Source organism: Pseudomonas yamanorum (assembly GCF_900105735.1).
Lineage (GTDB): Bacteria > Pseudomonadota > Gammaproteobacteria > Pseudomonadales > Pseudomonadaceae > Aquipseudomonas > Aquipseudomonas yamanorum.
This window is the reverse complement of sequence record NZ_LT629793.1, coordinates 2,318,280-2,545,221: the sequence shown is the minus strand read 5'-3', so window position 1 is coordinate 2,545,221 and position 226,942 is coordinate 2,318,280. Positions and strand designations below refer to the sequence as shown.

The 226,942-nt window shown below is 60.0% G+C and carries 216 protein-coding genes, 6 tRNA genes, 3 rRNA genes and 1 pseudogene (2 of these 226 only partly in view); 119 read left to right on the top strand and 107 right to left on the bottom strand.

The window, feature by feature from the left end:
- The 3 genes in view from carB to BLU46_RS12255 are tightly spaced (at most 28 nt apart) and all read left to right on the top strand, a layout consistent with a single transcriptional unit that may run on beyond the window.
- A protein-coding gene (gene carB, locus BLU46_RS12265; RefSeq protein WP_003212212.1) for a carbamoyl-phosphate synthase large subunit crosses the window boundary here: on the top strand, window positions 1–2,660 show its 3' portion. The gene continues 562 nt to the left of window position 1, outside the view; 2,660 of the gene's 3,222 nt are visible here — the last part of the coding sequence; its start codon lies off the left edge, out of view; its stop codon occupies window positions 2,658–2,660.
- Complete coding sequence (gene greA, locus BLU46_RS12260; protein ID WP_003212209.1) at window positions 2,657–3,133, top strand: transcription elongation factor GreA; 477 nt, start codon at window positions 2,657–2,659, stop codon at window positions 3,131–3,133. Before carB ends, greA begins: the two co-directional genes overlap by 4 nt.
- A 28-nt stretch (window positions 3,134–3,161) precedes the next feature.
- Window positions 3,162–3,566 (top strand): hypothetical protein, encoded by a 405-nt coding sequence (locus BLU46_RS12255; RefSeq protein ID WP_063033215.1) that lies wholly within the window; start codon window positions 3,162–3,164, stop codon window positions 3,564–3,566.
- Between the two features lie 8 nt (window positions 3,567–3,574).
- On the opposite strand, the gene yhbY is transcribed toward BLU46_RS12255, so the two are convergent.
- Window positions 3,575–3,883, bottom strand: a complete 309-nt coding sequence (gene yhbY / locus BLU46_RS12250) for a ribosome assembly RNA-binding protein YhbY (protein WP_003212205.1) — start codon at window positions 3,881–3,883, stop codon at window positions 3,575–3,577.
- Window positions 3,884–3,988: 105 nt separating this feature from the next.
- On the opposite strand from yhbY, the gene rlmE reads away from it, so the two are divergent.
- The 16 genes from rlmE (at window position 3,989) to BLU46_RS12170 (ending at window position 20,215) form a co-directional block, all read left to right on the top strand.
- Window positions 3,989–4,639 carry a 23S rRNA (uridine(2552)-2'-O)-methyltransferase RlmE gene (rlmE, locus tag BLU46_RS12245; protein WP_003212203.1) on the top strand — a complete coding sequence of 217 codons (651 nt, stop codon included), beginning with the start codon at window positions 3,989–3,991 and terminating at the stop codon, window positions 4,637–4,639.
- A gap of 200 nt (window positions 4,640–4,839) precedes the next feature.
- Window positions 4,840–6,750, top strand: a complete 1,911-nt coding sequence (gene ftsH, locus BLU46_RS12240; protein WP_017478564.1) for an ATP-dependent zinc metalloprotease FtsH — start codon at window positions 4,840–4,842, stop codon at window positions 6,748–6,750.
- 8 nt (window positions 6,751–6,758) lie between these two features.
- Window positions 6,759–7,610 carry a dihydropteroate synthase gene (folP, locus tag BLU46_RS12235; RefSeq protein ID WP_093201994.1) on the top strand — a complete coding sequence of 284 codons (852 nt, stop codon included), beginning with the start codon at window positions 6,759–6,761 and terminating at the stop codon, window positions 7,608–7,610.
- A gap of 16 nt (window positions 7,611–7,626) precedes the next feature.
- Window positions 7,627–8,964 carry a phosphoglucosamine mutase gene (gene glmM, locus BLU46_RS12230; protein WP_093201990.1) on the top strand — a complete coding sequence of 446 codons (1,338 nt, stop codon included), beginning with the start codon at window positions 7,627–7,629 and terminating at the stop codon, window positions 8,962–8,964.
- Window positions 8,965–9,030: 66 nt separating this feature from the next.
- Entirely contained in the window at window positions 9,031–9,786 is a 756-nt protein-coding gene (tpiA, locus tag BLU46_RS12225) for a triose-phosphate isomerase (protein WP_063033212.1), read from the top strand.
- A 4-nt stretch (window positions 9,787–9,790) separates the two neighbouring features.
- Entirely contained in the window at window positions 9,791–10,174 is a 384-nt protein-coding gene (gene secG / locus BLU46_RS12220) for a preprotein translocase subunit SecG (protein WP_026078118.1), read from the top strand.
- A 21-nt stretch (window positions 10,175–10,195) separates the two neighbouring features.
- A tRNA-Leu gene (locus BLU46_RS12215) sits at window positions 10,196–10,281 on the top strand.
- Window positions 10,282–10,377: 96 nt separating this feature from the next.
- Window positions 10,378–10,454, top strand: a tRNA-Met gene (locus BLU46_RS12210).
- Window positions 10,455–10,594: 140 nt separating this feature from the next.
- Window positions 10,595–11,053, top strand: coding sequence for a ribosome maturation factor RimP (rimP, locus tag BLU46_RS12205; protein WP_003235029.1), 459 nt, complete (start codon window positions 10,595–10,597; stop codon window positions 11,051–11,053).
- 47 nt (window positions 11,054–11,100) lie between these two features.
- Entirely contained in the window at window positions 11,101–12,582 is a 1,482-nt protein-coding gene (gene nusA, locus BLU46_RS12200; protein ID WP_003212187.1) for a transcription termination factor NusA, read from the top strand.
- A gap of 27 nt (window positions 12,583–12,609) precedes the next feature.
- Window positions 12,610–15,132 carry a translation initiation factor IF-2 gene (infB, locus tag BLU46_RS12195; RefSeq protein WP_003212186.1) on the top strand — a complete coding sequence of 841 codons (2,523 nt, stop codon included), beginning with the start codon at window positions 12,610–12,612 and terminating at the stop codon, window positions 15,130–15,132.
- Between the two features lie 159 nt (window positions 15,133–15,291).
- A complete protein-coding gene (gene rbfA, locus BLU46_RS12190; protein WP_017478568.1) occupies window positions 15,292–15,693 on the top strand; it encodes a 30S ribosome-binding factor RbfA in 402 nt (133 codons plus the stop codon).
- Window positions 15,694–15,696: 3 nt separating this feature from the next.
- Window positions 15,697–16,614, top strand: a complete 918-nt coding sequence (truB, locus tag BLU46_RS12185) for a tRNA pseudouridine(55) synthase TruB (RefSeq protein WP_003212182.1) — start codon at window positions 15,697–15,699, stop codon at window positions 16,612–16,614.
- A 115-nt stretch (window positions 16,615–16,729) separates the two neighbouring features.
- Window positions 16,730–16,999, top strand: coding sequence for a 30S ribosomal protein S15 (gene rpsO / locus BLU46_RS12180; protein WP_003177875.1), 270 nt, complete (start codon window positions 16,730–16,732; stop codon window positions 16,997–16,999).
- A 194-nt stretch (window positions 17,000–17,193) separates the two neighbouring features.
- Window positions 17,194–19,299 carry a polyribonucleotide nucleotidyltransferase gene (gene pnp / locus BLU46_RS12175; RefSeq protein WP_003212180.1) on the top strand — a complete coding sequence of 702 codons (2,106 nt, stop codon included), beginning with the start codon at window positions 17,194–17,196 and terminating at the stop codon, window positions 19,297–19,299.
- Window positions 19,300–19,594: 295 nt separating this feature from the next.
- Window positions 19,595–20,215, top strand: a complete 621-nt coding sequence (locus tag BLU46_RS12170) for a BON domain-containing protein (RefSeq protein ID WP_093201985.1) — start codon at window positions 19,595–19,597, stop codon at window positions 20,213–20,215.
- 228 nt (window positions 20,216–20,443) lie between these two features.
- Here the strand turns inward: BLU46_RS12170 and BLU46_RS12165 are convergent, their stop codons facing one another.
- The 14 genes from BLU46_RS12165 to dksA form a co-directional block, all read right to left on the bottom strand.
- Window positions 20,444–23,377 carry a DUF748 domain-containing protein gene (locus tag BLU46_RS12165; protein WP_093201980.1) on the bottom strand — a complete coding sequence of 978 codons (2,934 nt, stop codon included), beginning with the start codon at window positions 23,375–23,377 and terminating at the stop codon, window positions 20,444–20,446.
- 108 nt (window positions 23,378–23,485) lie between these two features.
- Entirely contained in the window at window positions 23,486–24,502 is a 1,017-nt protein-coding gene (locus BLU46_RS12160; RefSeq protein WP_017478572.1) for a class I SAM-dependent rRNA methyltransferase, read from the bottom strand.
- Between the two features lie 43 nt (window positions 24,503–24,545).
- Complete coding sequence (locus tag BLU46_RS12155; RefSeq protein WP_063033208.1) at window positions 24,546–25,421, bottom strand: oxygenase MpaB family protein; 876 nt, start codon at window positions 25,419–25,421, stop codon at window positions 24,546–24,548.
- 6 nt (window positions 25,422–25,427) lie between these two features.
- The gene (gene acs, locus BLU46_RS12150; protein WP_093201976.1) at window positions 25,428–27,365 is read right to left on the bottom strand and encodes an acetate--CoA ligase; all 1,938 of its coding nucleotides are present in this window, start codon (window positions 27,363–27,365) and stop codon (window positions 25,428–25,430) included.
- Between the two features lie 105 nt (window positions 27,366–27,470).
- Complete coding sequence (gene pgi / locus BLU46_RS12145) at window positions 27,471–29,135, bottom strand: glucose-6-phosphate isomerase (protein WP_017478575.1); 1,665 nt, start codon at window positions 29,133–29,135, stop codon at window positions 27,471–27,473.
- Window positions 29,136–29,360: 225 nt separating this feature from the next.
- Complete coding sequence (panC, locus tag BLU46_RS12140; RefSeq protein ID WP_063033206.1) at window positions 29,361–30,212, bottom strand: pantoate--beta-alanine ligase; 852 nt, start codon at window positions 30,210–30,212, stop codon at window positions 29,361–29,363.
- Window positions 30,209–31,009 carry a 3-methyl-2-oxobutanoate hydroxymethyltransferase gene (panB, locus tag BLU46_RS12135; RefSeq protein WP_063033205.1) on the bottom strand — a complete coding sequence of 267 codons (801 nt, stop codon included), beginning with the start codon at window positions 31,007–31,009 and terminating at the stop codon, window positions 30,209–30,211. Before panB ends, panC begins: the two co-directional genes overlap by 4 nt.
- A 215-nt stretch (window positions 31,010–31,224) precedes the next feature.
- Window positions 31,225–31,722 (bottom strand): 2-amino-4-hydroxy-6-hydroxymethyldihydropteridine diphosphokinase, encoded by a 498-nt coding sequence (gene folK, locus BLU46_RS12130; protein ID WP_063033204.1) that lies wholly within the window; start codon window positions 31,720–31,722, stop codon window positions 31,225–31,227.
- 4 nt (window positions 31,723–31,726) lie between these two features.
- On the bottom strand, window positions 31,727–33,133 hold the full coding sequence (locus tag BLU46_RS12125; protein WP_010174368.1) for a polynucleotide adenylyltransferase PcnB: 1,407 nt from the start codon (window positions 33,131–33,133) through the stop codon (window positions 31,727–31,729).
- A gap of 710 nt (window positions 33,134–33,843) precedes the next feature.
- Complete coding sequence (locus BLU46_RS12120) at window positions 33,844–35,280, bottom strand: sigma-54-dependent transcriptional regulator (protein WP_063033203.1); 1,437 nt, start codon at window positions 35,278–35,280, stop codon at window positions 33,844–33,846.
- A 22-nt stretch (window positions 35,281–35,302) separates the two neighbouring features.
- A complete protein-coding gene (locus BLU46_RS12115) occupies window positions 35,303–38,257 on the bottom strand; it encodes a sensor histidine kinase (RefSeq protein WP_167410169.1) in 2,955 nt (984 codons plus the stop codon).
- Window positions 38,241–38,417 carry a hypothetical protein gene (locus tag BLU46_RS12110; RefSeq protein ID WP_003176118.1) on the bottom strand — a complete coding sequence of 59 codons (177 nt, stop codon included), beginning with the start codon at window positions 38,415–38,417 and terminating at the stop codon, window positions 38,241–38,243. Before BLU46_RS12110 ends, BLU46_RS12115 begins: the two co-directional genes overlap by 17 nt.
- 62 nt (window positions 38,418–38,479) lie before the next feature.
- Window positions 38,480–39,367 (bottom strand): tRNA glutamyl-Q(34) synthetase GluQRS, encoded by an 888-nt coding sequence (gluQRS, locus tag BLU46_RS12105; protein WP_017478581.1) that lies wholly within the window; start codon window positions 39,365–39,367, stop codon window positions 38,480–38,482.
- 84 nt (window positions 39,368–39,451) lie between these two features.
- Window positions 39,452–39,886, bottom strand: coding sequence for an RNA polymerase-binding protein DksA (gene dksA, locus BLU46_RS12100; protein ID WP_010174401.1), 435 nt, complete (start codon window positions 39,884–39,886; stop codon window positions 39,452–39,454).
- 321 nt (window positions 39,887–40,207) lie between these two features.
- On the opposite strand from dksA, the gene BLU46_RS12095 reads away from it, so the two are divergent.
- Window positions 40,208–41,380, top strand: a complete 1,173-nt coding sequence (locus BLU46_RS12095; RefSeq protein ID WP_063033200.1) for a pyridoxal phosphate-dependent aminotransferase — start codon at window positions 40,208–40,210, stop codon at window positions 41,378–41,380.
- Window positions 41,380–42,093, top strand: a complete 714-nt coding sequence (gene sfsA, locus BLU46_RS12090; protein WP_063033199.1) for a DNA/RNA nuclease SfsA — start codon at window positions 41,380–41,382, stop codon at window positions 42,091–42,093. The genes BLU46_RS12095 and sfsA overlap by 1 nt, the downstream gene beginning before the upstream one ends.
- Here the strand turns inward: sfsA and BLU46_RS12085 are convergent.
- A complete protein-coding gene (locus BLU46_RS12085) occupies window positions 42,090–42,407 on the bottom strand; it encodes a Rieske (2Fe-2S) protein (RefSeq protein WP_063033198.1) in 318 nt (105 codons plus the stop codon). The two genes, sfsA and BLU46_RS12085, sit on opposite strands and share 4 nt — an antisense overlap.
- Window positions 42,408–42,613: 206 nt before the next feature.
- Between BLU46_RS12085 and BLU46_RS12080 the strand changes: the two genes are divergently transcribed.
- The 3 genes from BLU46_RS12080 to BLU46_RS12070 are packed head-to-tail and all read left to right on the top strand — an operon-like array spanning window position 42,614 to window position 45,293.
- Window positions 42,614–43,492, top strand: coding sequence for a heme/hemin ABC transporter substrate-binding protein (locus BLU46_RS12080; RefSeq protein ID WP_063033197.1), 879 nt, complete (start codon window positions 42,614–42,616; stop codon window positions 43,490–43,492).
- Window positions 43,489–44,526: a FecCD family ABC transporter permease gene (locus BLU46_RS12075; protein WP_093201971.1), complete on the top strand. Its 1,038-nt coding sequence runs from the start codon at window positions 43,489–43,491 to the stop codon at window positions 44,524–44,526. Before BLU46_RS12080 ends, BLU46_RS12075 begins: the two co-directional genes overlap by 4 nt.
- The gene (locus BLU46_RS12070) at window positions 44,526–45,293 is read left to right on the top strand and encodes a heme ABC transporter ATP-binding protein (RefSeq protein ID WP_093201967.1); all 768 of its coding nucleotides are present in this window, start codon (window positions 44,526–44,528) and stop codon (window positions 45,291–45,293) included. Before BLU46_RS12075 ends, BLU46_RS12070 begins: the two co-directional genes overlap by 1 nt.
- A gap of 247 nt (window positions 45,294–45,540) precedes the next feature.
- On the opposite strand, the gene BLU46_RS12065 is transcribed toward BLU46_RS12070, so the two are convergent.
- The 3 genes from BLU46_RS12065 to BLU46_RS12055 form a co-directional block, all read right to left on the bottom strand.
- On the bottom strand, window positions 45,541–45,813 hold the full coding sequence (locus BLU46_RS12065; protein WP_010174414.1) for a TfoX/Sxy family protein: 273 nt from the start codon (window positions 45,811–45,813) through the stop codon (window positions 45,541–45,543).
- Window positions 45,814–46,015: 202 nt separating this feature from the next.
- Complete coding sequence (locus tag BLU46_RS12060; protein WP_017478588.1) at window positions 46,016–46,360, bottom strand: pentapeptide repeat-containing protein; 345 nt, start codon at window positions 46,358–46,360, stop codon at window positions 46,016–46,018.
- Window positions 46,361–46,454: 94 nt separating this feature from the next.
- Window positions 46,455–48,011 (bottom strand): bifunctional aminoglycoside phosphotransferase/ATP-binding protein, encoded by a 1,557-nt coding sequence (locus tag BLU46_RS12055; protein ID WP_093201962.1) that lies wholly within the window; start codon window positions 48,009–48,011, stop codon window positions 46,455–46,457.
- Window positions 48,012–48,129: 118 nt separating this feature from the next.
- On the opposite strand from BLU46_RS12055, the gene mrcB reads away from it, so the two are divergent.
- From mrcB to BLU46_RS11965, 17 genes are all read left to right on the top strand, one after another.
- Window positions 48,130–50,454: a penicillin-binding protein 1B gene (gene mrcB / locus BLU46_RS12050; protein WP_093201957.1), complete on the top strand. Its 2,325-nt coding sequence runs from the start codon at window positions 48,130–48,132 to the stop codon at window positions 50,452–50,454.
- Between the two features lie 16 nt (window positions 50,455–50,470).
- A complete protein-coding gene (locus tag BLU46_RS12045) occupies window positions 50,471–51,205 on the top strand; it encodes a tetratricopeptide repeat protein (protein WP_093201953.1) in 735 nt (244 codons plus the stop codon).
- Complete coding sequence (locus BLU46_RS12040) at window positions 51,205–51,534, top strand: YqcC family protein (protein WP_003212129.1); 330 nt, start codon at window positions 51,205–51,207, stop codon at window positions 51,532–51,534. Before BLU46_RS12045 ends, BLU46_RS12040 begins: the two co-directional genes overlap by 1 nt.
- Before the next feature lie 431 nt (window positions 51,535–51,965).
- Window positions 51,966–53,690, top strand: coding sequence for an acetolactate synthase 3 large subunit (locus tag BLU46_RS12035; RefSeq protein ID WP_003212127.1), 1,725 nt, complete (start codon window positions 51,966–51,968; stop codon window positions 53,688–53,690).
- 2 nt (window positions 53,691–53,692) lie between these two features.
- The gene (gene ilvN / locus BLU46_RS12030) at window positions 53,693–54,184 is read left to right on the top strand and encodes an acetolactate synthase small subunit (RefSeq protein WP_003176102.1); all 492 of its coding nucleotides are present in this window, start codon (window positions 53,693–53,695) and stop codon (window positions 54,182–54,184) included.
- 50 nt (window positions 54,185–54,234) lie between these two features.
- On the top strand, window positions 54,235–55,251 hold the full coding sequence (ilvC, locus tag BLU46_RS12025; RefSeq protein WP_003212125.1) for a ketol-acid reductoisomerase: 1,017 nt from the start codon (window positions 54,235–54,237) through the stop codon (window positions 55,249–55,251).
- A 144-nt stretch (window positions 55,252–55,395) separates the two neighbouring features.
- The gene (gene pssA, locus BLU46_RS12020; protein WP_003212123.1) at window positions 55,396–56,253 is read left to right on the top strand and encodes a CDP-diacylglycerol--serine O-phosphatidyltransferase; all 858 of its coding nucleotides are present in this window, start codon (window positions 55,396–55,398) and stop codon (window positions 56,251–56,253) included.
- Window positions 56,254–56,316: 63 nt separating this feature from the next.
- A complete protein-coding gene (msrP, locus tag BLU46_RS12015; protein WP_093201948.1) occupies window positions 56,317–57,330 on the top strand; it encodes a protein-methionine-sulfoxide reductase catalytic subunit MsrP in 1,014 nt (337 codons plus the stop codon).
- The gene (gene msrQ / locus BLU46_RS12010) at window positions 57,330–57,950 is read left to right on the top strand and encodes a protein-methionine-sulfoxide reductase heme-binding subunit MsrQ (RefSeq protein WP_093201944.1); all 621 of its coding nucleotides are present in this window, start codon (window positions 57,330–57,332) and stop codon (window positions 57,948–57,950) included. Before msrP ends, msrQ begins: the two co-directional genes overlap by 1 nt.
- Before the next feature lie 544 nt (window positions 57,951–58,494).
- Window positions 58,495–60,031: ribosomal RNA gene (locus BLU46_RS12000) — 16S ribosomal RNA — on the top strand.
- An 82-nt stretch (window positions 60,032–60,113) separates the two neighbouring features.
- Window positions 60,114–60,190 (top strand) — tRNA-Ile (locus BLU46_RS11995).
- Between the two features lie 30 nt (window positions 60,191–60,220).
- Window positions 60,221–60,296, top strand: a tRNA-Ala gene (locus BLU46_RS11990).
- A gap of 236 nt (window positions 60,297–60,532) precedes the next feature.
- A 23S ribosomal RNA gene (locus tag BLU46_RS11985) occupies window positions 60,533–63,426 on the top strand.
- A gap of 151 nt (window positions 63,427–63,577) precedes the next feature.
- A 5S ribosomal RNA gene (gene rrf / locus BLU46_RS11980) occupies window positions 63,578–63,693 on the top strand.
- The 16S, 23S and 5S rRNA genes sit together here with 2 tRNA genes alongside, the layout of an rRNA operon.
- A 169-nt stretch (window positions 63,694–63,862) precedes the next feature.
- Complete coding sequence (locus BLU46_RS11975) at window positions 63,863–64,522, top strand: paraquat-inducible protein A (protein ID WP_093201939.1); 660 nt, start codon at window positions 63,863–63,865, stop codon at window positions 64,520–64,522.
- Complete coding sequence (locus BLU46_RS11970; protein ID WP_003214366.1) at window positions 64,509–65,132, top strand: paraquat-inducible protein A; 624 nt, start codon at window positions 64,509–64,511, stop codon at window positions 65,130–65,132. Before BLU46_RS11975 ends, BLU46_RS11970 begins: the two co-directional genes overlap by 14 nt.
- On the top strand, window positions 65,125–67,428 hold the full coding sequence (locus BLU46_RS11965; protein WP_063033188.1) for a PqiB family protein: 2,304 nt from the start codon (window positions 65,125–65,127) through the stop codon (window positions 67,426–67,428). Before BLU46_RS11970 ends, BLU46_RS11965 begins: the two co-directional genes overlap by 8 nt.
- A gap of 171 nt (window positions 67,429–67,599) precedes the next feature.
- Here the strand turns inward: BLU46_RS11965 and mksF are convergent, their stop codons facing one another.
- From mksF to mksB, 3 genes are read right to left on the bottom strand one after another with little or no spacing between them, the layout of a single operon-like run.
- A complete protein-coding gene (gene mksF, locus BLU46_RS11960) occupies window positions 67,600–70,440 on the bottom strand; it encodes an Mks condensin complex protein MksF (protein ID WP_093201935.1) in 2,841 nt (946 codons plus the stop codon).
- Complete coding sequence (mksE, locus tag BLU46_RS11955) at window positions 70,437–71,144, bottom strand: Mks condensin complex protein MksE (RefSeq protein ID WP_093201930.1); 708 nt, start codon at window positions 71,142–71,144, stop codon at window positions 70,437–70,439. Before mksE ends, mksF begins: the two co-directional genes overlap by 4 nt.
- A complete protein-coding gene (gene mksB / locus BLU46_RS11950) occupies window positions 71,134–72,411 on the bottom strand; it encodes an Mks condensin complex protein MksB (protein ID WP_003214377.1) in 1,278 nt (425 codons plus the stop codon). Before mksB ends, mksE begins: the two co-directional genes overlap by 11 nt.
- A 206-nt stretch (window positions 72,412–72,617) precedes the next feature.
- On the opposite strand from mksB, the gene BLU46_RS11945 reads away from it, so the two are divergent.
- Both BLU46_RS11945 and rimI read left to right on the top strand, forming a co-directional pair.
- The gene (locus BLU46_RS11945) at window positions 72,618–73,355 is read left to right on the top strand and encodes a hypothetical protein (RefSeq protein ID WP_063033184.1); all 738 of its coding nucleotides are present in this window, start codon (window positions 72,618–72,620) and stop codon (window positions 73,353–73,355) included.
- On the top strand, window positions 73,348–73,800 hold the full coding sequence (rimI, locus tag BLU46_RS11940) for a ribosomal protein S18-alanine N-acetyltransferase (RefSeq protein ID WP_003214382.1): 453 nt from the start codon (window positions 73,348–73,350) through the stop codon (window positions 73,798–73,800). The genes BLU46_RS11945 and rimI overlap by 8 nt, the downstream gene beginning before the upstream one ends.
- Before the next feature lie 120 nt (window positions 73,801–73,920).
- Here the strand turns inward: rimI and BLU46_RS11935 are convergent, their stop codons facing one another.
- Window positions 73,921–74,325, bottom strand: a complete 405-nt coding sequence (locus BLU46_RS11935) for a hypothetical protein (RefSeq protein WP_063033183.1) — start codon at window positions 74,323–74,325, stop codon at window positions 73,921–73,923.
- Window positions 74,326–74,477: 152 nt separating this feature from the next.
- Here BLU46_RS11935 and can point away from each other — a divergent pair, with 152 nt between their 5' ends.
- Window positions 74,478–75,122: a carbonate dehydratase gene (gene can / locus BLU46_RS11930; RefSeq protein ID WP_003214385.1), complete on the top strand. Its 645-nt coding sequence runs from the start codon at window positions 74,478–74,480 to the stop codon at window positions 75,120–75,122.
- Here can and BLU46_RS11925 read toward each other — a convergent pair.
- The 3 genes from BLU46_RS11925 to acpA form a co-directional block, all read right to left on the bottom strand.
- Entirely contained in the window at window positions 75,119–75,643 is a 525-nt protein-coding gene (locus tag BLU46_RS11925; protein ID WP_063033182.1) for a hypothetical protein, read from the bottom strand. The two genes, can and BLU46_RS11925, sit on opposite strands and share 4 nt — an antisense overlap.
- A 176-nt stretch (window positions 75,644–75,819) precedes the next feature.
- Window positions 75,820–76,989 (bottom strand): hypothetical protein, encoded by a 1,170-nt coding sequence (locus BLU46_RS11920; protein ID WP_093201926.1) that lies wholly within the window; start codon window positions 76,987–76,989, stop codon window positions 75,820–75,822.
- A gap of 122 nt (window positions 76,990–77,111) precedes the next feature.
- Window positions 77,112–78,812: an acid phosphatase gene (acpA, locus tag BLU46_RS11915; RefSeq protein WP_093201922.1), complete on the bottom strand. Its 1,701-nt coding sequence runs from the start codon at window positions 78,810–78,812 to the stop codon at window positions 77,112–77,114.
- Between the two features lie 158 nt (window positions 78,813–78,970).
- On the opposite strand from acpA, the gene BLU46_RS11910 reads away from it, so the two are divergent.
- Both BLU46_RS11910 and BLU46_RS11905 read left to right on the top strand, forming a co-directional pair.
- The gene (locus tag BLU46_RS11910; RefSeq protein WP_076014916.1) at window positions 78,971–79,261 is read left to right on the top strand and encodes a nucleotidyltransferase family protein; all 291 of its coding nucleotides are present in this window, start codon (window positions 78,971–78,973) and stop codon (window positions 79,259–79,261) included.
- The gene (locus BLU46_RS11905) at window positions 79,258–79,602 is read left to right on the top strand and encodes a HepT-like ribonuclease domain-containing protein (RefSeq protein ID WP_093201916.1); all 345 of its coding nucleotides are present in this window, start codon (window positions 79,258–79,260) and stop codon (window positions 79,600–79,602) included. The genes BLU46_RS11910 and BLU46_RS11905 overlap by 4 nt, the downstream gene beginning before the upstream one ends.
- A 23-nt stretch (window positions 79,603–79,625) precedes the next feature.
- Here BLU46_RS11905 and BLU46_RS11900 read toward each other — a convergent pair whose 3' ends face one another.
- Entirely contained in the window at window positions 79,626–81,044 is a 1,419-nt protein-coding gene (locus tag BLU46_RS11900) for a short-chain fatty acid transporter (RefSeq protein WP_063033179.1), read from the bottom strand.
- Between the two features lie 189 nt (window positions 81,045–81,233).
- Between BLU46_RS11900 and BLU46_RS11895 the strand changes: the two genes are divergently transcribed.
- Complete coding sequence (locus BLU46_RS11895; protein WP_093201911.1) at window positions 81,234–82,517, top strand: MFS transporter; 1,284 nt, start codon at window positions 81,234–81,236, stop codon at window positions 82,515–82,517.
- A 105-nt stretch (window positions 82,518–82,622) separates the two neighbouring features.
- Here BLU46_RS11895 and BLU46_RS11890 read toward each other — a convergent pair whose 3' ends face one another.
- Window positions 82,623–83,993, bottom strand: coding sequence for a GntT/GntP/DsdX family permease (locus BLU46_RS11890; RefSeq protein WP_023659163.1), 1,371 nt, complete (start codon window positions 83,991–83,993; stop codon window positions 82,623–82,625).
- Between the two features lie 217 nt (window positions 83,994–84,210).
- Here BLU46_RS11890 and BLU46_RS11885 point away from each other — a divergent pair, with 217 nt between their 5' ends.
- A complete protein-coding gene (locus BLU46_RS11885; protein ID WP_063033176.1) occupies window positions 84,211–85,116 on the top strand; it encodes a cation diffusion facilitator family transporter in 906 nt (301 codons plus the stop codon).
- Window positions 85,117–85,119: 3 nt separating this feature from the next.
- Here the strand turns inward: BLU46_RS11885 and BLU46_RS11880 are convergent, their stop codons facing one another.
- Window positions 85,120–85,794, bottom strand: coding sequence for a heavy metal response regulator transcription factor (locus BLU46_RS11880; RefSeq protein ID WP_008437506.1), 675 nt, complete (start codon window positions 85,792–85,794; stop codon window positions 85,120–85,122).
- 160 nt (window positions 85,795–85,954) lie between these two features.
- Here BLU46_RS11880 and BLU46_RS11875 point away from each other — a divergent pair, with 160 nt between their 5' ends.
- The 3 genes from BLU46_RS11875 to BLU46_RS11865 are packed head-to-tail and all read left to right on the top strand — an operon-like array spanning window position 85,955 to window position 91,494.
- Window positions 85,955–87,178, top strand: coding sequence for a TolC family protein (locus tag BLU46_RS11875; RefSeq protein ID WP_093201908.1), 1,224 nt, complete (start codon window positions 85,955–85,957; stop codon window positions 87,176–87,178).
- 17 nt (window positions 87,179–87,195) lie between these two features.
- Entirely contained in the window at window positions 87,196–88,314 is a 1,119-nt protein-coding gene (locus tag BLU46_RS11870; protein ID WP_093201902.1) for an efflux RND transporter periplasmic adaptor subunit, read from the top strand.
- Between the two features lie 18 nt (window positions 88,315–88,332).
- Complete coding sequence (locus tag BLU46_RS11865) at window positions 88,333–91,494, top strand: CusA/CzcA family heavy metal efflux RND transporter (RefSeq protein WP_093201893.1); 3,162 nt, start codon at window positions 88,333–88,335, stop codon at window positions 91,492–91,494.
- A gap of 37 nt (window positions 91,495–91,531) precedes the next feature.
- Here the strand turns inward: BLU46_RS11865 and BLU46_RS11860 are convergent, their stop codons facing one another.
- The 4 genes from BLU46_RS11860 to BLU46_RS11845 form a co-directional block, all read right to left on the bottom strand.
- Entirely contained in the window at window positions 91,532–92,935 is a 1,404-nt protein-coding gene (locus tag BLU46_RS11860; RefSeq protein WP_093201889.1) for a heavy metal sensor histidine kinase, read from the bottom strand.
- The gene (locus BLU46_RS11855) at window positions 92,932–93,606 is read right to left on the bottom strand and encodes a heavy metal response regulator transcription factor (RefSeq protein WP_063033171.1); all 675 of its coding nucleotides are present in this window, start codon (window positions 93,604–93,606) and stop codon (window positions 92,932–92,934) included. Before BLU46_RS11855 ends, BLU46_RS11860 begins: the two co-directional genes overlap by 4 nt.
- Window positions 93,607–93,828: 222 nt before the next feature.
- Entirely contained in the window at window positions 93,829–94,014 is a 186-nt protein-coding gene (locus tag BLU46_RS11850; protein ID WP_076014925.1) for a hypothetical protein, read from the bottom strand.
- A gap of 160 nt (window positions 94,015–94,174) precedes the next feature.
- Window positions 94,175–95,503: an OprD family porin gene (locus BLU46_RS11845; RefSeq protein WP_093201884.1), complete on the bottom strand. Its 1,329-nt coding sequence runs from the start codon at window positions 95,501–95,503 to the stop codon at window positions 94,175–94,177.
- 238 nt (window positions 95,504–95,741) lie between these two features.
- On the opposite strand from BLU46_RS11845, the gene BLU46_RS11840 reads away from it, so the two are divergent.
- From BLU46_RS11840 to BLU46_RS11830, 4 genes and pseudogenes are all read left to right on the top strand, one after another.
- On the top strand, window positions 95,742–96,074 hold the full coding sequence (locus tag BLU46_RS11840) for a DUF2790 domain-containing protein (RefSeq protein WP_063033168.1): 333 nt from the start codon (window positions 95,742–95,744) through the stop codon (window positions 96,072–96,074).
- 107 nt (window positions 96,075–96,181) lie between these two features.
- Window positions 96,182–96,958, top strand: a pseudogene (locus tag BLU46_RS33510) (PAS domain-containing protein); the annotation flags it as partial.
- 108 nt (window positions 96,959–97,066) lie between these two features.
- Entirely contained in the window at window positions 97,067–97,498 is a 432-nt protein-coding gene (locus BLU46_RS33505) for a methyl-accepting chemotaxis protein (RefSeq protein ID WP_373568931.1), read from the top strand.
- A gap of 53 nt (window positions 97,499–97,551) precedes the next feature.
- Complete coding sequence (locus BLU46_RS11830; RefSeq protein ID WP_063033166.1) at window positions 97,552–98,127, top strand: flavin reductase family protein; 576 nt, start codon at window positions 97,552–97,554, stop codon at window positions 98,125–98,127.
- 165 nt (window positions 98,128–98,292) lie between these two features.
- On the opposite strand, the gene BLU46_RS11825 is transcribed toward BLU46_RS11830, so the two are convergent.
- Window positions 98,293–99,177: a LysR family transcriptional regulator gene (locus BLU46_RS11825; protein ID WP_093201875.1), complete on the bottom strand. Its 885-nt coding sequence runs from the start codon at window positions 99,175–99,177 to the stop codon at window positions 98,293–98,295.
- 121 nt (window positions 99,178–99,298) lie between these two features.
- On the opposite strand from BLU46_RS11825, the gene BLU46_RS11820 reads away from it, so the two are divergent.
- Window positions 99,299–100,669: an MFS transporter gene (locus tag BLU46_RS11820; protein WP_093201871.1), complete on the top strand. Its 1,371-nt coding sequence runs from the start codon at window positions 99,299–99,301 to the stop codon at window positions 100,667–100,669.
- A 122-nt stretch (window positions 100,670–100,791) separates the two neighbouring features.
- Here the strand turns inward: BLU46_RS11820 and BLU46_RS11815 are convergent, their stop codons facing one another.
- Window positions 100,792–101,595, bottom strand: a complete 804-nt coding sequence (locus BLU46_RS11815; RefSeq protein ID WP_076014932.1) for an AraC family transcriptional regulator — start codon at window positions 101,593–101,595, stop codon at window positions 100,792–100,794.
- Window positions 101,596–101,798: 203 nt separating this feature from the next.
- Here BLU46_RS11815 and BLU46_RS11810 point away from each other — a divergent pair, with 203 nt between their 5' ends.
- From BLU46_RS11810 to ddlA, 4 genes are read left to right on the top strand one after another with little or no spacing between them, the layout of a single operon-like run.
- Window positions 101,799–102,353, top strand: coding sequence for a DUF2975 domain-containing protein (locus tag BLU46_RS11810; protein WP_093201866.1), 555 nt, complete (start codon window positions 101,799–101,801; stop codon window positions 102,351–102,353).
- A gap of 7 nt (window positions 102,354–102,360) precedes the next feature.
- A complete protein-coding gene (locus BLU46_RS11805) occupies window positions 102,361–102,576 on the top strand; it encodes a helix-turn-helix domain-containing protein (protein WP_010177071.1) in 216 nt (71 codons plus the stop codon).
- A 40-nt stretch (window positions 102,577–102,616) separates the two neighbouring features.
- Window positions 102,617–103,255 (top strand): LysE family transporter, encoded by a 639-nt coding sequence (locus tag BLU46_RS11800; protein ID WP_063033163.1) that lies wholly within the window; start codon window positions 102,617–102,619, stop codon window positions 103,253–103,255.
- 43 nt (window positions 103,256–103,298) lie between these two features.
- Entirely contained in the window at window positions 103,299–104,393 is a 1,095-nt protein-coding gene (gene ddlA / locus BLU46_RS11795) for a D-alanine--D-alanine ligase (protein WP_063033162.1), read from the top strand.
- 13 nt (window positions 104,394–104,406) lie between these two features.
- Here ddlA and BLU46_RS11790 read toward each other — a convergent pair whose 3' ends face one another.
- The 4 genes from BLU46_RS11790 to ggt all read right to left on the bottom strand — a co-directional run bounded on the left by BLU46_RS11790 (window position 104,407) and on the right by ggt (window position 107,763).
- On the bottom strand, window positions 104,407–104,721 hold the full coding sequence (locus BLU46_RS11790; RefSeq protein ID WP_017478621.1) for a helix-turn-helix domain-containing protein: 315 nt from the start codon (window positions 104,719–104,721) through the stop codon (window positions 104,407–104,409).
- Complete coding sequence (locus BLU46_RS11785; RefSeq protein WP_093201861.1) at window positions 104,708–105,031, bottom strand: transcriptional regulator; 324 nt, start codon at window positions 105,029–105,031, stop codon at window positions 104,708–104,710. The genes BLU46_RS11790 and BLU46_RS11785 overlap by 14 nt, the downstream gene beginning before the upstream one ends.
- 159 nt (window positions 105,032–105,190) lie before the next feature.
- Window positions 105,191–105,913 (bottom strand): polyphenol oxidase family protein, encoded by a 723-nt coding sequence (locus BLU46_RS11780; RefSeq protein WP_093201857.1) that lies wholly within the window; start codon window positions 105,911–105,913, stop codon window positions 105,191–105,193.
- Between the two features lie 23 nt (window positions 105,914–105,936).
- A complete protein-coding gene (gene ggt / locus BLU46_RS11775; protein ID WP_093201853.1) occupies window positions 105,937–107,763 on the bottom strand; it encodes a gamma-glutamyltransferase in 1,827 nt (608 codons plus the stop codon).
- A 193-nt stretch (window positions 107,764–107,956) separates the two neighbouring features.
- Here ggt and BLU46_RS11770 point away from each other — a divergent pair, with 193 nt between their 5' ends.
- Window positions 107,957–108,847 carry a bifunctional helix-turn-helix transcriptional regulator/GNAT family N-acetyltransferase gene (locus BLU46_RS11770; protein WP_231988896.1) on the top strand — a complete coding sequence of 297 codons (891 nt, stop codon included), beginning with the start codon at window positions 107,957–107,959 and terminating at the stop codon, window positions 108,845–108,847.
- Between the two features lie 30 nt (window positions 108,848–108,877).
- Here the strand turns inward: BLU46_RS11770 and rimJ are convergent, their stop codons facing one another.
- On the bottom strand, window positions 108,878–109,462 hold the full coding sequence (gene rimJ, locus BLU46_RS11765) for a ribosomal protein S5-alanine N-acetyltransferase (protein ID WP_093201843.1): 585 nt from the start codon (window positions 109,460–109,462) through the stop codon (window positions 108,878–108,880).
- Window positions 109,463–109,607: 145 nt separating this feature from the next.
- On the opposite strand from rimJ, the gene BLU46_RS11760 reads away from it, so the two are divergent.
- Complete coding sequence (locus BLU46_RS11760) at window positions 109,608–110,648, top strand: DMT family transporter (protein WP_093201839.1); 1,041 nt, start codon at window positions 109,608–109,610, stop codon at window positions 110,646–110,648.
- Between the two features lie 81 nt (window positions 110,649–110,729).
- On the opposite strand, the gene BLU46_RS11755 is transcribed toward BLU46_RS11760, so the two are convergent.
- Window positions 110,730–110,806 (bottom strand) — tRNA-Met (locus BLU46_RS11755).
- A 269-nt stretch (window positions 110,807–111,075) separates the two neighbouring features.
- A complete protein-coding gene (locus BLU46_RS11750) occupies window positions 111,076–111,396 on the bottom strand; it encodes a DUF6124 family protein (protein ID WP_063033154.1) in 321 nt (106 codons plus the stop codon).
- Window positions 111,397–111,823: 427 nt separating this feature from the next.
- On the opposite strand from BLU46_RS11750, the gene BLU46_RS11745 reads away from it, so the two are divergent.
- Entirely contained in the window at window positions 111,824–113,041 is a 1,218-nt protein-coding gene (locus BLU46_RS11745) for an MFS transporter (protein WP_093201834.1), read from the top strand.
- Window positions 113,042–113,149: 108 nt separating this feature from the next.
- Here the strand turns inward: BLU46_RS11745 and BLU46_RS11740 are convergent, their stop codons facing one another.
- The gene (locus BLU46_RS11740; RefSeq protein ID WP_063033152.1) at window positions 113,150–113,701 is read right to left on the bottom strand and encodes an RNA polymerase sigma factor; all 552 of its coding nucleotides are present in this window, start codon (window positions 113,699–113,701) and stop codon (window positions 113,150–113,152) included.
- A 264-nt stretch (window positions 113,702–113,965) separates the two neighbouring features.
- Here BLU46_RS11740 and sctW point away from each other — a divergent pair, with 264 nt between their 5' ends.
- The 11 genes from sctW to sctU are packed head-to-tail and all read left to right on the top strand — an operon-like array spanning window position 113,966 to window position 124,099.
- On the top strand, window positions 113,966–115,060 hold the full coding sequence (gene sctW / locus BLU46_RS11735; RefSeq protein WP_093201829.1) for a type III secretion system gatekeeper subunit SctW: 1,095 nt from the start codon (window positions 113,966–113,968) through the stop codon (window positions 115,058–115,060).
- The gene (sctV, locus tag BLU46_RS11730) at window positions 115,057–117,153 is read left to right on the top strand and encodes a type III secretion system export apparatus subunit SctV (protein WP_093201825.1); all 2,097 of its coding nucleotides are present in this window, start codon (window positions 115,057–115,059) and stop codon (window positions 117,151–117,153) included. Before sctW ends, sctV begins: the two co-directional genes overlap by 4 nt.
- A 10-nt stretch (window positions 117,154–117,163) precedes the next feature.
- Window positions 117,164–118,063, top strand: a complete 900-nt coding sequence (locus BLU46_RS11725; protein WP_172834584.1) for an FHA domain-containing protein — start codon at window positions 117,164–117,166, stop codon at window positions 118,061–118,063.
- An 8-nt stretch (window positions 118,064–118,071) separates the two neighbouring features.
- Entirely contained in the window at window positions 118,072–119,418 is a 1,347-nt protein-coding gene (locus BLU46_RS11720; protein ID WP_231988886.1) for a FliI/YscN family ATPase, read from the top strand.
- A complete protein-coding gene (gene sctO, locus BLU46_RS11715; protein WP_093201812.1) occupies window positions 119,405–119,845 on the top strand; it encodes a type III secretion system stalk subunit SctO in 441 nt (146 codons plus the stop codon). The genes BLU46_RS11720 and sctO overlap by 14 nt, the downstream gene beginning before the upstream one ends.
- Complete coding sequence (locus BLU46_RS11710; protein ID WP_063033146.1) at window positions 119,817–120,275, top strand: type III secretion system HrpP C-terminal domain-containing protein; 459 nt, start codon at window positions 119,817–119,819, stop codon at window positions 120,273–120,275. The genes sctO and BLU46_RS11710 overlap by 29 nt, the downstream gene beginning before the upstream one ends.
- On the top strand, window positions 120,272–121,285 hold the full coding sequence (locus tag BLU46_RS11705; protein WP_093201807.1) for a FliM/FliN family flagellar motor switch protein: 1,014 nt from the start codon (window positions 120,272–120,274) through the stop codon (window positions 121,283–121,285). Before BLU46_RS11710 ends, BLU46_RS11705 begins: the two co-directional genes overlap by 4 nt.
- Window positions 121,282–121,935, top strand: coding sequence for a type III secretion system export apparatus subunit SctR (gene sctR, locus BLU46_RS11700; protein WP_063033144.1), 654 nt, complete (start codon window positions 121,282–121,284; stop codon window positions 121,933–121,935). Before BLU46_RS11705 ends, sctR begins: the two co-directional genes overlap by 4 nt.
- A gap of 7 nt (window positions 121,936–121,942) precedes the next feature.
- The gene (gene sctS, locus BLU46_RS11695) at window positions 121,943–122,206 is read left to right on the top strand and encodes a type III secretion system export apparatus subunit SctS (protein WP_010177045.1); all 264 of its coding nucleotides are present in this window, start codon (window positions 121,943–121,945) and stop codon (window positions 122,204–122,206) included.
- Window positions 122,207–122,216: 10 nt separating this feature from the next.
- Complete coding sequence (gene sctT / locus BLU46_RS11690; protein WP_093201802.1) at window positions 122,217–123,005, top strand: type III secretion system export apparatus subunit SctT; 789 nt, start codon at window positions 122,217–122,219, stop codon at window positions 123,003–123,005.
- On the top strand, window positions 123,002–124,099 hold the full coding sequence (gene sctU, locus BLU46_RS11685; RefSeq protein ID WP_063033142.1) for a type III secretion system export apparatus subunit SctU: 1,098 nt from the start codon (window positions 123,002–123,004) through the stop codon (window positions 124,097–124,099). Before sctT ends, sctU begins: the two co-directional genes overlap by 4 nt.
- On the opposite strand, the gene BLU46_RS11680 is transcribed toward sctU, so the two are convergent.
- From BLU46_RS11680 to BLU46_RS11590, 19 genes are all read right to left on the bottom strand, one after another.
- Complete coding sequence (locus BLU46_RS11680) at window positions 124,096–124,458, bottom strand: hypothetical protein (RefSeq protein WP_063033141.1); 363 nt, start codon at window positions 124,456–124,458, stop codon at window positions 124,096–124,098. The genes sctU and BLU46_RS11680 overlap by 4 nt on opposite strands.
- Window positions 124,459–124,463: 5 nt before the next feature.
- Window positions 124,464–124,667: an HrpT family type III secretion system protein gene (gene hrpT, locus BLU46_RS11675; RefSeq protein WP_093201797.1), complete on the bottom strand. Its 204-nt coding sequence runs from the start codon at window positions 124,665–124,667 to the stop codon at window positions 124,464–124,466.
- Window positions 124,664–126,805 carry a type III secretion system outer membrane ring subunit SctC gene (gene sctC / locus BLU46_RS11670; RefSeq protein ID WP_093201793.1) on the bottom strand — a complete coding sequence of 714 codons (2,142 nt, stop codon included), beginning with the start codon at window positions 126,803–126,805 and terminating at the stop codon, window positions 124,664–124,666. Before sctC ends, hrpT begins: the two co-directional genes overlap by 4 nt.
- A gap of 14 nt (window positions 126,806–126,819) precedes the next feature.
- A complete protein-coding gene (locus BLU46_RS11665; RefSeq protein ID WP_063033139.1) occupies window positions 126,820–127,212 on the bottom strand; it encodes a hypothetical protein in 393 nt (130 codons plus the stop codon).
- A 1-nt stretch (window position 127,213) separates the two neighbouring features.
- Complete coding sequence (locus BLU46_RS11660) at window positions 127,214–127,432, bottom strand: hypothetical protein (RefSeq protein WP_063033138.1); 219 nt, start codon at window positions 127,430–127,432, stop codon at window positions 127,214–127,216.
- Between the two features lie 104 nt (window positions 127,433–127,536).
- Entirely contained in the window at window positions 127,537–128,127 is a 591-nt protein-coding gene (gene sctL, locus BLU46_RS11655; RefSeq protein ID WP_093201790.1) for a type III secretion system stator protein SctL, read from the bottom strand.
- A 16-nt stretch (window positions 128,128–128,143) separates the two neighbouring features.
- Complete coding sequence (locus BLU46_RS11650; RefSeq protein WP_093201786.1) at window positions 128,144–128,686, bottom strand: hypothetical protein; 543 nt, start codon at window positions 128,684–128,686, stop codon at window positions 128,144–128,146.
- The gene (sctJ, locus tag BLU46_RS11645) at window positions 128,679–129,458 is read right to left on the bottom strand and encodes a type III secretion system inner membrane ring lipoprotein SctJ (RefSeq protein WP_093201781.1); all 780 of its coding nucleotides are present in this window, start codon (window positions 129,456–129,458) and stop codon (window positions 128,679–128,681) included. The genes BLU46_RS11650 and sctJ overlap by 8 nt, the downstream gene beginning before the upstream one ends.
- A gap of 6 nt (window positions 129,459–129,464) precedes the next feature.
- Window positions 129,465–129,839 (bottom strand): hypothetical protein, encoded by a 375-nt coding sequence (locus BLU46_RS11640; RefSeq protein WP_093201773.1) that lies wholly within the window; start codon window positions 129,837–129,839, stop codon window positions 129,465–129,467.
- A gap of 62 nt (window positions 129,840–129,901) precedes the next feature.
- Window positions 129,902–130,078, bottom strand: coding sequence for a hypothetical protein (locus BLU46_RS11635; RefSeq protein WP_063033133.1), 177 nt, complete (start codon window positions 130,076–130,078; stop codon window positions 129,902–129,904).
- A 183-nt stretch (window positions 130,079–130,261) separates the two neighbouring features.
- A complete protein-coding gene (locus BLU46_RS11630; RefSeq protein WP_093201768.1) occupies window positions 130,262–131,185 on the bottom strand; it encodes a sigma 54-interacting transcriptional regulator in 924 nt (307 codons plus the stop codon).
- 421 nt (window positions 131,186–131,606) lie between these two features.
- Window positions 131,607–132,707 (bottom strand): redox-regulated ATPase YchF, encoded by a 1,101-nt coding sequence (ychF, locus tag BLU46_RS11625; protein ID WP_017475978.1) that lies wholly within the window; start codon window positions 132,705–132,707, stop codon window positions 131,607–131,609.
- A gap of 23 nt (window positions 132,708–132,730) precedes the next feature.
- Window positions 132,731–133,315, bottom strand: coding sequence for an aminoacyl-tRNA hydrolase (pth, locus tag BLU46_RS11620; protein WP_093201764.1), 585 nt, complete (start codon window positions 133,313–133,315; stop codon window positions 132,731–132,733).
- Between the two features lie 165 nt (window positions 133,316–133,480).
- Window positions 133,481–134,080, bottom strand: a complete 600-nt coding sequence (locus tag BLU46_RS11615; RefSeq protein WP_017475980.1) for a 50S ribosomal protein L25/general stress protein Ctc — start codon at window positions 134,078–134,080, stop codon at window positions 133,481–133,483.
- Between the two features lie 138 nt (window positions 134,081–134,218).
- A complete protein-coding gene (locus tag BLU46_RS11610) occupies window positions 134,219–135,160 on the bottom strand; it encodes a ribose-phosphate pyrophosphokinase (RefSeq protein WP_003208392.1) in 942 nt (313 codons plus the stop codon).
- Window positions 135,161–135,205: 45 nt separating this feature from the next.
- Window positions 135,206–135,280, bottom strand: a tRNA-Gln gene (locus BLU46_RS11605).
- 36 nt (window positions 135,281–135,316) lie between these two features.
- The gene (gene ispE / locus BLU46_RS11600; protein WP_063033131.1) at window positions 135,317–136,168 is read right to left on the bottom strand and encodes a 4-(cytidine 5'-diphospho)-2-C-methyl-D-erythritol kinase; all 852 of its coding nucleotides are present in this window, start codon (window positions 136,166–136,168) and stop codon (window positions 135,317–135,319) included.
- A gap of 1 nt (window position 136,169) precedes the next feature.
- Window positions 136,170–136,787 carry a lipoprotein insertase outer membrane protein LolB gene (gene lolB / locus BLU46_RS11595; RefSeq protein ID WP_063033130.1) on the bottom strand — a complete coding sequence of 206 codons (618 nt, stop codon included), beginning with the start codon at window positions 136,785–136,787 and terminating at the stop codon, window positions 136,170–136,172.
- A gap of 4 nt (window positions 136,788–136,791) precedes the next feature.
- Window positions 136,792–138,516: a tetratricopeptide repeat protein gene (locus BLU46_RS11590; protein WP_063033129.1), complete on the bottom strand. Its 1,725-nt coding sequence runs from the start codon at window positions 138,514–138,516 to the stop codon at window positions 136,792–136,794.
- Between the two features lie 182 nt (window positions 138,517–138,698).
- On the opposite strand from BLU46_RS11590, the gene hemA reads away from it, so the two are divergent.
- From hemA to BLU46_RS11560, 6 genes are all read left to right on the top strand, one after another.
- Window positions 138,699–139,988, top strand: a complete 1,290-nt coding sequence (gene hemA / locus BLU46_RS11585) for a glutamyl-tRNA reductase (RefSeq protein WP_008432265.1) — start codon at window positions 138,699–138,701, stop codon at window positions 139,986–139,988.
- Window positions 139,985–141,067 (top strand): peptide chain release factor 1, encoded by a 1,083-nt coding sequence (prfA, locus tag BLU46_RS11580; protein WP_003208405.1) that lies wholly within the window; start codon window positions 139,985–139,987, stop codon window positions 141,065–141,067. Before hemA ends, prfA begins: the two co-directional genes overlap by 4 nt.
- Complete coding sequence (prmC, locus tag BLU46_RS11575; protein WP_093201760.1) at window positions 141,068–141,895, top strand: peptide chain release factor N(5)-glutamine methyltransferase; 828 nt, start codon at window positions 141,068–141,070, stop codon at window positions 141,893–141,895.
- Complete coding sequence (locus BLU46_RS11570) at window positions 141,892–142,647, top strand: molybdopterin-synthase adenylyltransferase MoeB (protein WP_093201756.1); 756 nt, start codon at window positions 141,892–141,894, stop codon at window positions 142,645–142,647. The genes prmC and BLU46_RS11570 overlap by 4 nt, the downstream gene beginning before the upstream one ends.
- Window positions 142,640–143,434, top strand: a complete 795-nt coding sequence (gene murI / locus BLU46_RS11565) for a glutamate racemase (protein WP_093201752.1) — start codon at window positions 142,640–142,642, stop codon at window positions 143,432–143,434. Before BLU46_RS11570 ends, murI begins: the two co-directional genes overlap by 8 nt.
- Before the next feature lie 111 nt (window positions 143,435–143,545).
- A complete protein-coding gene (locus BLU46_RS11560) occupies window positions 143,546–144,064 on the top strand; it encodes an acyloxyacyl hydrolase (RefSeq protein WP_063033125.1) in 519 nt (172 codons plus the stop codon).
- A 138-nt stretch (window positions 144,065–144,202) separates the two neighbouring features.
- Here the strand turns inward: BLU46_RS11560 and BLU46_RS11555 are convergent, their stop codons facing one another.
- The 12 genes from BLU46_RS11555 to BLU46_RS11500 all read right to left on the bottom strand — a co-directional run bounded on the left by BLU46_RS11555 (window position 144,203) and on the right by BLU46_RS11500 (window position 154,207).
- The gene (locus BLU46_RS11555; protein WP_063033124.1) at window positions 144,203–144,508 is read right to left on the bottom strand and encodes a YkgJ family cysteine cluster protein; all 306 of its coding nucleotides are present in this window, start codon (window positions 144,506–144,508) and stop codon (window positions 144,203–144,205) included.
- A 54-nt stretch (window positions 144,509–144,562) separates the two neighbouring features.
- Complete coding sequence (locus BLU46_RS11550) at window positions 144,563–145,054, bottom strand: DUF2878 domain-containing protein (protein ID WP_093201747.1); 492 nt, start codon at window positions 145,052–145,054, stop codon at window positions 144,563–144,565.
- Window positions 145,047–146,318, bottom strand: a complete 1,272-nt coding sequence (locus BLU46_RS11545; protein ID WP_093201743.1) for an SAM-dependent methyltransferase — start codon at window positions 146,316–146,318, stop codon at window positions 145,047–145,049. The genes BLU46_RS11550 and BLU46_RS11545 overlap by 8 nt, the downstream gene beginning before the upstream one ends.
- Complete coding sequence (locus tag BLU46_RS11540; protein WP_093201738.1) at window positions 146,305–147,111, bottom strand: DUF1365 domain-containing protein; 807 nt, start codon at window positions 147,109–147,111, stop codon at window positions 146,305–146,307. The genes BLU46_RS11545 and BLU46_RS11540 overlap by 14 nt, the downstream gene beginning before the upstream one ends.
- The gene (locus BLU46_RS11535) at window positions 147,108–148,355 is read right to left on the bottom strand and encodes an NAD(P)/FAD-dependent oxidoreductase (protein WP_093201733.1); all 1,248 of its coding nucleotides are present in this window, start codon (window positions 148,353–148,355) and stop codon (window positions 147,108–147,110) included. Before BLU46_RS11535 ends, BLU46_RS11540 begins: the two co-directional genes overlap by 4 nt.
- The gene (locus tag BLU46_RS11530; RefSeq protein ID WP_093201729.1) at window positions 148,352–149,134 is read right to left on the bottom strand and encodes an SDR family NAD(P)-dependent oxidoreductase; all 783 of its coding nucleotides are present in this window, start codon (window positions 149,132–149,134) and stop codon (window positions 148,352–148,354) included. Before BLU46_RS11530 ends, BLU46_RS11535 begins: the two co-directional genes overlap by 4 nt.
- Window positions 149,131–149,553 (bottom strand): nuclear transport factor 2 family protein, encoded by a 423-nt coding sequence (locus tag BLU46_RS11525; protein ID WP_063033118.1) that lies wholly within the window; start codon window positions 149,551–149,553, stop codon window positions 149,131–149,133. Before BLU46_RS11525 ends, BLU46_RS11530 begins: the two co-directional genes overlap by 4 nt.
- Window positions 149,546–150,991 (bottom strand): deoxyribodipyrimidine photo-lyase, encoded by a 1,446-nt coding sequence (gene phrB, locus BLU46_RS11520; protein ID WP_093201724.1) that lies wholly within the window; start codon window positions 150,989–150,991, stop codon window positions 149,546–149,548. The genes BLU46_RS11525 and phrB overlap by 8 nt, the downstream gene beginning before the upstream one ends.
- On the bottom strand, window positions 150,992–151,921 hold the full coding sequence (locus BLU46_RS11515) for a MerR family transcriptional regulator (protein ID WP_093201720.1): 930 nt from the start codon (window positions 151,919–151,921) through the stop codon (window positions 150,992–150,994).
- Window positions 151,922–151,924: 3 nt separating this feature from the next.
- On the bottom strand, window positions 151,925–152,884 hold the full coding sequence (locus tag BLU46_RS11510; RefSeq protein WP_093210148.1) for a YbgA family protein: 960 nt from the start codon (window positions 152,882–152,884) through the stop codon (window positions 151,925–151,927).
- Between the two features lie 124 nt (window positions 152,885–153,008).
- Entirely contained in the window at window positions 153,009–153,224 is a 216-nt protein-coding gene (locus BLU46_RS11505) for a TIGR02450 family Trp-rich protein (protein ID WP_063033115.1), read from the bottom strand.
- Complete coding sequence (locus BLU46_RS11500) at window positions 153,221–154,207, bottom strand: NAD(P)/FAD-dependent oxidoreductase (protein WP_093201716.1); 987 nt, start codon at window positions 154,205–154,207, stop codon at window positions 153,221–153,223. Before BLU46_RS11500 ends, BLU46_RS11505 begins: the two co-directional genes overlap by 4 nt.
- A 209-nt stretch (window positions 154,208–154,416) precedes the next feature.
- Between BLU46_RS11500 and BLU46_RS11495 the strand changes: the two genes are divergently transcribed.
- Both BLU46_RS11495 and hemH read left to right on the top strand, forming a co-directional pair.
- Complete coding sequence (locus tag BLU46_RS11495) at window positions 154,417–155,316, top strand: TIGR01777 family oxidoreductase (RefSeq protein WP_093201712.1); 900 nt, start codon at window positions 154,417–154,419, stop codon at window positions 155,314–155,316.
- A gap of 14 nt (window positions 155,317–155,330) precedes the next feature.
- Window positions 155,331–156,356, top strand: coding sequence for a ferrochelatase (hemH, locus tag BLU46_RS11490; protein WP_063033112.1), 1,026 nt, complete (start codon window positions 155,331–155,333; stop codon window positions 156,354–156,356).
- A 140-nt stretch (window positions 156,357–156,496) separates the two neighbouring features.
- On the opposite strand, the gene BLU46_RS11485 is transcribed toward hemH, so the two are convergent.
- The 3 genes from BLU46_RS11485 to algW all read right to left on the bottom strand — a co-directional run bounded on the left by BLU46_RS11485 (window position 156,497) and on the right by algW (window position 160,603).
- Window positions 156,497–157,216, bottom strand: a complete 720-nt coding sequence (locus BLU46_RS11485; protein WP_093201707.1) for a DUF4198 domain-containing protein — start codon at window positions 157,214–157,216, stop codon at window positions 156,497–156,499.
- A gap of 12 nt (window positions 157,217–157,228) precedes the next feature.
- Window positions 157,229–159,340 carry a TonB-dependent siderophore receptor gene (locus tag BLU46_RS11480; protein WP_093201702.1) on the bottom strand — a complete coding sequence of 704 codons (2,112 nt, stop codon included), beginning with the start codon at window positions 159,338–159,340 and terminating at the stop codon, window positions 157,229–157,231.
- 108 nt (window positions 159,341–159,448) lie between these two features.
- Complete coding sequence (gene algW / locus BLU46_RS11475; RefSeq protein ID WP_063033109.1) at window positions 159,449–160,603, bottom strand: Do family serine endopeptidase AlgW; 1,155 nt, start codon at window positions 160,601–160,603, stop codon at window positions 159,449–159,451.
- 103 nt (window positions 160,604–160,706) lie between these two features.
- Between algW and BLU46_RS11470 the strand changes: the two genes are divergently transcribed.
- The 3 genes from BLU46_RS11470 (at window position 160,707) to cysN (ending at window position 164,545) form a co-directional block, all read left to right on the top strand.
- Window positions 160,707–161,465 carry a Nif3-like dinuclear metal center hexameric protein gene (locus BLU46_RS11470; RefSeq protein WP_063033108.1) on the top strand — a complete coding sequence of 253 codons (759 nt, stop codon included), beginning with the start codon at window positions 160,707–160,709 and terminating at the stop codon, window positions 161,463–161,465.
- 254 nt (window positions 161,466–161,719) lie between these two features.
- Window positions 161,720–162,637, top strand: coding sequence for a sulfate adenylyltransferase subunit CysD (gene cysD, locus BLU46_RS11460; RefSeq protein ID WP_063033107.1), 918 nt, complete (start codon window positions 161,720–161,722; stop codon window positions 162,635–162,637).
- Between the two features lie 9 nt (window positions 162,638–162,646).
- Window positions 162,647–164,545 carry a sulfate adenylyltransferase subunit CysN gene (cysN, locus tag BLU46_RS11455; RefSeq protein WP_093201693.1) on the top strand — a complete coding sequence of 633 codons (1,899 nt, stop codon included), beginning with the start codon at window positions 162,647–162,649 and terminating at the stop codon, window positions 164,543–164,545.
- Window positions 164,546–164,712: 167 nt separating this feature from the next.
- On the opposite strand, the gene BLU46_RS11450 is transcribed toward cysN, so the two are convergent.
- The 3 genes from BLU46_RS11450 to BLU46_RS11440 are packed head-to-tail and all read right to left on the bottom strand — an operon-like array spanning window position 164,713 to window position 168,111.
- Window positions 164,713–165,612 (bottom strand): acyltransferase, encoded by a 900-nt coding sequence (locus tag BLU46_RS11450; protein ID WP_017476009.1) that lies wholly within the window; start codon window positions 165,610–165,612, stop codon window positions 164,713–164,715.
- Window positions 165,613–167,712, bottom strand: coding sequence for a phosphate acetyltransferase (pta, locus tag BLU46_RS11445; protein WP_017476010.1), 2,100 nt, complete (start codon window positions 167,710–167,712; stop codon window positions 165,613–165,615). It abuts the gene before it with no gap.
- Between the two features lie 60 nt (window positions 167,713–167,772).
- Window positions 167,773–168,111, bottom strand: a complete 339-nt coding sequence (locus tag BLU46_RS11440) for a DUF3565 domain-containing protein (protein ID WP_003208456.1) — start codon at window positions 168,109–168,111, stop codon at window positions 167,773–167,775.
- Here BLU46_RS11440 and BLU46_RS11435 point away from each other — a divergent pair.
- The 3 genes from BLU46_RS11435 to BLU46_RS11425 all read left to right on the top strand — a co-directional run bounded on the left by BLU46_RS11435 (window position 168,080) and on the right by BLU46_RS11425 (window position 170,483).
- Complete coding sequence (locus BLU46_RS11435; protein ID WP_017476012.1) at window positions 168,080–168,565, top strand: FKBP-type peptidyl-prolyl cis-trans isomerase; 486 nt, start codon at window positions 168,080–168,082, stop codon at window positions 168,563–168,565. The genes BLU46_RS11440 and BLU46_RS11435 overlap by 32 nt on opposite strands.
- A 135-nt stretch (window positions 168,566–168,700) precedes the next feature.
- Window positions 168,701–169,183: a glutathione peroxidase gene (locus BLU46_RS11430; RefSeq protein ID WP_063033103.1), complete on the top strand. Its 483-nt coding sequence runs from the start codon at window positions 168,701–168,703 to the stop codon at window positions 169,181–169,183.
- A gap of 196 nt (window positions 169,184–169,379) precedes the next feature.
- Complete coding sequence (locus BLU46_RS11425) at window positions 169,380–170,483, top strand: NADH:flavin oxidoreductase (RefSeq protein WP_093201690.1); 1,104 nt, start codon at window positions 169,380–169,382, stop codon at window positions 170,481–170,483.
- Here BLU46_RS11425 and BLU46_RS11420 read toward each other — a convergent pair.
- Both BLU46_RS11420 and cysZ read right to left on the bottom strand, forming a co-directional pair.
- Window positions 170,452–171,654, bottom strand: coding sequence for a glycosyltransferase family 4 protein (locus BLU46_RS11420; RefSeq protein WP_093201687.1), 1,203 nt, complete (start codon window positions 171,652–171,654; stop codon window positions 170,452–170,454). The two genes, BLU46_RS11425 and BLU46_RS11420, sit on opposite strands and share 32 nt — an antisense overlap.
- Window positions 171,655–171,718: 64 nt before the next feature.
- On the bottom strand, window positions 171,719–172,474 hold the full coding sequence (cysZ, locus tag BLU46_RS11415; protein WP_017476016.1) for a sulfate transporter CysZ: 756 nt from the start codon (window positions 172,472–172,474) through the stop codon (window positions 171,719–171,721).
- 293 nt (window positions 172,475–172,767) lie between these two features.
- Here cysZ and trxB point away from each other — a divergent pair, with 293 nt between their 5' ends.
- Window positions 172,768–173,730 (top strand): thioredoxin-disulfide reductase, encoded by a 963-nt coding sequence (gene trxB / locus BLU46_RS11410; protein ID WP_063033099.1) that lies wholly within the window; start codon window positions 172,768–172,770, stop codon window positions 173,728–173,730.
- A gap of 186 nt (window positions 173,731–173,916) precedes the next feature.
- Here the strand turns inward: trxB and BLU46_RS11405 are convergent, their stop codons facing one another.
- From BLU46_RS11405 to BLU46_RS11380, 6 genes are read right to left on the bottom strand one after another with little or no spacing between them, the layout of a single operon-like run.
- The gene (locus BLU46_RS11405) at window positions 173,917–174,255 is read right to left on the bottom strand and encodes a HopJ type III effector protein (RefSeq protein ID WP_063033097.1); all 339 of its coding nucleotides are present in this window, start codon (window positions 174,253–174,255) and stop codon (window positions 173,917–173,919) included.
- On the bottom strand, window positions 174,248–174,544 hold the full coding sequence (locus BLU46_RS11400) for a DUF1244 domain-containing protein (RefSeq protein WP_063033096.1): 297 nt from the start codon (window positions 174,542–174,544) through the stop codon (window positions 174,248–174,250). Before BLU46_RS11400 ends, BLU46_RS11405 begins: the two co-directional genes overlap by 8 nt.
- Before the next feature lie 23 nt (window positions 174,545–174,567).
- Complete coding sequence (gene folX, locus BLU46_RS11395; protein ID WP_003208474.1) at window positions 174,568–174,939, bottom strand: dihydroneopterin triphosphate 2'-epimerase; 372 nt, start codon at window positions 174,937–174,939, stop codon at window positions 174,568–174,570.
- Between the two features lie 2 nt (window positions 174,940–174,941).
- Window positions 174,942–175,502 carry a GTP cyclohydrolase I FolE gene (folE, locus tag BLU46_RS11390; protein WP_063033095.1) on the bottom strand — a complete coding sequence of 187 codons (561 nt, stop codon included), beginning with the start codon at window positions 175,500–175,502 and terminating at the stop codon, window positions 174,942–174,944.
- Window positions 175,503–175,522: 20 nt separating this feature from the next.
- A complete protein-coding gene (gene folM / locus BLU46_RS11385; RefSeq protein WP_093201682.1) occupies window positions 175,523–176,233 on the bottom strand; it encodes a dihydromonapterin reductase in 711 nt (236 codons plus the stop codon).
- A gap of 57 nt (window positions 176,234–176,290) precedes the next feature.
- Window positions 176,291–176,851 (bottom strand): antibiotic biosynthesis monooxygenase, encoded by a 561-nt coding sequence (locus BLU46_RS11380; RefSeq protein ID WP_017476022.1) that lies wholly within the window; start codon window positions 176,849–176,851, stop codon window positions 176,291–176,293.
- Window positions 176,852–177,065: 214 nt separating this feature from the next.
- Between BLU46_RS11380 and BLU46_RS11375 the strand changes: the two genes are divergently transcribed.
- Window positions 177,066–178,022 (top strand): MerR family transcriptional regulator, encoded by a 957-nt coding sequence (locus BLU46_RS11375; RefSeq protein WP_063034059.1) that lies wholly within the window; start codon window positions 177,066–177,068, stop codon window positions 178,020–178,022.
- Window positions 178,023–178,024: 2 nt separating this feature from the next.
- On the opposite strand, the gene BLU46_RS11370 is transcribed toward BLU46_RS11375, so the two are convergent.
- Both BLU46_RS11370 and BLU46_RS11365 read right to left on the bottom strand, forming a co-directional pair.
- The gene (locus tag BLU46_RS11370) at window positions 178,025–178,630 is read right to left on the bottom strand and encodes a hypothetical protein (RefSeq protein WP_017476024.1); all 606 of its coding nucleotides are present in this window, start codon (window positions 178,628–178,630) and stop codon (window positions 178,025–178,027) included.
- A 58-nt stretch (window positions 178,631–178,688) separates the two neighbouring features.
- Window positions 178,689–179,156: a PAS domain-containing protein gene (locus tag BLU46_RS11365; protein ID WP_093201672.1), complete on the bottom strand. Its 468-nt coding sequence runs from the start codon at window positions 179,154–179,156 to the stop codon at window positions 178,689–178,691.
- Between the two features lie 113 nt (window positions 179,157–179,269).
- On the opposite strand from BLU46_RS11365, the gene BLU46_RS11360 reads away from it, so the two are divergent.
- Window positions 179,270–179,725: a flavodoxin gene (locus tag BLU46_RS11360; protein WP_003208486.1), complete on the top strand. Its 456-nt coding sequence runs from the start codon at window positions 179,270–179,272 to the stop codon at window positions 179,723–179,725.
- On the opposite strand, the gene BLU46_RS11355 is transcribed toward BLU46_RS11360, so the two are convergent.
- Window positions 179,706–180,602 carry a LysR substrate-binding domain-containing protein gene (locus tag BLU46_RS11355; protein ID WP_063033091.1) on the bottom strand — a complete coding sequence of 299 codons (897 nt, stop codon included), beginning with the start codon at window positions 180,600–180,602 and terminating at the stop codon, window positions 179,706–179,708. The genes BLU46_RS11360 and BLU46_RS11355 overlap by 20 nt on opposite strands.
- A gap of 99 nt (window positions 180,603–180,701) precedes the next feature.
- Between BLU46_RS11355 and BLU46_RS11350 the strand changes: the two genes are divergently transcribed.
- The 8 genes from BLU46_RS11350 to BLU46_RS11310 all read left to right on the top strand — a co-directional run bounded on the left by BLU46_RS11350 (window position 180,702) and on the right by BLU46_RS11310 (window position 191,867).
- Entirely contained in the window at window positions 180,702–181,088 is a 387-nt protein-coding gene (locus BLU46_RS11350) for a CidA/LrgA family protein (protein ID WP_063033090.1), read from the top strand.
- The gene (locus BLU46_RS11345; protein ID WP_093201669.1) at window positions 181,078–181,764 is read left to right on the top strand and encodes an LrgB family protein; all 687 of its coding nucleotides are present in this window, start codon (window positions 181,078–181,080) and stop codon (window positions 181,762–181,764) included. The genes BLU46_RS11350 and BLU46_RS11345 overlap by 11 nt, the downstream gene beginning before the upstream one ends.
- Before the next feature lie 150 nt (window positions 181,765–181,914).
- On the top strand, window positions 181,915–182,697 hold the full coding sequence (locus BLU46_RS11340) for a class II aldolase/adducin family protein (protein WP_093201664.1): 783 nt from the start codon (window positions 181,915–181,917) through the stop codon (window positions 182,695–182,697).
- A complete protein-coding gene (locus BLU46_RS11335; protein WP_017476031.1) occupies window positions 182,697–183,599 on the top strand; it encodes an alpha/beta fold hydrolase in 903 nt (300 codons plus the stop codon). Before BLU46_RS11340 ends, BLU46_RS11335 begins: the two co-directional genes overlap by 1 nt.
- Window positions 183,600–184,531: 932 nt before the next feature.
- Window positions 184,532–185,443, top strand: coding sequence for an SDR family oxidoreductase (locus BLU46_RS11325; protein ID WP_076017726.1), 912 nt, complete (start codon window positions 184,532–184,534; stop codon window positions 185,441–185,443).
- 484 nt (window positions 185,444–185,927) lie between these two features.
- A complete protein-coding gene (locus BLU46_RS11320) occupies window positions 185,928–187,718 on the top strand; it encodes a DUF1302 domain-containing protein (RefSeq protein ID WP_063033087.1) in 1,791 nt (596 codons plus the stop codon).
- Window positions 187,719–187,744: 26 nt separating this feature from the next.
- Complete coding sequence (locus tag BLU46_RS11315) at window positions 187,745–189,112, top strand: DUF1329 domain-containing protein (protein WP_063033086.1); 1,368 nt, start codon at window positions 187,745–187,747, stop codon at window positions 189,110–189,112.
- A 274-nt stretch (window positions 189,113–189,386) separates the two neighbouring features.
- The gene (locus BLU46_RS11310) at window positions 189,387–191,867 is read left to right on the top strand and encodes a LuxR C-terminal-related transcriptional regulator (RefSeq protein ID WP_093201659.1); all 2,481 of its coding nucleotides are present in this window, start codon (window positions 189,387–189,389) and stop codon (window positions 191,865–191,867) included.
- 155 nt (window positions 191,868–192,022) lie between these two features.
- Here BLU46_RS11310 and BLU46_RS11305 read toward each other — a convergent pair whose 3' ends face one another.
- The gene (locus BLU46_RS11305) at window positions 192,023–192,811 is read right to left on the bottom strand and encodes an IclR family transcriptional regulator (protein ID WP_093201655.1); all 789 of its coding nucleotides are present in this window, start codon (window positions 192,809–192,811) and stop codon (window positions 192,023–192,025) included.
- A 119-nt stretch (window positions 192,812–192,930) separates the two neighbouring features.
- On the opposite strand from BLU46_RS11305, the gene hmgA reads away from it, so the two are divergent.
- The 4 genes from hmgA to BLU46_RS11285 all read left to right on the top strand — a co-directional run bounded on the left by hmgA (window position 192,931) and on the right by BLU46_RS11285 (window position 197,685).
- Window positions 192,931–194,214, top strand: coding sequence for a homogentisate 1,2-dioxygenase (gene hmgA / locus BLU46_RS11300; protein WP_093201651.1), 1,284 nt, complete (start codon window positions 192,931–192,933; stop codon window positions 194,212–194,214).
- A gap of 3 nt (window positions 194,215–194,217) precedes the next feature.
- Window positions 194,218–195,504 carry a fumarylacetoacetase gene (gene fahA / locus BLU46_RS11295; RefSeq protein WP_093201647.1) on the top strand — a complete coding sequence of 429 codons (1,287 nt, stop codon included), beginning with the start codon at window positions 194,218–194,220 and terminating at the stop codon, window positions 195,502–195,504.
- Window positions 195,505–195,516: 12 nt separating this feature from the next.
- On the top strand, window positions 195,517–196,152 hold the full coding sequence (gene maiA, locus BLU46_RS11290; protein WP_093201643.1) for a maleylacetoacetate isomerase: 636 nt from the start codon (window positions 195,517–195,519) through the stop codon (window positions 196,150–196,152).
- Window positions 196,153–196,317: 165 nt separating this feature from the next.
- Complete coding sequence (locus BLU46_RS11285) at window positions 196,318–197,685, top strand: MFS transporter (RefSeq protein ID WP_093201640.1); 1,368 nt, start codon at window positions 196,318–196,320, stop codon at window positions 197,683–197,685.
- On the opposite strand, the gene BLU46_RS11280 is transcribed toward BLU46_RS11285, so the two are convergent.
- Together BLU46_RS11280 and BLU46_RS11275 are read right to left on the bottom strand one after the other, a co-directional pair.
- A complete protein-coding gene (locus BLU46_RS11280) occupies window positions 197,656–198,480 on the bottom strand; it encodes a class I SAM-dependent methyltransferase (protein WP_093201635.1) in 825 nt (274 codons plus the stop codon). The two genes, BLU46_RS11285 and BLU46_RS11280, sit on opposite strands and share 30 nt — an antisense overlap.
- Before the next feature lie 42 nt (window positions 198,481–198,522).
- Window positions 198,523–199,326, bottom strand: a complete 804-nt coding sequence (locus tag BLU46_RS11275) for a SirB1 family protein (protein ID WP_093201631.1) — start codon at window positions 199,324–199,326, stop codon at window positions 198,523–198,525.
- A 186-nt stretch (window positions 199,327–199,512) separates the two neighbouring features.
- Between BLU46_RS11275 and BLU46_RS11270 the strand changes: the two genes are divergently transcribed.
- A complete protein-coding gene (locus BLU46_RS11270; protein ID WP_010176963.1) occupies window positions 199,513–200,532 on the top strand; it encodes a Leu/Phe/Val dehydrogenase in 1,020 nt (339 codons plus the stop codon).
- Between the two features lie 6 nt (window positions 200,533–200,538).
- Here BLU46_RS11270 and BLU46_RS11265 read toward each other — a convergent pair whose 3' ends face one another.
- Entirely contained in the window at window positions 200,539–201,846 is a 1,308-nt protein-coding gene (locus BLU46_RS11265) for an acetamidase/formamidase family protein (protein WP_093201626.1), read from the bottom strand.
- 217 nt (window positions 201,847–202,063) lie between these two features.
- On the opposite strand from BLU46_RS11265, the gene BLU46_RS11260 reads away from it, so the two are divergent.
- The gene (locus tag BLU46_RS11260) at window positions 202,064–202,789 is read left to right on the top strand and encodes a dienelactone hydrolase family protein (protein WP_063033076.1); all 726 of its coding nucleotides are present in this window, start codon (window positions 202,064–202,066) and stop codon (window positions 202,787–202,789) included.
- Between the two features lie 110 nt (window positions 202,790–202,899).
- Here the strand turns inward: BLU46_RS11260 and BLU46_RS11255 are convergent, their stop codons facing one another.
- Window positions 202,900–203,160 carry a YebG family protein gene (locus BLU46_RS11255; RefSeq protein WP_003212789.1) on the bottom strand — a complete coding sequence of 87 codons (261 nt, stop codon included), beginning with the start codon at window positions 203,158–203,160 and terminating at the stop codon, window positions 202,900–202,902.
- Window positions 203,161–203,621: 461 nt separating this feature from the next.
- Here BLU46_RS11255 and BLU46_RS11250 point away from each other — a divergent pair, with 461 nt between their 5' ends.
- From BLU46_RS11250 to BLU46_RS11235, 4 genes are all read left to right on the top strand, one after another.
- Window positions 203,622–203,957, top strand: coding sequence for a DUF6124 family protein (locus BLU46_RS11250; protein WP_093210147.1), 336 nt, complete (start codon window positions 203,622–203,624; stop codon window positions 203,955–203,957).
- Window positions 203,958–204,130: 173 nt separating this feature from the next.
- Window positions 204,131–204,322, top strand: coding sequence for a type II toxin-antitoxin system RelB family antitoxin (relB, locus tag BLU46_RS11245; protein WP_093201623.1), 192 nt, complete (start codon window positions 204,131–204,133; stop codon window positions 204,320–204,322).
- Window positions 204,312–204,581, top strand: a complete 270-nt coding sequence (locus BLU46_RS11240) for a type II toxin-antitoxin system RelE/ParE family toxin (RefSeq protein ID WP_010176957.1) — start codon at window positions 204,312–204,314, stop codon at window positions 204,579–204,581. The genes relB and BLU46_RS11240 overlap by 11 nt, the downstream gene beginning before the upstream one ends.
- A gap of 172 nt (window positions 204,582–204,753) precedes the next feature.
- Entirely contained in the window at window positions 204,754–205,242 is a 489-nt protein-coding gene (locus BLU46_RS11235) for a phosphate-starvation-inducible protein PsiE (protein ID WP_063033074.1), read from the top strand.
- Here BLU46_RS11235 and BLU46_RS11230 read toward each other — a convergent pair.
- The 3 genes from BLU46_RS11230 to BLU46_RS11215 all read right to left on the bottom strand — a co-directional run bounded on the left by BLU46_RS11230 (window position 205,239) and on the right by BLU46_RS11215 (window position 208,589).
- A complete protein-coding gene (locus BLU46_RS11230) occupies window positions 205,239–205,556 on the bottom strand; it encodes a DUF3509 domain-containing protein (protein WP_093201619.1) in 318 nt (105 codons plus the stop codon). The two genes, BLU46_RS11235 and BLU46_RS11230, sit on opposite strands and share 4 nt — an antisense overlap.
- 300 nt (window positions 205,557–205,856) lie before the next feature.
- Complete coding sequence (locus BLU46_RS11220; RefSeq protein WP_093201615.1) at window positions 205,857–207,152, bottom strand: serine/threonine transporter; 1,296 nt, start codon at window positions 207,150–207,152, stop codon at window positions 205,857–205,859.
- Window positions 207,153–207,212: 60 nt separating this feature from the next.
- Window positions 207,213–208,589 (bottom strand): L-serine ammonia-lyase, encoded by a 1,377-nt coding sequence (locus tag BLU46_RS11215; protein ID WP_093201612.1) that lies wholly within the window; start codon window positions 208,587–208,589, stop codon window positions 207,213–207,215.
- A 137-nt stretch (window positions 208,590–208,726) separates the two neighbouring features.
- Between BLU46_RS11215 and BLU46_RS11210 the strand changes: the two genes are divergently transcribed.
- A complete protein-coding gene (locus tag BLU46_RS11210; protein WP_003212775.1) occupies window positions 208,727–209,674 on the top strand; it encodes a LysR substrate-binding domain-containing protein in 948 nt (315 codons plus the stop codon).
- Between the two features lie 211 nt (window positions 209,675–209,885).
- Window positions 209,886–210,296 carry an HPF/RaiA family ribosome-associated protein gene (locus BLU46_RS11205; RefSeq protein WP_010176952.1) on the top strand — a complete coding sequence of 137 codons (411 nt, stop codon included), beginning with the start codon at window positions 209,886–209,888 and terminating at the stop codon, window positions 210,294–210,296.
- 68 nt (window positions 210,297–210,364) lie between these two features.
- On the opposite strand, the gene BLU46_RS11200 is transcribed toward BLU46_RS11205, so the two are convergent.
- Window positions 210,365–211,873, bottom strand: a complete 1,509-nt coding sequence (locus BLU46_RS11200) for an MFS transporter (protein WP_093201608.1) — start codon at window positions 211,871–211,873, stop codon at window positions 210,365–210,367.
- Between the two features lie 104 nt (window positions 211,874–211,977).
- On the opposite strand from BLU46_RS11200, the gene BLU46_RS11195 reads away from it, so the two are divergent.
- Complete coding sequence (locus BLU46_RS11195) at window positions 211,978–212,850, top strand: LysR family transcriptional regulator (RefSeq protein ID WP_093201605.1); 873 nt, start codon at window positions 211,978–211,980, stop codon at window positions 212,848–212,850.
- Here the strand turns inward: BLU46_RS11195 and fecA are convergent, their stop codons facing one another.
- From fecA to BLU46_RS11180, 3 genes are all read right to left on the bottom strand, one after another.
- Entirely contained in the window at window positions 212,851–215,196 is a 2,346-nt protein-coding gene (gene fecA, locus BLU46_RS11190; protein ID WP_063033068.1) for a TonB-dependent Fe(3+) dicitrate receptor FecA, read from the bottom strand.
- Window positions 215,197–215,286: 90 nt separating this feature from the next.
- Window positions 215,287–216,228: a FecR domain-containing protein gene (locus BLU46_RS11185; protein WP_093201600.1), complete on the bottom strand. Its 942-nt coding sequence runs from the start codon at window positions 216,226–216,228 to the stop codon at window positions 215,287–215,289.
- Complete coding sequence (locus tag BLU46_RS11180; RefSeq protein ID WP_063033066.1) at window positions 216,225–216,713, bottom strand: sigma-70 family RNA polymerase sigma factor; 489 nt, start codon at window positions 216,711–216,713, stop codon at window positions 216,225–216,227. Before BLU46_RS11180 ends, BLU46_RS11185 begins: the two co-directional genes overlap by 4 nt.
- A gap of 159 nt (window positions 216,714–216,872) precedes the next feature.
- Here BLU46_RS11180 and BLU46_RS11175 point away from each other — a divergent pair, with 159 nt between their 5' ends.
- From BLU46_RS11175 to BLU46_RS11150, 6 genes are all read left to right on the top strand, one after another.
- On the top strand, window positions 216,873–217,175 hold the full coding sequence (locus BLU46_RS11175) for a DUF3649 domain-containing protein (protein ID WP_093201596.1): 303 nt from the start codon (window positions 216,873–216,875) through the stop codon (window positions 217,173–217,175).
- Window positions 217,172–218,746, top strand: a complete 1,575-nt coding sequence (locus BLU46_RS11170; RefSeq protein ID WP_093201592.1) for a PepSY-associated TM helix domain-containing protein — start codon at window positions 217,172–217,174, stop codon at window positions 218,744–218,746. Before BLU46_RS11175 ends, BLU46_RS11170 begins: the two co-directional genes overlap by 4 nt.
- A complete protein-coding gene (locus BLU46_RS11165; RefSeq protein ID WP_093201588.1) occupies window positions 218,747–219,073 on the top strand; it encodes a DUF3325 domain-containing protein in 327 nt (108 codons plus the stop codon).
- 8 nt (window positions 219,074–219,081) lie between these two features.
- A complete protein-coding gene (locus BLU46_RS11160; protein ID WP_063033062.1) occupies window positions 219,082–219,645 on the top strand; it encodes an RNA polymerase sigma factor in 564 nt (187 codons plus the stop codon).
- Entirely contained in the window at window positions 219,642–220,631 is a 990-nt protein-coding gene (locus BLU46_RS11155) for a FecR family protein (protein ID WP_063033061.1), read from the top strand. Before BLU46_RS11160 ends, BLU46_RS11155 begins: the two co-directional genes overlap by 4 nt.
- 273 nt (window positions 220,632–220,904) lie before the next feature.
- Window positions 220,905–223,145 (top strand): TonB-dependent receptor, encoded by a 2,241-nt coding sequence (locus BLU46_RS11150; RefSeq protein WP_093201580.1) that lies wholly within the window; start codon window positions 220,905–220,907, stop codon window positions 223,143–223,145.
- A 122-nt stretch (window positions 223,146–223,267) separates the two neighbouring features.
- On the opposite strand, the gene BLU46_RS11145 is transcribed toward BLU46_RS11150, so the two are convergent.
- Window positions 223,268–223,630, bottom strand: a complete 363-nt coding sequence (locus tag BLU46_RS11145) for a glutaredoxin family protein (RefSeq protein ID WP_093201575.1) — start codon at window positions 223,628–223,630, stop codon at window positions 223,268–223,270.
- A complete protein-coding gene (gene yejK, locus BLU46_RS11140) occupies window positions 223,630–224,634 on the bottom strand; it encodes a nucleoid-associated protein YejK (protein ID WP_003212745.1) in 1,005 nt (334 codons plus the stop codon). The genes BLU46_RS11145 and yejK overlap by 1 nt, the downstream gene beginning before the upstream one ends.
- A gap of 397 nt (window positions 224,635–225,031) precedes the next feature.
- On the opposite strand from yejK, the gene BLU46_RS11135 reads away from it, so the two are divergent.
- The gene (locus BLU46_RS11135) at window positions 225,032–225,313 is read left to right on the top strand and encodes an HU family DNA-binding protein (RefSeq protein ID WP_017476062.1); all 282 of its coding nucleotides are present in this window, start codon (window positions 225,032–225,034) and stop codon (window positions 225,311–225,313) included.
- Window positions 225,314–225,377: 64 nt separating this feature from the next.
- Here the strand turns inward: BLU46_RS11135 and rlmF are convergent, their stop codons facing one another.
- Window positions 225,378–226,400, bottom strand: coding sequence for a 23S rRNA (adenine(1618)-N(6))-methyltransferase RlmF (gene rlmF / locus BLU46_RS11130; protein ID WP_093201571.1), 1,023 nt, complete (start codon window positions 226,398–226,400; stop codon window positions 225,378–225,380).
- Between the two features lie 153 nt (window positions 226,401–226,553).
- Window positions 226,554–226,942, bottom strand: partial view of an RHS repeat-associated core domain-containing protein gene (locus BLU46_RS11125; RefSeq protein ID WP_172834531.1) — the end only. Its footprint extends 4,804 nt past the window's final position; 389 of the gene's 5,193 nt are visible here — the last part of the coding sequence; its start codon lies beyond the right edge, outside the window; the stop codon is at window positions 226,554–226,556.

Below are 226,942 nucleotides of genomic sequence, written 5' to 3'. Positions count from 1 at the left end.
TCGAAGAAATCTGCGCCCGCGGCCTGGACCTGTCGCCGACCAAAGAGCTGCTGATCGACGAATCCCTGATCGGCTGGAAAGAATATGAGATGGAGGTTGTCCGCGATAAGAAGGACAACTGCATCATCGTCTGCTCCATCGAAAACTTTGACCCGATGGGCGTGCACACCGGTGACTCGATCACTGTTGCGCCAGCACAGACCCTGACGGACAAGGAATACCAGATCATGCGTAACGCCTCGTTGGCGGTATTGCGTGAGATCGGCGTGGAAACCGGTGGCTCCAACGTCCAGTTCGGCATCTGCCCGGACACTGGCCGTATGGTTGTGATCGAGATGAACCCGCGTGTATCGCGCTCTTCGGCGCTGGCATCGAAAGCTACCGGCTTCCCGATTGCGCGCATCGCTGCCAAACTGGCGATCGGTTACACATTGGACGAGCTGCAGAACGAAATCACGGGCGGTGCAACACCGGCGTCCTTCGAGCCGTCGATCGACTACGTCGTCACCAAGCTGCCACGCTTCGCTTTCGAGAAATTCCCGAAAGCCGACGCCCGCCTGACCACTCAGATGAAGTCGGTCGGTGAAGTCATGGCCATCGGCCGGACCTTCCAGGAGTCCCTGCAGAAAGCCCTGCGCGGCCTGGAAGTGGGCGTTTGCGGTCTGGATGAGAAACTCGACCTGAGCAACCCGGAAAGCATGAGCGTGCTCAAGCGCGAGCTGACCGTGCCGGGTGCAGAGCGTATCTGGTACGTGGCCGATGCTTTCCGCGCCGGCATGACCGTCGAAGACATCTTCGGCATGAACATGATCGACCCGTGGTTTCTGGTACAGATCGAAGATCTGATCAAGGAAGAAGAGAAGGTCAAGACCCTCGGTCTGTCCTCCATCGACCGCGACCTGATGTTCCGCCTCAAGCGCAAAGGCTTCTCCGACATGCGTTTGGCCAAGCTGCTGGGCGTGACCGAGAAGAACCTGCGCACCCATCGCCACAAGCTGGATATCTTCCCGGTCTACAAGCGCGTTGATACCTGCGCGGCCGAGTTCGCCACCGACACCGCGTATATGTACTCCACCTACGAGGAAGAGTGCGAAGCAGCGCCGTCGGGCCGCGACAAAATCATGATCCTGGGTGGCGGTCCAAACCGTATCGGCCAGGGCATCGAGTTCGATTATTGCTGCGTACACGCCGCTCTCGCCCTGCGCGAAGACGGGTACGAGACCATCATGGTCAACTGCAACCCTGAAACTGTTTCCACCGACTACGACACCTCCGACCGTCTGTACTTCGAGCCGGTAACGCTGGAAGACGTACTGGAAATCTGCCGCGTCGAGAAGCCAAAAGGCGTGATCGTCCAGTACGGCGGCCAAACCCCGTTGAAACTGGCTCGCGCACTCGAAGCTGCTGGCGTACCGATCATCGGCACCAGCCCTGACGCTATCGACCGTGCTGAAGACCGTGAGCGCTTCCAGCAGATGGTTGAGCGCCTGAACCTGCGTCAGCCGCCAAACGCCACTGTGCGCAGCGAAGACGAAGCGATCCGCGCAGCCAGCAAGATCGGTTACCCGCTGGTGGTGCGTCCGTCCTACGTACTGGGCGGACGGGCGATGGAAATCGTCTACGAAGAAGACGAACTCAAGCGTTACCTGCGTGATGCGGTAAAAGTGTCCAACGACAGCCCGGTGCTGCTGGATCACTTCCTCAATTGCGCCATCGAGATGGACGTGGATGCGGTCTGCGACGGCACCGACGTGGTGATCGGCGCGATCATGCAGCACATCGAACAGGCTGGCGTTCACTCCGGTGACTCCGCTTGCTCGCTGCCGCCATACTCGCTGCCTGCGCACATCCAGGACGAGATGCGCGAACAGGTCAAGAAAATGGCCCTGGAACTGGGCGTGGTCGGCCTGATGAACGTACAGTTGGCGCTGCAAGGCGAAGACATCTACGTCATCGAAGTCAACCCGCGCGCCTCGCGTACCGTGCCGTTTGTTTCCAAGTGCATCGGTGTTTCCCTGGCGATGATTGCTGCCCGTGTGATGGCTGGCAAGACCTTGAAGGAAATCGGTTTCACCAAGGAAATCATTCCGAACTTCTACAGTGTGAAAGAGGCGGTGTTCCCATTCGCCAAATTCCCTGGCGTGGACCCGATCCTGGGCCCAGAGATGAAGTCCACCGGTGAAGTGATGGGCGTGGGCGATACCTTCGGTGAAGCATTCGCCAAAGCCCAGATGGGCGCCAGCGAAGTGCTGCCGACCGGCGGTACTGCGTTCATCAGCGTGCGCGATGATGACAAGCCACTGGTTGCAGGCGTGGCCCGTGATCTGATCAACTTGGGCTTCGAAGTCGTGGCTACTGCCGGGACCGCCAAGCTGATCGAGGCTGCCGGCCTGAAAGTACGTCGCGTGAACAAGGTGACGGAAGGCCGTCCACACGTAGTCGACATGATCAAGAATGACGAAGTCACCCTGATCATCAACACCACTGAAGGTCGTCAGTCGATCGCGGACTCCTACTCCATTCGTCGTAACGCCTTGCAGCACAAGATCTACTGCACCACTACCATTGCTGCTGGCGAAGCTATCTGCGAGGCGCTCAAGTTCGGTCCTGAAAAAACCGTGCGTCGCTTGCAGGATCTACACGCAGGATTGAAGGCATGATCAAATACCCAATGACCGTTCAGGGCGCAAAAGCCCTGGAAGAAGAACACGCCCACCTGACCAAGGTCGTCCGTCCGAAGCTGAGCCAGGACATCGGTACGGCCCGGGAATTGGGTGATCTGAAGGAAAACGCTGAATATCATGCTGCCCGCGAGCAGCAAGGTATGGTCGAGGCGCGGATCCGTGACATCGAAGGCCGCCTGCAGAACTCGGTGGTTATCGACGTCACGACCATCCCGCATACCGGCAAGGTGATTTTCGGCACCACCGTGGAAATCGCCAACGTCGAGACTGACGAAAGCGTGGTTTACCACATCGTGGGTGAAGACGAGGCCGACTTCAAACTCGGCAAGATCTCCGTCGGTTCGCCGCTGGCCCGCGCCTTGATTGCCAAGGAAGAGGGCGATGTGGTGGCCGTCAAGACGCCTGGTGGCGTGATCGAGTACGAGATTGTCGAAGTTCGTCACATCTGAAAGACGGCGCCCGCTTCGTGCGGGCGCCATGCTTTGGCAGTTTGCCCAGATGCTTTGGGTTGGCGGCCTATGGCTGTTACATATTGGTGTACTGCCGGCGCTGGGCCTGATTGGCCTGGCACCGTTGCTGATCGATGAGGTCAGCGGATTATTAAGCGCGTTGCTGGTGGGTTTTGCAGCGGCGTGCGTGACGCTTCAGGCGCTGGTGCTGATCAAGGCCGAAGGCTTGGAGAGTATGTGGCGGGATATTCGCGGGCAACTGCTGTTGATGGCGCTGTATGCGTGCGCGATGTTTTGCGTGGTACGCATCTTTCTGCCGGAAGCGTTGCGCTGGCAGCTGTTCAGCTATCTTGTGCTAGGGTTTTCCGGATTGGTGCTGGTTGTACAGCCGGCGCCAGGATGGAGTGGCAGGGCGTGCGAAACACGCCCTTGACCCTTGTTTCACTTGAAGCGGTGTACGTTCGACAGTTGCTTGTTGGCGCTGAAGTTCTTGCGATACAGCAGTGCCATCTTGCCGATGACCTGAACCAGGTCCGCTTTGCCAGCCTTGCACAGTTCTGCAATGGCTGCCAGGCGCGCCTCGCGATCAAGGATGCTGACCTTGATCTTGATCAGCTCGTGATCGCCCAATGCGCGTTCAAGTTCGGCTAACACACCTTCAGTCAAACCGTTGTCAGCCACAATCAAAACTGGTTTCAGATGGTGGCCAATGGATTTGTACTGTTTCTTCTGCTCTTGAGTGAGCGGCATAATCTGACCCCTGCGTCTGATCTTGTAAAAAGCGGCGGCCAGTTTACCCGAGCGAGTCCGGGACCGCCCAGTTAATCACGACCCGTTTTATTTTCGAGGTGGCCCGTGGCCCGTTCCAAAACTAGCCTTAAGTGGCTGCAAGAGCATTTCAACGACCCTTACGTCAAAATGGCGCAAAAGGATGGCTACCGTTCCCGGGCCAGCTACAAGCTGCTGGAGATCCAGGAAAAGGACAAGTTGATCCGTCCTGGCATGAGTGTTATCGACCTGGGTGCCGCCCCGGGTGGCTGGTCCCAGGTGACCAGTCGTCTGATTGGTGGGCAAGGTCGTTTGATCGCTTCCGATATTCTGGAAATGGACAGCATCCCCGACGTGACCTTTGTTCACGGCGATTTTACCCAGGATGAAGTACTGGCACAGATCCTGGAAGCCGTCGGAAATTCGCAGGTAGACCTTGTGATTTCCGATATGGCCCCCAATATGAGTGGATTACCGGCTGTTGATATGCCGCGAGCCATGTTCCTGTGCGAATTGGCACTGGATCTGGCGGGACGGGTACTGCGTCCGGGTGGTGACTTCTTGGTCAAGGTCTTCCAGGGTGAAGGCTTCGACGAGTATCACAAGAACATCCGCAAGCTGTTCGACAAGGTACAGACACGCAAGCCTGACTCTTCCCGGGACAGGTCCCGTGAGCAGTATTTGCTGGGTCGCGGGTTCCGTGGCATTGAAGGCGCTGCCAGTGAAGAGCGTTTTTGAGAAATTTGACGGAGGCGATAGGTTTTTTTATATCGCTTTCGTCACGAAGCTTTACGAATATTGTGTAGTCAAAGTTTCACAAAGGGTTACAGACGGCGCCTGCCAGAGTTGTAGGTAATGTAGTAAGTTAGGCCGGTGAATATCATGCGAAGCACGCGCCAGTAGCGGAGCTTGCTTCAGAGGGTAGTTAATTGAACGATATGGCAAAGAATCTGATCCTGTGGTTGATCATCGCGGCTGTCCTCGTGACGGTGATGAACAACTTCTCCAGCCCTAACGAGCCGCAGACCCTCAACTATTCCGACTTCATCCAGCAAGTTAAGGATGGCAAGGTCGAGCGCGTAGCAGTTGATGGCTACGTGATTACCGGCAAACGCAACGATGGCGACAGCTTCAAGACCATCCGTCCGGCAATCCAGGACAATGGCCTTATCGGCGACCTGGTGGATAACCACGTAGTCGTCGAAGGCAAGCAGCCTGAGCAGCAGAGCATCTGGACCCAGCTTCTGGTGGCCAGCTTCCCGATCCTGGTGATCATCGCCGTGTTCATGTTCTTCATGCGCCAGATGCAAGGTGGTGCGGGAGGCAAGGGCGGGCCGATGAGTTTCGGCAAGAGCAAGGCGCGCCTGCTCTCCGAAGACCAAGTGAAAACTACCCTGGCTGACGTTGCCGGTTGCGACGAAGCCAAGGAAGAAGTGGGCGAACTGGTTGAATTCCTGCGTGATCCGGGCAAGTTCCAGCGCTTGGGTGGTCGTATTCCTCGCGGTGTGCTGATGGTTGGCCCGCCAGGTACCGGTAAAACCCTGTTGGCCAAGGCCATTGCCGGCGAAGCCAAAGTACCTTTCTTCACCATTTCCGGTTCCGACTTCGTCGAAATGTTCGTCGGTGTCGGTGCCAGCCGTGTTCGCGACATGTTCGAACAGGCCAAGAAGCACGCCCCGTGCATCATCTTCATCGATGAAATCGACGCCGTTGGTCGCCATCGTGGCGCCGGCATGGGCGGCGGTCATGATGAGCGTGAGCAGACTCTTAACCAGTTGCTGGTTGAGATGGACGGTTTCGAAATGAATGACGGCATCATCGTAATCGCCGCAACCAACCGTCCAGACGTGCTCGACCCTGCGCTGCTGCGTCCGGGCCGTTTCGACCGTCAGGTTGTGGTCGGTCTGCCGGACATCCGTGGTCGTGAACAAATTCTGAAAGTGCACATGCGCAAAGTGCCAATGGGCGACGACGTGGCTCCGGCCGTGATTGCCCGTGGTACTCCAGGCTTCTCCGGTGCCGACCTTGCCAACCTGGTGAACGAAGCGTCGCTGTTCGCTGCCCGTACCGGCAAGCGCATTGTTGAAATGAAAGAGTTCGAGCTGGCGAAAGACAAGATCATGATGGGCGCCGAGCGCAAATCCATGGTCATGTCCGAGAAAGAGAAGCAGAACACTGCCTATCATGAGGCTGGTCACGCCATTGTTGGTCGCGTCGTGCCTGAGCATGACCCTGTCTACAAAGTATCGATCATTCCGCGTGGCCGGGCGCTGGGCGTCACCATGTTCCTGCCGGAAGAGGATCGCTACAGCCTCTCCAAGCGTGCCTTGATCAGCCAGATCTGCTCGCTGTATGGCGGCCGGATCGCGGAAGAGATGACCTTGGGCTTTGATGGTGTTACCACCGGCGCGTCCAACGACATCATGCGTGCGAGCCAGATTGCACGGAACATGGTGACCAAGTGGGGTCTGTCGGAAAAACTCGGTCCTTTGATGTATGCCGAGGAAGAAGGCGAAGTATTCCTGGGTCGCGGTGGTGGCGGTCAAGCTGCCAGCTTCTCCGGTGAGACAGCCAAGCTGATCGACTCCGAAGTGCGCAGCATCATTGACCAGTGCTACGGTACGGCCAAGCAGATCCTCACCGATAACCGCGACAAGCTCGACGCCATGGCTGACGCCCTGATGAAGTACGAGACCATTGATGCCGATCAGATCGACGACATCATGGCCGGCCGTACGCCTCGCGAGCCTCGCGATTGGGAAGGTGGTTCGGGTACTTCGGGCACGCCTCCAGTGGTACAGAACGAACGCCCTGAAGCCCCAATCGGCGGCCCGGCTGCTGACCATTAAGGTTTGAAATGACTTCTGCGTTGTCCTCGACCCGGTTGCCTTGCGGCAGCCGGGTTCTTGATTTGGCCCGTACGCACGTGATGGGCATTCTTAACGTTACCCCTGACTCCTTTTCCGATGGCGGTCGCTTCAGTCAGCTTGATGCTGCGTTGCGCCATGCGGAAGCCATGGTGGCTGCCGGGGCGACCTTGATTGACGTGGGCGGCGAGTCGACCCGTCCCGGGGCTCGCGCGGTTTCTCCCCTTGAGGAATTGGAGCGTGTAGCGCCGATTGTCGAGCGCATCCATCGAGAGCTTGATGTCATCATTTCTGTCGACACCTCGACACCGGCCGTCATGCGTGAAACCGCGCGGCTGGGTGCAGGGTTGATCAACGATGTGCGCTCCCTGCAGCGTGATGGTGCTCTGGATGCAGCTGCCGCAACGGGGTTGCCGGTTTGCCTGATGCATATGCTCGGTGAGCCGGGCACGATGCAGGACGACCCGCATTACGACAACCTGGTCGGTGAAGTGAAAGATTTCCTTGTCGAGCGCATGGCTCAATGCGCCGCAGTGGGGATTGCCCCCGAGCGGATAATCCTCGATCCGGGATTTGGTTTTGCCAAAACCTTGCAGCACAATTTAAGCCTGTTCAAGCATATGGAATCCCTGCATGCCCTTGGTCGCCCTTTGTTGGTCGGGGTTTCGCGTAAGAGCATGATAGGTCTGGCGTTGAATCGTCCGGTGGGTGAGCGGCTGCATGGCGGCCTGGCACTTGCGGCACTTGCTGTGGTCAAGGGTGCACGTATCTTGCGCGTCCATGACGTGGCCGAGACGATAGATGTAGTGCGGATGATCGCAGCGGTTGAATCAGCCGAATAAGAATGATGGAGCACTTATGACTAAAAAGTATTTTGGTACCGATGGCATTCGCGGTCGGGTTGGCGAATTCCCGATTACTCCCGATTTCATGCTCAAGCTGGGCTGGGCCGCCGGGATGGCGTTCCGCAGCATGGGTGCCTGCCGCATTCTGGTGGGGAAGGACACGCGTATCTCGGGTTACATGTTTGAGTCCGCGCTGGAGGCAGGGCTGTCCGCTGCCGGCGCTGATGTGATGTTGTTGGGGCCGATGCCTACGCCAGCGATCGCTTACCTGACGCGTACCTTTCACGCTGAGGCCGGTATCGTGATCAGCGCTTCGCACAATCCTCACGATGACAACGGCATCAAGTTCTTCTCGGGCCAGGGCACCAAGCTGCCGGACGAGATTGAGCACATGATCGAAGAATTGCTCGATGCGCCGATGACCGTCGTCGAGTCGAGCAAGCTGGGCAAGGTTTCGCGGATTAACGACGCCTCTGGTCGTTACATCGAATTCTGCAAAAGCAGCGTGCCAAGCAGTACCAATTTTGCCGGGCTGAAAGTCGTCATCGACTGTGCTCACGGCGCGACCTACAAAGTAGCGCCGAGTGTGTTCAAGGAGCTTGGCGCAGACGTTACTGTGCTGTCGGCTCAGCCCAATGGTTTGAACATCAACGACAATTGCGGCTCGACCCATATGGGGCAATTGCAGGCGGCTGTCCTGGCTGAGCATGCCGACTTGGGTATCGCGTTCGATGGCGATGGTGATCGGGTATTGATGGTCGACCATACGGGCGCAATCGTTGATGGCGACGACCTGTTGTTCATCATTGCTCGCGACTTGCACGAGCGTAACAAGCTGCAAGGCGGTGTCGTCGGCACCCTGATGAGCAATCTTGGCCTGGAGCTGGCCCTGGCAGATCTGAGTATTCCGTTTGTGCGCGCCAATGTCGGTGATCGCTACGTGATCGCTGATCTGCTGGAGCGTAATTGGCAGGTGGGTGGTGAAAACTCCGGGCATATCGTCTGCTTCCAGCACACGACTACCGGGGATGCGATCATCGCGGCGCTGCAGGTGCTGCTGGCGCTGCGTCGTCGCGAAGAAAGCCTGGCCCAGGCACGGCAGGCGCTGCGCAAGTGCCCTCAAGTACTGCTCAACGTGCGCTTTGCAGGTGGTGACAACCCTATCGAGCATCCTGCGGTGAAAGAGGCCAGCGAGCGCGTCACTGCCGCCATGGCGGGTCGTGGCCGGGTCTTGTTGCGCAAGTCGGGCACAGAGCCTCTGGTGCGTGTCATGGTCGAAGGCGAGGACGAAACACAGGTTCGCGGCTATGCCGAAGAGCTGGCAAAACTGGTAACTGAAGTTTGCGCCTGAATTCGGCTTGCCAGTGATGATGTGGTTGGGTAACATCTGCGCCCACTTTGACCGACGAGGTACAGCATGCGTCGCACTATGGTAGCTGGTAACTGGAAGATGCACGGTACCCGCGCCAGTGTCGCTGAGCTGATCAATGGCCTTCGTCACTTGGCCTTGCCTAGCGGTGTTGATGTCGCGGTATTCCCGCCTTGCTTGTATATCAATCAAGTGATTGATGGCTTGAAAGGCAAGTCGATCCAGGTCGGCGCGCAGAACTCTGCGGTGGAATCCATGCAAGGTGCGTTGACCGGTGAGATTGCACCGAGTCAGCTGGTTGATGCAGGTTGTTCCCTGGTGCTTGTTGGGCACTCCGAGCGCCGCCAGATCATGGGCGAGCGTGATGGGACACTCAATCGCAAATTCGCAGCGGCACAGGCTTGTGGCTTGATTCCGGTGTTGTGCATAGGGGAGACCCTTGAACAGCGTGAGTCCGGTAAAACTCTTGAGGTTGTCGGGCGTCAGCTGGGCAGCATCATCGAGGAGCTGGGAGTCGGTGCCTTTGCAAATGCAGTAATCGCTTACGAGCCGGTCTGGGCCATTGGTACCGGGCTGACTGCTTCACCGCAACAGGCGCAGGATGTGCACGCAGCCATCCGCGCGCAGTTGGCGGCAGAGAATTCTGAGGTCGCACGAGGTGTGCGGCTTCTATACGGCGGCAGCGTGAAGGCGGCCAATGCGGTCGAACTGTTCGGCATGCCGGATATCGATGGGGGGCTCATTGGTGGAGCTTCCCTGAATGCAGATGAGTTCGGTGCGATTTGTCGCGCCGCGGGAAACTGAAAAAATGCTGGAAACAGTCATCGTTGTTTTTCATCTGCTGGGTGCACTGGGCGTAGTTGCTCTGGTTTTGCTGCAGCAGGGTAAAGGTGCGGACGCTGGTGCGTCTTTCGGGGCAGGTGCTTCAAATACTGTGTTCGGAAGCCAAGGTTCCTCTACCTTTCTTAGTAAGTTTACTGCTATACTTGCCGCCGGTTTCTTCATAACCAGCTTGGGGTTAGGTTACTTTGCTAAAGAGAAAGCTCATGTGCTGACTCAAGTAGGTCTCCCAAACCCAGCAGTGTTGGAAGTACCAAAAGCAAAACCGGCTTCTGATGATGTCCCGGTGCTTCAAGAGCAAAAGTCGGCTACTCCAGCGACTGACGTACCTCCAGCTCAAGAGCAGAAGTAAGAAGGTTGTAAACGCTGTATTGCCGAGGTGGTGGAATTGGTAGACACGCAACCTTGAGGTGGTTGTGCCCATAGGGTGTAGGGGTTCGAGTCCCCTTCTCGGTACCAATTATCAGGAGAGCCCGCTGTTGCGGGCTTTCTTGTAGGTGGAAGGTTACATTGACCCTGTAAGGGATCGGTCGTATACTTCCGCCCCAGCTTTGTCGCGGGGTGGAGCAGTCTGGTAGCTCGTCGGGCTCATAACCCGAAGGTCGTCGGTTCAAATCCGGCCCCCGCAACCAGTTTTAGCGGAGCCCCTTTTAAGGGGCTTTTTGTTAGCTGGACACTTTCAACGCCGCTGTTCGACGGCGTTTCAAGGATGGGCGTTTCGCCCATTTTTTTATTTTGCACAGCATGCACATACATGCACGAGGGGGTTCAGGTGTCGAGCAAGCTAGAAGAGTTGCAGGCCTTGTTGGCCCCGGTGGTCGTGGCCCTAGGCTATGAATGCTGGGGTATTGAGTTTTCGGCTCAAGGTCGCCACTCAATGTTGCGCGTTTATATCGATAAAGAGGGCGGCGTGCTGGTGGACGATTGTGCCATTGTCAGCCGTCAGATCAGCGGTGTCCTGGATGTTGAAGATCCGATCTCCGTTGAATACACCCTCGAAGTTTCCTCGCCTGGCATGGAACGCCCACTGTTCACTATTGATCAGTTTGCAAAATTTGCCGGTGAACAAGTGAAGATCAAGCTGCGCTCTCCCTTTGAAGGGCGACGCAACTTTCAGGGCCTTCTGCGCGGTGTAGAAGAGCAGGACGTCGTGGTGCAGGTAGAAGACCATGAGTTCCTGTTGCCGATCGATATGATCGACAAGGCCAACATTATTCCCAGTTTTGACTGAGACGCGGATCCCGCGGATCCAATGGCTTGCGAAAGGCGAGGCGTACGATGAGCAAAGAAGTACTGCTGGTTGTTGAGTCGGTATCCAATGAAAAGGGCGTACCGGCAAACGTGATTTTTGAAGCGCTGGAGCTGGCTCTGGCCACTGCTACCAAAAAGCGTTTTGAAGACGAAGTTGATCTGCGTGTGGAAATCAACCGCCACACCGGTGCCTACGAGACTTTCCGTCGCTGGACGGTCGTCGAAGAAGCCGATCTTGATGATCCGGCCATCGAAACCTGGCCGAGCAAGGTTGCTGAAACGCATCCGGGTGCCCAGGTCGGTGATGTCGTTGAAGAAAAGATCGAATCCATCGAGTTCGGCCGCATCGCTGCACAGACTGCCAAGCAAGTCATCGTGCAGAAGGTCCGCGAAGCCGAGCGCGCTCAAGTCGTTGACGCTTATCGCGAGCGCCTGGGGGAAATCATCTCCGGCACCGTGAAAAAAGTCACCCGCGACAACGTGATCGTCGACCTGGGTAACAACGCTGAAGCGTTGCTGGCCCGCGAAGACATCATTTCCCGCGAAACTTTCCGGGTTGGTGTGCGCTTGCGTGCATTGCTCAAGGAAATCCGCACCGAGAACCGCGGCCCTCAGTTGATCCTGTCGCGTACCGCGCCGGAAATGCTGATCGAGTTGTTCCGCATAGAAGTGCCGGAAATTGCCGAAGGCCTGATCGAAGTCATGGCTGCGTCCCGCGATCCGGGTTCGCGCGCCAAGATCGCGGTCCGCTCCAAGGACAAACGCATCGACCCGCAAGGCGCTTGCATTGGTATGCGCGGTTCGCGCGTCCAGGCAGTGTCGGGCGAATTGGGCGGTGAGCGTGTGGACATCGTCCTGTGGGACGATAACCCGGCGCAGTTCGTGATCAACGCAATGTCGCCTGCTGAAGTGGCGGCAATTATCGTTGACGAGGATGCCCATGCAATGGATATCGCCGTCGGCGCAGACAATCTGGCTCAGGCCATCGGTCGCGGTGGTCAGAACGTACGTTTGGCCAGCCAGTTGACCGGCTGGACCCTGAACGTGATGACTGAATCGGACATCCAGGCTAAGCAGCAAGCAGAAACCGGTGACATCCTGCGCAACTTCATCGACGAGCTGGAAGTCGACGAAGACCTGGCGCAGGTGCTGGTAGATGAAGGCTTCACCAGCCTGGAAGAGATTGCCTACGTACCGTTGGAAGAAATGCTCAACATCGACGGCTTTGACGAAGACACCGTCAACGAGCTTCGCGCTCGGGCCAAGGATCGTTTGTTGACTAAAGCCATCGCTACTGAGGAAAAGCTGGCAGACGCCCATCCGGCCGAAGACCTGCTCTCGCTTGAGGGTATGGACAAGGATTTGGCGATGGAACTGGCGGTGCGCGGCGTAATTACCCGCGAAGACCTGGCCGAGCAGTCTATTGACGACCTGCTCGACATCGACGGCATTGACGATGATCGTGCCGGCAAGTTGATCATGGCCGCCCGAGCCCATTGGTTCGAGTAATTAGGCGCGGCCTGAGGAGAGAAGTGCATGACGCAAGTCACGGTGAAACAACTGGCCGATGAGGTCAAAACACCGGTAGAGCGCCTGTTGCAGCAGATGCGTGAGGCAGGTCTGCCGCACACCGCCGCCGACGAAGGTGTAAGCGATAGTGAGAAGCAGTCTTTGCTGACTCACTTGAAGAGCAGCCACAAGGCGAAAGTGGAAGAACCGCGCAAGATTACATTGCAGCGCAAAACCACCAGCACCCTGCGTGTTGCTGGCAGCAAGAGCATCAGCGTTGAAGTACGCAAGAAGAAAGTCTTCGTACAGCGCAGCCCGGAAGAAATCGAAGCCGAGCGCAAACGCGAACTGGAAGAACGTCGCGCAGTAGAAAATGCTGCTCGTCAGAAGGCTGAAGAAGAAGCCAAGCGTCGCGCCGAAGAAGAAGCGCGTCGCCAGCCTGCTGCTGCGCAACCTGCTAACACTGAGGCCGTTGCTGCGCCTAGCGCGCCTGTTGAAGCTGTTCGTGAGGCCGCTCCGGTTGCCGCCGCGCCGGCTCCTGCAGCCGACGCTCGCAAACGCGAAGAACCTCGTCGTCCGGACAAACCACGTGCCGACGATAACAATCGTCGTGGCAGTGGCGATGGTGAGCGCAAAAACGCTCCACATCGTGCTTCGGTCAAAGAGAAGGCGCCAGCGCCACGCGTTGCTCCACGTACTACCGACGAAGAAAGCGACAGCTTCCGTCGCGGTGGTCGCGGCAAGGCCAAGCTGAAGAAACGCAACGCCCACGGTTTCCAGAGCCCAACCGGCCCTGTCGTGCGTGATGTGCAGATCGGCGAGACCATCACTGTTGGCGACCTCGCCAATCAGATGTCGGTCAAGGCTGCTGAAATCATCAAGTTCATGTTCAAACTGGGTACCCCAGCGACCATCAACCAGGTACTGGACCAGGAAACTGCCCAACTGGTTGCTGAAGAGCTGGGCCACAAAGTGACCCTGGTCAGCGACACCGCCCTGGAAGATTCCCTGGCCGAGTCCCTGAAGTTTGAAGGCGAGACCTTCTCCCGTGCACCAGTCGTGACCGTAATGGGCCACGTTGACCATGGTAAGACCTCGCTGCTCGACTATATCCGTCGTGCCAAGGTAGCTGCAGGCGAAGCCGGCGGCATCACCCAGCACATCGGTGCATACCACGTTGAAACCGAACGCGGCATGGTCACCTTCCTCGACACCCCTGGTCACGCCGCGTTTACCGCCATGCGTGCCCGTGGTGCCAAGGCGACTGACATCGTGATCCTGGTAGTTGCAGCGGACGACGGCGTAATGCCGCAGACCATTGAAGCTGTCCAGCACGCTAAAGCCGCTGGTGTTCCTCTGGTTGTTGCAGTGAACAAAATCGACAAGCCGGGCGCCGATCTCGATCGCATCCGTAGCGAACTGTCGGTTCACGGCGTGACTTCCGAAGAGTGGGGCGGTGATACGCCATTCGTTTCGGTTTCGGCGAAAGTCGGTACCGGTGTAGACGAACTGCTCGAAGCGGTCTTGCTGCAAGCCGAAGTTCTCGAACTGAAAGCAACTCCATCGGCCCCGGGTCGTGGTGTTGTGGTTGAATCGCGTCTCGACAAAGGTCGTGGCCCGGTTGCAACCGTTCTGGTTCAAGACGGTACCCTGCGCCAAGGCGACATGGTCCTGGTCGGTTCGAACTATGGCCGTGTACGTGCCATGCTCGACGAGAACGGCAAGCCAATCAAGGAAGCCGGTCCTTCCATCCCTGTCGAGATCCTCGGCCTGGACGGTACCCCGGACGCTGGCGACGAGATGAGCGTGCTGTCGGACGAGAAGAAAGCCCGTGAAGTGGCTCTGTTCCGTCAAGGCAAGTTCCGTGAAGTCAAGCTGGCCCGTGCTCACGCCGGCAAGCTGGAAAACATCTTCGAGAACATGGGCCAGGCAGAGAAGAAGACGCTTAACATCGTCCTCAAATCTGACGTTCGTGGTTCCCTCGAAGCGTTGAACGGCGCCTTGAACGGCCTGGGTAACGACGAAGTGCAAGTGCGTGTTGTCGGTGGCGGTGTCGGTGGTATCACCGAATCCGACGCCAACCTGGCACTGGCTTCCAACGCTGTACTGTTCGGCTTCAACGTGCGTGCCGATGCTGGCGCACGGAAGATCGTCGAGCAGGAAGGCCTGGACATGCGTTACTACAACGTCATCTACGACATCATCGAAGACGTCAAGAAAGCCCTCACCGGCATGCTTGGCAGCGACGTCCGGGAGAACATCCTGGGTGTGGCCGAGGTGCGTGACGTGTTCCGCTCGCCGAAATTCGGCGCGATCGCCGGTTGCATGGTTATCGAAGGTGTTGTGCACCGTAACCGTCCAATCCGTGTACTGCGTGAAGACATCGTTATCTTCGAAGGCGAGCTGGAATCCCTGCGCCGCTTCAAGGATGACGCTTCCGAAGTACGTGCCGGCATGGAATGCGGTATCGGCGTCAAGAGCTACAACGACGTCAAGGCGGGTGACAAGATCGAAGTCTACGAGAAGGTCCAGGTTGCTCGCAGCCTCTAACTCGCGCACTTCAAGGGCCACGCGGCGCCCGGGCATGCAAATGCCTGGCGCCGTGTTCGGACTCTAAACGCAACGCCCGGTCTGGCTTTTGTCAGGCCGGGCGTTTGCCGCTTTCAGACCCCACGGGTTTCACCGTGTGGCAGTAACAGGTAACAAGACATGGCAAAAGAATACAGCCGTACCCAACGTATCGGCGATCAGATGCAGCGTGAGCTGGCACAGCTGATCCGTCGTGAAGTAAAAGACCCACGTGTTGGCCTGGTCACCATCACCGCCGTTGAAGTCAGCCGTGACGTTGGTCACGCCAAGATCTTCATCACCGTGATGGGTCAGGACAGCAGCGAAGAAATCGCGCAAAGCATCAAGGTGCTCAACTCTGCCGCAGGCTTCCTGCGGATGCAGTTGGCCCGTGAAATGAAGCTGCGCAGCGTTCCACAGTTGCACTTCCACTACGACGAAAGCGTCGTGCGTGGCGCGCACCTGTCGGCACTGATCGAGCGGGCCGTGGCTGAAGACAATCAGCACCCGGTCTCCGCTACGCCTGAAGACGCCAAGGAGTAATCGGTGGCTCAGGTCAAACGTATCCGTCGTAACGTCAGCGGCATCATTCTGCTCGACAAGCCCATTGGCTTTACCTCCAATGCGGCGTTGCAGAAGGTTCGCTGGCTGCTCAATGCCGAGAAGGCAGGGCACACCGGCAGCCTCGACCCCTTGGCCACCGGCGTGTTGCCGTTGTGCTTCGGCGAGGCCACCAAGTTTTCGCAATACCTGCTCGATTCCGACAAGGGTTACGAAACCCTGATGCAACTGGGCAAGACCACCACCACGGCAGACGCCGAAGGTGATGTTCTGCAGGTTCGCGAAGTGACCGTTGGTCGTGCTGATATCGAAGCGGCCTTGCCTGCTTTTCGTGGGCAAATCAGTCAGATACCGCCGATGTACTCGGCTCTCAAGCGTGATGGCCAGCCGCTTTACAAGCTGGCACGTGCAGGTGAAGTGGTGGAGCGCGAACCGCGTTCTGTTACTATTGCGCGCTTGGAATTGCTCGCCGCTGAAGGCGACACTGCCCGGTTGGCGGTGGACTGCAGCAAAGGCACCTATATCCGTACCCTCGTGGAAGATATCGGTGAGCAATTAGGCTGTGGCGCATACGTTGCAGAACTGCGACGCACCCAGGCAGGCCCTTTCACCCTGGCCCAGACGGTCACGCTGGAAGAGCTGGAAGCCGTACATGCCGAAGGCGGCAACGAAGCGGTTGATCGCTTCCTGATGCCATCGGACAGCGGTTTGCTGGATTGGCCATTGCTGCACTTTTCGGAGCACAGCGCGTTCTACTGGCTTAACGGCCAGCCAGTACGTGCACCGGATGCCCCGAAGTTCGGTATGGTGCGGGTACAAGATCACAACGGTCGCTTTATCGGTATCGGTGAAGTGAGCGAAGACGGGCGCATCGCGCCGCGTCGACTGATTCGGTCAGAATGACCGAACGAGGGTGGCTGTTAACAGGCACGGTCACTACTCATTTTTAGATACAGGGATTTGTCCCTGGCCTGTTGAAACCGCCCTTTGGGTGGTTTCCTGAAAAAAGGATTGCCTCATGGCTCTCGACGTTCAAGAAAAAGCTCAAATCGTAGCTGACTACCAGCAAGCTGTTGGTGACACTGGTTCGCCAGAAGTGCAAGTTGCACTGCTGACCCACAACATCAACAAGCTGCAAGGTCACTTCAAGGCCAACGGTAAAGATCACCACTCCCGTCGTGGTCTGATCCGCATGGTAAACCAGCGTCGTAAGCTGCTGGACTACCTGAAAGGCAAGGATCTGGGTCGTTATCAGACTCTGATCGGTCGCCTGGGTCTGCGTCGCTAATAAGCGATTGCGCTAGAGGTTGGTTGGCTGTCGTGTGTCAGTGGGTTTCCCGCTGGCCCATGGCAGGCTTCCAGCCTCAAGTTTTATCTGGATACACGTTTTACCCTGGACAGGCGTTGGGCCGATTCCCGACATTGCCCAAGAATTTCGCAAGAAGACAAGTTCCCCAAGAGCCACAAAGAAGGTAGGACACCGTGAACCCGGTTATCAAAAAATTCCAGTTCGGTCAGTCGACCGTTACCCTCGAGACAGGCCGTATCGCCCGTCAAGCCTCCGGCGCAGTGCTGGTCACCGTTGACGACGACGTCACCGTATTGGTGACCGTTGTAGGCGCCAAGACCGCTGACCCAAGCAAAGGCTTCTTCCCTCTTTCCGTTCACTACCAGGAAAAGACTTACGCTGCCGGTAAGATCCCTGGTGGTTTCTTCAAGCGCGAAGGTCGTCCTTCCGAGAAAGAAACCCTGACTTCCCGACTGATCGATCGTCCGATCCGTCCGCTGTTCCCAGAAGGCTTCATGAACGAAGTGCAGGTTGTCTGCACCGTCGTTTCCACCAGCAAGAAGACCGATCCGGACATCGCTGCGATGATCGGTACCTCGGCTGCCCTGGCCATCTCCGGTATTCCTTTCGATGGCCCGATCGGCGCTGCCCGCGTTGCGTTCCACGAAAGCACCGGCTACCTGCTGAACCCGACTTACGAACAACAGAAAGCTTCGAGCCTGGACATGGTCGTTGCCGGTACTTCGGAAGCCGTTCTGATGGTTGAATCGGAAGCCAAAGAGCTGACCGAAGACCAGATGCTGGGCGCGGTACTGTTTGCTCACGACGAGTTCCAGGTTGTGATCAACGCTGTTAAAGAACTGGCCGCTGAAGCTGCCAAGCCAACCTGGACCTGGGCTCCTCAGCCAGAAGCTACCGCACTGCTGGGCGCTATCCGCTCCGAGTTCGGCACCGCTATCTCCGACGCCTACACCATCACCATCAAGGCCGACCGTTACGCTCGCCTGGGTGAGTTGAAGGACCAGGTTGTTGCCAAGCTGTCCGGTGAAGAAGGCCAGCCTTCTTCCAGCGAAGTCAAAGCAGCCTTCGGTGAAATCGAATACCGCACCGTTCGCGAAAACATCGTTAACGGCAAGCCTCGTATCGACGGTCGCGACACTCGTACTGTACGTCCGCTGAACATCGAAGTCGGCGTTCTGCCAAAAACCCACGGTTCGGCTCTGTTCACCCGTGGCGAAACCCAGGCTCTGGTTGTTGCAACACTGGGTACTGCCCGTGATGCACAGCTGCTGGACACCCTGGAAGGCGAGAAAAAAGACCCGTTCATGCTGCACTACAACTTCCCTCCGTTCTCGGTCGGTGAGTGTGGCCGCATGGGTGGCGCTGGTCGTCGCGAAATCGGTCACGGCCGTCTGGCCCGTCGTTCGATTGCAGCCATGCTGCCTGCCGCCGACGTGTTCCCGTACACCATTCGTGTTGTGTCGGAAATCACCGAGTCCAACGGTTCCAGCTCCATGGCTTCGGTCTGCGGTGCTTCCCTGGCTCTGATGGACGCCGGTGTACCGATGAAGGCACCGGTTGCCGGTATCGCCATGGGTCTGGTTAAAGAGGGCGAGAAGTTCGCCATCCTGACCGACATCCTGGGTGACGAAGACCACCTCGGCGACATGGACTTCAAAGTAGCCGGTACCGCCAAAGGTGTTACCGCGCTGCAGATGGACATCAAGATCAAAGGCATCACCGAAGAAATCATGGAGATCGCTCTGGGCCAAGCCCTGGAAGCGCGTCTGAATATCCTCGGTCAGATGAACCAGATCATTGGCCAGTCCCGCACCGAACTGTCGGAAAATGCTCCGACCATGATCGCGATGAAAATCGACACCGACAAAATCCGTGATGTTATCGGTAAAGGCGGCGCGACCATTCGTGCGATCTGTGAAGAGACCAAGGCTTCGATCGACATCGAAGACGATGGCTCGATCAAGATCTTCGGCGAAACCAAGGAAGCGGCTGAAGCGGCACGTCAGCGCGTCCTGGGTATCACTGCTGAGGCCGAGATCGGCAAGATCTACGTCGGTAAGGTTGAGCGCATCGTCGACTTCGGCGCATTCGTCAACATCCTGCCTGGCAAGGACGGTCTGGTTCACATCTCCATGCTGAGCGATGCTCGCGTTGAGAAAGTGACCGACATCCTGAAAGAAGGCCAGGAAGTGGAAGTGCTGGTACTGGACGTGGACAACCGCGGCCGTATCAAGCTGTCCATCAAGGACGTAGCAGCAGCCAAGGCCTCGGGCGTTTAATCACCCCGTCGCTGTAAGCTGAAAAAAGGACTCTTCGGAGTCCTTTTTTTATGCCTGCGGGAAAATGCCGGAAAATCAGGTGCTTACTAAAATCCAAAAGCCGCAACTTGCATGCAGGCACGATGGAATTCATGCAAGTTGCACGATTCCGAAAAAACCATGATTTTGTAAGTTGTTGTTTTATAACGATTTAATGTCGGTTCAGGACTTGGCACACTGCCTGCAATAACCCTGTTAACGCTGCAGCATCAAGGTTCACACGCTGCAGACTTTTAATAAAACAGGAGTTACTCGTATGAAGAAGTTCGCTCTCGCTACTGCTACCGCTCTGACCCTGGCCATGGGTGCTAACGTGGCCTTTGCACAGACTTCCCAAGCTCCAATGACTCTGGCAGCCGGTGAAGTGACCAAGGCTAAAGAGGCTACCTCGGATACCTGGATCACCACCAAAGTTAAATCCGACCTGCTGACCGAGAAAGGCATTCCAGGTTCGGACATCAAGGTTGAGACCAACAACGGTGTGGTTTCCCTGTCCTCGACAGTCGCTATCTCCGACGCACAGAAAGCCACTGCTGTAGCGATCACCAAAAAAATCAAAGGCGTAACCGCAGTTTCGGCTGACGGCCTGATGGCTGGCGGCGCTACCAAGGCTGATAACGTCGACAAAACCAAAAGTGCAGCGGCTGGCGCCAAAGAGTCCACCTCGGACACTTGGATTACCACCAAAGTGAAAGCTGACCTGGTAACCGAGAAAGGTATTCCTGGCACCGACATCAAAGTCGAAACCAACAAAGGTGTAGTTTCCCTGTCGTCGACCGTCGCAGTGACTGAAGCGCAGAAAACCACCGCGGTGAACATCACCAAGAAAATCAAAGGCGTTAAAGCTGTATCGGCCGATGGCCTGAAAGCAGAGTAACGCTTAGCGAATCGCCTGAACTAGGCAAGAGGCGGCCACGAGCGAGTTAGATATCCGCTCAATGCACCTCACAGGTTCATGCGACCGACCACACGGATGTGGTCATTACAGGCCCCGGCACTTGTGTCGGGGCCTGTTCTATTGCGGGTAGAAAAGCTTGAAGGGTAAGCGAGGCTCTTGTGGCGAGGGGGCAAGCCCCCTCACCACAGGTACTCAGCGGGTGCCGGATTATTCGGCGTCCAGATGCATCGGTGTCACTACCCGACCATCTTTCTCCGCTTCCCCAAGGTTGGCATCGATGAAGTAAACCCGCTCATCTTCCAGCTGGCCCTTGTCCACCAGGTAGTCCTTGATCGCACCGGCGCGGTCCTGGCCGAGTTGGCGCAGCAACACGTCACTGCCACTCCAGAACTTGATTACACCGTCCCGCAGCTTGGCGGTGCGGTCGTCATTGCTCAGGTCTTTCCACTCGGCCGGAGGCTGTTGTTTCAGGCGGGTACGGTAGATGCCTTCCAGCAGCGGCGCCTTTTCCTTTTCAGGGACTTCAAGCAGCGACGCCTGGGCCGGGACCTTATCGCCACGGCGCTGGAGGATCTTGTAGTAGTTGTACTGGTATTCGCGTTCCAGTCGCTGTGCGGCCAACAATGGGCCGTCACTGCTGGCAGCGGCGGTGCCTTCGATCTCCAGGCGCAGGGCAGGGCGCTCTTTGAGGGCCTTGGCCAGGCTGTCCAAGGCTGACTGGGAATCCTTGCTCAGCTCGCTGGAACCCGGGGCGAACGACACGTTGCCAAGGTCTTGAGCACCACTTCCGCTAATCAACCCGCCAATGAACTTGAAGGGCGCCGTGGCCGCGCGCACCACCAGGTTACGCAGGGTCTGCCAGACAATCGGCATCACGCTGAATTGCGGGTTGTTCAAGTCGCCGGTCACTGGCAGTTCGATCGAAATCTTGCCGTCGGAATCCTTGAGCAGCGCAATCGCCAGGCGTATCGGCAGGTCCACCGCGTCTGCACTGTCGACCTTCTCACCCAGCTGCAGCTGCTCGACCACCACCTTGTTCTCGGCCTTCAACTGACCCTTGGTGATGACGTAATGCAGGTCCAGGTTGAGGCGGCCCTTGCGGATGCGAAACCCGGCGAACTTGCCCGAGTACGGTGTCAGGGTGGTCAGTTCGACACGTTTGAAGCTGGTGGCGATATCCAGTGCCGCCATCGGGTCAAACGGGTTCACGCTGCCCTTGATGGTCACCGGTGCATAACGGTCGACCTTGCCCTTGACGTCAACGCTGGCCGGCTTGGCCTGGCGACTGTCGATGGTGCCGATCTGGCCGTTGAGCTGTTGAATCGCCGTGGCAAAGTTCGGAGTCAGGCTGAAGTCGGCGAAGTTGGCCGAGCCGTCGTTGATCGCAATCTGACCAATATGAATCCCCAGAGGCTTCTCTTTGCTCGCTGCAGGTTTGGCTGCGGACTTACTGCCACTGTTGGCCGGCTGCGGAATCAGCAAGTCATCGATGTTGGTAGTGCGGTCATCATTGATCATGAAACGTGCGTAGGGCTGCAACAGGTTGACCTTGTCAATGGACAGGCTGTCGCCATGTTGATAATTCACGCCTTCCAGCACCAACCGCTGCCACTTGAGGAAGTCACGGTTCTTCATGGTGTCCAGGGTGTGCAACTGGTCGATCTGTGCCCGGCCAGTTACCTGGAACGCCAGGGGCTCGGTGCTTTTCAGGTTCACGTCGAGGTTGCTGCCGAGCATGCCGCTACGCAGTTCCAGGCGGATAAACGGGCTGATGTAGGACTGGGCGACACGCAGGTCGATGTCCTTGGTATCCACTTTCAGCTTGGCGCTGACCGGGCTCAGGTTGACCTGGCCGGTAGCCTGGAGCTTGCCCTGTTTGCCTACGCCGGTATCCAGCTTGAGGGTAAACGGGCTTTGGTTGAGGCTGTCGAAACCCTGCAGGTCGACGTTCAGCGGGCCGACGTCCAGGGCGACGGCCGGTTTAGCCGAACGGTCCGCCAGATGCACTTGATAGTCACGCAGTTGCACGTCTTTGAGCAGCACTTGCCAAGGCTTGCTCGGCGCTGCCGGCGCTGGCTTTGGCGAGTCGGCGGTGGCGGGCGCAGTGGCCGGCTCAGTTGCGGGTGCAGGCTTGCTCGGTTGACTGGCGAACAGTTTCTGCCAATCCAGTTGGCCATCTGCTTCAAGGGCTGCCCAGGTTTCGAGCTTGTTGCTGCGGATCTTGCCGACGATCACTTGCTGTTTGGCCAGGTCTACCGTGGTCTCGCTGACGTCCAGCTTCTCCAGGCGCGCGAGTGGCCGGCCATCCGGCGCCTTGATCGCGAACGGCGCGACACTCAGGGCGACGTTGGTCAGGTTCAGCTCGGTTTCCTTTGCCAGGCTCAGCTTGTAGTCGGTGCTGAAATTGAGGATGCCGTCTTCGAGAACCAGCGGTACCGCATCACGCACATACGGCCACCAGACTTTCATTTTGCCGTCGGTAACCTTGAGTTTGCCTTCGGAGGCAATCGGGATGAGGCTGAAGTTACCGGTCCAGTCGATCTGCCCGCCTTCCGGGCCCGCCGCGACCAAGGTCATGGCGGCGTTGTCATCGGGCAACGTGCTGAGGTTTTTCAGCTCGAAATCCAGTTTGTCGTAGAGAAACTCGATGGGTTCGCTGGGACGCAAATCCTGGAAGTGCACATAACCGCCCGCCAGCTTGATGTTGTCGATGCGCAGCGGGAATGGTTTGGCGTTCGGGTCCGTTGGCGTCGGTTCGCTGGCTGGCAATTTGAACAGTTGCGCAAGGTTGAGCTGGCCGGATTTGTCGAACCGCAGCTCGGTTTTCGGCTTGTCGAGTTGTATGTCGGCCAAGTGCAGGGCACGGGTCCATAGGCTGTCGATCTGCAGGTTGGCGTACAGGCGTTCAAAGGCTACTTGCTCCTTGCCCGGTTCTCCGATGTTCAGGCCCCACACGGTCAGTTCGAGGCTGAACGGGTTGAGCTCGATACGCTCAATGTGCGCCGGCACCGTGGCGTAATTGGCCAGCTGTTGGTTGGCCACGCGAAGGGCAATGCCGGGGAGAATAAGGAAGCCCAGCAAGCTGTATAGGGCTAGGGCGGTCAGCAAGGCGCCAGCGGCGCGAATCAATCCTTTGGGCATATGTGACGCCATCTATGTCGATCAAGAGTGCCTTGGAGTATGGCACGGGTTTACGGTTCCGAAGAACCGGGCCTTTATTCGGCGTACAGGCCCCCTTTGGGACAAGTCTTACAGCTGCAGGATGAGGGTCTTCAGCGGCGGTTGCTGGTCGAGGGACGGGAAATCTGCGCCGGGTGTCATGATCTGCCAGTCGCGGACCGGACGCCCGGCTTTTTCGGCGCAACGCAGGACCTGGTCGCGCCAGTCGTCCATGCCGACTTTTGCCAGGTTATTGCAGCAGATCAGCACGCCGTTATCGGCAGTGGCCAGCAGCGCCGGCTTGAGCAGGCTCTGGTAGTCGCGCAGCAGGTCGACGGTGCCGAAGGCGCTCTTGGCCCAGGCCGGCGGGTCGAGCAGCACCAGGTCGTATTGACGCTGGTCCAGACGCGGATAACTCGGCAGCTTCTGGCCGCGACGCTGGCTGATGGGCAGGCCGGCCAGTTGGCGGATTGCCGGGAAGTAGTCGGACTGGACGAATTCCATCGTCGGCAATTGCGGATTCAGTTGCCCGTTTTCGCGACCGACCGCCAGGTTGCCCTCGGCAAAGTCCAGGTTGCACACCTCACGGGCACCACCGGCGGCGGCGCTCAGGCCTACGCCGCAGGTGTAGGCGAACAGGTTCAACACGCTTTTGCCGGCACTGTGTGCCTTGACCCAGCCGCGGGTGTTGCGCAAGTCCAGGAACAGCAACGGGTCTTGCCCGGCATGGCGGCCGCGCACGCGGTAGTTGAGGCCCCACTCGTGGCCGATCAAGTCTTCCAGAGCCGCGGGCTCGGCACGGTAAACCGTGTCTTCACGGTCGATACGCGAGTTGCCCCGGGAGCGGTCGTTGTAGACCAGCAACAGCTCCAGCCCCAGGTGCTGGTTGATCGCCTGATGCAGCTGCAGCAGGTCGCCGCTCTCCAGTGACTGGTGAAAGCTCTGCACCAGCAGTTGCGGGCCGTAGCGGTCGATCGTCAGGCCGCCAGCGCCTTCCTGGCTGCCGTGGAACAGGCGATAGCAATCGGTACCTTGTGCATGCAGCTCAGCGAGCAGGTCCTGGCGATGATCGAGGGCGGCGCGCAGCGCCTGATTCAAGGAAGACATAGTGCGCGCCTTGGAGAGTAATTGGGGCGCGGGAGTTTAACAGTTATGGCTCCAGCAGGCCCATTCGCCTGTGGGCCCGTTGCACCGAACCATTGCGCATGGCCCAACGCAACAACGGCGCGCTGCGCCTGACCCCGGCGCGAATCATCTGGCGCTGCAGCGGGCTTTGTTTCTGCCCGAGCATGTCGCTGGCCCAGTCCGGCAGCAGGTCGATACCGGCCTGCATCATCAGTGAGCCAAACGGCTTGGCCAAAGTACTCGGCGACGGCGCATTCAGCAGCAACCGCAGGACTTCGTGGCTGCGTTTGTCACACAGCAGTTGCGGGCGAATACGCTCAAGGTAATCGGAAATTTCCTGGCGAGAACGCGGCACATGGCGCGCCCCCAGTTGCTCGGCCACCAGGGCTATTTCGCTGTAGTACCGGTCTTGATCCCTGGGGGATAACTCCGGGTTGCGGTAACGCAGGTGGGCCGCAAGAAAGTTACTGACCTCCGCCACATGCACCCAGGTCAGCAACTCGGGATCGCTGGCCGCATACGGTCGGCCATCAGGTGCATGGCCGACCACTTGCAGGTGAATGGTGCGCACTTTCTCGATCAGCCATTCGGCGTCGCGGCGCGAACCGAATGTGGTCCCGGAAATGAACTGCGAGGTACGCCGCAAGCGCCCGAGCATGTCTTGTCGAAAGTTTGAATGGTCCCACACGCCGGCCAGGGCCAGCGGGTGCAACGCCTGCAACATCAGCGCGCTGATGCCGCCAATCAACATGCTGCTGAAGTCGCCATGGACCTTCCAGCTCACCGAGTTCGGCCCAAAGAGACCTGGATCACCCTTGGGGGTTTCCAGGTCGAGTTGACCCAGCGACAAGCCGGTCAGGCTCATCAGCTGGTTTTCGATGCGGCTGCGAATGAATTCCATGGGTTCCTATCGGTTGAGGCGCTTGTCGATCAGGCCATCTACCACGCTCGGGTCGGCCAGGGTGGAAGTATCCCCCAGGCTGTCCAGTTCGTTGCAGGCAATCTTGCGCAAAATCCGCCGCATGATCTTGCCTGAGCGGGTTTTCGGCAAGGCCGGTGCCCATTGAATCAGCTCGGGCTTGGCGAAACTGCCGATTTCCTTGCTTACCAGATCCAGCAGGTGTTTTTTCAGCGCCTCGTCGGGCTCGACGCCATTCATGGGCGTGACGAAGGCATAGATGCCCTGGCCTTTGACGTCGTGGGGATAGCCCACCACGGCGGCTTCGGCGACCTGATCATGCAACACCAGCGCGCTTTCCACCTCGGCGGTGCCGATACGGTGCCCGGACACGTTGATCACATCATCGATACGTCCGGTGATCCAGTAGTCGCCGTTCTCGTCTCGCCGGGCGCCGTCGCCGGTGAAGTAGTAGCCCGGATAGGGTTTGAAATAGGTATCGATCATCCGTTGCGGGTCGCCGTACACGCTGCGAATCTGCCCCGGCCAACTGGATTTAATCGCCAGCACGCCGCCGCCGGCGCCGCTGATTTCCTTGCCTTGCTCATCCAGCAGTACGGGCACCACGCCAAACATGGGTTGGGTGGCGCAACCGGGCTTGATCCGTTGGGCGCTGACCAGCGGGCTGAGCATGATGCCGCCGGTTTCGGTCTGCCACCAGGTGTCGACAATCGGGCAGCGTTGTTCGCCCACTGCGTTGAAGTACCAGTCCCAGGCCTCCGGGTTGATCGGTTCGCCGACACTGCCCAGCAGGCGAAGGCTGGCGCGGGAGGTGTTTTCCAGTGGGCCGTGGCCTTCACGCATCAGCGCGCGCAACGCCGTAGGCGCGGTGTAGAAGATATTGACCTGATGCTTGTCGATCACCTGCCAGAAGCGCGAGCTGTCCGGATAACTCGGCACACCCTCGAACATCAGCGATGTGGCGCCATTGGCCAATGGCCCATAGACGATATAACTGTGGCCGGTCACCCAGCCGACATCGGCGGTGCACCAGAACACTTCGCCGTCGCGGTAGTCGAGTACGTACTTGAATGTCATCGCAGCCTGCAGCAGGTAACCGCCGGTGGTGTGGAGCACACCTTTGGGTTTGCCGGTGCTGCCGGAGGTGTAGAGGATAAACAGCGGGTCTTCCGCGTCCATTGGCTCGGGCGGGCAGTCGTCGCTGGCCGCGTCCAGGGCTTGCTGATACTTGAGGTCGCGCCCTTCAGTCCAATTGACCGCCGCGCCGGTGCGCTGCACTACCAGTACCGTGCTGACGTCCGGGCAACTGGCCAGGGCCTTGTCGACATTCTGTTTCAGCGCTACCGGCTTGCCACCGCGTACGCCTTCATCGGCGGTGATCACTGTGCGGCAGTCGGCGTCGAGAATGCGGTCGCGCAGGGCGTCTGGCGAGAAACCACCAAACACCACCGAATGCACCGCACCGATCCGCGTACAGGCCAGCATGGCGTAGGCCGCCTCGGGAATCATCGGCATGTAGATGCACACCCGGTCGCCTTTCTTCACGCCACGGCTTTTCAGCACGTTGGCCAGGCGGCTGACGTTTTGGTGGAGCTGGCGGTAGGTAATTTTGGAAGATTTTGCAGGATCATCGCCCTCCCAGATGAAGGCCGGCTGATCAGCGCGTTGCGCGAGGTGACGGTCGATGCAGTTGTAACTGACGTTCAGTTGGCCACCGGCAAACCATTGGGCGGCACCGGTCTTGATGTCGGATGTCTGGACGGTCTGCCAGGGCGTGGACCAGTCGAGAAAGCGCTTGGCCTGTTCGGCCCAGAAGGTGTCGGGTTGCTCGACGGATTGGCGGTAGAGGCGCTGATAGTCCTCTTGACTGAGTTGCGCAGCCCGGCGGACGGCATCGGCGGTGGGGAACATGCTGATATCGAACATGAGGGATCCTTATTCTTGTTTTTGCGACAAGCAATAAAGATGCACCCTGTGGCAGGCGGGTTCAAGGCCAACGTCCAAACAGACGTTGGCCTTGCGGGCATTACATCAACCGCGGTGACGTCCGCGGAAGTAGTTGATCAACCCTTGGGTGGACGCATCGTCCGCAGGCTGTTCTTCGGTGCCGGTCAGGCGGTTGTAGACGCCTTTGCCCAGCTCCTTGCCCAGCTCCACGCCCCATTGGTCGAAGGCGTTGATACCCCAGATGACGCTTTGCACGAACACTTTGTGCTCATACATCGCCACCAGCGCGCCGAGGCGACGAGGGCTGATGCGCTCAACCACAATGGTGTTGCTCGGACGGTTGCCCGGGATCACCTTGTGCGGTGCCAGCTTCTGCACTTCGGCTTCGGCCATGCCTTTGTCGCGCAGCTCGGCTTCAGCTTCGGCGCGGGTCTTGCCGAGCATCAGGGCCTGGCTCTGGGACAGGCAGTTGGCGTACAGCCACTGATGGTGGTCGGAGACCGGGTTGAAGCTGACGATCGGCACGATGAAGTCGGCCGGGATCAGCTGGGTGCCCTGGTGCAGCAACTGGTGGTAAGCATGCTGACCGTTGCAGCCTACGCCGCCCCAGATAACCGGGCCGGTGTCGGTGGAAACCGGCGTACCGTCCTGGCGCACGCTCTTGCCGTTGGATTCCATATCCAGCTGTTGCAGGTGCTTGGTGATGTTACGCAGATAGTGGTCGTACGGCAGGATCGCGTGACTCTGCGCGCCCCAGAAGTTGCCGTACCACACGCCCAGCAGACCCAGCAGCACGGGCATGTTCGCTTCGAACGGCGCGGTCTGGAAGTGCTGGTCCATGGTGTAGGCACCGGACAGCAGTTCCTTGAAGTTGGACATGCCGATGGCCAGCGCGATCGGCAGGCCGATGGCCGACCACAGCGAGTAACGACCGCCCACCCAGTCCCACATCGGGAAGATGTTTTCTTCGCGGATACCGAAGGCCACGGCGGCGGCGTTGTTGCTCGACACAGCGATGAAGTGGCGATACAGCTCGGCTTCCGAGCCACCCTGGGCCAGGTACCAGGCGCGGGCGGCCTGGGCGTTTTTCAGGGTTTCGAGGGTGTTGAAGGATTTCGACGAGACGATGAACAGCGTGGTCTCGGCGCGCAGCTTCATGGTCAGCTCGTGGAACTCACTGCCGTCGATGTTCGCCAGGTAATGGCAGCGCACGCCTTTGTGGGCGTAGGACAACAGCGCTTCAGACACCAGCTCCGGGCCGAGGAACGAGCCACCGATGCCGATGTTCACCACGTCGGTGATCGGCTTCTCGGTGTAGCCACGCCACAGGCCATCGTGGATGCGGCCGACCAGGTCAGTGATCTGGTTCAGCACCTTGTGCACGTCCGGCATGATGTTCACGCCGTTGACCGACAGCTTGTCACCCACTGGACGACGCAGCGCGGTGTGCAGCGCCGGGCGGCCTTCGGAAGAGTTGACCGGCTCGCCGTTGAACAGCGACTTGATCGCGCCCTGAAGGTCGACTTCCTTGGCCAGGCCTACCAGCAGGTCGCGGGTTTCGCTGGTGATCAGGTTTTTCGAGTAATCGAGGAAAAGTCCGCAGCTGCTCAAGGTGAACTGGGTAAAGCGCTGGGGATCGGCATTAAAGGCTTCGCGCATGCTGAAATCCTGCATGGCTTGGCGATGTTGATTGAGCGCTTGCCAGGCGGGCAGAGCGGTAACGTCATGAGGAGTGCGGTAGTACGCCATCGCTGCGGGTTTCCTTTTTATTGCTGGGACTGCTGGTAGGACACTTTAAAGCCGGGAATGTGCTGTCTTTGTGAAGATGACAGGCTCCGGTCGACGCCAACGAATAGCGTAGGGCGAATACATTAAACCTAGCGTGTCGATCTGTCTTGGCTTTGTCTGCGCTGTGGCCGGTACTTTTTTATACCGGCCGATCAGGCAGTGCAACAGGCGGGGTATGCGGCGGGGTCAGTTCAGGTGCAAATGCAGGTTGTCGATCAGCCGGGTGGCGCCCAGGTAGGCGGCGACCAGAATCACCAGATCCTTGTCTTCAGCGGTGGCCGGGCGCAGGTGCAGGCCCTGGCGGACCTCCAGGTAGTCCATGCGAAAACCGGCGGCTTCAATCTGCTGGACCTGTGCGGCACGCAGTTTGGCGAAATCGCGGTCGCCCGCTTCAATGGCGGCGGCAATCTGGCTGAGGCTGCGGTACAGCACCGGCGCGATGGCGCGCTGCTCTTCGGTGAGATAACCATTGCGCGACGACAGCGCGAGGCCATCGTCGGCGCGAACGGTCGGCTCGCCGATAATCTGGATCGGCATGTTTAGGTCATGGACCATGGCGCGAATGACTGCCAGTTGCTGGTAGTCCTTCTGGCCAAAGATCGCCAGGTCTGGCTGGACCATATTGAACAGCTTGCTGACCACCGTGGCCACGCCTTCAAAATGCCCGGGACGGCTGGCGCCGCACAGGCCTTCGGACAGTTGTGGCACGCTGACCCGTGTCTGGCCGGCCATGCCGTCGGGGTACATCTCGTCGACGGTCGGGGCGAACAGCAGGTTGCAACCGGCTTGCAGCAGCTTCTCCTGGTCAGCCGCCAGGGTGCGTGGGTATTTGTCCAAGTCTTCGCCGGCGCCAAATTGCAGCGGGTTGACGAAAATGCTCGCGACGACGAAGTCCGCTTGTTGCGCCGCCTTGGTCACCAGCGTGGCATGGCCGCTGTGCAGGTTGCCCATGGTGGGCACGAAGCCGATGCGTTTGCCCGCGCTGCGGGCATGGGCGACGGCGGCGCGCAGTTCGCGCACGGTTTTGACGGTGTTCATGCAGAGAATCCGTGTTCAGCGCCTGGGAAGGTAGCGGCTTTGACTTCGCTGACGTAGGCGGCAAGCGCCGATTGAATGCTGTCCTGGCCAGCCATGAAGTTCTTCACGAACTTGGGTACGCGACCGGTCAGGGACAGGCCCAGCATGTCGTGCAGCACCAATACCTGGCCGTCGGTGCCGGAACCTGCGCCGATACCAATCACCGGGATTTTGACGGCCTGGGTGATTTCCGCTGCCAACTCGCTTGGTACGCATTCCAACAGAATCATGCATGCACCGGCCTGCTCCAGGGCGATGGCATCGGCCCGCATCTGGCGCGCCTGGGCTTCGCCGCGGCCCTGTACCTTGTAGCCGCCGAGGATATTCACCGACTGGGGCGTCAGGCCCATGTGCGCGCAAACCGGCACGCCGCGTTCGGCCAGCAAGCGAATCGACTCCGCGAGCCAGGCAGCACCTTCAACCTTGACCATGTGCGCACCGGCACGCATCAGTTGAGCGCTGTTGGTCAGGGTCTGTTCGATGGTGGCGTCGGCCATGAAGGGCAGGTCGGCGATGATGAAGGCGCCTTCGTTCCCGCGTTTGACGCAGGCTGTGTGGTAAGCGATTTCGTCGTTGGTGACCGGCAGGGTGCTGTCATTCCCTTGTAGAACCATGCCCAGGGAGTCCCCCACCAACAACACTTCAACCCCTGCCTGGCAGCTGGCCTGGGCAAAAGTGGCGTCGTAGCAGGTCAGCATGGTGATCTTTTCACCTTTGAGTTTGAGGCTCTGCAAGGTGCTCAGGGTAACGTTTGGCATGAAAAGGGTCCTCATTCAGGCGCTTGGAAACAGCGAGTAACGCGCGTGAGTCTTCGTTTATACAGGCGCACTTTCTTAAGGATCAGTGCTTATAAGGCCTGGATTGCGCCCTTTAGCGCCGGGTAGGCGGCAGCGGGACGCCTATAGTCGTGAGGAGGACTCTGGAAGTCAATTGGATGTGTTACCGCATTGTTACGGCCGGGGTGTTACCGCTGTTACTGATGCGATTCAGCAGGCGCCAGGCGTTCCAGGCCGACAAACGGGCAGGCGTCCAACAGGTCGCTGAGCTGGCGGCCATCGGCGAGTTGCAGGCTGGCGGGGGCCAGTTCTGCCAATGGGTAAAGCACGAATGCCCGCAGATGCATCTGATAGTGCGGCACCTTCAGGCGCGGCTCGTCGATCAACCGGTCACCAAATACCAGGATGTCCAGGTCCAGGGTGCGCGGGCCCCAGCGCTCGAGGCGCTCGCGGCCCTGGTCATTCTCGATGGTTTGCAGGGCATCAAGCAGTTGCAGGGGCGCAAGTTCGCTGTCCAGGGCCGCCACCGCATTGGTGTAGCGCGGTTGGCCCGGGAGCAGGGAATCACTTTGATAGAAAGCGGAGACGCCCGCCAGCGTGGTGTTCGGCAACTGCGCCAAGGCCTCCACGGCATGGCGCAATTGTTGTTCAGGGGCCGCCAGGTTGCTGCCCATGCCGATGTAGATACGTTCCACGTGCTTACTCGCCAGACGCACTCGAAGCGTCGCCAGCGCTACGTTTGCGCTTGCTGCCACTGCTGCGGCGACGTTTTTTCGGGCCATCGCCGGTGGCTTCGCCTTTGCTGCTGAGCTCTTTGATCATCTCGCGGCGCTGGCTGTCGTTGGCGTCCTGGTAGTCGGTCCACCACTCGCCAAGGCCGTCGGTCTGCTCGCCGGCGCTTTCACGCAGCAGCAGGAAGTCATAGCCGGCACGGAAGCGCGGGTTGTCCAGCAACAGGTCGGCACGTTTGCCGCTGCGGCGTGGCAGGCGCTCCTGCATGTCCCAGATCTCACGGATCGGCATGGTGAAGCGTTTCGGGATGGCGATGCGCTGGCATTGCTCGGCGATCAGCTCGTGAGCAGCTTCCTGCATGGCTGGAATTGCCGGCATGCCACGGTCTTGCAGGCGCATGACGCGTTTCGGAAGCGCGGGCCACAACAGGGCGGCAAAGAGGAACGCCGGGGTGACCGGTTTGTTCTGCTTGATGCGCAGGTCGGTGTTAATCAAGGCTTCGCTGATCAGCGTGTGGGTGTAGGTCGGGTTGTACTCCAGTGCCTCGGCGCTGGCCGGGAACAATGGGTCGAACAACTGCAGGTCAACCAGCATTTCGAAGGTGTCGGCGGCATAGCCGGAGAGGAACAACTTGAGCACCTCTTCGAACAGGCGTGCCGACGGGATTTCCCGCAGCATCGGCGCCAGGTCGCGAATCGGTGCGGCCGTGTGCTTCTCGATCCCGAAGTTCAACTTGGCCGCGAAACGTACGGCCCGCAGCATGCGCACCGGGTCTTCCTGGTAGCGTTGCGTCGGATCGCCGATCAGGCGCAGCAGGTTGTTGCGAATGTCGTGCACGCCGTTGGCGTAATCGAGGATGCGCTCGCTGACTGGATCGTAATAGAGGGCATTGATGGTGAAATCGCGGCGTTGCGCGTCTTCTTCCAGGGTGCCGTAGACGTTGTCCCGCAGGATGCGTCCGCTTTCATTGCGGGAAGACTGGTTGGTGTCTTCTTCTTCATCGTTTTGTGGGTGGTTGGCGCGGAAGGTCGCGACCTCGATGATCTCGCGACCAAAGTGGATATGCACCAACTTGAAGCGCCGACCAATGATCCGCGCATTGCGGAATTCGGCACGCACTTGTTCCGGCGTGGCACTGGTGGCGACGTCGAAATCCTTGGGAGTGATGTTGAGCAACATGTCGCGCACGCAACCGCCAACCAGGTAAGCCTGGTAGCCGGCGTTCTGCAAACGTTCGACGATGTTCACCGCATAACGGCTGAACTGGGCGCGTTGCAGCGAATGCTGGCTGCTATTGAGCACTTCAGGCGTGCTGCGTTTGTGTTGCGTACGACGCAAGGGAGAACGGAATGACTGGAACAACTTCTTCAGCATGGGATGCACTGTTTGAAGGAATGTTCGGCCATAACGAAGAATGACCGCATGATGGGCCGGGATTCTAGCATTTAGTCAGGGGATGGTGTAGGAACTAGCTGCAAGGCTTGAGCCAGAAGCTTAAAAGAAGGGTGGCGAGTGCCAAATTGCGGAAACTACAAGGGGAGCCGAAGCTCCCCCAGAAGTAGTTGCGTGCTCTATTTTTATTATTGGTTTCGGGCTTCTTGTTTTTGTTGATCGCCCTCGCCATGAAGCTTCACCTTCATGACACTCCCAATCGGGAGCCAAGAGCAAACGGATTGCTTTGGTCGCTGTGTTGCTGATCTACGATCCAACCAGTTCAGGCTCTGCCTTAGGGCAGTTTTTGTTGTTCTCGGCCTGGTTGCGGGGCAAGCCCCAAATGCAACGCCTCTCCAAAAGAATCAGTTAGCTGCGCCTCCGCCGTGTTGTTTTTGTTATGCGTGAGTCGATTCGTCTTATTTTTATTGTCTTGTACATTTGCTTGTTATTGTTTTTGTACTAAGCATATAGCAGGGTGCGTGCCAACTTTTGCGAGGCCCAGCAAAATAAGGGGTTCGGAGCGCTTTCGGGTTTCTTGAAGGCGAAAAAAAGCCGGGGCTTCGTTACCGTAAGCCCCGGCTTTTGTTACGTGAAAAATCAGCGGTAACAGTTTTTTCACATCTGAAGGTGTTACCTGTGGGGCCACCCACTCAGCTTTCGCTGGCAACCCCGGTCTTGCGCCGCGGGATACCCAGGCGCTGGCGCCGTTCCCACAGGCATTTACGGCTGACGCCCAGTTTGCGCGCCAGTTCGGTCTCGGTCATATGGTCCTGGTGCTCGAGGACGAAGTGCTGGAAGTAATCCTCCAATGACAAATCTTCCGTCGGCTCATGGCTGTTGTTACTGCCACCCTGCTGAGGCGGCAGGCCGATAAAGTCATCGTCATCCAGGTCGCTGAGCTCGATATCGATCCCCAGCAGCTCGGCGGAAATTTCCGGGCTCTCCGACAGAATCACTGCGCGCTCTACAGCGTTCTCCAGCTCCCGCACGTTACCCGGCCAGGAATAGTGACGGATTGCCTGCTCGGCATCGGCGGCAAACTTCAGGTCGGTACGGTTGATTCGTGCACTTTGGCGGGCCAGGAAGGCCGTAGCGATCTCATTGACGTCGGCGCCACGCTCACGCAAAGCCGGCAGTTTGAGTGCGATCACGTGCAGGCGGTAATAAAGGTCTTCACGGAACTGGCCAATTTTGGCCAGGCTTTTCAGGTCACGGTGCGTGGCCGCGATCAGTCGTACGTCGACCTTTTGCGACTGTACCGAGCCGACGCGGCGGATTTCGCCTTCCTGGAGGACCCGCAGCAAGCGTGCCTGAGCTTCCAGTGGCAGTTCGCCAATCTCGTCGAGGAACAGCGTGCCACCGTCGGCAGCTTCAACCAAGCCCGCACGGCCAGCGCTGGCGCCGGTAAAGGCGCCTTTTTCATGGCCGAACAATTCGGATTCGATCAGGGATTCGGGGATCGCCGCGCAGTTCACCGAGATCATCGGTGCCTTGGCGCGCTTGGACAGGTTGTGCAGGGCGCGGGCCACCAGTTCTTTACCGGTGCCGGATTCGCCCTGAATCAATACATTGGAGTCAGTGGGCGCCACTTTGCGGATCTTGCTGTACAGGTCCTGCATCGGTGGGCAGGAGCCGATAATGCCGATTTCGCCATTACTGTTATCCACGCCGGGCTTTTCAGCGCCGTTGACGGCCTTGCCCGCTGCCGGGCGTTCAGCCGGTGTACTGCTGGCGGATTGACGGTCACGCAGGATGCGGGCCACGGCCTGGAGCATTTCGTCGTGGTCGAAAGGCTTGGCGATGTAGTCCACCGCGCCCATCTTCATCGAGTCCACTGCCGAGCGCAGGCTGGCGTAGCTGGTCATGATCAGCACCGGCGTGCCTTGGCCGAGCTTGATCAGCTCGGTGCCAGGGGCGCCGGGCAAACGCAGGTCACTGACGATCAGGTCGAACGTGGGAATACTGAAACGCTCTTGGGCTTCCTGCACCGAGCCGGCTTCGCTGACCTGGTACTGATTACGTTCAAGCAGGCGACGCAAGGCAGAGCGGATAATGGTTTCGTCTTCGACGATCAAAATGTGCGGCATTGATTCAACTCTCTCGACGGTCTCAGTTCACAGCGGACGTCGCTTCGACATGACGCGGCAAGGTCACCCGAATACGGGTGCCGCGTTGGCTTTCGGTGTCAGCCGGGCTGTCGATGGTGATTTGTCCATAATGCTCTTCAACGATGGAATAGACCAGTGCAAGGCCCAGACCGGTACCTTCACCCGGATCCTTGGTGGTGAAGAAGGGTTCGAACAATCGATCCATGATGTTCTGTGGAATGCCGCTGCCTTCGTCCTCCACGATCAGGTCGACCGTGTGCTCGAAAGCCTCGCTCTTGACCCGTACTGCACTGCCGGCCGGCGATGCATCACGGGCGTTGGACAACAGGTTGATCAGCACTTGGGCCAGGCGTTGTGAATCGCCGTCGACCCAGTGTTCCGGATCGCACAGGTTAAAGAACTGTACTTCGAAATTGCGCCGGTTCAAGGCCAGCAGCCCAATGGCATCCTGGGCCACTTCAGCCAGGCACACGGCCTCGTCGTGATTCTGGTGAGCGCCTGCGTGGGCAAAGCTCATCAGGGACTGCACAATGCGCGAAACACGCTTGGTCTGCTCCAGAATCTGCCCGCTGATCTCGATGATTTCGCCGTCTTCTTCGCGCTCTTCCCGCAGGTTTTGCGCAAGACAGGCGATACCGGTGATCGGGTTGCCGATTTCATGGGCCACACCGGCGGCCAGGCGCCCGATGCTGGCCAGTCGCTCAGAGTGCACCAGCTTGTCTTCGAGCATTTGGGTTTCGGTCAGGTCTTCTACCAGCAGCACCAGGCCGCTGTTGCCGGGCGCCAGTGGCTCATCGATGGCGGCCTTGTGCAGGTTGAGCCAGCGGGTCTGGCCGTCCAGCGCCAGGTGCTGTTTATGCAAGTGTTCGTCGGGCAGGTTGATGAAGCCCTGGAGCAATTCTTTCCACGGGTCGCCGATGGTATTCAGGCGTGAGCCCACCACGCGTTGGGCGGCGATGCCGGTGAGTTCTTCCATGGCCTTGTTCCACATCAGGATCTCTTGATCCTTGGCCAGGGAGCAGACGCCCATCGGTAACTCCTGCAGCGTCTGGCGGTGATAGCGGCGCAAGGCATCGAGTTCGGCGGCAAGGCCAGTGAGGCGCGAGTGGTAATCCTCCAGCCGGCTCTCGATGAAGTGGATGTCTTCGGTCACGTAGTTTTCGCCGCCGGCCTTGTACGGCAGGAAGGTCTCGACCATGTCCTGGGACACGCTCGGGCCCATCAAGCCGGACAGGTTGGCTTCGATGCGGTCCCGCAGACGGCGCAGCGCATAAGGTCGGCGTTCGTCGAACGGCAGGTAGAGATCGCGCAGGGCCTGCTCGACTTCCTTTTGCGCGGCCTTGGCGCCCAATGGCTTGGCCAATTGCGTGGCGAATTCCTGGGGTGAGGCGGCATGCAATTCGCGGCGTTGCGGGCGACGCACGTTATCCACAGCGCAGGCTTCGGCGGCGCTGGTTTCTTCCGGGCTGGCGTTGGTGAACAGCGAGAAGAGGGTGAACATCAGCACGTTGGCCGCCAGCGAGGCAATCGCCGCCATGTGCCAACTGGTGTCGTCTAACACGTAGATCATGTTCAACAGCGGGATGTAGAAGCCCTGCAAGTTGCCCACCAGCGGCAGCAGCATGGTCACGGTCCATACCAGGATCCCGGCCAGCAGCCCGGCGATAAAGCCTCGGCGGTTGGCAGTCGGCCAGTACAGCACCGACAACACCCCCGGCAGGAACTGCAAGGTGGCAACGAAGGCGACGATGCCCAGGTTGGCCAGGTCCTGCTCGGCACCCAGCAACAGGTAGAAGCCATAGCCGGCCATGATGATCGCGACGATCAGCGCGCGGCGGGTCCATTTCAGCCAGCGGTAGATATTGCCTTCGGCCGGTGGCTGGTAGAGTGGCAACACCAGGTGATTAAGCGCCATCCCCGACAGGGCGAGGGTGCTGACGATGATCAGCCCGCTGGAGGCTGACAAACCACCGACATAGGCCAGCAATGCCAGTGACTTGCTGTTGGCGGCAATGCCGACGCCCAGCGTGAAGTATTCGGGGTTGGTGGTGGCGCCCAGTTTCAGGCCCGCCCAGAGAATCAGCGGCACCGCCAGGCTCATCAGCAGCAGGAACAACGGCAAGCCCCAGCTGGCGCTGACCAGCGAACGTGGGTTGAGGTTTTCGGTGAAGGTCATGTGGTACATGTGCGGCATTACGATGGCCGAGGCGAAAAACACCAGCAGCAGCGTGCGCCATGGGCCTTCCTGCAATGGCGTGTGCAGCGCGGCCAGGGCGGTCTGGTTTTGCAGCAGCCACAGTTCCAGCTGTTGCGGGCCGTCGAATACCCCGTAGAGCGCATACAGGCCGACGCCGCCGATGGCGATCAGCTTGATCACCGATTCAAACGCGATCGCGAACACCAGCCCTTCATGTTTCTCACGGGTGGCGATGTGCCGTGAGCCGAAGAAAATCGTGAACAGGGTGATCAGCGCGCAGAAGCTCAAGGCCACGCGGTGTTGCACCGGCTCACGGGTGAGGATGCTGATGGAGTCGGCCACCGCCTGGATCTGCAACGCCAGTAACGGCAGCACGCCGATCAGCATGAAGATCGTGGTCAGCGCACCGGCCCAGGTGCTGCGGAAGCGGAACGCAAACAGGTCGGCCAGGGACGACAGCTGATAGGTGCGGGTGATTTTCAGGATCGGATACAACAGCACCGGCGCCAGCAAGAACGCCCCGGACACCCCGAGATAACTCGAAAGAAAGCCGTATCCATACTGATAGGCCAGGCCCACCGTGCCATAGAACGCCCAGGCGCTGGCATACACGCCCAGGGACAAGGTGTAGGTCAACGGATGGCGAATGATCGCCCGCGGAATCATTCCACGTTCACTGATCCAGGCTACCCCGAACAGCGCGGCCAGGTAGGCGGCGCTGATCAGCAGCATCTCGGTCAGGCTAAAGCTCATCGGCATCTTTTTGGCTCTGCAGGATGAAAGTCACGACGATCAGAATCAGCCAAAGCAGATAGGGCCGGTACCAGGCGCCTGTGGCGTCGATCCACCAATCCATGATGGCAGGAGAAAACAGGTAGATCCCGACGACCAAAAGCAGGACCAATCGATAGATGTACATGTTGGCCTCTGATTGAAAAACTGCGGCGATGGTAACGGATGGCTCGCAAGCTGCAAGCGCCTTCAGCGCAATTGCGCTTCGGCCAGCGTGAGTGTGCGCGGGATCTGTGGAGCATCCCAGTGCGCAATGCCCCAATCCAGCAGTTCCCGTGGGCTGGCGTGGTTCAGTTCGTCGCCCGCTGGCTGGCCCAGGGCGCGCAGTGCTCTTAACAGCAAAGGCGTGGCCTGGTCTGTGGTCAAGGGGGGGGAACGGTAGGATTTGCCCAGCTTGTTACCGTCCGGCTGGATGATCAGCGGCACATGCAGGTAACGCGGTTGGGGCAGGCCCAGCAGTTCCTGCAGATACAGTTGGCGCGGCGTGGAGTCGAGCAGGTCGGCGCCACGCACGATGTCGGTCACACCTTGCCAGGCGTCATCGAGCACCACTGCCAGTTGGTAGGCATAAAGTCCGTCGCGGCGGCGGATAACGAAGTCGCCTACATCACGACCCAGATGCTGTCGGAATTCGCCTTGTACACGGTCGGTAAAGTGGTACTCCAGCTCCGGCACCCGCAGGCGAATGGCGGCATCTTGCTGATCGTGGCCGGCATTGCGGCATAGTCCTGGATAAATCCCGTTGTAGGGTTCCAGTTGCTTGCGTGAGCAGGTACAGGCGTAGGCCAGGCCGTGATTGAACAGACGGTTGAGCACTTCGGCGTAGGCATCGTGCCGTTCGCTTTGTCGGACCAATTCCCCGTCCCATTCGAAGCCGTAGCGTTCCAGGGCATTGAGGATTGCGGCCTGGGCGCCGGGCTCTTCCCGTGGCGGATCGAGGTCTTCCATGCGCATCAGCCAGCGGCCTTGATTGGCACGGGCGTCGAGGTAGGAGGCGAGGGCAGCGACCAGGGAACCGAAATGCAGGTGTCCGCTGGGCGTGGGGGCGAAACGCCCGATATAGGAGGAGGCAGTCATGGGGCGGATATTACTGGAAAACCAGCAAACGCCAGAAACAAAAATGGAGCGTTCGCACGCCCCATTTGTACAGCCCGGCGATGGTTACTTGCCGACCTGTTTTTCCTTGATTTCAGCCAAGGTCTTGCAGTCTACGCACAAGTCGGCGGTAGGACGCGCTTCCAGGCGGCGAATACCAATCTCGACGCCGCAGGACTCGCACCAGCCATACTCTTCGTCTTCGATGAGTTGCAGGGTCTTGTCGATTTTCTTGATCAGCTTGCGCTCGCGATCACGGGCGCGCAGTTCAAGGGCGAACTCTTCTTCCTGGCTGGCACGGTCTGCCGGGTCCGGGAAGTTGGCCGCTTCGTCCTTCATATGGTCAACGGTACGGTCAACCTCTTGCATCAAGTCCTGTTTCCACTGCTTCAGGATCTTGGAGAAGTGTTCGCGCATGGGCTTGCCCATGTATTCCTCACCCTTCGATTCGACGTAGGGTTGGAAGCCGCTGATGCTCTGTTGCTTTGCTTGGGTGGGCATGAATGGACCGCCTCTCACTCTTCTAATCCATTGCGCAGGATTGCAACATCACCGACACCTGCCGGCCCTGCGGCTGCAAGCGGGCGAACTTACCAGATAGATTCGGGGTGCGCCACTCCCGGTTGTCGAGGCACCGTCTCCTGAGGGTTGCAAACCGCCGCAGGCCCCAACAGGGCGGGCTTGTACGGTCTCGAATGTTGATTTTAGCTGTTTTGCAGGTAGTTGCTCGCCGTGCTTGCTACATGTCTTCGGGCAATAGAGCAGGTTTTGCGCGGCGGGTTGGGTAGAATCGGGGTTTGTCCTCACAGTTAAGGAAGGCTAATGGCTCAGCCCTACAGTGCGCGCAGTCGCGCTATCGAACCTTTCCATGTCATGGCGTTGCTGGCGCGGGCCAATGAATTGCAGGCCGCCGGTCACGACGTGATTCACCTGGAAATCGGCGAGCCGGACTTCACCACCGCCGAGCCGATCATCAAGGCCGGACAGGCGGCGCTGGCCAATGGCAAGACCCGTTATACCGCGGCCCGCGGGTTGCCGGAGTTGCGTGAGGCTATCAGCGGTTTCTACCAGCAGCGTTACGGGCTTGGCATCGATCCTGAACGCATTCTGATTACCCCCGGCGGTTCCGGTGCCCTGCTGCTGGCGAGCAGTTTGCTGGTGGACCCCGGTAAGCATTGGCTGCTGGCAGACCCCGGTTACCCGTGCAACCGCCACTTCCTGCGACTGGTGGAAGGCGCGGCGCAGTTGGTCCCGGTCGGCCCCGACGTGCGTTATCAACTGACCGCCGACCTGGTGGCTCGTCACTGGGATCAGGACAGCGTGGGCGCGTTGGTTGCTTCGCCCGCCAACCCTACCGGCACCATCCTGACGCGCGATGAGTTGGCAGGGCTGTCAAGCGCCATCAAGGCGCGCAACGGGCATTTGGTGGTGGATGAAATCTATCACGGCCTGACCTACGGCACCGATGCCGCCAGCGTGCTGGAAGTCGACGATGAAGCCTTCGTTCTAAATAGTTTTTCGAAGTATTTCGGAATGACCGGCTGGCGCCTGGGTTGGCTGGTGGCACCACCGGCGGCCGTGGGTGAATTGGAGAAGTTGGCGCAGAATCTCTACATCAGCGCACCGAGCATGGCACAGCATGCGGCCCTGGCCTGCTTTACCCCGGAAACATTGAATATTCTTGAGGATCGCCGGGCCGAGTTTGGCCGTCGTCGCGACTTCCTGCTGCCAGCCCTGCGGGAGCTCGGCTTCGGCATCGCTGTCGAGCCGGAAGGTGCGTTCTACTTGTACGCCGATATCAGCAAATTCGGCGGCGATGCCTTCGCCTTCTGCCGACACTTCCTCGAAACCGAGCATGTTGCGTTCACTCCAGGCCTGGATTTCGGTCGCTATCAAGCCGGTCACCATGTGCGTTTTGCCTACACGCAAAACCTTGATCGCCTACAGGAAGCCGTCGAGCGGATTGCCCGTGGCTTGCGGAGTTGGCAAGGCTGATGCGCTTTAATCCTCCCCTCGAAGAAGGCCGGCTGATCCGCCGCTACAAGCGTTTTCTCGCCGATATCGAAACCGTTACCGGCGAGTTCCTGACCATTCACTGCCCGAACACCGGCTCGATGTTCAACTGCATGCTGGAAGGTGGTCAAGTCTGGTTCAGCCGCTCCAATGACCCCAAGCGCAAGCTGCCCGGTACTTGGGAAATCAGCGAAACCCCGCAAGGGCGCCTGGCGTGTGTGAATACCGCGCGGGCCAATCAGTTGGTGGAAGAGGCGCTGCGGGCCGGGGTTATCACGGAACTCAATGGTTTTACCGCGTTGAAGCGTGAAGTGGCCTACGGTCAGGAAAACAGTCGGATCGATTTCCGTCTGGATTACCCAGCGGGCCCGGCGTATGTCGAAGTCAAAAGCGTCACCCTCGGTTTTGACGGGACCTCGACGGCGGCATTCCCCGATGCAGTGACCCAGCGCGGGGCCAAGCATTTGCGGGAGTTGGCGCATCTGGCGCGTGAGGGTGTGCGGGCGGTGCAGTTGTACTGCGTCAACCTCTCGGGGATCGATGCGGTGCGTCCTGCCGAAGAAATTGATGCCGGTTATGCGGCCGCGTTGCGTGAGGCCAAAGCGGCGGGCGTCGAGGTGTTGGCCTATGGCGTGAGGGTGACGTCAGAGGAAATCTGCGTCGAGCGTCGCCTGGAAGTATTGCTCGGCGGTTAGATTTCTACCCAAAGACCCTGTTCGTCCTCGCGGCCGGGCAGGGCTGTCAGGCTCTGGCCGGCACAAGGCCCGGCGACGCACTCTCCGCTTTCGATCAGGAACAGCGCGCCATGGGTGGCGCAGTGGATCAGGCTGGCGCTGGGGTCTAGAAACTGGTGCGGCTGCCATTCCAGCGGCACCCCGCGATGTGGGCAGCGGTTGATATAGAAGTAGGCAATGCCTTCGCGACGCACGGCAAACAGCTTGCGGCCGTCGATATCGAAACCGAGACTGGCGTTGGGTGCGAGTTCGCTCGAGGTGCAGAGAAACTTCATGTCGATCCTTAAGTACCGTCGTTGGCGGGCTGCAAGGCTATCCTGATTTTACCGAAGAGCCCGGCGCTTGACGTGCAAATGCAAATAATTATCAAATGCCGGCTTCGCCCGTTAGCTGACTGGGCGCTCTGTACGATGTCAGGCAGCCTTGATCTGTCACATTGCGAGTGTTTCAGCGGGCTCACCCCTTGGAAGGAAACCCTTTTATGCGCCTGAGTGCCAGTGCTATCGCGCTCGTTGTCGGACTGCTGGTCAACGCTGGGGCCCAGGCCTCTGAACTGCCACAACGCTGGGTCAGTGCTGGTGGTGCGTTGTCGGAATGGGTGACGGCCCTGGGCGGTGAGTCAAAGTTGGTGGGCGTGGATACCACCAGCCAGCATCCGGAATCCCTCAAGGCGTTGCCGAGCATTGGTTACCAGCGGCAGTTGTCGGCGGAAGGCATTCTGAGCCTGCGTCCGCAGATCCTGGTGGGCACCGAGGAAATGGGCCCGCCGCCGGTGCTGGCGCAAATCCGCAACGCCGGTGTGAAAGTGGAGCTATTTTCGGCTGAGCCGGATTTGCCGACCCTGCAAGGCAACCTTCAGCATCTGGGCAAGTTGCTGGGCAGCGAAGCGAAGGCTGCCGAGCTGTTCAGCGACTATCAACAACAACTTGATCAACAAAAGAACTGGGTGACCAAGGCCCAATCCACACAAAAGGCACCCGGCGTCTTGTTGTTGCTGGGACATGCCGGCGGAAAACCGCTGATCGCCGGCAAAGACACGGCGGCTGACTGGATGTTGCAGCAGGCCGGCGGCCATAACCTGGCGACCCACAAGGGTTACAAACCTTTTTCCGTCGAGTCACTGGCGGGGCTCAATCCTGAGGTGCTGGTGTTTGCCGATCGCGCCTTGACCGGGGATGCGGCCCGCGCCGCGTTGTTCAAGGAAAATCCGATCCTGGCTTCGACGCCAGCAGCCAAGAATGGACGCGTCTATGAGCTGGACCCGACGCTGCTGGTTGGTGGGCTTGGGCCGCGCTTGCCGCAAAGCCTGGTGAAGCTGTCTGCCGGGTTCTATCCGTCTCAGGCTAATACCGCCCCATGACCACTCTGGTTAAACCGCGAACCCTGTTTATGGGCTTGAGTCTGCTGTGTGTATTGGCGATCTGGTTGTCATTGGCCCTGGGGCCGGTGAGTTTGCCGTTGATGGACACACTGCGGGCAGCCTTACGCTTGATGGGTGTGCCAATCGAGGCCCAAGGCCTGGAGCAGGCGGAGTTGATCCTCGGGCAGATTCGCCTGCCGCGTACGTTGCTGGGCCTGGCCGTCGGCGGGGTTCTGGCACTTTCCGGCGTCGCAATGCAGGGGCTGTTTCGCAACCCCTTGGCTGATCCCGGGTTGGTCGGGGTGTCCAGCGGTGCGGCGTTGGGCGCGGCGATTGCGATTGTCGGTGGTTCGTTTTTTGGTGGTTTGCCAGACGTCCTCGGGCCTTATCTGCTGTCGTTGTGTGCCTTCCTCGGGGGGTTGGGGGTAACAGCGCTGGTCTATCGCCTGGGTCGACGCAACGGCCAAACCAATGTCGCGACCATGTTGCTGGCGGGGATCGCCCTGACGGCGCTCGCCAGTTCGGCGGTGGGCCTTTTCACCTACCTGGCGGATGACGCCACCTTGCGCACCCTGACGTTCTGGAACCTGGGCAGCCTGAATGGCGCCAGCTACTCGCGGTTATGGCCGCTGCTGCTGGTCAGCGCTGGCGTCGCCCTTTGGCTGCCGCGGCGGGCCAAGGCGCTGAATGCACTCCTGTTGGGTGAGTCGGAAGCCAGCCACTTGGGCATTGATGTTGAAGGCCTCAAGCGCGAGCTGGTGTTCTGCACTGCATTGGGGGTAGGCGCGGCGGTGGCAGCGGCGGGGATGATTGGCTTTGTCGGGCTGGTGGTGCCGCATCTGGTGCGCCTGCTGGCGGGGCCGGATCATCGGGTGCTGCTGCCAGCCTCAGTGCTCGCGGGGGCGAGTTTGCTGTTGTTTGCCGATCTGGTAGCGCGACTGGCCTTGGCGCCGGCGGAATTGCCGATCGGCATTGTTACCGCGTTTATCGGTGCGCCGTTTTTTCTCTACCTGTTGTTACGAGGGCGCGCCTGATGCTGCGAGTAGAAGACCTGCAGGTCCGCCGTGGGCGCAAAACCGTGTTGGCGGACGTCACCCTGGACCTGCTGCCAGGTGAAGTGCTTGGCGTGTTGGGCCCCAACGGTGTGGGGAAAAGTACGTTGCTCGGTGCGTTATGTGGTGAGTTGCAGCCCGACGAAGGCCGTGTGTGGCTGGATGAGCGTGAGTTGAAAGACTGGGGCGGAGCGCAGCGTGCCCAGCGCCTTGCGGTATTGCCGCAGACCTCAACCCTGGACTTTGCCTTTCGCGTCGAAGAGGTTGTGGGCATGGGGCGCTTGCCTCATCAGACTGGCCGGGTGCGTGACGATGAAATCATCAATGCTGCCTTGCAGGCTGCCGACGTCGGCCACTTGAGCGGGCGCAGTTACCTGGCATTGTCGGGCGGCGAGCGTCAGCGTGTGCACCTCGCGCGGGTGCTGGCGCAGCTATGGCCGGGTGAGGCGGGGCAGACCTTGTTGCTGGATGAGCCGACGTCAATGCTTGATCCGCTGCATCAGCACACGACCTTGCAGGCGATCCGCAGCTTTGCCGACCGGGGTGCTGCGGTGCTGGTGATCCTTCACGACTTGAACCTGGCGGCGCGCTACTGTGATCGTATCCTGTTGCTGGAGGATGGTCGGCCCCATGCGTTGGATACACCGGCACAAGTGTTCCGGCCTGAGCCACTGAAGGCGGTATTTGGGCTGGATGTGTTGGTGCAGCCGCATCCGGAGCGCGGCCATCCGTTGATCATTGCACGCTGAAAATCGCCGCAGCTTTTTATGGGCAAAAAAAGACCCGGCAGAGCCGGGTCAAATAACCGTGATTAGCCTGATGAGGAGATAATCTGAGAGTCCGAACCAATGGTCTTTCAGTTATCGGCTGATCTCGCGACCAGCTGTGATAATCATAACGATTCTCATTTGAGAGTCAACATTTGTTTTTGCGCCTCTTCAAATTTCCTCAAGCATTTGTTTGGAATCCCTGGAAACGTGAGTGCAGGTTGCCGTCTCAATTCTTTTGGCGTGCCGAAAGAGCGTCCAGCTGACGGTTTAAAGCTTCCTTGCGTTCAACGGGAATGTCATTCCAGTGCACATCCATCAGCGCGCCTTCAATGGCATACAACAACACTTTGGATGCCCTGAAACCGCGGGTGCGTACGGCACGGTACGCGTCGACTGCCCCCAGGCGGCGTAGGTCGGACGCACTGTGGATGCCCACCGCATGCAGCCATTGCGCCGACGTCTTGCCAAGGTTTTTCAGGTGTTGCAGCTCATCATTCATCAAGCCTCCTTGCGACGGCCGAATGGTTCGGTGGGTATCGTGACCAGGCAAGCCTGAAAGGAGTGTAGCGCTCAGTAGGAAAAGCGTAGTTCTTTGGTCGGCAACGACCTAAAAGCTTCTAAGGCAGGCGGGGGATTTTGGCGTAGGAAAGGGTGAAGCCCCCGGTACGCCTTGTGCGTAGCCGGGAGGCGATGCAGCGGTTTTACCGTGTGCGGTAGCGCAAGCGCGTACCGAAATTGACGGACATCAGTATCTCGTCAGCGCTCAACTCAGGTGGGAAATAGGTGCCGGAGATCTGGGCATGCGCCAGGCTCGCGCCTTCCAGTGGGCTGTCACGTAAATCCAGGCCACGCAAGTCGGCGGAACGGAAATAAGCGTCGGTGAAATCCACGCCTTCGGCATTCAGGTCGCGCAGGTCCAGGCCGCGAAAGTCGCCACCGCGCATATCGATGGTGCCGTCTTTCGGGCGCTCCTGGTTGAAGCCGCGGATGTCATCTTTATGCAGAAGCGCGTACAGCGGGGTATCAAGTAGCTTCGGATGGCTCACAATGGCGACTCCCGTGTTGGAATTATGACGCCATTATAGTGCCACTATTGCTCGGCCGTGAGCCCCGGAAGGCTACACGACCAAGAAATATTTCTTACAGGCCCGGCAGGCGCTGGCGAATATGTGCCACCAGTGCGTCCAAGGTTCCGCTTTCATTGGTTTCCACGCGTTTGCTCAGCAGTAGCTCTTCAGCACCGAGTGGGTCACGGGTGGACTGCTGCTCTTCGATGATGGTCAGGGTGGCGTCGGAAGGATCGTTCTTGTCCGCCTGACGCTGTGCCAGCCAAGCGGCAATAACAGCCTGTGGCGCATTGCAATCGAGGATCAGGAACGGTGCGCCGGTGGCCTCGGCGATCTTGGCTGCAGCGTCGCGTTGTTCACGCTTGAGGAAGGTCGCGTCCAGTACCACCGGGAAACCGGCGCGCAGTACGGTGTCGGCGATCTCGTTCAGGCGTGCGTAGGTGGCGGCGCTGGCGTCTGCGGCGTAGATCCCGGCCTGCGGCGTGTTCTCGACCTTCTGCTCGCCGAACAGGCGTTTGCGCTCCACGTCCGAACGTAGGCGAATCGCCCCCAATGCTTCTACGAGGCGCATGGATACATGGCTTTTGCCAACGGCCGATACGCCGTGGGTGATGGCCAAGAAGCGCGATGGGATGGTGCTGTAGCTTTCCGCAAGGTTGGCGTAGTTGCGGTACTGGCGCAGGGTGGTAGCACGCTGCACGGCGTCCGCCTCGGAAGGCATGCTGAACAGCGCGACCTTGGCGCGTACCAGGGCGCGGTAGGCTTTATAGAAGTTCAGCACCTCCAGGCCTTGATAGTCGCCGGTCAGCTCCAGGTACTGGCTGATGAAGCGTCGCGCCAGGCTCTTGAGGCCACGGTCTTCCAGGTCCATCGCCAGGAAGCCGGTGTCGGCATACACGTCGGTGAAGCGGAATGGCTCGTTGAACTCGATGCAATCGAAGATCACCACGTGGCCATCAATCATGGTGGCGTTGCCCAGGTGGATATCGCCGTGGCATTCGCGGGTGAAACCATTGAGCTTGCGTTGTTCGAACAGTGGCTTGAGGCGCTCGAAGCTGCTTTCGGCCCAGGCCTGCAAGGCATCCAGTTGAGCCAGGTCGGCCTTGTCGCTGAGGAACGGGCGGATCTGCTCGAAGTTCTGCAGCACTGGCGCCATGACGTCGTGCGGCGTTCCAGCGGAGTGAGTGGCCGGCACTTTCGGGGCATTCAGGTGAAAGTGCGCGATCTGCTTGGCCATTTCGTCGATGTGCGCGTTGGTCAATTCGCCGTTGGCTTGCAAGGTGCTGAGCAGTTGGCTCTGCGGGAACTGGCGCATTTTCAGCACGTAGTCGACCACCGGCCCGTCGCCACCCAATTGCGGTGCTTCGGCGCTGCCGGTGATTGGCAACACTTCAAGATACAAATCATCGGTCAGGCGCTGGTTGAGGCGCAGCTCTTCATTGCAGAAGTGGCCCCGTGCTTCCAGGGTGGTGAAATCGAGGAAGCCAAAATTCACCGGTTTCTTCATCTTGTAGGCGTAGTCACCCGTGAGCAGGACCCAGGAAATATGGGTCTCGATGACTTGGAACTGATCCACCGGATGGGGAAACAGGGCCGGGTTTTGCAGGGCTGCAATCAGGGACTGGCTCACGGGCGATCCTTCAGAGTCTGGGAAAATTCATGGCGGGCATTATGGCTGCTACAGACGGTCGTGCAAACCGCTGTCCGGCTCATGTTGGTCATCAATAAAGTGCGTATAATCCGCCGCCATGACTCGTACCCGATCTCCCCGTTCCCGTAAAAAACCTCCTTCCCGCGGCCTGCGCCCCTGGCTGGGCTGGGCGCTTAAGCTCGGCCTGGTAGGGCTTGTAGTGATCGCCGGCTTCGCGGTTTACCTCGATGCTGTGGTCCAGGAGAAGTTCTCCGGCAAGCGCTGGACCATTCCGGCCAAGGTATACGCGCGCCCGCTGGAACTGTTCACTGGCCAGAAGCTCAGCAAGGAAGACTTCCTCACCGAACTCGATGCCCTGGGCTATCGCCGAGAACCCGTGAGCAACGGCCCCGGTGCCGCTGCCGTCTCCGGTAACACCGTCGACTTGAACACCCGCGGCTTCCAGTTCTATGAAGGCCTGGAAAAACCCCAGCCGGTGCGCGTGCGTTTCTCTGGCGACTATGTGGCCGAGCTGTCCTCGCTCAACGGCTCGAAGTTACCTGTGGTGCGCCTGGAACCCTTAATGATCGGTGGGATTTATCCTAAAAACCTGGAAGACCGCATCCTGATCAAGATCGATCAGGTGCCGCCTTACCTGCTGGATACCCTGATTGCCGTAGAAGACCGGGATTTCTACAGCCACTGGGGCGTATCACCCAAGTCCATCGCTCGCGCCGTGTGGGTCAATACCTCCGGCGGCAAGATGACCCAGGGCGGCAGTACGCTGACGCAACAATTGGTCAAGAACTTCTACCTGACCAACGAACGCAGCCTGACCCGTAAGCTGACCGAAGCCATGATGGCGATGCTGCTGGAGCTGCATTACAGCAAGCAGGAAATTCTTGAGGCGTACCTCAATGAAGTGTTCGTTGGCCAGGACGGTCAGCGTGCAGTGCACGGTTTCGGTCTGGCCAGCCAGTTCTTCTTCGGCCAGCCGTTGTCCGAGTTGAAACTGCATCAAGTGGCGCTGCTGGTGGGCATGGTCAAGGGGCCGTCCTACTACAACCCGCGTCGCAACCCGGAGCGCGCGCTCGAACGGCGCAACCTGGTACTTGATGTACTTGAGCAGCAAGGCGTCGCCACTCCTGAACAAGTCGCTGCCGCGAAGAAGATGCCACTGGGTGTGACTACCCGCGGCAAGCTGGCCGACAGCTCCTTCCCGGGCTTCATCGACCTGGTCAAACGCCAGTTGCGTGAAGACTACCGTGACGAAGACTTGACCGAAGAAGGCCTGCGGATCTTCACCAGTTTCGACCCGATCCTGCAAATGAAGGCTGAAGCTTCGGTCAATGACACCTTCAAACGCCTGGCAGGCCGTAAAGGCTCTGACGACGTCGAGGCGGCGATGGTGGTGACCAACCCGGAAACCGGTGAGGTCCAGGCCATGATCGGCAGTCGCCAGGCCAGCTTTGCCGGGTTCAACCGGGCGCTGGACGCGGTGCGGCCGATCGGCTCGCTGGTCAAGCCGGCGGTATATCTGACTGCTTTGGAAAAACCGAGCAAGTACACGCTGACCAGTTGGCTGTCCGATGACCCGTTGTCGGTCAAAGGTGCTGATGGCCAGATGTGGACGCCGCATAACTTTGATCGTCGCTCCCACGGTACGATTTTCCTGTATCAGGGCCTGGCGCATTCCTACAACATCTCGACCTCCCGTCTTGGCCTTGAGCTGGGCGTGCCGAATGTTCTCAAGACACTCGGTCGGCTGGGCATCACTCGCGAGTTCCCAGCGTTCCCGTCGATGCTGTTGGGTGCGGGTGCAATGAGCCCGATGGAAGTCGCGACCATGTACCAGACCCTGGCCAACGGTGGTTTCAATACGCCGATGCGCGGGATCCGCAGCGTTTTGACGGCTGAAGGCGAACCGCTCAAGCGTTATCCGTTCCAGATTCAGCAGCGCTTTGACCCGGCTTCGATCTACCTGATCCAGAACGCCATGCAGCGCGTTATGCGTGAAGGTACCGGACGCTCGGCCTACAACGTGTTGCCGGCCAATCTGACACTGGCTGGCAAGAGTGGTACCAGTAACGATTCCCGGGACAGCTGGTTCGCTGGTTTCAGCCAGGACCTGCTGGCGGTGGTCTGGCTGGGGCGCGACGACAACGGCAAGACGCCGTTCACCGGTGCCACCGGCGCATTGCAGGTGTGGACCAGTTTCATGAAGAAGGCCGATCCACTGCCGCTGAACATGCCGCAGCCGGACAATATCGTTCAGGCCTGGATCGATCCGCATACCGGGCAGGGTTCCGATGCCAACTGTCCGGGCGCGGTGCAGATGCCGTATATTCGCGGCAGCGAACCGCCACCCGGTGCAGCGTGCGGTGCCAGTGCACCCGCGAGCGCTGAATCGGTGATGGATTGGGTCAAGGGCTGGATGAATTAAGCAAAGAGGGTTTCACGTGAACAAGTTGTTGATTCCAGCTATTACAGTTTTGGCAATGCTCGGTGGTTGCGCCAGCGTGGAGCGTGGCTCTATTCCGGTGGTGGATTCCAGTACAACGGTGTCCAACAACGACCGGATCTCGGCCAATGGCGGCTTCCGTCAAACCGTCACCAACCGCCCAGTCCAGGCTAAGGCGCAAGCCGTGCCTCAGGATTCGGGCGTAGTGGTGATGATCCCGGGCGCCGGCGCAGCTACCTCGGCACCGATCAGTACTCAGCCGTGGACTCCAGGCCCGAGCACCTCGGGCCCGGCGGACTCTGCGCCGATTCAAACGGCGCCAATCAATCAGGGCACGTACAACATGCCGTCGACGCCAAGCGGGATTCCGTCCGCCAGCAGCGCCGGTGGCTTGTCGGCCGATGAGCAGTTGGACGGCCCGGTTCTGGCGTTGCTGACTACTGCTCAACACCAGCAGTCGGGTGGCGACTTGAACGGCGCATCGTCGAGCCTCGAACGCGCCCAGCGCGTAGCGCCTCGCGAGCCACAAGTGCTTTACCGCCTGGCTCAGGTGCGCATGGCCCAAGGCGATGCTCCGCAAGCAGAACAATTTGCCCGTCGCGGCCTGACCCTGGCCAATGGCCGTCCTGATCTGCAGGCCAGCCTGTGGAGCTTGATCGGCGATGCCCGTGAGAAGCAGGGCGATGCTGCCGGTGCGGCCCAGGCCCGTCAAAAAGCCAAGGTAAGCCTCTGATGGATGCACGCTTTCCGGCGATTGCCGAACAGTTGTTGTTGATCGAGCGCGAGCTGCGCTTGCAGGGCTGGTGGGACGAAGTGTCCCCCAGTGCTGAAGCGTTGAGCAGCGTTGAACCCTTTTCCGTTGACACCCTGGACTTTCACCAGTGGCTGCAATGGATTTTCCTGACACGGATGAAGCAGATCCTTGAACAGGACCTGCCATTGCCCAATGCGTCGGGGATTCTGGAAATGGCCGAGATGGTTTACGCCGATCGTCCGCTCGAGAGCCTTGGCCTACGGACTGCGCTGAAAAAGTTCGATCAACTGATCGTCGACGCTCGTTAATTGCCTGGCTGCCGGTTTTTCCGGCAGTCTTGCGCATATTTCTACCGCTTTGCGCCATTCAGGCGAGTTTTATCCCTCCTCAAGCCGCTTTCTTCTACGTTCTCATGCGCTTAGTTGGAAAAAAGCGCAATTATTGCTTGACTTGGAGAGGCTGAAACAGAAGAATCCAAAGTCCGCTGTAGAGGGACTGCCAGAAGCAGACCCACTCAGCAGATCATGAGGCGCACACCCGCGCCGACCTGTTACACCCGCAACGCGTTACCTCGCGCTGGGTGGGAAAATCCCGCAACACTTGGGACGCTCCCAATACTTGCTCAGTCAGTGCTGACGTAGTCGGCGACCACCGTCGCTCATGCTCTGCTGAGAAGTAAACCTATTAAGACCCGTCGGTTTTCAACGGACGGTATTCTGGCGTTTTAGAGGTGAACAACGTGGAGCTTTTATCTGGCGGTGAGATGCTCGTCCGCTTTTTGCGTGACGAAGGCGTCGACTATATCTACGGGTACCCAGGCGGTGCTCTGCTGCATGTCTACGACGCACTGTTCAAGGAACCGGCTGTTACCCACATCCTGGTTCGTCACGAACAAGCTGCTACCCATATGGCTGACGGTTACGCCCGTGCCACCGGTAAAGCCGGTGTAGTACTGGTGACTTCCGGCCCTGGCGCGACCAATGCCATCACCGGCATCGCGACGGCTTATATGGACTCCATCCCGATGGTGATCATTTCCGGCCAGGTGGCGAGCACCATGGTTGGTACCGACGCATTTCAGGAAACCGACATGATCGGTATCTCCCGGCCGATCGTGAAACACAGCTTCATGATCAAGCATGCCTCGGAAATCCCGGAAGTCATGAAGAAGGCGTTCTACCTCGCACAGTCCGGTCGCCCGGGTCCTGTGGTGGTCGATATCCCGAAAGACATGACCAACCCGGCTGAAAAATTCGAATACATCTTCCCGAAGAAAGCCAAGCTGCGTTCCTACAGCCCGGCCGTTCGCGGGCACTCGGGGCAAATCCGTAAAGCAGCAGAAATGCTGTTGGCGGCCAAGCGTCCGGTGCTCTACTCGGGTGGTGGCGTGATTCTGGGCGGCGGTTCTGCACCGCTGACCGAGCTGGCCAAGATGCTCAACCTGCCAGTTACCAACACGTTGATGGGGCTCGGTGCTTTCCCGGGTTCGGACCGTCAGTTCGTCGGCATGCTCGGCATGCACGGCAGCTACACCGCCAACCTGGCCATGCACCATGCTGACGTGATCCTCGCCGTCGGTGCGCGGTTCGATGACCGGGTGATCAATGGTGCGAGCAAGTTTTGCCCGAATGCCAAGATCATCCACATCGATATCGACCCGGCATCCATCTCCAAGACCATCAAGGCCGACGTGCCTATCGTAGGTCCTGTGGAAAGCGTGCTGACCGAAATGGTCGCTGCGCTGAAGGAAATCGGCGAAGCCCCGAACAAGGATTCCGTCGCCAGCTGGTGGAAGCAGATCGACGAGTGGCGCGGTGATCGCGGCCTGTTCCCTTACGACAAGGGCGACGGCAGCGTCATCAAGCCACAGACCGTGATCGAAACCCTGTGCGAAGTGACCAAGGGTGATGCCTTTGTGACTTCCGACGTGGGCCAGCACCAGATGTTCGCGGCGCAGTACTACAAGTTCGACAAGCCTAACCGCTGGATCAACTCCGGTGGCCTGGGCACGATGGGCTTTGGTTTCCCTGCGGCCATGGGTGTGAAGCTGAGCTTCCCGGATACTGACGTTGCGTGCGTCACCGGCGAAGGCAGTATCCAGATGAACATCCAGGAACTGTCGACCTGCCTGCAATATGGTTTGCCGGTGAAGATTGTCTGCCTGAACAACGGCGTGCTGGGCATGGTTCGCCAGTGGCAGGACATGAGCTACGGCAGCCGTCACTCCCATTCCTACATGGAGTCTCTGCCTGACTTCGTCAAATTGGTTGAAGCCTATGGCCATGTCGGCATGCGCATCACCGATTTGAAGGATTTGAAGCCGATGATGGAAGAGGCGTTCGCCATGAAGGACCGCTTGGTGTTCCTTGATATTCAGGTCGACACCAGCGAGCACGTCTACCCGATGCAGATCAAAGACGGCTCCATGCGCGATATGTGGCTGAACAAGACGGAGCGTACCTAATCATGCGGCACATTATCTCCCTGCTTCTGGAGAACGAACCGGGCGCTCTGTCACGTGTGGTCGGCCTGTTTTCGCAACGCAACTACAACATCGAAAGCCTGACTGTGGCGCCGACCGAAGACCCGACCTTGTCGCGCCTGACGTTGACCACCGTTGGCCATGATGAGGTGATCGAGCAGATCACCAAAAACCTCAACAAGCTGATCGAAGTGGTCAAGCTGGTCGACTTGTCGGAAAGTGCCCACATCGAGCGGGAGCTGATGCTGGTCAAGGTCAAGGCCACAGGTGCACAACGGGCCGAGATCAAGCGCACTACCGACATTTATCGCGGGCAGATCGTCGATGTGAGCGCCAGCGTTTATACCGTTCAACTGACCGGTACAAGCGACAAGCTGGACAGCTTCATCCAGTCGATCGGGACGGCCTCGATTCTGGAAACTGTACGCAGTGGCGTCACCGGGATTGCTCGTGGCGACAAAGTACTCAGCATCTAACTCAAATTTAGCGAATGGCCTTAAACGGCCTGGATATATAGAGGAACCTCATGAAAGTTTATTACGATAAAGATTGTGACCTGTCGATCATCCAGGGCAAAAAAGTCGCCATCATCGGCTACGGTTCCCAGGGTCACGCTCAAGCCTGCAACCTGAAAGATTCCGGCGTTGACGTGACTGTTGGCCTGCGTAAAGGCTCGGCCACTGTTGCCAAGGCTGAAGCTCACGGCCTGAAAGTGACTGACGTTGCTTCCGCTGTTGCTGCTGCCGACCTGGTCATGATCCTGACCCCGGACGAGTTCCAGTCCGCGCTGTACAAGAACGAAATCGAGCCGAACATCAAGAAAGGCGCCACCCTGGCCTTCTCTCACGGCTTCGCGATCCACTACAACCAGGTTGTGCCGCGCGCTGACCTCGACGTGATCATGATCGCGCCGAAAGCACCGGGCCACACCGTGCGTTCCGAGTTCGTCAAAGGCGGCGGTATCCCTGACCTGATCGCGATCTACCAGGACGCCTCGGGCAACGCCAAGAACGTTGCACTGTCCTACGCTGCCGGCGTTGGTGGCGGTCGTACCGGCATCATCGAAACCACCTTCAAGGACGAGACTGAAACCGACCTGTTCGGCGAACAAGCCGTTCTGTGCGGCGGTACTGTTGAACTGGTCAAAGCCGGTTTCGAAACCCTGGTTGAAGCTGGCTATGCGCCGGAAATGGCCTACTTCGAATGCTTGCACGAACTGAAGCTGATCGTTGACCTCATGTACGAAGGCGGTATCGCCAACATGAACTATTCGATCTCCAACAACGCCGAATACGGCGAGTACGTGACTGGCCCGGAAGTGATCAACGCCGAGTCCCGTCAGGCCATGCGCAACGCCCTGAAACGTATTCAGGACGGCGAATACGCCAAAATGTTCATCAGCGAAGGCGCAACCGGCTACCCTTCGATGACCGCCAAGCGTCGTAACAACGCCGCTCACGGTATCGAAATCATCGGCGAGCAACTGCGCTCCATGATGCCGTGGATCGGTGCCAACAAGATCGTCGACAAAGCCAAAAACTAAGTCGTACGTATCAAGGGAAAACGCGGCTTAGGCCGCGTTTTTTCGTTTGCGGGGCAGGTTCTGGTATAAAGCTGCATCGTTTGCGGGCGAACACTCGCCGCAAGTTTCTGTCGAAATTTTTCACACCGTTGCAAGGTAAAGTCCATGAGCGAACGTCCCGAAGAGCCAAACCAGGCCTCTGACGCCGAAAGCCTGCTACCGATCGATGAACATGTCGAAGAGGGGCACGATGCTGAAGGCCGTAAAGTCCGGCATCGTGGCATCTATCTTCTGCCCAATCTGTTCACCACTGCGAATCTGTTCGCGGGGTTCTACTCCATCATCAACTCCATGAGTGCCCAGAGTGCGTTGGCGGCCGGTGATGCTGCCGGGGCCAGCAAGTACTTTGGTTTTGCCGCGATTGCGATCTTCGTCGCCATGGTCCTTGATGGCCTGGATGGGCGTGTGGCACGCATGACCAACACCCAGAGTGCCTTCGGGGCCGAATATGACTCGCTGTCGGACATGGTTGCCTTTGGGGTGGCGCCGGCGTTGCTCGCATTCGCCTGGGCGCTGGGTGACATGGGCAAAGTCGGCTGGATGGTCGCCTTCATCTATGTGGCTGGCGCGGCATTGCGTCTGGCACGCTTCAATACCCAGGTAGGGACTGCCGACAAGCGCTACTTCATTGGCCTGGCCAGCCCGGCTGCGGCGGGGGTGGTGGCCGGTATTGTCTGGGCATTCAGCGACTATGGTATCCAAGGCTCCAAGATGTCGTTCCTGGTGGCCCTGATGGTCGCGGCGGCCGGCATGTTGATGGTCAGCAACATCAAGTACAACAGCTTCAAGGAGCTGGACCTCAAGGGGCGCGTGCCGTTTGTAGCCATCCTGGCGGTCGTGCTGGTGTTCGCCGTGGTCTTCAGTGACCCGCCGCGAATCCTGCTGTTGGCGTTCCTTGTCTATGCCGCGTCCGGCCCGGTGCAGTACTTGCTGCATCTTCGTCAGCGCAAAACGTTGCCTTAATGTAATTTCCCCCATACTCCGCAGTCTATTGGTGCATCTGTCCTCCAAAGCTGCGGAGTTGCCATGCTAATCAAGTTCCCCAAAGCGTCTGATTGCAAAGAATCAGACGTCACCCCTGAATCCTTCTATTTCTCTCGCCGCAGCTTGCTCGGTGGTGCGCTTGCCGGCCTGGCTGCCAGCAGCCTACCCCGTTGGGCCAGTGCGGATGATGCTGCGCGTTACGCGGATGTCGAACCGGGCAAGGCGCCTGGATGGTTTGCCGAAAAGCTGCCGGGTACAAAATGGCAGGCGGTAACCGTCAAGGATGAGGCGATCACCCCGTTCAAGGATGCGACCCACTACAACAACTTCTATGAGTTTGGTACGGACAAGGGCGACCCTGCTGCCAATGCCGGTTCGCTCAAGACCGAGCCATGGAGTGTGGTGATTGATGGTGAAGTCGCCAAGCCCGGGCGTTACGCGCTTGAAGACTTCATGAAGCCGTATCAACTGGAAGAACGAATCTATCGACTGCGCTGTGTAGAGGCGTGGTCGATGGTCATTCCGTGGATAGGATTTCCTATTTCGGAATTGCTCAAGCACGTCGAGCCGACTTCCAAGGCCAAATACATCCGCTTTGAAACCCTGCAAGATCCCAAGAGCATGCCGGGGCAGCGCTCCAACTTTGCCTTGATCGATTGGCCTTATGTCGAAGGGCTGCGATTGGATGAGGCGATGAATCCCCTGGCGATCCTGGCGGTAGGTATGTATGGGCGGGAGTTGCCAAATCAGAATGGTGCCCCGTTGCGGTTGGTGGTGCCATGGAAGTATGGATTCAAGAGCGTGAAGTCGATCGTGCGCATCAGCCTCGTCAGTGAGCAGCCGAAAACCACCTGGCAAAGCATTGCGGCGAGTGAGTACGGGTTTTATGCGAACGTGAATCCTACCGTCGACCATCCGCGCTGGACCCAGGCGCGGGAGCGGCGTTTGCCCAGTGGGCTGTTCAGTCCCAATGTGCGTGAGACGCAAATGTTCAACGGCTACTCCGATGAAGTCGCCTCTCTTTATACGGGCCTCGATCTGCGGAAGAACTATTGATGCGCTACCCGGTCTGGCGCATCGGCGTCTTTATAGCAGCGGCGGTGTGGCCGCTGTTCTGGTTGTACGAGGCCTGGAGCTTTGCGCTTGGGCCTGACCCTGGGAAAGTGCTGATGGATCGGCTTGGGCTTGGGACCTTGATTCTGCTGTTGATCACCCTCGGCATGACGCCGCTGCAGAAGCTCAGTGGTTGGGCGGGGTGGATTGCTGTGCGACGGCAGCTGGGGCTGTGGTGCTTTGCGTATGTGGTTTTGCATCTTGCGGCTTACTGCGTGTTCATCCTGGGGCTTGACTGGTCGCAGTTGGGGGTCGAGCTGCGAAAGCGGCCTTACATTATCGTTGGCACATTGGGGTTCCTTTCTCTATTAGTGCTCGCAGTCACTTCTAACCGCTACAGCCAGCGCCGCCTTGGTGCGCGCTGGAAGAAGCTGCATCGCTTGGTTTATGTGACTCTCGGGCTTGGCCTACTGCACATGTTGTGGATCGTAAGGGCAGATCTAAAGGAGTGGGCTATCTATGCATCTATAGGAGCGCTGCTTCTAGTGCTGCGTGTGCCGCCTGTAATGCGGCGGATTCCCCGCCTTATTGCTAAAAAACCATCTTCTGCAACAAAAGCGTAATTAACCCTTGACGGCAGATTCTGGAAGTCTATAATTCGCCCCACTTCCGGCGCAGTCGAAACGGAAAACTCCTTGGTAAACAAAGAGTTATGTAGGTTTCGACAGTGAGCTGCTTCAGATCATCGAAGCCCAGAAGGAGTTGATAGGGACGTGTTGTTTAGCCCTATTAACGGTTCGATCTTCTCGGTCGAAAGCGGAGAAAAAGAGGTGTTGACAGCAGCGTGTAACGCTGTAGAATTCGCCTCCCGCTAACGAGAGATCGGAAGCGCAAGTGGTTGAAGTTACAAAGGAAACTTTGAAAACTTCTGAAAATAATCACTTGACAGCAAATGAGGCTGCTGTAGAATGCGCGCCTCGGTTGAGACGAAAGATCTTAACCAACCGCTCTTTAACAACTGAATCAAGCAATTCGTGTGGGTGCTTGTGGAGTCAGACTGATAGTCAACAAGATTATCAGCATCACAAGTTACTCCGCGAGAAATCAAAGATGTAACCAACGATTGCTGAGCCAAGTTTAGGGTTTCTTAAAAACCCAAAGATGTTTGAACTGAAGAGTTTGATCATGGCTCAGATTGAACGCTGGCGGCAGGCCTAACACATGCAAGTCGAGCGGTAGAGAGAAGCTTGCTTCTCTTGAGAGCGGCGGACGGGTGAGTAATGCCTAGGAATCTGCCTGGTAGTGGGGGATAACGTTCGGAAACGGACGCTAATACCGCATACGTCCTACGGGAGAAAGCAGGGGACCTTCGGGCCTTGCGCTATCAGATGAGCCTAGGTCGGATTAGCTAGTTGGTGGGGTAATGGCTCACCAAGGCGACGATCCGTAACTGGTCTGAGAGGATGATCAGTCACACTGGAACTGAGACACGGTCCAGACTCCTACGGGAGGCAGCAGTGGGGAATATTGGACAATGGGCGAAAGCCTGATCCAGCCATGCCGCGTGTGTGAAGAAGGTCTTCGGATTGTAAAGCACTTTAAGTTGGGAGGAAGGGCAGTAAATTAATACTTTGCTGTTTTGACGTTACCGACAGAATAAGCACCGGCTAACTCTGTGCCAGCAGCCGCGGTAATACAGAGGGTGCAAGCGTTAATCGGAATTACTGGGCGTAAAGCGCGCGTAGGTGGTTCGTTAAGTTGGATGTGAAATCCCCGGGCTCAACCTGGGAACTGCATTCAAAACTGACGAGCTAGAGTATGGTAGAGGGTGGTGGAATTTCCTGTGTAGCGGTGAAATGCGTAGATATAGGAAGGAACACCAGTGGCGAAGGCGACCACCTGGACTGATACTGACACTGAGGTGCGAAAGCGTGGGGAGCAAACAGGATTAGATACCCTGGTAGTCCACGCCGTAAACGATGTCAACTAGCCGTTGGGAGCCTTGAGCTCTTAGTGGCGCAGCTAACGCATTAAGTTGACCGCCTGGGGAGTACGGCCGCAAGGTTAAAACTCAAATGAATTGACGGGGGCCCGCACAAGCGGTGGAGCATGTGGTTTAATTCGAAGCAACGCGAAGAACCTTACCAGGCCTTGACATCCAATGAACTTTCTAGAGATAGATTGGTGCCTTCGGGAACATTGAGACAGGTGCTGCATGGCTGTCGTCAGCTCGTGTCGTGAGATGTTGGGTTAAGTCCCGTAACGAGCGCAACCCTTGTCCTTAGTTACCAGCACGTAATGGTGGGCACTCTAAGGAGACTGCCGGTGACAAACCGGAGGAAGGTGGGGATGACGTCAAGTCATCATGGCCCTTACGGCCTGGGCTACACACGTGCTACAATGGTCGGTACAGAGGGTTGCCAAGCCGCGAGGTGGAGCTAATCCCAGAAAACCGATCGTAGTCCGGATCGCAGTCTGCAACTCGACTGCGTGAAGTCGGAATCGCTAGTAATCGCGAATCAGAATGTCGCGGTGAATACGTTCCCGGGCCTTGTACACACCGCCCGTCACACCATGGGAGTGGGTTGCACCAGAAGTAGCTAGTCTAACCTTCGGGAGGACGGTTACCACGGTGTGATTCATGACTGGGGTGAAGTCGTAACAAGGTAGCCGTAGGGGAACCTGCGGCTGGATCACCTCCTTAATCGACGACATCAGCTGCTCCATAAGTTCCCACACGAATTGCTTGATTCATTGAAGAAGACGATAAGAAGCAGCCCGAAATTGGGTCTGTAGCTCAGTTGGTTAGAGCGCACCCCTGATAAGGGTGAGGTCGGCAGTTCGAATCTGCCCAGACCCACCAATTTTGTGTGGGAAACGCCTGTAGAAATACGGGGCCATAGCTCAGCTGGGAGAGCGCCTGCCTTGCACGCAGGAGGTCAACGGTTCGATCCCGTTTGGCTCCACCACTACTGCTTCTGAAAGTTTTGAAAGCTTAGAAATGAGCATTCCATCGTTGTGATGGTGAATGTTGATTTCTAGTCTTTGATTAGATCGTTCTTTAAAAATTTGGGTATGTGATAGAAAGATAGACTGAACGTTACTTTCACTGGTAACGGATCAGGCTAAGGTAAAATTTGTGAGTAATTGCGAATTTTCGGCGAATGTCGTCTTCACAGTATAACCAGATTGCTTGGGGTTATATGGTCAAGTGAAGAAGCGCATACGGTGGATGCCTTGGCAGTCAGAGGCGATGAAAGACGTGGTAGCCTGCGAAAAGCTTCGGGGAGTCGGCAAACAGACTTTGATCCGGAGATGTCTGAATGGGGGAACCCAGCCATCATAAGATGGTTACCTTACACTGAATACATAGGTGTATGGAGCGAACCAGGGGAACTGAAACATCTAAGTACCCTGAGGAAAAGAAATCAACCGAGATTCCCTTAGTAGTGGCGAGCGAACGGGGACTAGCCCTTAAGTGGCTTTGAGATTAGCGGAACGCTCTGGAAAGTGCGGCCATAGTGGGTGATAGCCCTGTACGCGAAAATCTCTTAGTCATGAAATCGAGTAGGACGGAGCACGAGAAACTTTGTCTGAATATGGGGGGACCATCCTCCAAGGCTAAATACTACTGACTGACCGATAGTGAACTAGTACCGTGAGGGAAAGGCGAAAAGAACCCCGGAGAGGGGAGTGAAATAGATCCTGAAACCGTATGCGTACAAGCAGTGGGAGCAGACTTTGTTCTGTGACTGCGTACCTTTTGTATAATGGGTCAGCGACTTATTTTCAGTGGCGAGCTTAACCGAATAGGGGAGGCGTAGCGAAAGCGAGTCTTAATAGGGCGTCTAGTCGCTGGGAATAGACCCGAAACCGGGCGATCTATCCATGGGCAGGTTGAAGGTTGGGTAACACTAACTGGAGGACCGAACCGACTACCGTTGAAAAGTTAGCGGATGACCTGTGGATCGGAGTGAAAGGCTAATCAAGCTCGGAGATAGCTGGTTCTCCTCGAAAGCTATTTAGGTAGCGCCTCATGTATCACTGTAGGGGGTAGAGCACTGTTTCGGCTAGGGGGTCATCCCGACTTACCAAACCGATGCAAACTCCGAATACCTACAAGTGCCGAGCATGGGAGACACACGGCGGGTGCTAACGTCCGTCGTGAAAAGGGAAACAACCCAGACCGTCAGCTAAGGTCCCAAAGTTATGGTTAAGTGGGAAACGATGTGGGAAGGCTTAGACAGCTAGGAGGTTGGCTTAGAAGCAGCCACCCTTTAAAGAAAGCGTAATAGCTCACTAGTCGAGTCGGCCTGCGCGGAAGATGTAACGGGGCTCAAACCATACACCGAAGCTACGGGTATCACCTTCGGGTGATGCGGTAGAGGAGCGTTCTGTAAGCCTGTGAAGGTGAGTTGAGAAGCTTGCTGGAGGTATCAGAAGTGCGAATGCTGACATGAGTAACGATAATGGGTGTGAAAAACACCCACGCCGAAAGACCAAGGTTTCCTGCGCAACGTTAATCGACGCAGGGTTAGTCGGTCCCTAAGGCGAGGCTGAAAAGCGTAGTCGATGGAAAACAGGTTAATATTCCTGTACTTCTGGTTATTGCGATGGAGGGACGGAGAAGGCTAGGCCAGCTTGGCGTTGGTTGTCCAAGTTTAAGGTGGTAGGCTGGAATCTTAGGTAAATCCGGGATTCTAAGGCCGAGAGCTGATGACGAGTTATCTTTTAGATGACGAAGTGGTTGATGCCATGCTTCCAAGAAAAGCTTCTAAGCTTCAGGTAACCAGGAACCGTACCCCAAACCGACACAGGTGGTTGGGTAGAGAATACCAAGGCGCTTGAGAGAACTCGGGTGAAGGAACTAGGCAAAATGGCACCGTAACTTCGGGAGAAGGTGCGCCGGTGAGGGTGAAGGACTTGCTCCGTAAGCTCATGCCGGTCGAAGATACCAGGCCGCTGCGACTGTTTATTAAAAACACAGCACTCTGCAAACACGAAAGTGGACGTATAGGGTGTGACGCCTGCCCGGTGCCGGAAGGTTAATTGATGGGGTTAGCTAACGCGAAGCTCTTGATCGAAGCCCCGGTAAACGGCGGCCGTAACTATAACGGTCCTAAGGTAGCGAAATTCCTTGTCGGGTAAGTTCCGACCTGCACGAATGGCGTAACGATGGCGGCGCTGTCTCCACCCGAGACTCAGTGAAATTGAAATCGCTGTGAAGATGCAGTGTATCCGCGGCTAGACGGAAAGACCCCGTGAACCTTTACTATAGCTTTGCACTGGACTTTGAATTTGCTTGTGTAGGATAGGTGGGAGGCTTTGAAGCGTGGACGCCAGTTCGCGTGGAGCCAACCTTGAAATACCACCCTGGCAACTTTGAGGTTCTAACTCAGGTCCGTTATCCGGATCGAGGACAGTGTATGGTGGGTAGTTTGACTGGGGCGGTCTCCTCCTAAAGAGTAACGGAGGAGTACGAAGGTGCGCTCAGACCGGTCGGAAATCGGTCGTAGAGTATAAAGGCAAAAGCGCGCTTGACTGCGAGACAGACACGTCGAGCAGGTACGAAAGTAGGTCTTAGTGATCCGGTGGTTCTGTATGGAAGGGCCATCGCTCAACGGATAAAAGGTACTCCGGGGATAACAGGCTGATACCGCCCAAGAGTTCATATCGACGGCGGTGTTTGGCACCTCGATGTCGGCTCATCACATCCTGGGGCTGAAGCCGGTCCCAAGGGTATGGCTGTTCGCCATTTAAAGTGGTACGCGAGCTGGGTTTAGAACGTCGTGAGACAGTTCGGTCCCTATCTGCCGTGGACGTTTGAGATTTGAGAGGGGCTGCTCCTAGTACGAGAGGACCGGAGTGGACGAACCTCTGGTGTTCCGGTTGTCACGCCAGTGGCATTGCCGGGTAGCTATGTTCGGAATAGATAACCGCTGAAAGCATCTAAGCGGGAAACTAGCCTCAAGATGAGATCTCACTGGAACCTTGAGTTCCCTGAAGGGCCGTCGAAGACTACGACGTTGATAGGTTGGGTGTGTAAGCGCTGTGAGGCGTTGAGCTAACCAATACTAATTGCCCGTGAGGCTTGACCATATAACACCCAAGCAATTTGAGTCGAAAGACCAGATTGCGGTGTGTGAAGACGAAACGAACCGAAAGTTCGAATCTCACAAAACACCGAAAGCTATCACATACCCAATTTGCTGAAGCGAGGCCATCTGGTCACGACTCAGTACCCGAATTTCTTGACGACCATAGAGCATTGGAACCACCTGATCCCATCCCGAACTCAGCAGTGAAACGATGCATCGCCGATGGTAGTGTGGGGTTTCCCCATGTGAGAGTAGGTCATCGTCAAGATTAAATTCCGAAACCCCTGATTGCTAACGCAATCAGGGGTTTTGTTTTGGGCGGTCAGAAACTTACCGACATGCTCGATATACAGCGGCCCCCCGACAAATTTGCACAGTTATTTCTGAACCAGAACACTAGAATAGGCACCTAACCTTTTTTAGAGTCCGAGCCCTATATGCCCGACCCGGTTGATACCCTCGAGGTGTCAGACTTACCGCTGGACGAACTCGTGGCATGCCATGAGTGCGACTTGCTGATGCGCAAGCCGGAGCTTGCCCGCGGTGAAAAGGCCCAATGCCCACGCTGCGGCTACGAGCTGTATGCTCACCGCCACAACGTCGTTGAACGAAGCCTGGCGTTAGTGATTGCCGCGCTATTGTTGTACGTCCCCGCGAACTTTTTACCCATCATGCAGCTCAATCTACTCGGGCAGTCCTCGCAGGACACCGTGTGGACCGGCGTGGTCGGTCTGTTCGACACCGGTATGCAAGGCGTCGCCGTGGTGGTGTTCCTCTGCAGCATGGGCATCCCACTGTTCAAGCTCCTGTGCCAACTGGCGGTATTGCTGAGCATTCGCTGGAACATCGGCCGCAGCTACGGCCTGCTGTTTTATCGCATCTACCACCACCTCAAGGACTGGGGGATGCTCGAGGTCTACCTGATGGGCGTGCTGGTGGCGATCGTAAAACTGGCCGACATGGCCACCATCACCGTTGGGCTTGGCCTGGCCTGCTTCGTAAGTCTGTTAATGGTCCAGATACTGCTGGAGGTGGTGATGTCACCTCACCAGATCTGGGAAGCGCTGTCAGGAGAGGATGCTCATGCGGGCGATTGATGCGGGCATTCTGATCTGTACCGAATGCCATGAACTAAACAAACAAGACCCGGACACCGACGAGCAAACCTGCACCCGTTGCGGTGCGCTGGTCCACGCCCGTCGTCCGAACAGCCTGACGCGCACTTGGGCGCTGCTGATCACGGCTGCCATCTTGTACATCCCGGCCAATCTGTTGCCGATCATGACCGTAAGCTCCCTGGGCCAAGGCGATCCGAGCACCATCATGTCCGGCGTGATCCAACTGATGCAGCACGGCATGTTCCCGATCGCCGCTGTAGTGTTCATCGCCAGCATTTTGGTGCCAACCTTCAAGCTGGTGGGCATCGGCTTGTTACTGTTCTCGGTGCAACGTCACCAACCACTTTCCGCGCAACAACGCATTATCATGTACCGCTTTATCGAGTTCATTGGCCGCTGGTCCATGCTGGATATCTTCGTGATTGCCATCCTGGTGGCGGTCGTAAACTTTGGGCGACTTGCCAGTGTCGAGGCCAATCTCGGTGCCGTGGCGTTCGCCAGTGTGGTGATCTTGACGATGCTTGCCGCAGTAACTTTCGATCCCCGACTGATTTGGGATAACACGGAGTCGGACGACGACCATGAGTGATTTGCCTAAGGCTAAAACCCGCCCAGCTTCCAACTGGTCGGCCATTTGGGTGCTGCCCCTGATTGCCCTGATCATCGGCGGCTGGTTGGGATGGCGTGCGTACAACCAGCAAGGTATCGAGATTCAGGTTCGCTTTGAAAGCGGCGAAGGCATCCAGGCCAACAAGACCGAAGTGGTCTATAAAGGCATGTCCGTGGGTAAGGTGAAAACCCTGGCCCTGGATGACGAAGGTAACAATCGCGGGGTGATCGCCACCATCGAGATGAACAAGGACGTGGAGCAATACCTCAAGACCAACACCCGCTTCTGGCTGGTAAAGCCGAGTGTCAGCCTGGCCGGGATCACTGGGCTGGAAACCCTGGTCTCGGGTAACTACATCGCTGCCAGCCCGGGCGATGGCGAGCCGACGCGCAAGTTCAAGGCCCTGTCCGAAGAACCGCCCTTATCCGACGCCAAGCCCGGCCTGCACCTGACGATCAAAGCTGATCGCCTCGGCTCGCTGAACCGCGGCAGCCCGGTGTTCTATAAGCAGATCCAGGTCGGCCAGGTCAAAAGCTACCTGCTCTCCGAAGACCAGACCACCGTTGAAATCAAGGTCTACATCGAGCCGACCTACGCCAGCCTGGTGCGCAAACACACGCGTTTCTGGAACGCCAGCGGCATCAGCATCGACGCCAACCTGTCCGGCGTAAAAGTGCGCAGTGAATCCCTGGCCAGCATCGTTGCCGGCGGTATCGCCTTCGCCACGCCGGAGAACCGCAAGGACAGCCCGCCGACGGACCCGAGCCTGCCGTTCCGCTTGTACGAAGACTTTGATGCGGCCGCTGCGGGCATCAAGGTCAAAGTCAAACTCACCGACTTCGAAGGTCTCCAGGCGGGTCGCACGCCGGTGATGTACAAAGGCATCCAGGTCGGCAGCCTGAAGACCCTGAAGATCGACCCGGATCTTTCCAGCGCCAATGCCGAGCTGACCCTCGACCCGCTGGCCGAAGACTACCTCGTTCAGGACACCCAATTCTGGGTGGTCAAACCGTCGATCTCCCTGGCCGGCATCACCGGGCTGGAAGCGTTGGTCAAAGGTAACTACATCGCCATCCGTCCCGGCGACAAGGGCAGCGCGCCACAACGGGAGTACGTCGCGCGGGCCAAGGCGCCGCCACTGGACCTGCGTTCCCCCGGTCTGCACATGGTGCTGTTCACCGACAACCTCGGCTCCCTGGACGTCGGCAGCCCGATCCTCTACAAACAGGTCAAGGTCGGTTCCGTACAGAGCTACCAGTTCTCCCGCAAGAACAAGCAATTGGTGATCGGCGTCCATATCGAGAAAGAGTACGAAGGCCTGGTCAACGGCTCGACCCGATTCTGGAATGCCAGCGGCGTGACCCTGACCGGCGGACTTACCGGCGGCATCCAGGTGAAAAGTGAATCCCTGGCCAGCCTGATGGCGGGCGGTATCGCCTTCGAAACCCCGGAGCCGAATGTACCGCTGAAAAAGCGTATCCCGCGTTTCCGTCTGTTCCCGGACCGCGAAGCCGCCAACCAGCACGGTACGCTGGTGACCATCAAGGTCGACCGCGCCGACGGCCTGCGCCCAGGTACGCCGGTACGCTTCAAAGGCCTGGATGTAGGCAAGATCGAAAGCGTCGACTTGAGTGCCGACATGCAATCGGTCCTGCTCAGCGCGCGCATCACTCAAGTGGCCGATCGCATCGCCCGGGCCGGCAGTCAGTTCTGGGTGGTCAAGCCTGAACTCGGGCTGATGAAAACGTCGAACCTGGAAACCCTGGTGACCGGCCAGTACATCGAAGTACAGCCAGCGGTGAAAAACGCCGGCCCGCAAAAGAGCTTCGTTGCCCTCGACCAACCGCCGGAAGCTGTCCATCAGGAAGCGGGCTTGAGCCTGGTGCTCAGCGCTGCGCGTCGTGGTTCGCTGAAGGAAGGCGTGCCGGTGACCTATCGGGAAGTCACGGTAGGCAAGGTCACAGGCTACGAGCTGGGCCAGACCGCCGACCGCGTGCTGGTCCACATCCTGATCGAGCCGAAGTACGCGCCTCTGGTGCGCAGTGGCAGCCGGTTCTGGAACACCAGCGGCTTCGGTCTCGACTTCGGCTTATTCAAAGGCGCGACGGTACGCACCGAATCCCTGGAGACCCTGGTCGCCGGCGGCATCGCCTTTGCCACGCCAGACGGCGAACGCATGGGTAATGCCGCTCGGCCCCAGCAAACCTTCCCGCTGTTCGACAAGTTCGAAGACGAATGGCTGACCTGGGCCCCTAAAATCCCACTCGGCAAATAGACCGAGGCGCGGCCTTCGCGAGCAAGCCCGCTCCCACATTTGACCCAGTTCCCCCTGAAGGAACCCGATTGAATGTGGGAGCGGGCTTGCTCGCGAAGAGGCCCTCAAGAACACCAAAAAAAAGGCCGCGATCCAAAAGATCGCGGCCTTTTTGCATTTCAGCGCGGCTGATTAAACCTCATCCAACTCCGGCTCATCCGCCTGCACATTCACCGTCGCCTTCACCACATCGTGACGGCGGATGTACTTCCAGTCCGCTTCATCAATGTAGATCCCGTTCGGCCCGCTGCCGCCTTCCAGGTCAATCGCCACCTGGGCGGAAACCTGTGGCTTCACACTGGCCAGAATCGGTACGAAGCCCAGCTGCAAGCTGGTTTCCAGCAACGCCGCCTGGTTCTTCTCATCGATATCCGCGGCCTCATCGAGGTAGTACGGCAAGCGCACACGACCTGCCTGATCGCGGTCCATCAAGTGCAGCAACAAGTACATGTTGGTCAGCGCCTTGATGGTCATGGTGGTGCCGTTGGAGGCGGCGCCATCAATGTCGGTGTGAATGATCGGCTGGCCGTTGACCTTGGTGATCTCGAACGCCAATTCGAACAAGTCCTTGAGGCCCAACTGGTTATGGTTGGCCGCAACCAGGCGCGCCAGGTATTCCTTGGCTTCCTCGTTCTTGTTGTCCTGCTCGGCGCTCTGGCTCAGGTCGAAGACCGACAGGGTTTCACCCTCTTCATACTGACCGGCACTGTGGATGATCTGGTCGATATGCTTGAGGGCTTCCTTGTTCGGCGCGAGCACGATGCGGAAGCTCTGCAGGTTGGATACCTGACGCTTGTTGATCTCGCGGTTGAACAACGCCAACTGGTGCTCAAGGCTGTCGTAGTCGCTGCGGATATTGCGCAAGGTGCGTGCGATATCGGTGACCGCCGCACGCCGCGCCTTGCCCAGCGTCAGGGCTTCATCCGTACGGTGCGCGTAAGCGTTGATCAGCAAGTGCAGGCGGCGCTCCATATCGTCTTCACTGTCGAACTTGGCCACTCCCTTGAGGCGCACCTGTGCATACAGCGCGTCGATCTGGCCGTCAGCGCGCAGCAAACCTTGCCAACTGTCCTGATAGTCATTGAGCAGCGGCAGCAGGTTTTCCATGGAGTCGTCCACCGGGTCCATGAACGGCGTACCAAACGGCAAGTCCGCCGGCAGCAGATGACGACGACGCAACGCGTCATCCAGCGTGCGCTGCTTGGCTTCCATATCACCAATCTGGCGGCCTACCAATTGCAGCTTGGCCGACAGTTGCTGGACGCGTTCGGTAAACGCATCGCTGGAACGCTTCAACTCGTCCTGGGCTGCTTCCATCTGCGCCAGGCTTTCCAGCTTCTCGCCTTCTTCTGCGCTCAGGGTTTGCGAGCGGCGGAAATCTTCCAGCGCCTTCTGTGCGTCCAATACCTGTTGGTACAAGGCTTCAGTCTGGGTCTTGCTTGCCGCACGGTCAGCCGCCACGGCTTGCTGGGTTTTCAGTTGCTTGAGTTCTTTTTCCAGGCGTTCTTTCTGGTCGCGCAACGCAGCGCGGTCAGCCAAGGCCTGCAATGCCGGCGGCTCGATATGCGAGATATCGATGGCCAATCCCGGCACTTCAAAACGCTCACCCTTGAAGCCATCGAGGATCTGCTCCAGGGATTTCACCCACAGGCCGTCTTCATCCAGGGTGATGCCATGCTCACCCAGCGGCAAGCTGAACAGCGAACTGTTGAACAAGCGCATCAGACGCTCGACATCCTGCTGCGAGAATTCTTCCCGCAGCTTGGCGTAGCTGTTGTTGTCGGCGTGATCGAGTTGTTGCTTCACCGACTTCAGGCGTTTTTCCAGGTCCCGCAGACGCTCGTCCAGATCCTCGGCACTGAACTGACGCGACTGCGCCAAGGCCCCGGCCAATTCATCGTGAGCATCCTTGGCGGCCAGCAGTTGTTGCTCCAGCACCTTGACGTCATCCACCAGGGCGAAGCGATGCTTGAGCACCGACAGCTCACCGAGCCAGCGCTGAATGCCGCTGATTTCCCGCTCCAGGCGCATCAACTCCTGAGTGCCGCCGCGCTGGTCGTTCTGCAGTGCGTCTTGCTCGTTGCGGTAATGCTCGGCCTGAATCGTCAGCTCTTCCTTGCGCGCACTGGCGTAGTCCGACCAAGTGCCCAACAACGAATCCAGCAGCGGCGACAGGCGATGCAGTTTGCCCCGCAGGATTTCCCGCTGTTTCACGCCATTGGACAGCGCTTCCACCAGCGGGCCGGCGGCTACCAATGAGTTGTAGTCCTGCTCCATGCGTCGTACATCACGGAAGGCTTCTTCACACGCCGCGATGTAATCGACACTGCCGGAACGCAGGCTGTGTTCGAAGGCATCGAGGAACAGCTGTTTCAACTTGGCCGCGGTAATTTCCCGCATGTGCAGCAAGTTGATAAACAACGCACGGAAGGTCTTCAGGCTCTGCTCGCTGGTGGAGCGCAGCGGAATCAGGGTCAGGTCCAGCGGGATCGACGTGTGGCCGCCCACCAGCAAACGTCGCAGTTCATCCGGCTTGAGTTCATAGGCTTTCAGGCCTTCACGCTCAAGGTTGGTAAATAGCTCTTTCTGGCGCAGGCAGGTGTCGTTCTTCTGGTAGTGCGCCAGGTCCAGCTTGCCGGCGTAGGCAAAGAACTGGTGACCGAAACCACCGCCCGGGCCGCGACCAACCACGCCGATCACGTGCGGGCCGTGGGGCAGGGCCACTTCCACCAGGATGTAGCTGGTGTCGGTAGCAAAGTAGAAACGCCGGGATTGCTCCAGGGTGTACTTGCCGAAACTCATGTCCGACATGCGCGCCAGAATCGGGAACTGCAACGCGTTGATCGAAGCCGATTTGCCGAGGTTGTTCGCGCCGTACACCGACAGCGGTTCTTCCAGCGGGAACAAACCCAGGCTGTAACCGGCAGTGTTCAAAAGGGCGAAGCGGCGAATGCCGTAGCGTTCCTTGCTCATGCATCGGTCTCCTGTTCTTCGGCAATGGCACGGGCCAGGGCGTCTTCTTCGCTTTCGTCCGCGAAGTCACTCAAGTCCAGCGGGTCATCGGTCTTCAGCAGTTTTTCATCGCTGTCTTCGTCGATGATCACCGGGGCCGGCAACGGCAACACGCTGTGGATGCTCGCGGCCAGGTCGCGGTCCTGCTGGACCGAGAGGCACACATCGAGGAAGCGGTGCATCGGCGGCAGGAAGCGGTAGATACCGTTCTCTTCACCGGCAAAACCCAGCTGAGTCATGCGGCGCATGATTTTTTCTTCCAGTTCCTCGACGGTCTGCACTTCGGCCTGGATAAACAGGTCGCGGTACTTTTCCAGCAACGACGGCAGCTCATCACGGCCCAGGCTGCCACCGTCAAGCACGGCGATCGGGTCGCGGCCCTGGTCGGCCAGGTGCTCGACGATGATGAAGGTGAACAACGCCAGACGCTGGGCGGTCTTGTTGACCTGCGCGGCAGCCACGGCCGAGTCCGGCACGAAGTAGTAGAAACCCCGGGTGTCGCACACCAGCTCAAAGCCCAGGGCCTTGAACAGCGTGCGGTACTGGTCCTGGAAGTTCGACAGTTGGGCGTACAGCTCCGGGTCGCGGCGGCTGACGTGGTAACCCTTGAACAGCTCGCGAAAGATCGGCGCCAGCTGGGACAGTTCGGATAGATCAAGATGCATGAGGGGTGCTCGCAGAATTCCCGGCCGTATCAATACTGGCTGGAAGCAGGGCGAATGAGCGCAGGCTGACCTGGTGCTCGTGAGTGTGGTAATCCCGTCGTTCCAGACGTTCGCGCTTGAAGCGTTTCTCCCGCGACAGGCGTGAGAACCAGTACAGCAACTCGTCGGTTGCGCCGTCCGGTTCCTGCTCCAGCAGCCAAGTCATCAGGTCCGGCATCGGCAGCGCGTCTTCGCAGCGCTCGAGCATCTCCTTGACCGTGCGCGGCGCGCGAGGGGCTTCGCCCTTGTGGGATTTGTGCGCCTTGGGGAAACGCGCCGGCTTCGGTTCGAAGTTGGCCAGGGCGTACACATAGGCTTCGACTTGGCTGGCACTGCCGAGAAAGGTGCTTTGCGGCCGGGTGAACATCGGCATCGCCGCTTGCGGCACCGCGTCCAGGCCCTTGCGGCGAATCGCCGACAAGGCCAGCGCCGCGCCACGGGTCACGGCGTTGTGCCGGCGAGCTTCTTCACGCAACGGCAGCAGCAGTTCCCGGGCGTGACGCAAGGTCAACTGAGCGCTGGTCTGCATTTCGAGGATGCGCGCATGGGTGCGCAGCAGCATGTCGTCGTCCACCAGGTGGCCGAGGCGCTGCTGTTCGGTGAGCATGCGCAACAGCACGTTCTCGACCTTGCGCACGCCTTGTTCGAAGGCGCCGTCGGCGTTCACCAACTGAATCATCGGTTCGACGTATTCGTCCCAGGTCGCCAGTACTTCGGCGTAACGCTGGCGCAACGGGATCTGCCGGTCGCTGGTCTTGGCGCGGTCGGCTACGGCCGCGAGGGCCTGTTCGTCGTTGGCGAGTTTTTTCAGCACGTCCCGCACGCGCATGTCCAGCAGGCGCAGTTGGCGCGCCAGGTCATGGCCGTCACGGATGTCGAAGGCGTCCTGGATATAACCCGCCAGGCGCTCAAGGTGGCGCAGGTAGGCTTCGATCTCCAGGCACAGGCCTAGCCGGTGCTCCTTGCGAAGATACGCCAGGAAGTCGTGGATCTGTGCGTTGAGCTCGAAACGGTTCGGGCTCTTGGCGACAGGCACCAGGATATCCAGGCGAATCCACACGTCCAGCAGGCTGGTGATGTCCTGTGGCGTGCTGTCCAGTTGTTGGGCAGCCAGTTGGGCGCGCAGTTCGCTGAGGCTCAGGGTGCCTTGGTCGAAGTGTTCGCACAGTGGCTCAAGCAGGGCCCAGTGTTCGGCGAGGGCGCGCAAGACGCGCTTGGGTTCGATCATCGGAATGGCCGGCTGGTTAGCGATTAAAAGCAGCGATTGTACTGCATCGGGGGTGGGATTTATCCACAGCCGGTCGTGAGGCGCTCACCGGAACGATCAACTGCGGGCGATCTTCGTCGAAGGGCGGTAGAATCCCCGTTCTTTAGTTATCCACAAGTGGCCGACCTTTGCTTATCGAGTCCCGACGTCGCGCTTACTTGACCGCCATGCAGGTGGTCAACTGGCTGCCGCGCACTGAATTACCGTTCGCCGCCCCCTCGCGGCCCGAGCTGCTGGAGGCCCCGGAGCCGTTCGAGGCTTTCGGGCCTTCGGGTGAGGAGGCGGCTGCGCCGGTGCCGCTGGTCAAGCCCGTGGCAGAAACCCCGGTGGTCCGGCCAAAGGTCGAAGTGCCGCGCCCGTCGCCGGTGGCCAAGCCGGTCGTCGCCGAAGAGGCACCTGCCGTGGTCAAGGCTCCAGTCGTGCCTCCGCCGCGCTTTGCCCTGCAACTGCTGCGGGCCGGGCGTTGCCTGCTGCTGGTGGAGTTGCCGACAGGCGAGCGCTTCCAGACCCGCGACCCGGCCTATCTGCTGCTCAAGGACATGTTGCGCGCCGCCGGCTTGCCCGACAGCCCGCAAATCGTTGGTGAACCGGTGCGCTGGCCGCTGCTGGCCCGGGGCACCATGGATCAGGGGCCGGAAGCCGCGCGGGATTTTGTGCAAGGTTTTGTCTCGGCGCGCCTGGAAGACGAACCCTGCGTGTGCCTGTGGCTGATCGGCCTGCCCGCCGTGCGTTTTGCCGGTGAAGCGAATGCCGAGGCCTGGTACCGCGAACTGCAGGTCGAAGGCCTGGGCTCCGTCTGGGCTCTGCCGGGCCTGGAACTATTAATGGAAGAGCCACAGCGTAAGGCTGATGTCTGGCAAGCCATGCGCCGGCTGATGGCGCGCTGGAAAAGTACCGATGAGTGAAGCTTTATCTTTCCGCCCGATGACCGAGGCGGACCTCGACGCTGTACTGAAGATCGAATACGCAGCGTTCAGCCACCCCTGGACCCGCGGGATTTTTCTCGATGGGCTGGGCAAGTACCAGATCTGGCTGATGTTTGAAGGAGAGCAGCAGGTGGGCCATGGGGTGGTGCAGATTATCCTTGATGAAGCGCACTTGCTGAACATCACCGTCAAGCCGGAAAACCAGGGCCGTGGCCTGGGTTTAAGCCTGCTGGAGCACCTGATGTCCCGGGCCTACGAGGCCAAGGCGCGGGAATGTTTCCTGGAAGTGCGCGACAGCAACACCGGCGCGTTCCGGCTATATGAGCGTTACGGTTTCAACGAGATTGGCCGCCGGCGGGATTATTACCCCGCCGTCGGTGGTCGTGAAGATGCGGTCGTGATGGCCTGCACCCTGGTCGACTAAACGCAGTGCCCAATGTGGGAGCGGGCTTGCTCGCGAATACGGTGGTCCAGTCGCCAGATGTAATGACTGACACACCGCCTTCGCGAGCAAGCCCGCTCCCACATTTAGTTCGGCAGCGTGTCAGCGGTTGCCGTCTACTGGATCGATATCGGCCAGTTCGGCTTCATCCAGGCCATTGCCGCCGCCAATCTCGTCTTCGTCGACGATGCTCAGGTCCCAATCGGCCTGTCCATCTTCACCTTCTTCCCGCGCATCCCGCGCACCATCCTCGCGGATCAGCGTTTCCGGGCTCATGTCATCATCGGTTGATTCATGATCAGCGGTGGAAGCCCCGGTCATCCCGGCCTCGCGTACCCGTTCGTCGGGCATCAGATGCTCGCGTTCGCGAGGTGGAATCTCGTCGCCGATCTCCGCCGTCGGTTCTTCCTCGTCAAAATCCAGTTCCCGCATGGAGCCCATGCGGTCTTCGTTGTCATCAATCGGCTCCGGTTGGGTGGCGCCGAATGGACGTCGTGAATCAGTCATGGCGATTCCTCATACTGTGGGGCTTATAGTGTGTGGACAGGCATGGCTCCCCAAGATTCAAGTAATTACCGGCCGGCTATCTTTAATTATCGGCGTGACCCGGATGGGCGGTCGTCTGTCAAAGCTGCGCATCATTCCTGAGGCTTTCCCTGATGAACGAACTACAAGACCTGCTTGATAACAACGAACGCTGGGCAGATGCGATCAAACAGGAAGATCCCGAATTCTTCGCCAAGCTCGCCCGCCAGCAAACCCCGGAATACCTGTGGATCGGCTGTTCCGACGCCCGCGTACCGGCCAACGAGATCGTCGGCATGCTGCCGGGCGACCTGTTTGTGCATCGCAACGTGGCTAACGTGGTGCTGCACACCGACCTCAATTGCCTGTCGGTGATCCAGTACGCGGTTGACGTGCTCAAGGTCAAACACATCCTGGTGACCGGCCACTATGGCTGCGGCGGTGTACGCGCCTCGATGCAGGACAACCAGTTGGGCCTGATCGACGGCTGGCTGCGCACCATCCGTGACCTGTACTACGAAAATCGCGACGTGCTGGCCCAGTTGCCCACGGAAGAGGAACGCGTCGACCGCCTGTGCGAGCTGAACGTGATCCAGCAAGTGGCCAACGTCGGCCATACCAGCATTGTGCAAAACGCCTGGCACCGTGGGCAGAGCCTGTCGGTTCACGGCTGCATCTACGGGATTAAGGATGGCCGCTGGAAAAGCCTGAACACCACCATCAGTGGCTTCGAGCAATTGCCGCCGCAATACCGCCTGCGCCCGCTGGGAGCGGTCTAAGGGCTTTTGCGTTTGCGCCACTGCTCCATGAACTGTTGACCCTCGGCATTCAACGGCTCCTTCATGCCGGTGATCCAGCCCCGACAGTTGAGCTCGCCACACTGGCAGCGAAACTGTCGGAACAGCACGTCCTCGGTGTGGGCGTAATCCATGGTCAGCAGGGCGCCGGCGGGCACCGGCTGAACGGACCAGAGTTCCAGGTACGTCATGTCGAGAAATACGTTCGGGTTGCACGAGTGCGAAAGCAAGCCGCTGAACCACGGGTCGTACAGGTGAATACGCGAGGACATCTGCACCGTATGCAAGCGCCGCTCACTCAGTGCGTAGCCGGACACCTTGGCGATGCGCAGGCGGCTATCAAAGGCGACGCGCGTCTTGATCCCTTCGCCTGAACCCTCCCGGGTACGCACCACTTCATAGTCGCAAGCGCGGGGGTAGCCGTGTTCGGTGAGCACAGTGGCAAAGGGGTAAAGACAGCCACTCACAGCGGTTTTAGCCTGATCCATGGCTTGAGTTTTCATGACTCTCCAGGAGGGGGCTGCATCGACCTGCCGGTGGTGTCTGGACTGCCAGTCTTGCAACGGATGGGCGTCGCTCAAGACTCGCCGAAGTGAACGCCAATTTCTACTGTCAAATCTGACAGTAGAAATTGGCTATTTTTTCTGTAAGAAAACTCCCCCCCCCTATGCAGTTTGCGTCAAAGCGCCGGTGCATCAACCGCCGGTGCCGGCACTGCGCTTTTCAATTGCCTTAGCTGAGTCTTGATTGCGGGCTGGGCGCACTTGGCGTTCGCTTGTTCGGGCGTCAGTTCGCGGATCGAGGTGTAGAACAGTTCGCAGGTCTGCTCCTTGCGCGTTACCTGCCAGGTGTTCATACAGCCTTTGAGCTGCACATTCGGATCGCTGGCGGGCTTCTGACCCATCGAGGCCTGCCAGCAGGCGGCGCTCAAGTCCTGGCCCATCACCTTCAAGCCGGCCTCGTCGGCCTTTTGCTCGTCACCGTCATACGTGTCGGGGTTGGCGGCATACCAGATGTAACTCGGGTGGTTGGCCCCCAGCACGGCGACCTTGCTGCCATCGGTGGGGCTGATCTGCGCCAGGCCCAACACACCCACGGTTTGCCCGTATTGCTGCTTGATCCAGCTGCGCACTGGCGCCCCAAAAGCCACCATCGGCAATGCGCCGCCCGCGTGCAGGCTCAGCTCCTTGACCATGCGTGTCTGGTAGTCGGTGAAGTAACCGTACACACCTTCCAGGTCCTTGCCCGCCGTGGCGGGGGCGGCGATCGGTGCGATGTCGATGATGGTCTGGTATTCCGGCGTCTGGGTCGCCGGGATGCCGTTGGCCGTGAGCAAGGTCGCCCAGCGGTCGGTGGTGGCCGACTCCAGGTAGTCCTGGAAGTGGGTCAGGGAGTAATCCGGCGGGAAGTGCAGCAGCTCGATGCTCTTGCGGTTTTCCAGGGCCATGCCCAGCGGCAGGAACAGGTACCAGTTGAACTGCCACTTGCCATCGCCATTGAGCTTGCTGGCGCCCTGGTAAGCCAGGTCGGCGGTGTCGAGCAAGGTGGTCAGCGGCTGACCATAACCGTCCGGCACGCCGCTGAAGGTGGCAAGCACCTGGTCATGCTCGGTTTTTACACTGACTTTGCCCCGGCTGTAACCGTCTCGTTGCAGGCTTTGGTTCAGGTAGTGCTCGACGGTCTGTTCCAGCGTCCAGGGACGAAAGCAGATGACGCTGCAATTGTTCGGGTACGCGAACAACTGGGTGACCCGTTGCGGGGTACCCAGCGGTACGGTGATGTCAGCCTGTACGACCGCACTCAAGGTCAGTGCGGCCAGGGTGAAGGACAACCTGGAGAGTTTAAACATGGATGGTTCCCTGTCAGCGAAAGCCCGTCTGCGCGGGGTGAATGCCCACCCTCACACAGTAGCGGTTGACCGGGGAAAGCGCGTAGAAAAACTGCGCGCTTGTCGCTTTTGAGCAAGTGCGTCTACACCTTGAAGTGCAACGCATTGGTCAGGTCACCCATGGGTTTCTGGCCACGGGCGACCATCGACTCGTCCCGCAGCTTGATGCCGTCGAGTTTCTCCAGTTGGAACACCCGGGTGATCAGGCGCAGGATCGACGCTGTGTCATACACCGTATGGTCCACCGTGCCCTTGCGTGCGAATGGAGAAATGACCAGCGCCGGAATACGTGTGCCCGGGCCCCAGCGGTCGCCTTTCGGTGGTGCAACGTGGTCCCACCAGCCGCCGTTTTCGTCGACGGTGATGATCACCACCATGTTTTTCCACTGCGGGCTTTCCTGCAGCATTTTCAACGTACGGGTGATATGCCGGTCGCCCGAAGCCACGTCGGCGTAACCGGCGTGCATGTTCAGGTTGCCCTGGGGCTTGTAGAAACTCACCGCCGGCAGCGTGCCGGCTTGGGCATCGGCCATGAAGTGGTTGGTGCTCGGGTCGTCGCCCAGCCCGCCATCGCGCAGACGTTTCTTGCGCTCTACCGGGTTTTCCGGGCCTTGTTGCTTGAAGTAGTTGAACGGCTGGTGGTGGTACTGAAAACTCGGGATCTTCGGAATCGCAGCCGAATCCTTGTGCTCATCAATCGTCGCCTGCCAGGCGCCGCCATACCAGGCCCAGTCGACGTTCTTCTTCGACAGCTTGTCGCCGATGTGCTCGTGGGACTGTGGCACCAATACGCTGGGCAGGTCCGGCTTGGCGTAGTCCGGGCGTTCCGGGTCGCGGATCCAGGTGGGCCAGTAGGGCGGCGCCATGGTGTTCACCGCATAGCCATCCGGGGTCAATGCGCTCGGACCGAATTGCGGTGGGCCGGTCATGGCGCTGGCCGGGGATTTGTCCAGCGGCTTGAGGCGCGTGTCGGTCGGGTCGTCGCTCTGCAACGTGGCGATCTGCGACTTGGCCACTGAATTGGCGGCGTCCGGGTAGAACGGCACCTGGGCGCTGATCAGGTATTGGTGGTTGAGGTACGAACCGCCAAAGGCGCCCTGGAAGAAGTTGTCGCACAGCACAAACTCCCTGGCCACGTCCCACAGGCGCAGGGAATAGCGGGTTTGCGGGTAATGGCCGAAGGTCAGCGCACCCGAGTCGGCCCAGGCGACAAAACGGTCGTTCTTGCCGCCGTTGATCTGCATCTGGTTTTGATAGAACACGTGCCACAGGTCACGGGTGATCAAGGCCAGCGGCAGGTCTTCACCGTCCGGGCCTTTCAACGCGAAGGGGGCGTTGGGCAAGTGTTGCTGATATTGAGTGGCGCTGGGGTAGATCACCCCGTCGATGGTCTGCGGACCCAATTGGGTCACGCCGCCCCACACCTCAGGCAAGGTATCCAGCAGGTTGCCGTCGCGGTCGCGTTGCTGGTAGTCGGCGGGCTTGAGCGCGGAGAGCGGGCTTTCTACGCCGGGGAAATCGGCAAACAGATTGTTGAAGCTGCGGTTCTCGCCGTAGATCACCACCACGTTTTTCACGTTGTCGTGCAGGGCCTTGTCCAGTTCGGCAGGCGTCAGTTCGCGGTCGACCGGCGGGCCCGGCTGCTCAGCTGTGCCGCCGCAGGCGCTCAGGGTGGCTCCGACCCCCAGTACCGCCGCACTACCCAGAAAACGCCGACGGCTAGTGTCTATTGGCGGCTTTTCAGCATTATCGGAAGAAGGGCGATCTTGGTGCTCGTCACTCATTACTGGGGATCCCTACTGGATAGTTGTTGCAATATGTTTCGCGGAAACGGTATCAGCGGATTGTGACGGATGGAAGACACGAGTGGGATGACGCCAGCATGTTTACCCATCCCAAGCACTGCTAGACTGGCACGATATTGCATGCCTCGAGGTGAATCATGAAACCTTCAACCGCCCTTGATCTCAAGAGAGTGGCCGTGCGTGAAGTGGTCGGGCGCTTTCGCACCTCCAATCCCAGGGTATTCGGCTCTGTTTTACTCGGTACCGACAAAGAGGGCAGCGATCTCGATTTGCTGGTTGATGCACTTCCGGGTACCACGCTTTTTGACCTTGGCGGGCTTCAGGTTGAGTTGGAGGATTTGTTGGGGGTCAACGTTGACCTGCTGACGCCTGGCGACCTGCCATTGAAGTTTCGTGCCCAAGTCTTGGCAGAGGCCAGGCCTGTATGACGTCAAATCGTATTGGTGATTACCTGGAGCACATACGCCAGGCATCATCTGACGCGATTACCTTTGTCGACGGTTTGAGCAAGCCTGAGTTTTTTGAAGACAAGCGTACTCAGCAAGCCGTGATCATGAGTTTGATCATCATCGGCGAAGCGTCGACCAAAATAATGGATCAACATCCAGAGTTTGCAGCCGCCCAACCGCAGGTGCCTTGGCGCAGTATGCGAGGGATGCGCAACCGGATTGCCCATGGTTACTTCGATATAAATCTTGAAGTGGTATGGGACACGGTCCAGCACGCGCTACCTGAGCTGCTGAGCAACCTGCCAGCCGCACCCGCCTGAAGAGCGGGTGCAGCTTCGGAAAATTAAGGCATCACCGGCGGCAAATATTTAAGCGTCGTGCCCAACGCCCACAGCAGGAACAACACCAGCGGCGTATGCACCAGCAACTGCACAAACGAAAAGCCGATCAAGTCCCGCGCCTTCAGCCCCAGCACGCCCAGCAGCGGCAGCATATAGAACGGGTTGATCAGGTTCGGCAGCGCTTCGGCGGCGTTGTAGATCTGCACCGCCCAGCCCAGGTGATATTCCAGGTCATTGGCGACCTGCATCACGTACGGCGCCTCGATGATCCACTTGCCGCCGCCCGACGGGATAAAGAAGCCCAGCACCGCCGAGTACACGCCCATCAACAGCGCGTAGGTGTCGTGGGACGCGATCGAGGTGAAGAAGGTCGAAATATGGTGCGCCAGGGTCGCGCCGTCACTGCCTTTCACCACGGTCATCAACGCCGCAATCGAGCCATACAACGGGAACTGGATCAGCACCCCGGTGGTGGTCGGCACCGCACGGGCCACTGCATCGAGGAAGCTGCGCGGGCGCCAGTGCAGCAACGCACCCACCATCAGGAACAGGAAGTTATAGGTGTTGAGCCCCGAGATCGCGCTGATCGCCGGCTTGGTCGAAAACTCATGGAACAGCCACCCGGCCGCCAACAACGCCAGCAGGATGGTCAGCAACGGGCTGTGTTCCAGCCATTCGCCCGGGCGGGTTGGCGGATGCGGCTTGGGCAGGTTGAAGGCCGGGTCGACCCCGCAGGCCTTGGCATCACGGGCGGAGTTCGGCCCGGGCGCGGTGGCGTAGGCGATGATCAGTGAGACCACGATCAGTGCCAGCAACAGCACGCCGGATTGCCACAGAAAGATCGTCTCCGTGAACGGAATCATCCCGGTGATCGACAGAATCGACGGCGGCAAACTGGCCGGGTTGGCCTGCAACTGCGCCGCGGACGACGACAGCCCCAGCGCCCAAACGGCACCGAGACCGAGGTAGGCCGCAGCACCGGCCGCGCGATAGTCCATGCGCAAATCCGTACGACGGGCCAGTGCACGCACCAGCAAACCGCCGAACACCAAAGACAGGCCCCAGTTGAGCAACGAGGCAACCATCGAAATCAGCGCCACCCACGCCACCGCAGAGCGGCCGTTCTTCGGGATGCGCGCTAGGCGGTCGATCAGTTTCACGGCGGGTGGGGAGCTGGCGACCACGTAGCCGCCAATCACCACAAAGGCCATTTGCATGGTGAACGGGATCAAACTCCAGAAACCGTCACCAAACGCCTTGGCGGCCTCGGTCGGCGCGGCGCCCATGCCCAGGGTCGCCACCGCGACAATAATCACGGCGAGGGCGGCAAACACCCAGGAGTCCGGGAACCAGCGCTCGGCGAAGTTTGAACAACGCAGGGCAAATCGGGCGTAGCGGCTGTCTTCGATAGCATCGGCCACGTTCAGTACCTCTATTTGTATTTATTATGGGGGGCGGCAGTTTTGCTGCATGTTCCTCTACGGCTATTCATTTGGGAATGTAGTTATCTTCATTGATCAATGAGTAAAGCAAATATATCCAGCGCGATTGCCTTCACTCGGGCCAGCTCATAACCTGCATTCCATTTTGTTTGCCTGCCGAGCTTTTCCATGACTGCCACCTCTTATCCACAGGCGCAGCGTTTCTCCCGCTCCGACTACAAAACCCTGGGCCTGGCCGCCCTGGGCGGGGCCCTGGAAATCTACGACTTCATCATCTTCGTATTTTTCGCGCTGACCCTCAGCCAGCTGTTCTTCCCGCCGGAAATGCCCGAGTGGCTTCGCCTGCTGCAAAGCTTCGGCATCTTCGTCACGGGCTACCTCGCACGCCCGCTGGGCGGGATCCTGATGGCGCACTTCGCCGATCACCTGGGGCGCAAACGGGTGTTCAGCCTGAGCATCCTGATGATGGCGCTGCCGTGCCTGCTGATCGGGATCATGCCCACCTACGCACAAATCGGTTATTTCGCGCCCTTGATCCTGCTGGCGCTGCGCATCCTCCAGGGCGCGGCGGTGGGCGGGGAGGTACCCAGTGCCTGGGTGTTTGTCGCCGAACACGCCCCGGATAATCATCGCGGCTATGCCCTCGGCTTCCTGCAAGCCGGGCTGACCTTCGGCTACCTGCTCGGCGCGCTGACGGCGACGCTGCTGGCGCAAGTCTTCACCCCGGCCGAAATCCTCGACTACGCCTGGCGCTTCCCGTTCCTGCTGGGCGGCGTGTTTGGTGTGATCGGTGTCTGGCTGCGACGCTGGCTCAGCGAAACCCCGGTATTCCTCCAGATGCAGGCCCGCCGCCAGGCCGGCGCCGAACTGCCCCTGCGCACCGTCTTGCGGGAGCACCGCAGCGCGCTGCTGCCGGCGATGATCCTCACCTGCGTACTGACCTCGGCGGTCGTGGTGCTGGTGGTCATCACCCCGACCATGATGCAGAAAACCTTCGGCATGAGCCCCGGCCACACGTTCGCCCTGAGCGCGCTGGGCATCGTGTTCCTGAACATCGGTTGTGTGCTGGCCGGGCTGCTGGTGGACCGCATCGGCGCCTGGCGTGCGGTGTTGGTCTACAGCCTGTTGCTGCCGGTGGGGATTGCCGTGCTCTATGCGAGCCTGATTGCGGGCGGTGTGTGGTTGGGCGCGGCGTATGCGATTGCCGGCTTGAGTTGCGGGGTGGTGGGCGCGGTGCCGTCGGTGATGGTCAGCCTGTTCCCGGCGCAGGTGCGGGTGTCGGGAATCTCCTTCACCTACAACATTGCCTATGCACTGTGGGCGAGTACCACACCGCTGATGTTGATCGCATTGATGCCCTCCAGCCCGTGGATCTGCGTGGTTTATTGCGTGGTAATGGGCGCGGTGGGCGCAGTGAGTGCGGCGCATTTTGGCAAGCGCCAACCCACCTGATCGTTCCCACGCTCTGCGTGGGAACGCCTCCCTGGACGCTCCGCGTCTGCTCTTGTGACGCGGAGCGTCTCGGATGCATTCCCACGCGGAGCGTGGGAACGATCATTACGTCAGGAAGTGCCACATCAGCAATGTGCCCACCAGGCCCACCACCGACACGATGGTCTGCAACACCGACCACACCCAGATCGTCTGCTTCAACTGCAAGCCGAAGTACTCCCGCACCATCCAGAAGCCGGCATCGTTGACGTGGCAGAAGAACACCGAGCCGGCACCAATCGCCAGCGCGACCAGTGAGCTTTGCGTCGCCGCCAACCCCGCCATCATCGGCGCCAGGATGCCCGCCGTTGTCGTGGTGGCGACGGTCGCCGACCCCGTCGCCTGACGCAACGCCACCGCAATCAACCAGGCCAGCAACAGGTACGGCATGTGCGCGCCTTCGGCCACCTTGCTGATGGTCTGGCTCACGCCGGCATCCAGCAGGGTTTGCTTCAACCCGCCGCCCGCGCCGATGGTCAGCAACAGCACCGCGATCGGCGCCAGCGCCTTGCGCAAGGTATTGCCGACATCGGCCCGCGGCATGCCGCTGGCCCAGCCCAGGCAAATCACTGCGGCAATCACCGCCAGGCCCAGCGCGATCAACGGCTCACCGAGGAATTTCAAGGTCAGTGCCACCGGGCTTTCCGGCGACATGGCAACCTTGGCCAGGGTGCTGCCGAGCATCAGGATCACCGGCAACAAAATGATCAGCAGCGACACACCAAAGCTCGGCTGACGCGGCGCCTTGGGCGGTGCACTGAACAGCGCGCCAATGTCGGCCGGCTCGTCCACGTGCATGCGCTTGGACAGCCAGTTGCCGTACAGCGGGCCCGCCAGAATCACGGCCGGTACTGCCAGGCAGAAGCCCAGCAACATGGTCAGGCCCAGGTCGGCGTGCAATGCGCCCACCGCAATCAGTGGCCCCGGATGTGGCGGCATCAAAGCGTGCAAGGTGGTCATGCCCGCCAGCGCCGGGATCGCGATTTTCAGCAGCGGCTGGTTCGAACGTTTGGCCATCACAAAGATGATCGGCACCATCATCACCAGACCCACTTCGAAGAACAGCGGCAAGCCAATCACCATCGCCACCAGCGCCATCACCCAGGGCAACGACTTGCCCTTGCCCAACCCCAGCAGGGTGGTGGCGATACGGTCGGCAGCGCCGGACTCAGCCATCAACGCGCCGAGCATCGAGCCCAGGGCAATGATGATCCCGGCTTCACCGAGGATCGCCCCGGCGCCTTTGCTGAACGCCTTGGCCACTTCTTCCGGCGGCAAGCCGGCGCCGACACCGGCGATAAACGTACCGATCAGGATCGACAGGAAGGGCGGCAGCTTGGTCGCACTGATCAACACAATGATGCTGGCGATGGCCAGTAATACGCAGAACATGAGGCGGGTGTCGTGAACCATCCACGCGGCAGTCGATAGCTCCAAAACGGGACTCCTTATCGAACAGGTTGGCTAATATGTTTCTTTTTGTTTCCTGCTCGAAAAGCATACCTGATACAACGGTTCCAGAGCGTTCATGTTCAATTTTGGTGCGCATGGCGTAACGCCCAACTGACGGCAGGATGACAATTTCGCAACCCATGCCGGTGGTTTTGACCTATAGCTCTATGATCAACCGGACCACGACCCACGAGGACATTTCATGAGTGCAGGACACAGCCACGCCCAAGTACGCGCCGGCCATGAACGGCTGTTATGGATCGCATTGGCACTCACCGGCAGCTTTATGATTGCCGAGGTGATCGGCGCCTTTATCACCGGCAGCCTGGCGCTGTTGTCCGACGCCGCGCACATGATGACCGACGCCTTGGCGCTAGGGATTTCCCTGGTAGCGATCCAGGTGGCCAAGCGCGCCGCCGACCGCAAGCGCACGTTCGGCTATGCGCGGTTCGAGATTCTGGCTGCCGCGTTTAATGCGTTGCTGCTGTTCGGTGTGGCGTTCTACATCCTTTACGAGGCGTATCAACGCTTGCAGGCGCCGGCCGAGATCCAGTCCACCGGCATGCTGGTGATCGCGGTGCTGGGGCTGATCGTCAACCTGATTTCCATGCGATTACTGAGTGCGGCCAGCGGCGAAAGCCTGAATGTGAAGGGCGCTTACCTGGAGGTCTGGAGCGACATGCTCGGCTCTGTGGGCGTGATCATTGCGGCGCTGGTGATCATGTACACGGGCTGGGGCTGGGTGGATTCGGTGGTGGCGGCGGCGATTGGCTTCTGGGTGCTGCCACGCACCTGGACGCTGCTCAAGGAAAGCATGAACGTGCTGCTGCAAGGCGTGCCGGACGGCATCGACATCGACAAGGTGGAACAGGCAATTCGCGGCGTTCCCGGGGTCAAGGATGTGCACGACCTGCACATCTGGGCCCTCACCAGCGGCAAAAATGTGCTGAGCACTCACTTGGTGGCGGATTCGGCGCAAGGCACCGAGCAACAGATCCTCAGCCAGGTGACGGAGTTACTGCATGAACAATTCGATATTTCCCACGCCACGATCCAGATCGAAGGCGAAGGTTTTCAGCATGACGAGCACGACGAGGTGCACGCCTGACCGTCATTCACGGTCTTCCAGCACATAACCCACGCCGCGCAAGGTATGGATCAACTTGCGCTCGAACGGGTCATCGATCTTCGCCCGCAGACGGCGGATCGACACTTCCACCACATTGGTGTCGCAATCAAAGTTCATGTCCCATACGAACGAGATGATCTGCGTGCGGGACAGCACCACGCCGCTCTGACGCATCAGCAAATGCAGCAGGGCGAACTCCTTGGTGGTCAGGTCGATGCGCTGCAAGCCGCGAAACGCCCGATGGCGGCCCTGGTCCAGTTCCAGGTCGGCCACCCGCAACACATCCGGCACCGGCGAGTGCACGCTGCGGCGCATCAAGGTCCGCACGCGCGCGAGCAATTCGGGGAATTCAAACGGCTTGACCAGGTAATCATCGGCGCCCAAGTCCAGGCCCTTGATCCGGTCGGCGAGGCGGCCCTGGGCGGTCAGCATCATGATCCGCGTGCTGCTGTTCTGGCGGATGCGTTGCAACACATCCCAGCCATCCATCAACGGCAAATTGACGTCGAGCATCACCAGGTCATAGGCATGCTGGCGAGACAAATGCAGGCCGTCGGCACCGGTGGCGGCACAGTCGACGATATAGCCACTTTCGCTCAATCCCTGATGTAAATAATCGGCGGTTTTAGGTTCGTCTTCGATGACCAGAATACGCATGTCGGGGATCCCGCTGGGCAGTGGAAAGTTGCCGGGAGCTTAAAGCAAAAGCCCGTGGTAGAGCCGTTGCTAACGGATTTGTAATGTTCTGGCCACTCCTCTGATAAGTACTGAAAGTTACATTGCCCACCTGTTAATTCATGGGCATGGAACTCTGGTTATGCCAACTTTTATAAGCACGTTCATTGGGCCCGCCGTTCTATTGCTGATAACGGTTCAGGGCGTCAATGCGCAAACCCTGACCCTCGAATCGGCCCTGCAAACCGCCTTCGCCAACAACCCGGATATGGCCGCTGCACAGTGGGAAATCGACATCGCCCAGGGCGGTCGCCAACAGGCCGGTTTGATCCCGAATCCGGTCGCCTCCTGGGATGCCGAAGACACCCGCCGCAACTCGCGCACCACCACCGTCAAACTGAGCCAGACCCTGGAACTGGGTGGCAAGCGCGGCGCCCGGATTGATGTCGCCACCCGCGCCCAGGAAGCCGCGGCACTGACCCTGGAGCAGCGCCGCAACGGGCTGCGGGCGGATGTTATCGACGGTTACTACGGCGCGCTTCGGGCCCAGGAACGCCTCGACTTGGCCCAGCGCTCATTGGCATTGGCCGAGCGCGGCCTGGTGGTTGCCAACGGTCGCGTCACTGCCGGCAAATCGTCCCCGGTGGAAGCCACCCGCGCCCAGGTGCAACTCTCGGAAATTCGCCTCGAATTCAACCGCGCGCAGATGGGCCTGACCGACGCCTATCGCCGCCTCGCCGCCAGTACCGGCGCGGCCAGTACCGACTTCCAGGCGGTCGCCCCCCAAGCCCAAGCGGCACCTGCTTTACCGCCGACCGCGCAGTTGCTCGGGCGCCTGGAGCAAACCGTCGAACTGCGCCTGGCCGAGCTGCAAATCGTCCAGGGCGAGGCAGCCCTTGGCCTGGAAAAGGCCCAGCGCATTCCCGATCTCGACGTGTCCATCGGCAGCCAGTACGACGCCAGCGTGCGCGAGCGGGTCAACGTGGTGGGCGTGTCGATGCCAATCCCGCTGTTCAACCGCAACCAGGGCAACGTGCTCGCTGCCAGTCGCCGTGCCGACCAGGCCCGCGACCTGCGCAACGCCGCCGAACTGCGCCTGCGCACCGAAACCCGCCAGGCCCTGGACCTTTGGCAAACCGCGAATACCGAAGTGCGTTCGTTCAACCAACAGATCCTGCCCGCCGCCCAAAGCGCGGTGGACAGCGCCACCCGTGGCTTCGAGATGGGCAAGTTCAACTTCCTCGAAGTGCTCGACGCCCAGCGCACCTTGATTGCGGCCCGCACCCAATACCTCGCGGCGACCGCCCAGGCCACTGAAGCCTGGGTGCGTATCGAACGGATTTACGGCGACCTCGCCCGGTTTTGAATTTCCAGGAGCGTTCCATGAACAACACACAAAGTAAGGCGCTGGCCATCGCGCTGGGGCTGATGCTGGCGTGGCCGGCCACCAGCATGGCGGCTGAGGCGGAAGAAGAAGGCAAGCTCGAGCTGACCGAACAGCAGGTCCAGGCCGCCGGCATTCAACTCGCTCCGGCGCAATCCCGGCAGATCAGCACCGTGCTTTCACTGCCAGGCGAGGTGCGTTTCGACGAGGACCGCACCTCCCACATCGTCCCGCGTGCCGCTGGCGTAGTGGAGTCGGTGAAGGTCAACCTCGGCCAATCGGTAAAGAAGGGCGAGCTGTTGGCGGTGATCGCCAGCCAGCAGATTTCCGATCAGCGCAGTGAACTGGCGGCCAGCGAACGCCGGGTTGTGCTGGCCCGCACCACCTTCCAGCGCGAGCGCCAGTTATGGCAGGACAAGATCTCCGCCGAACAGGATTACCTGCTGGCGCGCCAGGCGCTGCAAGAGGCCGAAATCGCTCTGAACAATGCCCGGCAAAAGATGAACGCCCTGAGCGGCAGCGCCGTATTGGTCGGCGGCAATCGCTACGAATTGCGTGCGCCATTTGACGGCGTAGTGGTGGAAAAACACCTGGGTGTCGGTGAAGTGGTGAGCGAGACCAGCAACGCCTTCACCCTCTCGGACCTGTCCCAGGTGTGGGTCACCTTCGGCGTGTTCCCCAAGGATTTGAACAAGGTCCGAGTCGGCAAACCGGTGAAGGTCACCTCCTCGGAAATGGGCACCGAAGTGCTGGGTACCGTGGCCTATGTCGGCAACTTGCTGGGGGAGCAAACCCGCACGGCCACCGTGCGCGTCACGGTGCCGAACCCCGATGCCTCGTGGCGTCCAGGGCTGTTCGTCTCCGTGCAAGTTGCCACCGACACTTACCAGGCCAAAATCACGGTCCCCCAGGAAGCGATCCAGACCGTCGAAGACAAGCCCTCGGTGTTCGTGCGCACCGGCGACGGCTTCATGACCCGGCATATCGAACTGGGCGTCAGCGAAAACGGTTTCGTCGAAGTCCGCCAGGGCCTCGACGCCGGCGCGCAGGTGGCCACCGTCGGCAGCTTCATCCTCAAGTCCGAGTTGGGCAAGGCCTCGGCCGAGCACGCCCATTGACCCTGCGAGTGATTTCCCATGTTTGAGCGCCTTATCCAATTTGCCATCGAGCAGCGCATCATCGTGCTGCTGGCGGTGCTGTTGATGGCCGGTGTCGGCATCGCCAGTTATCAGAAATTGCCCATCGACGCAGTGCCGGATATCACCAACGTCCAGGTGCAGATCAACTCGGCGGCAGCGGGGTTTTCGCCGCTGGAAACCGAACAGCGCATCACCTTTCCCATCGAGACCGCCATGGCCGGGCTGCCGGGCTTGCAGCAGACACGCTCGCTGTCGCGCTCGGGCTTGTCCCAGGTCACGGTGATTTTCAAGGATGGCACTGATCTGTTCTTCGCCCGCCAATTGGTCAACGAACGCTTGCAGGTGGCGCGCGAGCAATTGCCCGATGACATCGAAACCATGATGGGGCCGGTTTCCACCGGGCTCGGGGAAATTTTCCTGTGGACCGTGGAGGCGAAAGACGGCGCGCGCAAGGAGGACGGCTCCGCCTACACGCCGACCGACCTGCGGGTGATCCAGGACTGGATCATCAAGCCGCAACTGCGCAACGTGCCGGGCGTGGCCGAGATCAATACCATCGGCGGCTTTGCCAAGGAATACCAGATCGCCCCGGACCCCAAGCGCCTGGCGGCTTACAACCTGACCTTGGGCGACCTGGTCACGGCGCTGGAGCGCAACAATGCCAACGTCGGCGCCGGGTACATCGAGCGTAGCGGCGAGCAATTGCTGATCCGTGCGCCGGGGCAAGTCGCGTCCATCGACGACATCGCCAACATCGTGATCACCACCTCCGACGGTACGCCGATTCGGGTGCGCAACGTCGCTCAGGTCGACATTGGCCGCGAGCTGCGTACCGGTGCCGCCACGGAAAATGGCCGCGAAGTGGTGCTGGGCACCGTGTTCATGCTGATCGGTGAAAACAGTCGCACCGTGTCCCAGGCCGTCGCGAAAAAACTCGAAGAGATCAACCGTTCGCTGCCTGAAGGTGTGGTCGCCGTCACCGTCTACGACCGTACCAACCTGGTGGAAAAAGCCATCAGCACCGTGAAGAAAAACCTCTTCGAAGGGGCACTGCTGGTGGTGGCGGTGCTGTTCCTGTTCCTGGGTAATATCCGCGCCGCACTGATCACCGCGATGGTGATTCCGCTTGCGATGTTGTTCACCTTTACCGGGATGTTTACCAACAAGGTCAGCGCCAACCTGATGAGCCTCGGCGCGTTGGATTTCGGGATTATCGTCGATGGTGCGGTGGTGATCGTCGAGAACGCCATCCGCCGCCTGGCCCATGCCCAGCAGCGCTACGGGCGATTGTTGACCCGCAGCGAGCGCCTGCATGAAGTGTTCGCGGCGGCCAAGGAAGCGCGGCGCGCGCTGATCTTCGGGCAACTGATCATCATGGTGGTGTACCTGCCGATCTTCGCCCTCACCGGGGTGGCCGGGAAGATGTTCCACCCGATGGCGTTCACCGTGGTGATCGCGCTGCTGGGGGCGATGATTCTGTCCGTGACCTTCGTACCGGCAGCGATTGCGCTGTTCGTCACCGGTAAGGTCAAGGAAGAAGAAAACCTGGTGATGCGCACCGCACGTCGCGTCTACGCGCCGGTGCTGGATTGGGTGATGGCGCGCCGCCCGTTGGTGTTCGGCCTGGCGGTGCTGACCATCGTGGTGTCGGGGGCGGTGGCCAGTCGCATGGGCAGCGAATTTATCCCCAGCCTGAGCGAGGGCGACTTTGCCCTGCAGGCCATGCGTGTTCCGGGCACCAGCCTCACGCAGTCGGTGCACATGCAGCAGCAACTGGAAAAAACCTTGATGGCCGAGGTGCCGGAAATCGAGCGGGTATTCGCCCGCACCGGCACCGCGGAAATCGCCTCCGACCCGATGCCGCCGAACATCTCCGACAGCTACGTGATGCTCAAGCCCAAGGACCAGTGGCCCGACCCGAAGAAATCCCGCGAGGCGATCATCGCCGACATCCAGCGCGCCAGTGCGATTGTGCCGGGCAGCGTGTATGAACTGTCGCAACCGATCCAGCTGCGCTTCAACGAGCTGATTTCCGGGGTGCGCAGCGACGTGGCGGTGAAGGTGTTCGGTGATGATATGGCGGTGCTCAACAAGACCGCCGGGGAAATCGCCGAGACCTTGCAAACCCTCAAGGGCGCCTCGGAAGTGAAGGTGGAACAGACCTCCGGCTTGCCGGTGCTGACCATCAATATCGACCGCGACAAGGCCGCGCGCTTTGGCCTGAACGTGGGCGATGTGCAAGACACGATTGCCGTCGCCGTGGGTGGGCGCCAGGCCGGGACGATGTACGAAGGCGACCGGCGTTTCGACATGGTCGTGCGTTTGTCCGACGCCCTGCGTACCGATATCGAAGGCCTGTCGCGGTTGCTGATCCCGATTCCGGCGCTGGCGAATAGCGCGGCAGGGCAGTTGGGGTTTATCGCGCTGTCGGAAGTCGCCAGCCTGGACCTGGTGCTCGGCCCCAACCAGATCAGCCGCGAAAACGGCAAGCGCCTGGTGATCGTCAGCGCCAACGTGCGTGGGCGGGATATCGGTTCGTTTGTTGAAGAAGCCGGGACGGCTATCGGCACCCAGGTGAAAATTCCTGCGGGCTACTGGACCAGTTGGGGCGGCCAGTTCGAGCAGTTGAAGGAAGCCTCCGAGCGCCTGCGCATCGTGGTGCCGGTGGCGTTGCTGCTGGTGTTCGGGCTGTTGTTCATGATGTTCAACAACCTCAAGGACGGGCTGCTGGTGTTCACCGGGATTCCCTTCGCATTGACCGGCGGAATCATGGCGCTGTGGCTGCGGGATATTCCGCTGTCGATCTCGGCGGGCGTGGGCTTTATCGCGCTGTCGGGGGTGGCGGTGCTTAACGGGCTGGTGATGATCGCGTTCATCCGTAGCCTGCGGGAGGAGGGGCGTTCACTGTCGGCGGCGATCAACGAAGGCGCCCTGACGCGTTTGCGCCCGGTATTGATGACGGCCCTGGTGGCCTCCCTCGGGTTTATTCCCATGGCCCTCGCCACCGGCACCGGCGCTGAAGTGCAGCGCCCGTTGGCGACGGTGGTGATAGGCGGGATCATTTCGTCGACGCTGCTTACCCTGCTGGTATTGCCGGCGCTGTATCACTGGGCGCATCGGCGTGAAGAGCAGGAAGACCGCCTGATGCCTGACCAATAACCTGTGGCGAGGGAGCAAGCTCCCTCGCCACAATGGTTTATTGACAGATAGCGTTGGCATGAAGGGGAAACACCAACCGAAACACAGTGAAATCTCCGGGCTCGCTGCTGACTTCTGCCCGGCCTTGATGCAGGGTCATGATCGACCGCACGATGGCCAGCCCCAGCCCGGTCCCCCCTTCGGAGCGAGCGCGGCTGCTGTCGACGCGGTAGAAGCGTTCGAACAGGTTCGGCAGGTGTTGCGCTTCAATCCCGGGGCCGGGGTTGCCCACCGACAGCGACACTTGCTGCCCGTGGGTTTCCACCCGCACCGAAACCGCGGAGGCGTGGGGTGTATGACGGATGGCATTGGACAGCAAATTGGAAATCGCCCGCTGAATCATCAAGCGGTCGCCATGCACGGACGCATCGCCGTCGAGGCTCAGGGTCAATTGCTTGTCTTCGGCACTCAAGGCAAACAGCTCCATCACCCGGCGCGCTTCATCGGCCAGGGACACCGGCGCAAACGAAACCCGCGCCGCAGGGTGGCTGACCTGTGCCAGGAACAGCATGTCGGAGACGATCCGCGCCAAGCGCTCCATCTCTTCAGTGCTGGATTCCAGCACCGCTTTGTACTCCTGCGGCGGGCGCTCCCGGGACAACGTCACCTGGGCCTTGCCCATCAAGTTGGTCAGCGGCGCGCGCAGCTCATGGGCCAGGTCATCGGAGAACTGCGACAGCTGCTGCACGCCGCCGTCCAGGCGCTGCAACATGAAGTTGATGCCTTGCGCCAACTCGCCCAGCTCCTTGGGCAAGTTATCCACAGCCAGGCGGTGGGTCATGTCCTGCGTGGTGACTTTTGCGGCGACGCGGCTGAACTGCTGCAGCGGCGCCAGCCCGCGTTGCACCACCCACCAGGCGCCGATGCCGATCAGCAGCAACAGCAGCGGCAGGGCGATCACGGTGGAACGCAGGTACGCACTGAGCAGCGCCTGATCGTCCCGGCGATCCAGCGATAACAGGACCCGCACGCGTTCACCGCTGGCCAGGCGCATCAGGCTGGAGGCACTCAGCACTTGATTACCATTGGTGTCATCCCAGTTCAGGTAACCGAGGTTTTGGGACGGGGCGAAGTCGGTCAGCAACGGTTCCTGTGGCTTGGCGCCGACACTGAGCAGCACCACTTCATCGGGCGCGGTGCCAACGATGGTCAGGTAGAAATTATCGTGCCCCATCACCAGGTCCATCAGCGAGTGCGGGCGGGCGCGGATGTCGCGGGTGTCCAGGCCGAGGGCGAGGCTGTGCTGGATCTGTTCCATTTTGCTTTCCAGGCCCTTGCGCGCCAGTTTCTCCAGCTCGTGAGTCAGGGCCAGGTACGCCAAGGTCGCGAGCAACACCACCAGGCCGGCGCCCATCAGGCTCACCGTCAGCCCCAGGCGCATCGACAGGCTGCTGGCTTTCATTGGCGGGCCTCCAGCACATAACCCACGCCGCGAATGGTATGGATCAGCTTGACGTCGCTCTGGTCATCGACCTTGGCCCGCAAGCGGCTGATGGAGACTTCCACCACGTTGGTGTCGCAGTCGAAATTCATGTCCCAGACCAGGGAAATAATCTGCGTGCGGGTCAGTACTTCGCCGGACTGACGCATCAGCACATGCAGCAGCGCGAATTCCTTGGTGGTCAGGTCGATACGTCGGTTGCCGCGGTATGCGCGGTGGCGGCGTGGGTCCAGCTCCAGGTCCGACACCTGGAACACTTCCGGCACCGGTATGTGCTCACTGCGACGCAGCAGGGTGCGCACCCGGGCCAGCAACTCGGGAAACTCGAAGGGTTTGACCAGGTAATCATCGGCGCCCATGTCCAGGCCCTTGATCTTGTCGGCCAACCGGCCACGGGCCGTCAGCATCATCACCCGCTGGCTGCTGTCGCGGCGCAATTGCTCAAGCACTTCCCAGCCATCCTTGGCCGGCAGATTGACGTCGAGAATCACCAGTTCATAGGCGTGTTGCGCGGCCAGGTGCAGGCCGTCCACGCCGCTGGCTGCACAGTCGACCACGTAACCGCTTTCGGTCAGGCCCTGCTGCAGGTAGGCGGCGGTTTTTTGCTCGTCCTCAACCACAAGGATACGCATGGAGGATTTACCTTTTATTGATAGAGAGAGAGACTGTGATTCGGATTTTCCGAAGCCTGAAGGCTGAAGTAGCTACAGGGTCAACCGGGCAGTTTGTGACTGGTTGTTGCGCTGCAAAACCGGCAGGCAAAAAAAACGCCCCATGCGGGGCGTAAAAAATTCATCTCTTTCCAAAGGAGCTACACAAAAGCTTCAGAGATGAATGTGCTCGGTGTGCGCCGTTCAGATCGACTGCTTCTGTGCGTCGGCGGGCGCGGTCTCGGCCACGGACTGTTCGCCGTGGACCTGCTGCTGTTGCTGGCGGAACTCGGCGAGGAACTGCCGGGAACGGTCGGCACCGTCGTCGGCCAATGCGAGGCTGGAAGTGGCGCCGAGAAAACTGATCAATAACAAGTGAGAGGGCTTCATGACTGTTCTCCAAATAAGGCGTGTGCCGTTAGTTGTAGCCAGTATAAGAATCGCAACTTAACGAGAAGGTGAGGCGCATATTACAGTTCTGACAGGCTTCAAATTGTGAACAGATGTTAGTCAACGGCAAATGAATGTAAGCACCTGCCGTTGTGATCATTTAGAGAATCGCCAACGGATATTCGACAATCAGCCGAACTTCTTCCAAATCCGACTCAAAGGCACTTGAACGAACCGTCGCCTGGCGCAATCGCAGCGACAGGTCTTTCAAGTTGCCGCCCTGCACCACGTACTTGGCCTCGATATCCCGCTCCCAGCGGCGTTGGTCGGTCAACGGGTCGCCGGCCGCGTCACGGCGCATGTACACCGCGTTGGCGTTGCTGTAGTCGGCGCCGGTGCCTTTGCCGTAGCGGGTCATGAAGGTCAGCCCGGGAATGCCGAAGGCCTGCATGTCGAGGTTATAGGCGAGCATCCACGAGCGTTCCTTGGGCGAGTTGAAGTCGCTGTACTGGATCGAGTTGTTGAGGAAGATCGAGTCCGACATGCGCAGGTAGTCGAAGTCGTCATCACCGTTGTTGCGCTGGTGGGACAAGGCCAGGCTATGAGCGCCGACCTTGACCCCGATCCTGGCGCTCCAGATGTTGTTATCGAACTCGCCCAGGCGTTTCTTGCCCTCGTCCACCGCCTTGTAATAGTTGAAATCGCCAAACAGCGAAACCTCATCGTTCAGCGGGTAGCTGGCGGCGCTGCCGAAGTAGTACTGGTCCCAGGCATCCTTCAGGCGGCTGGTGTACAGGCTGACGCTGAGGTGTTTGTTCACCTGGTAGTCCCCACCGGCATAGCCGATCCAGGGTGAATCCACCTTGCCCGCATAAAACGTCGCAAAGCCTTTATCCATGCCGCTTTGGGTGGGCTGGCTCATACCGCTCAAATGTCCGGCCTGCAGGCTCAGGCCTTCAACGCTGGTGTTTTGCGCGGTGACGCCACGGAAACTTTCCGGCAACACCCGCGAGTCGCCATAGGCCACCACCGGGGTCAGCGGGAACACATCACCGGCCTTGATCACGGTATCCAGCAGGCGCATTTTTACGGCGCCGCCGAGCTTGCTGTAGCCGTCCTCGGGTTGGTTGTCGCTGTCTACCGGCAGCACGCCGAACGAGCCCTTGCCGCCGCTGCGGCCGGTGCCGGAGTCGAGTTTCAGGCCATACATCGCAAACGCGTCCAGGCCGAAGCCCACCGAGCCCTGAGTGAATCCGGACTCGAACTTGCCGATGAAACCCTGGGCCCAGGCTTCCGAGTAGCCATTGCCGGTGGGGCTCGACTGGCCCTTGCGATCGTCCCGGTTGAAGTAGAAGTTGCGGGCCAGCACGTTCAAGGTGCTGCCTTCGATAAATCCTTCGGATTTGTCTTCCACGGCCATGCCTGAAAGCGGGGTGAGCCCCGCCAGGGCGGCAATCATGGAAAGGGAAAGTGTACGGTTAGTACTCATGTAGCGCTCCTCGGTAGTGGCAGCTATTAGCTTCTTATCGATGGGGCATTCTTGTTTTAGTGGTGCCCGGGCAGATAGTTGCAAACACTAGATAACGACGAGGTGGCGCACAGATTACAATTTTGGAATTTCAACAGGACATAACGGATAAGTAATCTTTCGGTGAACTTTGCGACAGGCTTGGTTAGTTACTCTTGCTCTGAACTTTCAATCAATGAAATCAGACGAGGACGCCCTCATGAAGACCCTGAAAACCACTGTCGCTGCATTGGCCCTGATCTTTTCCGTCGGCGCGATGGCGGAAGGCGGCGGTGACCGCACCTTCGCCCAGATGATGCAAAACAACGAGCAAGCCATGGCCGCCTATGCCGCGAAAAAAGGCAAGGCGATGCCCGTGGTCCAGGACTATCGCTACGGCATGAAGCTGGACATTGCCAAGGTGGTCAACGTCACGCCGCCGATCCGTTCGTGCAACGCGGTACCGTCGCGCATGACCTATGAAGATTCCACCGGCAAGCTCAACACGCTCCAGTACCAGGTCATGGGCATCTGCCGTAACAACGGCAGTTGAGGGGCCGCAAAAATATAGTTGAGCAACGCACTAAAGCGCTCTTCAGAAAATGCCGGCAGCGCCGATGCAGGTCAGACCCACGTCCTTACTTGCCCACCGGTGCCTCCATGTTCAACACCCGTCTCAAGCAGGAGCTGTCTGCTCTTCGCGAAGAATTGTCCAGCCTGCAGCAAGTGAGAGAGAGCCTGGAAAGCGAAATGATGACCCTGACCCTGGATCCCGAAGGGCGTATCGAGTCGGTCAATGCCATCTTTCTTCAAGAGATGGGTTACCAGGGCAGCCAGCTGGAAGGCCGCTTGATCGAAGACCTGGTGCCGGCGCACGTCAAGCAGGACGAGTTTCAACTGCGCTTCAAAAACGCATTGGTGCGGGGCGAACATTTCGCCGGTACGGTGCGTCTGACGCGGGGCAACGGCAACGAGGCGTGGTTGCGCTCCATCGTGCAACCGGTGCGCAGCAGCGACGGACGTATCAAGCATATTTCGATGTTTTCCAGCGACCTGACCCGCACCATCGAGGCCTCCCGCGAGCACGAAAACCTGATCACCGCGCTGGTGCGCTCCACAGCGGTGATCGAGTTTGACCTCAACGGTAATGTGCTGACGGCCAACGACCGTTTCCTCAACGGCATGGGCTACAGCCTGGCGCAGATCCAGGGCAAACATCACCGGATATTTTGCGAATCGCAGGACGCCAACAGCGTCGAGTACCAGCAGTTCTGGAAACGCCTGAACGCCGGGGAATTCGTCGCCGGCCGCTTCAAACGCGTGGACAGCCACGGACGCGTGGTGTGGCTGGAGGCCTCGTATAACCCGGTGCTCGACGCCAATGAGCGGCTGTACAAAGTGGTCAAGTTCGCCACCGTGATCACCGACCAGGTCAACCAGGAACAGGCCGTGGCCGACGCGGCCAGCATCGCCTACAGCACCTCGCTGCAAACCGACAGCAGCGCCCAGCGTGGCACCACCGTGGTCACCCAGGCGGTGGACGTGATGCGCGACCTGGCCAAGCACATGCAGCAAGCGGGCGACGGCATTGAAGCGCTGAACGCCCAGTCCCAGGTGATCGGCAGCATCGTCAAGACCATCAGCGGCATCGCCGAGCAGACCAACCTGCTGGCGCTCAACGCCGCCATCGAAGCCGCCCGCGCCGGTGAGCAAGGCCGTGGTTTTGCGGTGGTGGCCGATGAGGTTCGGCAACTGGCGTCGCGTACCAGCAAGGCCACCGAGGAGATCGTCGGCGTGGTACGCCAGAACCAGGACATGGCCCGCGATGCAGTGGCGCTGATGACCGATGGCCGCCTGCAGGCCGAACAGGGCCTGGCATTGGCGGCCGAGGCGGGCACGGTGATCGTGGAGATCCAGGACGGTGCCCAGAAGGTGGTCAGCGCCGTAGGGCAATTCGCCAATCAACTGAGCAGCTAGTCACCGGGGCTCATGCTTGAGGTATCGTAGGTTTTTTTCCGAGCCTTTTGTCCATGAGCCCTAACCATCGCCGTCCCGTCCCACTGTCCAAGGCCTACCGCCTGCTCAACCACGGCCCGACCGTGCTGGTCAGCGCTGCGCACAATGGCCAGCGCAACATCATGGCGGCTGCCTGGGCCATGCCCCTGGATTTCGAACCGCCCAAAGTCGCCGTCGTACTCGACAAGGCCACCTGGACCCGGCACCTGCTGGAAGGTGCCGGCACCTTCGTGCTCAACGTGCCGTGTGCGGCCCAGGCGGATATCGTGCAGACCGTGGGCAACACCACCGGCAGCGAGACGGACAAGTTCGCGGCGTACGGCTTGCAGACCTTCAGCGGCGAACACACCGAAGCGCCGATGCTCGAAGGCTGCGTGGCGTGGCTGGAGTGCCGGTTGCTGCCGGAGCCGCATAACCAGCAGACCTATGATCTGTTCCTCGCCGAAGTCGTGGCGGCCGAGGCGGATGAGCGGGTGTTCAGCGACGGTCGCTGGCATTTCGACGGGCACGATGGGCTGCGTACCTTGCACCATGTGGCGGGCGGGCATTTCCTGACGATTGGTGAGCCCATTGATGGGCGGCAGCTTTAAGCCCAGTACCGAATTCTTCCGGTAGAGCCTGGTTTGTGGCGAGGGAGTTTGCTCCCGCTGGAGCGCGAAGCGGTTCCATTGCTTTCCTGCCAATACACTTGGTCGGTAGATATACGACTGCTGTGCAGCTGAGCGGGAGCAAGCTCCCTCTCCACAAAGGTTGTGTTACCACTGGGTTTTGCTGAGCGCCTCGGCAAACGCCATCAACTTCGGTGAGTACTGCCGCGATGGCGGATACACCAGGGATATCGCCCGACTGCGCCCGGCAAAATCCTCCAGCAAGGGCACCAGGCGCCCGGCCGCCAGGTCCTCCCGCACTGCAAAATCCATCACTTGGGCGATGCCAAACCCGCCCAGTGCGCCGTCCACCAGCGCATCGCCAATATCAAAGATCAACCGTCCCTCGACGCTCACGTCCTGCACCTTGCCCTCCAGCATGAACTGCCAGTCCACCAGCCGGCTGGTGCGCAGGTTGCGTACGGTCAGGCAGTTGTGGTCCTTGAGTTCATCGACGGTTTGCGGCGTACCAAAACGCGCGAGATAAGCCGGGGAGGCGACGGTGACCCAGCGCAGCGGCGGCAGTGCCCGGGCGATCAGGCGTTGGTCCTGGATATCGCCGGTGCGCAGCAAGGCATCAAAACCTTCGTCGACGATGTCCACCAGGCGATCGGTCATTACCGCTTCGATACGCAGTTCGGGGTATTGCAAAGTCAGTTCGCCGATCACCGGCATCACCACTTTGCGGCCAAACAACGAGGGCGTGCTGATCTTCAGCAAACCCGAGGGTGAGGCGCGGCGGTCGAGCATCTGTCGTTCGGCTTCGGCCAGTTCAGCGAGCAACGGCGCGCTGCGTTCATACAGCATCTGGCCGTCGGGAGTGAGGCTGACGCTGCGGGTGTTGCGTTGCAGCAGGCGCACACCCAGCTGGTTTTCCAGCCGGGAAATGGCCCGGGACAAGCCCGATTGGGTCAGCCCCAGGTCTCCGGCGGCGCGAGTGAAACTACGGGTTTCGGCGACGCGCACCAGCAGGCGAACAGCGTTCAGATCCATGATTAAAGTCATTACTGAAAGAGAGATAAGGCTATTTATCATCTGTTGGGCATGAAAGACACTGGCGTCTCTCACTTTTTGGCAGGACGCTGTGATGTCTTTATCTCGACCCTCAGGCTGGATGCTGTTGCTGCTGGCGACCGCGCAACTGATCATCGCCCTCGACGCGACCATCGTGTTTGTCGCGCTGCCGCAGATCGGCAGCCACCTGGGTTTTTCTGCCCAGCAATTGCAGTGGGTGGTCAGCGCCTACAGCGTGGCGTTCGGCGGTTTCCTGTTGCTGGGCGGTCGCGCCGCAGACCTGCTGGGCAAGCGGCGCTTGTACATCCTCGGCCAATCTCTGTATGCGCTGTCTTCCCTGGCGGCGGTGCTCGGCGGCAGCGCCTTGTTGCTGGTGCTGGCCCGGGCGGTACAGGGCGTGGGCGGGGCGCTGTTGTTCCCGGCGACGCTGGCGCTGATCAACACCCATTACGCCGAAGGGCCGGCGCGTAATCGTGCATTTGCGGTGTGGAGCGCGGCCTCGGCAGCGGGCCTGGCATTGGGCGCGTTGCTCGGCGGCGTGCTGACCCAGGCCTGGGGTTGGGAGGCGGTATTCCTGGTGAATGTGCCGCTGGCGGGTGCCTGCGCCCTGGCGGCGCGCTACTGGATTCCCGCCGATGGCGAGCGGGCCCGTGGGCGCAACTTTGATATCAGCGGCGCGCTGACCGTGACGGTGGGCGGCACGCTGCTGGTGTTTTCCCTGGTACAAGGCCCTGAGTGGGGTTGGGCGGCGCCGTCGACCCTGGGCTGCATGACCCTGGCGCTGGCGCTGCTCGGGTTGTTTGCCTGGATCGAACACCGGGGCTGTGATCCCCTGATGCCGCTGCGGTTGTTGGGCTATCGCGAGTTGCGTATGGCCATGGTGTTGACGGCGGTGTTCATGAGCAGCTTTGGCGTGCAGTACTACTTTCTGGCGGTGTATTACCAGCAGGTCTATGGCTACAGCGTGTTGCAGGCGGGCTTGGCATTTTTGCCGGCGACCCTGGTGTGCACCGGCGGTATCTGGCTGGCGGAACGTTCGTTGGCACGCCTGGGATTGCGCACCACCCTGGTCAGCGGCCAGTTGGCGGGCGCGGTGGGCATCGCCCTGGTGTGCCTGGCGTTGCCGAAGGGGGCGGGGTTCTGGTCGTTGCTGCCGGGGATTTTCATCCTGAGCATCGGCCAGGGCATGACCTGGACGGCGATGTGGGTGGCCGCCGGCTTGGGCATCCGCCCGGGAGAGCAGGGTGTGGCGGCGGGCATGGCGTCCACCAGCCAGCAGATTGGCGGCGCATTGGGGTTGGCGTTGCTGGTGTCGCTGGCGAATGCCGGCGGGTCGACGGGCGCGGCGCAGGCGAGCGGGATTGAGCTGGCGTTGTGGTGGAGCGCGGCGATTGCCCTGGCGGGGGCGGTGTTGGCGTTAGCGCTTAAAGAGCGAGCTCTAGAGTCGAATGCGATTTCAGCAGCGACATAAATCAACTGTGGGAGCTGGCTTGCCTGCGATGGCGGAGTGTCAGTCAATCATTTATTAGCTGATCCACCGCTATCGCAGGCAAGCCAGCTCCCACAGGTTGATCGCATTTCAAGGCGGGGATTTCAGCGCCCGAGCATCTTCACCCAACGCGACGGCGGCATGCCGAAGGTGCTGCGGAATTGCCGGGTCATGTGGCTCTGGTCGGTAAAGCCGGCGGTCAGTGCCGCATCCACCAGTGATTGGCCCTGGCCCAGCAAGCTGCGCACCAGGTCCAGGCGGCGCATGGTCAGGTAGCGATAGGGGCTGGTCCCGAACAACAACCGAAAATCCCGCGACAACGCCCAGCGGTCGCGGTTGGCGTACTCCGCCATTTCATCGAGGGTGATCGGCCGGCCCAAGGCGCTGTGGATAAATTCCCGCGCGCGTTCGGCGGCGCGGTAGTCGAAGGTCTTGCGATTGACCGTGATGCCCGAGGCATTGTTCAGCGCCTGGGCCAGGTCAAACATTGCGTCCTGTTCTTGCAACGGATCAATCGGGCAATCCAGGCTTTGCAGCAACACTTCACTGGCGCGGTACAGCCACGGGTCGCTGGACAGCCCGCCGGGAATAAACGGTAACGGCTTGCCACCGAGCACTTGCTGGATCAGCGCCGGCTCCACGTAAATCATCCGGTATTTGAAACCTTCCTCGCTGCCGGCCCAGCCGTCATGCACTTCATCGGGATGGATCACCATGGTCCGCCCCGGCAGACTGTGGGTCATGCCGCCGCGATAGTGAAAACTCTGCACCCCGAACAGGGTACGGCCGATGGCATAGGTGTCGTGGCGATGAGGGTCGAAGCCAAACCCGGCAAAATACGCCTCGATACGCTCCAGGCCACTGGCGTGGGGCGCGCGGTGCAGCCAGTCGAGAGAGGGTTTGATCATGGTGTCAGTCGCAGGTCGGGACGCAAATACGTTACCCCAGTGTGACTGGGCTGTCTGCTGCGGTCTTGAACGATTGTGCCACTGCTGAAATTTCGGGGGGCAGTATCGGTTTTGTGTTCAGGTATCGCCAATCATTAAAAAATTATTGTTTTACGATAATTAATCGTTTATTTTTCTGCCTCAAATTTCTGAGAGGCTTACCCATGAATTCCCAACGTCTTGCCCAGCTCAGCCAGCGCATGGCATTGCTTACCCTGTTATTGATTGTCGCCATACTGCTGCTCAATACCGCCGCGTGGCTTTACCCGCAACAAAGCGCTTCGTTCGGATTTGGTTTCGCCTTGAGTGGTCAACAGATCGAGGGACGGGCGGAGATCGTGGCGGCTTTCCCTTGGTGGCAGACACTGGGCGGCGTCCTGCTCTCCAGCATTCCCTTGATGGCGCTGGTGTCCGGTTTGAATCATTTGCGCCAGCTGTTCCAGAACTATGCTCGTGGGGAGTATTTTTCCTGCGCCGCCGCGCAGCACTTGGGTAAAGTAGGCCGGGCCGTGGCACTGTGGGTGTTGCTGGATTTTCTGTGTGAGCCCTTGCTCAGTGTCTGGGTCACGATGAACGAGCCGGTTGGCCAGCGGCTGCTCACCTTGAGTTTTACCCCGCCCAGCATCGTGGCGCTGTTTCTCGCCGGCTGCATCTCGGTGATCGCGCGCATCCTGTGGCAGGCCAGTGAAGTGGATTCTGAAAACCGTACGTTTGTTTGAGAACAGCATGTCTATTGTGATTGAGTTGGACGTTATGCTCGCCCGGCGCAAGGTCAAGTCCAAGGACCTGGCCGCCGCCATTGGTATCACCGAACAAAACCTGTCATTGCTCAAGCAAGGCAAGGTCAAGGGCATACGGCTGGCGACCCTGGATGCAATCTGCAAGTATCTGGAGTGTCAGCCGGGCGACCTGCTGGTGCATGAACCCGAACCTGAGCTGTAAACGGCAAGGATCTTTAATTCCCTGAAGGATGGATCAACCGATGCTTTTCCCAAGCCTGCCGTACGCCGCGCCTCTTCTGTCGCTGGCCTTGCTCTGGACCGTCGCGGTCGTGACGCCAGGCCCGAACTTCTTCAACACGGCGCAATTGGCCGCCAGCTGCTCGCGCCGCCATGGCGTAGTGGCGTCCGCTGGCGTGGCCACTGGCACCGTGATGTGGGGCCTGGCCGGCGGCTTGGGGATCAAGTCATTGTTTACCGCAGCGCCGATGCTGTACCTGGCGTTCAAGATCATCGGCGGCTGCTACCTGATTTACCTGGGATTGAAACTGTTCCGGCGCTCGGCACCTTCCATGGCCCAGAACCTGTTGCCCGACGAACCTCGGCGTTCGTTGTTTTCCGCCTGGCGCCTGGGTTTATTGGGCAACCTGTCCAATCCCAAGGCGGCGCTGTTCGTCGCGACGATCTTTGCGTCCACCATGCCCCCATCACCGTCGCCGATGCTGCTGACCCTGGCCGTGATCACCATGGCGACGCTGTCATTCAGCTGGTACACCTGCGTGGCACTGGTGTTTTCCAGTGAGCGGATGGCCAACGTCTACAGCCGCTCGCGCAAGTGGCTGGACCGATTCGCCGGCGGTTGTTATGTGCTGTTCGGGGCCACGCTGGTAGCGAATCGCTGACGGCTCATGGTAAGAAGCCTTACTTTCAAACGTGAGGCCGATCATGAGCAAGCTGCGGGTAGGGATTATTTTTGGTGGCCGTTCGGCCGAGCATGAAGTGTCGCTGCAATCGGCGCGTAATATCGTCGACGCGCTGGACCGTTCGCGCTTCGAGCCGATCCTGATCGGCATCGACAAGGCCGGCCACTGGCACCTCAACGACACCTCGGGCTTTCTGCTCAACGAAGAAAACCCGGCACTGATCGCCCTCAATCAATCCAATCGTGAACTGGCGGTCGTGCCGGGCAAGGCCAGCCAGCAACTGGTGGAAACCGCCAGCCAGGCCTCGTTGGAACACGTCGACGTGATTTTCCCGATCGTCCACGGCACCCTCGGCGAAGACGGCTGCCTGCAAGGCCTGCTGCGCATGGCGGACCTGCCGTTTGTCGGCTCCGACGTGCTGGGCTCGGCCGTGTGCATGGACAAAGACATCAGCAAACGCCTGCTGAGGGATGCCGGGATTGCCGTGACGCCGTTCATTACCCTCAACCGCAGGAATGCGGCGCGTACCACTTTCGAACACGCCCAACAGAAACTCGGATTGCCGATGTTCGTGAAACCGGCGAACCAGGGTTCGTCCGTGGGGGTGAGCAAGGTGGGCAGCGAGGCTGAATATCACGCTGCTGTAGAGCTGGCACTTGGGTTTGATGAAAAGGTGCTGGTGGAGTCGGCGGTAAAAGGCCGGGAAATTGAATGCGCTGTGCTGGGTAACGAGAACCCCATCGCCAGCGGTTGTGGCGAGATCGTGGTGCGGGACGGGTTCTATTCCTACGACAGCAAATACATCGATGACCAGGCAGCCCAGGTGGTGGTGCCGGCGGACATCAGTGTCGAAGCCAGCGAGCGCATTCGTGCGTTGGCCATCGAAGCGTTTGAAACCCTGGGCTGTGCCGGGCTGGCGCGGGTGGATGTGTTTCTGACGGATGAGGGTGAGGTGCTGATCAACGAAATCAACTCGTTGCCTGGGTTCACCCGCATCAGCATGTACCCGAAGTTGTGGCAGGCGGCTGGCATGAGCTACAGCGAGCTGGTGAGTCGGTTGATCGAGCTGGCGCTGGAGCGGCATGCGGGGCGTAAGGGGTTGAAGATTAGCCGGTAGACCAGTAACGCCATCAGGCGTTACTGAGGACTTCTCGAAAAACGTCTGGCCTGATGGCTGCTATGTGCAGCAAGGAACGTGCTGCGCCGGAAGGAGAACGGCGCCCTTGCTCCCATTCTTGAAGCGTTCGTACAGAGACCCCCAGCAGTTCGGCAAACTTGGGCTGTGACAACCCGGTCTTGCTGCGCGCCTCAGCCGCTTGGGTAATTTCGACGTGATGGACGTGACCATGACGCCCTTCCTTGACGTCGATAACGGCAGCCAGCAATTCCTCGCCGATGTTGCGCTTGGCGTCACGTTCCTTCAGCTGTTTCTCAGTGAGTGGCATGGTTCATCTCCTTGGCGATTTTGTAGAGGACATGCGCGGGAATATTCTCGGTGGCACCTTTGCCATAAATCAGCAAGGCAACTAGTAGTGCGCCGCACGCCAATTGCGTTGTGTAAATGATCCGTACTGAGCTGCTCTTGCCCCGGCCTTCCAAGCTCCAGCGTACTTTTCGGCAACCACCAGAACTTGGAATGACAGTACCTGAATCGGGGTGGTTGGCTAGAAAAGCCATAAAAATACCCCGTTCCTCTTCGGTCCAGTAATCGGGCCATAGCTTGCTGAATAATGGTGACTCGATGATCGTTAACACGCAAAAATTCTACGTCTTTGACGTAGTCTCTGGCAAGAAGGGGCGGGGCCAGAAAATGTCAGCGGATGGAGAGGGATTCAAGAAACGTTGTTTCGCAAAAAATGACAGCCCACAGATTTTCTAAGGCTAATAGCTAAGAGAGCTGTGGGCGTCGTCCCATTACACTGCGCGAGCAACCCACGAGTACAACAACGTCTTCCTCTCCGTACTGTCATGGGTCCTTCTGCGATAACTCGCAAACGCCGGCGAGGTGCAATACGTACACACTTCGCTCACCTCAACCTGCTTACGTTTTATCCCTGCCGCCTCCAGCAAAATCAGTGCGTACCGGCTCAGATCAAACCACGCACTCAAATCCTGCCTCGGATCAGGCGGCGCAATCTGTGGCGTCAACAGTGGCCCTGGCTGCTCAAACGTCCACGGCGCATTTCCATCCCGCCACAAATGCCCCTGACTCGCCTGCAACTGCGCCACAAACTCACCACTCACCTCATAACAACAAGGCTTGATCGAAGGCCCAATCGCAATCCGCAACTGATCCAACGCGACACCCTCGGCGGTAAACCGTTGCATGGCATTGGCGATGATCCCGCCTTGCAGTCCTTTCCAGCCGCCATGTATCGCCGCGACAAATTCCCCGTCCTCCGAGGCCATCAGCAACGGCAGGCAGTCGGCGGTAATCACCGCAATCGGCTGCATATCCCGGCTGAAAACCCCATCGGCTTCAACCGTATTGGCTGCCAGCTCCGCGCGCCATTCAATGGTCGTGGCGCTGTGCACCTGCTTGCAGATGAACACCTTGTCAGGCCGCAATGGATCGTCAATCGAACAAAACCCATGATCGACGCCAGCAAGGGCGCCGAGGTTATTTGCCTTGTGCACGCGCAGCTCTCCAGTGAGTCAACTCAATCCCCCAGCGCTTCGCCTTCACGGCGTGGATCAGCCCCGCCGATCAACGACGCTTTGCCCTGCGCATCGCGCACCCGGACGATCGCCTGGGCGCCGCTGGTCATGTCGATTTCGCTCAGGGCGTGGCCCTTGTCCTTCAGCGCCTGTTTCAACGGTGCACTGAACAACCCGGCTTCCAGCTCGGTCGCACCGTTGCGGCTGCCAAAGTTGGGCAGGCCGACGGCCGCTTGCGGGTCGAGGTTCCAGTCGAGCATGGCCACCAGGGATTTGCTCACGTATTCGATGATCTGCGAACCGCCCGGCGAGCCAACGGTGGCCACCAGCTCGCCGCTCTGACGATCAAACACCAGCGTCGGCGCCATGGACGAACGCGGGCGCTTGCCCGGCTCGATCCGGTTGGCCACCGGCTGGCCGTTCTCTTCAGGTATGAAGGAGAAGTCGGTCATCTGGTTATTCAGCAAAAAGCCCTGGACCATCACATGGGAGCCGAATGCGGACTCCACCGTGGTGGTCATCGATACCGCGCCACCCACGTCATCCACTGCCACCACTTGCGAGGTGGAAATGCGCAGCGGCGAGCGATCCGGCGCATAGGCCACTTCAATCCCGGCCGGCTTGCCCGGCTTGGCGACGCCCATGCTGCGCTCACCAATCAACGCAGCGCGGCTGGCCAGGTAATTCGGAGCGATCAGTCCGGCAACCGGCACCGGCACGTAGTCCGAATCTGCCACGTATTGGGCGCGGTCGGCGTAGGCCAGGCGGTCGGCTTCGGCGATCAGGTGCACTGCTTCGGGTACCGGTTCCAGGCCTGCCGGGGAATCGTTTTTCACCGGCTTCAACGGCGCGAGCGCCATGCGCGGGTCGCGGGCTTCCAGGGCCTGCAACGTGCCGAGGATCTGCGCAATGGCGATCCCGCCGGACGACGGTGGCGGCATGCCGCAGACTTTCCAGCGCTTGTAGTCAGTGCACAACGGCGCCCGCTCAACCGCGCTGTAACCCTTGAGGTCGGTCAGCGTCAGGCTGCCGGCGTTGCTGTTGCCCTGCACCTTGCGGGTGATTTCTTCAGCAATCGGGCCGTAGTACAGCGCGTCCGGCCCTTCCTTGGCGATGCGTTTGAAGACGTTGGCCAGTGCCGGGTTTTTCAGCAGCGTACCGGTGGCCTTGGGGCTGCCGTCGGCGTTCAGGAAGTACGCGGTCATTTCCGGCGAGCGAGTGATGTAGCGGTCGGCGGCGATCAGGCTGTGCAGGCGTGCCGAGATCGGGAAGCCCTGTTCCGCCAGGCGAATGGCCGGCTCGAATAAGGTTGCCCATTGCAGGTGACCGGTCTTTTTGTGGGCCATCTCCAAGGCACGCAACACACCCGGAGTTGCCACGGACCGCCCGCCAATCTGTGCCTCGGGGAAGGCCATCGGCGTACCGTCGGCCTTCAGGAACAACCGCTCGGTAGCGCCCGCCGGTGCGGTTTCACGACCGTCGTAGGCGTGCACCTGTTTGCCGTCCCACAGCATGATGAACGCACCGCCGCCGATCCCGGACGACTGTGGTTCCACCAGCGTCAGTACGGCCTGCATGGCAATCGCCGCATCGATGGCCGAGCCGCCCTTGCGCAGGATTTCCCGACCGGCTTCGGCGGCCAGCGGGTTGGCGGCGGCGGCCATATGGCGCTCGGCGTGGCGGGTGCTCATGTCGGTGCGATAGCCCGAACCGAGTTCCGGGGCGGGCGGCAATTCAGGCGCGGTGGCGCTGTGGCAGGCGGCGAGGGTGAGGGCGGCGGTGATCAGCGAGAGGGTGGTAAGGCGTTGACGGTGGAAAATCGAAAGCACGCGATGACTCCGTTCATTTGAGAATGATCTGTTGTCCGTGTAGGGAATGTACCTCAGCGCTTTGGGAGAAGGGAGATTGATCTGTATTTAGTTGTGCGGTACAACTATATCCCTCCTCATTCGGGCAAGAGGTTTCCCCGTGAACCGTTCCAGGCCAGACCTTATCGATCAGATCCGCTGTGCCTCACGCCTCATGGTGCGAGAGCTGGGTTTCATGCAGCCGAAGTTGGCAGCCAGCCGTTATCCACCGTCTTCGGTGCACACGATTGTTGAAATCGGCGAGCGTGGCGCACTGACAGCGGCTGAACTGGTCACCTTGCTGGGCCTGGAAAAATCATCGGTGAGCCGTATGGTTCGCAAGCTGATCGAGGCGGGCGAGCTGGAAGAATTTGCCAACGAGGACGATGCCCGTTCGAAAAAGCTGCGGCTCACCGTGCGAGGCCAAAAGACGTTAGATGACATCGAAACGTTTGCCCGGCGCCAGGTGGGCGAGGCCATTGGTGACTTGTCCAGCGAACAGCAACAGGCCGTCAGCCGTGGGCTTGATCAGTACGCCGCAGCCTTGCAAACCCAACGCACCGGCGCCCGGCAGACAAGGCACTACAGCATTGCCCGTGGCTACCGGCCTGGGGTGATTGGGCGCATCGCGCAAATGCACGCCGAGTACTACGCCAAACACGCCAATTTTGGCCAGCCGTTCGAAAGTCTGGTGGCGGCGGACATGGCCGAGTTGATGGGACGCCTGGCCAACCCGCGCAACGAAGTGTGGGCGGTACTGGATGGAACGCAGATTGTGGGTTCGATTGCCATTGATGGCGAGGGCGAAAACGGCGAGGCGATCTTGCGCTGCTTCATCCTGGACCCGTCGGCACACGGCCAAGGCTTGGGCAAACGGCTGTTGCAAGAGGCGCTGGATTTCTGTGACGAGCACCGGTTCCCGGCGGTGCGGCTGTGGACGTTCAAGGGCCTGGATGTGGCGCGCAAGCTCTATGAAAACGCGGGCTTTGTGCTGGAGTCGCAACAGGAGGGGCAGCAGTGGGGCAAGTCGGTGGTGGAGCAGTGTTTTGTGCGGCAAGGGGTTTGACGCAACGGCGCCCCAGTCAACGGGGCGCCGTTACGGCCTGAAGATCACTCGGATATTGCGAGGCACATCCGCCGGGTTGATCAACGCGGTCAACACATGATCGGCCCAGACCCCGTTGATCTTGAGATACGCCCGCGCTTCACCTTCTCGTTCAAATCCCAGCCGCGCCAGCAGGCGCGCGCTGCGCTCATTCTCCGTGCGGTAGTTGGCCATGATTCGGTGCAGTTGCATGGCGTCGAACACATGGGCAATCGCCGCCGTCAGCGCTTCGTGCATCAGGCCCTGGCCTTGGGCGGTCTCAGCCAGCGCATAACCCAAGTGGCAGGCCTGGAACGCACCGCGCACGATGTTGCTGAAGTTGCAGGCACCGATGATTTGGTCCTGGCTGAATATCAGCAGGTGCAACGCTTCGCCGCTGGCGGTTTTGTCGGCCATGGCTTGGAGGCGTTCGGTGATGGCGTCCAGTTCAAAAAAGGCGTCGTCACGCGAAGGCTCCCACGGCTTCAGGAAATCGCGATTTTGCAGCAGGTACATTTGCAGGACGCGAGCGTGGGAAGGGTGGGCGCCCAGCAGTATGAGGCGGTCAGTGCTGATGCCGGTAGCGGGGAATGTCATGCGTCACCTTCTTGTGGTTTGCCAGCCGGGCTATCCTGGCGCTTCAGTCGTACAGAATCCAGCCAGGCTGGCATTCACATAATTCTTACCCGGGCACAGCTATGATGCTCGTCCTTATGCAATAAGCCTGACAGGGCAACCCATTATGAATGTGAGCGTTCTCTACGCGTTGGCTGCTGCGGCGTTGTTCGGCGCCAGCACTCCGCTTGCCAAGCTCTTGGGGCTGGATACGCCGCCCATCCTGTTGGCAGGGCTGCTCTATCTGGGCAGCGGCCTGGGCCTGGCCGTCGTTCGGTTTGCCCGCGACCACGGCTGGAAACGGCCCGGCCTTGCAGCCGGAGAGTGGCCCTGGTTGATGGGCGCCATTGTCTTTGGGGGCGTGCTTGCGCCTGTGGCGCTCATGTATGGCCTCACCCGTACCGCGGGCGCCACCGCATCGCTGATGCTCAATCTTGAGTCAGTGCTCACGGCCGTGCTGGCGTGGGTCGTGTTTAAAGAGAACGCGGATCGCCGGATTGTGGTCGGCATGATCGCGATTGTTTTGGGCGGGCTCGTCTTGTCGTGGCCGCAAGGGACGGCGACGGCTCATGATTGGACGGGGCCGCTGGCCGTGGCGTTCGCCTGTTTTTGTTGGGCCATCGATAACAACCTGACCCGTAAGGTCTCTGCCTCGGACGCGCTGTTTATCGCCGGGAGCAAAGGCTTGGCGGCGGGGGTGGTCAATTGCTGTTTGGCGTTGGCCATCGGGTCGCAACTGCCAGCCGTGGCCACGCTGGGGTCCATCATGGTGGTTGGGCTGTTGGGGTATGGCGTGAGTTTGGTGCTGTTTGTGCTCGCTCTGCGCGGGCTTGGCAGTGCGCGCACCGGCGCCTATTTTTCCACGGCTCCCTTTCTTGGCGCGGTCATCTCGATCCTGATCCTGGGCGAGTCGGTTTCGCTGATGTTCTTGCTCGCGGCCGCCTTGATGGCCATCGGGGTGTGGATTCATCTGATGGAACATCATGCGCACGAGCATCAGCACGATCCCCTCACGCACGGTCATCGCCATACACACGACGAGCACCACCAGCATGTGCATAACTTTGAGTGGGACGGTACCGAGCCACATAGTCATGCGCATGAGCATGCACCGATTCAGCATAGCCATGCGCATTTTCCCGATGTGCACCATCGGCATAGGCACTGACGTATCTAGGGCAATAGGGCCGTGTACTTTTCTTCAGGCATAAAAAAACGGCCTACCTTTCGGTAAGCCGTTTTTAGTACTTGGTGGCTACACAGGGACTTGAACCCCGGACCCCAGCATTATGAATGCTATGCTCTAACCAACTGAGCTATGTAGCCAAGTGGCGCGCATTATTCGCGGAGAACGGGAATGCGTCAAGCGCTTTTTTTGAAAATTTATCTACGCTATCAACTGTTTAACGGGAAACACCGGGTTTGGTGACGAGCGGTTGGGGTTTGCGCAGGTCCCAAGGCGGCGAAGATCAAAAGGTGGGAGCGGGCTTGCTCGCGAATGCGGTGTGTCAGTCAGCAGAGGTATTGGCTGGTCCACCGCATTCGCGAGCAAGCCCGCTCCCACAGTTGATCTGCGGTGTTCTGGCGTTCGTGCGTCAGGTTTTGCGCGGGTGCAGGCACTCTATCGAGCGGTCGACCATGGCTTTGGCCATTTCCAGCAGGTGCCACACGGCAAGCACTTTGGCGCGCTCGGGGCTTTGCAGTTGTTCGCCACAGTCGAGCGCGGTGGCCGAGGCGCTGTGCAGCAGGTCGGCGGTGTAAAGCAGGGAGTCTTCGAAGCTGATTTCGTCGCTGATGGCGTAGAAGTTTGTCGAGGGTTGCGGCGGGTCGGTGGGCAGGTAGTGGTCGAGCGCTCGGTTGAAGGCGGCGCGGTCTTTGGCTTGGTCACGGGGTGGATCGGGGACGATCTTGAACATGGTGTAGCTCCTATTGACCTGAAGAAGCTGCCACCGTCGCTGCTAAACGAGAAGGGTGGCGGCTGTACGCGGGTTAGCAGACCAGTCAATAGGAAAACCGGCGCACCCGAAGGTGCCCCACGCACAGCCACCATGAACTGGGGCGTAAAGCGTGTGCCTATTGAGTTCAGGCTGCTAAACCCGATCACTGAAAACCAGCGACGGACCGAAGACTAGTCACCGACTCCCCCAGGCACAAGGCCGAAAGATTCTCTAGGAAACGTCCCGCAAATTAAAGGGATTCATCTTGCTGGCCCTTTACAAGCCATGACCGCTGCATCGATTCACCTGGTCGTTAGCCTGCTAACGGGATAGCCTTCCTGCACCCAAAAGTGGCACATTGTCGCACCTGCACCTGTGCATCCATCTGCTGTACGGAAAACCTCCCATGGCTCTGAGCAATTCCCAGCCCTCCGTGGCTACGACGCCTGCCGCCGGGCAAACCAGCCCGTTGGTGATGCGTGTAATCGGCGCGGTGGCGCTAGCGCATTTGATCAATGACTTGATCCAGTCGGTACTGCCTTCGATCTACCCGATGCTCAAGGCCAATTACGGCCTGACGTTCACCCAGGTCGGCCTGATCACTCTTACGTTCCAGCTCACCGCGTCCCTGCTGCAACCGTGGGTGGGTTATTACACCGATCGCCATCCCAAGCCGTACCTGTTGCCCTGCGGGATGATTTGTACGCTGGTGGGCATTTTGATGATGTCCCAGGTGGGCAGCTTCCCGTTGATCCTGCTGGCAGCGGGGTTGATTGGTATCGGCTCGTCGACCTTCCACCCGGAAGCGTCCCGCGTGGCGCGCCTGGCGTCGGGCGGGCGTTATGGCCTGGCGCAGTCGACCTTCCAGGTGGGCGGTAATGCGGGCTCCGCGTTCGGCCCGTTGCTGGCGGCGGCGATCATCATTCCGTTCGGCCAGGGCAATGTGGCCTGGTTCGGTCTGTTCGCGGTATTTGCATTGTTTGTGCTGTATGCGATCAGCCGCTGGTACGCGCACCACTTGAATCTGTTCAAGCTCAAGCAAGGCCAGGCGGCCACCCATGGCCTGTCCAAAGGCCGGGTGCTGAGTGCGTTGGTGGTGCTGGGCCTGCTGGTGTTTTCCAAGTACTTCTACATGGCCAGCTTCACCAGTTACTTCACCTTTTACCTGATCGAGAAGTTCGACCTGTCGGTGGCCAGTTCCCAGCTGCATCTGTTCCTGTTCCTGGGGGCGGTGGCGGCGGGTACGTTCTTTGGCGGGCCGATTGGCGACAAGATCGGCCGTAAGGCGGTGATCTGGTTCTCCATCCTCGGGGTTGCGCCGTTCACCCTGATTCTGCCCCACGTGGACCTGTTCTGGACCAGCATTCTGAGTGTGGTGATCGGCTTTATTCTGGCCTCGGCATTCTCGGCAATTGTGGTGTATGCGCAAGAGTTGGTGCCGGGCAATGTGGGGATGATCGCCGGGGTGTTCTTCGGTTTGATGTTCGGTTTTGGCGGGATTGGCGCGGCTCTGCTGGGGCACCTGGCAGACATCCACGGCATCGAGTACGTGTACACGCTGTGCTCGTTCCTGCCGCTGTTCGGGGTGTTGGCGATTCTGTTGCCGCGTACCAAAAAGGCCTGATATCGGGTCAGTCGAGTCGGGCAGATATCCTTGCTGCCCAACGCTTGCGTCAAACGGGTAAATCAACTGCTCCTGCAAAGGGTGTCGGCGTTGCGCCGGTGCCCTGATTTACGGTTGTAGCGGGTTGTAGGTGGCTCGCTTCAATTGTTCCCGCGCCCGGGACAAGCGTGAGCGCACGGTGCCAATGGGGATGTCCATGGCGTCGGCGGTGTCCTGGTAGCTGCCGTCGGTTTCCAGCGAGGCGTAGAGGGTTTTACGCATTTCCAGTGGCAAGTGAGTAATCGCCCGCAGGGTTCTTTCGAGCCTGCGGTTGATCTCGAACTGCCAGTCCAGGTTGTTGTTTTCTTCCTGCCCATGCCACAGCGCTTCATCGAACTCGCAATGCACCGGTTTGGCATACAGGCGCCGGAAGTGATTGCGGATCAGGTTCTGGGCAATCCCGCACATCCACGTACTCAGGGTGGCCTGGCCGCCGAAGCGGTCCCGGTTACGCCAGGCCTCCAGGTACGTCAGTTGCAGAATATCGTCTGCATCTTCCGGGTTCAGCACGCGTTTATGGATGAAACGGCGGAGTTTCTTGTGGTGGTCTTCCGACAGGTTCTGGATGGAGCGGTGCGGGTCAGGTGTAAGGTGAACTAGAACATCGACTGGGATATCCATGAATTTTTCCTCAGGGTAGACACGATCGAAATAATTCCGACGGGAACCCCCCTAGCACTGCCTGTGCCAAGCGATAAATATGTCTAACCTGTTGATATGTATGAAGAAATATCTTGTTTTGATGCTTTTTCATGCAAGGCTTTGCACAAACCTCCAGAGGTTTGTGCCGGTTTTTTCATAAGCCTCTGAATCGCCAGCAAGATGGAACCGTAATGGGTTTGGCCTCCACACAAGGATACGAATCTCCCTGTCCTGGCATTCCCCATGAAAGTCGATCCCCACGTTGATGTGCAAAAGCCCCAGAGCCTGGATCAGCCTGCGCTTGCAAGGGTTGATAACCGCCCACCTTCCCAGACGAGTACCCCGCCGATCGGCGATGACCTCGGTTCGCTGTTCAACCAAGAGGTCGAGCTCAACAGTCGCGCGCTTGGACGGCGGCAGATAGGGTTGCGCGTTATGCCGGTGGAGCAACTGGCGCAACTCTATGAACAGTTGGGGCATCCGGCTCAGGCAACGCTGGCGACCATTGCGCGAAGTGTCAGGGTTCAATTGCTGGTGAGCCCCAGCGTCGAGAAGTTTCTGGAGATCACCGGCAATGACCCGGCCCGGGCATACGTGGTGCTCCAGCAAGTGGCCGCCCAGGCCGATGCCGAGGTGCGCAGCAACGAAGCGAAACTGGCTCGCGAGGCGCTGGTGAAGCTGGAGATGCGCTTCAAGCCGCAGATCCAGGCGGGCCTGAACACGGCGCTGGCGCTGCAAGCCAGCAGTGATGACCCACACCTGCGCCAGGCGGTGCGCAGTGTGTATTACGCCAGCGTGATCACCCGGCAATCCCTGGCAACGATGCTGCAGGCGCTGTTGGGGTTGTTTGGCGGCGAAGACCTTGGCCAGGGGCTGAAGCTGATGCGTCGCGCCCTGGCCGACGACATTGCGGCGCTGACGCCGTCGATTGCCTCGGCCAAATTGCTCACGCTACTGGTGGGGTTGCGTGGCTGCGACCAACTGGGTGGCATCTTGTGCAATTGCCGGGACCTGATCGAGCGCCTGGCCCTCACCTATCCCGAGGTGACACGGGACGCAGTGGCCCTGCTCCAACGCTTGCTGGGTTACTCGAACACCGGGATTGCGACTGCCGAGATCCAGCGCCTGGCCATTGAATTGGGCGGGGTTGATGTACTCAACCAGTTGATTTCACTCAACAGTGTTTATCCGATGCTCAAGAGCCTGCCGCTGGCCGTGTGGCGTGATAACAGGGGCCGTGAGGACTGCCTGAACAGCTTTTTGCTGGTGATGGACGAATACGCACGCACCGAGCGCGGAACCCGGCAGGGTATGGCCCCGCAGGGCCCCGATGCATGAGCGCGCTACGGGTCATCAATGGCGTGCTGCTGAAAGTTGCACAACGTGCCGAAGTGATGGGCGCGGTGGTCATCATGGCCATTGTGTTCATCTTTATTGTGCCGCTGCCCACCTGGCTGGTGGACATCCTGATTGCCCTGAATATCTGTATCTCGTGCCTGTTGATCGTGCTGGCGTTGTACCTGCCGGGGCCGCTGGCGTTTTCTTCGTTTCCGTCGATCCTGTTGCTGACCACCATGTTTCGTCTGGCCCTCTCGATTGCCACCACGCGATTGATCCTGCTGGAGCAGGATGCCGGCGATATAGTCGAGGCCTTCGGCAACTTCGTGGTGGGCGGCAACCTGGCGGTAGGGTTGGTGATCTTCATGATCCTGACCATCGTCAACTTCCTGGTGATTACCAAGGGTTCGGAGCGGGTCGCTGAAGTGGCGGCGCGGTTCAGCCTGGATGCCATGCCCGGCAAGCAAATGTCCATCGACAGTGATTTGCGTGCCGGTCTGATCGATGGCGAGCAGGCCCGGGACAAACGCGAGCAATTATCCCGCGAGAGCCAGCTGTTCGGGGCCATGGACGGGGCCATGAAATTCGTCAAGGGCGACGCCATCGCCGGGCTGATTATCGTGGTGATCAACTTGCTGGGCGGGTTCTCCACCGGCATGTTCCAGCACGGCATGAGCGCCGGCGATTCCATGGCGCTGTACTCCGTACTGACCATCGGTGATGGCCTGATTGCGCAGATTCCCGCGCTGCTGATTTCCTTGACCGCGGGCATGATCATCACGCGTGTGGCGCCGTCCGGGCGTAACAAGGGCTCCAACAACATGGGCGCCGAGATCGCCCGGCAAATGACCAGCGAACCCAAGAGCTGGATCATCGCCTCGGTCGGCATGCTCGCCTTTGCGGCGCTTCCGGGGATGCCGACGCTGGTGTTTATCCTCATCTCGCTGATCACCGGTTCCGTGGGTTACGTCCTGGTGCGCCAGCGCCAGAAGCGCGAGCAGCCGGAGCAAGCGGGCGCCGATGCGGTCGCCCCGCAAGACAACGGTGAAGAAGACCTGCGGGGCTTTGATCCGTCGCGGCCTTATCTGTTGCAGTTCCCGGCAGCCTTGCACGGCAGTGCACAGGTGGCGCAGGTCACCCACGGTATTCGCCAGGCGCGCAATGGCCTGGTCACGCAAATCGGCTTGACGCTGCCGCCGTTTGAAGTCGAGTTTGCACCCGCACTGGCCGAGGATGAGTTCCGCTTCTGCGTGCATGAAGTGCCGATGATCAAGGCCACCCTGGGACACCGGGTAGCGGTGGCCCTTGACACCTTGGCCACTGAGCCCGAAGAGGCCGCCAAGGGACTGCCTGAGCGCGACGAACAGGAGTGGGTGTGGCTGGCGCCCGACGATCCACTGCTCGACGACGAGCACTTGGAGCGCTTCACCGCAGAGAGCTTGATCATCGAACGCATGACCCGGGCGATGCTGCTGAGCGGGCCGCAGTTCCTCGGAATTCAGGAGAGCAAGTCGATTCTCAGTTGGCTTGAATTCAATCAGCCGGAGCTGGTGCAGGAACTGCAACGCATCATGCCGCTTTCACGTTTTTCGGCAGTGTTGCAGCGCCTGGCCAGCGAGGGCGTGCCCCTGCGGGCCGTGCGGCTGATCGTGGAGGCCTTGATCGAATACGGCCAGCATGAGCGTGAGCCGGATGCCTTGGCCGATTACGCGCGCATTGCCCTCAAGTCGCAGATTTTCCATCAGTACAGCGAAGCCGATGGCCTGCATGCCTGGCTGTTGTCGCCCCACAGCGAAAACGTGCTGCGTGATGCGTTGCGCCAGACCCAGACCGGGGTGTTCTTTTCCCTCGACAACGACAGCAGTGCGGTGTTGGTCAGCCTGCTCAAACAAGCCTTTGCCGTGCGGGCCAAGAGAAAGAGCGTGCTGTTGGTCGCGCAGGATCTGCGCAGCCCTTTGCGTACCTTGCTGCTGGAAGAGTTCAACCATGTGCCGGTGCTGTCGTTTGCCGAGCTGGGTAGTTCCTCCAAGGTGAAGGTGCTGGGGCGCTTTGATCTGGGTCAGGACGATCTGTTGCGCGGCGCAGTGGCATGAGGGCTTGATGATGTTTGAGTTGCGCGTGCTTGATGGCCAGCATCAGGGGGCGGCGTTGCCGTTGTTTGGCGAGCAGTGGAGTATGGGGGCCCATCCTGATACCGACCTTTCCCTGTACGACCCCGGCATCGCCGAGTGGCACGTGTGGTTGCGCCTTGCCGGCGGGCAATGGCTGGTGCAGGCCGAGCAAGGGCTGGTGCAGAACGTCGATGGCCAGTTCGTCGCTCAGATCAGTGACTTGCCACTCAACGTGCCTTTCTCGATTGGCCAGATTCGACTCTGCGTCACCCGGGCCGATCAGCCCTGGCCGAAGGCGCCTGTGGTGACGGCGCCGGAGCCGGCACCGGCCAGTGAGGCGCCGCCGACGCTGACCTTGTCCTCGATCTCGAGGTCGCAGCAGAAGCGCTTGATCAGCCTGGTGGTGGTGGGTGCAGTCATCATCACGGCGATCGGTATGGTCACCAATGGCGAGCGTCAGGCACAGGCATCGCTGATGCCGCCAGTGGTCAGCAAGCATGAGCTGGGCTCGCCCTACGAGGTGCGTCAGCAGTTGCTCAAGATGCTCGGCGAGCGAGAGTTGGGCCACCGCATCAGCCTGCAAGTGATCAATGGCCAAGTCACCCTCAGCGGCGATGTTTCCCGGGATGAGGTGGAATTGGTGTCGCGCATGCTCAGCCGTTTTGGCGAGCAGTTCGATACCTCGGTGCCGGTGCTCAGCCGTGTCAGCGAACACAGCAGTGTATTGCCCTTCAAGATTCTGCAGATCGTCGGCGGGCCCAACGGGCACGTGGTTCTGGACCAGGGCAGCCGCTTGTTCGTCGGTGATGAGGTGGAAGGTTTACGACTGGTGATGATCGACAACACCAAGGTGGTATTCGACGGCGTGCAACGGATCGAGGTGCGCTGGTGAGCGAGGAGATGCGGGCTCGTCTTGAGGCCTGGCAGCAGCGCCAGGCGAGTGCATTGGCCAGTTTTGCGCCGGTGGCGGTGCGCGGTCGTATCCAGCGGGTCAACGGCATGTTGCTGCAATGCCGGTTGCCTCAGGCGCGCATTGGCGACTTATGCCAGGTCGAAAAAACCGTGGGCGACTACATGCTCGCCGAGATCATCGGGTTCGATCAGCAGGACGCAGTGCTCAGTGCCCTGGGCAACTTGGAGGGCGTGCGGGTGGGCGCCAGCGTGCAGCGCCTTGGGGTGCCGCACCGGGTGCGGGTGGGAGACGATCTGCTGGGGCAGGTGCTGGACGGTTTTGGCCGGCCGATTGCGGGCGAAGGGCCGAGTGCCTTTGTCGAGGATGACGCCGCGCAGGCGAGCCCTGTGCTGTGCGAGGCGCCATTGCCCACTGAGCGTCCGCGGATCAACCGCGCGTTGTCCACCGGGGTGCGTTCGATCGACGGGTTGGTGACGCTGGGGGAAGGTCAGCGTGTCGGCCTGTTCGCCGGTGCTGGGTGTGGCAAGACCACCTTGCTGGCCGAGATCGCCCGTAACGTGGAGTGCGATGTGATTGTGTTCGGCCTGATCGGCGAACGCGGCCGTGAGCTGCGCGAGTTCCTCGACCATGAGCTGGACGATCAACTACGGACCAAGGCCGTGCTGGTGTGTGCGACTTCCGATCGTTCCAGCATGGAGCGGGCGCGCGCCGCCTTTACGGCGACGGCCTTGGCCGAAGGGTTTCAGCGCAAGGGCAAGCGCGTGTTGCTGTTGATTGACTCCTTGACCCGATTCGCCCGGGCCCAGCGTGAAATCGGCCTGGCTGCCGGTGAGCCGTTGGGCCGTGGCGGCCTGCCGCCTTCGGTGTACAGCCTGATGCCGCGCCTGGTGGAGCGCGCCGGGCTGACCCGCGACGGGGTGATCACCGCCATCTACACCGTGCTGATCGAGCAAGACTCGATGAACGACCCGGTGGCCGATGAAGTCCGCTCGCTGCTTGATGGCCATATCGTGCTGTCCCGCAAGCTGGCCGAGCGCGGCCACTACCCGGCGGTGGACGTGTTGGCCAGCCTTTCCCGAATTCTAAGCAATGTGGCCGAGCCCGCGCATATCAAGGCCGGCACCGGATTGCGGCGGTTGTTATCGGCCTACCAGCAGATCGAGCTGATGCTCAAGCTGGGCGAGTACCAGCCTGGCAGTGATGCCCTGACGGACTTGGCGGTGAACAGCCGGCAGGCGGTCGATGGTTTCCTGCGCCAGGACTTGCGTGAGCCGGCACCGATGGATACCACCCTGGATCTGCTGATGGAGCTGACCTGCGATGTCCCTTTCTGAAATCGACACCCTGCGGCGCCTGCGCAAGCATCGGGCTGATCGCGCCGAACGCACGTTGCGGGCGGCCAAGCGGCTTCAACAAGCGCTGCTGTTGCAAATCCAGCAGGCACAGGAGGTGCTGGAGCACACCCGCGAGGAGGAAGCGCGCAAAACCGCAGAGCTGTTAGGCAAGCATCAAGGGCAAGTGATCTCGTTTCGCGACCTCACGTCCTGGAATACCCAGGAGCGCAGCTTCTCGGCCGACACCCGGCGCGAGGAAGGGCAGTTGCATGTGTTGCACGGCCAGCAGGAGGAGCAACTCACTCATATCGACAGCGCACAGCGGCACGTTAGCCAGTGTTTGCGCGAGGTTGAAAAACTCCAGGAGCTATCCCTTTTGTTGGTGCAGGAAGAGAACGATGACACAAGTTCCAGCGAACAAACCTGAGCGCCCGCGTCCGCGCGAGCCTCGGGATGAGCGTGAGCCCGGTACGGGGGCGTTCGTGCCCGTGGAGCAGAGGCTGTTATTTACCCAACTGTTTACCCGCGACCGTGAGGGCGGCGGCTACGGTTCCTCTCGCACGACGCTGACGGCGCCAACCGAGAGGCTGATGATCGAGGCAATGACCGAGCAATTGGCGCCTCGTATACAGGCCGCTGCGCAGTGGCCGTTGCAAGCGATGCTGTACCTGCCCCGGCTGGGGCGGATCAACGCGAGCGTGCGCCGCGAACAAGGCGCCTGGAGCGTTGAGCTGACGGCTGAGGAAACGTACACCGCACGTTGGCTGCCCGGCGTGCGGCAACGCCTGGAAGACGGCCTGGCCGGGGCGCTGGCGCAGCCTGTGCACGTGCACCTGGCAGATGTTTCCTCGGCATGATCATGCCGGTTTTGAACGTGCCTGTGGTCAACGCAAGCACCGTGGCGGCGCAGCGCCGATTGGGGCGTGGCATGCGCATGGGGTTTCGGGTCTCGGAGCAGCACGGTGAGTTGCTGATGGCGCCCGGCCGTGCACCCACGGGTGCCAAACCGCAGTGTTTCGAGAGTACCAGCGGGGCGCTGGCATTCGCCGAGCCTGGACCGTTGTTCAGCCTGCTGGGGGAGTGCCCTGTGACATTGGCAGAGGCCGGCAATGACCCGGATTCCTGGTTCTGGGAATTGTTCCACCATCACCTGAGCCCCGAAGTGCGGACGCTGTTCGGTTACCTGCGGTTGCTGCCTGCCCCCAGGACGTTGACGTTCGGCTGCCGGTTTACGGTGACGCTGGGCGCGTCCCGCGTGGTGAGTTACCTGTGGCTGGTGCCCGAGACCTTCCTGGCGCTGTGCGACGCCGGCCCCTGGCGACCCATTGCCGCGCCGCTGCCTGCGTCGTTTCAACTGGCGCTTGCGGTGAAGCTGGGGCGCCTGCGTCTGCCGATTCAGCAGGTGCGCCACCTACGTGTGGGTGATGTGGTGATGCTTGAACAACCCCTGTTCGACCCACAGGGCAATGGCCAACTGCACGTCGGCAGGCACCGGCTGCACGGTTGTATTGATGATGAATCCGGGCCGTTGTGCCTGACGCTTATTTCGATCGAGGAAACGTCCATGGACGAGGATTTTGCAACACAGCAATACCCGGTGCAGGAGGGTGACCAGCCCGTGATGGACGTCTTCGGCCATGAGCCCTTCGACGAGTTGAACATGGCCCTGGATGTGCGCTGTGGCACCCTGAGCCTGACGCTCGGCGAACTGCGTAACCTGGCCCCTGGCGCAGTGCTGGGCATCTCCGGTTACGCCCCGGGCATGGCCGGGCTCTATTACGGCGACCGGCCGATCGGCCAGGGGCAGTTGGTGGAAGTGGACGGGCGCCTGGGCCTGCAGTTGTCACGTGTGATTTTCGCTCGATGACGCTTCAGGGGATTGACCCCCTTGTACTGGCGTTGTTTCTCGGCGCGTTGTCGTTGATGCCGATGTTGTTGATCATCTGCACGGCCTTCTTGAAGATCGTCATCGTGCTGATGATTACCCGCAACGCCATCGGCGTGCAGCAGGTGCCGCCGAGCATGGCTATCAACGGAATAGCCTTGGCCGCGACGATATTTATCATGGCGCCCGTGGGCTATGAAATCGCCCAGAACGTCAAGGCTGCGCCTGTGGACATGAGCAACGTCCAGACGCTGCTGGAGACCGGGCGTGAGGCCATACAACCGTTGCGCGCATTCATGCTGCGCAACACCGACCCGGATGTGTTGACCCACCTGCTGGAAAACAGCGCGCGCATGTGGCCACCTGAAATGGCGCAAAGCACCCAGCGCGAAGACCTCATCCTGCTGATCCCTGCGTTTGTGTTGTCGCAGTTGCAGGCGGGGTTCGAGATCGGTTTTCTGATCTACATTCCGTTCATTGTCATCGACCTGATTGTCTCCAACCTGCTGTTGGCCCTGGGGATGCAAATGGTCTCGCCCATGACCATTTCCCTGCCGCTCAAGCTGCTGTTGTTCGTCATGGTTTCCGGGTGGTCGCGATTGCTCGACAGCCTGTTCCTTTCTTACCTCTGAGTGACCTATGGAACCGATCGTGCTGTTCAAGCAGGGCATGCTGCTAGTGGTGGTGCTGTCGGCGCCGCCGTTGATCGTGGCGGTGATCGTCGGTGTGCTGACCTCCCTGGTGCAGGCCCTGATGCAGATCCAGGACCAGACGCTGCCCTTCGGCATCAAGCTGGTGGCGGTGGGCATCACCCTGGTCTTGACTGGCCGCTGGATCGGTTTGGAGTTGATCCAGCTGATCAACCTGATGTTCGACATGATCGCCCGTTCGGCATTGAACTGAGGGACTGCGCGTGCTGCTTTATCTTGACTATTTGCCCAGCTTGCTGGTGGCCATGGCGCGCATTTATCCCTGTGCGTTCCTGGTGCCGGCGTTCAGTTTTCAACATATCCGCGGCATGCCCCGGCACGTGATCGTAATGATCATGGCGTTGATTCCGGCGCCCGGAATTCATGCCGTCATGAGTGGCCAGGATTACTCCGCGCTGATGATCATCGGGCTGATACTCAAGGAAGCGACCCTGGGTTTTTTGCTGGGGATCTTGCTGGCCATGCCGTTCTGGATGTTCGAGTCGGTGGGCGCGCTGCTGGATAACCAGCGCGGAGCCTTGGCGGGTGGCCAACTCAACCCGTCGCTGGGGCCGGATGCCACACCCATCGGGCACCTGTTCAAACAGTTGGTGATTTATCTGCTGATCGTGGTGCTGGGGCTGAGTGTGTTGACCCAGGTGATCTGGGACAGCTACCTGATCTGGCCGGCCACCGCCTGGCTGCCGCTGCCGGCCATCAATGGCTTCAGCGTTTTCCTTGGCGTGCTGGGCGACACCTTTACCTACATGATGCTGTACGCCGCACCGTTTATTGCGGTGCTGTTGTTTCTCGAATTCGGCTTCGCGGTGCTGGGCCTGTACAGCCCGCAGCTGCAGGTTTCCACCTTGGCAACGCCGGTCAAGTGCCTCGCCGGGCTTGGGATTTTGCTGCTGTATTTTCCATTGCTGCAGGATTTGATCGTCACCCGCATGGCGCAGTTGGCAGACCTCAAACATTCCATCGGCCTGATGTTTCAGGGGGTTGCACCATGAGTGACTCGGGGGAGAAAAAACACGCCGCCACCCCAAAGAAACTCAAGGATCAGCGCAAGAAAGGCCAGGTCGCGCAAAGCCAGGATGTCGGCAAGTTATTGGTGCTGACCGCCTTGAGTGAAATCGCCCTGTTCACCGCTGAAACCAGCATGCAGCGCTTCCAGCAATTGATGATGCTGGCGATGTCGGGCATCGGCCGGCCTTTTGTGCGGGCCCTGGAAGAGGTGTTGCTGGAAGGCCTGCTGATGTTTTTTTCGTTTGCCCTGTTGATGGCCGGGGTGGCGATTGCCGTGAAGCTGATCAGCAGCTGGTTGCAGTTCGGCTTCCTGTTCGCGCCGGAAAGTTTGACGCCGAACTTCAGTCGCCTGAACCCGCTCAGCCAGATCAAGCAGATGTTCTCCGCCCAGTCGGTAATGAACCTGTTGATGGGACTGGGTAAGGCGCTGTTGCTGACCCTGGTGCTGTACGTGGTGATCGGGCCGTCGTTGTCGGCGTTGATCAACCTCGCCACCAGCGATTTGCAGAGCTATATCCTGGCACTGATCACCTTGTTCCGTCACTTGCTGCACGCCTGTCTGGGGTTGCTGCTGGTGCTGGCGTTGATCGATATGGCGTTGCAGAAACATTTCTTCGCCAAGCGCATGCGCATGACCCAGGTGGAGGTGATGAAGGAATACAAGGACATGGAAGGCGACCCCCACGTCAAGGGCCAGCGGCGTCAGTTGGCCTATCAACTGGCCCAGGAAGAGCCGAAGGTCAAGCTGCCCAAGCTGGAAGAGTCCGACATGCTGGTGGTCAACCCGACGCACTTTGCCGTTGCGCTTTACTACCGCCCTGGGAAAACCCCGCTGCCGATGTTGGTGGACAAGGGCACGGACGCCGGGGCTCGTAAACTGATCGATCGGGCCAAGGCTGCCGATGTGCCGGTGATCCAGTGCGTGTGGCTGGCGCGTACGCTCTATGAGAAGAAACTGGGGGCCCCCATTCCCCGGGAGACGTTGCAGGCGGTGGCCTTCATCTACCGGACGCTGCGTGAGCTGGACGATGAGGCCAAGCGCGACACCTTGCATTGGCCGGAACTCGAACAGCGTTAACGCGGGCGGCGTACATCCAGCGCTTCAAGCTTGGCCAGGGACAGTATCCGGCTGACGGTGTCATTGAGCGCCGCACCGTCCACCGGTAAGGCGTGCCAGATCACCAGCGCGCCCTTGGCATCCAGGTAGACAAAGCACCCGTCGAACGCCAGCGCATGTTCAAAGCGCCGCTCAAGCACGTGCTGCAACTGCCCGGCCTGTAAGGCCTCGGGTGCAATCTGCAAGGCCAGGCCCCGCTGGGTACCGGCCTTTATCGGGAGCAGGGTAATGCCTGGAGAGAGGGGCAGGTGAGCGTCATTGCCGCTCACCAACTGGTCCAGGAAAACCTGGCGATGTTGATCATCGTCGGGTAATCCCATGGGGTTCACCGCTCCAGGGATATGGTCTGATAATCCGAGCGTTCGCCGGCAGGGCCGGCTTCTACGCGCATCTGTGGCGGCCACCAGACCACCATTTTATTGGCGCTGGATTGCGGACGTGAGCAGGAGTCGCCCTTGCACGTTGGCGTGCAACCGACGATGAGCAGCGTGAGGCCAATCAAGGTGACGCAGGACAGTGGTCGTTTCATTGTGGGGTGCTCCGGGCTGGCGTGAGCAGGGAAGGGCGGGGCACGCCGATGTGCTCATCTTTGATGACAGGGCGCATGGCGATAAACACTTCAGCCTCTTCACCCGGCTTGAGCCAGGCACGTGGCCAGACGCTCACTGCCAGGGTCTGGGAGTTGCTGCATTCCTTTTCATCGATGCGCACGTGGCGATTGAACTGGTTGCGCAGCACCACCACGGCCACGTTGAACTGCGGGCCGGCATACCACTGGGTGCGCTCGGTATTGAGGGCCAACAGGTCCCGGGTGGCGCACAAGGTATCCAGGCCAAGTGGCATCGGCGCCGCCTTGAAGGCCTTGGGCACTTGGCCGCTGACGAGGTGAGCCAGGGTGCTGGTGATGTCGCTGCGCTTGATCACCGGTTGATGCTCCGCATAGCGCCTTGTCAGAGGCTTGAGCGCCGCCTGCAGTTCGGCCTGGTCTTCCTGGGGCAAGTAGCGTGAAGGGTCGGCCTGATCGCCGATGACTCGCGGGGTCAGGATAAACAGACGCTCGCGCCGGTTGTTCTGGCGTTCGGTGGAGGAAAACAGCGCCTTGCCCAGCAACGGTATGTCGCCCAGCAGCGGTACCTTGTTCTGCTTGTCGGTGCGTTCTGTGACATGGAACCCACCCACCACCAGCGAGCGTTTTTCCGCCATCACCGCCTGGGTGCTGACCTTGCCCCGGCGCACATCAGGGCCGATGCGCTCGGGGTTGGACTCATCGAAGTTACCGTCCTCGATATCCACCACCAGATGGATCTGGTGCTGGCCGCGGGAGGTGATCACCCGGGGCACGACCTGGAAACTGGTGCCTACCGTGATGGGCAGGATGTTGGCGACTTCGGTGCCGGCCGTCAGGTATTGGGTGCGGTTGAAGTCAATCACCGCCGGCTGGTTTTCCAGGGTGAGCACTGACGGGTTGGACACCATCGTCGCCAGGCCACGTTGTTCCAACGCGCGTATGTCGGCATAGAAACGGTCACGGTGTGCTATCGACAGCTGCGAGGAGGTCCCGGGGGCCATGCTTACGCCGCCACGAAAGCGGCTGTTTTGAAAGCCCCAGTTGACCCCGAATTCGCGTAATTGGGTGCGTTCGATATCGAGGATGATTGCGTCGATTTCCACCAGCTTGCGGGCGACGTCGAGTTGAGCGATCAGCTCGCGGTACATCGCCTGGCGTTCCGGCAGGTCATAGATCAGCACGGCGTTGTTGCGCACGTCGGCCTCGACCCGGATTCTGCTGGCGGACACCGGCGCCCGTGGGGTGAGCGACAGGCCGCTGTCCAACTGCCCCGGGTTGATTGCCGGGCCGAGCATCTGCCCCAGCATCGGGTTGCCCAGCCGTGGAAAGCTCGGCGTGATGGGCGAGGGTTGTGAGGCTGAGGCTGGGCGCTGGCTAAGAGTCGAGAGCGTGGAGGCGGGGCGAGGTTCCAACAAACCGCGCAGCATGCTGGCGACGCCGGGAATGGTCAGCTTTTCACCGCGATAATCAATCGGGCGGTCCGCTGCGTTGGCGAACTTCAGCGGGTAGGTGAGGATGCTCTGCTTTTCGTCGGGAGATTTGCGCTGGCTGCTGAATTGCTTGATCTGCTCAATGTAGCGCTTGGGGCCCGAAACCAGTACCACGCCATCGTCGGACAACTCACCCCAGCCAAACCGGCTGTCCAGCAGGCCAATATCGGTCAGGGCCTGCTTGAGGTCGGCGAGGGTCTCGGAAGAGACTTCCAGGCGCGCTGATTCCTGTTGGTCCAGGGTGCTGATGTATAGGGTGTTGTTGTACAGGTACCACTGGAAGCGATGCTCCACGCCCAGCCTGTCGAGCAGCGATTGCGGGGTATTGGCGCGTATCTTGCCGTTGACGTTGCCTTCCAGCAGGCCGTCGATTTGCAGTTGTGTGCCAAACGACTGGGCGAAATCTTCCAGTACTTCCCGCAGTGGCTTGTGTTCGGCTTCATACGCGTAGGCGGTGTTTTTCCATTCACTGGGGACGGCGGCCAAGGTGCTTTCCAACGGGGTCAGCAACCAGGGCAGCAAGATCAGGCCACGCCAATGGGCTCGTTTTGTGCGGTCTGCAGGCGAGTCGGCGCGCAAGCGAGGGAGCTTGTAATTCTTGTTAGACATGATGGTTCTCTGAATTAGTACGGCAGCGAGCGTAGGGACGTGGGCATGGGTTTCCGGGTTGGGGCTGCGAGGCGTGCGACGATGGCGCGCCAGGTGTCACGCTGGTTGAGCAGAGCTTCGAGACACCCCAACAGGCGCTTCTCGTCGGCCCCCTCCCGCAGGCACTGGACGAGCCAGAGCACGCCACTGGCCGGCTCCAGGGCAAGTGCGCCGTGAAAGTGATTCAGGCTGGCGCCTCCCAGGCGCATCAAGGTTTGCAGGCGTAAGGTGTCCGGGCGACTTTGAGTCAGCTGGACACTCAGTTGCACGGTGTTCGATATACGCTGAAAAATAATCTCGTCATCGTCTTCGAACAGTCTGAGCTGGCCTTCTGTACCGTTCACCCAGCGAGTAATCAGCGACTGCAACTTACTGCACGCCGTCGAGCACAGTCTTGAACAGTGAGTGTTGGACGCGGACCTGTTCGTGAAACGCGAACGAAGAGAGGCGTTCTTGTTTAATGAGATCGCCGAAATAGGCCATGTCCACGTTGTCGATTTCCGGCTCATTGGCGATGGCGGCAACACGATTGGTATCGGTGTTGAGTTGTCTTAAAAGTTGGCTTCTCAAGTTCCCGTAAAAATTCATAGATTTCACTCCAGATGTGTTTGAGCTGTGTGGTTTGCCTCCGACTGTCAGTTCCATCCACATTGAGTTTTTTGTAACACACAGAGGGGCTGTCGACGGCAGTGTCATTCACTGTGCTTGCCGGCCTTGGGTGCGAGCAAAATGTCGCGCATTGAGAGCCAGTCGATACGAAAGTCCCCTTCATCCGTTTCCAGTACGAGCGTCTGGGGTTTGATCAACTCCTCAGTACGAACTATCCAGGGAGTGGCCCCATGCCTGGCCAGGCAGCGCTCCACGGTCTCACGCTCAAGTGGATGGCAGAGGAGAGTCGCCTTGACCGCCGGCATTTGTGCGGCCATCAATTGTTTGATCAAGGCGCTGACGCGTTGCGCTGGTGCGACATCATCCAGCAGGCAGAGCAGGGCCTGGTTGGCGATGGACGTCGCATATTGTTCGAGGTTGTCGCTCAGCATTTGATGCTGGCTCTCCCATTGTTTGAGCTGGGAGTTGGCGCGCTGCCAGAACTCCACGCTGGCCTTTTGATGCAGTTCTTCGCGTTGCTCTGCTGCCAGTAGCAGCAGGTGCTCAGCCTGGACTTTTGCGCGCTCCAACAGTTGATTGGCGTGGGCACTCTCCTGAATTTCTTCTCGCGTGATCAACAGGCGTGTCGGGCCAGGCGTTCCATCGTGCAGGGAAATTTTGTGTCGGCGTAACATGATGGGGGCAGTTCCGTCAGGGGAGGCGTTCGTCGTTTGTCGTCGTCGTGACACGCCAGACGACTGCTTGCCAGAGGATATCGAGCCGGTTGTGGACGTCGTAAAAGTCGGCGTTTTTTTGCTCCAGTGCCAGTACACGATGACGCGCAAAGCGCAGGCGAAGTCGCTGCCAGACAGTGGGTTCGACCCACGCACGCAGTAGCTGCAGTGGATCGTCGTCGTGGGACAGTACCGTGTTTGGATTCAGTGCCTTCGATAGGCTCAGGCACCACAGGTGCTGGTTTTCGCTCAACACCCCGTCAATCGGGCGATGGCAGGTATCACTCAGCAGCGCCAGCATCAGTTCGAGCTGCGCTTTTGATGCGAGGGCCAGTCGAAGCACCGTGACGTGGGGTGTGGCGGGCAGGCAGGGCGGGATACCCAATGTTGTGCTCGCCAAGGCGTGATTGCTGCGACTGAGTGCGTCCAGGGCGCGATATTTGTCGGCGACGTTCCAGTCCGCATGTGCAGACCTCCATGGGAAGGCCCACCACTGAACCCAGCTCAGTTGTTCAGTCATTGGGTGGCCGAGCTCGGGCAAGTGCCGTTTGCTGAAGCCGCTTACGCCACAACACCGCTGCTATGATCGCCAGAACCAGACCTGCCAGTGACAACGCGATACTGTTCCGCCAAAACGCCAGATCATTTTCTGGAATGAGGAAGGGCCCGAAGTAGCTCAGGCGTTGCTGCTCCTGATAGGCTGCGGCAGGTACGAAAATCACCGTCAGCTTTTGTGAGTTATCCACAGCTGTGGTCATGCCGGGAATGCTACTGGCGACCATCCTGCGAACGCGTGCGCGGATATTGTCGGGGTCCAGCCGTGGGTCATGCTTGATGAATACCGAAGCAGATGCCGGTTGTACAGGTTCTCCAGGTGCTATGCGTTCAGGCAGCACAACGTGCACTCGGGCCACAATCACCCCGTCAATGTTTGACAAGGTGGCTTCCAGCTCTTGGGACAAGGCATAGATATAGCGGGCGCGCTCTTCAAGCGGAGTGGAGATAACGCCTTCCTTACGGAAGGTATCTCCCAGGGTGGTACGGGCAACCCTGGGTAACCCGACAGCCTCCAGCGTACGTACGGCACGGCTGATGTCAGTGGCGTTGACCCGTACGACAACACCATCTTTGGCGGGGATCTTTTGCGCGCGTATGTGCTTGTCTGCCAGTTCCGCGATGACTTCATTGGCTTCCTGCTCAGAGAGTTGGCGATGGAGTTCGACGCGTTCACCGCAGCCGCTGAGCATGAGCGTCAGACATAAGATGAACCCGGTGGCCAGTGGACGGATCATTTTTACCTACTGTAAGTTGCCGACTTTTTCGACAAGTTGTATGGCTTTCCCGATACTTTTCGTGGCTGCGTGGTTTAACAACACCGTGTTGGAGAGCTCGGTGGAATATTTAAGTTTTTCTTTTTCGTTGTGGGTGGTGTTGAAGGCTGTCAGGGTTTTGCTCATACGGTTTGTCGACTTGACCAACAAGGCTGACGCCCCTGTCAGGATATTCGAGATGTTCCTTGGCGCGGCGGTATTAACGGGAAGCGTCGAGTGCTCCACCTTTGCTTCGAAAAAATGTGCATCTTCAGTTTTTTGTGAGGGGGGGGAGGCTGGCTGAATCCAGGAAGTTGTAGTAATTCTGGTGTTTTCTAACGAAACATCATTTTCTGTCCGCATACAAAGCTCCTTGGGCCGAAATAAAAAAACCGCACCTGCCTAAAGGCAGGGCGGTCTGTTGGTTAGCGAATTGCTTCAATATTTTTTTTCTTTTCGGTAATTTTAAAAGCCTCGATACCGTCTTTGAGCGACTCCCGGGCTTCTGCTTTTCTTAACTGCTTGAGGTCGTCGTTTTCACCGCCGCCGAAGCCCTGAGACGGATAGGTATTTGCCGGGGCGGTATCACTGATACGGGACATATGGTTACTCCATTATTTCGTATGAAAAGGAAAGTACTCGTGGCCGTACTTGGTGTGTACGGACCTTTGTTGGGCGTTCACGTTAGCTCTAGCAAGGCCCGTAGCTTGTGTGGTTGTAGCGACGGTGGCGTTCCACCTTTCAGAAGGGCCGCTGTATCTGAATATTTCTCGCTGCACCGGGCACTAGTCCAGTGATATAGCCAGTTGCTTCATGCGGTAATAGAGCGTGCGTTTTGCAACCCCCAGTTCAACGGCCACGCCATCAACACATTGGCCGTGACGGCGAAGCGACTCTTCAATCAGCGTTTTCTCGATTTGCTGCAGCCGTTCCTTGAGGCAGGTTTCTGTCTTTTGATGGCCCGCCACCGACTCTGAAAGCGGTGGCAGACCCAACACAAAACGCTTCGCCGCCGAACGCAGTTCACGAACGTTGCCCGGCCAGGGATGGCACAGCAACCGTTGCAGCAGCGTACTGGGGGGAGAGGGTGCGGGGCACTTAAAGAACTCTGACTCTTCGCGGACCATGTTCAGGAACAACGGCACAATCCGCTCACGCCGTTCCCGCAGGGGGGGCAGCTGGATATCGACCACATTCAGGCGAAAGTACAGGTCGCGCCTGAACGCTCCCTGTTCGACCATCTCATGCAGTGATTGCTGTGCGGAGGCGATGACCCGCATATCCACCGGAATGAACCGCGTGGAGCCCAGGCGTTCAACGCCCCGGCACTCCAGCACTCGCAGCAGCTTGGCCTGCAGGTTGAGAGGCATGCTGTCAATTTCATCGAGGTACAACGTGCCCAGGTGGGCGGCTTCGACAAACCCTGCCCGGGATTGCATCGCACCGGTATAGGCGCCGCTGTTGACCCCAAACAGTTGGCTTTCAGCCAGGCTTTCCGGTATCGCGGCGCAGTTGACGGCAACAAAGTTGCCCTTTCGGCGGGACAGCAGATGTATGCGTTGTGCCAAGGTATCTTTACCTGTCCCGGTTTCGCCCAGCAGTAGCATATCGATATTAAGTGTGGCCGTATTATGGATAGTGGCTTCAATGGCGGGGCATTCGGTAAGGGGTGAGTCTGTTACATCCTCATTGTGATAGGAGGCCGGCATATTGTTGTTGCTCCAATATTGGGTCGCATCACTGTTGTTAGACTTTGTTAGTCCTTTCGAATGCCGGGAAGTAAATCGGAAAACATCTGCTTTGTCATCTTGGGCAAGAGGTCAAAAGGCGGCCCTAAGTGTGTAGAAAAGATTAAGAGTAGGCGGAGTAAAAAGAAGGCAACTCGTTTTGTTAGTTTGATTTCTCATTTTGCGAAGGATAAATCCTAAAGTGGCTGGAGAATTTTGGTGTCTGAAGGGTTTTTGTCGCCAAGTGATGGGGTATTGGTTTTGTGAGTGTTTTTGTTTTTTAATATATAAAGTTAACGAATGTGTCTTACTGCCGGGTTGTTCAATACAAAACTGTTCGCCCACAAAAAAGCCGATGCACTGCATCGGCTTTTTTGTTTGCGGCATGGGCCGCAGTTGACGCTTACACGTTGAAGCGGAAGTGCATCACGTCGCCATCCTTGACGATGTATTCCTTGCCTTCCAGGCGCCATTTACCGGCTTCCTTGGCTCCGGCTTCACCCTTGAACTGGATGAAGTCGTTGTAGGCGATGACTTCGGCGCGGATGAAGCCTTTTTCGAAGTCGGTGTGGATCACGCCAGCGGCTTGCGGGGCAGTGGCACCGACCTTGACGGTCCAAGCGCGGACTTCTTCAACACCGGCGGTGAAGTAGGTCTGCAGGTGCAGCATTTCGTAGCCTGCGCGGATCACGCGATTCAGGCCAGGCTCTTCCAGGCCCAGGGCCTCGAGGAACATGTCCTTCTCTTCGCCGTCTTCCAGCTCGGCGATTTCCGCTTCGATCTTGTTGCAGACCGGTACGACCATCGCGCCTTCTTCTTCGGCAATGGCCATGACCACGTCGAGCAGCGGATTGTTCTCGAAACCGTCTTCAGCCACGTTGGCGATGTACATCACAGGCTTGGTGGTCAGCAGGTGGAAGCCCTTGATCACGGCCTTTTCGTCGGCGCTCATGCTCTTCATCAGGCTGCGTGCCGGCTTGCCCAGGGTGAAGTGGGCAATCAACTGCTCCAGCAAGGCTTTCTGGACCACTGCGTCCTTGTCGCCGCCCTTGGCGTTACGGGTGACCTTTTGCAGTTGCTTCTCGCAGCTGTCGAGGTCGGCGAAGATCAGTTCCAGGTCGATGATCTCGATGTCGCGTTTCGGGTCGACGCTGTTGGAGACGTGAATTACGTTCTCGTCTTCGAAGCAGCGGACCACGTGCGCAATGGCATCGGTCTCACGGATGTTGGCGAGGAACTTGTTGCCCAGGCCTTCACCTTTCGACGCGCCGGCTACCAGGCCTGCGATGTCGACGAACTCCATGGTGGTCGGCAGGATGCGCTTTGGATTCACGATGGCCGCCAGGGCGTCCAGGCGTGTATCGGGCATCGGCACGATACCGGTGTTCGGCTCGATGGTGCAGAAGGGGAAGTTCTCCGCCGCAATCCCGGATTTGGTCAGGGCGTTGAACAGGGTGGACTTGCCGACGTTAGGTAGGCCGACGATGCCGCAATTGAATCCCATGGTGTTTCCCCTCGGGTAAAGAGTCAGGCCTTCTGGCTGTGCAGGTTTTTCATCGCACGGTTCCATTCACCGGCGAAGATATCCGGCAGCACGCCGAGGGCAAAATCGATGCTGGCATCGAGTTTTTCCTGTTCGGCGCGTGGCGCACGACCCAGGACGAAATTTGAAACCATACTGGCAACGCCCGGGTGGCCGATGCCAAGCCGCAAGCGGTAAAACGTATTCTGATTGCCCAACTGCGCGATGATGTCCCGCAGGCCATTATGCCCGCCATGGCCGCCGCCTTGCTTGAGCTTGGCAACGCCGGGTGGCAGGTCAAGTTCGTCATGGGCCACCAGGATTTCTTCGGGTTTGATCCGGAAGAAGCCCGCAAGCGCCGCGACAGCCTGGCCGCTGCGGTTCATGTAGGTGGTGGGAATCAACAGACGAATATCCTGACCCTGATGCGAAAAGCGTCCGGTCAGGCCGAAATATTTGCGATCGGCCGTAAGGTTTACACCTTGTGCGTGGGCGATGCGCTCAACAAAAAGGGCCCCCGCGTTATGCCGGGTCTGTTCGTATTCGGCGCCTGGATTTCCCAGGCCAACGATCAGTTTAATGGCAGTCACGACAGGGGCCCTTCCTTTGGAGTTGTGGATAACATCGCCGTGGGTGCGGCGAAAGTGAACGACAAAAACTCATTAACCGTTAGAGGCCAACTTCGCATTCTCGCCCGCTTTCTCGCTACGTTCCGGTCCGCGATGTTTCCTCAAGCTCCGGCATTACAGAGTGAATTACTCTGCAGCGCCTTCTTCAGCTTCTGGTGCAACGCGTGGAGCGTGTACGTTTGCAACAGCTTTGTCATCACCGTGAGCCAGTGCAACAAACTCAACGCCTTTAGGGGCCTTGAGGTCGGACAGGTGGATGATGTCGCCGATTTCAGCAGCCGACAGGTCGACTTCGATGAACTCAGGCAGGTCTTTCGGCAGGCAGGTCACTTCGATCTCGGCTACAACGTGCGAGATTTCGCCGCCTTTCTTGACCGGAGCTTCTTCACCGACAAAGTGCACAGGCACGATAGCGGTCAGTTTTTGACCGGCTACAACGCGAATGAAGTCAGCGTGCAGTACGTGGCCCTTGGCTGGGTGACGTTGCAGTGCCTTGATGATGACGTTCTGCTTCTTGCCACCAACGTTCAGCTCGATGATGTGGCTGTAGGCCGCGTCGTTTTCGAGCAGTTTGGCGATTTCTTTAGCCAGCATGCTGATGGATTCAGGGGCTTTTTCGCCACCGTAAACTACAGCTGGAACCAGGCTTGCGAGACGACGCAGGCGGCGGCTCGCACCTTTCCCCAGGTCGGAACGCAGTTCAGCATTCAAAGTAAATTCGTTCATGTTGTATCTCCAAAATAACCACATTCGCCCTAGCGTTTGCGACCAGCGCTAAAGGCGATATGGGCAAAAAAGCCCCGCCCCAACAGAATGCTGGGGCGGGGCGCTTTTCGTCAGGTTGATGCAGCTAAGGTTTGACCCTTAACGGAACATCGCGCTGATCGATTCTTCGTTGCTGATGCGGCGAACCGCTTCGGCAACTACCGGTGCGATATCCAGTTGACGGATACGCGAACAGGCTTGAGCGGCAGCGGACAACGGGATGGTGTTAGTCACCACCAGTTCGTCCAGCATTGAGTTCTCGATGTTCTCGATCGCTCGGCCCGACAGCACAGGGTGTGTGCAGTAGGCGAAGACTTTTGCTGCACCGTGCTCTTTCAAGGCTTTCGCCGCGTGGCACAGGGTGCCGGCGGTGTCGACCATGTCATCAACCAGAATACAGGTACGCCCTTCGACATCACCGATGATATGCATCACTTCAGAGTGATTGGCTTTCTCACGGCGTTTGTCGATGATCCCGAGATCCACGCCCAGGGATTTGGCAACAGCCCGTGCACGCACGACGCCACCAATGTCCGGGGACACGATCATCAGGTTTTCAAAGCGCTGGTCTTCGATGTCATCCACCAGGACGGGGGAGCCGTAGATGTTATCTACCGGAATATCGAAGAACCCCTGGATTTGGTCAGCGTGCAGGTCAACCGTGAGAACACGGTCGATGCCTACCACGGTCAGCATGTCAGCAACGACTTTCGCGCTGATAGCCACACGTGCGGAACGCGGACGGCGATCCTGACGGGCATAACCAAAGTAAGGGATTACAGCTGTGATTCGAGTCGCTGAGGAGCGGCGGAAGGCATCAGCCATCACGACGAGTTCCATCAGGTTATCGTTGGTCGGAGCGCAAGTCGGCTGAATAATGAAGACGTCTTTACCGCGAACGTTTTCATTGATCTCGGCTGTAATTTCGCCGTCGGAGAATTTACCGACAGAGATGTCACCGAGAGGGATATGCAGCTGACGTACAACACGCCGAGCCAGATCGGGGTTAGCATTCCCCGTAAAGACCATCATCTTGGACACGCGCAGTACCTAGAGGCTGAGGGTAACCTGGATGAGTATAGAAAATGGCAGGGGCGGCTGGATTCGAACCAACGCATGGCAGGATCAAAACCTGCTGCCTTACCGCTTGGCGACGCCCCTGTATCTGTTGCAACGAGTACCCAGTACTCGGTTCCTTTAGAGCAGACTTTGCAGCTTGCGATGCAACATCGAAACGTTGCTTCCCTTTGCTACAAACCCTGTAAGGGTCTCTGTAAGAAGGGCCGAGACTTTATCAGCTTCAGCTTTGCTTGGGAAGCCCCCAAACACACAACTTCCAGTTCCGGTTAATTTTGCTTCGGTAAATTTACCTAACAAATTCAAAGCGTTACGTACATCTGGATAACGCCTTGCTACAACCGGTAAGCAGTCATTTCGACTGTTTCCCTTGGGAACGGGGCGCACTTTAATGGGAGGAGAGTTACGTGTCAACAGTGGATCTGAAAAAATTTCTGCTGTACTTACAGATACTTGCGGAACAAGCACGACATACCACGGCTCTTCGGGGTCTACAGGGGTGAGTTTCTCCCCCACGCCTTCGGCAAAAGCAGCGTGCCCACGCACGAAAACCGGGACGTCCGCGCCCAGTGTCAGGCCCAGCGCCGCCAGGCGATCGTGGTCCCAACCCAGCTGCCACAAGTGATTCAGGCCGAGCAAAGTTGTCGCGGCATTCGAGCTGCCGCCACCGATGCCGCCGCCCATGGGCAGGATTTTTTCGATCCAGATGTCGATGCCCAATGGGCAACCGGATTGTTCCTGAAGTTTTTTCGCGGCCTTCACAATCAGGTTGCTGTCGTGAGGCACGCCTTCGAATTCGGTGTGCAGTTGAATCACGCCGTCATCGCGAACGGCGAAAGTCAGCTCATCGCCGTAATCGAGAAATTGAAAAATAGTCTGCAGCTCGTGATAGCCGTCTTCACGGCGACCGAGAATGTGCAGCATCAAATTCAGTTTGGCCGGGGAGGGCAGGGTCAGACGTTGCGCGGTCATGTCACTGCCCCAGTTTGCGAGGTTGCCAGTCCTTGATCACCAGCGTGACGTCAAGGTCGGTGCCATGCAGCTTGATGCGCTCGGGCAGCCAGTAACCATTCTGTTGCACATAGCTCAGGTACTCGACCTGCCAGCCATCCTGTTCCAGCGAAGCCAGGCGGCTGTCGCCATTGAGGCTCAGGCGGCTCTTGCTGTCTGGCGCCGGAAGACCGCGTACCCACCACACCAGGTGCGATACGGGGAGTTTCCAGCCCATCTGTTCTTCCAGCAGGGCTTCCGGCGTCGGCGCCTCAAAGCGGCCCTGATTGGCCACTTCCAGGCTGACTTGCCCCGGTCGGCCGGTCAGGCGTGCCGCGCCGCGACCCAGCGGGCCGGACAGGCGAATGTCGTAATAGTCCTGGCGTTGCAGCCAGAACAAGGTGCCGCTGCCTGAATCTTTCGGAGCGCGAATGCCGACCTTGCCCTCGATCTGCCAGCCGTCAAGGCTGCTCAGTTGATCCTTGTGCTGCTGCCATTGCGCCGGGTTGCCCGGGCCTTCGACAGATTCACGGGTGCCGAGGCCGGAACAGCCGGCGAGCAGGGCGATAAAGCTGAATACGATGACGTGGCGCAAAAACATAAAATTAAAGGGTCTCGGATCCGGTCAGGCGCTTGATGGTACTGCGCAGGATTGGGCTTTCGGGTTGTTCCTTGAGGAACTTCTCCCAGATTTGTCGCGCTTCACGCTGCTTGCCGTTGGCCCAGAGCACTTCGCCCAGGTGTGCGGCCACTTCCTGGTCGGGGAAGCGCTCCAGCGCCTGGCGCAGCAAGCGTTCGGCTTCGTCCAGGTTACCCAGGCGGTAATTCACCCAGCCGAGGCTGTCGAGTACGGCCGGGTCTTCCGGGTTCAGCTGGTGAGCCTTTTCAATCAGCTCCTTGGCTTCGGCGTAACGCGTTGTACGGTCGGACAAGGTGTAACCCAGGGCGTTCAGTGCCATGGCGTTGTCCGGATCGCGCTTGATGATCAGGCGCAGGTCTTTTTCCATCTGCGCCAGGTCATTGCGTTTTTCCGCCTGCATGGCGCGGGTGTACAGCAGGTTCAGGTCGTCCGGGTATTGCAGCAAGGCTTGCTGGAGGATTTTCCAGGCGCGATCGCCTTGCTTGTTGGCCGACAAGGTCTCGGCCTGGATCAGGTACAGCTGGATCGCGTAGTCCGGCTCGGCATCCCGTGCGGCAGCCAGGCGTTTTTCGGCCTCGTCGGTGCGGCCGTTGCTCATCAGGATATCGGCCTGGCGCAGTTGTGCCGGCAGGTAATCATTGCCAGGACCAACTTGGGCGTATTCAAGCAGCGCAGCTTGCGGGTCGTTGCGTTCTTCAGCGATGCGACCCAGGTTCAGGTGCGCCGAATCAACGTGGCTTTCGCGGGCGATCAAGTCTTCCAGGTAGCCCTTGGCCTCATCCCATGCCTTGGCTTCCAGGCACACCAGCGCCAGGGAGTAACGCAATTCGTCATCGTCCGGGTATTGCTGGACGAGGTTGGCGAACTGCACCTTGGCATCTTCCATGCGGTCCTGTTCAACCAGCATGCGCGCATAGGTCAGCAGCAGGCGTTTGTCGCCCGGGTACTTCTTGATGCTTTTTTCCAGCAGCGGAATCGCTTCCTTGCCGCGGTTAAGGTTTTGCAGCAGGCGGGCGCGCAGCAGGATCGGTGCTATCTCGCCGTCTTCCGGCGGGTGTTGCTCCAGCAACTTCAGCGCGGCCTCGGACTCATCATCCTGTTGCAGCAACAGCGCCTTGCCGAAAATCAGCTGACTGTTGTTCGGGTGTTTTTGCAGCAGACGGTCGAAACTCTTCATCAGGCCGTTGCGGGTGTCCTGATCGGTGTCGGCGGCCGACAGCGCGAGGAAGTCGAAATGCGTGTCGCCCTTGCCCTGCAGGACTTTCTCCATATAGACCATGGAGTCGTCATAGCGCCCGGCGCGGGCCAGTTGAATGGCGGCTGCCCGTTGCGCCTCGAGATCGTCCGGGGCGTTTTTCGCCCAGATCAGCGAGGTGTCCAGGGCGGCCTGATCGGCGCCCAGGTACTCGGCGATACGAAACGCGCGCTCGGAAATCCCCGGATCCTGAGTATTGATGGCCTGGGTCACGTAGTTATCCAGGGCAATGTCGAAACGATTGCGCTGGCCGGCCAGCTCCGCGCTCAGCAGACTGAAGACCGTTTCTTCACTGAACGAGGAATAAACCTTGGGCTTTTCAGGGGCGGGGGTGCTGTCTTCTACCGGCGGCGTACCGTCCGGCGACACGGGTGCCATGGCCTGGCAGCCGCTGAGAAAGACAAAAGCAAGGAGCAACGCGGAAGATCTATTCATATAGGAAGAGGACGACTAACCTGCGGTCGGATCATCATGACACAAGCCTTCGGCCAAACATAACCGAGTCTCAGTGGATGCCTTTATAGACACAAGGCATTAGGACAATAGCCTACGGTGGTTGTTCTGAATCATTCGAAGTAGGACAATTGTCGGCTTCCCGACATCATCAGCGATATTGAATGGCCTTCCTTGCACTCGGTATTAACCACAAGACTGCTTCTGTAGACGTCCGCGAGCGCGTGGCTTTTACTCCCGAGCAGTTGGTTGAGGCCTTGCAGCAGCTCTGCCGGCTCACCGACAGTCGCGAAGCTGCGATCCTTTCGACCTGCAATCGCAGCGAGCTCTATATAGAGCAGGAGCATCTTTCAGCGGATGTGGTGCTGCGCTGGCTGGCCGATTACCACCATTTGAGCCTTGATGAACTGCGCCAAAGCTCATATGTGCACGAAGAGGATGCGGCAGTTCGTCACATGATGCGCGTCGCCTCCGGGCTCGATTCGCTGGTGTTGGGTGAACCGCAGATCCTCGGCCAGATGAAATCGGCCTACGCCGTGGCCCGCGAGGCCGGCACCATCGGCCCGTTGCTGGGGCGTTTGTTCCAGGCCACCTTCAATTCCGCCAAGCAAGTGCGCACCGATACCGCCATCGGTGAAAACCCGGTGTCCGTGGCGTTTGCCGCCGTCAGCCTGGCCAAACAGATTTTCAGTGACTTGCAACGCAGCCAGGCCCTGCTGATCGGCGCCGGCGAGACCATCACCCTGGTCGCCCGTCATCTGCATGAGCTGGGGGTGAAGCGCATCGTTGTCGCCAACCGTACCCTGGAGCGCGCCAGCATTCTGGCCGAGCAGTTCGGTGCCCATGCGGTGTTGCTCTCGGATATCCCGGCCGAACTGGTGCGCAGCGATATCGTCATCAGTTCCACCGCCAGCCAGTTGCCGATCCTTGGCAAGGGCGCGGTGGAAAGCGCCCTGAAACTGCGCAAGCACAAGCCGATTTTCATGGTGGATATCGCTGTTCCTCGGGATATCGAGCCTGAAGTCGGCGAGTTGGACGACGTTTACCTCTACAGCGTCGACGACCTGCACGAGGTGGTGGCCGAAAACCTCAAGAGCCGCCAGGGCGCAGCCCAGGCCGCCGAGGAGATGGTCAGCACCGGTGCTGACGACTTCATGGTGCGCCTGCGTGAATTGGCGGCAGTGGATGTGCTCAAGGCCTACCGTCAGCAAGGCGAACGCTTGCGGGACGAGGAATTGATCAAGGCCCAGCGTATGCTCGCCAACGGCAGCAGCGCCGAAGACGTGCTGATGCAACTGGCGCGCGGCCTGACCAACAAATTGCTGCACGCCCCCAGTGTTCAGTTGAAAAAGCTTACCGCCGAAGGCCGCCTCGATGCGCTGGCCATGGCCCAGGAACTCTTTGCCCTCGGTGAGGGCGCGACAGAAAGCTCTTCGGATAAAAAACCGCAATGAAAGCGTCACTGCTCAATAAACTGGACGTCCTTCAGGACCGTTTCGAAGAACTGACCGCCCTGCTCGGCGACGGCGAGGTCATCTCCGATCAGACCAAGTTCCGCACCTATTCCAAGGAATACGCGGAAGTTGAGCCGATCGTGGGCACCTATAAACAGTTGCTCAAGGTTCAGGCTGACCTCGAAGGCGCCCAGGCGCTGCTCAAGGACAGCGACCCGGACATGCGCGAAATGGCCGTTGAAGAAGTGCGAGAAGCCAAGGACAAGCTGATCGAACTGGAAGGCGACCTGCAGCGCATGCTGCTGCCCAAGGACCCTAACGACGGGCGCAACGTGTTCCTCGAAATCCGCGCCGGCACCGGCGGTGACGAGGCGGCGATTTTCTCCGGCGACCTGTTCCGCATGTACTCGCGGTATGCCGAACGTCGCGGCTGGCGGGTCGAGATTTTGTCCGAGAACGAGGGCGAACACGGCGGCTATAAAGAAGTCATCGCCCGGGTTGAAGGCGAGAATGTCTACGGCAAGCTGAAGTTCGAGTCGGGCGTGCACCGCGTGCAGCGGGTTCCGGCAACGGAATCCCAGGGCCGCATCCACACCTCGGCGTGCACCGTGGCCGTGTTGCCCGAGCCGGACGAGCAGGAAGCCATCGAGATCAACCCGGCAGACCTGCGGGTCGACACCTACCGCTCATCGGGCGCCGGTGGCCAGCACGTGAACAAGACCGACTCGGCGATCCGCATCACTCACTTGCCTTCGGGCATCGTGGTGGAATGCCAGGAAGAACGTTCCCAGCACAAGAACCGTGCGCGGGCCATGTCCTGGCTGTCGGCCAAGCTCAATGACCAGCAGACCAGCGCTGCCGCCAACGCGATTGCCAGCGAGCGTAAATTGCTGGTGGGTTCGGGCGACCGGTCCGAGCGTATCCGTACCTACAACTTTGCCCAGGGCCGGGTCACTGACCACCGCGTCAACCTGACGCTGTACTCCCTGGACGAAATCCTTGCCGGTGGCGTTGATGCGGTAATCGAGCCGTTGTTGGCCGAATACCAGGCCGACCAGCTCGCGGCGATAGGTGAATAAATGACCATTATCGCCAGCCTGTTACGCGCCGCCGACCTGCCGGACTCGCCCACTGCGCGCCTGGACGTGGAGTTGCTGCTGGCGGCTGCCTTGGGCAAGTCCCGCAGCTACCTGCACACCTGGCCGGAAAAAATCGTCAGCAGCGAAGATGCACTGACCTTTGCCGACTACCTGCAACGCCGCCGCACCGGCGAACCTGTGGCCTACATCCTCGGCCAGCAAGGCTTCTGGAAGCTCGATCTGGAAGTGGCGCCGCACACGCTGATCCCGCGTCCGGAAACCGAGATGCTGGTGGAAGCCGCTCTCGAATTGCTGCCTGCCACACCGGCCAAGGTCCTCGACCTCGGCACCGGCAGCGGCGCGATTGCCCTGGCCCTGGCCAGCGAACGCCCGGCCTGGCAAGTCACGGCTGTCGACCGCGTGCTGGAAGCCGTGGCCCTGGCCGAACGCAACCGCCAGCGCCTGCACCTGAATAACGCCACGGTGCTGAACAGCCATTGGTTCAGCGCCCTTGAAGGCCGCACCTACAACCTGATCATCAGCAACCCGCCATATATCGCCGATACCGATCCGCATCTGGTGGCCGGTGATGTGCGCTTTGAGCCGGCCAGCGCGCTGGTGGCCGGGCATGACGGCCTGGACGACCTGCGGCTGATCATCGCCCAGGCGCCCGCGCACCTCGACGCTGCTGGCTGGCTGTTGCTGGAACACGGATACGACCAGGCGGCCGCCGTGCGCGACCTGCTGCTGAGTGAAGGCTTCGAAGACGTCCACAGCCGCATCGACCTCGGTGGCCACGAGCGCATCACCTTGGGGCGCCGGCCGTGATGAATGATCAGGAGCTGTTGCGCTATAGCCGACAGATTCTGTTGCAGCATGTCGACATCGAAGGCCAGTTGCGCCTGAAAAACAGCCGCGCGCTGATCGTCGGGCTCGGTGGTCTTGGTTCGCCGGTAGCGCTGTATCTGGCGGCGGCGGGTGTAGGTGCGCTGCATTTGGCGGATTTCGACACGGTCGACCTGACCAACCTGCAACGCCAGATCATCCATGACACCGACAGCGTCGGCCTGAGCAAGGTCGATTCGGCGATTCGCCGCCTGAGTGCGATCAATCCTGAAATACAGTTGATCGCCCATCGCAGTGCGCTGGATGTTGATTCCCTCGCGGCTGCCGTGGCGGCGGTCGACGTGGTGCTCGACTGCAGCGACAACTTCTCCACCCGCGAAGCGGTCAACGCTGCCTGTGTTGACGCCGGCAAGCCTCTGGTCAGTGGTGCGGCGATTCGCCTGGAAGGCCAGCTGTCGGTGTTCGACCCACGGCGCGCCGAAAGCCCGTGCTACCACTGTTTATACGGGCACGGCAGCGAAACCGAACTGACCTGCAGTGAAGCCGGCGTGATCGGCCCGTTGGTGGGCTTGGTCGGCAGCCTGCAGGCCCTGGAAGCCTTGAAGTTGCTGGCCGGTTTCGGCGAGCCGCTGGTGGGGCGGCTGTTGTTGATCGACGCCCTGACCACGCGCTTCCGCGAGCTGCGGGTCAAGCGTGACCCCGGTTGCAGCGTCTGCGGCAGCCACCATGGTTAAGGACGCGCCGATCGGTGTGTTCGACTCCGGCGTCGGCGGCCTGTCGGTGCTGGACGAAATCCAGCGTCTGCTGCCCCATGAATCGCTGCTGTACGTAGCGGATTGCGGGCACATCCCCTACGGCGAGAAAACCCCGGCCTTCATCCTTGATCGCTCGCGACGGGTGGCGGAGTTCTTTCGTGAGAAGAGCGCCAAAGCCTTTGTGATTGCCTGCAACACGGCGACTGTTGCCGCAGTCGCCGACTTGCGCCAGGACTATCCCGACTGGCCGCTGGTAGGTATGGAGCCTGCGGTCAAACCCGCCGCCGCCGCGACCCGCAGCGGCGTGGTCGGGGTGCTGGCGACCACCGGCACCCTGCAAAGCGCCAAGTTCGCCGCCTTGCTCGACCGCTTCGCCACCGATGTTCGGGTGATCACCCAGCCGTGCCCGGGCCTGGTGGAGCTGATCGAGACCGGCGATTTGAGCAGCCCGGCCTTGCGTGTGATGTTGCAGGGTTATGTCGAGCCGTTGATCGCTGCCGGTTGCGACACCATCATCCTCGGCTGCACCCACTACCCATTCCTCAAACCACTGCTCGCCGAGATGCTCCCGCCGACGATCATTCTGATCGACACGGGCGCGGCCGTAGCGCGTCAGTTGCAACGCCTGTTAAGTGATCGCGAACTGCTGGCCACTGGCAATCCCGTGCCGGCACAGTTCTGGACCAGCGGCGATCCAGAGCATCTAAGAAAAATCCTACCTACCCTATGGAATTTTCCCGGCGTTGTGCGTAGCTTTGGCCTGTGAAAATTTCGTGAAATAACCGAATTACTGACTGAACTTCTGCATAAACGGCGACTTCTATAGCAAGTTAGCCTGTACAAAATCATACAACTTCGTTCGTAAAGGATGTTTCTTATGAAGCGCTGGTTCTGTTTGGCCGCGATTGCGGCCGCTGTGGTGGGGCACTCTTTTTCAGCGCAGGCGGCAGGCCTGGAATTTGGAGTGGGGAGTACCAGCGATTCGACCATGACTTATCGGTTGGGGCTGACATCTGATTGGGATAAAAGCTGGTGGCAGACCGATACGGGCCGCGTGACCGGGTACTGGAGCGGAGCCTACACCTACTGGGACGGTGACAAGCGCGCCAGCGTCAGCAGCCTTTCGTTCTCGCCGGTTTTTGTTTATGAGTTTGCCGGGGAAAGGGTGAAACCCTACATCGAGGCTGGGGTTGGTGTGGCCGTGTTCTCCCGCACAAGGGTCGAAGACAACAACATCGGCCAGGCTTTCCAGTTTGAAGACCGACTGGGCTTTGGTCTGCGCTTTGTCGGTGGGAGTGAAGTGGGTATTCGGGCTACTCATTACTCGAATGCCGGGATCAGCAGCAATAACGATGGTGTCGAGAGCTATTCGTTGCACTACACGATGCCACTGTAATTCTTCAGAACACCGCAAAACCATTGTGGGAGCGGGCTTGCTCGCGAAAGCGGCGTATCAGCCACGAATCAGTTGACTGACACACCGCTTTCGCGAGCAAGCCCGCTCCCACATTTGCTCATCGTTGGTTTTTCAAAATCAGCGATACACCGTCGCAAGCCCCTGGCGCTCATCGATGCACTCCGGTGCGCCCATCTCGAACTCCCGGCAGATCAGCGGTCGCTTCTCATAAATCGTGCACATCATCGTGTCGCGATCCAGCGCCGCGCACCAGCCATCATCCAGGCGCAGCATGACTTCGCCGCCCCAATCGTCGGTATCGATAAAGCGGTCAGGCACGCCGGTGTCGGTGATCAGCATGACTTCCAACTGGCAGCAGCACGCGGCGCAGGTGGAGCAGGTGACGGCGGGTTCGGCGATTTGCGTGTGGGGGATGTTGGTCATAGGCGCGCAGTGTAAGGCAAGCGGCTCATAGGTGTGTGAAAGGCCTGACGGACGTCAATGTGCCAACTGCCTGGCGACCCAATGCAACAATGGAAAAATCATCCCCCAGAGTAACGCCAGGCCGATGACTGTCGGCACGGTGCCATAGCCGAAACTCACCCCGGCCAGTTGGCTGCCCGCGTAATAGGACAACGGCCCGCCCACCGCCCCCAATAAACTCGCACGCCACCAGGGCTGCGCGCTCCAGGCCATGCAATGGCGCAGCGTGGTCGCCAGCAATGCCCACAACAGGATCAGCCACAATGGCGCCAACGGCCCGGGCAGGCTGAAATGAAACACGCCGAATGCACGTAGCACGGTGTCGATCACGGTGCCCAACAAGGTGACGGCAAGAATCACCTGGCCTTCCGCTGACCACGAACTTATCCACAGCAGGTGGATTACCAGCACCGCCAACCCCACCAACAGCCACAGACTGTCGCCGCCCAACACACAGGCAAACCAACCGCACTGGAACAGCACGGCATTTGCCAGCGGTTTAAGCATCAAAGCGCCCGAGCAGGGGCTGGGTCAGGGCCGCCGGCTTGGCCAGGAGCATTTGTGCGGTGCCGATGGTGCGCTCCATAAAGCCGCCCTCGCAGTAGCACAGGTAAAACTCCCACAGACGCAGGAAATATTCGTCGTAGCCCATTTCCGTCAGGCGGCTGTGGGCGCGGCGAAAGTTCTCATGCCACAGGCGCAGGGTTCGTGCGTAATGCAGGCCGAAATCCTCCATGTGCAGCAGGTTCATGTCGGTGTCGCGGCTGACGATCTCGAGCATTTTCTGCACGCAGGGCAGGGCGCCGCCGGGGAAAATGTAGCGCTGGATGAAATCCACGCTGCTCTTGGCCTGTTCGTAGCGCTGCTCGCGAATGGTGATGGCTTGCAGCAACATCAGGCCGTTGCTCTTGAGCAACTGAGCGCATTGTTTGAAGTAGGTCGGCAGGAAGCGATGGCCCACGGCTTCGATCATCTCGATGGACACCAGTTTGTCGTACTGCCCGCTCAGGTCGCGGTAGTCCTCCAGCAGCAACGTCACCTGATTCTGCAAACCCAGGGCCTCGATGCGTTTTTCAGTGTAGGCAAACTGCTCTTTGGACAAGGTCGTCGTGGTGACCTTGCAGCCGTACTGCTGTGCGGCATAAATCGCCATGCTGCCCCAGCCGGTGCCGATTTCCAGCAGGTGGTCGGACGGTTTCAGCGCGAGCTTCTGGCAGATGCGCTCCAGCTTGTTCAACTGTGCCTGTTCCAGGGTGTCGTCGGCGGTGAGGAACTGTGCGGCCGAATACATCATGGTCGGGTCGAGGAATTCTTCGAACAGGTCATTGCCCAGGTCGTAGTGGGCGGCGATGTTCTTCTGCGAGCCCTTACGCGTGTTGCGGTTGAGCCAGTGCAGGCCTTGGGTGAAGGGCCGCGCGAGTTTGGCCAGGCCACCTTCCAGTGCATCCAGCACGTCGAGGTTGCTGACCATCACCCGCACCACGGCCGTCAGGTCGGGGCTGCTCCAGTAGCCATGAATAAATGCCTCGCCTGCGCCGATGGAACCGTTGGCTGCCACCAGCCCCCACACGGCCGAATCGAGGATCTGGATTTCCCCCAGCAGGTGCGCTTCCCGTGCGCCGAAGACTTGTCGCTCACCGTCCTCAATCACCACCAACTGGCCGTGGCGCAGTTGGCCGAGCTGGCGCAGCACCGCTTTGCGCAGCAGTGCGGCGGTCATGCCGTTGACGTTCAAGCGATTGGATTTGACCGATAAGCTAGGGGATTTCATGGCGGCGATCCTTGGTGTACCCGACTGCGGTGCGAGAAGCGCCTTCGGCGGCGTGATGGGAAAAAATCGGCGTGCGTTTAAGCAGGAGGCGCAGGGCCTGCCAATAAATGGCCAGGCAGGTCTTGGCGGTCATCCACGGAAAGCGCCACAAGTAACGGTGCAGGCTGGCGCGGTTCAGCGCCTCGCGTTGCAGGCTCAAGGTGGCGTCGAAAACTTTCAGCTCGCCCTGCCAGTCGGCCATGTGTACGCCGAGTTTCGCGGCGGGCGGGCTGAAGCTCATGCGGTATTCCAGGTCCCGGGGCAAAAATGGCGAGACATGAAAGGCCTTGGCCACGGCGAAGTGCTGATGCTCACCGGCAGGCAGCGCCATGGCCGGCAGCACGTAGTGATAGCGTTCGCGCCACGGGGTGTTGGTCACTTCGCACAGAATCGCGGCCAAGGTGCCATCGGCCTCGAAGCAGTAGAAGAAACTCACCGGATTAAAAGCCAGGCCCCAACTGCGAGCCTGGGTCAGAAGGCAGATTGCGCCCAGTGGGATGCGCCCCAGGGCCTTGCCGACTTCTTGACGTACGGCATCGGTCAAGCTCATGCCGTGACGGGTAAATTCACGCAGGTAATCCTGCTGGCGAAACGCGAACGGCGCCCAGCGGTCGCCGGCCAATGGCGACAAGCCGAAGACTTCGTGCTGTTCGCTGAGGTCCAGGTACAGCAGGCCGATCCGATAGCGGAAGGCGTGGCCCTTGGGCGTAAAACGCCGATGGGCGATCCAGCCGCTGTACAGGGCGCTGTTCACAGGGTTTCCCCAAATGCCTTGGCCACCCGCAACGCGCTGACCACGCCGTCTTCGTGGAAACCGTTGGCCCAATACGCGCCGCAATAATAGGTGTGCTGCGTGCCGTGCAATTCTTCCCAGCGCGCTTGAGCGGCCACGGCGGCCAGGCTGTATTGCGGGTGGGCATAGGTGTAGCGGGAGAGGACTTTGAGCGGGTTAATCATCGCCGTCTGGTTGAGGCTGACGCAAAAGGTGGTGGTGCTGTCGATGCCCTGCAGGATGTTCATGTCGTAGGTCACGGCAGCCTGTTTTTGCGTGCTGCTGTCCAGGCGGTAATTCCAGCTGGCCCAAGCCAATTTACGGTCGGGCAGCAAGCGGGTGTCGGTGTGCAGGACTACGTCGTTGTCGGCGTAGGGCAAGGCGCCGAGGATCTGTTGCTCGGCCAGGCTCGCATCCCCCAGCAACCCCAGGGCCTGGTCGCTGTGGCAGGCGAACACGACTTTGTCGAATGCCTCGCTGCCTGCCGCGCTGTGGATAACCACGCCGATCGGTGTGCGCTCTACCCGGGTGACGGAGCAATTGAGGCGAATTTTTTCACGGAAGGACTGGGTCAGCGGTTCGATATAACGGCTGGAGCCGCCTTCGATCACGCACCACTGTGGGCGGTTACTCACCGATAGCAAGCCGTGGTTCTTGAAGAACCGCACGAAGAATTGCAGGGGAAACCCGAGCATGTCAGCCAGGGACATCGACCAGATCGCCGCGCCCATCGGCACGATGTAGTGCTGGATAAATCGCTGGCCGTAGCCGCCCGTTTGCAGGTACTCGCCCAGGGTCATCTCGGCGCTGATGCGTTGCTCTTGCAAGTCCAGCGGTGCCTGGCGGTTGAAGCGCAGGATGTCGCGCAACATGCCCCAGAACCCCGGCGACAGCATATTGCGGCGCTGGGCGAACAGGCTGTTGAGGTTGTTGCCGTTGTACTCAAACCCGGCGTTCGGGTCGCACACCGAAAAACTCATTTCGGTGGGTTTGAACGTCACACCGATCTGCCCCAGCAACTTGATGAAGTTAGGGTAGGTCCAGTTGTTGAACACGATGAAGCCGGTGTCCACTGCGTAGCTTTTGCCATCCACCGTGACACTCACCGTGTGGGTGTGCCCGCCGATGCGGTCGCCCGCTTCGAACAGGGTGATGTCGTGGCGGCGGCTGAGCAGGTAGGCACTGGTCAGTCCGGCAATGCCGCTGCCGATAATGGCGATCTTCACAGGTTGTCCTTGCGCGGCGGCGGACTGCGCAACATGCGTTTGCCAATGATCAGCTTGGCGCGGTTCGGCAGTTTCGACAGCGGCCACAGCGCGGCAATAAACAGGGCCGGAAAAGCAATTTCCAAGGGCCGGTTTTGCAGCTTGGCGAAGATATGTCGCGCGGCTTTGTCCGCCGGCCAGCTCAAGGGCATCGGGAAGTCATTGCGGGCGGTCAGCGGTGTATCGACGAAGCCCGGGCTGACCACGGTGACGTCAATGCCCTCGGGCGACAGGTCGATGCGCAGGGATTCGAACAGATAACGCAGTCCCGCCTTGGAGGCACCATAAGCTTCAGCCCTGGGCATTGGCAGGTAGGTCACGGCGCTGGCGACGCCGACCAGGTGCGGTGTGTGGCCGGCCCGCAACAGCGGCAGGGCGGCTTCGATGCAGTAACTGCTGGCCAGCAGGTTGGTGCGCACTACGTGCTCGATGATCGAGGAATCGAACTGCCTGGCGTCCACGTATTCGCAGGTGCCGGCATTCAGGATCACGGTGTCCAGCGAGCCCCAGGCCACGCCGATATGCTCGCCGATTTCGCGCACGGTCTGGCTGTTGGTCAGGTCGCCCGCTACCACCAGCACTTGCCCGGGGTATTGTTGGGCGAGCTGTTCCAGCGGCTCTTTGGAGCGGGAACTGACAGCCACATGGGCACCGCTTTCGAGCAGCGCCTTGGCCAGTTCGGCACCGATGCCACTGCTGGCACCGGTCAGCCAATAACGACGGGGCGGCATAAGGTTCATCCCATTCTCCTTTTCAGCCAACTGACCACACCGCCGAGGACCGGCACGTGTTCATACAGCAGCGCACCCGCGTCGAAATAATCCCGATGGTGGTACACCTTGTCGCGCCACAGCAGATGCGAGCAGCCTTCGACACGAATCACTTTCCCCCCGCCCAGGCGTGGGTGGCAGAAGCTCATTTTCCAGCGCAGGTAGCCTTCGCCTTCGGTCACTTGATCGAAGCCATGGAAGTCAAAACGCAGCTGGGTAACGTTGTCGTACAGCTCGGCGAAATAACGGTGCAGCGCCGGCAGCCCGTGCACTTCGTGCAGCGGGTCGGTGAAGTTGATGTCCTGGCTGTACAGGCTGTCGAGCAGGTGCAGATTGTGTTTGTCCACACTGGCAAAGGTCTGAGCGAAGCGGCGCAGGAAATCACTCATAACCACCCCCGACCGCCTGGCGTGAAGGCAGGCTGCGGAAGGCGGCGAGCGCGCGCTCGCGCGACTTTTTCAGATCGACGATAGGACGAGGGTAGTCCGCCACGCCAAACAAGCCGCCCACGGCATCGGGGTTGTGCACTTCCTTTTTGTTAAGCGCTGCCAGTTGTGGCAGCCAATGCTTGATGAACACGCCTTCACCGTCGAATTTTTCCGACTGGCTCAAGGGGCTGAAAATCCGGAAGTACGGCGCCGAGTCGGTGCCGGTGGACGAACTCCACTGCCAACCACCGTTGTTCGCCGCGAGGTCGCCGTCGATCAGGTGACGCATGAAAAAACGCTCGCCTTCGCGCCAGTCGATCAGCAGGTTTTTAGTCAGGAACATCGCCACCACCATGCGCAGGCGGTTGTGCATCCAGCCGGTTTCCAGCAATTGGCGCATGGCCGCGTCGATGATCGGCAGGCCGGTGCGGGCTTCCTGCCACGACTTCAAGTCTTCCGGACTGTTGCGCCAGGCCACGGCTTCAGTCTCCGGGCGGAACGCGCGGTGGCGTGAGACCCGTGGGTAACCCACCAGGATATGTTTGTAGAACTCGCGCCACAGCAGCTCGTTGATCCAGGTAATCGCGCCGATGTCGCCGCTTTCGAATTCACCCTGGTTGCTTTGCAGCGCGGCATGCAGGCACTGGCGCGGTGAGACCACGCCCGCTGCGAGGTAGGCCGAAAGCTGGCTGGTGCCGGGCTTGGCCGGGAAATCGCGTTCGTCCTTGTAATAGCTGATTTGCGCGTCGGCGAATTGATCGAGACGGCGCCGGGCTTCGGCTTCGCCGGCAGGCCACAGGGCACGGAGGGCCTCGCTCGGGGTAGCAAAGCCCTCGACGTGATCCGGGACCGGGTCGCTTTTGAGCTTGAGTGCCGCCTGTGCCTTGGGTGTCGCTACCAGGCGCGGCAAGGCGCCGTGCAGAAGGTTGTAGCAGACCTTGCGAAACTGGCTGAATACCTGGAAGTAGGTGCCGGTCTTGGTCAGGACGCTGCCGGGCTGGAAAAACAACTGGTCCAGGTAATTGTGAAACGTAACGCCTCGGGCTTCGAGGGTCTCGGCCACGGCGGCGTCGCGGCGCGCTTCGTGGATGCCGTATTCGTCATTGACGTGCACCGACTCGACCGACAGTTCCTGGCACAGGTCTGCCAGGACTTGTGGTGCCTGGTCCCAGGTCGAGGCATGGCGGATCAATAGAGGAATGTTCAACTCCCCCAGCGCGACGCTCAGGCTCTTGAGGTTGCGCAGCCAGAAGTCGACTTTGCACGGCGCGTCATCGTGGGCCAGCCATTGCTCGGGACTGATCAGGTAGACAGCCGCTGTCGGACCACGCTGTGCGGCGGCGGCGAGGGCGGTGTTGTCATGTAGGCGCAGGTCGGTGCGCAGCCAGATCAAGTGCATTTAAATAAGTCCACGCTGGATCAGTACCTGATGGGCCGACAATGGGTCTTCGGCCAGGAGCAATTCAGGAATGTCTTGGGTTAATACGGACAGCTCGGCCTGATGGATGCATACCGCTGGTCCGGTTATCAGTTTTGGGCAACTGAAGCCGCTCAATAGTTTTTCCAGCGCCGACGTATGGAGCGTCTTGCTCGAATACAGCAGTACTGCCCGGGGTTGCAGGCGTTCGACGGCCAGGGCCAGTTCGCCCGTCGGCAATGGCCAGTCGAAGACTTCCACCGGGCAATCGGCGCTGCTGGCGAGCCAGGCGGTGAGCCACAGGTGCGGCTCCAGCGGCAGGTCGGAATGGTTGATCAGCAGTAACGGCGCGCCGTTGAGCTGGCGGTTGTTGTGATACATCCGCGCGCCGAATTTGCTGCGCAGCCAGGAATAGAAAAACACCCGCTCCATCTGCGCACCGAATTGGCCCTGCCAGCGCAGTTCAAGCTCCCTGAGCAACGGCAATAACAGTTGCTCGCACAAGGTGCGTGGCGGGTACAGGGCCATGGCCTGGTTGAAGGCGTCATCCACCCGGCGTTCGGCCAGTTCGCTGATGGCCTGCACCAGGTGCTGGCGGCGGTTATGCCATTCGTTTTCCTCCGGCGGTTGGCTGGCGGTTTGTGCGGTGTCGATCAGGCTCTTGACCTGGCTGACCGGCACCCCGCGGTTGAGCCAGGTCAGGATGGTGTGGATGCGTTGTACATGCTCGGCACTGAACAGCCGGTGCCCCTTGGGCGTGCGCTGGGGCACGATCAGGCCATAACGCCGCTCCCAGGCGCGCAGGGTCACGGCGTTGACGCCGGTCTGGCGCGCCACTTCGCGGATCGGCAGCCAGCCTTGTTCGATGGCCTCGGCGATGTCTTCGACAGGTGCTTGCAGGGGGAAAGTCATAGGTTAAATCGCATTACGCAGGCTGAGGTTTTCCGGGTGCGGTTGCAGGTAGGCCTGCTGCGCGATGTAGCGGTCCGGGTGCTGGCGAAAGTGGTGCTTGAGCAGCGTCAGCGGCACCACCAGCGGGACGATGCCCTGGCGGTATTGGCCGATGAGGGTCTGCACTTCCTGTTTGTCTTCGGCGCTGATGGCTTGCTTGAGGTAGCCGCTGATGTGTTGCAGCACATTGGTGTGGGTGCCACGGGTGGCGCACTTGCTCAGGGCGGTCATCAGTTCGCTGAAATAACCGGCGGCCAAGGTGTCGAGGTCGACGTCCTTGGGCATGCTGCCCAGCAGGTTGCCCAGGCTTTTGTAATGCACGGGGCTGTGGGCCATCAGCAGGTATTTGTAGCGCGAGTGAAATTCCAGCAGGCGGTGACGGGTCAGGCCTTCGGCGAGGAGCTGCTGCCAAGTGGCGTAGACGAACACCCGGGTCAGGAAATTTTCCCGCAGCACCGGGTCGTTCAGCCGACCGTCTTCTTCCACCGGCAGGTTGGGGTGACGCGCGCAAAACGCCTGGGCGTAGATACCGCGTCCGCCGCCGTCGATGGGCATGCCGTTGTCTTGATAGACCTTGACCCGCTCCAGGCCGCAGGACGGCGATTTCTGCATGAAGATGTAGCCGCAGAGGTCGGTGTGTTCGGCGGCCATTTGCCGAGCGTAATCGTCCAGCGGTTGGGTTACGTTGAGCTCGCGGTGCACGGTGCCGACGGCCTGGGGGTTAAGCGGGTCGCCCACCAGCCGAATCGGCTCACGGGGAATGCCCAGGCCGATGGCGACCTCAGGGCAAAGCGGCACGAAGTCGAAATAATCGGCGAGGGTCTGGCTGCACAGTTGAGATTGTTTGTGCCCGCCGTTGAAGCGCACGTTCTCGCCCAACAGGCAGGCGCTGATGGCGATTTTTGGTTTTCCGGTGGTGGGCAGGGTGCTGGACATGGCCAAACCTCGGTGAAATTCCTGTACAGAGATAAATTTCTGTACAACTTAATCTCATCATAGGTTTGAAGCTGTACAAGTCAAATAATTTGTACAGGTATTTGCGGAATGGCTATTTCCAGCCGATTTTCCAGTCTTCAGCGTTTTGCAGGGTTTGCCAGGGCAGGCGCTGAACGCGATGGCTCATCACCGCTTCCAGTTCGATTTCCTGCACATCGCCTTCTTCGTCGCGCAGCAACTGGGTGACCAGGAAATGTTTTTCCTTGTGCTGCGGGCGGGCTGCTGTCCACTTCGACAGCAGCAACTTGGCGGGATTGATGCGGTTCATTGCAGATGCTCGATCAACCGCCGCGCCGCTTCCTGGCCGCTGAGCCAGGCACCTTCCACACGGCCCGACAGGCACCAGTCGCCACACACGTACAAGCCCAGGTCGGCGTCGGCCAGCACGCCAAATTCATGGCTGGTGGACGGCCGTGCATACAGCCAGCGGTGGGCGAGGGTGAAGGATGGCGCCGGCATGGCGCTGTGCAAAAGTTCGGCGAAGGCACCGTGCAGGTGTTCGATCACCGCTTCCTTGGACAGGTCCAGGTGTTGCTTGCTCCAGGTGCTGGTGGCGTGCAGTACCCAAGTGTCGAGGGTGGTGTCGCGCCCAGGTTTGCTGCGGTTGCGGGCCAGCCAGTCCAGAGGGCTGTCTTGCACGAAGCAGCCTTCCATGGGGGTATCCAACGGTTTGTCGAAGGCCAGGGCGATGGCCCAGGTCGGGTCCATCTTCACGCCGGCGGCGGCACTCGCCAGTTTGGGCGCGGCGGCCAGCAGGGCGGTGGCTTGGGGCGCCGGGGTGGCAATGATCACGTGGCTGAACGGGCCGTGGTTTTCGCCGTCGGCGTCCAGCAGGTTCCAGTGGTGTTTGCCCTGGAACACTTCGGTGATGCGGCAACCGAACTGCACCGGCAAGTCATCCAGCAGGGCGCGGGTGATCGCACTCATGCGCGGCGTGCCGACCCAGCGGATCTGTTCATCGGGAGAGGGCGTGAGTTGCCCGGACTTGAAGTTGTACAGCTGCGGTTTCCATTGCTCGGCGCACCCCTGGGCTTGCCAGCGTTGTACCTCGTTGACGAAGCGTCGGTCGCGGGCGGTGAAGTACTGCGCGCCCATGTCCAGTGCCCCCGCATCGCTGCGCTTGCTGGACATCCGACCGCCACTGCCGCGGCTTTTATCGAAGAGTTGTACAACGTGCCCCGCGTCTTTTAACGCTCGGGCGGCGGAGAGACCGGCGATGCCGGTGCCAATGATCGCGATGGGAACAGTCATGGGAGGCCTCGTTTTACCGTTGGGTACAGACTACGCCGACACCAATAGCTGTACAATATAGTTTTTTGGTATAAGTTTTGGCGTACCTGATCGTTTGGCGTGACCTATGGTTAACCCTGAGGGTTTAACCACCGTTGCGCCCGATTAAAACATCCCTGTTTATAAAATAGACTAACGGTGGTCGGCGAACGTTACACGAGGAACGACTCATGCACATTTTGCTGACCGGCGGTACGGGTTTGATCGGCCGCCAACTTTGCCAACACTGGCTTGCCCAGGGCCATCGCCTCACGGTCTGGAGCCGCCATCCCGAACAAGTGGCCAAATTGTGTGGTGCCCAAGTGCGCGGCATTGCTCGCCTGCAAGACATAAACGAGCCGGTGGACGCGGTGATCAACCTGGCCGGCGCACCGATTGCCGACCGGCCCTGGACGCATAAACGCAAGGCGCTGCTATGGAGCAGCCGCATCGGCCTGACCGAAACCTTGCTGGCGTGGCTTGAGGGCCTTGAGCAAAAACCGGCGGTGTTGATTTCCGGTTCTGCGGTCGGCTGGTACGGCGACGGCGGCGAGCGTGAGCTGACCGAAGACAGCGGCCCGGTACAAGACGATTTCGGCAGCCAGCTCTCTATTGCCTGGGAAGAAACCGCCCAGCGCGCCGAAGCATTGGGTATCCGCGTCGTGCTGGTACGTACAGGGCTGGTGCTGGCGGCCGAGGGCGGCTTTTTGTCGCGGCTGTTGCTGCCATTCAAACTGGCGCTGGGCGGGCCTATCGGCAACGGTCGGCAGTGGATGCCATGGGTCCATATAAAGGATCAAATCGCCCTGATTGATTTTCTTCTGCACAAGACCGATGCCAGCGGTCCTTATAATGCCTGCGCGCCACACCCGGTACGCAACCTGGAGTTCGCCAAGACCCTGGGCAAGGTGCTGCACCGCCCGGCGTTCATGCCCATGCCGGCGTTTGCCTTGCGCATCGGCCTGGGCGAGTTGTCCGGTTTGTTGCTGGGCGGCCAGCGGGCGTTGCCGCAGCGGCTGTTGGCCGCTGGGTTCATTTTCCAGTTCACTGAGTTGCACGCGGCCCTGGACGACTTGTCCAGCCGCCTCTAGAGATAGGATGTTGCATGACGGATCACGCGTTGTTACTGGTCAACCTGGGTTCACCGGCGTCCACTTCGGTGGCGGATGTGCGCAGCTACCTTAATCAATTCCTGATGGACCCTTACGTCATTGACCTGCCATGGCCGGTTCGGCGCTTGCTGGTGTCGCTGATCCTGATCAAGCGCCCGGAGCAATCGGCCCATGCCTACGCCTCGATCTGGTGGGACGAAGGCTCGCCGCTGGTCGTCCTCAGCCGCCGCCTGCAACAACAGATGACCGCGCAATGGACCCAAGGCCCGGTGGAACTGGCAATGCGTTATGGCGAGCCGTCGATTGAAAGCGTACTGACGCGGCTGGCGTCCCAGGGCATCAAGAAAGTCACCCTGGCGCCGTTGTACCCGCAATTTGCAGACAGCACCGTGACCACGGTGATCGAAGAAGCCCGACGCGTGGTGCGGGACAAAAAGTTGGCGATCGAGTTTTCGATTCTGCAGCCGTTCTACGATGAACCGGAGTACCTCGACGCCTTGGCCAACAGCGCCAGAGCTTATGTGGAACAGGATTTCGATCACCTCCTGCTGAGCTTTCATGGGTTGCCCGAGCGCCACCTGAAAAAGCTCGACCCTACCGGGCAACACTGTTTCAAGGACGCCAACTGCTGCCAGAACGCCTCACCCGAGGTGCTTGCCACGTGCTATCGCGCGCAGTGCTTCAGTGTTGCGCGGGACTTCGCGGAGCGCCTTGGCTTGCCGGAGGGCAAATGGTCGGTGGCGTTCCAGTCGCGGTTGGGCCGGGCCAAGTGGATCGAACCCTACACCGAGGCACGCCTTGAGGCGTTGGCTCAGCAAGGGGTGAAGAAGTTGCTGGTGATGTGCCCGGCGTTTGTCGCGGACTGCATCGAGACACTGGAGGAAATTGGCGATCGCGGCCTGGAACAATTCCGCGAAGCGGGGGGCGAGGAGTTGGTGTTGGTGCCTTGCCTGAACGATGACCCACAGTGGGCGGTGGCGCTCAATACCCTGTGTGAAAGAGCGCCGGTGGCACTGTAATCAAGCCGAGTGAGGCCTGAATGTGGGAGCGGGCTTGCCCGCGAATACGGTGGGTCAGTTAATGAAGATAGCGACTGATACACCGCCTTCGCGAGCAAGCCCGCTCCCTCATTGACTGTGCCCACTCTGAATTTTCGGTGTTACTCGTGATGCGGCTCGCCCAGGAAGGTCAGGGAACTGAACAGTCCGCGAGTCGCTACATCAGCATTGTCTTTAAGCGGGATCTCCACCTGCGCCGCAATCACATTCAATCCTTCATTCCTTACCAGCACCTGGGCGCGGCCGTCTTTATCGGTCTCGGTGCTCAAGGTGCTCGGTGCATTGCGATAATCCCCCACCAGCTTGACCCCAGCCGCCGGCTTGCCATCCAGCAGCACCCGCACGGGCAGTGATTTGCCCGGTCCTACGGTCAGCGGATCAACTTCTGGCAAGATCAGTAGCTTGAGCTGGTCCAGCTTCGGCAACGTTGCTCCCGGCTGGTAGATCGCCAGGCCGTACTTGAAGGTATGGGTCGACTCAATCGCCCCCGGCACTTTACTGCGGCCCTCGTTGACCCACTTCTTTTCAGCCGTCTGCGACCACATGCCGTTATCCAGGGCGACCGCCAATACAGCCGGCGATTTGAGAGGCTTCAGGCGCGCGTGGTCGGACAGCCGTTCCACGGTCACCGGAATCATTTTGCCGCTGGCGTCATAGGCCCAGGCGCCGCTGATTTTCTGGGCCTTGAACACGTTGTCTTCGGCGCCGTGGCCGTAGATCACTTCGATATTGCCGCGCCGTTGTTCGGTCCACAGCCCGTGGGCCGAGACTTGGGTGGCAAACAGCAGGCCTAACACGGCCAGGGATTTGAAGACTTGCATGGAGACGTCCTTTTACAGGTTGAGGGTCAGGCTGACGGTGAAATTGCGCGGCTCGCCGGGATTGACCCAGTAATTGCTGTAGGAGCGCTCGTAGTACTTTTCGTCGAACAGGTTGTTGAGGTTCAGGCCCACGGTGACGTTGTCGCTGGCCTTGTAGTGGGCCAGCAGGTCGACGGTGTGGTAGGCCGGCAATTCAAAGCTTTTGCCAGCTTCGCCTGAGCGGTCGCCGACGTAGGTAAAGGCCGCGCCGAGGTCGGAGCCACGCAACAGGCCGTCCTGGAATTCATACACCCCGAGTAAACTGCCGCTTCGTTTGGCCATGCCGAGAATCCGGCTGCCCGCAGGGATGTCTTTGTCGCCTTTAGTCACTTCGGCGTCGATGTAGGCAAAGGCGCCGATCACCCGTACGGCGTCTGTCACTTGGCCGGTCAGTTGCAGGTCAAAACCCTGGCTGCGGGCCTTGCCCATGGCCCGCTGGGTGTCGGTGGCCGGGTCCAGGGCCAAGACATTTTCTTTCTCGATATGGAAGGCGGCGAGGGTGGTGCTCAGGCGGTCGTCGAACAGTTCGCTCTTGATCCCGATTTCATAACCCACGCCTTCCTCCGGCTCGAAGGATTTGCCGCCGGCGTCCAGGCCATTGTTGGGTTTGAACGAGGTGGAGGCATTGGCGAACAGGCCCACTTCAGGCGTCAGTTGGTAGAGCAGGCCGGCGCGTTGGGTTAGGGCATCGTGGGTCTGCCGGCTTTTGGCGTGGTTGCGGGCGAAGTCGTCGGTGTGCTGCTCGAAGTGTTCGAAGCGCGCGCCGATCATCCCGCGCAGCCGGTCGGTGAAGATGATCTGATCCTGCAGGTTCAGCGCCTGGCTTTTCACCTGTTCGAAAAAGTCGGTGCCCGAGCGCTTGCCATTGGGCTTTGGCTGGCCGTAGACCGGGTTGTAGATGTCGATGGCGTAGTCGCCGCCAGCAATCGCGGTGACTCGTTCTTTCTTGCGGTAGTCCTCGTATTCGGTACCCATCAGCAACTCGTGCTGCCAGTTGCCGATGTCGAACCGGCCACGTAGCTCGAGTTGGGTGATGCTGTCGTGCCAACCGGTGGAGCGTTCGCGGTAGCGACGCTTGAGGGTGTGGCCGTCGGCATCCAGTGGGCGGTTTTCCGAGGCATCGCCCCACAGGCTGCCCTGCTTGTAGTGGCTGGCCAGGCGCAGTTGCCAGGCATCGTTGAGGTGGTGTTCGAGGGTGGCTTGCAGGCGGTTGTTGTGGTTGCGGATATCGCCGTCGTTGGGCTCGCCGAGGAAGGTCGAGCGGGAGACGCCGCTCCAGCGATTGTTCGGCGCGACGATGCCACGGTCGAAGGTGGAGCGGTGGCGCACGAATTCGCTTTCCACCAGCAGGCGCGTGTCCGGGTCCAGTTGCCAACTGATGGAGGGTGCGACAAAGACCCGTTTGGCCTCCACGTGGTCGCGGAAGCTGTGATTGTCCTCCACCGCCAGGTTGACCCGTGACAAGACGTTACCCTCGCTATCGAGCGGCGTGTTCACGTCCAGTGCGGTGCGATAGCGGTCCCAGCTGCCAGCGCTGGTCTGCACGGTGGTGAAGGCTTCGGGCTGCGGCTTCTTGCTGACGATATTCACCGTGCCGCCCGGGTCGCCACGGCCATACAGGCTGGCGGCGGGGCCCTTGAGCACTTCGATGCGCTCGATATTGGCCGCATCCGGCGTACTTGGGTAACCGCGGTTGGCGCTGAAGCCGTCCACATAAAACTCAGAGGTGGTGAAGCCGCGAACGCTGTATTCGTAGAGCGTCAGGCCGCCGAAGTTGTTCTGTCTGGATACGCCGCCGGCAAATTCCAGGGCGCGCTCGACGTTGGTACTGCCCAGGTCCTTGAGCACCGAGGCAGGAATCACGCTGATGGATTGTGGGATGTCTCGCAGGGCGGTGTCGGTTTTGGTTGCGCTGGCGGAGCGGGTGGCGCGATAGCCTTTGACGGGGCCAGTGGCGGATTCATACGCCTCACTGGTGATGCGGGTAGCCTCCAGTTCTAAGGTGGCAGTGTCTTCGGCGTAGACCGGGTCCACCAGCAAACCCATGGCGATTCCCACCAGTGGGGCAAATCTTCGAGACGGCATGATAGAACGTTCCAATAGCGATATTGAAACAATATAACATCTCTATTGCGGGTAATTTTCTTCTGAAACATTAGGTAACAGGAGCCCTGAAGCGGGCTCCTTCAGAGGTTATTCCTCTTCTTTCACCGGCGCCGGCGGCGGACGCAGGCCGATTTCTGCCGACAGCTTGATTTCCTTGCCATTGCGCATCACCTGGATCGCCACCTTGTCGGTCGGCTTGATCCGCGCCACCTGGTTCATCGACTTGCGGCCATCACCGGCCGGTTCGCCGTCGATGCTGAGGATCACATCCCCCAGTTGCAGGCCGGCTTTCTGCGCCGGGCCGTCGCGGAAGATCCCGGCGACCACGATGCCTGGGCGCCCGGTCAGGCCAAACGACTCGGCCAGTTCCTTGGTCAGCGGTTGTACTTCAATCCCCAGCCAGCCACGAATCACTTGGCCATGCTCGATGATCGACTTCATCACTTCCGTGGCGAGTTTGACCGGGATGGCGAAGCCGATGCCCTGGGAGCCACCGGACTTGGAGAAGATCGCGGTGTTGATGCCGGTCAGGTTGCCGTTGGCATCCACCAGCGCGCCGCCGGAGTTGCCCGGGTTGATCGCCGCGTCGGTCTGGATAAAGTCTTCGTAGCTGTTGAGGCCCAACTGGTTACGCCCGGTGGCGCTGATGATGCCCATGGTCACGGTCTGGCCCACCCCGAACGGGTTGCCGATGGCCAGCGCCACGTCACCTACGCGCAAGCCTTCGGAGCGGCCGATGGTGATCGAGGGCAGGCTTTTCAGATCAATCTTCAACACCGCAAGGTCGGTTTCCGGGTCGCTGCCGACTACGCGGGCCAGGGTTTCCCGGCCATCACGCAGGGCCACGACAATCTGGTCGGCGCCGGTGGTCACGTGGTTGTTGGTCAGGATGTAGCCTTCCGGGCTCATGATCACGCCGGAGCCGAGGCTGGATTCCATGCGTCGCTGCTTGGGCGAGTTGTCGCCGAAAAAGCGCCGGAACTGCGGGTCTTCAAACAGCGGATGCGCCGGTTTGTTGATGACCTTGGTGGTGTACAGGTTCACCACGGCGGGCGCGGCGATCACCACCGCGTCGGCGTAAGTCACCGGGCCTTGCACCACCGCGCTGGTTTGCGGTGCCTGTTGCAGGTTGACATCGAGCGTCGGCAGGCCGACCAGTTGTGGATAACGCTGAATAATCAGCATCGCGATCAGCACACCAGCCAACAATGGCCATCCAAAAAAACGCAGTGCCTTGAGCATTAAGAAAAATCCTGACGGGTTGCAGGGGGCGGGAGAGCGCCCATAATGTCGCGCATTATACGAGGCCGTGAGCGCCTCTGAACGGGATATTTAGGAGTCTTTTATGGCCGTCGCCCTGAGCACCTTAGTCGAGGAAGCGGACCGCTACCTTAATAGTGCAAAAATCGCCGATTACTGCCCCAACGGCCTGCAAGTCGAGGGCCGGCCGCAGGTGCTGCGCATCGTCAGTGGCGTGACTGCCAGCCAGGCATTGCTGGACGCGGCGGTCGAAGCCCAGGCCGACCTGGTGCTGGTGCACCACGGTTACTTCTGGAAAGGTGAAAGCCCGTGCATCACCGGCATGAAGCAGCGTCGCCTGAAAACCCTGCTCAAGCACGATATCAGCCTGCTGGCCTACCACTTGCCCCTGGACCTGCACCCGGAAGTCGGCAACAACGTGCAACTGGCCCGGCAACTGGACATCACCGTCGAAGGTCCACTGGACCCGGACAACCTCAAGATCGTCGGCCTGGTGGGCTCCCTTGCCGAACCGGTGTCGCCCCGTGACTTCGCCCGCCGCGTGCAGGAAGCCATGGGGCGTGAGCCGCTGCTGATCGAAGGCAGCGAGATGATCCGCCGCGTGGGCTGGTGCACCGGTGGCGGCCAGGGCTATATCGACCAGGCGGTGTTGGCCGGGGTCGACCTGTACCTGAGCGGCGAAGCTTCGGAGCAGACCTTCCACAGCGCCCGGGAAAACGACATCAGCTTCATAGCGGCCGGGCATCACGCCACCGAACGGTATGGTGTACAGGCGTTGGGTGATTACCTGGCGCGACGCTTCGCCCTCGAACACCTCTTCATCGATTGCCCAAACCCGATCTGACGAACACCACCGGACACATGTGAGCGGGCTTGCTCGCGAATGCGGTGCATCAGTCGCCATATGCATTGACTGACACACCGCATTCGCGAGCAAGCCCGCTCCCACATTTGATCGAGTTGAGCCAAACCGGGCGGTATATTGATATACCGTTTCGATCTAGCCAGCTCCCTCAATAGAATCAGGTGCTGTGCTAGCATGCCCCGCTCGAACACGGCCCGCTGGCCGTCCATAAGATCGTTTTTCCGTGAGTAGCCATGGTCGACAAACTGACGCATCTGAAACAGCTGGAGGCGGAAAGCATCCACATCATCCGCGAGGTCGCCGCCGAGTTCGATAACCCGGTGATGCTCTACTCGATCGGTAAAGACTCCGCCGTGATGCTGCACCTGGCACGCAAGGCATTTTTCCCGGGCAAGCTGCCGTTTCCGGTGATGCACGTCGATACCCGCTGGAAATTCCAGGAGATGTACAAGTTCCGCGACAAGATGGTCGAGGAACTGGGCCTGGACCTGATCACTCACGTCAACCCGGACGGTGTGGCGCAGGGCATCAACCCGTTCACCCATGGCAGCGCCAAGCACACCGACATCATGAAGACCGAGGGCCTGAAACAGGCGCTCGACAAATATGGTTTCGACGCTGCATTCGGCGGTGCCCGTCGCGATGAAGAGAAATCCCGTGCCAAAGAGCGCGTGTACTCGTTCCGCGACAGCAAGCACCGCTGGGACCCGAAAAACCAGCGCCCGGAGCTGTGGAACGTCTACAACGGCAACGTCAACAAGGGCGAGTCGATCCGCGTGTTCCCGCTGTCCAACTGGACCGAGCTGGATATCTGGCAGTACATCTACCTGGAAGGCATCCCGATCGTGCCGCTGTACTTCGCCGCCGAACGCGAAGTGATCGAGAAAAACGGCACGTTGATCATGATCGACGACGACCGCATCCTCGAGCACCTGTCTGACGAAGACAAAGCCCGAATCGTCAAAAAGAAAGTACGTTTCCGTACCCTTGGCTGCTACCCGTTGACGGGCGCGGTGGAGTCCGAAGCCGAGACGCTGACGGACATCATTCAGGAAATGCTCCTGACGCGAACTTCCGAGCGCCAGGGCCGTGTCATCGACCACGATGGTGCAGGCTCGATGGAAGATAAAAAACGTCAAGGCTATTTCTAAGGGGCTGTCATGTCGCATCAATCTGATTTGATCAGCGAGGACATCCTCGCCTACCTGGGCCAGCACGAGCGCAAGGAAATGTTGCGCTTCCTGACCTGTGGCAACGTCGACGACGGCAAGAGCACCCTGATCGGGCGCCTGCTGCACGACTCCAAGATGATCTACGAAGATCACCTGGAAGCCATCACCCGCGATTCGAAGAAGTCCGGCACCACCGGTGACGACATCGACCTGGCCTTGCTGGTCGACGGCCTGCAGGCCGAGCGTGAGCAGGGCATCACCATCGACGTTGCCTACCGCTACTTCTCCACCGCCAAGCGCAAATTCATCATTGCCGACACCCCCGGCCATGAGCAGTACACCCGCAACATGGCCACCGGTGCCTCCACCTGTGACCTGGCGATCATCCTGATCGACGCCCGCTACGGCGTGCAGACCCAGACCCGTCGCCACAGCTTTATCGCCTCGTTGCTGGGGATCAAACACATCGTGGTGGCCGTCAACAAGATGGACATCAACGGCTTTGACCAAAGCGTATTCGAGTCGATCAAGGCCGATTACCTGAAGTTCGCCGACGGTATCGCGTTTAAGCCGAGCACCTTGGCCTTCGTGCCGATGTCGGCGCTCAAGGGCGACAACGTGGTGAACAAGAGCGAGCGTTCGCCCTGGTACACCGGCCAGTCGCTGATGGAGATTCTCGAAACCGTCGAGATCGCCAACGACCGCAACTACACCGACCTGCGTTTCCCGGTGCAGTACGTCAACCGTCCGAACCTGAATTTCCGTGGTTTCGCCGGCACCCTGGCCAGTGGCATCGTGCACAAGGGTGACGAAGTCGTGGTGCTGCCGTCGGGCAAGAGCAGCCGCGTCAAATCCATCGTCACCTTTGAAGGTGAACTGGAAAACGCCGGCCCAGGCCAGGCCGTGACCCTGACCATGGAAGACGAGATCGACATCTCCCGTGGCGACCTGCTGGTACACGCCGACAACGTGCCGCAAGTGACCGACGCCTTCGACGCCATGCTGGTGTGGATGGCTGAAGAGCCGATGCTGCCGGGCAAGAAATACGACATCAAGCGCGCCACCAGCTACGTGCCGGGTTCCATCACCAGCATCGTGCATCGCGTTGATGTGAACACCCTGGAAGAAGGCCCGGCGAGCGCCTTGCAGTTGAACGAAATCGGCCGGGTCAAGGTCAGCCTCGACACGGTCATCGCCCTGGACGGTTACGCGAGCAACCGCACCACCGGGTCGTTTATCGTCATCGATCGTTTGACCAACGGCACCGTGGCCGCAGGCATGATCATCGCGCCGCCGGTAACTCACGGCAGTGCGGCGCAGCATGGCAAGTTGGCTCACGTGGCCACCGAGGAGCGCGCCCAGCGCTTCGGCCAGCAACCGGCGACCGTGCTGTTCAGCGGCTTATCCGGCGCCGGCAAAAGCACCCTGGCCTACGCGGTTGAGCGCAAGCTGTTCGACATGGGCCGTGCGGTGTTTGTGCTGGACGGCCAGAACCTGCGCCATGACCTGAACAAGGGCCTGCCCCAGGACCGTGCCGGGCGTACCGAGAACTGGCGCCGCGCCGCGCATGTGGCGCGTCAGTTCAACGAAGCGGGCTTGCTGACCCTGGCGGCGTTTGTTGCCCCGGATGCCGAAGGGCGTGAACAGGCCAAGGCGCTGATCGGCGCTGATCGTTTGCTGACCGTCTACGTACAGGCTTCGCCGCTGGTGTGTGCCGAGCGAGATCCGCAAGGCCTATACGCGGCGGGCGGGGATAACATCCCGGGTGAGTCGTTCCCGTATGACGTGCCGTTGAACGCCGACCTGGTGATCGACACCCAGGCACTGTCGCTGGAGGACAGCGTCAAGCAAGTGCTGGAACTGCTGCGCCAGCGCGGCGCGATCTAAGCGTCACGCGCACGAATAGCCCGCCATGTTGGCGGGCTTTTTTATGGAGCCTTGGAGACAACTCGGTCAAATGTGGGAGCGGGCTTGCTCGCGAAAGCAGAGTGTCAGCCGCCACATGTATCGGCTGGCACACCGCATTCGCGAGCAAGCCCGCTCCCACATTTTGATCAATGACTGGCGGGATAGTCTGTGTGCAATTTGGCGAGCAGCACATCCTTCTCTTCCCACAACCGGTTGATCCAGCCCTGGAACGCCAACCGATACTCCCCATCCTGCTCATAATTCTTGCCGATAAACTCGGCCGGAATCTGCACCTCTTCAAACTGCACGACCACGTCCTTCACATTCCCGCACAGCAAATCCCAATAACCGGGCCGCCCACCAGGATAGTGAATGGTCACGTTCACCAGCGACTTCAGCTGTTCACCCATGGCATCCAGCACAAATGCGATACCACCGGCCTTGGGCTTGAGCAGGTAGCGAAACGGTGACTTCTGCTGCGCATGCTTGCCGGGGGTAAACCGTGTGCCTTCGGCAAAGTTGAAAATACCCACCGGGTTGTGGCGAAACTTCGCGCAGGTCTTGCGGGTGGTTTCCAGGTCTTTGCCTTTCTTCTCCGGGTGTTTTTCCAGGTACGCCTTGGTGTAGCGCTTCATGAACGGGAAGCCCAGTGTCCACCACGCCAAACCAATAACCGGGACCCAGATCAGCTCTTGCTTGAGGAAGAACTTCAGCGGGCGAATACGCCGGTTGAGCACGTATTGCAGCACCATGATATCGACCCAGCTCTGGTGGTTACTGGTCACCAGGTACGAGTGCTCATAGTCGAGGCCTTCCAGGCCCTTCAGGTGCCAGCGGGTGCGACATACCAGGTTCATCCAGGCCTTGTTGTTGCTGATCCAGGCCTCGTGGGTCTGGTTCATCAGCCATTCACTGAAGCGCTTGGCAAACGGCAACGCCTTGAACAGCGCTACGATAAACAGGAACGAGCACAGCAGGATCGTGTTCAACGCCAGCAACAGCGAGGCGATCACCCCGCGCACGGCAGCAGGTAGAAAATCCAGCATTTAGACATCCATAGGTCGGTTGGCGGCTTGAATCGCGGTCAATGCGATGGTGTACACGATATCGTCCACCTGCGCCCCACGGGGCAGGTCGTTCACCGGTTTGCGCAGGCCTTGCAGCATCGGCCCCAGGCTCACGCAATCGGCACTGCGCTGCACGGCCTTGTGGGTGGTGTTGCCGGTGTTCAGGTCGGGGAACACGAACACCGTGGCCTTGCCCGCCACCAGGCTGTTGGGCGCCAGTTGCCGGGCCACGGTTTCGTTGGCGGCGGCGTCGTACTGCAACGGGCCGTCGATCAGCAGTGAGCTTTGGGCTTCGTGGGCCAGCAGGGTGGCTTCGCGGACTTTCTCGACTTCTTCGCCCGTGGCGGAATCACCGCTGGAATAACTGATCATCGCCACCCGTGGCGTGATGCCGAACGCGGCGGCCGAGTCGGCGCTTTGCAGGGCGATTTCCGCCAGTTCGGCGGCGCTTGGGTGCGGGTTCATCACACAGTCGCCGTACACCAGCACCTGCTCCGGGAACAGCATGAAGAACACCGACGAGACCAAGGTGCAGCCCGGCGCAGTCTTGATCAACTGGAGGGCCGGGCGAATGGTGTTGGCGGTGGAATGGATGACACCGGAGACCAGGCCGTCGACTTCATCCAGGGCGAGCATCATGGTGGCGATCACCACCGTGTCTTCCAGCTGCTGCTCGGCCATCGGTGCGTTGAGGCTTTTGGTTTTGCGCAGTGCCACCATCGGCTCCACGTAGCGCTGGCGAATCAGGTCGGGGTCGAGAATCTCCAGGCCTTCGGGCAGCTCGATGCCATGGGCGCGGGCCACCGCTTCCACGTCCGCCGGCTTGGCCAGCAATACGCAACGGGCAATGCCCCGTGCCTGGCAGATGGCGGCGGCCTGCACGGTCAGCGGCTCGCTGCCTTCGGGCAATACGATGCGCTTGTTGGCGGCCTGGGCGCGCTGGATCAGTTGATAGCGGAACACCGCCGGCGACAGGCGCATCTCCCGCGGCGTGCCGCAGCGTTGGTGCAGCCAGCGTGCGTCGAGGTGGCTGGCGACGAAATCGGTGATGATCTCCGCACGTTCGCGGTCATCAATCGGGATTTCCTTGTTCAGGCTGTTGAGCTGGTTGGCGGTGTCGTAGGAGCCGGTGCTCACCGACAACACCGGCAGCCCGGCCTGGAACGCGCCCCGGCACAGGTCCATGATCCGTGGGTCGGGCAGGGTGTCGCTGGTCAGCAACAGGCCGGCCAGCGGCACGCCGTTGATGGCGGCCAGGCTGACGGCGAGGATGATGTCGTCGCGGTCGCCGGGGGTCACTACCAGCACGCCGGGCTTGAGCAGCTCCACGGTGTTACGCATGGTGCGGGCGCAGATGATGATTTTGGTCATGCGCCGGGTTTCGTAGTCACCGGCGTTGAGGATCTGCGCGCCCATCAGGTCGGCCACGTCGCGGGTGCGTGGGGCGTTGAGTTCCGGCTGGTACGGGATGCAGCCCAACAGACGGAAATCGCCGCTGCGCAACAACGGCGAATGCTCTTTGAGCCGTGCCGAGAACGCCTCCATGCTTTCGTCGGTGCGCACCTTGTTGAGGATCACGCCCAACACTTTTGGATCTTTCGGGCCGCCAAACAACTGGGCCTGCAATTCCACGCGGCCGGAGAGTTCGGTGAGCACTTCGTTTTCCGGGGCCGAGACCAGGATCACTTCGGCGTCCAGGCTCTTGGCCAGGTGCAGGTTGACCCGGGCCGCATAGCTGGCGCTGCGGGTTGGCACCATGCCTTCGACAATCAGCACGTCCTTGCCCACGGCAGCTTGTTGGTAAAGGGTGATGATTTCTTCCAGCAGCTCATCCAGCTGGCCGTCGCCGAGCATCCGCTCCACGTGGGCCAGGCCCAAGGGTTGGGGTGGTTTCAGGCCGTGGGTGCGGGCCACCAGTTCGGTGGAGCGCTCGGGGCCGGTGTCGCCGGGGTGCGGCTGGGCAATCGGTTTGAAGAAGCCGACTTTCAGCCCGGCCCGTTCAAGGGTACGCACCAGCCCAAGGCTGATGGAGGTCAGACCCACACCAAAATCGGTGGGCGCGATAAAAAAAGTCTGCATGCGAATTCTCTGGAGGTGCATGGCTTCGGTGGCGGCCTATGGCTGGCTGCCTACCGGGAATCAGGTGCCAAGGTTATCTTTATCTGAGCCTTGCGCACACCAGCCGCACGTAAAGGGCTTGTCTATTTTTTCAAGGCGTTGCGCCGGGTCTGTGACCCAGGCCCGGGATTGCCAGGGCGGCTGGTGGCGCAGGTGCTGGGTGTGACCACAGGAAAGCTCGACGACCCAGTGCCGGTCTTCGTCCTGGTGAAATCCGACGACCGTCGGGTCAGTTGTTCGACCCCGTCCGTCCGGGTTGTGTTCGCTTTCGGGCAAATCCTTGTTTAGACTTGTCCGTTCTTCATTCTTCTGCAAAAGGTCTCGCCCCATGCCGATCGCCGCCAATAAGGCTGTCTCCATTGACTATACCCTGACCAACGACGCTGGTGAGGTCATCGACAGTTCTGCCGGCGGCGCGCCGCTGGTCTACCTGCAAGGTGCAGGTAACATCATCCCGGGCCTGGAAAAGGCCCTGGAAGGCAAAGAGGTCGGTGACGAACTGACCGTTGCCGTAGAACCTGAAGATGCCTACGGCGAATACTCTGCCGAACTGGTCAGCACCCTGAGCCGCAGCATGTTCGAAGGTGTCGACGAGCTGGAAGTGGGCATGCAGTTCCACGCTTCCGCTCCGGACGGCCAGATGCAGATCGTCACCATCCGTGACCTGGACGGCGACGACGTGACCGTCGACGGCAACCACCCGCTGGCTGGCCAGCGCCTGAACTTCCAGGTGAAGATCGTCGCTATCCGTGACGCTTCCCAGGAAGAAGTGGCCCACGGCCACGTGCACGGCGAAGGTGGTCACCACCATTAATTGACTGAGCGACGCTCTGTCAGTTGGAAAAAGGCGCCTTCGGGCGCCTTTTTCATTTGGCGGCTATTCTTGCCGACTTGGCGGCTGTAATCTCGAGTGGCCGTTACAAAGAACATGGGATATCTGGAGTTCGTCATGAGTGCTTTCCACGACCTTAAACTCAAAGCCCTGGATGGTCAGGAGCTGCCTCTGGCGCCCTTCAAGGGGCAAGTCGTGCTGGTGGTCAACGTCGCCTCCAAATGTGGTTTGACACCACAGTACGCCGCGCTGGAAAACCTCTATCAGCAATACAAAAGCCAGGGTTTCACCGTGCTCGGGCTGCCGTGCAATCAATTTGCCGGGCAGGAACCGGGCACTGAAGAAGAAATCCAGGAATTTTGCAGCCTCAATTACGGCGTGACCTTTCCCTTGGGCAGCAAACTTGAGGTGAACGGCCACGATCGCCACCAGCTGTATCGATTGCTGGCGGGCGAGGGCGCCGAGTTTCCCGGGGACATCACCTGGAACTTCGAAAAATTCCTGCTGGGTAAAGACGGCCGAGTTTTGGCGCGTTTTTCGCCGCGTACACCGCCGGATGATCCCACCATCGTGCAGGCGATTGAAAAAGCATTGAGCTGATACTTTCAGCATTGCCGAGTGAGCTTCCGTGGCAAGGGAGCTTGCTGTGGCGAGGGAGCTTGCTCCCACTGGGCTGCGCAGCAGCCCCATGCCCTCCCGCTTTTACCCCTTAATCACCCCAATCAATAGTGCTATCCAGCATGCTGCGCACTCAATATTATCCACATCATAAATTCCCTTCTGATGGAGTGCTCCCATGCCTGTCCAAGCCTTGTTCAAACCGTTCCAGCTCGGCGCACTGCAACTGCCGACCCGCGTAGTGATGGCGCCGATGACCCGTTCGTTCTCCCCGGGCGGCGTGCCTAACGCCAAAGTGATCGAGTACTATCGCCGCCGCGCCGCTGCCGGCGTCGGCTTGATCATCACCGAAGGCACCGTGGTCGGTCATCCGGCGTCCAACGGCTACCCGAACGTCCCGCATTTCTACGGTGAGGCCGCCCTGGCCGGCTGGAAGAAAGTGGTCGACGCGGTACACGCCGAAGGCGGCAAGATCGTCCCGCAACTGTGGCATGTGGGCAGCGTACGACGCATCGGCACCGAGCCGGATGCCAGCGTGCCAGCCTATGGTCCGACTGAAAAACTCAAGGACGGCAACGTCGTCGTCCACGGCATGACCGTGCAAGACATCAAGGACGTGATCGCTGCGTTCGCCCAAGCCGCCAAGGATGCACAAAGCATCGGCATGGATGGCGTGGAAATCCACGGCGCCCACGGTTACCTGGTGGACCAGTTCTTCTGGGAAGGCACCAACCAGCGCACCGACGAATACGGCGGCAGCCTGGCCAACCGTTCGCGTTTCGCCATCGAATTGATCCAGGCTATCCGCGCCGCTGTGGGCCCGGACTTCCCGATCATCTTGCGTTTCTCCCAGTGGAAGCAGCAGGATTACACCGCGCGCCTGGTGCAAACCCCGGAAGCGCTGGGTGAGTTCCTCAAGCCGCTGTCTGACGCCGGCGTGGATATTTTCCACTGCTCCACGCGCCGTTTCTGGGAGCCTGAATTCGAAGGCTCCGAGCTGAACCTGGCCGGCTGGACCCGCAAGCTCACCGGCAAGCCAACCATCACCGTGGGCAGCGTCGGCCTGGACGGCGAATTCCTGCAGTTCATGGTCAACACCGACAAGGTGGCGCAACCGGCCAGCCTGGAAAACCTGCTGGAGCGTCTGAACAACGACGAGTTTGATCTGGTCGCTGTCGGCCGCGCACTGCTGGTGGATCCGGATTGGGCGCTGAAGGTCCGCGAAGGACGTGAAGGCGATATCCTGCCGTTCAGTCGTGAGGCGTTGACGACGTTGGTGTAAGGGGCGACAGGACGGGCACTGGTTGCTCGTCCTCGCATACCCCGCGTAACTGCCGCTCAAACTGCTCGATAATCGCCGGCCAACCCTGACGGCTGGCGTGTTGCCGGGCATTGAGCCGCACCCGCCTTAGACTTTCCCGCTCTTCCAGCAGCCAATTGGCCGCATCGCAAAACGCCTCCTCATCCCCCGGCATCGCCAGCACGCCACTGTAGCCATGGCGAATGTGCTGGGTCGCGGCCGCCTGGTCGTACGCCACTACACCCAACCCTGAAGCCATGGCTTCCAGCACCACGTTGCCGAAGGTTTCAGTGAGGCTGGGGAACAGGAACAGATCCCCGGATGCGTAATGCCTGGCCAACTCTTCGCCGCGCAGGGTGCCGCAGAAAATCGCCTCCGGCAGTTCCTTTTCCAGCATCGCCCGTTGTGGGCCGTCGCCGACGATGATCAGTTTCATTTGGCGCAGTGGATAGGTGTCCTGCAGCGTTTCAAAGCAGCGCTTGAGCAGCCCGAGGTTTTTCTCCTGGGCCAGGCGGCCCACGTGCAGCACCGCGATCTGGTCACTGTTCAATGCCCAGCTTTCACGCAGCGCATTGTCGCGCTTGGCCGGATGAAACAGCTGGCTGTCGACACCGCGGGCGAGCATGCCCAGGCGCTCGAAATGGCGGCGCTCCAGCTCCAGGCGCTGGCTGGCGCTGGGCACCAGGGTCAAGGTCGAGCGGTTATGGAACCAGCGCAGATAGTGAGTCAGCATCCGGCTCAACATACCCAGGCCGTACTGGTTGAAGTACTGCTGGAAATTGGTATGGAAGCCACTCACCACGCTGATCCCCAGGCGCCGTGCCGCACGTAACGCCGACAAGCCCAGCGGCCCTTCAGTGGCGATATACAGCACATCCGGGCGCTGGCGGGTCCAGCGCCGCAGCAATTTGTGCATCGACGACTGGCCCCATTGCAGCCCCGGATAACCCGGCAAAGGCCAGCCGCGGCAAAGCATCAGGCCATCGTCACTGGGCCGGCTCTGGTCGCTGCCCTGGCGTGGGCGAACCAGTTCGACTTGATGCCCGCGCGCGCGCAAACCGTCACACAGGCGGCCAAGGGTATTGGCCACCCCGTTGATCTCTGGCGGGAAGGTTTCGGTGATCAGGGTGATGTGGAGCGAAGCTGTCGTCATGACCCACAGTGTCGGCGTGGGCCATGTCGTCATTGTGTCTTTTGGATGATGGATTTGTGACGGCTCAGGCCTTTTTAACGGCCATGGCCTCGGCGCCCTGTTCACGCACCCAGAACAACGTCGCCCCAGCGACCGCCGCCGGCATCATCAGCAGGTTCACCACCGGCACCAGCAGCACCAGGTAAACGATCCCGCCAAAACTCATGCTCTGCCAGCGCTTCTGGCGCAGCCAGGCGAGCATTTCGTTCCAGCCCAGCTTGTGGTTGTCCGCCGGGTAGTCGATGTACTGGATCGCCATCATCCACACGCCGAACAGCAGCCACAGCGGCGCGGCCACCAGGTTGACCACCGGGATAAACGACAGGATAAACAGGCCGATGGCCCGGGGCAGGAAGTAGCCCAGTTTGCGCATTTCCCGGGCCAGGGTGCGGGGGACCATGGCCGCGAGTTCGCCCCAGCTGAACGCCGGGAAATCATCGGTGCCGCGCACCACCACTTCGACCTTTTCCGACAGGAAGCCGTTGAACGGCGCGGCGATGATGTTGGCGAGCATGGTGAAGGTGAAAAACACCATCAGCACCACCAGCACCACGAATAAAGGCCACAACAGGTAATTGAGGAAGCTCAGCCAGCTCGGCAATGTCGGCATGAGTGTGTCGACCCACAGGCTGAACTGATGGCCGGCGAAGTAGATCAATCCGACGAACAGGATCAGGTTGATCGCCAGCGGCAGCAGCACGAACAGGCGCAAGCCAGGACTGAGTACCAGTTTGAGGCCTTCGCGCAGGTACTGTGGGCCTGAAAGAACGGGGGCGGGCATGAATGACTCCGGACAATGGGGGCGAACGCGCCGACCTTACCGGCTTTGGGAGTACCGGGAAAGCACGGCCCGCCTCGCGACATTAACGGTAACAAAGGTGTCGATTAATAGAGGGCACGGGATAGAGACCACCTATGAGCTGGATTGTTATTCCGTATTTCCTTAATCTTGCCTCCCTCTATACGCTGCACCCATTATTTTCAGGATCTGCGAGTTCAAGCCTTCCCCAAGTGCTTCGCGGTCCTTTTTTATTCCAGCCGTTCTGTAGTCCGGGCGGTCGATAGGAGTGAGTCATGTCTGATACCCGTCATTCGCGAGTGATTATTCTCGGTTCCGGCCCTGCCGGTTACAGCGCTGCCGTCTACGCTGCCCGGGCCAACCTCAAGCCGTTGCTGATCACCGGCATGCAAGCGGGCGGTCAGTTGACCACCACCACTGAAGTCGACAACTGGCCGGGCGACGTCCATGGCCTGACCGGCCCGGTGCTGATGGAGCGCATGAAAGAGCACGCCGAGCGTTTCGAAACCGAAATCGTGTTTGATCACATCAACGCGGTCGACTTCTCGAAAAAGCCTTACAGCCTGACCGGCGACAGCGGCGTGTACACCTGTGACGCGCTGATCATCGCCACCGGCGCCAGCGCCCGTTACCTGGGCCTGCCGTCGGAAGAAGCGTTCATGGGCAAGGGCGTTTCCGCCTGCGCGACCTGCGACGGTTTCTTCTACCGCAACAAGCCAGTGGCTGTGGTCGGTGGCGGCAACACCGCGGTGGAAGAGGCGCTGTACCTGGCCAACATCGCCAGCACCGTGACCCTGGTTCACCGCCGCGAGACCTTCCGCGCCGAGAAGATTCTGATCGACAAGCTGCATGCCCGCGTGGCCGAAGGCAAGATCATCCTCAAGCTCAACGCCACCCTGGACGAAGTCCTGGGCGACAACATGGGCGTGACTGGTGCTCGCCTGAAGAACAACGACGGCAGCTTCGACGAACTGAAAGTCGACGGCGTGTTCATCGCCATCGGCCACACCCCGAACACCTCGTTGTTCGAAGGCGTTCTGGATGCCAAAGATGGCTACCTGATCGTGCAGGGCGGCCGTGAAGGCAACGCGACGGCCACCAACATCGAAGGCATCTTCGCTGCCGGTGACGTGGCCGACCACGTCTACCGCCAGGCGATCACCTCCGCCGGCGCTGGCTGCATGGCGGCCCTGGATGCCGAGCGTTACCTCGACGGTTTGAAGGACGCTGCGTTCTAAACCGCTGAAACAAAAAAACCGGCTGCGAGGCCGGTTTTTTTATGTCTGCGATTTATGCAACACCGCAGCTCAGAAGTGTTAACCCAATCACTGTGGGAGCTGGCTTGCCTGCGATAGCGGCGTTGGCTGATACACCGCTATCGCAGGCAAGCCAGCTCCCACATTAAACCGGGTTATCAAATTGAATCAGCGGCGCGTCAACGGCTGCTGAGTGAACTTCACACCCGCCAACCCATGCTCGATCAGCGCCCGAATGTTGCCATGGTCACTGCCTTCAGGCGTGGCCAGTACCGAACGGTAATGCTCGCCAAACGCCAACAGCGCTTCCTCATCACTCAAGCCTTCCAGCAGCGCCAGGCCCAGGGTCTTGCACGAACCTTCGTTCTGCCCGGCGGCGTTTTCCACGCTGCCGTTGGTGAAGGCTTGTGGCTGGTAGTCGTAACCGGCGGCAACAAACGCCAGGGTATCGGCAAACGCATGTTCGCCGCTGGTGAGGCTGGCGCGCAGGGTGTTCAGGTCAGTCATGGGTTTTTCCTTTGGCGAATGCCGCTTGCTGTTCGGCACTGGCTTCTTGCTGGTATTGGGCTTTCCACTCGGCGTACGGCATGCCGTACACCACTTCACGGGCGTCATCGAGGCTCAGCTCGATGTGGCGCTCGTCGGCCTCGGCCTTGTACCACTTGGACAAGCAGTTGCGGCAGAAGCCCGAGAGGTTCATCAGGTCGATGTTCTGCACATCCTTGCGGCTGTCCAGGTGGGCCACCAGCCGGCGGAAGGCGGCGGCTTCGAGTTCGAGGCGTTGTTGATCGTTCATGGTACTCACTGCAAAGGTAAGGGTTAGCGACTGGCCGCCAGGGTGATCGACACCGATTCGGCAAAACGCAACGCATGGGGTTTGTCGACTTCGACTTCGGCGTACAGCACCGACGTATTGCTCATCACCAGGTCGAGGATCTCCTGGGTCAGGCGCTCCAGCAGGGCAAAGCGGTTGCCTTCCACATGGGCGATGATCGCCTTGGTGATGGTGCGGTAGTTCAGCGCGTGGTCGATGTCGTTGTCGCGTACGGCTTCCTGGGCGGCATACAGGATGGTCAGGTTGATCAACACATCCTGCTTGTTGAGGATTTCATCCTCGTTGATTCCGATAAACGTGCGCAGGCACAGGTCTTTGACCCGGATGCGCGCCATGCCTGGCTGAAGTTGTGGCATTGCTACTTGCTCCGTCCAATCAGTTGCAGGAACTCCATGCGCGTGGTGTTCGACTCGCGGAAGGCGCCGAGCATCACCGAGGTGTTCATGGTTGAATTCTGTTTTTCGACACCGCGCATCATCATGCACATGTGCTTGGCTTCGACCACCACCGCCACACCGGATGCCTGGGTGACTTGCTGGATGGCGTCGGCGATTTCCCGCGTAAGGTTCTCCTGGATCTGCAAGCGCCTGGCGAACATGTCGACGATGCGCGCCAGCTTCGACAGGCCAAGGACCTTGCCGGTCGGAATATAGGCCACATGGGCCTTGCCGATAAAGGGCAGCAGGTGATGCTCGCACAGCGAATACAGCTCGATGTCCTTGAGGATCACCATCTCGTCGTTGTCGGAAGCGAACAGCGCACCGTTGACGATTTCCTCCAGGTTCTGCTCGTACCCATGACACAAATACTGCATGGCCTTGGCAGCGCGCTTTGGCGTGTCGAGCAAACCTTCGCGCTCGGGGTCTTCACCCAGGCCCTTGAGGATCTCGCGGTAGTGGTGGGGCAGGGATAGGGTCATACAACATCCTCGCAAACGGCTTACTTGATATGCCGCCCGCCGTTGACGGTCAGGGTGGTGCCGGTGACATACGGGTTATCCAGCAGGTAACGCACGCTCTGGTAAATCACCTCGGGGCCGGGTTCGATGCCCAGTGCCGCCTTGGCCAGGACCTTGGCGCGGTAGGCCGCGTCGTCGCCCTCGTTGAACATCACCATTGCCGGGGCAATGCCGTTCACTTTGATCGTTGGTGCAAGTTGTGCGGCAAACGATAAGGTCAGGCTGTCGAGCCCGGCCTTGGTGGCGCAGTAGGCAATGTGCTGGCGGCTGCCCTTGCGGGTCACGTCATCGCTGATGTGCACGATATCCGCAGGCGTGGAGCGTTGCAGCAGGTAAGCACAATGCAGGTTGATCAGGTACGGCGCAAGCATGTGCACACTGAACATGTCGGCAAACGCGCGGGTCTCGTCGCCGAGCGTTTCTGCCTCCCAGGCCGAAGCATTGTGGATGATCGCCCGCAGGCTCTGGGTGTGCGTCTTCAGCTCGTCGATGAAGGCGAGAATGCCCGCCTCGCAGGAAAAGTCGGCAAACACGCCAATCGCACCGCGCTCGCGCAGGGTCTGCACGCCGGGACGTTCGCTGCGGTAACTGAAAATCACCGGCTGCCCTTCGTCCAGCAGGCGCAGGGCGCAATGCAGGCCGACACGCTGGCCGGCACCGGTGATCAGGATCGGGGCGGGAGTTGAAGACATGGGAAGCTCGCGTCGCTGGCAGGCTAAAACTATACCAGCGCGCAGCCTCCCTTGTACTCAAACGGTGGCTTCGGTGGCCTTTACCCGAACCGGGGCTGGATGCAGCCAGCCGGCCAGGAGATGGGTCGATAACGGGATGAAGAAGTAAACCATCAATGGCGTGAGCGCGAGGGTGCTGACCAACACACGGCTCAACAACCCCAACTCGCTGAGCAGCGGCTCAAGACCGAAGTTGAAGAGCAGCGACACCGGGAAAAACGCCAGCCAGATGGCCACAGCCTGCTTCCAGCGCGGCGGACGTGCGGCGGCGGCGCCAAACCAGCCGTCGATACCGCGTACGCGATGCTCCGACGGCGCAGCAAACAGCTCACTGCCGCGCCCGAGCCATGCACCACGGGATGCGGAAAACTCCCACGCATGCAGGGTCTTTTCATCGGCGAAGCGGAAAATAATCTGGAATTCATCATCGTTGGGCGGCGGGGCTAGCACGCCGGAGCCCAGGTAACCGGGAAAGTCCGTGGCCAATTGCTCGCCTTCGCGCAGCCAGGCCATCAACTCTTCGTAACGACCCTTGGCCACGCGGCGCGCAACCATCAGGGTAACGGGGGAGGTAGACATCGTGTATCTCCATAAGGATCGGGTGCGCTGAACCGGGTAGGTGGCGCACGAACGAAGCTGCGGGTAAGCAGCTACGTTGAAAAAACAGGCAAGGATTATTCCTGTTTTGAAGAAATACACCAGCGGCATTGGTCGGCTGGCTGAAGACCTTGAAACGGACAGTCGTATCGGCGTTAAATGGGATCCAAGTTCCTCACAGTATATTAGTGCCCTGATGTCTGTAATGACTGCTCCATGCCCCGATATCGCCGTTGGCAAATCCGCCGATTCCGATGAGCTGTTCCCGATTCGTGAAGTGGCAAGATTGACAGGCATCAACCCTGTCACCCTGCGTGCCTGGGAGCGTCGTTATGGGCTGATACAGCCGGTTCGCACCGAAAGCGGGCATCGCCTGTATTCACGCACCGATATAGAGACCGTTCATCGCATTCTCGATTGGATCGAGCGTGGCGTGGCGGTGAGCAAAGTCGGGAAAATCCTCGCCCGCGATGATCAGCAAGCCGCTGTTGCGGCGGTTACGCCAACAGGCGCCGAGCATGAATGGAGCCAGTGGCAGCAGCAATTGCGAACGGCCGTCGGTGCCTTCGACGACCGGCAACTGGACCGGTTGTATGGCCAGATTTTCGCGGCTTACCCGGTCGCAGTGGTTTTCCAGGACATCCTGATGCCCCTCTGGCAGCAGTTACTGCGTCACCAGGGACTCTTTGGCCAGACCAGCGAATGGCTGTTTTTTGATGGATTCTTGCGCAGCCGTACCTGGAAACGCCTGCAAATAGGCTGCGCCTCCCCGGCGCCCCGGGTACTACTGGCCGCGATCGCCGGAGAATGCCGAGAGCTTGAACTGTTGGTCGCAGGTTTGCTGCTGAGCAGTGACGAGTTGGCGGTCAAGGTCTTGAGCGTGGGCCAACCGATAGATGAATTGACGCTTATCTGCGAAAAAACCAAGCCACAAGCTCTTGTGGTGTTCTCCAATCACTCGCCCACCAGTGAGTTGTCCCGGCGCCTTGAGCGGCTGGCCTTGACCATCGACTGCCCGCTTTTGCTAGCCGGCGATGCGGCGGAATTGGCCCAGGAGGAACTGAAGGGGTCGCCCGTCGGCTGCCTGGGGAATGAAGGGCGATTGATGCAGCGCCGCTTGCAGCAGTTTCTGCGCGGCACCCTGGATACCTGACGTCAGGCGTGGACTTCGGGATGGAACAGGCGGTGCTGCTGCAGGATAAACTGGCGCAGGCGCTCGGTTTCATCCACATCACTCTGGTTTAGGCGATAGGCGAACAACCCTCGGGACGTTTCCCGCTCGAGGGTGCCCCGCACCGAGATACGCTCGTACCCGGACGGACTGAACCACAGGGAAAAGGTTTTTGGCGCCTTGATCCTCCCGCGAATTTCCACCAGCAACCCCTTGAACGACACCTCATGCACCCAGAGTGCACCCGGCTGGCCCTTGATATTTTCCAGCGGCACCGGCTCTTCAAGCGCCAGACGCCACGGGCGAATCATCGGCCCGTCTTCGAAAATACTCGGTACACCCAGCCGCAAATGCACGGCATGAAACTCGTCTTCCACCAATTGCAGCGGAAAGGTCATTTGCTGGTTGTCGAATTGCGCCTGGAGGGTGACATGGTCATGGGCGGCCAGTCGGGTGAGCAAATCACGAATCTGCGCACCGCCATTGACCGTCAGGCTCGACGACGCGTCCCGCACGTTGAGTTGCGGGTTATGGTGCATGGTCTGAATAAAATCCAGCTCGTCCTGCGTCAAAAGCGCGTCGCGTTGCATTGATCTTGCTCAAGAAAAAGGTATTAAAACGCCATTATCTCTTTAAAGACCGCGTTTTCTAGTTTTTGTTAGATCCGCTCGTCGACTGGAGTGCCGCAAGCTCCGCCTTGAGGTCCGCCAATTGGGCTTCAAGTTGCGCGACACGCTGCTGGGCCTTGACCTGAACGGTCACATCCTTCTGCACACCGACAAAGTAGGTCTGCTTGTCGGCCGCGTTGTAAACCGTCGATAACGACAGCTCATTCCAGAAATGCGTGCCGTCCTTGCGGTAATTGCGCAGGATTTCCCGACAGGAGCCGCCACTCTCCAACGCTTCGCGAATCGCCATCAGGCCTGGCTGGTCGCGGTCACCCGATTGCAGGAAGCGGCAATCCTGATAGAGGATTTCGTCGAGGGTGTAGCCGGTTATGCGCTCGAACGCCGGGTTTACGTAAATCAGCGGCTTGTCCTTGCCTTCACGCTCGGCGACCACGATGCCGTCGTTGGAAGCGTTGATCACCAGTTGCATCAGCTTGGCGTTAATCATTTAGCGGTCCATGGCTTGTCTTGGGAATTTGCAGTTTAAGACATGCCAGCAGCCTGTCCACTTACCCTAGCTGTTAATATCCCAGGCTTTTAGTCAGCTACAGGATCAGATTGATGAAAGTCGCCATCCTTTCCGGCTCGGTGTACGGCACGGCTGAAGAAGTCGCCCGTCACGCTGCAAGCATCCTCAACGCTGCGGGTTTTGACGCCTGGCACAACCCGCGCGCCACCCTGGCCGATGTGCAGGGTTTTGCCCCCGAGGCCTTTTTAGCCGTGACCTCCACCACCGGCATGGGCGAACTGCCCGATAACCTGCAACCGCTGTATTCGACCATTCGCGACCAACTGCCGGCCGCCTGGCGCGGTCTGCCGGGCGCAGTGATCGGCCTGGGCGACGCCAGCTATGGCGACACCTTCTGTGGCGGCGGCGAGCAAATGCGCGAGCTGTTTGCCGAGTTGGGCGTGCACGAAGTGCTGCCGATGCTGCGCCTGGACGCCAGCGAAAGCGTGACCCCGGAAGCTGACGCCGAGCCATGGCTGGCCGAGTTGGTTACTGCACTGCGCGGTTGACCGGAAACTCGCGTAACAACGCCAGCCAGGCCTGGGCGGCTTTCGACAGATAGGCGCCCTCACGCCAGATAAAGGCAATGTCCCAGCGCAGGTATTCCGGCGCCTTGAGCGTCAGGCGCACCACCCCGGGCCGCACCAGGCCCCGGGCTACTACGCTGGGCAGCAACACCACGCCCTGGCCGGCGGCCACCAGGGCCGCGAGGAAATCCGCCTGGCCGCTGCGGCCACTTTCTTTCGGGGTAAAGCCCAGTTGCTGACAGGCCTGTAGCAGGCGGTCGTTCAATACAAAGCTGCGCTGGTACATCAGGAACGGCGTGTCGGCCAGTTCTTCCAGGCGGATGTGCGCGTTGTCGGCCAACGGATGGTCCATGGGCAGCAGGGCGTCCAGTGGCTCATCGCAGAATGCCTGCCAGGCGAACGCCGGATCGCTGGGCATCAGGCTGCCGCCCACCTCCAGTTCTCCACTCAGAATCGCCTGCTCGATATTGCGGCTGCCGCCTTCCAGCAACTGAATGGTGACATTCGGATAACGCCGTCGGTACTCGGCAAACAAGCCGGCAAACAGCGTGTCACCGCCCAACTGCGGCAAGCCCATGCGCAGTTCGCCACGGGTCAGTTGATTCAAGTCGTCCAGCTCACTGAGCAGCTCGGCTTGCTGGCGCAGCATCGCTTCTGCCCGCTGCAACACCACTTGGCCGGCCGCCGTCAGGCGAATCTGCGAACCCAGGCGATCCAGCAGGGGCGTGCCCAGGCTTTGCTCCAGTTGTGCCACCTGCTTGCTGACCGCGGACTGGCTGATGTGCAGGGTTTTGCCGGCTTGGGTAAAACCGCCCCGGTGGATCACTTCAACAAAACTGCGCAGCTGTTTGAATTCCATTCACATGATTCCAGTTTGGAATAGATTGCAGTCTAACAATTCGCTGTGGGGATGCCAGGGGCCTCTTTAAAATGGGCGCCCTGGGAGGACCCAAAGCTCATGAAACGTTTCACCTTCAAATTCGTCGGTCGGTTGCTGGCTGAACTGATCGTCCTGCTGGCCACTTACTTTCTGGGCTGCCAACTGGCGGCCTGGCTGAGCTGGCCTATTCCCGGTGGTGTGATCGGCCTGGGCCTGTTGCTGCTGACCTTCGCCACTGGCCTGGTCAAGCCGGCGGCCCTGCAATTGGGCGCCGGTGTGTTGATGGCGGAGATGCTGCTGTTCTTCATTCCTGCGTTGATGAGCCTCTTGGACTACGGCGGCCTGGTAAAGCACGACGGCTGGAGGATCATGCTGGTGATCGGTTTCAGCACTTTGTCGGTAATGCTGGTGACGGCGTTTACCGTGGAATTCGTCTGCCGCTGGAAGCTGCGCCATGAAGCTTGAGCTGATGCCTATTTTCTGGCTGGCGCTGACCCTGGGTGCCTACGGATTCAGCCGCTGGATCTACCGGCGCACCGGGCGTTACCTGTTGTCGCCGCTGATCCTGGTGCCTGCGCTGTTACTGGCGGTGGCGGTTCCGATGAAAACCGCCTACGCCGAATACTCCACCGACACCCACTGGCTGATGCTGGTGCTGGGCCCGGTGACTGTGGCGTTCGCCATTCCGATCTGGCAACAGCGTCAGCTGCTGATGCGCCATTGGTCAGCGTTGTTGCTGGGGATGGTGGCGGGCAGCGCAGCGTCCATCGCCACTTCGTATGGCCTGGCCAAGGCCCTCGCTCTCGACAGCTCGGTGACGATGTCCTTGGTGCCCCGTTCGATCACCACGCCGTTCGCCATGCCGGTGTCTTCCGACCTGGGTGGCGTGCCGGAGCTGACGGCCGTATTCGTGATGTTCACCGGAGTGTTCGGCGCCATGCTCGGCGGTGTACTGCTCAAGTGGCTGCCGTTGCGCACGCCATTGGCTCGCGGCGCGTTGTTCGGCGTGGGCGCTCATGGCGCGGGTGTCAGCCGCGCCCATGAGGTGGGTGGCGAGGAGGGCTCGGTGGCGGGCCTGGTGATGGTGCTGACCGGGTTGCTCAACCTGTTTGCCGCGCCTTTATTGGCGTCGCTTCTCTGACACGCATTGAGCAAATTCGAACTATTCTCAGGACTGACCCGCTCGGTCATCAAGGTGGCTGCCAATGCAACTACGGCAGCCTCGGCGTCTGACTAGACTGGCCCTTCACTCAAAAAAATAATAAGAAAACGCGCCAAGGAGGTCATTGCCGTGAGCCTAGCCACTGTTCAATCGACACACAGCGTAAAAGATCAGGTCAGCGCTGCCGAATGGCAGACCCGCGTCGACCTCGCCGCGTGCTACCGACTGGTGGCGATGCACGGTTGGGATGACCTGATTTTCACCCATATCTCGGCCAAGGTGCCGGGCACCGAAGACTTCCTGATCAACCCTTATGGGCTGATGTTCCACGAGATCACCGCGTCGAGCCTGGTGAAGGTCGACCAGGCCGGCAACAAGCTGATGGACAGCCCGTACGAGGTCAACCCGGCGGGCTACACCATCCACAGCGCGGTACACGAAGTTCGCCACGACGTGGTCTGCGTGCTGCACACCCACACCGCTTCCGGTATCGCTGTCTCCGCACAGAAGCAAGGCGTGTTGCCCATCAGCCAGCAATCCTTGTTTGTGCTGTCCAGCCTGGCCTACCACGTCTACGAAGGGGTGGCGCTGAACCACGAGGAAAAGGCCCGCTTGCAGGCTGACCTTGGCGAAAACAATTTCCTGATGCTGCACAACCACGGCCTGCTGACCTGTGGCGCCAGCATCGCCGACACTTTCCTGATGATGTTCATCTTCCAGCGCACCTGCGATATCCAGGTAATGGCGCAGAACGGTGGCGCAGAATTGATCACGATTGCACCACAGATATTGGCCGGTGCCCGGGCGATGATCGCCGGGGTCACCAAAAGCGCTCAGGGTATGGGTGGCGCGCTGGCCTGGCCGGCGTTGCTGCGCAAACTGGACGCACTCGACCCCGGGTATAAAAGCTGATGCCACTCGCCGAGATCCCGCTGCGCATCTGGCGCCAGCGCGCCCAGAGCTTTGAGTTTCGCGGCCGCACCATTCGGTACTGGGTGGCGGGGCAGGGCGAGCCGTTGCTGCTGATCCATGGTTTTCCCACCGCCAGTTGGGACTGGCATTACCTCTGGCAGCCGTTGGCCCAGCGCTATCAAGTGATTGCCTGCGACATGTTGGGGTTTGGCGATTCGGCCAAGCCGCTGGATCACACCTATTGCCTGCTGGAACAGGCGGATTTACAGCAGGCTTTGCTGGAGCATCTTTGGGTACAGCAGCCGGTGCATGTGCTGGCCCATGATTACGGTGACAGTGTTGCGCAGGAGCTGTTGGCGCGGCATTACGAAGGGCGCTTTCAGATGGCCAGCGGAGTGTTTCTCAACGGTGGGTTGTTTCCGGAGACGCATCGTCCGGCGTTGGTTCAGAAGCTGTTGCTGAGCCCGCTGGGGTGGATGATCGGACGGGCGTTTGGGCGTAATGCACTGGCCAACAGTTTCGGGCAGATTTTTGGGCCTTCGACCCGGCCCAGTGAAAGTGCGCTGGATGATTTTTGGAGCTTGATCGAGAGCCAGGATGGGCCGCGGATTTTGCACAAGTTGATTGCGTATATTCCTCAGCGTCGGCGGCAGCGGGACCGCTGGGTGGCGGCGATGCAGCGGGGGGAGGTGCCGTTGCGGGTGATCGATGGCGAAGTTGATCCCATTTCTGGTGGGCATATGGTTCAGCGCTATCGTGAACTGGTGCCGCATGCGGATACGGTGTTGCTCGCGAATATTGGGCACTATCCGCAGATTGAGGCGCCGGTGCAGGTGTTGAAGCATTATCTGGCGTTTCGGGAGGGGCTTGGGGTGGGGGCTTCTCGGGTGGCTTATTCTTGATTGGGGTTGAGTACATATCCGTTATTTAGGTAACGGCCGCTTACGGTTCCGCTCTTACAGCGGCTCACTTTGGAAAAGCCCCAAAGTAAGCAAAGGGCTCTGCCCCGCCTGTCGGCGCCTCGCTTAGGCTCGGCGTTCCCTCACTCCGGCATTGCTCCGCGGGCCGCCGCGACGGGCCATCCATGGCCCGGCGCGGCTAAACCGGCGTCCTGCCGGTTTACCCGCTCCGCAATACCTGCGTTCGGCCTCGGGCTTATTGGGGCAGTCAGATCAAAATCAAAAGCACAGCGGCCTACAGGCCGGCTTGAGTGTTAAAAGCAAAAGCAAAAGCAAAGACCAAAGCGAAAGCAAAGCTGCTTTTCTGTGGGAGCTGGCTTGCCTGCGATGCAGACACCTCGGTGCATCAGGTACACCCAGTTGATGCCATCGCAGGCAAGCCAGCTCCCACATTTGACCGTGCCCGCTTTAGATTTTGATTTTGCTTTTAACACTCAAGCCGGCCGGTAGGCCGCTGTGCTCTTGATCTGCTTTTGATCTTGATCTTAGGCGCCCCGTTAAACCACGCTGGCCGAACGCAGGCTTTGGAGCGTGGGTAACCCGGCAGGACGCCGGGTTAGCCGCGCTGGGCCAAGGATGGCCCATCGCGGCGGCCCACGGTCCAAAGCCGGAGTGAGCACACCGAGCCTAGGCGAGGTGCCGAGTGGTGGGGCAAGAGCGTTTTGCTTACTTTTGCGCTTTTCAAAAGTGAGCCGCTGTAAGAGCGGAACCCTAAGCGGCCGTTACCGCAGCAACGGATATGTACCCCATCTACCCCACACCAATCATCCCCCAGCCTTATCGCGCACCATTCACCCCCAACCGTATTTATTGTGACCACAAGCCCCGTGCCTGACACTCAACCCATCCACCCCTAACCCCCCCTGGAGTCCCCAATGAGTGAGCCTGTGCAGTTCCAAGACAAGGTCGTGATCGTCACCGGTGCCGGCGGCGGACTGGGTCGCGCCCATGCACTGCTGTTCGCCAAACACGGCGCCAAAGTGCTGGTCAACGACCTTGGCGGCTCAACCCAGGGCGAAGGCGCCAACGCCTCGGCGGCCGACCGCGTCGTAGCCGAAATCCGCGAGGCCGGCGGTATCGCCGAAGCCAACCACGACTCCGTCACCGACGGCGACAAAATCGTCCAGAACGCCCTCGACGCCTTCGGCCGCATCGACGTCGTCGTCAACAACGCCGGCATCCTGCGGGACAAAACCTTCCACAAAATGGAAGACAGCGACTGGGACCTGGTCTACCGCGTACACGTCGAAGGCGCCTACAAAGTCACCCGCGCCGCGTGGCCCCACCTGCGCGAACAAGCCTATGGCCGGGTAATCTTCACCGCCTCGACCTCAGGCATCTACGGCAACTTCGGCCAGTCCAACTACGGCATGGCCAAGCTCGGCTTGTACGGCTTGACCCGAACCTTGGCGCTGGAAGGCCGCAAGAACAACATCCTGGTCAACGCCATCGCGCCCACCGGTGGCACACGCATGACCGAAGGCCTGATCCCGCCGCAAGTCTTCGAACGCCTCAAGCCGGAATTGATCAGCCCGCTGGTGGTGTACCTGGGCAGCGAGGCATGCCAGGAAACATCCGGGCTGTTCGAGGTGGGCGGTGGCTGGATCGGCAAGACCCGCTGGGAGCGCAGCCTGGGTGTTGGCTTCGACCCTGAGGCAGGGTTCTCGCCGGATGACGTCGCCGCCCACTGGCAGCAAATCTGCGACTTCGACGGGGCCGCTCACCCCAAGGACAACATCGAAGCCTTGAAAGAGATGATGGCCAATCTGCAGAAATACAGCCTGTGATCGTTGCATGAAAAAGTTTTAATCGACCGGGGCGCCATGGCGCCCCGGTTTATTTCAGGCATAAAAAAAGCCGCTGCAAAGGCAGCGGCTGAAGTAAGACGTTTGATCAAGGAGCAATAAATCAACGTCAGTGAACACCGGTAACAGATTGAAAGTAGTGATCAATCCATAAAAGCATGCTGTTCTTCCAGGTTATGGAAGCGGGCGGTTTGCCCTGAAAGCCAAGCAAGAATAGGCTTTTGTTACAGAATGAAAAATAGCGATTCGAGACAAGGACTGTTACCGAACCGGCAACAGTGGCAATAAGGCCTCATCCATCCTTCTGATAACCCTTCATCCATCTCGTCCATACCCTCGCCAATACCCCGCCCAGAGCGCCCTTTCATCCTTTCGAGCGACAACACGAATACCTCCTTGGTGCGCTTATCGCTCCTGATCGCGGGCAGTAGGGTGGGGCCTTCTGTCACACCACCGGGGAAGACGCATGACAAGAACAACAATGCGCGCCATCTTCAGGCCACAGGCGCTGGCCGCTGCGGTTGCTTTGGGTTGCTGCGCCCAGGCGCAGGCTGTTTCGTTCAACATCGGCGAGATCGAAGGGCAATTCGATTCCTCGCTGTCGGTCGGTGCCAGCTGGGGCATGCGCGACGCCGACAAGAAGCTGGTGGGTATTCCCAACGGCGGCACCGGCCAGGCGTCCACCGGCGATGACGGCCGCCTGAACTTCAAAAAGGGCGAGACCTTCTCCAAGATCTTCAAGGGCATCCACGACCTGGAGCTCAAGTACGGCGACAGCGGCGTGTTCGTGCGCGGCAAGTACTGGTACGACTTCGAACTGCAGGACGAAGACCGCGAATTCAAGCAGATCAGCAATAACCACCGCGACGAGGGTGCGCGCTCTTCCGGCTACGAGTTACTGGATGCCTTCGTCTATCACAACTACTCCATCGGCGATTTGCCGGGCAACGTGCGCGTCGGCAAGCAGGTGGTCAGTTGGGGTGAAAGTACGTTCATCGGCAACTCCATCAACAGCATCAACCCCATCGACGTTTCCGCGTTCCGCCGGCCCGGTGCCGAGATCAAGGAAGGCCTGATTCCGGTCAACATGGTGTTCGCTTCCCAAAGCCTCACCAACCAACTGAGCGTGGAAGGTTTCTACCAGTTGAACTGGGAAAACACCGTGGTGGATAACTGCGGCACCTTCTTCGGCAACGACGTGGTGGCCCATGGCTGCAACGGCAACTACACCGTCGGCAGCCCGGCGATTGCACCATTGCAACCGGTGGCGGCGGCGTTTGGCCAGGGCTTCCAGGTCACGAACGAAGGCGTGGTGGTGCAGCGTGCAAAAGACCGCGAGGCGCGCGATGGCGGCCAGTTCGGGATGGCGCTGCGCTGGCTGGGGGATGACACGGAGTACGGCCTGTACTTCATGAACTACCACAGTCGCACGCCCACCGTCGGTACCATCACTGCCAACACCAACCTGGCGACCATTGGCCGTATCGTCAATGCCGCCAACGGGATTGCGCCGGGTTCCGGGTCTGGGCTGGCGCAAAGCACGATGCTCGGTCGCGGTCAGTATTACCTCGACTATCCGGAAAATATCCGCCTGTTCGGCGCCAGCTTCTCGACCACCTTGCCCACCGGCACGGCCTGGACCGGCGAAATCAGCTACCGGCCGAATGCCCCCGTACAACTCAACACCACCGACCTGACGCTGGCATTGGTCAACCCGATTGCTGGTAACGCTGCGTCACCGATAGCCAGTTCCTTCGGTGCCGACAACGCTGGCTACCGCCGCAAGGAAATCACCCAGATCCAAAGCACCATGACCCAGTTCTTCGACCAGGTGCTGGGCGCCGAACGCCTGACGCTGGTGGGCGAAGCGGCCTTCGTGCATGTGGGCGGGCTGGAGGCGAAATCCAAGCTGCGTTACGGCCGTGACTCGGTCTACGGCCAATACGGCTTCGGCGGTGACACCGACGGTTTTGTCACGGCCAACTCCTGGGGTTATCGCGCCCGGGCCATCCTCGATTACAACAACGTGTTTGCCGGGGTCAATCTCAAACCCAACGTGTCGTGGTCCCAGGATGTCAGCGGCTATGGCCCCAACGGCCTGTTCAACGAAGGCGCCAAGGCCATCAGCGTCGGCGTGGATGCGGATTACCGCAACACCTACACCGCGAGCCTGAGCTACACCGACTTTTTTGGCGGTGACTACAACACCCTCACCGACCGCGACTTCATCGCCCTCAGCTTTGGCGTGAACTTCTGATTTGGCTTAAAGAAGGACAAAAGACTATGCGCAAGATGATTCTGCAATGCGGCGTGTTGGCACTGAGCCTGTTGGCGGCCAACGTAATGGCTGCGGTGTCGCCGGAAGAAGCGGCCAAACTTGGCACCACCCTGACCCCGGTGGGTGCCGAAAAGGCCGGTAACGCTGACGGCTCGATCCCGGCATGGACCGGTGGCATCCCGAAAAACGCCGGGGCGGTGGACAGCAAAGGCTTCCTCGCTGACCCGTTCGCCAGTGAAAAACCGCTGTTCGTGATTACCGCCGCCACCGTCGACAAGTACAAGGACAAACTGTCCGAAGGCCAGGTGGCGATGTTCAAGCGCTACCCGCAAACCTACAAGATCCCGGTGTACCCGACCCACCGCACGGTCAACCTGCCGCCGGAGATCTACGACTCGATCAAGCGCAGCGCGCTCAATGTGCATGCGATCAACGACGGCAACGGCCTGGAGAACTTCACCGGCAACCGCTACTACGCCTTCCCGATTCCGAAGAACGGCGTGGAAGTGCTGTGGAACCACATCACCCGTTACCACGGCGGCAACCTGCGCCGCATCATCACCCAGGCCACGCCGCAGACCAACGGCAGCTACACACCGATCCGCTTCGAAGAAGAAGTGGCCGTGCCGCAACTGATCCCGGACATGGACCCGGTCAAGGGCGCCAACGTGCTGACCTTCTTCAAGCAATCGGTGACCGCTCCGGCGCGCTTGGCCGGCAACGTGCTGCTGGTGCATGAAACCCTCGACCAGGTGAAGGAGCCGCGCCTGGCCTGGGTCTACAACGCCGGTCAGCGCCGGGTACGCCGTGCGCCGCAGGTTGCCTATGACGGGCCGGGCACTGCGGCCGACGGCCTGCGCACCTCGGATAACTTCGACATGTTCTCCGGCGCCCCGGACCGCTACGACTGGAAGCTGGTGGGCAAGAAGGAGATGTACATCCCCTACAACAGCTACAAGCTTGATTCGCCGACCCTCAAGTACGACGACATCATCAAGGCCGGCCACATCAACCAGGATTTGACCCGCTACGAGCTGCACCGGGTCTGGGAAGTGATCGGCACCGTAAAACCGAGCGAGCGGCATATCTACGCCAAGCGCCACATGTACATCGACGAAGACAGCTGGCAAGTGGCATTAGTGGATCACTACGACGGCCGTGGCCAACTGTGGCGGGTCGCTGAAGGTCACGCGCAGTTCTACTACGACCACCAGGTACCGGCCTACACCGTCGAAACCCTGTACGACATCATCGCCGGGCGCTACATCGCCCTGGGCATGAAGAACGAAGAGAAGAGCAGCTTTGTGTTCGGCTTTGCGGCCAAGGCGGCGGACTACACGCCGGCGGCATTGCGCTCTGAAGGCGTGCGCTAAAACCTGATTGAAATACGGTCAAACTGTGGGAGCTGGCTTGCCTGCGATAGCGGTGTATCAGTAACAGATACCTAACCTGAAACACCGCTATCGCAGGCAAGCCAGCTCCCACACTGGAACGCATTTCAACGCTGAATCTCATGCCGGGTTGCCTTTTGGCTCCCGGCTTTTTTTATGCCCGGCAATCAGCCTGCTGAATACTCCTCAACAACCGCCAGCCACAGGACTAGGGTAGGGGGCACGCCGCCTAATAAGAAAAAACAGGGACGCAGTAATGACCGCCATGACCCGTTGTCTGGATCGTCCTGGATTCATGCCACGTTTGTCTCCCCATCATCTGCTACGCCCGCGTTTGGCCGGGCCTTTGCTCAACGCCTCGGCGCGGGTGAAGCTGCTCTGCGCCCCGGCCGGCAGTGGCAAGAGTGCGTTGCTCGCCGAGTGCGCGCTGCAGGCGCCTGCGGAGTGCCAGGTGTACTGGTTGCCGCTGAACGGCGCGGCACTGGATTTGTGTCAGCGTCTGGCCCAAAGCCTCGGCCTGGTGTTTGTCGATGAGCCCACGCTGCTGCTGGCCCTCAACCGCTGGCAAGCGCCGGCCTGGCTGTTCCTCGATGACTTCTGCCGAGTACCGGCACCTGAACTGGATGCGTTGCTCGATCGCATTCTGGCGGCCAGCAGTCCCGTTTTAACCTGGTGGATTGGCGCACGGCGGCGGCCGGCCTGCAATTGGCCACGCCTGTTACTCGACGATGAACTGTGGGAGTGCAACGCAGCCGAGCTGGCGTTTGATCACACCGAGGTCCAGCACTTGGCCGGGCCCTGCGTCGACAAGGTGCTTAAGTTCAGCGCCGGCTGGTGCGCCGGCGTGCGCATCGCGTTGCTTGAGAGCGACGGGCACCCTGACAAAACCTTGCTCGACTACCTGCAGCACGAGCTGTTCAGCGGCCTGGCCCCCGAGTTGGCCGAAGCCTGGCGCGTGCTTGCGCACCTGCCACGTTTCAACCCGAGCCTGTGTGATCATCTGTTCGGCTTCGGTGATTATCTGCGTGACTTGCAGACGTTGGGCGCCTTTATCGAACCCTGGGAAGACGCCACCGACTGGCTGCAAATCTTCCCGCCGTTGGCGCAGCTCATGCGCGACGAACCCTGGCCGGCCAAGCGCTCCTGGCACCGTCGCGCCTGCCAATGGTTTACCGCCGCCGAGGACTGGCAAGCCGCGTTTGAGCAGGCGCTGCTGGCCGAAGAGTACGAAGTGGCCGTGAGCCTGTTGCAGCACTTCAGTTTTGAAGACCTGTTCCGCCAGCAAAACGCCGTGCTGCTGTTGCGGCTGCATGAGCAGCATGGTGATGAATTGATGCTGGGTTCGGCGCAACTGGTGGGCTTGGTAACGGCGGCATTGCTGTTTGCCGGGCGCTTTGATCAGGCGGCGTTATGCATCGATCAACTGGCGCGTTTCACCCCGCAACCGACTGCGCATTCGCAGCGCTATCTGCTGGCTCGCTGGCAGGCGCAATGGGGTTGGTTGTTACACCTGGGAGGCGAAGCCGCACGGGCTCGGGAACATTTTCTGGAAGCCCTGCAAGACTTGCCCGAGAGCGCCTGGACGTCGCGCTTAATGTGCCTGTCGGGACTGACCCAGCAAGCCCTGCTGCGTGGTGAGCTGGACGTGGCCCAAGCGCTGAACCGCGAGGCGTTGTGCCTGGCGCGCTCCCATGGCTCATTGCTGCTGGAGGCGCTGTTGGAACTGGATCATGCGCAGTTGCTGGAACAGCGCGGCGCGCCGTATCGGGCCCAAAGCCTGCTGGAAAACGTGCAGCGCATGCTGGTGCAACAGCGACTCAAGGCCGGGCCGTTGGTGGGGCGGATTTTGTTACGACGGGGGCATTTGGCCCTGCGCCAGGGCCACGACGCCGTGGCCGCCGAATGCTTCGAATCCGGCCTGGGCATGTGCCTGCACAGCCAGGACAAACGCGTGCTCTATGGCTACCTCGGTCTGGCTTTATTGGCCGCCAACAAAGGCGATTACGCCGAGGCGTTTATCCAGTTGCGGGACGCCGAGCGCCTGATGCAGCAACGCCAGGTGCCCGACACCGTGTACCGCGCTGTGCTGCTGTTGCTCAGCGGGCATTTCTGGCTGCAACAGGGCCGCGCCGAACTGACCCTGGAAGCGGTGACCCGCGTGCTGCGTCACTACCGGGGGCCGAAGGCCAAACAGGCGCCGCCGGCCACCCTGGAGCTTATCCCGCGCCTTGAATATTTGCAGGTGTTGGCCGAAGTGAAATTGCGCCGCGCCGAAGAGCCTGTCGCCCGCTTGAGTGCGTTACTGGAGACTGCCCGTCAGCGCGGCATGCTCTGCCTGGAGGCGGAGTTGCACTTGGTGCAGGGGGAAGTGGCCTGGCAGATCGGCGATCGCCCGTTGGCCGTGCGCTCCCTGGAGGCCGGGTTGGAGCTGGCGGGGCGTTGCCAAGTACAACAGGCGATTCGCGAGTTGCGCCTCCGGCAACCGGGGTTGTTGAGTGCGCTGGGGCTGGAGCCGCAAGAGTGTCAGGCGACGGCCGGGGAAAACCCTCTGAGCCAGCGCGAGCTTGAGGTGCTGCAACTGATTGCCCAGGGCAATTCCAATCTGGAAATTGCCGGGCAGTTGTTTATCTCGCTGCACACGGTGAAGACCCATGCCCGGAGGATTCATAGCAAGTTGGGGGTGGAGCGGCGTACCCAGGCGGTGGCCAAGGCCAAAACCTTGGGACTGATGGCCTGACGCCAAGCGCTATTTCTCAAACAATGAAGATCAAATGTGGGAGCGGGCTTGCTCGCGAATGCGGTGTATCAGTCACTGATGCTTTAACTGACAGACCGCATTCGCGAGCAAGCCCGCTCCCACATTTTGCTTTGTTGTGTGCCTGATACTGAGCGTCAGGGCTGATAACCCATCCGCCAACTCACCGCCTGGGTCGCCGCCAACAAACGCTTCGCCGCCGGGCCATCTTCATCGGCATGGAACAGCGACGTCGGCCCCACTACGGTCAAAACCGCCGCCACCTGCCCGACCGCGTTGAACACCGGCGCCGACAACGCGTCCACACCCGGCATCAGCAAACCGTGCACAAAGTGCAGGCCTCGCTGGCGGATCTGTTCGCAGGTGGTGGCGTAGGTCTGGTCATCCGCCAACGCATGGGCGATACCCGCCTGAATTTCCCGCTCGCGCAAGTCCACGGTTTCCCGCGACGGCAGAAACGCGCTGAACACCAGCCCGGTGGATGAGCTGAGCAGCGGCAACACCGAGCCCAATTGCGTCACCACCGTTACCGCGCGCACTGCCGGCTCGATGTGCACCACGGTCGCGCCCTGGTTGCCCCAAACGGCCAGGAAGCAGGTTTCATTCAACTCGTCTCGCAGTTCCGCCAGGGGCAGGGCGGCGACTTTCAGCACGTCCATGCTGCCCAGCGCGGCCAGCCCCACGCGCAAGGCTTCGCGGCCCAGGCCGTAATGGTTGGTGGCGGTGTTCTGTTCAGCAAAACCGGAGGCAATCAGCGCCTGCAAGTAGCGGTGGACCTTGCTCGCCGGCATTTGCACGTGTTCGGCCAGGCGCGACAACGAGGTGGCCGGCGACAGTTCAGCCAGGGCCTTGAGGATGTCGGTGCCCACTTCAGCCGAGCGGACTTTCTGTTTACCGGTGTCGCGGCGGGCGGGCGGCTTTTCCATGGAGGGCATGAATCCGAAAGACGAATGGGCGTCTTTATAGCTTGACGGTCAACAGGTATCAAATTACGTTATGCGTAACTGGATTACGATAAAAACAACTTCCGCTCAGAGGACGATCCATGACCCTCGAATACCAATCAGGCTTCGGCAATGAATTTGCCAGCGAAGCCTTGCCCGGCGCACTGCCGGTTGGCCAGAACGCCCCGCAGAAAGCGCCCTACGGGCTGTACACCGAACTCTTCTCCGGCACCGCCTTCACCATGGCCCGCAGCGAAGCCCGGCGCACCTGGTTGTACCGCATCCAGCCGTCGGCCAATCACCCGGCGTTCGTCAAGCTGGAGCGGCAATTGGCCAGTGGCCCGCTTGGAGCGGTGACGCCTAATCGCCTGCGCTGGAACCCGCTGGATATTCCCGCTGAGCCGACAGATTTCATCGACGGGCTTGTCGGCATGGTCGCCAATTCCGGGTCGGAAAAACCTTCGGGCATCAGCATCTACAACTACCGCGCCAATCGCTCCATGGACCGCGTGTTCTTCAACGCCGACGGCGAACTGTTGATTGTTCCCGAGCAGGGCCGCCTGCGTATCGCCACCGAACTGGGTGTGCTGGACGTTGAGCCGCTGGAAATAGTCGTGCTGCCCCGCGGTCTGAAATTCCGCGTCGAACTGCTGGATGCACAAGCCCGCGGCTACGTCGCTGAAAACCATGGCGCGCCACTGCGCCTACCGGACCTCGGGCCGATCGGTAGCAATGGCCTGGCCAACCCACGGGATTTCCTTACCCCCGTCGCCCATTACGAAGACCTCAAGCAACCGACCACGCTGGTGCAGAAATTCCTCGGTGAACTCTGGGGCTGCGAGCTAGACCATTCGCCGCTGAACGTGGTGGCGTGGCACGGCAACAACGTGCCGTACAAATACGACCTGCGCCGCTTCAACACCATTGGCACCGTGAGTTTCGATCACCCGGACCCGTCGATCTTCACCGTATTGACCTCGCCCACCAGCGTGCACGGCCTGGCCAACCTCGACTTCGTGATCTTCCCGCCCCGCTGGATGGTCGCCGAAAACACCTTCCGGCCACCGTGGTTCCACCGCAACCTGATGAACGAATACATGGGCCTGATCCAGGGCGCCTACGATGCCAAGGCCGAAGGCTTCGTGCCCGGCGGCGCGTCGCTGCACAGCTGCATGAGCGCCCACGGCCCGGATGGCGAGACCTGTACCAAGGCCGTCAACGCGACGCTTGAGCCCCACAAGATTGATAACACCATGGCCTTCATGTTCGAGACCAGCCAGGTGCTGCGCCCTACACAATTCGCGCTGGAATGCTCACAGTTGCAACCTTCTTACGACGCTTGCTGGGCCTCGCTCCCTGCAACCTTCAACCCGAATCGGAGATAACCCATGACTCAGCCTAATCTCACCCGCAGTTGGGTGGCTTCCGCCAACGGTCACCGGGATTTCCCGCTGCAAAACCTGCCATTGGGTGTGTTCAGCGTTGACGGCGCTGCGCCGCGCAGTGGCGTGGCGATTGGCGACCATGTTTTCGATCTGCAGGCCGCGTTGGAGTTTTTTGACGGCGAAGCCCGCCGTGCCGTTGAAGCCACCGCTGGCGGCCAACTGAACGCGTTTTTCGAGCTGGGTCGCGGCCCGCGTGTGGCCCTGCGTGAACGCCTGCTGGAGCTGCTGGCGGAAGGCAGCGACCTGCAAGGCAAACTGCAATCAGCGCTGCACCCGGCTGCTGATTGCCAGATGCACCTGCCGGCCAAAATCAATGATTACACCGACTTCTACGTCGGCATCGAGCACGCACAAAACGTCGGCAAACTGTTCCGTCCCGATAACCCGCTGCTGCCCAACTACAAATATGTGCCGATCGGTTATCACGGCCGTGCGTCGACCATTCGCCCATCGGGCACCGACGTGCGCCGCCCTAAAGGCCAGACGCTGCCAGCCGGTCAAACCGAGCCGACCTTCGGCCCTTGCGCACGCCTGGACTACGAGCTGGAGCTGGGCATCTGGATCGGCCAGGGCAATGCCATGGGCGACTCGATTGCCATTGGTGACGCCGCTGATCACATCGCCGGTTTCTGCCTGCTCAACGACTGGTCGGCGCGGGATATCCAGGCTTGGGAATACCAGCCGCTGGGCCCGTTCCTGTCGAAGAGTTTTATCACCAGCATTTCGCCATGGGTGGTGACGGCTGAAGCCCTGGAACCATTCCGCAAGGCACAACCGGCGCGCCCTCAAGGCGACCCGCAACCCCTGCCGTACCTTCTGGACAAGCGCGACCAGGCCGCTGGTGGTTTTGATATCGAACTGGAAGTACTGCTGACCACCGCCTCGATGCGTGAGCAGAACCTGCCGGCCCATCGCTTGACCTTGAGCAACACCCAACACATGTACTGGACCGTCGCGCAGATGGTTGCGCACCACAGCGTCAACGGCTGCCAGTTGCAGGCCGGCGACCTGTTCGGTTCGGGCACCTTGTCGGGGCCGGAAGCCGGTCAGTTCGGCAGCCTGCTGGAAATCACCGAAGGCGGTAAAAAGCCGATCGAACTGGCCTCCGGCGAAGTGCGTAAATTCCTCGAAGACGGCGACGAAATCATCCTGCGTGCCCGCTGCACCCGCGACGGGTTTGCCTCCATCGGCTTCGGCGAATGCCGGGGTACCGTGGTCGCGGCGCGCTAAGAGGGCAGGGCCATGGAACTCTATACCTACTACCGCTCCACTTCGTCCTACCGGGTGCGGATCGCGCTGGCCCTCAAGGGCCTGGATTTCACCGCCGTGCCGGTCAACCTGCTGGTGCCCAAGGGCGGCGCCAACCATCAGCCGGAGTACCTGGCGATCAACCCGCAAGGTCGTGTACCGGCCTTGCGCACGGATGATGGTGATGTGTTGATTCAGTCGCCGGCGATCATCGAATACCTGGAGGAACGTTATCCACAGGTGCCGTTGCTCTCCAGGGATTTGGCGACCCGCGCCCATGAGCGCGCGGTGGCGTCGATCATCGGCTGCGACATTCATCCGCTGCACAACTCCAGTACCCAGAATCTGCTCAAGCAGTGGGGACACGATGAGGCGCAAGTGTTGGAGTGGATCGGGCACTGGATCAGCCAGGGTCTGGCGGCGGTTGAGCAGTTGATTGGTGATCAGGGTTATTGCTTTGGCGACCAGCCGGGGATGGCGGATACGTTCTTGATTCCACAGTTGTATGCGGCGGAGCGGTTCAAGGTGTCGTTGGCGGCGTATCCGCGCATTCAGCGGGTGGCGGGATTGGCGGCGCAGCATCCGGCGTTCATGGCGGCTCATCCCGCCAACCAACCGGATACCCCATAAATCTCCAGGCTCACACCGGCCAAATGTGGGAGCGGGCTTGCTCGCGAATACGGTGTATCAGTCAGCAGATGTATTGACTGGCATACCGCTTTCGCGAGCAAGCCCGCTCCCACATGTGATCTTCAGCGTGTCCAAAATATATAAAAACAATACAGGTCCCTTGCGATGCACAATCAGATTGCCAGCTTTCGTGCGGCACTCGACGCCCGTCCGGTGTCGCGCTATCAGTGGTTGATTCTCCTGTTGCTGGCGCTGTTGCTGGTCACCGACGGCTACGACGCCCAGGTCCTGGGCTACGTGGTCCCGGCGCTGGCCAAGGACTGGGGCCTGGAAAAAGCCGCGTTCGGCCCGGTGTTCAGCGCCAACCTGTTGGGGCTGACCCTGGGTTCCCTGGCCGTCACGCCGCTGGCGGATCGCTTCGGGGTGCGGCGCATCCTGCTGTGCTGTGTGTTGATCTACGCCAGCCTCACGGTGCTGATGGTGTTCGCCAACTCCCTCAATACCTTGATGGCCGCCCGTTTTATCTGCGGCATTGGTATGGGCGGCGCGATGCCCAGTGCCATGGCCCTCATGTCGGAATACTCACCACCCCGCCTGCGAACATTGATGGTGACGCTGGCGGCCTGTGGCTTCTCTTTCGGTGGTGCGGCCGGTGGTTTTGTCGCGGCCGGGTTTATCGACAGTTTCGGCTGGCAGGCGGTGTTCCTCGCCGGTGGTGTGACGCCGTTGCTGTTGTTTCCGTTTCTCGCCTGGATGCTCCCTGAATCGCTGCCGCGCTTGCTGCGTGACGCACCGCCTTACGCGCGCCTGCAAAAAGTCACCGCGCGGATGCTGCCAGGCTGGCAACCGCCGGCGGCGAGCGAGGCAGAAAACCGCCAGGAGCAAGGCAGCAAACTGACAGTGGTGGAGCTGTTCCGCCATGGCTACGCGCGCCCGACATTACTGCTGTGGGCGACGTTTTTTGTCAGCCTGATCCTGCTGTATTTCATGATCAGCTGGTTGCCTTCGCTGTTGCTGGAAAGCGGTTTGGGCCTGAACGAAGCCAATCTGGTGACCTCGATGTTCCTGTTCGCCGGGACACTAGGCGCCATCGGCATGGCCTGGTTTGCCGATCGGTTGAAAAGCAAAGTCCGCCTGCTGTCCGGCGTGCTGGCAGCGGCTGCGGTGTGCACCATTCTGCTGGGGCTGAACCACGACAACCCGCGTTATCTGGTGGCCTGCGTGTTTGCGGCGGGCTTCTGCATCATCGGCGGTCAACTGACCCTGAACGCGTTCGCCAGTAACTTCTACCCGGCTCACGTACGGGCGACCGGTACTGGCTGGGCGTTGGGCGTCGGGCGGTTCGGTTCGATCCTGGGGCCGTTGTTCGGCAGCCTGTTGCTGGCGATGCACATTCCGGTGCAGCAGATTTTCTTCTTCTGCGCGATTCCCGCGGTGATTGCGGCGTTGTTGATTATCCAAGTGCGTTCGCCCAAGGGCGCAGCACCACAAGGCCCTGATGCGTTATTGGCGCCGGGCGCTGATCACGCGTAATCCCCAGCCGGTGGACACGCTGCCATCACTCTGCCGAAGGTGGGTGATGGCGGCCAGGAAGCGTTCTTTCAGGCGGGCCTTGGCAGGGATTGTCAGCCGGTCGATATCGTAGGTTTCTTTCAATGACGTCCACAGTGCGGCTGGCTGAGGCTGCCAGTGGACGTCGATGTCTTCGAAGTGGATATCAGTGAAATGCTCTGCCAGCAAGGTTCCCCAGCCGGCTTCATTGCGGGTGCGCGGGTCGCCCATGGGCAAGTGGGGCAGCCTGTCCTCCTTGGAGATTGGGCGAAACGCGTCCAGGAATGCGTCGCCAACAGGGCCGAGTAGAAACGTCCTGCCGATCAGCACCGCCAACGTGCCGCCGCTGCGCAATATCCGCTGTACTTCTTGCAGTACCTGTTCAAGATCATCCATCAGCATGATTGCCATGTGCGACAGCAGCACGTCGACGCTGCCCGTGGCCATACTCAATGCCTGGGCGCGCTCCTTGAGCAGCGTTACATCAGATGGGAGACGCAAGCGGGCGGCGTCCAGCTCCGCCTGGCTCATGTCGACACCGGTCAGTTGCAAGCCGGGTTGCTGGCGGTCAGCCAGCAGCTTGAGCAGATAACCGTCGCCGCAGGCCAGGTCCAGCACGTTCAACGGGCTTTGTGCGGTGGGCACATGTGCAGTCAATGCGGCATAGGATGAGCTGTATTTCACCGCCTTCAGTTCGGCGAATGCCGCGCTGGTGGTGCCGGGCTGGCGTTGGTGAAAATCTTCGAGGTAACGTTCGGCGGGGGAGCGCAGGGGCATGACAACCTCATCCATGGGGCGGTACAGCTTACGCCAAGCGGGTCAATGCACCACAGAGTTGGGCGGCAAATGCCCCAGGCGCTCGGTCAGGCGCAGGCGCTGGATCGGGTCTTCGCTGAGCATCAACGCGTGTTCCAGGTCAAAACGCTCGGCGTTCGGGCAATCCAGACGCTGATACAAACTGGCCCGGGCCAGGTAGTCGGCGGCGCTGGCGTTGCGCAGCTCCAGCACGCGTTCGGCGTCCACCAGAGCGGCCAGGTGGTCGTCATTGGACAGGTGCAACTGGCGCAGATTGCGTGACAGACGCTGCAGGATCGAACGCGGCTCGGCCGTGTGCAGGTGGTCGGCCTGCAACTTGAGATTGGGGCCGTACTGGCGAGTCAGCAGGTCGCGACAATCGTTGGGGTACAGACGTCGGCCGCCACAGGGGTCGAGCAGGTGATCGGCCCCCGGCACCCGCAACAGGAAATGCCCCGGAAAGTTGACGCCGACCAAGGGGATGTCCAGGCGCCGCGCCAGCTCCAGGGCAATCAGCCCCAATGCCAGCGGCTGCCCGCGTTTGCGCTTCAATACCTTGTCCAGCAGCGCGGCGGCGGGGCGCAGCGGGGTGTGGTCATCCTGGGCGAACCCCAGGTCATTCATGCGCCGCAGCAAGGGTTGCCCGAGTTCATCCGCCGGCAGCATCGGCAGGCTGAGGCTGACCAACTGCTGCAACACCTTGAAGTCCTGCAGGATGGCCACGGGGTCCACCGCGGGGTCGTGCTCGGCCGCCATCCACAGCGCGGCTTCAAACAGCGCGGGCGGTGATCGTTCCAGGCAGGCAAAAAAAGCGTCGCGGGGCTTCATTGGGTTCTCCGGCGGATGCCTCGTTTTAGCCTTGCTGTGAACTTTCGTCCAGTGCCTTTAGAAGCCTCCTACCTGTTTATGTCGCAAACCCTTTAAAACCGGCGGCCTTATTCCTGCGCGCTTCAGCAGGCTTTCGCAGGCAGTCCTATACTTGGCGCCTACAAGAAGTGATTCGGGAGCCCGACGATGTTTGCGCTCATGCACAGCACACGCCTTGAATCGCTGCACCTGAGTGTCGACCCTGCCACCGGGTTAAAGGCGGTCATTGCCATCCACAACAGCCGTCTGGGCCCTGCCCTTGGAGGCTGCCGCTACCTCTCTTACCCCGACGATGAAAGTGCCGTGGCGGATGCCGCGCGCCTGGCCCAGGGTATGAGCTACAAGGCCGCGCTGGCCGGTTTGCCGGTGGGTGGCGGCAACGCGGTGATCATCCGCCCCGCCCATGTGGAAAGCCGCGCCGCGCTGTTTGAAGCCTTCGGCCGCTGCATCGAGCAACTCGATGGTCGCTACATCACCGCCATCGACAGCGGCACCTCGGTGGCCGACATGGATTGCATCGCCCAGCAGACTCGCTATGTCACCAGCACCACGGCGGCCGGCGATCCGTCGCCCCATGCGGCGATGGGGGTGTTCGCCGGCATTCGCACCACCGCCATGGCCCGCCTGGGCAGCGATAACCTGGAAGGTCTACGCGTGGCGATCCAGGGCCTGGGCAACGTCGGTTATGCCCTGGCCGAGCAACTGCACGCGGCCGGGGCTGAATTGCTGGTGAGCGACATCGACCACGGCAAGGTGCAACTGGCCATGGAACAGCTGGGCGCGCACCCGATTGCCAATGAAGCCTTGCTCAGCACCCCGTGCGACATCCTCGCGCCCTGCGGTGTGGGCGCGGTGTTCAACCGCTATACGGTCGCCCAGTTGCGGTGCGCGGCGGTGGCTGGGTCCGCGAGTGCGCAGCTGACCAACCTGCAAGTGGCCGATCAACTGGAAGGCCGTGGGATTCTTTACGCGCCGGACTACGTGATCAATTCCGGCGGCCTGATCTACGTGGCCCTCAAGCACGGCGGCGCAGAGCTGGAAACCATCACCGCGCACCTGTCGAACATCGGCACGCGCCTGACCGAAATCTTCGCCCATGCCCAGGCTGAAAAACGCTCACCCGCGCGGGTGGCGGATGAGCTGGCGGAGCGCTTGCTGTACCGCTGAGGCGGGTCAAAGCTGATATTTCTCCCGGGCCAGTTGGCCCACGCCCATACGATCAAGGATGTGCATCGGGCACAGGATCGTGACCCGCACGGTTCCCGGCAGGCGGCTGATTTCGATGGAACCGTTGATGGTCGCGCGGTTGCGCACTTCGTCGATCGGCAGCCCGGTCACGGCGGCTGCGCGTTCCAGTCCGTTGTCCGTCGCGACGTTCAGATTGGTCCCACTTCCGATAAAGGTGATGGGCGCGTTCTCCTCGATCTCCACCTGTCCCCAGCGCTCACCCAACGCCTTCACCCGCAGGCGTTGCTCCGCGGTCATCGGGCGTGCCATGGGTGGGAGGTCATCGAGGTTTTGCAGCAGGATCGGCCCGTCCAGGCTCAGGCCCTTGATCACCTGCACCGTCAGTTCAGTTTCCCCCGACACATCGGTGGCATGCCCGGCAATTTCGCCATTGCCTTGCTGGGCGTGCATATCGCCCATGTACACCCCGGCGCCGGGGACCTTCACCGGGCAGATCAGGATGCAGCCTTCGCGCACGGAATTGGTGTCCATGTGGCCATCGGTTTTCGCGGTGTGCAGTTCATCATGGGTCATGCCGTAGCGATGGGGCGCCTCCACCAGGTACTGACCGAAGTCGCCGCAGTTGTGGGAATCCGGCAGATCTCGCGAAGGCGTAGTGCCGATGTTGCCCAGGAACGGGCGCATATGCGCGGCCAGGCCGGGGATGTCGGCGCGGGCCAGGGACAGGATCGAATGCTGGGCAGACAGTTCGGGCAGCGCCGACATGTCCGAGGCTTTGCCGGCCAGGCGATCCGCCACGGCCTGGTTGACCGTCAGACTCACCTGATGCTCGGCATCCAGGACGATCACGTAGCCATTACTGAAGCGAAACGCACTGACTTCAGCCCCGCAGGCATCGCAGCGGATGGCTTCTTCTCCAATGCCCTCGACGTGGCTGGCGGGATGCTCTTGCCCGCAGTTGGAGCAGAACTTCGCGACGAACGGGTCGCCGTGGTAACGCCCCTCCACGAAACTCATGACCCCCGAGGACGTGGCCAGAGACGTGACCCGCATGCGCTTGATCTTCAGCGCCACCGCGTCGCCGATCTCGGCCCCGGCGATAAACACCGGCTGGGTCACCTCATGGCCACCCTCAAAGGCCGGCGTAATCATCGGGCCCCAGCAGCCGGGCGGGGTGCCGGTGATCAAGGTGCCACCGTCGGCCAGCGGGCCGAGCATTTTCTGGCTGGGGCCGAGCAGCCCATTGGTGTAGGAGGTGACGGTGAGACGGTCAACAGAAGGGAGGTTATTCATTTTATTTTCCGGGCCCTGAGTGATTGAATGTTGAACAGGCTTCATCACTTAAGCGCCGGTGTGTATCTGTTGTGTGTCGCGCTGCCGCCATTGCCGGTACGTGTGTATCTCAGGGGCATCCATACACACTCTGATACACCCGCAGTGGCGTTCACGGGTAAATACAGATATCTCTGTTGCAGGCTTACTTTTTCAAACCCATCAGAACGAGGTTGGCATGTCCAAACAAACAGCAGGGCGCTCCAGCGGGCGCATGATTACCTTCAAACGCCCGGATGGCGCGGACGTCAACGGCTACCTGGCCAGCCCGGCGGTACTCGAAGGCGCGCCGGCAATCGTAGTGATCCAGGAATGGTGGGGCGTCAACGATCAGATCAAGGGTGTGGCCAATCGACTGGCCGAATGCGGTTACCGCGTGTTGGTGCCGGACCTTTATCGCGGCGCGTCGACGGTGGAAGAGGAAGAGGCTCATCACCTGATGGATGGGCTGGACTTTGGTGACGCGGTTTCCCAGGACATCAAGGGCGCCGTGCAGTACTTGCAGGCGGATTCGAAAAAAGTCGGCGTGACCGGTTACTGCATGGGCGGGGCGTTGACGTTGCTGGCGTTGAACGCGATTCCGGAATTGGCGGCGGGCGTGGTGTGGTACGGCTTCCCGCCGCTGGAATACCTGGATGCTTCGAAGATCAAGGCGCCGCTGATCGGGCATTGGGGCACACAGGATGCCTTCTTCAACATCGACACCGTGGCGGAGCTGGAGTCAAAACTGCACGCGGCGGGTGTGGATGCGACTTTCCATCGCTACCTGGCGCGCCATGCATTTGCCAACGAGACTGCGATTGGTGATGGCCGAATTGCGGATACGCAATATGATGCCGCCTGGTCGCAATTAGCGTGGGATCGGACGCTGACGTTCTTCGGCAAGACCTTGTGGCAGGCATAAAACACGCTTTACCAGCCTGCACATAACCCTTGTGGCGAGGGAGCAAGCTCCCTCGCCACAAGCAAGCGCCCTCGGCCACAGCAAGCCCTTTCGCCACTACTGGCAATGCATCACTCAGCCGCTGGCTGCCCAATCTCCGCCAATGCACTCGCATTGTTCTTGAACGCCGCCGCAAACGCCGCGCGGTTCTTGGCCATGAAAATACCGGCATCTTCAGCCTGCTTCTCGCTCAAGCCTTCGACGTTTTTCAACAGCACTTCCATCAGGGACTCTGCCAGTTCAAGCATCTGGTCGTGTGCGTCGGCAAGTTTGCGATCCACGAATGTAGTCTCCAGGTCACGGGTACTGCGATACAGGGTTTCAACAGCCATTTTTCGGCCTCGTCATCGGTGCAGTATTGAAGGGAGTTGCCCTTGGTTCGGGTGTCGCCAAGCGTTCTCGCGACTACTGTATTTATATACAGCTAAAAGCATAAGCCAATCCATGGGCTTTGGGTAGTGGCTTTTTAATGTAGTTGGAATCCGGGGGTTTGCAGCAAGAGAAATTTCTGACAACTTGCCGGGGTTGCGCCGGTTTCGTCCGTTCGCTTACCTTCCTCGGGCGCTGCAAATGCAGCGAACGGGCTTGGCGGCTCGGTATTAAGATGGCTCAACGGCTCCCCGATAAGATGCAGACGTTCAACGTTCGCACTCCTATGTTATGGCGGGTTGCGCAAGGACCCTTCGGGGTGCTGGGTTTCTTCTTACCGGTCCGCCAACCTTGTGTAATCCGTCACCCAATCTGCTTGGCGGCAGACGGTGGTGGTTTCCCTTCCATTAAGAAGATATTCACCATGAAAAAGATTACCCCAAGTCCCCCTTACGATTCACACACTGACACCCGTCTTCAAGCCGCAGCCAACCGCGCCATTGATCACTATCTGCGCCCTGAAACACCTGAACCACCTCCCGAACCCTCCTCGATTCTTTTCAGCGTTACGCCCAATGCCGACACGGAAACGTTACTCGCCAACGCCAGCGAAACCTTGAACAGTGCCCGTGAAATGGCCTGTAGCCTGGCTTTTGAGCTTGAGGGCCCACAGCGAAGTTTGCTTCTGGCGATCCATCAACTGCTGGAAATGAGTGGTTTAATGGTCGATCAAGCGCTCGATCAGGTCGCGCCAACCTGATCCGGTATTCCAAATAAGCGGAGGAGGCAGGCTAAGTACGCTCGTACGAGGCCTGTTCTTTTCAGTTGTTGAGTCCAAACGGCGACTTTTTCTGTTACTCACTTCATCGCTTGACCCACGACAGTGAAAAGTCTAACGACTAGACTCCTTTCTCATCGACAACGGAGGCCCCTATGAGTACTTCCTTTTTTCCTCGAGCTCCCCTGACCGAAACCGAGGAGCAAGCTGCCAGCTACGACCGCTGGTTTCGTGCCAAGGTGCAAGCCGCTTTGGATGACCCTAGTCCCGGCATCCCTCACGATCAGGTGATGGCCGAAATGCAGGCGCTGATCGAATCTAAACGCAAGAAAGGCGATGCTGATTGAATGGGCACCCGCTGCGCGGGCGCAACTCTGGAAAATTCTTGATTACATCAGCGATCGTAATCCCAATGCCGCTCTTGAGCTGAACCGAGCAATAGAAGCCTCAGTATTGGCCCTCTCCCGCAGACCTCATCTTTACCGAACAGGCCGTGTTGGCGGCACACGAGAAATGGTCGTGCATCCCAATTACCTGGTGGTTTACCAAGTCACCGACTCTGTTCGGGTACTGGCGGTTTTACACGCGCGACAGCAATACCCTTGAGCAGTTGATGGTTGGGATGAGGAGTGTTTTTTGTTCTCCTCGCCCTTCACACGTGCCTCATATCACCCCGCCACCATCTCACTTCCTGTTCCCTGGCCTTTTTTCTGCATGCAGAGAAACCGTCACGTCCAACCCGCATTATCCGGTCGAGCCGACCTAAGGAAGCATCATCGTGAAAATCAACTGGGCTGAAAACCTGCGCAAGACCGTGCACCAACTGGCCGAGTCCTTGGGAAATCTGTTCGTCGAGACCTTCCACTACCTGGCGTTGTTTGCCATTGGTGCGGTGACTGCCTATGCAGCGGTGATGGAGTTTCTGGGGATGCTGGAAACGGGGCATATCAAGATCGATGACATCTTGCTGCTGTTCATCTATCTGGAATTGGGGGCGATGGTCGGGATTTATTTCAAGACCAACCACATGCCCGTGCGCTTCCTGATCTACGTGGCGATCACTGCGCTGACGCGCCTGCTGATTTCCAACGTCTCCCACCACAACCCGCCCGACCTCGGCATCATCTACCTGTGCGGTGGGATCCTGCTGTTGGCGTTCGCGATTCTGGTGGTGCGGTATGCCTCGTCGGCATTTCCGTCGGTGAAGGTCGAAGGCCCGCGCCGCAAAGGGCAAGCGAGCCTTGAAACAGAGAAAGGCGAGCTTTAAAGCACGGCACTCAGTGGCGGCCGGTTGACCGGCGGCCGCTGCAACACTTTGTGGCTATCCCCGTCGGTCATCACCGCTAATATCTCAATGGCGCTGTGCCCCTGCTCAATCGCAATCCCGAATTGCACGCTCTGCACCAGCCGTTTCAGGCGCTGCGGGTCGTTGCGTTGTTCGGCGCTGATCATGCGTTTGGCCACGACGCCGTCTTCATCGGACAGGGTCAGCATGATGCTGCCGTCCAGCCGCTGGATGCTTAAATTGACCCGGTATTTCGGGGCGAAGGTGTCGGTGATGATCTGAAAAGGGTTGTCCATGGTGCGTTACCGCCTGATAAGAACATGCAGTCATTGACGACCGGTGTCGGGATTAGTTCGCGTTTCCTGACCACCGGCCATTCGCTCGCTGAGGTTTTCACAAGGTCCGTTTTCCTCAGTAGCTGTACAGCAAAGGGCGTGCCGTACAGCAATCTGCCTGCCATCGAATGACCCTTGTGGGAGCGGGCTTGCTCGCGAATGCGGTGTGTCAGCCAATGAATACTCGGCTGAAGGACCGCTTTCGCGAGCAAGCCCGCTCCCACATTGGATTGGCGGTGTTTTTGCGCGCGGTGATCCGTTTCAGGGCATGACCGAAAAAACGATCGCAGACAGCGCAATCAAGCCGATCAACACCACAAACACGTTGGACGCCTGGCCCGAGTACTGGCGCAAGGATGGCACCCGGCGGATGGCGTACATCGGCATCAGGAACAACAGGCAAGCGATGATCGGCCCGCCCATGGTTTCGATCATGCCGAGGATGCTCGGGTTGAAGGTGGCCACGGCCCAGCAGGTGAGCACCATGAACAGCGCGGTGCAGCGCTCCAGCCACTTGGCCGACATGCTGCGGTTGCGCCCGCGCAGGGATTTGACGATCAGGCCCTGGAAGCCTTCGCTGGCGCCGATGTAGTGGCCCAGGAAGGATTTGGTGATCGCCACCAGTGCGATCAGCGGTGCGGCGTAGGCGATGACCGGGGTCTGGAAGTGGTTCGCCAGGTACGACAGGATCGAGATGTTCTGCGCCTTGGCGGCGGCCAGGTCAGCCGGCGACAGGGCCAGCACGCAGCTGAAGCAGAAGAACATCACCGTCAGCACCATCATGCTGTGGGCCATGGCCAGGATGCCGCTGCTTTTGCGCTCGGCTTGCGGGCCGTACACGCGTTTCTGGTCGACGGCAAAGGCGGAAATGATCGGCGAGTGGTTGAAGGAAAACACCATCACCGGGATGGCCAGCCACAAGGTCTTGAAGAACGTGGGCAGCGGCATGCCTTCGCTGGCGGAGGCGAAGAAGGCGCCGTTCCAGTTGGGGATCAGGCTCACCGCCAACAGCAACAGGGCGGCGACGAACGGGTACACCAGCACGCTCATGGCTTTGACGATAACGCCTTGGCCGCATCGCACGATGGCCATCAGGCCGAGGATCAGCACCAGCGACAGGATCGCCCGGGGCGGCGGCGCCATGTGCAGTTGGTGTTCCATAAAGCTGGTCAGGGTGTTGGTCAGCGCCACGCTGTACACCAGCAAAATCGGGAAGATCGCGAAGAAGTACAGCAAGGTGATCAGCTTGCCGGCGCCGATGCCGAAGTGTTCTTCCACCACGTCGGTGATGTCGCCGGATTTGCCCGACAACACAAAGCGCGTCAGCCCACGGTGAGCGAAGAAGGTCATCGGGAAGGCCAGCAGCGCCAGCACGATCAACGGCCAGAAGCCGCCCACGCCGGCGTTGATCGGCAGGAACAGGGTGCCGGCACCGATGGCGGTGCCGTAGAGGCCGAGCATCCAGGTGGTGTCGTGTTTGTTCCAGCCTTGTGTAACGGTGGTCTGCGTCAGGTCTACAGCGGGATTTTCGGCAGCAGGTGTACGTACATCGGTCATCGTTATTGCCTCGTTATTATTTTTGCGCGGGCTCACGTTGGGGCGGCAGGAGTGCTCCGATCAGCACTCCACCCAGCTGACCGCCAGGCCGCCCCGTGAAGTTTCTTTGTATTTGTCGTGCATGTCGGCGCCGGTGTCGCGCATGGTGCGGATCACCCGGTCCAGAGAGATGAAGTGCTTGCCATCGCCGCGCAGGGCCATCTGAGTGGCGTTGATCGCCTTGACCGCCGCGATGGCGTTGCGCTCGATGCACGGCACCTGGACCAGTCCGCCAACCGGGTCGCAGGTCAGGCCCAGGTTATGCTCCAGGCCTATTTCGGCGGCGTTTTCCAGTTGTTCCGGAGACGCGCCGAGTATGTCGGCCAGGCCAGCGGCGGCCATGGCGCAGGCCGAGCCGACTTCGCCCTGGCAACCGACTTCGGCGCCGGAGATCGAGGCGTTTTTCTTGCAGAGGATGCCGACGGCGGCCGCGGCGAGGAAGAAATTCACCACGTCATCGTCGGACGCGTCCGGGTTGAACTTCATGTAGTAGTGCAGCACCGCCGGGATAATCCCCGCCGCGCCATTGGTCGGTGCCGTCACCATGCGCCCGCCAGCAGCGTTTTCTTCGTTGACGGCGAGGGCGAACAGGTTGACCCATTCCATCGCCGACAAAGTCGACGTGATGACGTTGGGCTTGCCGATTTCCAACAGGCTGCGGTGCAATTTCGCCGCGCGCCGTGGCACATCCAGACCGCCGGGCAAGATGCCTTCGTGGCGCAGGCCTTGCTCAACGCATTCGCGCATCACCGACCAGATATGCAGCAGGCCGCTGCGGATCTCGGCGTCACTGCGCCAGGCCCGTTCGTTGGCCATCATCAGTTCGGAAACCCGCAGGCAGTGCTTGTTGCACAAGGCCAGCAGTTCGACGGCGCTGGAGAAGTCGTAAGGCAATTGCACTTCGCTGGTCGGCGCGATACCGGATTCAGCTTCCGCCGCTTCGATGATGAAACCGCCGCCCACCGAGTAGTACGTCTGCTCGCTCAACAGGCCGTTTTCGCCGTAGGCATGCAGGGACATGGCGTTGGGGTGGTAGGGCAGGCTTTCGTCCAGCAGCAGGAGGTCGTGTTGCCAGTTGAAGGCAATCGGCTTGCGGCCGCCGAGCAGCAATTGGCCGGACTCACGCAGTTGCTGAATGCGTGGACCGATGCTGGTGGGGTCGATGCTGTCTGGCCATTCGCCCATCAGGCCCATCACGCAGGCGCGGTCGGTGGCGTGGCCGACACCGGTAGCGGACAGAGAGCCGTACAAACGGACTTCTACCCGACGGGTTTCGTCGAGCAATTGCTGGTCGTTTAGCCCCTGGACGAAGGTCGCCGCCGCCCGCATCGGGCCGACGGTATGGGAGCTGGAAGGACCAATGCCCACTTTGAATAGATCGAAAACACTGATAGCCATGCTAAACCCTTACAAGCAATGGAGTAGGAATCGCTGCCATCTTTTGTAGGACAAGCGGAATTGGCGCGATACTGGGCCTCTGGATCGGCACTGACCAACGAATTATCCTAAGACACCCTTTAGCAGGACTAAACCCTATGGCTCGCCCGCTTCATGGCCAGACTTACGTCTGGTTGCACGTTTTTTCCTGCGCGGCTCGGCATTTGTCGTTCACCCGCTGCGCCGAGGAACTGCACATCACCCCGGGCGCGGTCAGCCAGCAAATTCGCCAGTTGGAGGAGCGGCTGGGCTTTCGCCTGTTCCATCGGCGCGCACGCGGGGTTGAGCTGAGCGCAGAGGGCCAGCGGTTGGCGATCACCGTGGGCGAGGCCTATGGCAGCATCGATGCCGAGTTGCAGCGCCTGGATGCCGGGATGATCAGCGGCACCTTGCGCTTGCGCTCGATCCCGTCGTTTCTCGGCAAATGGCTGACCCCGCGCTTGCCGCGTTTGCAGCAGCGGTTCCCGGACATCCAACTGCGCATGGTCGCCGAAGACAGCAGCGTTGCCTTGCATGAGGGCGACTTTGACCTGGCCATCGACCTGAACGATGGCAGCTACCCTGGATTGTTATCCACAGCCTTGCTGGACGAGCAGATCTTCCCGGTGTGCGCTCCGAGCCTGTTGCGTGGGCGACCGCCGCTGCATGGCCCCGCCGACCTGGTGCATTTCCCGCTGCTGCACGACATTACCGCCTGGCGTGGGAGTTATGAGTACGCGGAGTGGGAGTTCTACCTGAATGCCATCGGCTACGACGCCGCCGACGTACGGCGTGGGCATACCTTCAACCGCAACCATCTGACCATCGAGGCGGCGATTGCCGGCATGGGCGTGGCGATTGCCCGGCGAACCTTGCTCAATGACGAACTGGAGCGCGGAACCTTGATCGTGCCGTTCGGCCTCGCCGTACCCAATCACAAACGTTACGTGCTGCTGTACGCACCAGGCGCGCTGAGCCATCCGGGCGTGCGGGCGGTGCATGACTGGCTGGTGGAGGAAGCGGAGATTTTTCGCGGATTGCACCCGTTGGGAGAGGGGCAATTGTAAGGAAGTTGGCGGTAAGAAGATGTAACCAACTCCCCACCCTAACAGCGTTTTTGGTTGTAGTCAGAGTTAATTTGTAATGTGGGATTTATCTTTGCAAAGGGGTTGAAATGTTCCTCGGTCTGCTCAATTGTGTAATCAGGAGGTCATGGTTTTCACCCATCCGGTGAAGCAGGAATGGCCTTCCGCGAGCTAGCTGAAATAAGGGAAAACTATGCAAATCCAAGTCAATAGCGATAACCATATTGAAAGCAGCATCCGACTGGAGGAGTGGGTACGTACCACCATTGAGAGCACGCTCGAACGTTATGAAGAAGATCTGACCCGCGTCGAGGTTTACCTGCGGGACGAGAACGGTGACAAGCCCGGTCCACACGATCTGAGTTGCCGACTGGAAGCACGGCCAAAAGGCCATCAACCGATTTCGGTCCTCCATAAAGCCGATACGCTGGAACAGGCGATCGATGGCGCCGCTACCAAGCTGGAGCATGCCCTGGAGCATCTGTACGGCAAACTGCGCGGCAAACCACGCGCCGCGGGTCAAAGCCTGCCCAATACCAAGGCCGACGAGGCTGAGCTTGAAGAGGAATTCCTGGAAAACGAACAGGCTGCGCTTAACGGCTGATAGCTGATACTTTTTCAACCCCACTGAAAACGGGCCTGCAGATGCAGGCCCGTTTTTCGTTTAAAGCGTCAGTGCGGGCTGCGCCGGAAAAAACAGGCGCTCAAGGCCGACAGTGCGCACGCGCCCAAGCCTGCGTACAACATGGCCCAACCGGCACCGTTGCGTAGCGCGGCCTGGGCAATCAACGAGCCCTGCGGCAACACCTCCAGCTTGCCGGCGGCGATGTCCTGGCTGAGGGTGGCCAACTGCGCCGTGTCGGGCAATACGCCCGCCAGGTAGTGAGCGATCCCGAGTATCAACACCAACCCCATCAGCGCGATGTTGAGTGCGAGTGTGATCAGCCGTGCACTGAAGTCGATGCCCGAGGCCATCCCCGCGCGGTCGGATGAAACTGAGCCGGTGGTGGTGTTGGTGGTGGGCGAGTTGGTAAACGCCAAGCCGCTGCCGGCAATCCCACAGGCGATCAGGATCGATACCACATTGGGCTGGCCGCTACGGTTGATCGCGGCCATGGCGACAAACCCCACGCCCATCAGGCCCAGGCCCAACGGAATGATGCGTTCGGCGCCGTAGCGCAGGGCCAGGCGTTCAGCGAGTGGCGGTACCACCAGTGTGGGCAGGGTGTAGGCGAGCAGGGCGAGCCCGGTGAGCATCGTGTCGTAGCCCAGGCCGGCCTGGAAATACAGCGGCAGGTAGATCATGAAGGGCCAGAAGCTGAAGTTCATGCCGATCGAGCCCATCAGCGCGCCGTTGAAGCGCGGGATGCGAAACACCGAGAAATCGAACATCGGATGTGGGCTGCGCCGCTCGACAACCACGAACAACAGCAGGCTGGCCACCGACAACCCGGCCCAACCGAGCATCGCCGGGGTGGCAAAGCCGCTCTCGGTGCCCTGGGTGATGAAGTAAACCAGGGCGAACACCGCCAGGGTCAGGGTGGCCATACCGGCGATATCGAGGCGATGGGCCGCCGGGTCGCGGGACTCCTGCACGCTGATGCGCAGCAACACCAGGGTAAACAAGGTCAGCGGCACATGCACCAGGAACACCCAGCGCCAATCCGCGACTGCCAGGATCAACGCCCCCACCATCGGCCCGAAGCCCAGGCCCACACCGGCAATCACACCCCAGATGGCAAAGGCTCGCGCCCGGGCCGCCGGCTCGCGGAACTGGTGCGAAAGGATCGCGAACTGGCAGATCATCATCGCCCCGCCACCCACGCCCTGGACAAAACGCGCCGCGATCAGCGTGGACGCATCGTTCGCCAGCCCACAAGCCAGCGAAGCCAGCCCGAATACCCACAGGCACAGCACCAGCATGCGCCGCCGGCCAAAGCGATCGGCCAATGTGCCCGCCGCCATCAGCACGCTGGTGCAGGCCAGGGTGTAGGCATTCATGATCCATTGGGCGTCCTGGAAGCCGGTGCCCAGTTGCTGTTCGAGGGTGGGCAGGATGACCGGCACGCTGGAAATCTCCAGCCCGAACATCAGCGCCACCAGGCACACGGCGGTGAGCGCCAGGCCGTCTCTGGCGGTACGCGGCGGGTTGATGGCGGATACAACGGCGTCGGATGACATGGCCTCTTCCTTTCGATGGGGGAAGATGTCATTTTCACGGGAATCTGATTCTTTATTAGCGATACTTGTTCCTGCAATAAGGGAATTTAGGGCGACAAACGACCATGGCCACTCCGCGTTTTGATGGTGTTGAACTGTTTTTGCAGATCGTCGAGAGCGGCAATCTGACGGAGGCCGCCGAACGGCTGAACCTCACGCGCTCGGCGGTTGGCAAAGGCCTGGCGCGCCTCGAGGCGCGGTTGGGCACGTCCTTGTTGCAACGCTCTACCCGGCGCCAGCGTCTAACCGAGGACGGGCAGGCCTATTACGAGCATTGCCTGCGTGCGCTGGCGGAACTGGAAGCCGCCGAATCCGTGCTGGAAAGTGGCCGTCAGCAGCCACGCGGACGGTTAAGGGCCAGCTTGCCTTTGGCGTTCGGTCATCACTATGCGGCGCCGGCGTTGTGGGGGCTGATGGACCATTTTCCGCAACTGGAGATCGAGATTTCCTTCTCCGATCGATTGATCGACTTGGCTCAGGAAGGCTTCGACCTGGCAGTGCGCATCGGCGCATTGCCCGACACCGACCGCTTGAGCGCAAGGCGCCTGGGGGAGCAGGCGATTGCCCTGGCGGCGTCACCCGCCTACCTGCAGCGCACCAGTCGAATCGAATCCATCGCGGACCTCGCCGGGCATCGGGGCATTGCCTACCGCAGCAATGCCCCGCACCGCGAGCGGGTCGCCTCGCCGTTGATCCTCGATGACCTGCAGGCCGTGGCCGATGCCGCCATCGCCGGGGTCGGCCTGGCCTGGTTGCCCAGCTGGCTGATCGCCCACTACGTACTGCGTGGGCAACTGCAGGCGGTATTGCCGGACCACCGCGAGCAACCGATGCCGATCCATGTCATCTGGCCCACGGCGACGCACATGCCGGCCAAGACCCGGTGCGCCATCGACGCGTTGGTGGCCGGCACACCGTCGTGCCTGGCGGGTAGTTGATCAGAACGCGATGGACGTCTGCACATACAGCGTGCGCGGCTCGCCGACGTATTTGCCCTTGTTGTTATCGTCAAACGAGCGGGTGTAGTACTGCTTGTTGAAGATGTTTTTCACACCGACCGCCACGTTCAAATCCGACAGCTGCGGGCCAAAGTCATACGCCGCGCGGCTGCTGAACAGCATGTAGCCAGGAATGCGTCCGGTGCTGCCGTCAGCGCTTTCCGCTTCCGTGTTGGCGTTGTCGGCGAACTGGCTGCTCTGGTAGCTGCTGTCCACATTCAACTTCCAGCGACCTTCGGTGTAACCCACGCCCAGGGTGCCTTTGTGCTTGGAGGAGAAGGGCACGCGGTTGCCTTTGTTCGGGCCGTCTTCGCGGATGGTGGCGTCGACATAGGCGTAAGTGGCGTACACATCAAAACCCGCCAGGGCCGGGCTCAAGCCGTCGAGGGCATAGTTGATGCTGGACTCGATGCCCTGGTGACGGGTTTCGCCACGGGCGATCACCGTGTCGTTGGTCTGGTTACTGTCGTACTGATTGTCGAAGTTGATCAGGAACGCGCCGATTTCAGCCCGCAGGGTGCCGTTGTCGTAACGGGTGCCGAGCTCCCAGGTGCGGGCTTTTTCCGGCTTCACTTCGCCGCTGGTCACGCGGTTGGGCATCTGGCTGTATTGCACGCTGCCGAATGAACCTTCGGTGTTGGCGTAGAGGTTCCAGTCATCGGTCAGGTGGTAGAGCACGTTCAACGCCGGCAGGGCGGTGTTGTAGTCACCCTTGTATTTGACGTTGCTGAGGTTGTTGGTCTGCTGAGACTCGATCATCTCGTAGCGGATGCCCGGAGTGATGGTCCATTTGCCGATATCAATCCGGTCATCGACGAAGAACGCATTGGCTTCGGTGCTGCCCCGGGTGTCGCGGTCGTTGCGGCTGTCGGTGGTGGGCAGTTGCTGATTGGCGGTAATTGGCGTGCGGTAGCGCATTTCGTGGCCGGCTTCGTTGATGTAGCGGTAGCCCACGCCGACTTCGTGGCTGGTGGGGCCGAGGTCGAAGCCTTGGGCGAAACGGGTTTCCAGGCCGCGCACCCAGTACTCGCGAGGCGACAGGGAGAGGAAGTTGCCCTGGTCCAGGTAACCGCTGCGCAGCGTGGTGGTGAAGAAGCTGTTGACGGTGAATTCCCGGCGATCTTCCTGGTAGCGGTAACCGGCGTTGAACATCGTGCGGCGACCCCAGAACTGGTCGTAGGGGCGGGTGGATTGATACGGGTCGGCTTTGTAGGCCGCGGTACTCAAGCCGCCGGGCATATCGGCTTTACCTTCGTAGTACTGCGCCATGGCGTTGAAGCTGTTGGCGTCGTCCAGTTGGTACTTGCCCTTGAGGATCAGGTCGTCGATGCGGGTGTCGCTGTTTTCGCGCCAGTCACCGCCCCGGGTGCCGGAATACAGGATGGCGCCGCCCAGGCCGTTGTCCGCGGTGCCGCCCGCCAGCAGGTTGCCGGTGGTCTTGAAGCCATCGTGGCTGGAAGACGGGCTGGTTTCGGTCTGCAAGCCGCCTTTCACCGTTGGCGCGTCGGGAATCGCGCGGGTGACGAAGTTGACGATGCCGCCGACGTTCTGCGGGCCATAACGCACCGCGCCGCCGCCGCGCACCACGTCCACCGCGTCCATGTTGCCCATGCTGATGGGCGCGAACGACAACTGCGGCTGGCCATACGGTGCAAACGGCACCGGTATGCCGTCCATCAATACTGTGGAACGCGAGGCCAGGCGTGGGTTGAGCCCGCGAATACCGAAGTTCAGCGCCATGTCGTGGCTGCCGGTGCCGTTATTTTCCGGAGCGTTGACCCCGGGAATGCGGTTGAGCACATCGCGGGCCTGGGTGGCGCCCTGGCGTTCGAACTCTTCGCGACGGATCACGTCCCGCGCCCCCGGGTGTTCGAAGACGTTGGTTTGCGCCGCGTCCCCCAGCCAGTCGCCGACCACGTTGGAGGTGCCCAATTCGAGGGTGGCCGGAGCATTCGCCGGTTGCAGGCTGAAGGCATTGTTGCCCTCGGCGCGGGCTTGCAGGCCGGTGCCTTTGAGCAACGCATTCAAGCCTTCTTCAGCGGTGTAGTTGCCCGACAGGCCGTGGCTTTGCACGCCGGCGGTCACATCGGAGCCAAATGAAATCAGCACGCCGGCTTCACGGCCAAATTGGTTCAACGCCGCTTCAAGTGACGTAGGGGCGATGCGGTAGGGCTTGGCATCGGCCGCCATTACGTAGGGCACGGCGCTGAAACTGAGGCTGGCCCCCAGCAACAAGTGGCGCAGGGTGCGGGCGAGGGGCGTCAGGCGAGTCGGTTGCTGGGGCATGAAGTGCGGTCCTGAGAAGGAAGGGTCAAGGTGGCTTTCCTTCTCTGTCACGCGAGGTGCGGAAAACGGCTCACGGTTTTTGAAAATAATTCAGGCACGGGCTTCGACGGTGACCCAGTAGCGGGTAAATCGACGGACCTTGACCGGCAGGCTGACTTGCAGCAGGTCCAGGATTCGCTCGCTGTCGTCCAGCGGGTAGCTGCCGGAAATCAGCAGGTTGGCCACTTGCGGGTCGCAGTTGAGCTGGCCGCGACGATAACGGCTCAGTTCGGCGAGGAAATCTTCCAGGCGCATGTGGGCCGCCACCAGCATGCCATCGGCCCAGGCACCGCTGCCGGCATCGGTGGGGCGTGCGGTGTCCCAGCCTTTGCGGGTGAAATTGACCTGATGGGCTTTGTCGACGGAGAGCGGCAAACCGCTATAGGTGTTGGGCATGACGTCGACGTGCCCGTCGAACACTGCCAATAGGGTGTGATCATTGAACTGCCGCACGTTCAGCCGTGCCGCCTGGGCGCTGAGCAGGCCCTGGGCGGTGACGATCCGCAGCGGGCTGTTGCCGGTTTTGGCGGTCAGCTGGATTTCGCCTTCGAGCAGGCGGATCAAGCGTTGCTGACCCTCAAAATGCACATCCACCGCACTGCCGGTGTTGAGCTGCAACTGGCTGCCATCGGCCAGCTGGAACGTGCGCCGCTGGCCGATGGGGCTGCGGTAGTCGGCACTCAACGGCGGCAGGATATGTTGCTGGCGCAAACCCCAGGCCGCTGCCGACCCGGCGCCGAGTATCAGCAACAACTTCAGGGCCTGGCGGCGACTGTTGGATTTCGGTGCATTCAAGGCGGCGTGGGCCAACGGTGACGGCATCCCGCGCAGCCGCTGGTTCACTCGCTGGATTTGCTCCCAGGCCCGCTGATGTTCGCTGTGGGCGTCCAGCCATTGTTGCCAGGCCGCCTGTTTGCGCGGGTTGAGTGGGCCCTGCTGCATTTCCAACAGCCAGTGCACCGCTTGTTCGGCGACTTGCGTTGAGAAATTCATAGGGCGAAGTAGCAGCGCATCGCTGCTTTATTCAGGTGGCGCTTGACCGTGGCGATGGAGATCCCCAGTTCCGCTCCGATTTGCGCGTAGGTCAGGCCGTCGAGCTGGGCCAGCAGGAACGCGCGTTTAACCAGGGGCGCCAAGCCATCCAGCAACTGGTCCAGCTCCATCAGGGTTTGCAGGATGATTGCCCGCTCTTCTTCCGACGGTGCCGTGTACTCGGGCATTTGCGCCAGGGCGTCGAGGTAGGCGCGCTCCAGGTCCTGACGGCGGTAATGGTTGAACAGCACACGCTTGGCGATGGTGGTGAGGAAGGCGCGGGGTTCGATCAGCGTCGGGGTTTCCCGTGCGGTGAGCACGCGAATGAAGGTGTCCTGGGCCAGGTCGGCGGCACTTTCCGGGCAGCCGAGCTTGCGTCGCAACCAGCCGGTGAGCCAGTGGTGATGGTCGTGGTACAGGACTTCAACAGTGTTGGACGGCTGCAACGCGCACACTCCGGCAGCATGGGCATGCTTTAGAGAACAAGAATTGTTCTCATTGTAGGGCGCGTAGGCGGGTTCGGCAATTACCAGTGATGCGTTCTCTTTTGCTTATGAGAACCTTTATCATTAATATTGCGCCCTGACGAACCTGGCGCCTTGTGCATGAAACGCAAAACCTCACTTCCCGTTTCCTACCGTCTTGCCGTGACTTCGCGGGTACTGGCGGCTGTGGTCGGCGGTTACTTGCTGGCGTCACTGGTCAGCGTGTGCATGGCGTTTTGGTTGCCCACCAGCCGCGCCGATGCAGTGATCAGCGGCATGCTGAGTTCGTTTGTGTTCTATCTGCTGGCGGTGATCTGGTGTTTTGCCTGCCGCACTGCCTGGCGTGCCTGGTTCGGCGTGTTGCTGCCCAGCGCGATGCTGGCCGCGTTCGCCGGGTTGACGTACTGGATGGCACGCACATGAAAGAGGGCTTCCGTCAGGCCATGGCCTGGTTGCACACCTGGGCCGGGCTGATCTTTGGCTGGCTGCTGTTTGCGATTTTCCTGACGGGCACCTTGTCCTATTTCAAGGACGAAATTACCCATTGGATGCAGCCCGAAGTGCAGGCGCATCCCGTCGACAACGCCCGTAGCCTGGCCGCCGCCCAAACCTATCTGCAACAACAGGCGCCCAATGCCGCGCGGTGGTTTATCACCTTGCCAAGCAGCCGGGAGCCGGGCCTGTCGGTGATGTGGCAAGACAAGGTCGACCCGGGCAAACGCGGCAATTTCATCGAAAAACTCATCGATCCCGTCAGCGGCGAGCAGATCCAGGCCCGGGAAAGCATGGGCGGCGAATTCTTCTATCGCTTCCACTTCCAGCTGCAAATGCCCTATCCGTGGGGCCGCTGGCTGTCGACCATCGCCGCGATGGTGATGTTCGTGGCGCTGATCACCGGGATCATCACCCACAAGAAAATCTTCAAGGACTTCTTCACCTTCCGCCCGCGCAAGGGCCAGCGCTCCTGGCTCGACGGGCACAACGCCGTGGGCGTGCTGGTGTTGCCATTTCACTTGATGATCACCTACAGCAGCCTGGTGATTTTCATGAGCATGGTGATGCCGGCGAGCATTCTCGCCTCTTACGGCAACGACACCCGTGCGTTCTTCAATGATGTGTTCCCGGCCACCGACAACGCGCCAGCCCTTGGCCAACCCGGGCAGCTGTTGCCGCTGGGGCCGATGTACGAGCAGGCGCGTGAGCAATGGGCCGGTGGGCATGTCGGACGGCTGGTGGTGAATAATCCCAGCGATGTGAACGCCTCGGTCAATGTATTCCGCGCCGGGTCGGATCGAGTGGTGCACGACTTTGGCAGCACTGTCTCATTCAACGGCACCACCGGCGAGCTGCTGCGGGTCAGCGGCGAGCAGTCGCTGCCGGCGGCAATTAGTGGCAGCTTCTACGGTTTGCACATGGGCCACTTCGCCGGCCCGGTATTGCGCTGGCTGTATTTCATCTGCGGCCTGGCGGGCACCGCAATGATCGGTACCGGGCTGGTGATGTGGCTGGGTAAGCGCCAGCTCAAGCACGCCAAAACCGGTGTGATGCCCTTTGAGCTGCGGTTGGTGGAAGTGCTGAATATCGCCAGTATGTCCGGCTTGATGATTGCCATCGCTGCATTCTTCTGGGCCAACCGCCTGTTACCGGCAAGCTTTGCCGGGCGCTCGGACTGGGAAGTACAAGCCTTCTTTATTGCCTGGGGCTTGAGCGTTCTGCATGCGATTGTCCGCCAGGGGCGTCGCGGCTGGGTTGAGCAACTGAGCGTGGGCGCGCTGCTGTTTATTGGCGTACCGGTGCTCAACGCGCTGACCACGTCCCAGCATTTGGGGGTGTCCCTGGCCAACGGTGATTGGGCCATGGCCGGCTTCGACCTGACGTGCCTGGGCAGCGGCGTGTTCCTCGCCTGGGCTGCGTGGAAAATGCAGCACCGCCGTGTCCCTCAGCCCAAGGCCGAACGCGCCCGCCCGTTGACCCTCAAGGGCGAGGTGAACTGAATGCTCCTGGCGCTGCTGCTGTGTTACGCAGGGTTTACCGCGTTGTGCCTGTCCATGGACCGGCACCATGGCGAACTGCTGCACAGTAAACCCACGCCCCGTCGGCGTCTGGGTTTGCGCGTGGGCGGCTGGTTGCTGTTGATCGTCTCGATCTGGCCGGTGGTGCTCGCGACGGGTTGGAGCCAGGGCCTGGTGGAGTGGTGCGCGGTGCTGATGCTCAGCGGGTTGCTGCTGGTGTTGCTGTTGCCGTATCGGCCAAGGCTGGCCTTGATCCTGGCGGGCGTCGGCCTGCTGGCCAGTCCGGTTGCGGCCTTCGCGACCCTTTGAGTCCACCGTTGATGATCACCACGCCTCCCGAACATCAAGAGCAGCACGCAGACGCGGCAGGCGGCCGTGCGCATTTCCTGCAGGTGTTCCTGTCCCAGCGTTCGCAGATGGAAGCGTTAGTCAGTCGCCGGGTGGGTTGCCGTGCGACGGCGGCAGACCTGGTGCAGGATTTGTTCCTGCGCTTCTGGCGCCGGCCACTGGTACAGGTCGAGGAACTCAGCACTTACCTGCTGCGCTGCGCCGGCAATATCGCTATCGACCACCTGCGCAGCGAAGGCGCCCGGGTGCGCAGCAGTGAAGGCTGGCTGCCGGAACAGCAGGATAACCAGGGCTCCGAGCCCCAGGCCGCGCTGGAGGCGGGCAATGATCTGCGCCATGTCGAAGCGGCCCTGCGCAGCTTGCCGGAACGTACCCGGCAGATTTTCCTGCTCAACCGCATCCATGGCCGCAAGTACGCGGAGATCGCCAAGGCCATGGGCCTGTCCCAAAGTGCCGTGGAAAAACATATGATGCGTGCCCTCGAAGCCTGCAAGGCCAGCCTTCGTGAACCATCGCCAAGGAAAGCCCCGTGAACGCCACTGCCCGCGTCACCCCGACGCCCGACCAGGAACAGGCCGCACTGGCCTGGCTGAGTTTGTTGCACGACCAGCCCAGCAGTGGCGACCAGGCCACGTTCAGCCATTGGCTGCGGGCTGATCCGGCGCATGTCGAGGCCTACGCCCAGGCCCAGGTGCTGTGGGAATTGAGTGAAGTACCGGCCAGAGCGTTGGCGGATGAGGATGCCCTGGCGTTGCAGGGTTACTTGAGCGCGATGAATACCTCGAAACGCTCCAGCGTGCGGCGCTGGTCTGGCGCCCTGGCCATGGCCGCCTGCCTGATGCTGATGATCTCGATGGGCGCCGGCTGGCAGCCGTCGCGCTGGGTCGATGATTTCGGCGCGGATTACGTCACCGCGCCGGGTGAGGTGAAGACCGTGACCCTGGCCGATCAAAGCCAGGTCACCCTGGACGCCGACAGCGCCATTGCGGTGGATTTCAGCCATGGTGAGCGCCATATCCAACTTCGGCGTGGCGCCGGCTTTTTCAGTGTGACCCACACGGGCGAGTCCTTCGTGGTCGAAGCTGGTAGCGGTGAAGCACGGGTGCTGGGTACGCAGTTTGAGGTGCGCCTGCAACCGGCAGGTGCGCAGGTGACGGTGTTGTCCGGCCGGGTTGGCGTTACGCCGTCGAAGTATGGTCAGCAGCAGATTCTGACGGCCGGCCAGCAAGTGGCTTACGCCGATGGTGTCGCCGATGAGTTGCACGCGGTCGACAGCGAGTCGCGCCTGGCTTGGCGCGACGGTTGGCTCAACTACTACAAGGCGCCCCTGGCCGACGTAGTGCAAGACCTCGGCCGCTATTATCCCGGTCGTATTCTTCTGCTCAATGACGACCTCGCCGCTCGGCGTGTCAGTGGCAGTTTCCCGAGCAAGGATCCCCAGGCGGTGCTCAATGCGCTGCAGGCCGTCTTGGGGTTTGAACAGCACACGCTGCTCGGTCGGATGATCGTATTGCGCTAGGTACAGAGCGCTACGCTGCAATAGCGTAGCGCTGTCATTACTTGCACCTTCCTTCCTCGAAGATCCCCATGCCTCGGCACATCGGTGTCCGTAGACCTTTCATTTAACCTTCATCGCAATCGCCAAAACCTGTAACCAAATCGTTACGTGATGCACGGATGATCCTCGGATTCCTGAGCAGGTGGTCAGGAAGATTGGCGGCGCTGTTCACCCAGCCAAAACCGCCAATACCTCCCCCATAACAACAGATAGATGCATGTAAGGGATCTACTCGTGACCTACAACAAACTCTATGCCCTGCTTTTAGCATCGGGCCTGGGCGGCTTTGCGCCGCTGGTTCTGGCAGACGACTCCCAGGATGTCGGTTCGGTGCACGTCGCAGGCGAACGTACCCTGGGCACCGGCCACATGATTCAGGAAGAAAGCGCCAAGGCCCGGTCCACCGTGACCAAGGAAGCCATGGACGAAATGTCCCCGACGGCCAACGCCATCGACAAGCTCAAGTACACCCCGGGCATCAACGTATCCAACGATGACGCCAGCGGCATGAGCGGCACCAGCTTCACCATGCGCGGCATGAACTCCGACCAGGTCGGGGTTTCCATGGACGGCGTGCCGATCAACGACTCCGGCAGCTATGGCGTGTACGCCAACCAGTTGGGCGATCCGGAAAACGTCGGCGAAGTGTTTGTCACCCAGGGCTCCTCCGAAGCGGACGGCCCGCACATCGGCTCCAGCGGCGGCAATATCGGCATGGTCACGATCCGGCCGACCAAAGAGCCAGGCTTGTTCGTCAAACAATCCATCGGCTCGAACAACCTGACAAAGTCCTTCGCACGGCTCAACACCGGCGACCTGGGTGGCTTCAAGACCTGGGTCTCGGCCTCTCACACCGAAGGCGACAAGTGGCGCGGCAAGGGCACTGTGCGCGGTGACAAGGTGGAGTGGAGCACGCTGTTCGAAGACGACAATGGCAACTCCAGCAACTTCACCATGAAGTACAACAAGCAGGAAAACTACAACTACAACACCCTGAGCAAGGCCCAGTTCCAACAACAGGGGCGGCGCCTGGATTACTCGGAAACCCCGGTCTACAAAAACGGCTTGCTGTCGTCTTCCTACAAGCTCAACCGCAACCCTTTTGAAAGTGTCATGACCACCTTCACCCAGCGCTGGCGTCTGCGTGATGACCTGGCCCTGACGGTTGCGCCTTACTACTACTGGGGCAACGGCGGCAGTTTCAGCGGCCAGACCGCGACCAACCTGGGGCCGAAGTCCGACAAGGCCGGTAACTACGACCTGGGTAACCTCCAGTCGGCCAACTACTATCGGCCGTCGTGGACCGAGACCTGGCGCCCTGGTGTCACGGTCAAAATGAAATGGGACATCAACGAGGAACACAGCCTGGATTACGGTTACTGGTACGAGCGCGCTCGCCAGCGCCAGACCCAGCCGTATATCGGGATCAACAGCGAAGGTGCACCCGACGACATCTGGGGTGATTACAACAGCGGCGGTCAGGTGGTCGACAAGAACGGCAAGACCGTCCAGGGCCGCCACCAGTACACCGTGACCCCGGCCCAGAAACTGTGGGTGCAGGACAGCTGGCAAGCCACGCCAGACCTGAGTTTTGTCGGCGGGCTGGCGTACCAGTACGTCGAGCGTGACGGCGACAACCTGGGCAGCCTGTACGACAAGCCGGAAAAGCGTAACGCCCGTTACCATCAGTTCCTGCCGAACTTCAGTGCCAAGTACCAGGTCGACGAGAGCAACCAGGCGTTCTACAACGTCACCCGCAACATGCGCACCCCGCAGAACTACGTGCTGTACAACAAGGGTGACTCCCTCAACCTCAACCCCGAGTTGAGCTGGAACCAGGAGCTGGGCTGGCGCTACACCGAAGAGAAAATGGCCTTGAGCGCCACCCTGTTCTACATCACCTTCAAGGATCGCCAGCTGTCGACCACCGACTTGAACGGTGACTACGTGATGGCCAACGTCGGTGACGTGACCAACAAAGGCCTGGAGCTGGAGTGGAGCGGCCTGCTGCCATACAACTTCAACTACTACGCGTCGTACACCTATACCAAGTCCGAGCAGCAGGACGACTTTGTCAGCAAGAACGTGTTGTTGCCGACCAAGGGCAACCAGTTGGCCAACGTGCCGGAAAACATGCTCAACCTGGTGTTTGGTTACGACGACAAGCGCTACTACGGCAACATTGCCGGCAAGTATGTCGGGGCGTTCTACGGCGATTTGACCAACAACGAGAAAATCTCCGGGCGCACCGTGTTCGACCTCAACGCCGGTATCTACCTGCCGGTGGACAAGAAGGTCATCAAGTCGGCCGCGCTGCGCTTCTCGATGCTCAACGTGTTTGATAAGGAATACTTGAGCTCGGCACGCACCGTTTCGTTCAACTCGGCGCCAGTGAATGGCCTGGCGGCCAGCTCGGCGTATTACAACGTGGGTGAAGAGCGTACGGCGATGGTTTCCCTGGAGGCCAATTTCTAATCTGTACGCAACCCAATGTGGGAGCGGGCTTGCTCGCGAATGCGGTGGTTCAGTCAATACATCTGGCGACTGCCCCACCGCTTTCGCGAGCAAGCCCGCTCCCACATTTGATCTGTGGTGTTTTACAGAGCGAGTGACTTCAGGGCCGCCATGATCGCTTCAGGGTTGTAGTCGCGAATCAGCGTGCCATTCACGTCCACAAACGGAATCCCGCCGCCACCCAGCGCCTCGTACGCCTTGCGCGCCTGGGCGTCCTTCTCGATATCGAACGCCTGGTAGGGAATCCTCTTGGAATCCAGAAAGCGCCGGATCTGTTTGCAGTAGCCGCACCACTCGGTGGAATACAGCACTACGCGCGCTGCCGCGCGTGTTTGCTCCGGCACCACCTGCGAGTGGTTGAACAGTCGCTCGATCTTGCCCCAGTTCTGGAAAACCACCACCACCAGCAACACCAGCAGGACTTTCTTCAGAACCCCGCCCAGCATCAGTTGCGACGCTTGAGCTGGTCGGTCAACTGGGTTGGCAGGCCCTTGATGATCAAGGTGCCGGCGGCTTCGTCGTATTCGATCTTGTCGCCCAGCAGGTGCGCTTCAAAGCTGATGGACAAGCCTTCGGCGCGCCCCGTGAAGCGACGGAACTGGTTCAGAGTGCGTTTATCTGCCGGGATTTCCGGCGACAGGCCGTAGTCCTTGTTGCGGATGTGATCGTAGAAGGCTTTTGGCCGATCTTCATCGATCAACCCAGACAGCTCTTCCAAGCCCATTGGCTCGCCGAGCTTGGCCTGGCTGCTGGCGTAGTCCACCAGGGTCTTGGTTTTCTCGCGGGCGGACTCGTCCGGCAAGTCTTCGCTTTCGACGAAGTCGCTGAAGGCCTTGAGCAGGGTGCGGGTCTCGCCCGGGCCGTCGACGCCTTCCTGGCAGCCGATAAAGTCGCGGAAGTACTCCGAGACTTTCTTGCCATTCTTGCCCTTGATAAACGAGATGTACTGCTTGGACTGCTTGTTGTTCTGCCACTCGGACACGTTGATCCGCGCGGCGAGGTGCAGTTGGCCAAGGTCGAGGTGGCGTGACGGCGTCACGTCCAACTGATCGGTCACTGCCACGCCTTCACTGTGGTGCAGCAGGGCGATCGCCAGGTAATCGGTCATGCCCTGTTGATAGTGGGCAAACAGCACGTGGCCGCCGGTGGAGAGGTTGGACTCCTCCATCAGCTTCTGCAGGTGTTCCACCGCAATGCGGCTGAACGCGGTGAAATCCTTGCCGCCGTCGAAATATTCCTTCAACCAGCCACTGAACGGATGCGCGCCGGACTCGGCATGGAAAAAGCCCCAGGCCTTGCCTTGTTTGGCGTTGTAGCTCTCGTTGAGGTCGGCAAGCATGTTCTCGATCGCGGCCGACTCGGCAAGCTCGGAGTCGCGGGCATGGAGAACTGCGGGGGTGCCGTCGGGTTTTTTGTCGATCAGGTGGACGATGCAATGACGGATCGGCATGGGCTTCTCGGCTGGTTGAAGGGGAGTGGTCGGGCTCCCGGAAAAAGTCGCCAGTGTACCGCACCCGCTGGGGATGGCGCTGTTCGGAGGGCGTTTTGAGCGCCATCCGACGGGCCATATGCCTTTTTTTCACGGTTTAGAGCGATAAAGCTGACCAAATGGGTATGTTGAGGCGGATATTTCCCCGTCTCTGTGCTAGTTTTGCCCCGTCTTACGCGCAGTCTGGGCGTTAAGCGTGCATTCAGCATTTGTCAGGTCGAACCAAACCCGGTTTCAGGTATCTATAACCCCGATCTTCGTGGTTATAGCCCTTGGGTGCCAGGCCTTGATGGCAGGGCTCGATGGCTGACACTGCACTCTGCAATCCAAATGAATTTGATAGGGAAGGAACACCACAATGGCTATTACTAAAGACCAACTGATCGCTGATCTGGCTGAATCCACTGGCGCCACCAAAGTTCAAGTGCGTGCAGTGATTGAACAACTGAGCCAGATCGTTGCTGATCAGCTGGAAAACGGCGGCGAAATCACTCTGCCAGGCGTTGGCAAACTGAAAGTGACCGAGCGTCCTGCCCGTACTGGCCGTAACCCTTCGACTGGCGCTGCCATCGAAATCGCTGCCAAGAAAGTTATCAAGCTGGTTGTGGCAAAAAGCCTGACCGACGCTGTTAACAAGTAAGACGCAGCAAAAAAAACCGTGCTCCGGAGCGATCCGGGCACGGTTTTTTGTTGCCTGCGATTTATCAGTCTTTACGCGCCCAACGCTGGCGCCACACCTGTTGTTCGCTCGGGGTCTGGAAAGTCCAGGCGACGAAGCGGCTTTGCTTCTGGCCCTGGGACATCTCCACCACCTGGCTTTCCAGTACACCGGCCTTTTTCAGCGCAGTCTGGATCGCCGGCAGGTTTGAGGCCTTCGACACCAAGGTGCTGAACCACAGCACTTTGTGCTGGAAATGCGCGCTTTCAGCGATTAGCTGCGTCACAAACCGCGCTTCACCGCCTTCACACCACAATTCCGCCGACTGGCCACCGAAGTTCAGTACCGGCAACTTGCGCTTCGGATCAGCCTTGCCCAGTGCACGCCATTTGCGTTCGCTGCCCTTGGTCGCTTCATCCATGGAGGCGTGGAAGGGCGGGTTGCACAGGGTCAGGTCAAAACGCTCGCCCGGCTCCAGCAGGCCCAGCAGGATCTGCTTGGGATTGGTTTGCTGGCGCAGCTGGATGGCCTTGTTCAGCCCGTTGGACTGCACGATCGCCTTGGCGGCAGCCACGGCCGTCGGGTCGACTTCCGAACCGAGGAAATTCCAGCGGTACTCGCTGTAGCCGATCAACGGGTAGACGCAGTTGGCGCCCATCCCGATGTCGAGCACCTTCACCGGCGCGCCACGGGGGATCACGCCTTCGTTGACGCTGGCCAGCAGGTCGGCGAGGAAGTGCACGTAGTCGGCACGGCCCGGGACCGGTGGGCACAGGTAATCAGCCGGGATGTCCCAGTGATTGATGCCGTAGAACGCCTTGAGCAACGCCCGGTTGAACACCCGCACCGCGTCGGGGCTGGCGAAATCGATGCTTTCCTTGCCGTACGGGTTGATGATCACGAATTGCGCCAGTTCCGGCGTGGTCTTGATCAGCGCCTGGAAGTCGTAACGGCCCTGGTGGCGGTTACGCGGATGCAAGGTGGCCTCTTTGCGCGGAACGACGGGCTTGGCCGGCGTGGTGGGTTTTGGCTTCTTGCGCGGTGCTTTGGGTGTGCTGGGGGCGGTCATGGGCTGCGTCGATTCTGCGTGTGTTTCAAAAGTGGCGGGTATTGTCACACATAAATCGGACTCCCAAATTGGTATGTGGTGTTGAAAAGTGCCTCGAATTGAAAATTCAAAGGCCGGAATGCTCAAAAAAAGCATCCCGGTCGTGTGCTTGGGTCAGTACCAACCGAAGGCTCGTCTGAAGCTTTGAATCAAGGGCGGGGTGTTATATGGCATCGTTCCGCGGCAGAAGTTTCCGACAATACGGTCGTAGGTAAAACCTTGAGTAGCAAGTTCATCAAGAAGATCTCCTAATAATACTGTACTGGTTGGTCGTACGATGTCGGCATTCAGTAGCTTGGCCATTGTTTCTAATTGAGTTTTATAATTGGATGTCAGTGCGCCTATAGACATATGTTCGGTAATTGTAAATTCGTCAAGTATATAGTTCGGAATATCTGTCGCGCCAGGTGCGTACCGATAGGGGGTGGTTCCCGTTATTCTCGTCTGCCAACTGGATTTAACATCGGCAGCTTTGACGCCGACTGCGGAGCGGAATTGGAACT

Coding starts and splice junctions, on each gene's coding strand:
- sctR (WP_063033144.1), top strand. CDS start 121,282: ATGACGCTTCAGGGGATTGACCCCCTTGTACTGGCGTTGTTTCTCGGC.
- panC (WP_063033206.1), bottom strand. CDS start 30,212: ATGAACACCGTCAAAACCGTGCGCGAACTGCGCGCCGCCGTCGCCCAT.
- BLU46_RS11275 (WP_093201631.1), bottom strand. CDS start 199,326: ATGAAGCCCCGCGACGCTTTTTTTGCCTGCCTGGAACGATCACCGCCC.
- sctL (WP_093201790.1), bottom strand. CDS start 128,127: ATGTTACGCCGACACAAAATTTCCCTGCACGATGGAACGCCTGGCCCG.
- fecA (WP_063033068.1), bottom strand. CDS start 215,196: ATGCCCCAGCAACCGACTCGCCTGACGCCCCTCGCCCGCACCCTGCGC.
- BLU46_RS11860 (WP_093201889.1), bottom strand. CDS start 92,935: ATGAAAGCCAGCAGCCTGTCGATGCGCCTGGGGCTGACGGTGAGCCTG.
- BLU46_RS11400 (WP_063033096.1), bottom strand. CDS start 174,544: ATGAACGATCAACAACGCCTCGAACTCGAAGCCGCCGCCTTCCGCCGG.
- BLU46_RS11825 (WP_093201875.1), bottom strand. CDS start 99,177: ATGGATCTGAACGCTGTTCGCCTGCTGGTGCGCGTCGCCGAAACCCGT.
- BLU46_RS11285 (WP_093201640.1), top strand. CDS start 196,318: ATGCACAATCAGATTGCCAGCTTTCGTGCGGCACTCGACGCCCGTCCG.
- pgi (WP_017478575.1), bottom strand. CDS start 29,135: ATGGCGTACTACCGCACTCCTCATGACGTTACCGCTCTGCCCGCCTGG.
- hmgA (WP_093201651.1), top strand. CDS start 192,931: ATGACCCTCGAATACCAATCAGGCTTCGGCAATGAATTTGCCAGCGAA.
- gluQRS (WP_017478581.1), bottom strand. CDS start 39,367: ATGACTGCCTCCTCCTATATCGGGCGTTTCGCCCCCACGCCCAGCGGA.
- ilvC (WP_003212125.1), top strand. CDS start 54,235: ATGAAAGTTTATTACGATAAAGATTGTGACCTGTCGATCATCCAGGGC.
- hemA (WP_008432265.1), top strand. CDS start 138,699: ATGGCCTTCCTTGCACTCGGTATTAACCACAAGACTGCTTCTGTAGAC.
- BLU46_RS11640 (WP_093201773.1), bottom strand. CDS start 129,839: ATGCGGACAGAAAATGATGTTTCGTTAGAAAACACCAGAATTACTACA.
- BLU46_RS11945 (WP_063033184.1), top strand. CDS start 72,618: ATGCAGGTGGTCAACTGGCTGCCGCGCACTGAATTACCGTTCGCCGCC.
- BLU46_RS11480 (WP_093201702.1), bottom strand. CDS start 159,340: ATGCCGTCTCGAAGATTTGCCCCACTGGTGGGAATCGCCATGGGTTTG.
- glmM (WP_093201990.1), top strand. CDS start 7,627: ATGACTAAAAAGTATTTTGGTACCGATGGCATTCGCGGTCGGGTTGGC.
- BLU46_RS11680 (WP_063033141.1), bottom strand. CDS start 124,458: ATGGGATTACCCGACGATGATCAACATCGCCAGGTTTTCCTGGACCAG.
- BLU46_RS12120 (WP_063033203.1), bottom strand. CDS start 35,280: ATGCCGCACATTTTGATCGTCGAAGACGAAACCATTATCCGCTCTGCC.
- secG (WP_026078118.1), top strand. CDS start 9,791: ATGCTGGAAACAGTCATCGTTGTTTTTCATCTGCTGGGTGCACTGGGC.
- BLU46_RS11545 (WP_093201743.1), bottom strand. CDS start 146,318: ATGAAATCCCCTAGCTTATCGGTCAAATCCAATCGCTTGAACGTCAAC.
- BLU46_RS11560 (WP_063033125.1), top strand. CDS start 143,546: ATGAAGCGCTGGTTCTGTTTGGCCGCGATTGCGGCCGCTGTGGTGGGG.
- BLU46_RS11450 (WP_017476009.1), bottom strand. CDS start 165,612: ATGCTGGATTTTCTACCTGCTGCCGTGCGCGGGGTGATCGCCTCGCTG.
- sctU (WP_063033142.1), top strand. CDS start 123,002: ATGAGTGACTCGGGGGAGAAAAAACACGCCGCCACCCCAAAGAAACTC.
- folM (WP_093201682.1), bottom strand. CDS start 176,233: ATGTCTTCAACTCCCGCCCCGATCCTGATCACCGGTGCCGGCCAGCGT.
- BLU46_RS11840 (WP_063033168.1), top strand. CDS start 95,742: ATGAAGACCCTGAAAACCACTGTCGCTGCATTGGCCCTGATCTTTTCC.
- BLU46_RS11220 (WP_093201615.1), bottom strand. CDS start 207,152: ATGACCGATGTACGTACACCTGCTGCCGAAAATCCCGCTGTAGACCTG.
- BLU46_RS11135 (WP_017476062.1), top strand. CDS start 225,032: ATGGCTATTACTAAAGACCAACTGATCGCTGATCTGGCTGAATCCACT.
- rpsO (WP_003177875.1), top strand. CDS start 16,730: ATGGCTCTCGACGTTCAAGAAAAAGCTCAAATCGTAGCTGACTACCAG.
- BLU46_RS11170 (WP_093201592.1), top strand. CDS start 217,172: ATGAAAGAGGGCTTCCGTCAGGCCATGGCCTGGTTGCACACCTGGGCC.
- BLU46_RS11470 (WP_063033108.1), top strand. CDS start 160,707: ATGGCCGTCGCCCTGAGCACCTTAGTCGAGGAAGCGGACCGCTACCTT.
- BLU46_RS11875 (WP_093201908.1), top strand. CDS start 85,955: ATGCCAACTTTTATAAGCACGTTCATTGGGCCCGCCGTTCTATTGCTG.
- BLU46_RS12070 (WP_093201967.1), top strand. CDS start 44,526: ATGCTGCGAGTAGAAGACCTGCAGGTCCGCCGTGGGCGCAAAACCGTG.
- murI (WP_093201752.1), top strand. CDS start 142,640: ATGGTTAAGGACGCGCCGATCGGTGTGTTCGACTCCGGCGTCGGCGGC.
- BLU46_RS11215 (WP_093201612.1), bottom strand. CDS start 208,589: ATGGCTATCAGTGTTTTCGATCTATTCAAAGTGGGCATTGGTCCTTCC.
- BLU46_RS11185 (WP_093201600.1), bottom strand. CDS start 216,228: ATGAATTTCTCAACGCAAGTCGCCGAACAAGCGGTGCACTGGCTGTTG.
- BLU46_RS11805 (WP_010177071.1), top strand. CDS start 102,361: ATGTCTATTGTGATTGAGTTGGACGTTATGCTCGCCCGGCGCAAGGTC.
- mksB (WP_003214377.1), bottom strand. CDS start 72,411: ATGATCGAACCCAAGCGCGTCTTGCGCGCCCTCGCCGAACACTGGGCC.
- maiA (WP_093201643.1), top strand. CDS start 195,517: ATGGAACTCTATACCTACTACCGCTCCACTTCGTCCTACCGGGTGCGG.
- BLU46_RS11740 (WP_063033152.1), bottom strand. CDS start 113,701: ATGGATATCCCAGTCGATGTTCTAGTTCACCTTACACCTGACCCGCAC.
- BLU46_RS11615 (WP_017475980.1), bottom strand. CDS start 134,080: ATGAACGAATTTACTTTGAATGCTGAACTGCGTTCCGACCTGGGGAAA.
- BLU46_RS11265 (WP_093201626.1), bottom strand. CDS start 201,846: ATGAATAACCTCCCTTCTGTTGACCGTCTCACCGTCACCTCCTACACC.
- phrB (WP_093201724.1), bottom strand. CDS start 150,991: ATGCACTTGATCTGGCTGCGCACCGACCTGCGCCTACATGACAACACC.
- rimJ (WP_093201843.1), bottom strand. CDS start 109,462: ATGACATTCCCCGCTACCGGCATCAGCACTGACCGCCTCATACTGCTG.
- hemH (WP_063033112.1), top strand. CDS start 155,331: ATGACGGATCACGCGTTGTTACTGGTCAACCTGGGTTCACCGGCGTCC.
- cysZ (WP_017476016.1), bottom strand. CDS start 172,474: ATGCCCGCCCCCGTTCTTTCAGGCCCACAGTACCTGCGCGAAGGCCTC.
- BLU46_RS11800 (WP_063033163.1), top strand. CDS start 102,617: ATGCTTTTCCCAAGCCTGCCGTACGCCGCGCCTCTTCTGTCGCTGGCC.
- BLU46_RS11515 (WP_093201720.1), bottom strand. CDS start 151,921: ATGACTTTCCCCCTGCAAGCACCTGTCGAAGACATCGCCGAGGCCATC.
- ftsH (WP_017478564.1), top strand. CDS start 4,840: ATGGCAAAGAATCTGATCCTGTGGTTGATCATCGCGGCTGTCCTCGTG.
- infB (WP_003212186.1), top strand. CDS start 12,610: ATGACGCAAGTCACGGTGAAACAACTGGCCGATGAGGTCAAAACACCG.
- BLU46_RS11635 (WP_063033133.1), bottom strand. CDS start 130,078: ATGTCCCGTATCAGTGATACCGCCCCGGCAAATACCTATCCGTCTCAG.
- mrcB (WP_093201957.1), top strand. CDS start 48,130: ATGACTCGTACCCGATCTCCCCGTTCCCGTAAAAAACCTCCTTCCCGC.
- BLU46_RS11210 (WP_003212775.1), top strand. CDS start 208,727: ATGGCTCGCCCGCTTCATGGCCAGACTTACGTCTGGTTGCACGTTTTT.
- BLU46_RS12160 (WP_017478572.1), bottom strand. CDS start 24,502: ATGTCTTCCTTGAATCAGGCGCTGCGCGCCGCCCTCGATCATCGCCAG.
- yhbY (WP_003212205.1), bottom strand. CDS start 3,883: ATGCCGCTCACTCAAGAGCAGAAGAAACAGTACAAATCCATTGGCCAC.
- dksA (WP_010174401.1), bottom strand. CDS start 39,886: ATGCCCACCCAAGCAAAGCAACAGAGCATCAGCGGCTTCCAACCCTAC.
- can (WP_003214385.1), top strand. CDS start 74,478: ATGAACGAACTACAAGACCTGCTTGATAACAACGAACGCTGGGCAGAT.
- relB (WP_093201623.1), top strand. CDS start 204,131: ATGAGTACTTCCTTTTTTCCTCGAGCTCCCCTGACCGAAACCGAGGAG.
- BLU46_RS11485 (WP_093201707.1), bottom strand. CDS start 157,216: ATGCAAGTCTTCAAATCCCTGGCCGTGTTAGGCCTGCTGTTTGCCACC.
- BLU46_RS11905 (WP_093201916.1), top strand. CDS start 79,258: ATGACGTCAAATCGTATTGGTGATTACCTGGAGCACATACGCCAGGCA.
- BLU46_RS11320 (WP_063033087.1), top strand. CDS start 185,928: ATGACAAGAACAACAATGCGCGCCATCTTCAGGCCACAGGCGCTGGCC.
- BLU46_RS11910 (WP_076014916.1), top strand. CDS start 78,971: ATGAAACCTTCAACCGCCCTTGATCTCAAGAGAGTGGCCGTGCGTGAA.
- sctW (WP_093201829.1), top strand. CDS start 113,966: ATGAAAGTCGATCCCCACGTTGATGTGCAAAAGCCCCAGAGCCTGGAT.
- BLU46_RS11660 (WP_063033138.1), bottom strand. CDS start 127,432: ATGAATTTTTACGGGAACTTGAGAAGCCAACTTTTAAGACAACTCAAC.
- hrpT (WP_093201797.1), bottom strand. CDS start 124,667: ATGAAACGACCACTGTCCTGCGTCACCTTGATTGGCCTCACGCTGCTC.
- sctS (WP_010177045.1), top strand. CDS start 121,943: ATGGAACCGATCGTGCTGTTCAAGCAGGGCATGCTGCTAGTGGTGGTG.
- acpA (WP_093201922.1), bottom strand. CDS start 78,812: ATGAGTGACGAGCACCAAGATCGCCCTTCTTCCGATAATGCTGAAAAG.
- BLU46_RS11935 (WP_063033183.1), bottom strand. CDS start 74,325: ATGACTGATTCACGACGTCCATTCGGCGCCACCCAACCGGAGCCGATT.
- BLU46_RS11370 (WP_017476024.1), bottom strand. CDS start 178,630: ATGCAACGCGACGCGCTTTTGACGCAGGACGAGCTGGATTTTATTCAG.
- BLU46_RS11555 (WP_063033124.1), bottom strand. CDS start 144,508: ATGACCAACATCCCCCACACGCAAATCGCCGAACCCGCCGTCACCTGC.
- BLU46_RS11375 (WP_063034059.1), top strand. CDS start 177,066: ATGTCTGTAATGACTGCTCCATGCCCCGATATCGCCGTTGGCAAATCC.
- BLU46_RS11350 (WP_063033090.1), top strand. CDS start 180,702: ATGAAACGTTTCACCTTCAAATTCGTCGGTCGGTTGCTGGCTGAACTG.
- BLU46_RS11710 (WP_063033146.1), top strand. CDS start 119,817: ATGACACAAGTTCCAGCGAACAAACCTGAGCGCCCGCGTCCGCGCGAG.
- sfsA (WP_063033199.1), top strand. CDS start 41,380: ATGCGCTTTAATCCTCCCCTCGAAGAAGGCCGGCTGATCCGCCGCTAC.
- sctV (WP_093201825.1), top strand. CDS start 115,057: ATGAGCGCGCTACGGGTCATCAATGGCGTGCTGCTGAAAGTTGCACAA.
- BLU46_RS11230 (WP_093201619.1), bottom strand. CDS start 205,556: ATGGACAACCCTTTTCAGATCATCACCGACACCTTCGCCCCGAAATAC.
- BLU46_RS11270 (WP_010176963.1), top strand. CDS start 199,513: ATGTTTGCGCTCATGCACAGCACACGCCTTGAATCGCTGCACCTGAGT.
- BLU46_RS12085 (WP_063033198.1), bottom strand. CDS start 42,407: ATGAAGTTTCTCTGCACCTCGAGCGAACTCGCACCCAACGCCAGTCTC.
- BLU46_RS11380 (WP_017476022.1), bottom strand. CDS start 176,851: ATGTCTACCTCCCCCGTTACCCTGATGGTTGCGCGCCGCGTGGCCAAG.
- BLU46_RS11440 (WP_003208456.1), bottom strand. CDS start 168,111: ATGGAGACAGCCTTATTGGCGGCGATCGGCATGGGGCGAGACCTTTTG.
- ychF (WP_017475978.1), bottom strand. CDS start 132,707: ATGGGATTCAATTGCGGCATCGTCGGCCTACCTAACGTCGGCAAGTCC.
- BLU46_RS11500 (WP_093201716.1), bottom strand. CDS start 154,207: ATGACTGTTCCCATCGCGATCATTGGCACCGGCATCGCCGGTCTCTCC.
- BLU46_RS11925 (WP_063033182.1), bottom strand. CDS start 75,643: ATGAAAACTCAAGCCATGGATCAGGCTAAAACCGCTGTGAGTGGCTGT.
- ilvN (WP_003176102.1), top strand. CDS start 53,693: ATGCGGCACATTATCTCCCTGCTTCTGGAGAACGAACCGGGCGCTCTG.
- BLU46_RS11325 (WP_076017726.1), top strand. CDS start 184,532: ATGAGTGAGCCTGTGCAGTTCCAAGACAAGGTCGTGATCGTCACCGGT.
- BLU46_RS12170 (WP_093201985.1), top strand. CDS start 19,595: ATGAAGAAGTTCGCTCTCGCTACTGCTACCGCTCTGACCCTGGCCATG.
- BLU46_RS12075 (WP_093201971.1), top strand. CDS start 43,489: ATGACCACTCTGGTTAAACCGCGAACCCTGTTTATGGGCTTGAGTCTG.
- BLU46_RS11855 (WP_063033171.1), bottom strand. CDS start 93,606: ATGCGTATCCTTGTGGTTGAGGACGAGCAAAAAACCGCCGCCTACCTG.
- msrP (WP_093201948.1), top strand. CDS start 56,317: ATGCTAATCAAGTTCCCCAAAGCGTCTGATTGCAAAGAATCAGACGTC.
- BLU46_RS11820 (WP_093201871.1), top strand. CDS start 99,299: ATGCTGTTGCTGCTGGCGACCGCGCAACTGATCATCGCCCTCGACGCG.
- BLU46_RS11315 (WP_063033086.1), top strand. CDS start 187,745: ATGCGCAAGATGATTCTGCAATGCGGCGTGTTGGCACTGAGCCTGTTG.
- cysN (WP_093201693.1), top strand. CDS start 162,647: ATGTCGCATCAATCTGATTTGATCAGCGAGGACATCCTCGCCTACCTG.
- BLU46_RS12095 (WP_063033200.1), top strand. CDS start 40,208: ATGGCTCAGCCCTACAGTGCGCGCAGTCGCGCTATCGAACCTTTCCAT.
- msrQ (WP_093201944.1), top strand. CDS start 57,330: ATGCGCTACCCGGTCTGGCGCATCGGCGTCTTTATAGCAGCGGCGGTG.
- sctC (WP_093201793.1), bottom strand. CDS start 126,805: ATGTCTAACAAGAATTACAAGCTCCCTCGCTTGCGCGCCGACTCGCCT.
- BLU46_RS11425 (WP_093201690.1), top strand. CDS start 169,380: ATGCCTGTCCAAGCCTTGTTCAAACCGTTCCAGCTCGGCGCACTGCAA.
- ddlA (WP_063033162.1), top strand. CDS start 103,299: ATGAGCAAGCTGCGGGTAGGGATTATTTTTGGTGGCCGTTCGGCCGAG.
- tpiA (WP_063033212.1), top strand. CDS start 9,031: ATGCGTCGCACTATGGTAGCTGGTAACTGGAAGATGCACGGTACCCGC.
- folE (WP_063033095.1), bottom strand. CDS start 175,502: ATGACCCTATCCCTGCCCCACCACTACCGCGAGATCCTCAAGGGCCTG.
- folP (WP_093201994.1), top strand. CDS start 6,759: ATGACTTCTGCGTTGTCCTCGACCCGGTTGCCTTGCGGCAGCCGGGTT.
- BLU46_RS11725 (WP_172834584.1), top strand. CDS start 117,164: ATGTTTGAGTTGCGCGTGCTTGATGGCCAGCATCAGGGGGCGGCGTTG.
- BLU46_RS12080 (WP_063033197.1), top strand. CDS start 42,614: ATGCGCCTGAGTGCCAGTGCTATCGCGCTCGTTGTCGGACTGCTGGTC.
- greA (WP_003212209.1), top strand. CDS start 2,657: ATGATCAAATACCCAATGACCGTTCAGGGCGCAAAAGCCCTGGAAGAA.
- BLU46_RS11845 (WP_093201884.1), bottom strand. CDS start 95,503: ATGAGTACTAACCGTACACTTTCCCTTTCCATGATTGCCGCCCTGGCG.
- yejK (WP_003212745.1), bottom strand. CDS start 224,634: ATGCCGATCCGTCATTGCATCGTCCACCTGATCGACAAAAAACCCGAC.
- BLU46_RS11760 (WP_093201839.1), top strand. CDS start 109,608: ATGAATGTGAGCGTTCTCTACGCGTTGGCTGCTGCGGCGTTGTTCGGC.
- BLU46_RS11750 (WP_063033154.1), bottom strand. CDS start 111,396: ATGTTCAAGATCGTCCCCGATCCACCCCGTGACCAAGCCAAAGACCGC.
- BLU46_RS11810 (WP_093201866.1), top strand. CDS start 101,799: ATGAATTCCCAACGTCTTGCCCAGCTCAGCCAGCGCATGGCATTGCTT.
- BLU46_RS11830 (WP_063033166.1), top strand. CDS start 97,552: ATGAGCCCTAACCATCGCCGTCCCGTCCCACTGTCCAAGGCCTACCGC.
- prfA (WP_003208405.1), top strand. CDS start 139,985: ATGAAAGCGTCACTGCTCAATAAACTGGACGTCCTTCAGGACCGTTTC.
- BLU46_RS11870 (WP_093201902.1), top strand. CDS start 87,196: ATGAACAACACACAAAGTAAGGCGCTGGCCATCGCGCTGGGGCTGATG.
- nusA (WP_003212187.1), top strand. CDS start 11,101: ATGAGCAAAGAAGTACTGCTGGTTGTTGAGTCGGTATCCAATGAAAAG.
- BLU46_RS12110 (WP_003176118.1), bottom strand. CDS start 38,417: ATGTACATCTATCGATTGGTCCTGCTTTTGGTCGTCGGGATCTACCTG.
- folX (WP_003208474.1), bottom strand. CDS start 174,939: ATGCCACAACTTCAGCCAGGCATGGCGCGCATCCGGGTCAAAGACCTG.
- BLU46_RS11720 (WP_231988886.1), top strand. CDS start 118,072: ATGCGGGCTCGTCTTGAGGCCTGGCAGCAGCGCCAGGCGAGTGCATTG.
- BLU46_RS11420 (WP_093201687.1), bottom strand. CDS start 171,654: ATGACGACAGCTTCGCTCCACATCACCCTGATCACCGAAACCTTCCCG.
- BLU46_RS11435 (WP_017476012.1), top strand. CDS start 168,080: ATGCCGATCGCCGCCAATAAGGCTGTCTCCATTGACTATACCCTGACC.
- BLU46_RS11165 (WP_093201588.1), top strand. CDS start 218,747: ATGCTCCTGGCGCTGCTGCTGTGTTACGCAGGGTTTACCGCGTTGTGC.
- BLU46_RS11335 (WP_017476031.1), top strand. CDS start 182,697: ATGCCACTCGCCGAGATCCCGCTGCGCATCTGGCGCCAGCGCGCCCAG.
- sctJ (WP_093201781.1), bottom strand. CDS start 129,458: ATGATCCGTCCACTGGCCACCGGGTTCATCTTATGTCTGACGCTCATG.
- BLU46_RS11525 (WP_063033118.1), bottom strand. CDS start 149,553: ATGAGTGATTTCCTGCGCCGCTTCGCTCAGACCTTTGCCAGTGTGGAC.
- BLU46_RS11195 (WP_093201605.1), top strand. CDS start 211,978: ATGGCCACTCCGCGTTTTGATGGTGTTGAACTGTTTTTGCAGATCGTC.
- BLU46_RS12125 (WP_010174368.1), bottom strand. CDS start 33,133: ATGCTGAAGAAGTTGTTCCAGTCATTCCGTTCTCCCTTGCGTCGTACG.
- trxB (WP_063033099.1), top strand. CDS start 172,768: ATGTCTGATACCCGTCATTCGCGAGTGATTATTCTCGGTTCCGGCCCT.
- BLU46_RS11970 (WP_003214366.1), top strand. CDS start 64,509: ATGCGGGCGATTGATGCGGGCATTCTGATCTGTACCGAATGCCATGAA.
- algW (WP_063033109.1), bottom strand. CDS start 160,603: ATGCTCAAGGCACTGCGTTTTTTTGGATGGCCATTGTTGGCTGGTGTG.
- BLU46_RS11530 (WP_093201729.1), bottom strand. CDS start 149,134: ATGAACCTTATGCCGCCCCGTCGTTATTGGCTGACCGGTGCCAGCAGT.
- rimI (WP_003214382.1), top strand. CDS start 73,348: ATGAGTGAAGCTTTATCTTTCCGCCCGATGACCGAGGCGGACCTCGAC.
- mksE (WP_093201930.1), bottom strand. CDS start 71,144: ATGCATCTTGATCTATCCGAACTGTCCCAGCTGGCGCCGATCTTTCGC.
- rlmF (WP_093201571.1), bottom strand. CDS start 226,400: ATGACCGCCCCCAGCACACCCAAAGCACCGCGCAAGAAGCCAAAACCC.
- BLU46_RS11405 (WP_063033097.1), bottom strand. CDS start 174,255: ATGACTGACCTGAACACCCTGCGCGCCAGCCTCACCAGCGGCGAACAT.
- BLU46_RS11705 (WP_093201807.1), top strand. CDS start 120,272: ATGATCATGCCGGTTTTGAACGTGCCTGTGGTCAACGCAAGCACCGTG.
- pta (WP_017476010.1), bottom strand. CDS start 167,712: ATGCAGACTTTTTTTATCGCGCCCACCGATTTTGGTGTGGGTCTGACC.
- BLU46_RS11280 (WP_093201635.1), bottom strand. CDS start 198,480: ATGCCCCTGCGCTCCCCCGCCGAACGTTACCTCGAAGATTTTCACCAA.
- BLU46_RS11310 (WP_093201659.1), top strand. CDS start 189,387: ATGACCGCCATGACCCGTTGTCTGGATCGTCCTGGATTCATGCCACGT.
- BLU46_RS11345 (WP_093201669.1), top strand. CDS start 181,078: ATGAAGCTTGAGCTGATGCCTATTTTCTGGCTGGCGCTGACCCTGGGT.
- fahA (WP_093201647.1), top strand. CDS start 194,218: ATGACTCAGCCTAATCTCACCCGCAGTTGGGTGGCTTCCGCCAACGGT.
- BLU46_RS11550 (WP_093201747.1), bottom strand. CDS start 145,054: ATGCTTAAACCGCTGGCAAATGCCGTGCTGTTCCAGTGCGGTTGGTTT.
- BLU46_RS11815 (WP_076014932.1), bottom strand. CDS start 101,595: ATGATCAAACCCTCTCTCGACTGGCTGCACCGCGCGCCCCACGCCAGT.
- BLU46_RS11850 (WP_076014925.1), bottom strand. CDS start 94,014: ATGAAGCCCTCTCACTTGTTATTGATCAGTTTTCTCGGCGCCACTTCC.
- BLU46_RS11175 (WP_093201596.1), top strand. CDS start 216,873: ATGAAACGCAAAACCTCACTTCCCGTTTCCTACCGTCTTGCCGTGACT.
- BLU46_RS11305 (WP_093201655.1), bottom strand. CDS start 192,811: ATGGAAAAGCCGCCCGCCCGCCGCGACACCGGTAAACAGAAAGTCCGC.
- BLU46_RS11250 (WP_093210147.1), top strand. CDS start 203,622: ATGAAAAAGATTACCCCAAGTCCCCCTTACGATTCACACACTGACACC.
- BLU46_RS12165 (WP_093201980.1), bottom strand. CDS start 23,377: ATGCCCAAAGGATTGATTCGCGCCGCTGGCGCCTTGCTGACCGCCCTA.
- BLU46_RS12065 (WP_010174414.1), bottom strand. CDS start 45,813: ATGAATGATGAGCTGCAACACCTGAAAAACCTTGGCAAGACGTCGGCG.
- BLU46_RS11205 (WP_010176952.1), top strand. CDS start 209,886: ATGCAAATCCAAGTCAATAGCGATAACCATATTGAAAGCAGCATCCGA.
- sctO (WP_093201812.1), top strand. CDS start 119,405: ATGTCCCTTTCTGAAATCGACACCCTGCGGCGCCTGCGCAAGCATCGG.
- BLU46_RS11360 (WP_003208486.1), top strand. CDS start 179,270: ATGAAAGTCGCCATCCTTTCCGGCTCGGTGTACGGCACGGCTGAAGAA.
- BLU46_RS11790 (WP_017478621.1), bottom strand. CDS start 104,721: ATGCCACTCACTGAGAAACAGCTGAAGGAACGTGACGCCAAGCGCAAC.
- acs (WP_093201976.1), bottom strand. CDS start 27,365: ATGTTCGATATCAGCATGTTCCCCACCGCCGATGCCGTCCGCCGGGCT.
- BLU46_RS11365 (WP_093201672.1), bottom strand. CDS start 179,156: ATGATTAACGCCAAGCTGATGCAACTGGTGATCAACGCTTCCAACGAC.
- BLU46_RS33505 (WP_373568931.1), top strand. CDS start 97,067: ATGCGCGACCTGGCCAAGCACATGCAGCAAGCGGGCGACGGCATTGAA.
- BLU46_RS11650 (WP_093201786.1), bottom strand. CDS start 128,686: ATGACTGAACAACTGAGCTGGGTTCAGTGGTGGGCCTTCCCATGGAGG.
- BLU46_RS12155 (WP_063033208.1), bottom strand. CDS start 25,421: ATGGAATTCATTCGCAGCCGCATCGAAAACCAGCTGATGAGCCTGACC.
- BLU46_RS11975 (WP_093201939.1), top strand. CDS start 63,863: ATGCCCGACCCGGTTGATACCCTCGAGGTGTCAGACTTACCGCTGGAC.
- BLU46_RS11505 (WP_063033115.1), bottom strand. CDS start 153,224: ATGAACCGCATCAATCCCGCCAAGTTGCTGCTGTCGAAGTGGACAGCA.
- BLU46_RS11430 (WP_063033103.1), top strand. CDS start 168,701: ATGAGTGCTTTCCACGACCTTAAACTCAAAGCCCTGGATGGTCAGGAG.
- BLU46_RS11865 (WP_093201893.1), top strand. CDS start 88,333: ATGTTTGAGCGCCTTATCCAATTTGCCATCGAGCAGCGCATCATCGTG.
- lolB (WP_063033130.1), bottom strand. CDS start 136,787: ATGTTTTTGCGCCACGTCATCGTATTCAGCTTTATCGCCCTGCTCGCC.
- pssA (WP_003212123.1), top strand. CDS start 55,396: ATGAGCGAACGTCCCGAAGAGCCAAACCAGGCCTCTGACGCCGAAAGC.
- BLU46_RS12115 (WP_167410169.1), bottom strand. CDS start 38,257: ATGCCGATGAGCTTTAGCCTGACCGAGATGCTGCTGATCAGCGCCGCC.
- BLU46_RS11260 (WP_063033076.1), top strand. CDS start 202,064: ATGTCCAAACAAACAGCAGGGCGCTCCAGCGGGCGCATGATTACCTTC.
- BLU46_RS11355 (WP_063033091.1), bottom strand. CDS start 180,602: ATGGAATTCAAACAGCTGCGCAGTTTTGTTGAAGTGATCCACCGGGGC.
- BLU46_RS11145 (WP_093201575.1), bottom strand. CDS start 223,630: ATGCTGGGCGGGGTTCTGAAGAAAGTCCTGCTGGTGTTGCTGGTGGTG.
- BLU46_RS11240 (WP_010176957.1), top strand. CDS start 204,312: ATGCTGATTGAATGGGCACCCGCTGCGCGGGCGCAACTCTGGAAAATT.
- BLU46_RS11745 (WP_093201834.1), top strand. CDS start 111,824: ATGGCTCTGAGCAATTCCCAGCCCTCCGTGGCTACGACGCCTGCCGCC.
- BLU46_RS11770 (WP_231988896.1), top strand. CDS start 107,957: ATGGTGCGAGAGCTGGGTTTCATGCAGCCGAAGTTGGCAGCCAGCCGT.
- rbfA (WP_017478568.1), top strand. CDS start 15,292: ATGGCAAAAGAATACAGCCGTACCCAACGTATCGGCGATCAGATGCAG.
- BLU46_RS11255 (WP_003212789.1), bottom strand. CDS start 203,160: ATGGCTGTTGAAACCCTGTATCGCAGTACCCGTGACCTGGAGACTACA.
- BLU46_RS11965 (WP_063033188.1), top strand. CDS start 65,125: ATGAGTGATTTGCCTAAGGCTAAAACCCGCCCAGCTTCCAACTGGTCG.
- ispE (WP_063033131.1), bottom strand. CDS start 136,168: ATGACCGCGCAACGTCTGACCCTGCCCTCCCCGGCCAAACTGAATTTG.
- BLU46_RS11630 (WP_093201768.1), bottom strand. CDS start 131,185: ATGCCGGCCTCCTATCACAATGAGGATGTAACAGACTCACCCCTTACC.
- mksF (WP_093201935.1), bottom strand. CDS start 70,440: ATGAGCAAGGAACGCTACGGCATTCGCCGCTTCGCCCTTTTGAACACT.
- BLU46_RS11920 (WP_093201926.1), bottom strand. CDS start 76,989: ATGTTTAAACTCTCCAGGTTGTCCTTCACCCTGGCCGCACTGACCTTG.
- BLU46_RS11880 (WP_008437506.1), bottom strand. CDS start 85,794: ATGCGTATTCTGGTCATCGAAGACGAACCTAAAACCGCCGATTATTTA.
- BLU46_RS11495 (WP_093201712.1), top strand. CDS start 154,417: ATGCACATTTTGCTGACCGGCGGTACGGGTTTGATCGGCCGCCAACTT.
- BLU46_RS11590 (WP_063033129.1), bottom strand. CDS start 138,516: ATGAATAGATCTTCCGCGTTGCTCCTTGCTTTTGTCTTTCTCAGCGGC.
- BLU46_RS11200 (WP_093201608.1), bottom strand. CDS start 211,873: ATGTCATCCGACGCCGTTGTATCCGCCATCAACCCGCCGCGTACCGCC.
- BLU46_RS12040 (WP_003212129.1), top strand. CDS start 51,205: ATGGATGCACGCTTTCCGGCGATTGCCGAACAGTTGTTGTTGATCGAG.
- panB (WP_063033205.1), bottom strand. CDS start 31,009: ATGCCAAACGTTACCCTGAGCACCTTGCAGAGCCTCAAACTCAAAGGT.
- cysD (WP_063033107.1), top strand. CDS start 161,720: ATGGTCGACAAACTGACGCATCTGAAACAGCTGGAGGCGGAAAGCATC.
- BLU46_RS12255 (WP_063033215.1), top strand. CDS start 3,162: ATGCTTTGGCAGTTTGCCCAGATGCTTTGGGTTGGCGGCCTATGGCTG.
- BLU46_RS11895 (WP_093201911.1), top strand. CDS start 81,234: ATGACTGCCACCTCTTATCCACAGGCGCAGCGTTTCTCCCGCTCCGAC.
- prmC (WP_093201760.1), top strand. CDS start 141,068: ATGACCATTATCGCCAGCCTGTTACGCGCCGCCGACCTGCCGGACTCG.
- BLU46_RS11885 (WP_063033176.1), top strand. CDS start 84,211: ATGAGTGCAGGACACAGCCACGCCCAAGTACGCGCCGGCCATGAACGG.